Genomic DNA, 230,686 nt, shown 5'->3' on the forward strand with positions numbered 1-230,686 from the left:
AGTTTTCGAAAATTATCACTTCACTCAAAAATAATGATTATTGGAACAGTAGTGCTAAATGTTATAGCAATGATTGTAATTTTTGTATTGGAATATAATAATGTGAAGACGTTAGGGAATTTATCTTTAAATGAAAAACTATGGGCTTCCTTCTTTCAAGGTATTACTCCGCGGACAGCTGGATTTAATACGGTTGACTATGGAGGTATGGAAGAATCATCTATATTATTTACGATGATTTTAATGTTTATTGGTGCAGGAAGTGTATCGACAGGTGGAGGAATTAAATTAACGACGTTTGTTATCTTAATTACATCTGTCCTTTCTTTCTTTAGAAAAAAGGAGGAAATTGTTTTATTTCAGCGTACAATTAAAATGTCGACAGTAACGAGGGCCTTAGCGATTGCTGTTGCCAGTCAAATACTTATTTTAGCAGCGGTATTCATATTAATGCTTACAGAAAACTTCAGCTTTATTCAATTATTATTTGAGACAATATCAGCGTTTGGCACAGTCGGATTAACGATGGGAATTACTGCAAAGCTATCGGCATTCGGAAAATGTATTATTATGTTTGTTATGTTCTGCGGATTAATTGGACCATTAACACTTGTGTTCTCTTTAGCGCGACCAGCAAAACAAAAAATAAAATATCCATCGGAAGATGTGTTTACAGGATAAGGTATCCCGCGTTAAGCGAGATACCTTTTTCTTTTTTAGAACAGGGAGAACAATAGACCAATAAGTGCTACTCGGAATAAAATTGCGATAAGTGCAGCAATTCCACCGACAACTGCAGCGATACCGCCAGTTACAGTAGCTCCGCGATTATAAGCGTAAATACCGAGTAAAACAGAAACAAGACCAAATAGTGTTGGAAATGTAAATAGCGATAAGATAGATAGCGCAAGAGCGATAAAACCAGCAGTTGATCCAGCAGCGGACGATTTTACAACATCTTTATCGTCTTTATCATCGTAATCATAATCAATGCGTTGTGGTGCAACCTCAGCGGCGTACTCTTCTTTATAGTCACTATAATCACTATCTATTCTATCTCTTCTTTTATAATCATCAAATTTCTCAGTCAAAGTCATGACTCCTTTCATAACAAGGTTCAATAGTAGTATGTATCTCTTTTTCTTTTTTATCCCGCTATTTGTGGGAGTCGAGAAACGTGCACATCCCACTGATTAAAGTTTCACTATACCGGAGCATGTACAGGGAGTAGTATCTTTTAAAAGGAGGAAAATGTTTTCTTGAAATAGGAAAAGTTAGTATGACTTCCTCTATTTTGGAAAATATAAAAAGGAATAATGAGGAAAGGGTGCAATACATAATGGAACATCCAATTGAAAATTTAATGAAAACGGCAATGACAAATTTAAAAGAGATGGTAGATGTAAATACAATTGTTGGGAGCCCGGTTTCAACAGCTGACGGAAATGTAGTATTAACAGTATCTCAAGTGGCTTTTGGTTTTGGAGCTGGTGGAAGTGATTTTAAAGGGGATTTCATTACTGAAAAACATAACGGTGGGCAAAATCAGCATAAAGAGAACAAACAAGGGCATCCATTTGGAGGAGGAAGCGGGGCTGGGGTTTCCATTAGTCCAGTAGCTTTTTTAGTAGTTGGTTCTAATGGGGTGCAAGTATTACATCTCAACAGCAGTACACATTTAATTGAAAAGGCTTTAAATACTGTACCAAGCACTGTAGATAAATTTGTGAATGGTCGTCAAAAGTGAACTTGCATTTTTTAGGAATTATGATATATTAGAAAAAGTGCGCTTTAGGATGATCGGAATAATTGAAATGTAAATATATATGATGTGTGGAATAAGGGAGAGGAATTTATGATTAATATCAAAAACTTAGTAGTTGGCTTATTTATGTTAGTAAGCGGCTTTGTTGTATATGTAATAAAAGAAAAAGCTCCATTCTAAAACAGACAAACCGTTAATGTCTGTTTTTAATTTGCGGAAAAAAGTTGACAAGTTATTGTATTGGTGTTAGAATTTTAATTCGTGTCTCGGTTACAGCTAGTGTAAAGTAAATATCTCTTATGAATGCAATACGAAAAGTTTGCGAAAGATCGGATAATTTTATCAACAACTTTTGTGAACAAACCCTATAAATTGTATTTGTAAGCTATATATGTATACTAGTGAATCAAGGAGCGGTCAGTGGAACCGTAATGATGAGAGAGAGGTAGGGCTTTCATCCAGTATATGTTACTTTCCCGTTAGGTGAATATAAAAAAGAGGACTCCTTTTAAAAGGAGTCCTCTTTCATTTTTTAAGTGCGACTTTCAACTTGTTGACAAATTTCATCCGTTGTTAAACCGTGAGCTGTAATGACTGATCCTTTAATTGATGTATCTGCAATGCCCATCACATTAGAATCTTGCCCAGTTACAACGCAACAATCACACCCTTGTGCATCCTGTTCTGAGTTAAGTGTAACAACTTCATGACCTTGTTGCTGAAGAGCTTGTTGAACGTCTGTTAATGAGTTTTCAACGCCAATTCTAGCCATAATTCTCACCTCCCTACCATCTAATTGCTAGTATGCTCAAGTTCACTGCATATATTTATGAAAAGACGGTAGGAAGTAAATCTTTGTTTAGTCGTTATATACGCCAGTAAGCATTTGACTAACGAATTGATCGTTTAATGTATCTTGTGCTGAAGAAGTATTTGAATGGATGTCGATTGAAGCAATAAAATGATTATGTTCTTTCGTATTTGGTTCTACCTCTACGTAATTATCGAATTTACAAAAACCTTTCGTATCCATTAGATCAAATAATTGCAGCATTTCTACTACCTCTTGTCTCGTTCCTTTAATTTGTACACACGCCATATTTATTTCCTCCTTTATTTTGACAAATTGTTTTTTAAAAATAGGATTATGATTACGAAATGAAAAATATGAATGTTATTTTTAGACAGCGCTATTTTTGTTATTTTCCCCCTTTTTCAGCAAAAGTCGTTATATATTTCCGGATTTATAAAATCGGACGTCCGTTTATTGAATACAATAGATTCGTATCAATTGATGAAAATCCTTCTTTTAAACAAATATTTTTTAGTGAAAATTGGCGAAAAAAAATTTTTGACTTTTTGTAAACGTTAACAATGTTGTTAAATCAATATAAGTAAAGAAGTACGTACGATTAAAAATTATAAATTTTCTAAAAATTCACTTGATTTATTTAGAAAGGAGAGTAAACTAGGAAACAATAAAAAATTCATAGAACATAGGAGGCGCTTCTAGTGAATGAGCAATGGATTTTCTTAAATGGAGAATTTGTTCCAAAAGATGAGGCAAAAGTTTCAGTATATGATCATGGCTATTTATATGGCGATGGAGTGTTTGAAGGAATTAGAGTTTATAGCGGTAATGTTTTCCGTTTGAGAGAGCATCTTGTCCGGTTGTATGAATCAGCAAAATCAATCCTTTTAGAAATTCCATATTCATTAGATGAAGTAACAAATATTGTTGTTGAGACGATTCGACAAAATAAATTATCTAATGGATACATTCGCCTTGTTGTATCAAGAGGAGCAGGAAATCTTGGATTGGATCCCGATTCATGTAAGAAGCCGAATGTAGTAGTAATTGCAGAACAATTATCTTTATTCCCACAAGAATATTATGAGAAAGGGATTCCAGTTGTAACAGTTGCAACGCGCCGAAATCGTCCCGATGTTTTATCCCCTCAAGTAAAATCTTTAAATTACTTAAACAATATTTTAGTTCGTATTGAAGCGAAATTAGCTGGAGTACAAGAAGCGCTTATGTTAAATGATCAAGGATATGTAGCTGAAGGATCAGGAGATAACGTGTTTATTGTTAAAGGAAATAAATTAATTACACCACCAAGTTCTGCTGGAGCGTTAGAAGGTATTACACGAAACGCCATTTTAGAAATCGGCGAAAAACTTGGGTATGACGTAAGAGAAGAGTTATTTACAAGACATGATGTATATGTAGCTGATGAAGTGTTTTTAACAGGAACAGCTGCTGAAGTGATTGCTGTTACGACAGTAGATGGTAGAACGATTGGCTTAGGGCAAACAGGTCCACATACGAACCGTTTATTAGAAGAGTTTCGTAAGTTAGTTGTAGAAGATGGAGAGAAAATTTACGAAGAAAATAAAGTTGGATAACAACTTTTTTAACATAAGAAAGCGTTGATAGGGAGGAGTAGTTGATTGTGAAGCCTCACAGAGAGTCGGTGGTTGCTGAAAACCGATGGTTCACGTCGACGAACATCGCCCTTGAGTGCTAAGCTAAAGCATTTGTCTAGGCTTAGACGGTAGCTCCGTTATTAGCTAGATCCATTTATGGATCACTGAGGCAAGAGTATTCTTGCAAAGAAGGGTGGTACCGCGAAATCTTTCGTCCCTTCAGCACATAGCTGGAGTGTGGACGTAGGATTTTTTTATTGTATAAAAGGTTGAAAAAGGGGGCTTATAAGAACAATGTCTTCAAAAACGGAAGAGAAACTGGAAACTGGTGCACAGCTATTGTTAGAAGCGCTAGAAAAGGAAGGCGTAGAAGTGATTTTCGGTTATCCGGGTGGTGCCGTTTTACCTCTCTATGATGCATTGTATGATTGTGAAATTCCGCATATTTTAACAAGGCATGAGCAAGGGGCAATTCACGCTGCTGAAGGGTATGCCAGAATTACAGGGAATCCAGGGGTTGTAATTGCAACGAGTGGACCAGGTGCTACAAATGTAATTACGGGTCTAGCTGATGCGATGATTGATTCATTGCCACTTGTAGTATTTACAGGCCAAGTAGCAACAACGTTAATTGGGAGCGATGCTTTTCAAGAGGCAGATATTATGGGACTTACGATGCCAGTGACAAAACATAACTATCAAGTGCGAAAGGCCTCAGATTTACCTCGAATTATTAAAGAAGCATTTCATATTGCTAAAACAGGAAGACCAGGACCAGTCGTTATTGACCTTCCGAAAGATATGGTAGTCGAGAAAGGTGAGCGATGTAGCAATGTACAAATGGATTTACCAGGATATAACCCTAATTATGAACCGAATCTACTTCAAATAAACAAATTACTCAAAGTAATTGAAACCGCAAAAAAACCGTTAATTTTAGCTGGAGCGGGTATATTGCATGCGAAAGCTTCGAAAGAATTGACAAGTTTTGCTCGTAAATATGAAATCCCTGTTGTGCATACATTACTTGGACTTGGTGGTTTTCCACCAGATGATGAACTATTTCTAGGGATGGGGGGAATGCACGGTTCTTATACAGCCAATATGGCATTATATGAATGCGACTTACTCATTAATATAGGCGCGAGATTTGATGATCGTCTTACTGGAAATTTAGCTTTTTTTGCTAAAGGGGCGACTGTTGCACATATCGATATTGATCCAGCAGAAATCGGGAAAAATGTGCCAACAGAGATTCCTATTGTTGCAAGTGCTAAGCAGGCGTTAGAAGTATTGCTTCAATCAGAAGGAAAGAAAGAAAATCATCATGAATGGCTCTTTTTATTAAAGAATAGAAAAGAAAAATATCCATTCTCTTATAAAAGAAATTCTGAAAGTATTAAACCTCAATATGCGATTGATATGCTATATGAAATTACGAAGGGAGAAGCGATTGTAACAACAGACGTTGGGCAACACCAAATGTGGGCAGCGCAATATTATCCACTGAAAAATCCAGATAAATGGGTAACTTCTGGTGGATTAGGAACGATGGGGTTCGGATTTCCAGCAGCAATCGGTGCGCAAATTGCAAAGCCTGAAGAATTAGTTATTGCAATTGTTGGTGATGCTGGGTTTCAAATGACTCTGCAAGAATTAAGTGTATTAAAAGAACACGCTTTACCCGTTAAAGTATTTATTTTAAATAATGAAGCTTTAGGAATGGTAAGACAATGGCAATATGAATTTTACAATCAAAGATATTCACATTCTTTATTACCATGCCAACCAGATTTCGTCGCTCTTGCAAATGCATATGGCATAAAAGGTGTTCGTATTGACGATCCACTTCTTGCAAAGAAGCAAATCCAGCATGCGATCGAATTACAAGAGCCAGTCGTAATTGATTGTCGTGTACTTCAATCAGAGAAGGTTATGCCGATGGTTGCGCCAGGAAAAGGTGTTCACCAAATGGAGGGAGTGGAAAAAGGGTGAAGAGAATTGTTACAGCGACAGTTCGAAATCAAAGTGGTGTGTTAAACCGAATTACAGGGGTTATGACACGAAGACATTTTAATATTGAAAGTATTTCAGTAGGTCATACAGAATCATCAGATATATCGCGAATGACGATTGTTGTACACGTTGAAAGTGAACAGCAAGTGGAGCAGTTAATTAAACAACTGCATAAGCAAATTGATGTTCTGAAAGTATCAGATATTACAGAAGAAGCGATGATTGCTAGAGAGCTTGCTCTTATTAAAGTAGCAACTTCTGTAGCGAGGGCAGAATTATATAGTTTAATTGAACCGTTTCGAGCCGCTGTAATAGATGTTGGGAAGGATTCCATAGTTGTGCAAGTAACAGGTACGCAAGACAAAGTAGAAGCGTTAATTGAATTACTTCGTCCATACGGTTTGAAAGAAATTGCTAGAACAGGTGTAACAGCATTTACACGTAGTATGAAAAAACAAGATAAGCAAGTTATGTTAATTCAATAATCATTTAAATATAGGGGGAAATGAAAATGGCAAAAGTTTATTATGAGAAAGATGTAACAGTAAATGTATTAAAGGAAAAGAAAGTAGCAATCATCGGATATGGCTCGCAAGGTCATGCGCATGCGCAAAATTTACGTGATAACGGATTTGATGTAGTAGTAGGTTTAAGAAAAGGTAAGTCTTGGGATAAAGCGAATGAAGATGGGTTTTCTGTATATACAGTAGCAGAAGCTGCGGAAAAAGCTGATGTAGTAATGATTCTATTGCCTGATGAATTACAACCAGAAGTATATGAAGCTGAAATTGCACCAAATTTACAGGCTGGAAACTCTCTCGTGTTCGCACATGGATTTAATGTTCACTTTGATCAAGTAAAACCACCAGCTAATGTAGATGTATTTCTAGTAGCGCCAAAAGGACCAGGGCATCTCGTACGCCGTACGTTCGCCGAGGGCGGGGCTGTTCCTGCATTATTTGCAGTATATCAAGATGCAACAGGAGTTGCGACTGAAAAAGCACTTTCTTATGCTGACGGAATTGGAGCAACGAGAGCTGGTGTACTAGAAACGACGTTTAAAGAAGAAACAGAAACAGATTTGTTTGGAGAGCAAGCTGTACTTTGCGGCGGAGTGACTGCACTTGTAAAAGCAGGGTTTGAAACGTTAGTTGATGCGGGATATCAGCCTGAACTTGCATATTTTGAATGTTTACATGAACTGAAGCTAATCGTTGACCTTATGTACGAAGGTGGACTTGAAAATATGAGATATTCAGTTTCAGATACAGCGCAGTGGGGAGACTTCGTATCAGGACCACGCGTTGTGACTGAAGATACGAAGAAAGCGATGGGGGCAGTATTAGCAGAAATTCAAGATGGTACATTTGCAAGAGGGTGGATTGCAGAACATAAAGCAGGAAGACCAAATTTCCATGCGACAAATGAGAAAGAGAATAAACATGAAATCGAAGTAGTTGGACGTAAATTACGTGAAATGATGCCTTTCGTACAGCCGCGAGTAAAGGTAGGGGTTAAATAATATGAAGCAGGTTTTGTTCATGGATACAACGCTTCGTGATGGCGAACAATCACCAGGAGTAAATTTAAATGAACAAGAGAAATTACAAATTGCTAGGCAATTAGAGAGGCTTGGTATTCATGTAATGGAAGCTGGATTCGCGGCAGCTTCCGAAGGCGACTTCCAATCGGTAAAACGTATTGCGAATACAATTCAAAATGCTACGGTTATGAGTTTAGCTAGAGCGAAAGAAAGTGACATTCGAAGAGCATATGAAGCTGTGAAAGGCGCTGTATCTCCTCGTCTACACGTATTTCTAGCTACGAGTGATATTCATATGAAATATAAACTTTGTATGTCAAAAGAAGATGTGTTAAATAGTATTCATCGCTCGGTTACGCTCGGAAAATCATTATTTCCGACAGTACAATTTTCTGCAGAAGATGCGACAAGAACATCGAGAGCATTTTTAGCTGAAGCAGTAGAAATTGCGATTCGAGCAGGAGCGAATGTAATTAATATTCCGGATACAGTTGGATATACAAATCCGGAAGAGTATTATTCTCTTTTTAAATACTTACAAGAATCCGTTCCATCATATGAAAAAGCGATTTTTTCTTGTCATTGTCACGATGATCTTGGTATGGCAGTAGCAAATTCGTTAGCTGCGGTTGAAGGGGGAGCATTGCAAGTAGAAGGAACGATTAATGGCATTGGAGAAAGAGCAGGGAATGCAGCGTTAGAAGAAGTTGCGGTAGCTCTTCATATTAGAAAAGATTTTTATAAAGCAGAGCCTTCGATGACTTTAAAAGAAATTAAGGCGACGAGTATATTAGTAAGCAGGTTAACGGGTATGGTTGTACCGAAAAATAAAGCAATCGTTGGAGCGAATGCATTTGCTCATGAATCGGGCATCCACCAAGACGGGGTTTTAAAAGAAGTAACAACTTATGAAATTATCGAACCAGCGCTTATAGGAGAATCTCAAAATCTCTTTGTACTTGGGAAACACTCTGGCCGTCATGCGTTTACGGAAAAAATGAAAGAGCTTGGTTATGAATTTACAAATGAAGAGCGAGATGCGGCATTCGAAGCATTTAAAAAATTGGCTGATCGTAAAAAGGAAATTACTGAAGAAGATTTACGCGCACTTATGCTTGGTGAAGCAGCATTTGCAGCTCAGCAATATAACATTACGCAATTACAAGTGCATTTCGTATCAAATAGTACACAATGCGCAACTGTTGTGCTGAAGGATGAGGAAGGAAATGTATATGAAGATGCAGCCACTGGTTCTGGTAGTATTGAAGCGATATACAATGCGATTCAAAGAATTTTAGGATTAGAATGTGAATTGGCAGATTATCGCATACAATCTATTACACAAGGTCAAGATGCACTTGCTCACGTTCATGTTGAATTAAAAGAAGGTAGTCACCAAATATCAGGTTTCGGAGTTGCGCAAGACGTATTGGAAGCGTCGGCGAGAGCTTATGTCCATGCAGCAGGGAAATTAAAATCTCTTATAGCGCTTGTGAAATAAATAATTGATAGGTGAGAGAAGCTTTCCTCACCTATCAAATTAAAGTTCTGAAAATTCAGTTAAAAGGAGTGTTAAAAATGGAAAAACGTATCGTTTGTTTAGCTGGTGATGGTGTCGGTCCAGAAGTAATGGAGAGTGCGAAGGAAGTATTGCATATGGTAGAAAGGCTATATGGACATCATTTTCATTTGCAAGATGAGTACTTTGGTGGTGTTGCTATCGATTTAACTGGGCAACCATTACCACAGCGAACACTTGCCGCCTGTTTAGCGAGTGATGCGGTTTTACTTGGAGCAGTAGGTGGACCAAGGTGGGATAGTGCGAAAGAAAGGCCTGAGAAAGGATTATTAGCATTAAGAAAAGGACTCGGTGTATTTGCGAATGTTCGCCCTGTAACGGTAGAAAGTGCAACTGCACATTTATCACCATTAAAAAACGCTGATGAAATTGATTTCGTTGTCGTTCGTGAATTAACAGGCGGAATTTATTTTTCTTATCCGAAAGAGCGAACGGAAGAAGTGGCGACAGATACACTTACGTATCATCGCCATGAAATTGAACGTATCGTTTCGTATGCTTTTCAATTAGCAAATAAGCGGAAGAAAAAAGTAACATCTATTGATAAAGCGAATGTTTTAGAGTCTAGTAAATTATGGAGAACCGTGACAGAAGAAGTAGCACTTCGCTACCCAAATGTGGAAGTAGAACACATTTTAGTAGATGCAGCAGCTATGGAATTAATTCGGAATCCAGGAAGATTTGACGTTATTGTAACGGAAAATTTATTTGGTGATATTTTAAGTGATGAGGCTTCAGTATTAGCTGGATCATTAGGAATGCTTCCATCAGCAAGTCACGCTGAAAAGGGACCTTCATTATACGAGCCTATTCACGGATCAGCACCGGATATTGCGGGGAAAAATAAGGCGAATCCAATTGCGATGATGCGTTCTGTTGCAATGATGCTTGGGCAATCGTTCGGATTAACGAGAGAAGGATATGCAATTGAAGAAGCAGTTTCTGCAGTCCTTAAATCAGGGAAATGTACAGCAGATATCGGGGGAACTGAAACGACAACTTCATTTACAAAGGCAGTTATTCAAGAAATGGAAGAGCAAGCGTTAGTAGGGAGAGGGAGATAATGGGAAAAAGGTTACTAGATAAGCTTTGGGAAAGACATGTAGTTGCGACTAATGAAAATGGATTGGATTTATTATATATCGATCTACATCTTGTTCATGAAGTAACGTCACCGCAAGCCTTTGAAGGCTTGCGGCTTACAAATCGAACAGTCCGCAGACCAGATTTAACATTTGCAACGATGGATCATAATATTCCAACGAAAGATGTTTGGAATATTACCGACCGCATTGCGAAGCAGCAACTAGATACACTTCGGCAAAACTGTAAACAATTTCAGGTGCCATTAGCGGATATCGGAGATGAAGAGCAAGGGATCGTTCATGTAATAGGACCAGAACTTGGACTCACACAGCCAGGAAAAACGATTGTTTGTGGTGATAGTCATACAGCAACACACGGTGCTTTTGGCGCACTAGCGTTTGGTATTGGTACGAGTGAAGTGGAACATGTATTGGCAACGCAAACGTTATGGCAACGAAAGCCGAAAGCGATGGGCATTGAGTTAAAAGGAAAGTTACCGCAAGGTGTCTATGCGAAAGATATTATTTTACACCTTCTTTCAAAGTACGGAGTAGCAGTTGGAACAGGTTACGTAATGGAATTTTACGGAGAGGCCATTCATGCTATGGATATGGAAGAGAGGATGACGCTTTGCAATATGGCAATTGAAGGGGGAGCAAAGGCTGGCATTATTGCACCAGATGAAAAAACGTTTGCTTACGTAAAAGGGCGTAAATATGCACCGAAAGACTATGAATCTATTAAGAAAAAATGGTCAGAACTTTATACAGATTTAGATGCAGTTTATGATTTACATATTCTAGTAGATGTTACGGATTTAGCGCCGTACGTTACGTGGGGAACAAATCCTAGTATGGGTGTTCGGATCGATGAGAAATTGCCAGAAAAGCATGATGCAAATGATGAAAGAGCGTTTTCTTATATGGGATTGAGTCCCGGACAAAGTACGTATGACATTCCAGTTCAACATGTTTTCATTGGATCTTGTACAAATTCCAGGCTTTCTGACTTAGAAATTGCTGCATCTGTCGTGAAAGGTAAAAAAGTAAAAGAAGGTGTGCGAGCACTTGTTGTACCTGGATCTCAAAGGGTAAGAGAAGCAGCGATGCATAAAGGATTACATCGCATATTTGAAGAAGCTGGATTTGAATGGAGAGAGCCCGGATGCTCAATGTGTCTAGGTATGAATCCAGATCAAGTGCCTGAAGGAGAACATTGTGCCTCTACGTCCAATCGCAATTTTGAAGGAAGACAAGGAAAGGGAGCACGAACGCATTTAGTTAGCCCGGCAATGGCGGCAGCGGCTGCGTTATATGGTCATTTTGTTGATATTAGAAAGGAGAGTTATGATGGAGCCATTTCGTATTCATAAAGGTACTGCCGCAGTACTGATGAATGATAACATTGATACAGATCAAATTATTCCAAAGCAATATTTAAAGAGAATTGAAAGAACTGGGTTTGGGAAGTTTTTATTTGATGAGTGGCGATATGATAATAATCGCCAAGAAAACCCTAATTTCCCGCTTAATGCACAAGAAAGAAAAGGAGCCAGCATATTAATCACAGGTGATAATTTTGGATGTGGCTCGTCAAGAGAACATGCTCCATGGGCACTTGCTGATTATGGTTTCCGCGTTATTATCGCTGGAGGATTTGCCGATATCTTTTATATGAATTGTATGAAGAATGGCATGTTACCGATTGTAATGGATAAAGATATGCGTGAACAACTTGCTAAAACAGATGCGAGGGAACAAATTACAGTTGATTTAGAAAATGAAATAATGACAACGAATACGCATAGATTCCATTTTACGATCGAGAAAATGTGGAAAGAGAAGTTATTAAATGGTTTAGATGAAATTAGTATTACAATGCAATATGAACAAGAAATAAAAGAGTATGAAAGAAAAGTGGCTTTACATTAAAAAAAAATGACGGAATATTAAAAATGTATTTACATTCAAAATTAACTGTTATATACTATGTGAAAATCAGAGGAGAAAGGGAGTAAGTATTATGAATATCGTGCAATCTATTACAATGCTTACACAACTACATCATCATACATGAAACCCTTGAACCTAGCGTGAAAACGTGTAGGTACAAGGGTTATTCCCGTTGTACCTACACTCTACTGAAGAGCCTTGTAGGTATTTTGTCTACAAGGCTCTTTTTATTTTCGGCTTAGGGGAATGAAATAGGCATACATTAGAAGGGGAAAGGTGTGAAAATTTAGATGACAAAATGGAAACGAGCAAACCCGAATGGAACGAGAGATTATTTATTCGAAGAATGTACGTTAATTGAAGAAGTAGAACAAAAATTAAGGCTTACTTTTTTAGAGAGAGGTTATGAGGAAATAAGAACACCTACAATTGAATTTTATGATGTTTTTGCATTTCAAAATAGACCGATAGATGAAGAGAAGATGTATAAATTTTTTGATGAAAAGGGAAGGATTATCGTTTTACGTCCAGATATGACAATTCCTTTAGCGAGAGTTATTGGAACACAGAGATGGGATACGCCACTTAAAGTGACGTATAGCGGGAATGTATTTCGAGCGAATGAATCCCATTCTGGAAAATATAATGAAATCGTACAAAGTGGTATTGAAGTTATCGGGATTGATAATGTAAGAGCTGAAATTGAATGTGTAATAAGTGTCATTCAAGCACTTCAAAAGTTGAAGGTGCAATCTTTTACAATTGAGATTGGGCAAGTACAGTTATATAAATGTATTGTAAAAAAACTCTCCATCCAGGATGAAGAAGAAAGGGTACTTAGAACGTATATAGAAAGTAAAAATTATGCAGCCCTCTCAAATTTTATCGGAGAAAAGAAATTAGATCGATGCGATGAGACAGTAAGATTACTTGAGAAATTGCCAAGGCTATTTGGAAATTTAGAAGTTATTGAGGAAGCAGAAAAGCTTGCTTCAAGTAATGAAATGAAAATGGCAATTGCAAGAGTAAAAGAAATGTATGAAACAATTGAAATGTTAGGATATGGTTCTTACATATCAATTGATTTGGGCATGATTCAACACTTAGATTACTATACGGGTGTTATTTTCAAAGGATATATATATGAAATTGGAGAAGAAATCGTTAGTGGCGGAAGGTACGATGAGCTAATTGGGAATTTTGGAGAAATGCTGCCAGCTGTTGGACTCGCGGTACAAGTAAATCAAATTGTGAAGGCGCTGCAAGAGCAGCAAGAACCATATGAACGAAATCAAATTGATATTGTGATTCATTATGAGTTAAATAGATTAGCGGAAGCAGAAAGGCTACGAAATTTACTTCGAAAGGATGGGAAAAATGCTTGGTTATCTCTATTCTCTAATTTAAGCGATACCTTTCAATTTGCAAGAAAAAATAAAATAGGAACGGTCGTTGAGGCAAAGAATGAATACTTAGTGGAATATGTATGGAATGAGAAATGGGTAGTCCAGAAAGAAGGAGAGGCTTCATGCGTAACATTCAAATTGCGTTAACGAAAGGAAGATTAGAAAAACATGTCATTCCACTTTTTGAGCAGATTGGAATTGATTGTTCCGAGCTCAAAAATAAAGGTCGGAAGCTTGTATTTCAAAGTAAAAATACAAATGTTTCATTTATTTTAGTAAAAGCGATTGATGTTGCTACTTATGTAGAACATGGGGTAGCTGATATTGGCATCGTTGGAAAAGATATTTTAATGGAAAACGAGAAAGATATTTATGAAATGCTGGATTTAGGAGTGGGGATTTGTAAGTTTTGTGTTGCTTCTATTCCTACGTATAATCCGAAGAGTTACCGGAAGAAAAGAATCGCTACGAAATACCCCCATATTACTTCTACTTATTATCATGATAAGGGAGAGGATGTAGAAATTATTAAGATAGAAGGTTCTGTAGAAATCGCTCCTCTTCTTGGATTGGCAGATGCGATTGTAGATATTGTTGAAACAGGAAAAACATTACAAGAGAATGGACTCATTGTATTTGAGGAAATGTACTTTATATCGGCTCGGATGATTGTAAATAAGGCAGCCTTAAAAACTAAAAAAGACGAAATATTCAGCATTATAAATATGATGGAGCAAGAAATCTTATCAGGGAAATAGGAGGATTTAAAATGGAAATCATTTATGAAGAATTTAAGGAGGCATTATCTAAAATAAAAGTGCTAAGAGAAAACGCTAATATAATAGAAGAAACTGTTCAAAGAAGTGTAAGAGAAATCATTAGACATGTAAGGGAAGGGAAAGATGAGGCTTTATCTTTCTATACAAAAAAGTTTGATGGTGTAGAGATGAAAGATTTTCGTGTAAGTGAAGAAGAAATACAGCAAGCGAGTATGTTTGTAGAGAATTCATTTTTAGAAGCTTTAAAAGAGGCGAAGAAAAACGTTGTTTCGTATCACGAAAAGCAAAAGAAGCACTCAATATTCGATTGTGAAAGTAAAGGGATAATTAGAGGGCAACTCATTCGGCCGTTAGAAAATGTAGGTGTATATGTACCGGGTGGGACAGCCTCATATCCTTCTTCAGTATTAATGAATGTATTGCCGGCGAAACTCGCAGGTGTGAAAAAGATTGTAATGGTAACACCGCCGAGGAAAGGAGGAATTGATCCGCATATATTAGCTGCTGCAGATCTTGCGGGAGTAGATGAAATTTATACGATAGGTGGCGCACAAGCAATTGCTGCTTTAGCATACGGGACGGAATCGATTCCGAAAGTGGATAAAATAGTTGGACCGGGAAATTTGTACGTCGCTCTAGCGAAACGAGAAGTATACGGAATAGTAAATATCGATATGATTGCTGGTCCATCAGAAATTGTAGTTGTCGCGGATGAAACAGGTAATGCAAAATATATCGCAGCGGATTTATTATCGCAAGCAGAGCATGATGAGAGAGCAACGGCGATTTGTATTACAACGAATATAGAACTAGCTAAAGAAGTAGAAAAAGAGGTAGAAAGACAGTTGGAAACGTTACCAAGAAGTGAAATTGCACGTGAATCAATAAATAGAAATGGAGCCATCTTTATCGTTCCTTCTTTAGAGGAGGCACTAAAGTTATCAAATGAAATTGCTCCAGAACATTTAGAGTTACATATAAAAGAACCAATGAATGCTCTAGATTATGTGAAACATGCAGGCTCTATTTTCCTTGGGCCATATTCACCTGAACCGCTCGGGGATTATTTAGCGGGACCGAATCATGTATTACCAACGAGCGGAACGGCAAGATTTTTTTCTCCGTTATCAGTCGATGATTTCGTGAAAAAATCAAGTTTTATTTCTTATACGGAGGAAGCATTAAAAAATGTACAGCATCATATTGTAGAGCTTGCAAATAAAGAAGGGTTACATGCACATGCGAGAGCAATCCAAATAAGGTTTGAGGAGGAACAATAATGCGTCAGTCCAGTCAAGTACGTGAGACGACAGAAACAAAAATTAAATTAAGTTTGCAGCTTGATGAAAGTACAAATGTATCTATTCAAACGAGGGTTGGTTTTTTCGATCATATGCTTACTTTATTTGCTAGACATGGAAGATTTGGATTGCAAGTTGAAGCAGAAGGTGATGTATTTGTCGATGCACATCACACCGTTGAAGATGTTGGAATTGTACTCGGAAATTGCTTGAAAGAAGCATTGCAAAACAAAGAGGGAATTAATCGTTACGGTTCTGCGTATGTACCGATGGATGAATCTTTAGGATTTGTCGCAATTGATATAAGTGGACGCTCATATTGTGTATTTCAAGGGGAATTAACAAATCCGAAGCTCGGGGATTTTGATACAGAATTGACGGAAGAATTTTTTAGAGCAGTTGCACATGCTGCCAATATTACATTACATGCGCGCGTTCTGTACGGAAGTAATACACATCACAAAATTGAAGCATTATTTAAAGCTTTTGGTAGAGCGCTTAGAGAAGCGGTCGAAAAAAATGCCAACATTACTGGTGTAAATTCAACGAAAGGAATGTTGTAATTGATTGCCATTATAGATTATGGAATGGGGAATATTCGCAGTGTAGAGCAAGCATTAAAATATATTGGCGCAGAGTACATTGTAACGAGTGATAAAAAAGAGATATTGAGAAGCGATGGCGTGATTTTACCGGGAGTAGGTGCATTTCCGAAAGCGATGGACGTATTAGAAGAAAGAGATTTAGTGTGTGTACTAAAAGAAGTTTGTGACATAGGAAAACCACTCCTCGGTATATGTTTGGGTATGCAACTTTTATTTGAACGAAGTGAGGAACTAAAAGATTGTAGAGGGTTAGGTTTACTACCAGGGGAAATTCGTAAGTTAAAAGTTTCGTATAAAATTCCTCATATGGGATGGAATGAATTAAGGAAGGAAAGAGAATTTCCGCTTTGGAATGGATTAGTGGATGGTTCTTTCGTGTATTATGTTCACTCATATTACGCGGATTGTCCAGATGAAATTGTATGCGGAGTAAGTGATTATGGAATGCAAGTACCAGGGTTTGTCGCGAAAGGAAATGTATTTGGTGCACAGTTTCATCCAGAAAAAAGTGGCGAAATTGGCATGCAAATATTAAAAAATTTTCAAGGGGTGGTAGAAGCATGGAAATCTTCCCAGCTATCGATTTAAAAGAAGGACGATGCGTTAGACTTTATCAAGGAGAGTTTAGTAAAGAAACGGTGATGAATGAAGATCCAGTAGCGCAGGCGATCATATTTGAAAAGCTTGGAGCGGAAATACTACACATTGTTGATTTAGACGGTGCAATTGCTGGCGAGTCTTTAAATTTGCCCGTCATTGAAAAAATCTGCAAGGCGGTACGTATTCCTGTGCAAGTGGGAGGAGGAATTCGTTCACTTGTAACGGTGGAGAAGTTATTGTCAGCAGGTGTAGAAAAAGTGATTTTAGGAACAGCAGCTCTTTATGATAAGTCATTTTTAGAGGAAGCAGTTCGTCTATATAAAGAGAAAATCATTGTTGGAATTGATGCAAAAAATGGTTTCGTAGCAACGAGAGGTTGGCTTGATCTATCTGAAATTTCTTACGTTAGTTTAGCGAAACAAATGGAAAGTTTAGGTGTTCAAACGATTGTGTTTACAGACATTTCGAAAGACGGGACGCTTGCAGGTCCAAATTTTGAACAATTAGCGATACTTCAAAAAAGTGTGGGCATTCGTCTCATCGCCTCTGGAGGGGTGGCATCTATTCAAGATGTGAAAAAGTTAAATGATATGAATATATATGGTGTCATAATTGGAAAGGCGCTTTACGAGAAAACGATTGATTTAGAAGAAGTATTACAGGTAACGAAGTTATGTTAGCGAAACGAATTATTCCATGTCTAGATGTGAAAGAAGGGCGAGTCGTAAAGGGTGTAAATTTTATAGGATTACAAGATGTCGGTGATCCGGTTGAAATAGCTGAAGCATATAACGAGGCAGGGGCAGATGAAATCGTATTTTTAGATATTACGGCGACTCATGAAGGAAGAAAAACGATTATAGATGTTGTAGAAAAAACAGCAGCAAAAGTATTTATTCCTCTTACGGTTGGCGGGGGGATATCAAGTGTGAAAGATATGTACAATTTACTAAGAGCTGGGGCAGACAAAGTTTCAATAAACTCAGCGGCAGTGCGAAACCCGAAGTTAATAGAAGAAGGGGCAGAACACTTTGGATCACAATGTATTGTCGTGGCAATTGATGCTAGAAAAGTAGCAGAAGGTAAATGGAACGTATATGTCAACGGCGGAAGAGTTGACACAGGAATGGATGCCATAGAATGGGCGAAGCGTGTTGTTAAACTTGGGGCAGGTGAAATTTTGTTAACGAGTATGGATGCAGATGGAACGAAAAGCGGATATGACCTTCGTTTAACAGAAGAAATTTCAAAAAGTGTTTCTATTCCAGTCATCGCATCAGGGGGCTGTGGTCATACGGATCATATTATAGAAGTTTTTCAAAAGACAACAGTTGATGCAGCGTTAGCGGCATCCATCTTTCATTATGGTGAGGCGACAGTGCATAGTGTAAAGCGAAAATTAAGAGATGCAAATATTGAGGTGCGGTTATGAAACCTAATTTTTCAAAAGGATTAATACCGGCAATTGTCATCGAAGAAGGTACGAAAGACGTTTTAATGCTAGCTTATATGAATGAAGAAGCATATGAAAAAACGTTAGAGACGAAAAGAACATGGTTTTATTCTCGTTCTAGGCAGTCGTTATGGAATAAGGGGGAAACATCAGGGAATGTTCAATATGTACAATCTTTATATTTAGATTGTGATCAAGATTCAATTGTTGTGAATGTGAAACAAGTAGGACCTGCTTGTCATACGGGAGAGAAGACATGTTTTCACTATCAAATTATATAGGGGGATACATATGGAAAATGCCTTTAAGTTGCTGTATAAAACAATTGAAGAACGAAAGGAAAGCCCACTTCCTGAATCGTATACAAATTATTTATTTTCAAAAGGAGAAGATAAAATTTTAAAGAAGATTGGTGAAGAGTGTGCTGAAGTAATTATCGCATGTAAAAATAATGATAAAGAAGAAGTAGTGAAAGAAATGGTTGATGTATTTTATCACTGTTTCGTTTTATTAGCTGAAAAAAATATTGCATTGGAAGATGTCATGCGAGAGGTGAAAGAACGAAATGGAAAGCTTTCGAAAGTTGGGGATAGAAGGGAAATAGATACATTATAAGGGGAAATGTATATGAAAGTAGATTATCATCTTCACTTAGAAGAAGGACCGTATTCAATAGGATGGCTTGCTAAAATAAATGAAGCATTGGAATGTTATGAACCGCTTCAAGAAAGGCATTCTATTGATTGGCTTATGAAAACACAAGAGCGTTTGCAAAAGCGTGTGAAGGAAGGGCCATTTACAACAGAATGGATAGATCTATATTTAGAAGAAGCTGTGCGAAAAGGAATAAAAGAAGTGGGAATTGTTGATCATCTATATCGTTTTCATGAAGCAAAAGGATATTATGAAAAATATGTAGATATTAGTGATTCTAAGCTCGGTCGTATACAGAAGGAATGGTTAGATCAAGTAAGGGTAGTTTCACTGTATGATTTTACAAAGGCAATTGAAGAGGCGAAAGAACGATGGGGGAAAAGAGGTGTCACACTTAAACTTGGAATTGAAGCGGATTATTTTATTGGTTGTGAAGGAGAGTTAAAAGAATTATTAGCGCTAGGAGACTTTGATTATGTAATTGGTTCCGTTCATTTTCTAAATGGCTGGGGATTTGATAATCCAGATACGAAAGAATATTTTGAGGTGCATGACCTACGCGCATTATATGATATGTTTTTTAAAACAGTTGAGAGTGCGATTCGTATCGAGTTATTTGATATTATCGCTCATCTTGATAATATAAAGGTATTTAATTATCGATTGGATGAGAATGAACAGCTTTCTTATTATGAGGAAATTGCCTGTGCATTAGTAGAAACGAATACGGCAACAGAAATAAATGCAGGATTATACTATCGTTATCCTGTTCGTGAAATGTGCCCAAGTCCACTATATTTACAAGTATTAGCTAAGTATGGTGTTCCAATTACGATTTCTTCGGATGCCCATTACCCAAATGATTTAGGGAATTATGTACAAGAAAATGTACAAACATTACGAGCTCACGGTGTTACTCAGGTTGCAACATTTACGAAGCGAGCAAGAGTAATGAGGTCGCTTGAAGAAGAAGTAACAAATTCAAAATGAAACGCAATTTTTTGATGAAAACTGTTCTTTTTGTTCAAAATAAGAAAGAATGAAAAGGAGGGTAAGAAATGGCGAAACAACAAAATAAACAAAATGTACAAGGTGCACAGCAACAAGCTTATACTTCTGAAACGAATGCTGCATCTCAATCGGTTATTGAGGAGCAAATTAGCGATACGGTTGCAGAAGGAACTATTGATGTGAAGCTCGGAAAAGAATCGCAGGAAAAAGCGTAAGAAAAGGGGAGAGTTGCATCTCCTCTTTTTTCATGGAAAAGTGTCGATTTTCAAAACTATAATCAAATTCCTTGGTTTTTATATGTGGATTTCTTACAATGAAATATAAGAGATGTCTTATTTTCTATAGAAGAGGTGTTAGTAGTGGCAAAAATATTAGTAGCGGGAAAAATTCCGGAAATTGGATTAGAACTATTAAAAGATCATAATGTAGAAATGTACAATAAAGAGGAGTTAATTTCTATAGATGAATTAACAGAGCGTGTAAAAGATAAAGATGCATTGTTAAGTTTACTTTCGACAAAGGTGCCAAAAGAAGTTATTGATGCAGCGCCTCATTTAAAGATTGTTGCAAACTATGGTGCTGGTTACGACAATATTGATTACACGTATGCGGGCGAAAAAGGAATTGCAGTTACGAATACACCGAAAGTATCAACGGAAGCGACTGCAGAATTAACATTTGCACTTCTTTTAGCAGCGGCGCGTAGAATTCCTGAAGGGGATACGTTATGTCGTACGACTGGATTTAACGGATGGGCACCGTTATTTTTCTTAGGACGAGAAGTTCATGGTAAGACAATCGGAATTATAGGTCTTGGAGAAATTGGGAAGGCTGTTGCAAAACGTGCGAAAGCATTTGGAATGGATGTTTTATATACAGGGCCAAATCGTAAGCTTGAAGCTGAAAGTGAACTGGGAGCAACGTATGTGACGTTGGAAGAATTATTACAAACAGCAGACTTTATTACAATTAACTGTGCTTATAATCCAAAATTACATCATATGATTGATGAAGAGCAGTTTAAAATGATGAAGAAAACAGCGTATATTGTAAATGCTTCACGTGGACCAATTATGAATGAAGCAGCACTTGCTCATGCATTAAAAACAAATGAAATTGAAGGAGCAGCTCTTGACGTGTTTGAATTTGAACCGAAAATTACAGAAGAGCTAAAAGAATTAAAGAATGTAGTACTTGCTCCACATGTAGGGAATGCAACATTTGAAACTCGTGATGCGATGGCTGAAATGGCTGTCAGAAATATTTTAGCTGTATTAAACGGCGAAGAGCCAGTAACACCTGTAAATCAAAAGGTATTAGTTACAAAATAAAAAGAAACCTTCCGGACTCGGAAGGTTTTCTTATTTTTCTTTATTCGCTTTTTTAGACGGTCTTTGTCTAATGAATTGAGATAACATGTACAAAATATATAGTGGAATGGCAATGAATAAGAAAACAGAAAAATTTCCAAATCCTGTTTGATACATTGTAATAATGATTCCAACTAAAAATAGTGTAATAATGATGCTATATCGTGGAATTGGTACATCTTTTAAACTTGGGATACGAATGCGGCTCACCATTAAAAATGCGAACGTTACAAATACGGTAATAAGAACGATTTTTGGAATGGTATGTGAAAATAATGTTAAGAAAGCAACAAGCCCTCCCGCTGCTGTAATCGGTACTCCAGTGAAATATTTCATTGAAGTAGAAGATGGTGTTACATTAAATCGTGCTAAACGATATGCTCCGAAAAGAGGGAATAATCCCGCTATGTATAATCCGATGATTCCGTAGTTTGAGAAAGATGTGTAATACATTAAAACAGCTGGTGCTGCACCAAATGTTACGACATCTGCAAGCGAGTCGAGCTCTTTTCCCATTTGTGAATCAACACGTAATAAACGAGCAACACGACCATCAAGACTATCTAACATCATCCCGATAAGTACTAAAATAGCAGCTGATTTATAATATCCTAAAGATGCATAGCCGATTGATAAAAATCCGCTATATAAATTTCCGAGCGTAAATAAGTTTGGAATAGCTGCTCTATACAAAATCTGATCCCTTGCTTTCTGTAATAAATTCTTAATTAGTGTATGAAAGTTTACTTATTTTATCATACCATAAATTTATTCCTCATACGAAAGAAATTACCAATTTGTGAAAGATTTCATAGAAGGATGGTTTGAAAATTAAGTGAAAATAAAAAGAGGAAGCAACTTGTATAAAGTTGCTTCCTTTACTATTCAAATTTCGTTGTCATCGTTCCAGTTTTATATCGATTATTAGGATCGAAGCGTAATAAATCTCCATAAATTAATTTGTCGGAGAATTTTAATTCTGTTTTTGCTTTTTCAATATACGGCTGACATAGCGTCATGTCAGCTTCTTCACCCGTACTTCTTTTGTAGCACATATTTTTTGTATAAACATACTCTTCAGAAACAAAGCTACCATCACGCATTACCATAAGCGGGTCTTTCTCTTTAATAAATAAGTCAGTTCCAAATTCAACGGATTTATTTGTTTTAATACCAAGTAAATGAAGGAGCGTTGGCTTAATATCAATTTGACCGGATACTTTAGAAACAACTTTTCCTTCTTGGCCAGGCACATGAATAATAAGAGGGACTCGTTGTAATTGCATAGAATCGAATGGTGTAATAGTATCTTTTCCTAGGAACTGTGCCATAGCTGCGTTATGGTTTTCGGAAATACCGTAATGATCACCATAAATGACAATAACGGAATTATCATATAATCCTTCTTCTTTTAATTGTTGAATAAATAATTTAAGAGCTTCATCTGTGTAACGAACAGTTGGGAAGTAGCGGTTTACAACACCACTTTCCGAGTTGAATTCATCAACATATTGATCTTCCGGATTTAGAAGAAACGGAAAATGATTTGTTAATGTAATAAATTTTGTATAGAACGGTTGCGGTAAAGATTTTAACTTTGGAATAGATTGTTCAAAGAACTCTTTATCTTTTAATCCCCAACCGACAGACATTTGCTCCGTTCCTGCGTAATCATTTAAATTAAAATAACGATCATATCCAAGCGCAGGATACATTACATCCCGATTCCAAAACGTTTTATCGTTTGAATGGAAGACGGCAGAAGAATATCCGTATTTCTTTAATTGTTCTGGTGTCGCTGTGTATTCATTTGTTGCATGAGTAAAGAATACAGAACCACGATCTAGCGGATAAAGTGAGTTTTCAACGATAAATTCAGCATCAGAAGTTTTGCCTTGTCCAGTTTGATGATAGAAGTTATCGAAATAGAAACTATCCTTAATAAATTCATTTAAAAATGGTGTAATTTCTTTTCCATTTATTTTTTTATTAATAACAAAGTTTTGTGTAGATTCCATTGAAATTAAAATTACATTTTTACCTTTTGCAGCTCCAAATAAGTTTTTATCAACTTGTTTGTCTTTTGAGTCTGTATAGTTTTTAATTTCAGAAAACCCATCCCCACTTGCAAATACACGCTCAGCTGAAGACTTGGATTGAAGCGTAATATCAAATAGATGGTATGTGTATAAACCTAAATTCTTCACGACAGTTTGACGGTCAAATGAGCGCGAGAACATTTGTGGTTTATAAATAACTGATACAACAATTTGTAGTGCTAATAAAGCTGTTACACCGCTAAAGAAAGTTCGCTTCTCTGAGCGGGAAAGTGGTGTTTTGTCGCCAAATGATGGGAATTTACGTGAAATAAACATTAAAATAATTGCATCTGCAAATAAAAGTAATGTTTTGTACGTAAAGAGTTCTTTTATACTTGTCCCTAAATCAGCCATATTGTTTGTTTGGAATAAAACCGGGAAAGTAACGAAATCGTTATAGAACCCATAAAACATTGCGTTTCCAAATAAAATAAATGACAGTATAAAACTGATTCCAATTATAATTCGGTTTCGGTGCTTAGATGCAAGTAAAGCTAAGCCGAAAAATAAAAGTAACGCAGCTAGTGGATTGATAAAAAGCATGAATTCTTCAAAGAAATTATCAATTTTAATATCAAATGCTAGCTTGTACACAATATATGTTTTAATCCATAGTAAAACGACTGCAACGAGTGCAAATCGCAGTTTTGGAAACAGATGTTGTAGCATAATATACTCCTCTCCTAAAAAGCATGACAGTTCTTGTGAGTCAGTTTGCTTAACGACTCATTTTATATATACGAACAGTCCTTTGTTATTATGATTATTATACTATGAGTATCATTATACGAAAATAAAAGAAGGTTGTGGGCTTTTTTATAATAATCGAGTAGAAAAAGAGTGGTGGGAGACAATAAAACAGAATTTCTATGTATGATAATTATCGTACGCAGAAAGAATCGCGTGATAATACGGAGGTTATAATGCGAAAATTATTATATTTTATAGCATGCAGTAGTGTTATACTTTTTACTTCACCGAGTGTGTCGGTAGCCCAATATGATGCACCTCTTATGGAAGATGCACTTTATTCTGTTTTATTTCCAAAAATAAATAAAGCAATTGAAAAACAATATGGAAGTTTGAAACCTTATCAATGTCCTAAAATTATTAGTTTAAAAAAAGTGTATAGCGGTACATATTTATTTCAAGCAAGTATTGAAGTGACAAAGTATGAACGTGTTGCTGGGAAAATTGCTCCACCATTTGAGAAGGTAACGATTACATTTAATAACGAAGAAGGCGAATGGGAAGTGACAAAGATTTCAGTAAAGCGCTTACCAAATGATACGAAACTAAACTGTAAAAAAACAATATAAAAAATTGTTTGACAAATAAAATGGTCCTTTGGTATTGTTAATAGCAACAATTAGATGTTTGAAAATTAAATAGACTTACCTCATCTACTCTCAAAGGTAGAGGCCGCGATAGGAAAGAGTAAGCTATGGGAGATTTAATGGAATCTGTGATCATAGGTTGAAAGGGACTATTGCCGAAATATAAGAATAACCATCTTATTCATATATTGGGACTGCATTGAATAAATGTAGTACTGTCATAAGATTTATTTTATGGAGAGCTATTTGGAGATGTTGATGCGGTTTCTTATTTTGAGGAGATAACAACTCGTTTATTTTTTCAATATATATTTTTCCTAATAAGAAACGCGTGTGAACATTGTTCCGCGCGTTTTTTGTCTATCTAAAAGCGTGCTGCAATGAATAGAAGATTGGGGTTATGAGTTTTAGAGGAAATAAGGGAGGAATTTAAATGTATTTACACGGCACAAGCCGAATTAATGGGCAAGGACACTTAGAAATTGGAGGGTGCGATACGACGCAGCTAGCAAAGCAATACGGAACACCACTTTATGTATACGATGAAGAGTCTATTCGAGGAAAATGCCGAGCATTTCATCGTGCTTTTAAAGAAAGTGGTTTCTCTTATCAAGTAGCATATGCAAGCAAGGCGTTCTTGTGCATGGAGATGTGCCGAGTAGCTCGTGAAGAGAGTATGTCATTAGACGTTGTTTCTGGGGGAGAATTATATACTGCGCTCCAAGCAGGATTTCCGGCATCACGTATTCATTTTCATGGAAATAATAAAACAGAAGAAGAAATAGTGATGGCTCTTCAGGCGAATATCGGTTGTTTTGTCGTAGATAATTTCTTTGAATTAGAAGTTTTACACGATTTAGCGATGCAACATGGGAAATTTGTGAACATATTAATTCGTGTAACGCCTGGAGTAGAGGCGCACACACATGAATATATTACAACAGGTCAAGATGATTCGAAATTTGGATTTGGTGTTTCAAACGGTCAAGCGATGCAGGCAATTGGATTTGCTTTACAAAAATCAAATTATAATGTGCTAGGGATCCATTCACATATTGGGTCGCAAATATTTGAAACAGCTGGTTTTGTTCGAGCAATTGAAGTTCTTCGCCAATTTTTAGAAGAAGTGAGAGAGCAAACAAACTATGTAGTAAAAGTGTTAAATGTAGGCGGGGGATTTGGAATACGTTACACAGAGTCAGATACACCATTAACTCTTGAGACATATGTGCGAGCTGTAACAAGTGCAGTGAGAGAACAATTTACTGTATGTGAATATCCATTGCCAGAAATATGGATTGAGCCAGGCCGTAGCATTGTAGGTGATGCTGGGACAACAATTTATACAGTTGGATCTGTGAAAGATATTCCTGGTATTCGGAAATATGTATCAGTCGATGGTGGAATGACAGATAATTTAAGACCTGCTTTATATAGTGCGCGTTATGAAGCGATGTTAGCGAATCGAGGGAATGATGAGAATGAGGAACTCGTTTCGATTGCTGGGAAATGCTGTGAGAGTGGAGACATGTTGATTTGGGATATTCATTTACCGAAAGTCGCTGCTTCTGATTTACTAGCAGTTTCCTGTACAGGAGCATACGGGTACTCGATGGCGAATAATTACAATCGGATTCGAAGACCAGCCGTTGTCTTTGCAAAAGGCGGAACATCGCAAGTAGTTGTGGAACGCGAAACATATGAAAATATTATTGGGAACGATCGCATACGTATTAAAGAGCTTGTCTAAATAGGAAAAGGAGTTGTTCGAATGGACAATTCCTTTTTTATAAAATAAAATAATTAAAATATATCGGAAAACTAGGATTGAAAAAAATCAGAATTGTGATAAAATACAAATACAAAGCTTATCAAGAGAAGCGGAGGGAACTGGCCCGAAGAAGCTCGGCAACCTGCTTATAGAAAGCAAGGTGCTAAATCCAGCAAAATGGGATCCATTTTGAAAGATAAGGTAAAATATATTACCGAACAGTCTTTTCGAAATGGGAAAGATTTTTTTTATGAATAAAAAGGGGGGCTGTTCGCGTGAGTGTACGGGAACATTTTGATGAAGTATCCGAGAAGATTGAAGCGATGCTTGCTGATATGAAATATGGTTCAATTACAATTGTTGTGCAAGATGGAAAAGTAATTCAGTTAGAGAAAAGTGAAAAAGTACGTTTAAAGTGAAAAGCGCTGACTAGAAAAACTAGAGGCGGTTTTAACCTATTTTCATTAGGTTAAAACCGTCTTTTTGCTTTTACAGGGGGAAAAAACATGTTGACGTATGAAACGTGGGAAGAAAATGTTGTTTCGTTTTCGGAAGAAGATGAAACAAAAGGTGCGTTATCAGTATTAAATTGGGCTTATAAAGAATATAAAGATGAGGTTGTCTACGCATGTAGCTTTGGGGTGGAAGGTATGGTATTGCTACACATTATAAACCAAGTAAATCCATCTGCTAAAGTTGTATTTTTGGATACAAATGTTCATTTTCAAGAAACGTATGAATTAATTCAAAAAGTGCGGGAACGATTTCCTTCATTGAATATTATAGAAAAACAGCCAGAACTTACACTTGATGAACAGGCGAAGTTGCATGGTGAAAAACTGTGGGAGAGCAATCCGAATCTTTGTTGTAAGATTAGAAAAATTTTACCTTTAGAAAAATCATTAGTCGTGGAAAAAGCATGGATATCGGGCTTAAGAAGGGAACAATCAGAAACACGTAAGCATACAAAGTTTATAAATCAAGATCATCGTTTTCAATCTATTAAAGTTTGTCCACTCATTCATTGGACGTGGAAAGAAGTTTGGCGATATGTATACAAACATAGCTTGCCGTATAACCCGTTGCATGATGTTGGCTATCCAAGTATTGGGTGTGAGAAATGTACGTTACCTGTAGGGGATGGTGGCGATTCAAGAGATGGTAGATGGGCTGGAAAAGTGAAAACTGAATGTGGTCTTCATTACCAATAAGATGAATCTTGAAATAAAGCTAAGAGAGGATATAGAAAAATGAGCATAGTAAACGAATTAGTAAACCGTATAGATGAGACATATGACGTATCACAAATTGAAAAAGAAATTAAATTAGACAATATTGCGTTAAGTGATTTAGAACTATTGGCGACAGGTGGATATAGCCCCCTTACTGGTTTTTTAGGGAAGGAAGATTATGATTCTGTTGTAGAAACGCTTCGTTTAGCAAATGGTAGTGTGTGGAGTATACCGATTACATTACCGGTAACAGAAAAAGTCGCAGAAAGCCTGAAGGCTGGAGAGGAAGTAAAGCTTGTCAACAATGGAAATATATACGGTGTCATTCAAATAGAAGATATTTTTGTACCAGATAAAGAAAAAGAAGCGTTACTTGTATATAAAACAACGGATGAGGCTCATCCAGGGGTGAAAAAATTATATGAACGACCAAACGTTTACGTTGGAGGAACTATTATTCTAACAAAACGCTTTGAAAATAATCAATTTCCTTCTTATCATTTAGACCCAATTGAAACGAGGGAAGCATTTAAAAAACGTGGGTGGAAAACAGTGGTCGGATTTCAAACGAGAAACCCGGTACATCGTGCCCATGAGTATATTCAAAAATCTGCTCTTGAAATTGTAGATGGTCTCTTTTTAAATCCGCTCGTCGGAGAAACGAAATCGGATGATATTCCTGCTGATGTAAGAATGGAAAGCTATGAAGTACTTCTTCAAAACTATTATCCGAAAAATCGTGTCTTTTTAAGTGTATTTCCTGCTGCCATGCGTTACGCAGGACCAAGGGAAGCGATATTTCATGCGTTAGTAAGAAAGAATTTTGGATGTACCCACTTTATAGTAGGGCGTGATCATGCTGGAGTAGGAGATTATTACGGAACGTATGAAGCGCAAGAAATCTTCACAAATTTTACGATAGAAGAGTTAGGAATTACACCACTATTCTTTGAACATAGTTTTTACTGCACGAAATGTGAAGCGATGGCTTCAACGAAAACATGTCCGCACGGAAAAGAAGATCATGTTATTTTATCGGGTACGAAAGTAAGAGAATTATTAAGAAACGGTGAGATTCCACCAAGTACATTTAGTCGTAAAGAAGTAGTGGAAGTGCTAATTAAAGGCTTGAAAAAAGAAGTAGTAACAGAATAGGGAGAGAACGAGATGGATACGAATATTACTTGGCATACAGCTTCGGTTTCAAAAGATGAGAGAAGAGTGAAGAATGGACATCATAGTTTTGTAATTTGGTTTACTGGTTTATCAGCTTCGGGTAAATCTACAGTAGCGAATGCGGTCGCTCGTAAACTGTTTGAAAAGAATATTGGAAATTATGTGCTGGATGGGGATAACATTCGCCACGGTTTAAATAAAGACTTAGGATTTTCTGAAAGTGATCGCATGGAAAATATAAGACGTATTGGCGAAGTGGCAAAGTTATTTGTAGACCAAGGAGCAGTTGTCCTTACAGCATTTATTTCACCATTTCGAGTAGACCGCAAACAAGTAAGAGATTTATTAGCGGCAGATGAATTTATTGAAATTTTTGTGAAGTGTCCGATTGAAGAGTGTGAGAAACGTGATCCGAAGGGACTTTATAAAAAGGCAAGAAAAGGTGATATTAAGGATTTCACAGGTATTGATTCGCCTTATGAAGAGCCAGAGCAAGCGGAATTAATTGTAGAAACGCACAAATATTCTATTGAAGAATGTGCAGAACAAATCGTGAAGTACTTACAAGAGCGTAGTTTTATATAGGGGGATAAACAATGAGTTATGAAAAAGTATGGGCTAACAATGAAAAATTAAATCAGACCGAGAAAAATAAATTAGAAAAAGATGGCTTAGAAATTTTTAATGATATTCCTTACTATGCGGAAAATGGTTTCGAATCTATTCCGAAAGAAGAGTGGGATGCCTTTAAATGGGCAGGCTTGTATTTACAAAGACCGAAAGAAGCTGGTTATTTTATGATGCGGGTAAATATTCCGTCAGGGATTATTACAAATGCACAGGCAGAAGTACTTGCTTCTATCGCTGAAGATTATGGACGTGATGTAATAGATATTACGACGAGACAGGCGATTCAGTTTCACTGGTTAGAAATTCAGCAAATTCCAGATATTTTTAAAAGATTAGCAAGAGTTGGGTTATCTTCAGCGGGGGCTTGTGGTGATATAACGCGGAATATTACAGGTAATCCGCTTGCTGGCATTGATGCAAATGAACTATTCGATACAACGCATATTGTGAAAGAAGTATATGATTACTTCCAACATAATGAAGAGTTTTCTAACTTGCCACGTAAATTTAAAATGTCTATTAGTTCTAATATTTATAATTCAGCCAACGCAGAAATTAACTGTGTTGCATTTACGCCTGCAACGAAAGAAATAGATGGTGAGAAAAAAGTTGGTTTTCATATAAAAGTAGGTGGAGGATTATCAGCTCGACCGTATTTAGCTGATGAATTAGATGTATTCGTTTTACCAGAAGAAGTGAAGGCGGTGGCGATTGCGATTGCTACTATATTCCGTGATTTTGGATATCGTGAAAAACGTCATTTAGCTCGGTTGAAATTTCTTGTTGCGGACTGGGGAGCAGAGAAATTTAAAGAGAAACTAATAGAGTATACAGGGCCTTTACAAAGTAAAGGGGAAAGTGCACTCAAAGGATGGAATGCAGGCTATTTTTATGGTGTTCAAGACCAAAAACAAAAGGGATTAAAATATGTAGGTTTTAATGTACCGGTAGGTCGTTTACATGCAGAAGAAATGTTTGAGATTGCAAGAATCGCAAAGCAATATGGAAATGGACAAATTCGTACATGTAACTCGCAAAACTTCATTATTCCGAACGTTCCTCCGGAAAATGTAAAAGGATTACTTAGTGAACCGCTGTTTGAAGCGATATCTGCTAGCCCGAAATCATTTATTGGTCATGCGGTTTCATGTACCGGTATTGAATATTGTAATCTTGCACTAGTAGAAACGAAAGAAAGATTACGAAAAATTGCAGAATACTTAGATACACAAATTGCACTCGATGTTCCAGTTCGAATTCATATGGTAGGCTGCCCGAATTCATGTGGTCAACGTCAAATTGCTGACATTGGGTTACAAGGGGTGAAAATGAAAACGAAGGAAAAAGGCATTGTTGAAGCGTTTGAAATATACGTTGGTGGAACATTGTTAGATGGCGGTGCCTACAATCAAAAGTTAAAAGGAAAAATAGATGGTGAGGATCTACCTGATGTACTCGCATCATTTATAAGTTATTTCAAAGAGAATAAATTACCAGCCGAAACATTTTATGATTTTGTAGGTCGTGTTGGTGTAGATACATTACAAATAGCGTTAAATAACGTGCTAGAAGAAGTAATAGCGTCTTAGGAGGGACGATATGGATTTATATCGATTTGAAGCTGTGTTAGTAAATAGTATTGTTCCGATTGTTGTTGTTGCTCAAAGTGAAGAACAGGCATTTAAGCTTGCGGAGATTGAGCTTGAAAAGCATTTTTTACCGTTGCCAGAGGTAAAAGAGATTTCTTTGTTTGAAAAAAAGAAGATTCGAAAAGGTGGGGCATTTGTTATCCATGAGTAGAGATCAGTAATACGAAAAAATAAAAACTTCCATTCTTATATACGAATGGAAGTTTCATTTTAATAGAAGAAATGAGGAGAGATGATGGGAAAGGTTTATATTGTTGGAGCGGGTCCTGGCGATCCAGATTTAATTACTGTTAAAGGGTTGAAATGTATTGAGAAGGCAGATGTTATTTTATACGACCGACTTGTGAATAAAGAGCTGCTTTCATACGCAAAGCCTGACGCGGATTTAATTTATTGCGGAAAACTCCCGAATTATCACACGATGAAGCAAGAGACAATTAACACGTTTCTTATTAAGTATGCGAAAAAAGGAAAAGTTGTAACGAGGCTTAAGGGCGGCGATCCATTTGTGTTTGGTAGAGGGGGAGAAGAAGCTGAAGCATTAGCAAAGCAAGGTGTACCATTTGAAATCATTCCTGGTATTTCAGCTGGAATAGCTGCTCCTGCTTATGCGGGCATTCCAGTGACGCACCGTGATGCAAGTGCAAGTTTTGCTATTGTGACTGGGCATAGGAAAGAAGGTGCTGAAGAAGAAGTGAAATGGGAAAGTTTAGCGAAAGGTGTAGAGACTTTAGCGGTATATATGGGGGTTAGTAATTTGCCCTACATATGTGAGCAACTTATGAAGCATGGAAAAGATAAAAGTACGCCAGCTGCTATTATTGAGCAGGGGACGACGTCTATGCAACGCACAGTTGTTGGAACGTTAGGGACAATTGTAGATGTTGCGAAAAAAGAGCAAATTCAAAATCCGAGTATGATTGTAATTGGAGAGGTTGTCCGTTTTAGAGAAAAAATTCATTGGTTTGAGAAGCAGACAGAAAATGCTTATCAAGTAAGTGGAGTGTTGTAAAATGAAAGCCGTCTTATATATATGTCATGGAAGTCGTTTGAAGACAGCGAAAGAAGAGGCGATTCAATTTATTACATCGTGCATGAGCCGTATAGAAGCGACTATTCAAGAAGTTTGTTTTTTAGAGTTAGCGAATCCTTCTATTGAAGATGGTTTTCGTACATGTGTGAAGCGTGGGGCCACTGAGATTATTGCTATCCCTGTTTTTTTATTAGCGGCAGGTCATGTAAAAAAAGATATCCCTTTTGAATTGGAAAAGTTAACTAATCAATTTTCGGATGTTAAAGTGACCTATGGTAATCCGTTTGGTGTATCAGAAACACTTGTTAAATCGGTGTATAGCGGAAGTGGCATCGAACAGGAAGATAAAAATGAAGTGACGTTACTTCTTGTTGCAAGAGGGAGCAGTGATCCTGAAGTATTAAGAGATATAAACTGGATTGCTTCTTTATTTCAAACAAAAGAGAAGGTTAAAAAAGTAGAAGTTTGTTATTTAGCGGCTGCAGAGCCAAAATTTGAGGAGAAGTTAAAGGAAGTTGTAGAACGAAAAGAAAAGAACATCGTTGTACTGCCTTACTTGTTATTTACAGGTTTACTTATGAAACATATTGAAAAAGAAGTGCGCCAATATGAAGTGGAAGAGATAAAAATCAGTCCATATTTAGGGAAGAGTGAAGCGTTTCAAGATATGTTAATTCAGAAAACGACGGAGTTATTGAAAGGAGATCAGTATGTATCCACTTACAGTGCGAGTTAATGAGAAACGCGTTGTTGTTATTGGCGGGGGAAAAGTTGCAGGATTTAAAATTATTCCTTTACTCAAACAGGGTGCGGATATAGTTGTGATAAGTCCAGAATTAGATGCGAATTTAGTAAAACTTGTGGAAGAAAAGAAAATTCGTTGGTATCAAAGAGAATATGAAAAAAGTGATATTAAAAGTGCTTTTTTAGTTGTTGCAGCGAGTAGTGATTCAATATTAAATGAACAAGTTGCTGAAGATGCCGCTGAGAATCAATTAGTAAATGTTATTACAAATCCGGAAAGTGGTAATGTTCATTTTCCGGCAGCGATTCATCGTGGTTTACTTAATATAGCAGTTTCTACTGGGGGAGCGAGCCCGAAGCTCGCAAAAAAAATTCGAGATGATATTGCAAATAAATATGATGAGACATATGAATCGTATTTAGATTTTTTATATGAAGTAAGGTTGAAGTTAAAAGATTTACAGTTAGAAAAGAGGGAACGAAATATATTGCTCCAAGAAGTGTTGAAATCAGTATATGTGCAAAATGAGGGGAAAAGAGAAAGTTTTTTACGAGAATTAGAGGAAAAGGTTTTAAAATAATAAAAGATAAAGTGCGCTTTACAAATATAAAAATATAATTTATAATCACAAGTAACTTCAATAGATGAAATCGATGAGCAAGAAGAGTACGTATATTTGATGCGTTCAGAGAGCTGGGGTTAGGTGGGAGCCCGGTACGATAAAATATACAGAATGGGCTTGCGAGAGGTATGTTGAACATTGTAGTAGGCAACCCGGGTTCCGCCGTTAAAAGGATAGAGTATCGGAATTATTCCTGTACTTGAACAAGTGGGATTTATCAATCCAATTGAGGTGGTACCACGGTATTTACATTACATATATCGTCCTCTACATGCATATTTGCGTGTAGGGGACTTTTTTATTTTCTAAAGGAGGTGTGCGAGTATGAAATGAAAGTGTATAATTAACAAAAGTTTAAATATTCAGAAAAGGAGAATTTATGATGAAAGAAACACAGCAATGGACGTCGAAAATAGGCTTTGTACTCGCAGCAGCCGGAGCCGCAGTAGGTCTTGGTGCGATATGGAAATTTCCATATGTTGCAGGTAATGGAGGGGGAGGCGCATTCTTCCTTGTATTTTTACTATTAACTTTATTTATAGGTATGCCTCTTCTAATAGCGGAGTTTGTTATTGGACGTAGCACGCAAAAAGAGGCGGTTACAGCTTATAAAGTACTAGTGCCAAATAGCAAATTATATCCTTGGATTGGTCGTATGGGAGTTGTTACTTGTTTTAGTGTACTATCTTTTTATAGTGTTGTAGGTGGATGGATTTTACTTTATTTATATTATAGTGTGACAGGAAGTTTCTGGAATGGTGCAGCTGATTATGGACAATTGTTCGGTGAAACGATTTCAAATCCATTAAGTGCGATTGGAGCACAATTTATCTTTATGCTTTGTACGATTTTTGTTGTAAGTAAAGGTGTAGAGAAAGGGATAGAAAAGGCAAGTAAGTACATGATGCCGCTATTATTTATTTTATTTATTGCGATTATTGTTCGTGCGTTAACACTCGATGGTGCTTTTGCTGGAGTAGAGTTCTTCTTAAAGCCAGATTTTTCAAAGCTTACAGCAGATACGATTTTATATGCAATGGGACAATCTTTCTTCTCGCTAACAGTAGGTGCCTCAGTAATGGTAACGTATAGTTCGTATTTAAAGAAAGAGGAACATTTAACGAAATCAGCAACATCTATTGTAAGTTTAACTGTTTTTGTTACAGTACTTGCAGGATTAGCAATTTTCCCAGCGATTTTCGCATTAGGAGTTAAACCGACTGAAGGACCAGGATTACTGTTTATCGTCCTTCCGGCAGTATTTGCAAAAATACCATTTGGTCAATTTTTCTTTATTATGTTTTTAATTTTATTCTTCTTTGCGACTTTAACATCAGCAATTTCAATGCTTGAAATTGTAGTAGCATCTGTTGCGAAAGGTAATGAGAAGAAGCGTCCTTCAGCATCATTATTAATTGGTATTCTTATTTTTGCAGTCGGTATTCCATCAGCGTTATCATTTGGGATTATGAGTGACGTGAAAATATTTGGGAAAACGTTCTTTGATTTAGTCGACTTTTCAGTAAGTAACGTATTGCTACCGTTAGGAGTACTAGCTATTTCATTATTTGTACCAAATAAAATGAGTAAAGAATTGTTGATGAAAGAATTAGAAGTGACGGAAACGAAAGGGAAAACGTTATTTAACATTTGGTTCTTCTTACTTCGTTATGTTATTCCGGTAACTGTAATAATTGTATTTTTAAATGCGATAAGTGTATTTAAAATGTTTGCATAAAAAAAGGCGGGGATCTCCCGTCTTTTTTTATGTTGATGAATGTAATAGACGATTATACGCTTTATAGGCTGTGGTGACTGCGAGGAATGAACCGATTAAAAATAAAACTGAGCCGCCAAATGTAAATATCCGGCCAATATACGTTTCTCTAGCTTCTTCTATTTTTTGTTGTAATTGCGTATTCATATGGATCACCTCGTAAACTATAGGCATTTAGTTATAGTCTATGTAGAATGCCTATATTGTGTGAAGTGTAAATAAAAAACCTCGGTAGGCACCGAGGTTTTTTTATAATCCGATATAAGGAGATGGGTCAACTGCGTTTGTCTTGCCGACATTCCATTCTCCAAGATGAAGTTCGAAGTGTAAATGTTGTCCGTATGATTGGCCCGTATTCCCCATAAATCCAAGCTGATCGCCTTGTTTTACAGTTTGTCCATTCGATACAGAACGGCTATTCATATGAGCATATACTGTCGTATATGTTTTTCCGTTTATACGGTGAGATAAATACACTACGTTTCCGTAACTAGATGATAATTCTGAGCGAATAACAACGCCATCTGCAGCAGCGATAATTGGAACCGTTCCCGAAGCAGCGATGTCAATTCCTTTATGGTTATCTAAAGAACGTACACCAAATCCGGAAGTTTTTGATCCAGCTGCTGGTTTGATAAAACCACCGATATTTGTATCATGTGGTGTTGGGGCCGCTTGAGCAGATTTAGTAGCTTGTTGTTTGCGAGCCTCTTCTGCCTGGCGGGCTTCTTCCGCTTTACGAGCTTCTTCGGCCCGTTTTTCTTCTTCAATTGCTTTTTGAACAGCTTGACGTTGATTTTCTAAAATGCCTTTGGATTCTTCTAATCCTTCAATCTCTGAATCTACTTTTGCTACTTTCGTATGTAGATCGTTAATAAGAGTTTGTTGCTGCTGTTGGTTATTTTGTAATTCTTGCTGTTTTTGTTCTAGTTTTTGTTCAGAGTCTTTCAGTTGTTGTTCTTTTTTCTCAACAGCCTCTTTTTCTGTCGTTACAGCATTTTGATCAGATGTTTGTTTTTTTACAATATCTGTATCGTTGTTTAATATTAAACTTACGGAGTACATATTATCAACAAGATCAGCAATGTTTGTAGAGTTTGTTAATACTTCTGTAATGATATTTGTACGCGGTTTTTCTTGCATAGATTGTAATCGTTGTTTAATAACTTCCTGACGTGTATCTATGTTTGTTTGTAATTGTTCTATATGTTTCTTTTTGTCAGTAATTACTTGTTGTGTTTTGCTAATTTCTTTTTTTGTATCGTTTAATTCAGTCTCATTTTTATTAATGGAAGTAGTTAATTCATCGATTTTCTTCTGTAATTCTTGAATTTCTTTTTCTATTTGTTCTTTCTCGACTGATTTATTTTGTAAGTCACTTTGTTTGCCTTCTAATTCAGATTGAATGTTAGATAATTTATCTTGATTCGTTTCAGCGTATACGGGTGAAAGTAACGGGGAAGCAAAAATCGTTCCTGCTGCTAAAACGCTAAACGCTGCAAATTTCTTTTTCATTGTTGTCTGACTCCTTTCCCTATGAATGTTATATATCATAAGAAGAAGGGTGTCTATCGTTGTAATCATAATGTAAAGAAAATTTTATAAAATTGCTAAGTTTTGTCGGAATTTATCATTTTTCAACTGTAATTGTCATAGTGCTTACATTTTATTCATATGTGTAACAAAGGTATATTTTGGGATTTATCTGTAAAATGAAGGAGGAAAGTAATCGTTTTTATGAGGTGAAATATTACTTGGAAAGCTAATAAAACACTAGTGAGGAATCGTTCTCATGTTAGGTTTTCTGACATGGGTCTGCTTTTTGTCAAGAAAATTATTTGTATTCGGGCAAAGTTATTTTGTTGTCAGATTTAAATTTTTGATTTATGATTTTTAACAGGGACAAAATGTAGTGAATTGTCGAATAATATGTAATACTCTTAATTTCTTAGTTTTATAGAGATAGAATGAGAGATAGAGTGACACATCGAAGAGGGGGTTACAACAAATATGAAAAGAATAGGACTTGCATGGCAAATATTAATAGGACTTGCGCTTGGTATTGCGGTTGGTGCGATTTTCTTTGATAATCCAGCTGTTGTGAAGTACTTACAACCAATTGGTGATATTTTCATCCGATTAATTAAAATGATCGTTGTACCGATTGTTGTAGCAAGTATTGTTGTTGGGGTTGCTGGTGTTGGCGATGTTAAAAAACTAGGTCGACTAGGCGGAAAAACAATTCTTTACTTTGAAATTATTACAACAATTGCAATTATTGTTGGTCTATTAATAGCGAATATTTTCCAACCAGGAAAAGGCGTAAATATGGAGCAGTTAACAAAGACAGATATTTCGAAATATACACATACGACAGAGCAAGTACAAAGTCATTCATTTGCAGATACATTTGTAAATATTGTTCCAACGAACATTATGAAGTCGTTAGCTGACGGAGATATGCTTGCTATTATCTTCTTCTCTGTACTATTTGGTTTAGGTGTAGCAGCAATTGGTGAAAGAGGAAGACCAGTTCTTCAATTTTTCCAAGGTGTAGCTGATGCAATGTTTTACGTAACAAACCAAGTTATGAAATTTGCACCATTTGGTGTGTTTGCACTAATTGGTGTTACAGTTTCTACATTTGGTCTTGCTTCATTAATTCCATTAGGGAAATTACTAATTGTCGTATATGGAGCAATGATTTTCTTCGTCGTAGTTGTCTTAGGACTTACAGCGAAAATATTTGGAATTAACATTTTCCAATTCTTTAAGATTTTAAAAGACGAGCTGATCTTAGCGTATTCTACAGCAAGCTCAGAAACAGTTTTACCAAAAATCATGGAGAAAATGGAGAAATTTGGTTGCCCGAAAGCAATTACATCTTTCGTTATTCCGACAGGTTACTCATTTAACTTAGATGGATCAACTTTATATCAAGCAATTGCGGCTATTTTCTTAGCGCAAATGTACGGTATTGATTTATCTATTACACAACAAATTACATTGTTGCTTGTATTAATGGTTACATCAAAAGGTATCGCAGGTGTACCGGGCGTATCATTCGTTGTATTATTAGCGACACTTGGTACAGTAGGTATTCCACCTGAAGGCTTAGCGTTCATTGCTGGTATTGACCGTATTTTAGATATGGCTCGTACAGCAGTTAACGTTGTAGGAAACTCTTTAGCAGCTGTAGTTATGTCTAAGTGGGAAGGTCAATATGACGCTGAAAAAGGACAAGCTTATTTAAAAGAGATTTCTGAAAAGGGTCAAGCGGCTTAATTATAATATGAACAAGCTCTCACATAATATGTGGGAGCTTTTCTGTATATAGAAGAGGAGTAGACATAATGAAACGTAAATATGGTGACGGTTCTTCGTGGAAGAGACTAATAGAAAAGAGTTATACGGTTAAGCAAATGGAAGAGGGAATGCTCGGAATACTGGATATAAAAAAGGTGAGAGAGCCTAGTTGTAAAGAATATGATGGTGAAGAACTTTGTATTGCAGCGGATCAGTATACGTGGATTCAATATTTCATAGACGGGAAAAACTTTGCGATTACCGCTATGTTAGATGATCAGAAAAAATTAGTGCAATATTATATCGATGTGGCGAAAGAATATAAAATAGACGATCGTGGTTTACCGTATTTTGATGATTTATATTTAGATGTAGTATTATTATCTAGCGGTAAGGTGTATGTATTAGATGAAGAGGAGCTAGAGGATGCTTATAAAAGTGGTGATGTCACGAAGGAAGAGTATGAGCTAGCTTGGTACACTACGAAATGGATATTAGCAACAATAAAAAATAGTGAATTTTATTGGATTTCAATATTGGAAGAAGAAATCGAAAAGTTAAAATGATTGTTGTATTCAAATTTTTGTATAATTACCAAAAAAATCTATACAAAAAATAATTGACTTTTGTTTTGTAAGCGAGTAAAGTTAGGGAAGAAATTATTATTAAAAAATAAATATGAAACCTTCTTATAAAGAGAGGCGGAGGGACTGGCCCTACGATGCCTCGGCAGCGGACTCGATTTCAGAGTGCTGTGCCAAATCCAGCAAGCATGTGCTTGAAAGATGAGAAGAGCGTTTCTTATAGATGTATAAGACCTCTTCTCATCGGAAGAGGTCTTTTGTTATTCATTAGAAAAAGGTTGAAACTAGGGAGAGATGGTACTTTGAAAGAAACGAGAGGAAATGGTTTAGCTTTATTACCACTTGGGATATTTTTGGCGCTATTTATTGGTTCTGGAATTATTACAGGTGATTTCTATAAATTGCCAATACTTGTAGCGATTTCAATTGCTGTAGGAGTCGCTTTAGTGATGAATCGTAAAGAAAGTTTTAATGTGAAAGTAGAGCGGTTCGCTAAAGGTGCAGGAAATCCGGATATCATGATTATGGTATTAATTTTTGTGCTTGCAGGTGCATTTTCTGAAACTGCTAAAGGAATGGGCGGAGTAGACTCAACTGTTAATTTAGCGTTAACTATTTTACCGCCAGGATTTATCGTAGCTGGAATCTTTGTTATTGGTGCATTTATTTCATTAGCGATGGGAACTTCAATGGGAACAATTGCAGCATTAGCGCCGATTGCTGTAGGTATTAGTGGTCAAACTGATATCTCAATTGCGCTTGCAATGGCTACTGTTGTTGGCGGAGCGATGTTTGGTGATAATTTATCATTTATTTCAGATACAACAATCGCAGCTGTTCGTTCACAAGGAACAGAAATGAAAGATAAGTTTAAAACGAACTTTTTAATTGTGTTACCAGCGGCTATTATTACAATTGTACTATTAGTAATAGTTACTTCAGGAAGTGACACGCAGATTAAAGCACATAGCTTTGATTGGATAAAGATTTTACCGTACGCAGGAGTACTTATTACAGCGTTACTTGGCTGGAATGTACTTATTGTATTAACTGGTGGAACTGTACTATCTGGTGTTATCGGTCTTATAGATGGAAGTTACACGTTAGAAAGTTTCTTTAAAAGTGTAACGACTGGAATGGGCGGTATGATGGAGTTAGTATTACTTGCTATATTAATTGGCGGTATGGTTGAATTAATCCAATATAATGGTGGTATTCAATATTTAATGAATGTATTAACACGTAATATTCGTTCGAAAAAAGGAGCGGAATTTGGTATTGCTGGTTTAGTGAGTATGACGAATATGTGTACAGCGAATAATACGATTTCAATTATCTTTACAGGCCCGCTTGCAAAAAATATTGCAGATCAATATGAAATAGATCCTCGTAAATCAGCGAGTGTATTAGATCTTTTCTCATGTTGTGTGCAAGGATTAATTCCGTACGGTGCCCAAATGTTAACGGCAGCAGGATTTGCAGCGTTATCTCCGGTTGAATTGTTGCCATATGCATTTTATCCAATCTTAGTTGGAGTATGTGGTATTGTTTCTATTTTAATTGGGTTTCCAAGGTTTTCGAAAGTAGCTGAGAAAAAAGAGTATCATAAAACAGCTTAATTTAATATGAATGTTAGTAATTAAAAAACGTGCAGAGAATAGACTCTGCACGTTTTTTTGCGTAAAGGGCTGAATATGACTCGGTCTTAAGTCTGAGTTAAAAACGGTTCTTAAGCTCGTTATGGAAAGATGAAAAAATAGTTAAGATAAGAGTATCAAATCGAAGGGAGGCAAGCACAAGATGAAACAATTTCTAGCGTTTATCGCAGCCGGTATTTTGGCTTTAATTGCTCTTGGTAGTCTTGCTGGTATTGTAGGATTTGCAATCGGAGCAGGAGTTGTATATTGGAGCTATAAATCATTTGTGCGAGCTAAATCATTTTTGGGAAAGTTAGCTTGGGGTATTGTTGGTTTAATCGGTTTATCCATTGCACTTTCTCATTCGCCAGCATTAATCGGTATCGCTGCTTTAGTGGTTTTATACTACGGATACCGTGAGTGGAAAAAAGAAAAAGATGTAGTTGTTGAATCTGCTCCAGAAAGTTCTAAACCATATAGCAACTTTGAAGATGAGTGGAACAAATTAATGAAAAACTAAAACAATAAATCAAATTATAAATAAAGTAGAAGAGAGGAAGATTTATAATGAAACAATCTTTATTCGGACGTGTACGCGATGCAATTTTAGCTGATTTTCATAACGTGTTAGATGAGAAGGAAAGAAAAAATCCAATTGCGATGTTAAACCAATATTTACGTGATAGTGAGCGTGAAATAACAAAAATTGAGAAGTTAATTGAGCGTCATAAAACATTAAAATCTAATTTTGCTCGTGAGCTTGAGCAAGCACGTTATTTCGTTAATAAAAGATCAAAGCAAGCTATCATTGCTCAAGAAGCAGACGAATTACAATTGCACGAACGTGCGTTAGAAGAGGTAGCTTATTATGAAGGGCAAGTAACTCGATTAGAAGAAATGTATGCAGGTGTTGTAGAGCAAATTGATGAGTTAGAGCGTCGTCTTTCTGAAATGAAAAATAAATTAAAAGAAATGCACGCAAAGCGCATGGAACTAATGGCACGTGAAAATATGGCACATGCAAATCGTCGTATGAATACTGCGATGCATAAAATGGATGAAAATAATCCGTTCTTACGATTTGAAGAGATTGAAGATCATATTCGTGACTTAGAAACTCGTATGAATGAAGAGCATGAGCGTGACACGTTTGATATGAAAATTGCAAAACTTGAGCGTGAAATGAAAGAAAAGAATGATGTATCGTTAACGAAAGAGTTAACAAAATAATAGTAGTATATTATAAAACAGGCTTATGATATAGTGATAGGAGAAAAGGTGTTGGAAAGCAATGCCTTTTCTTCTATGTATATGTGACAAGAAGGGGGGAGCTGAAATGAAGAAACATTTTTCAAAGACACAATTAATGGGGATGCTCCTCATCATATTTGGATTCGGTCTTTTTCTTGATATGATACTTGGACATTTTGAACCAGGTGGTCTCATTTTTGCATTTATTATGCTTATGTTTGGAAGGCATTATCGTAAAAAGAATCGTTATGTACGGGGAAATGTATTTTTATTTGTTGGTGGTATCGTATTTTTATTTTTCTTATTTTCATCAGCAGCATTTGTTCTTGTCGTATTTGCTTGTTTAGCTTTAATTGGTTATCAATTGATTCAACAAGGGCATCAGCAAAAAGCAATGAAGGTTGAAATTAAAGAAAAAGGGATTATAGACGAAGAGAAGCAAATATATCGTACAGAAACATATTTGAAAAATATGTTTGTAGGCAATGTGCGAATGATGGATCATATTTATGAACTTGAGGATATTAATGTTCAATATGGTGCTTGTGATGTGGAAATAGATTTAACAAATGCTATGATTCCAGAAGGGGAAACGGTAATTGTTATTCGGGGTGTCGTTGGTAATATTCGTTTATATGTGCCATATGATATTGAACTTTCTTTAAATCATTCTGTTATTGTCGGACGTGTGCTCTTGCCAGGTCATGAAGAGACAGGGTTTAACCGCAATGTTACATTTAGAACAGAGCAGTATAAAGAGGCTCCTCGTCGTATTAAAATTATTTCTTCGCTTGTCGTAGGCGACACGGAAGTGAGGAAAGTATAATGAAGAAACAAAAAAATATTTCGTGGATGTATATTCGTTATTCTATGTTGTCCTCAGTTAGTATCGCACTCATTTGTACAATTGTATATGTATGGAAAAGCGAGCAACAAGTGTATGATTTATTATGGAAGGAATCCATCGCTTCTGTTCCAATTGGCTTGTTTATTATGACTACAAGTTTACTTATCGGGGGAATTGTAGGATATGCAATCGGTTATTATATAGAGCAGCGTATACAAGGATTAAATACTTTTCTATTTGAAGTAGAGCGAGGGAATTTTCCGAGCGATGTTTCGTTTACTGCAGATGATGAATTTCATGAAGTGGAACGAAAAGTAATCGTTCTGGCTCGTCGATTAGAGGAGCAAGCTGGACTCTTTCAAAAAGTAACGAATGAACGAGCTCATTGGAATGAAGAGATGAGACAAGAAGCGATTTCTCAAGAAAGGCATCGTTTAGCAAGGGAGTTGCATGATTCAGTAAGTCAGCAGCTTTTCGCAATGTCGATGATGATGTCAGCGATTAATGAACAAATAACTGAATTTCCAGATGTGACAAAAAAACAATTGCAACTTGTTGAAAATATGGTTGTAAATGCTCAATCAGAAATGAGAGCATTGCTCCTTCATTTACGTCCTGTACAATTGGAAGGTAAGAAACTGACAGAAGGTATAGAGGAATTATTAACGGAATTATCGCGAAAACAACATATGAAAATTGAATGGCTTATTGAGCCAATAGAATTAAAAAAAGGTGTAGAAGATCATTTATTCCGTATTGTGCAAGAAGCGCTATCAAACACGTTGCGACACGCGAAGGCAAAGAAAACAGAAGTGCGCCTTCGAAAAATTGATCAATATGCGATTTTAAAAATCATTGATGACGGCGTTGGGTTTGAAGTAGGGGTTAATAAGGCTGGTTCATATGGCCTAAGATCGATGCAAGAGCGTGTTCATGAAATTGGTGGGACACTTAAGGTACTTAGTTTCCCGGCCAAAGGTACACAAATAGAAGTAAAAGTACCGATTATGATTGAGAGAGGGGGAGAAGTATGATAAAAGTATTGCTTGTCGATGATCATGAAATGGTTCGTATGGGTGTATCGGCATATTTATCGACACAGCCAGATATTGAAGTAGTAGGGGAAGCTGAGAATGGAAGAAAAGGATCAGAATTAGCATTGCAATTAAGGCCGGATATTATTTTAATGGACCTTGTTATGGATGAGATGGATGGTGTCGAAGCAACACGTGCTATTATTCAAGAATGGCCAGAAGCAAAAATTGTAGTTGTAACAAGCTTTTTAGATGACGAAAAATTGTATCCTGTTATTGAGGCTGGGGCGACCAGTTACTTATTAAAAACATCAAGAGCAAGTGATATTGCTGATGCTGTACGAGCTACTTATGATGGAGAAACAGTATTAGAGCCGAAAGTTACCGGGAAAATGATGTCCCGTATGCGTCAAAAGAAAGAGCAACCTTTGCATGATGATTTAACGGAAAGAGAGTTTGAGATTTTGTTATTAATTGCAGAGGGAAAAAGTAATCAAGAGATTGCGGACGAGTTATTTATTGCACTGAAAACGGTAAAGACACATGTGAGTAATATATTAAATAAATTGAATGTAAGTGACCGTACTCAGGCGGTTATTTATGCATTTAGGCATCAATTAACGAAGTGATAAAGTGAAACTTTAATTGGCGGGGAATTCCTCGCTGATTATTGGCTCGATACAATATAGATTTGGCGTTAAAACAATTGAATGTTTTTATTGACGACAAATAATGTAAGCGTTATCATTGAGGTGTTAACAGTACATATAAAGGGGAGAATGTATATGTTAGTTCAAACTATATTCGGAATGGATAAGTCTAAAAAATTAGGGGATTATGTGAACGCATTACAAGCGCTTTGTGAACAATATAATGTTGAAACAGATAAAATTGCGATTATTGAGGCAACAGAGGAATACTATTTATTTTTAGTAAAGCAAGAAGAGCGCTATGATGTTGTCAAGGTAGAAACAGTTGATACGAATATTGAATATTATACGAAGGCTTATAAAATAAGCAGTTTTAATCATGCTGCGTATCAAATGTAAAAAAACTCCCTTTTGGGAGTTTTTTTAGGAGGCTTTTACTTCGTGAGATTCGGTTACTAATGGAACTTTTTTCGTACCGCTTAACTTAGCCGTTGCAAGACCAATAAGACCTCCTACTAATGCTGGTATTAGCCAGCCGATTCCTTCATTATATAAAGGGATAAATTCAAAATATAGTGTGATAAATGAAACTGAAATACCACCTTGTTTTAATCCATCAAATACGCTCACTACAGCTGCTCCAATTAAAGCACCTACATAAACAGAGCGATATCCACCGAAGTATTTATGAAGTAATGATAGTAGTACGAGTACAATCGCAATTGGATACACAACAAGTAGAATTGGAACAGATATTGCGATAATTTTCGTTAAACCTAAGTTGGCAACTAGTAATCCTAATGCGCAAATGATACTCGCGAACGTTTTGTATGAAAATGTAGTCAATAATGTTGAAAAATATTGGCTGCACGCAGATACGAGTCCAACGCATGTCGTTAAACAAGCGAGTGTAACGATAAGAGATAATAGGAGCAAACCGTATGGACCGAATAATTGTTGTACGATAACAGTAAGTAGCTGTCCGCCATTTTTTGCATATCCGAGCGAGACGCTAGTTACCCCAAGCCAGCCGAGTGCACCGTATACAAGTACGAGCCCTGTAGCGGCAATAAGCCCTGCTTTTGCTGTGGCGATGGCAATGGACTTACGATCATTCACACCTTTAGAGCGAATTGCATTTACAACGATAATTCCGAATGCAAGTGCTGAAATAGTGTCCATTGTTAAGTAGCCTTCCATAAAGCCTTTGAAGATTGGAGAAGTTTGATACTCTTGCATCGCTGGTCCTGATTGCCCAAGTGGTGTAAATACACTTTTAACAAATAATAAGAAAATAGAGAGTAATAAAATAGGTGTTAATACATTTCCAATACGATCAACAAGTTTAGATGGATTCAAACTCAGCCAAAATACGATAGTAAAGAAGATGATTGTATATACAAATAGCACTAGGCTGCTAGAGCGGATTGTTTCTGGCAAGAAAGAACTAACCCCCATTTCATAAGCGACATTTGCAACACGTGGGATGCCCATGGATGGACCGATGGCAATGTATACAACTACTGTAAAGAAAATTCCGAATAATGGATGGACATGACTTGCAAGTTGCTGCATTCCATTTCCTGATAGAGAAATTGCGATAACAGTAAGTAGTGGTAAGCCAACTCCTGTTAGTAAAAATCCAATCATTGCTGGCCAAAAGTTTTCACCTGCGTTTTGCCCAAGCATGGGAGGGAAAATTAAATTACCTGCCCCAAAAAATAAAGAAAATAGCATAAGACCCGTGAAAAAAATATGTTTTTTTGATACAGTGTTCATTGTTTTTCCTCCTTTTTCATTCATTTGTAAGAACACAAAAAACTCGTCCCTAAAGAAAGGGACGAGTTATATTTACCCGCGATACCACCCTAATTTACACATGTAGAAATAAATCTATATGTATACGGCTTTGCAACGTACAACATGATACGTGTTCCTTGTAACGGGGGACGGCCGGTAAGAACTTACTGTAACATTCGGTTCTACTTCTCGGAGATGATTTTCGGTTACGCACTGAACGTTGGCTTTCAGCAAATCGCCAACTCTCTGGGGAACAGTTCTATAACGTACTCGTTCTCGTCAATGAATTTTTATTCAAGTATTCTGACAGTATTGTTGCATGTTTTTTTTAGAAAGTCAATATGTTTTTTGAAAGATATATTTATATACGGAAATATCGAAAGTGATATTCGTTGTTGCAAAAGGAATAATGAATTGTAAAATAGGAGTAAAAATTTGCGGAGAATTGTAAAATTCATAGAGAAAGTTGATATTTATAAGAGTAAAGAAGGGATTGTTTGAATTTACAGAGAATAATACAACAATCCACTTGCTGGAAAGAACAAACCAAAAGAGGTGACTGAAATGCTTGCGATGGGAGTATTATTTGGCATTATTGCTATAATTGGTTTTATGTGGTTATATTATTCGCGTTCGTTTAAACAAGCAGAAGTTTTACTCTTTCAAAAAGGTAGTTTATTGACAAATCAGTCTAGATATTTAGTATGTCCGAAGTGTGGAAGTGCACAGGCCAGAAGTGGAGGATATCAAGAGTGTTGCAAAATTAGATTATGAAAGAAAGGAAGCCTCACATTATTTTGTGAGGCTTCCTTCCTTACAACTTCATGGCGCTCCAAATTGTCCATCGATCTCTTTCAATAATAGGAGAGACGTTTTGTAATGCGGTCTGTATATGTTGTAGAAGTTGAGAAAGTTCATCATCTGTTAACTCATATAGAATGGATCGACCTGTTCGAGGAGATAAATCTTGCAATAATGCTTCTACAGAATCATGTATTTTTCGTATTTCCCATTGTGTTTGTGCGGGAAGTACATGAAGAGAATGTTTTTGTAATTCTGTCTGTATAGTGTTGGTTTTTGGACGTCTTTTTGACTCTATTTCAATAAGTTTTGGAAATAGAGAGAAAAAATATCCGCGAATGTGTTCGGGACTTCCTGGAATTGTACAATCTTCAATTGTTCGATCTTGTAAAATAAGTACACCGTTTTTATTTAATATACGAGAAGCTTCACGTAAAAATGTAGGAATGTCTTGTAAATGATGAATAACTGCACGCGAAATAACTATGTCGAATGTTTCATTAGGGTATGGGATATTATGTGCATCACCGTGGATGAATGAAATGTTTGAAAAGTTGTTACAATTTTCTTTTGCAGCTTGTAATATTTCTTTTGAAAAATCAAGTCCCACAACATTTTTGGCTCCCATAAGAGCGAGTTCTTTCGTATAAATCCCACCACCACAGCCGATATCAATTATTTGCTTGTTTTGTATTTCTGTAATGTTTTTTACCATTTCAGCCCAAGAAATATGAGCGTTTCTTGTTGCATATGTGTACTTATTATTTTCATCATGAAAATTAATGGACATGATAAAGACCTCCTTTCAATGATTAGTATAGCGTATTTAATAGGATGTCACGTTTTTGTTTTATGTATGAAGATTATAAGGATTTCTTATCGTAAGAGGAGGATTAATTTGAAAGGGAAATATGTATTGGTGTTGTTGTTTGTTATGTTACTAGCAGCTTGTGGTCAAGTTGAGCCGAAAAAAGAAACAAAAAAAGTAGAAGAGACGGTGAATGAAGTGAAAGAAACAATAGGGGTAACCGTTATACAAAAAAAACATAAAGAGAAAAAGTTGCAGGAATCAGAAGCGAAGTTAGTAATAGACATTTTGAATAAAGCTGAGAAACAAGAAATAACAGGAAGCTTCGGTGAACCTGAATATGAAATACAAATTAGTAGAGATGGGAAAAAAGAAACTTATTATGCATGGTTAAGGGGAGAAGATAGACGAGGATGGGTGCAATATAAGAAAGCTATGTATATGTTGAATGAAAAAGATACGGAAAAGCTTTTGGATATATTTCCAAATGTCTCAGAACAAAAAGAAGATGAGATGCAGGTAAGCCCTTTAACGGAAGTAACAAAAAAAGATTTGCAGATTACCGCGTTTCATATTAAAACAGGCGATCAAAACGTGAATTATACGGTACGGTATACGATTTCACAATCACTATACAATAAGTTAGTGAAGGAGCAAGAATATTATTTGCAACTCAATTTTCCAGAAAAAGTTCAAAAATTAATTGGAGCAAAAGAGAGTGAAATGATTTTAGGTGAAAAAGTAAAGGAAGGGTATAAGCAATATGAATTACATGCTACTGTTCCGATAAAAAGCGCTTCAGAATCACAATTAAAATCATTAGAAACATATTACGAAAATTATGATTTGAAAATATTAAACAGTGAAAAAGAAAAAATAGGTGTGTTTCAAAATATAATTCAGATTGTTAAAGATTATGGTGAAAAAATGAATTTTCAAAGATAAAGTGAGACTTTAATTAGCCCTTACGGATTGGAATGAATGTAAACTCGTCAAATCTATATGACCTTTCCTAGGAAATGATAATAGAGAGGGGAAAGCACCCCTCTCTATTACTTTGCTTTTGTAGATGGCTCATTCATTGATTTTCGTGTAATAAGAAAAGAAATCATAAGAGCGGAAAGGATGACAAGGGCAATAAATACGTGATTGGGCAACAAATCTAATAATAATACGTAACTAACGGTATAAAAAATAAGAGTTGAAGCTAAAAACGATAGAGCACCTATTATAAGAGATTGTAAATTCATTTGTGTACACCTCCTTTTATTTATATTTTTGGCTGAAAATGGATTATATAAACATTATTTCTAACAATAGAAAAAAATATGTCATAATAGAGAAAAGAACAAGCTTTGATGAATGATATGATTCATTAATGAGAGATAAAGGAGAGGAATATGAAAAATAATAAAAAAGGATTATGGGGAATTATTGTTGCGATAGGTCTATTTTTACTGTCTAAGTTAAAGTGGGTATTTGCAATTTTTAAATTAGCAAAGTTTTCAACGGTATTTAGTATGTTTCTATCGCTTGGCGCATACGCAGTTCTATATGGTTGGAAATTTGGAGTGGCGCTCATTTATTTGTTGTTTGTTCATGAAATGGGCCATTTATGGGCTGCGAAAAGAAAGGGGATCCCGACATCGCCAGCAATCTTTATTCCATTTATGGGGGCCCTTATTGGAATGAAAGAGGTGCCGAAAAATGCGAAAGATGAAGCTTACATTGCCTATATGGGGCCGCTTTTCGGACTTCTGTCATTTTTACCGGCGATACCGCTTTATATAATGACGAAAGAGCCATTTTGGGCGCTTGTTATTTTGCTTGGAAGTATGATTAATTTCTTTAATTTAATTCCCGTTTCGCCGCTAGATGGTGGGAGAATTATTTCAGTTGTCAGTACTAAAATTTGGGGAGCAGGCCTTATTTTATTACTTGGCTATTCAATTTACTTTAAAAGTATTTTGGGAGGATTTATTGTTATTATCGGTTGTATGGAGTTATATAGAGTAATAAAGAGAGATGAGCCGATTAAGGAATTAGGGCATAAAATTGATGGGATGAAAGAATATGTTACTAGGCTTGAAGAGGAATTAAAAGAAACGGGTGCTGTACATCGGACTATATACGTGATGCATCATGAGATGAATGCATTAAGACAAAGAGAACGGGAAAAAGAGTTACAAATAGGTGAACTTCAAAAAATGGAAGTGTTAGAGTATCTTTTACCGAAGTTCGAACGGTTAGATTATGTTCCATATGAAGATGAAAAAGATGAGTATACAATTCACATAAGGGAAGCATTTGAAGCGTCAGAAAGAAAATTAAATGAATGGAAAACAGAAAAGGAACAACAAGAAAACTATTATAAAGTGGATGCGAAAACGAAATGGACAGTATTTGCTTGTTATATCGGATTAATGGCTATACTCGGTTACACAGCTTATGAAGGATATATTGTTTTACAAGAACATTTGCCAACGAGAAATGTATAGAAAAATATTGTCGAAATGATAGGAAGAATTTATACAGGAATTATATTTCTACGAGAGAAAGTTACAAGTATAGTCATACATTGTAATATTTTTAGTAGAGAAGGAGTTCTGTATATGAAGAAATTGTTAAGTGTATTCGGGATTATTATCGTGATGATCATTGCGAGTTATAGTCTTATGAAAGTGCTGTTACATTATGCGAATAAGCCTGCTGAGGTAAATACAATAGCTCAAATAGAAGATGTGCAAGAAGAGACAAAAGTGCTAAATTTTATTCGAATGACACATGAAAGCTATAATAATTTCTTAAATTACGGTAAAGCAGAGAATTATACAGACGGGGATTGGAATCAATTTAAGCAATGGTTTCAACAACAAGAATCATCGTTAAAAAATATACATACAGAAATAAAGAATGAAAAAATAAAACGCGATGTAAATAGAAGCTATGAAATTGTAAAAAAAGGTGTGGAACTTCAAAATATTGAGTATGTAGTGTATGCCCACCGTGTATATCATGACTTGGATATTATCGTAAATAAATATAGAGGTGAAACGAATATCTGGGGATATACGGAGTTTGGCGATGGGAAAGATATAAAAGTAATTGAACAAGCTATACAAACAAAATAATAAGCTAGCTAGAATTCTAGTTAGCTTATTTTCTTTTGTAAATATAATGTTCATATATTATTCACAAAAACACCGTGTTAATAGTGATTAAAATCACAATCTGCATTATAAGATTCAGTTAAACTAAAAACAGTTAAGGAAATAGAGGAGTGGGATACAATGTTAAGTGCAAAAACAATTGAAATCGTAAAGTCAACAGTACCATTATTACAAGAAAAAGGCGTTGAAATTACAACGAGATTTTATGAAATTTTATTTTCGGAACATCCGGAGTTATTGAATATTTTCAACCATACAAATCAGAAAAAGGGAAGACAACAACAAGCGTTAGCGAATGCTGTTTATGCAGCTGCAACGTACATTGATAATTTAGAAGCTATTATTCCAGTTGTAAAACAAATTGGTCATAAGCATAGAAGTTTAGGTATTAAAGCAGAGCATTACCCGATTGTAGGTACATGTTTACTACGTGCCATTAAAGAGATCGCAGGTGCACCTGATGAAGTTTTAAATGCATGGGGAGAAGCATATGGTGTCATTGCTGATGCATTCATTAGCATTGAAGCAGAGATGTATGAAGAAGCTGCACATAAAGAAGGTGGATGGAAAGACTTCCGCAACTTTGTGATTGTTAAAAAAGTGAAGGAAAGCGATGTTATTACGTCATTTTATTTGAAACCTGAAGATGGAGGGAAAGTTTCTTCATTCATCCCAGGTCAATATGTAACGATTCAAATCAATATTGAAGGTGAGACATATACACATAATCGTCAATATAGTTTATCCGATGCTCCTGGGAAAGAATATTATCGTATTAGTGTAAAAAAAGAAAAAGGTGTAGATACACCAGACGGTAAAGTGTCTAATTACTTACATGAACATGTAAAAGAAGGAGATGTTTTACCAGTAAGTGCACCAGCGGGAGATTTCGTGTTAAATATGGATTCAACATTACCAGTTGTACTAATTAGTGGTGGAGTAGGGATTACACCGATGATGAGTATGTTAAATACGTTAATTGAACAAGATTCAAAACGTAATGTATATTTTGTTCATGCAGCAATAAATAGTAATACACATGCAATGAAAGAACACGTTAAGACAGTAGAAAATGAATATGAACAAGTTAAAGCATATACTTGTTATTCTGCACCGACTGAAAAAGATTTAGAAATGAAGAACTTTGATAAAGAAGGTTTCATTGAAAGTGAATGGTTAAAAACTATTATTCCGACAACTGAAGCAGAGTTTTATTTCTGTGGTCCAGTAGCATTTATGAAGCATATAAATGCTGCACTAACTGATTTAAGTGTGAAACAAGAGCATATTCATTATGAATTTTTCGGCCCAGCAACAGGCTTACAATAAGCAAAAAAACGAGGTATTTATTTTACCTCGTTTTTTATTTGTTCTCGTAATAAACGGTTTACTGTTTCACGACGTATACCTATCAGTTGACCAATTTCGGTTTGTGTTAATATTTCATATATAGGAATGTCACCTAAATATAGGGTGAACCATTCTTGTAAACGATGAAGACGTTCTTTCGGAGAGACGGTTGTCAATTGATCAATTCGTTGTTGCATCATTCTTAATTTAGATTGCAATTGCATAGCGATGTTAGCATACGATTCGGGATTTGCTTGAAGTCTCTCGTACCATTCACTACTAGTGATCGGTTCCACTTCTGTTTTTATTAAAGCGATAGCTGTACCGTGATATTTTTTCGGTGAAATTAAAGAATGATGAGGTATCGTTTCACCTGGAACGATAATGTTGAATAAAAATGGTGTTCCGTCTTCTTCTAGCCGAACTACTTTTAATAAGCCTGTTTTTATAAAGTATAAAGGACCGTCCTCGCCTTGACGGAATAGTACATCTCCTTTGTGTAGAATCAATGTTAGCCCCCCATTAATATGTTTCTATTTCTTCTATTTTAGCGTATATGTATATAGACAATATGCTATTTCAACAGCAATTTCATTGACGAAATGTATGCTATTACAGTAGTATACTATTTAGTGTGTAATAGTACTAGCAATGAATACGCTGTAGGGGGTTTAGTATATTGTTAGATGCGATGAGAATGACGGATATGAGAATTCCGGCGAATGCTATCATTCATGTAGAAGAAATGAAAGGTGGAGTCGTTTTATCCGTTGAAGTAGACGGCCAAATTATTTATACGATGGCTTATGATGAAGAAACAGATAGCTATGCTGAATTATATGATCGAAACGATAAGAGGGCGTGCCAAGTACATGAAGACTTCATGGGGTGGTCACTTCTTCATTAAAAAAGATGTCAATATGACATCTTTTTTTATTAAATCGATAGAATATACAAAGAAATGAAATATAAGGATAAAATTTGTAATAATTGATTTTGCATTGTTAGCACTCTGTAACTGCAAGTGAACTATTTTTTCGCTATCATAAAGATAACAGTCGCAGTTATAGGAGTGGTCAACTTGAAGAAAGTACATATTTCAAATTATATGTTATTATGTGTTTGTTTAATTTTATTTGTTCTCCTCGGAGGATTTTTATATTCATGTGTATAAGAAAAACGCATTCTAAAAAGAATACGTTATAAAAGGGAAATAATGATTAATCTAGTTCCAAGAATAATCAACGTAATACGTAATAAATTAATTACGGCGTTACCACTTAGTTTTGTATTAATGTAAGCCCCGATTTTTCCGCCAATCCATGCACCCGGAATCAGGATTAATGCATAAATCCAGCTGACATTTCCAAGTGAGATGTGAGTTGCAGAACTTACAATTGCTGATAGAAATACGATGAACATTGAAGTTGCTACTGCAATATGTGCTGGGAATGCAAAAAGAAGCATCATTGCTGGAACAAGTAAGGCACCGCCACCAATTCCAAATAATCCAGATATAAACCCAACTATAAAGGCGATAAAGATAGCAAGAAACGGTGGGAATTGGTAGTGTACAGTATTTCCATCATTATCTGTAAAAGAACGCTTAATTACAGACGTATTTGAGAGGGAAAGAGGTTTTAATTTGTCTCGAAGCATAAGTAGAATTGAGACGAATATAAGGAAAATCCCAAAGTATAAAGAAAATGTGTCTTGGTTTAAAAATTTATTTGCCCATGATCCGATAATACCACCAGGGCCGCTTCCGATAAATAAAATAAGTCCACTTTTATAATCTACTCGCTTATGCTTCATGTAAGTAAGGGTGGAAGATAGTCCTGTGAAAACGACTGTTACCATAGAAGTCCCTACTGCAAGTTGTGGTGATAAACTGTGTAATCCAATTAATAACGGAACAATAATAATTCCGCCTCCAAGCCCAACTAGGCTGCCGACTGTTCCGGCGATTAGTCCGATGAAAAGTAACATGATGTATTCCAAAATTGCCAACTCCTCTAAATAACTTATCCACCAATTATTATACACGCTTTTTAATGAGAAATAGGCTTGTTCACAAAAAAGTCGTCTTCCTAGAAAAATAAGGAAGACGACTTTTGATTAGAAAACAAAATGTAATAGGTAGTAAAACAGAGCAGCTAAAGAAGCTGAAATAGGAAGTGTAATAACCCATGTAATTAACATGCGTTTTGCAGTTCCCCATTTTACCCCTTTCACACGGTGAGAAGCACCAACCCCTAAAATAGAAGAAGAGATAACGTGCGTCGTACTAACCGGTAAGTGAATGAATGTTGCACCGAAAATAACAAGTGATGATGATAAATCGGCAGCTACACCATTTACAGGACGAATTTTCATAATTTGTCCACCGACAGTTTTAATAATTTTCCATCCGCCGACAGAAGTACCAAGCCCCATTGCGATAGCACAAGATAATTGTACCCAGAACGGGATATCGCTAGAAGTATGATAGTTATTAGCCATAAGAGCCATCGTAATGATTCCCATTGCTTTTTGTGCATCATTCGTACCGTGTGTGTAGGCTTGTAATGCTGCAGTGAAAATCTGGAATATACGGAAGTTCTTATTCGTTTTTGTTAAGTTAAAGTTTTTAAATACTACTTTAAAAATACTGTATACGGTATAACCAATAACGAAAGCGATAATCGGTGAAATGATTAAAGCTTCAATAATTTTAATAAATCCTTTAAGATTTAGCGAGCTAATCCCAGCGGCCGCAATTGCTGCACCTGCGATTGAGCCGATAATTGCATGCGAAGAACTACTTGGAATACCGTAGTACCAAGTAATTAAGTTCCAAGCTATCGCCGCAAGCAAAGCAGCTAAAATTACAAGAGAACCATTTTGTAAGGCGAATGGATCAACGATATCTTTTGTAATCGTTTTTGCTACACCTGTAAATGTCATTGCGCCTAAAAAGTTCATAATAGCCGCCATAATAATGGCATGTCTAGGCTTTAGAGCTTTCGTTGAAACAGCCGTTGCAATAGCGTTTGCTGTATCGTGAAATCCATTGATAAAGTCAAAAGCTAAAGCGCAAATGACTACTAAAACGGTCAGTATCAAGAGTGTATCCATGATCAAACTCCTTACGCGTTCTTCATAATAATTGTTTCTAATACGTTTGCAACGCTTTGACAGCTATCAGCTACTTCTTCAAGCTCTTCGTAAATCTCTTTAAATTGAATAATCTTAATCGGATCTTTTTCACGAGAGAATAAGTTCTTAATCGCATGACGGCGAATATCATCACACTGTGATTCATAATCCTTAATTTTAATCGCATTTGTACGAATGTCGACTAATTTTTTGTTAGACATTAATTCAACAGAGTTTGCAATCTCAATCGCACATTGATTAATTGCTTCTACGAATTTAATCATGTATTCATCAGCTTCTGTAATAGAATACATTTCGAACAGACCAGCACTGTGATCTAATCCGTCTAATACATCATCCATACTCATTGCAAGTTGTAGGATGTCCTCACGCTCAATCGGAGTGATAAACGCTTTGTTTAACTCCATAATGATTTCGTGAATAAATGAGTCACCTTTTGACTCATACTCTTTCATGCGCATAGAAAACTCTTTTAAATCGCTAGCATTTTTAATTTTATACTCCACGAAAAACTGCGCGCCTTCTTTTAAATTTTCGGAAACATTCATTAACATTTCAGAAAATTTATCTTTTTTTGATTTAAAGACCATTATTGTTACCCCCACAAAAGTAATATATGTAAAATATATTGGCTAATCAATTCTAACAAAAAACTGTCGTTTTTTAAAACATTTTATCGAAAAGTTTACAAAAACTTAACATAACTCTCGTTGTTCTATTAATAATATTAATATCCAATAGTGAATATCTTACTTGTAGAATGTCCTTTTCTTGCAAAAAGTATGAATGCAAAAGAAAAGCTTTACACTATAGGAATGACTACGTTATTATAATAAATTTAAAAGGCGGTATATTCTTCCTTTTAAAAAGAAGAGTGTAAATAAATGAAGGAAGTGAACGAATGAAATTGAAGAACACTCATTTTAAAAAAATGCTTGAGTGGTTCAATAAGAGGAAGAAACTTCGTAATTCATTAATTGTATTGGGAAGTGTATTCGTTACTCTATTTATTGCTGTAAATATAATAATTTCCATTCAAGACATATCTGAATTAAAACAAGCTGTTCCACAACCGACTTTAATTTATGATGCAAATAATGAGGTCGCAACTAAATTAGCTTCTTCGAAAACAGAAGGCGTTAAAAGAAAAGATATTCCTGATATTATGGTTCAGGCAATTGTTGCAGTAGAAGATAAGGAATTTTTTAACCATCATGGTATTTATTATAGTGGAATTATAAGTGCGGTTTTTAAAAATATTACAGCAGGAGAAGTTGTAGCAGGGGGAAGTACAATAACACAACAACTTGCGAAAAATGTATTTCTGACACAAGACCGCACATACTCCCGAAAAATAAAGGAATATTTTTTAACGAAAAAAATAGAGCGCACGTATACGAAAGATGAAATCATTGAAATGTATATGAACCAAATTTATTTTGGTGAAGGTGCTTGGGGTATAAAAAGGGCAGCTAAATCTTATTTTGATAAAGATGTAAAAGATTTAACAATTTCAGAAGCTGCAACGATTGCGGGCTTGATTAAAGCACCATCTGCGTATTCACCTTATAAAAACTTTAACAAGTCAATTGAAAGACGTAATGTCGTATTAAGTTTAATGAAAGAGCAAGGGTATATTTCTGACGAACAGTATAATAAAGAAAAAGAGAGCGGACTTGTGTTAAAACGTGGCGTTGATGATAAATACAAGGGAAAATACTCTCAATATGTAGACTATATTGTTAGAGAAGCGATGGAAAAGTACGAATTAACACAAAATGAAATTTTAGCGGGTGGTTATCATATTTATACAGAGCTTGACCCGAAAAAACAACAGGCTGTAGAAGACGTTGTGAATAATGATAGTTATTTCAAAGATAGTGGCTCAGACCAACTTATGCAAACGGGTGTAGTTCTTATGAACCCCAAAACAGGTGGTGTACCAGCTCTAGTTGGAGGCAGAGGGCCGTATCAGTTTTTACAGTTTAACCATGCAACCCAATTAAAAAGACAACCTGGCTCAACGTTAAAGCCTTTGGCTGTATATGTACCAGCGTTAGAACAAGGATATGAAGTATACGATATATTAAAAGATGAACCATTTAACATTAAAGAATATAAACCACAAAATAGCGATCATACTTTTCACGGTGATGTGACAATGTATGAAGCTGTGGCAAAGTCGTACAATGTTTCAGCTGTGTGGCTATTAGAACAAATTGGATTAGATAAAGGATTGAAATCTTTAGAGCGATTTGGTATCCCATTAGTGCCAGAAGATCGTACGTATCCGATTGCTTTAGGCGGTATGCATGTGGGGACATCTCCATTTGTAATGGCTCAAGCATACAGTACATTTGCAAATGATGGAGTCCAAGTGGAAGCTCATGCAATTAGGGAGGTACAAAATGCTGAAGGTGAAACGCTTGGAAAGTGGTATAAGAAAGAGACACGAGTGACGAGCGAGAAAGTCTCTCAAAAGATGACATATTTATTAAAAGGTGTTGTCGAAAAGGGAACGGGCGAAAAGGCGAAAGTTAATAATGTTGATACGGCAGGTAAGACAGGAACTACTCAAATTGTAAATGGCCCGAGCACCGGTGCAAAGGATTCATGGTTTGTTGGATACACGCCAGATTTGGTAGGTGCGATTTGGGTAGGATATGATAAAACAGATAGCGATCATTATGTTCCGGGTGGTAGTCAAATTACGACGACAATGTTCCGGGATATTATGAAAAAAGCAAACGCAAATCCAGCTCAAAAAGCATTCCAGTTATCGCTCATATCTGAGGCTGATTATAAAAAACAATTGACTACAATAGAAGAGGAAAAACGAAGAAAAGAAGAAGAGAAGAGAAGGAAAGAAGAGGAACAACAACGAAAACAAGAGCAACAAGAGTGGCTTGATAAAGTGAAAGAATGGATTCCTTCATTTTGGTAAAAGAAAGAGGCGAATAAAAAAATTCGCCTCTTTTTTTGTATGAAAACAAAATAAAATTTTAATCGGTAGAGATTTTTGTCTATCTTAATTAGCTATTAATCCATATCCGTTGAGATACATGATATTACTCATTAAGTACAATATTCGTACTGCCAAAGGATTCGGAATCGTATGTGACGATTATTTTGCCTTTACTAATAGGTTCGTAAGGCAATTCTTCTTCGTAATTACCATTATTTTCATTGTGGATAGAAAGTGTAATTTCATCGATTTTTTTATTTGTATACTGATCTTTAATCGTTTCAGCGATTTGGAGTAACGCCTCGGAACTAGAAGCTTTCGTAATAAGCATTCCTTTTATAACTTTTTTTTCATTATTTGTTGCATTGGAATAAGGGATGTTGCTTTGTTTTGTATACAAAAGTTTGTATGGAACAGTTTTTCTCTCTGCTTTTGATATAGTGGAATATTTTAGAGTTAAAAAAAATCCTACACATAAAATAATGCATACCATAAGAGCAAACCAAATGCGTATCGGTGACATAACTCTCATTTTTCATCCCTCTTTCATATCTTTGACTTCATTATTTATCATACAAAATGAGGATTAAGATAGAGTAAATTTGAGGTAAAGAAACGTAAAGAAGGAGCACTTATCCTCCCAAACAAGTGCTCCTTTTTATTAAAAGAGAGATTTAATAGTCAATCAAAATCACATCTATTACTTATAAATGTGCCTAGTCCTCCCAAAATATTTTCGGAAATTGTGGTTAGTAAATTCGGAAGACAGATAGTGTCGCAGTTGTATCGCCCGCAGGTCCTTGTTGAGGCCCTTGAGCACCAGTAGTCCCCGTAGTTCCTCCGCCTAGGCAACCAGATCCATATTGAACTAGAATAGCTTGACCAAGAGTTTGAAGAAGTCTAACAAATTCTGTAAGTTCTGACTTAGGGATGTTAATGTGACTGCAAGTTCTGACTTCACAACAATCATTACCATAAAATACTTTTCCTTTATTTTTATTGTTCATCTTTTCATTCTTTTCTTTCATAGAATCATTAGTCATTACTATATATTAAAATGAAATTTATACTAAATTCGTGATGGACAAACTACCATTTCTAAAAAAATAAGAAATTGGCCCACCTAGAAAGAAATAAGTAAGATATAGAGAAAGGTTTATATAATGTAAAGAAGAAAAGTGCAACATAAAAAACTACATGCTAATTGTTGGGAGTGTTTAACAATTGGCATGTAGTTCGTGCATTAGTCCTTTATTTACATTGATTTAATTTTTCAAGGGTTGTTTTAGGTAAGATTGGAATAGAAATAGTGAAAGTTGTACCGTTTGAAGCACTAGTCATTTTGAGCGTGCCGTTATGATTTTGGATGATTTTTTTTGTTACTGACAAGCCTAGTCCTGTTCCCGAATCCTTCGTTGAGAAGAATGGATCAAAGATATATTCTTGAATAGCTGGAGGAATACCAATTCCATTATCTGTGAAAGTAATCCGAACGAAGTTATCAAGGCGATAACTAGTAATTTGAATAGAAAGAGGTTCGTCGCCTTGAGCATCGACGGCATTTTGAAATAGATTTAAAAACACTTGAACAAGTTCATGTCGATCAATATTGACTAAAATATCATCTAATTCATTAGAGAAGTTATAATCAATTGAAATATTATGCAAGGAAACTTCACTAACTAGTAACTGTTGAATATACTCACGTAAAAATGTATTAATGGGAAAGGGTTCTCTTTTAAATTCACGTGTTTTTGAAAGAGATAAAAATTTTGTAATGATACTATTTGCTCGATCTAATTCAGGAATAAGTAAATTTTTAAATAGTTCTTTATTAGATGGAGAAACACTTTCTTGTAAAAATTGTAAATATCCTCGTACTGTTGTAAGAGGATTTCGTACTTCGTGTGCAATTCCAGCTGCGATTCGCCCTGCTAACGAAAACTTCTCTGCATCACGTTCTGTATTTAAATAATGAAAGACACTAATAACTCTAAAAATCTCCCCGTTATAATCACGAATAATTCGGTTATTTATAATGCCATAGTTTTTGTCTAAAACTTCTTCATTATATATTTCTGTTCCCGTTTTTAATGTTTCAATCGCTTTAATTTTTTCTTCCGGCAAGTTTAGTAATTGTTGAATCGGTTTTCCGATAATATCATTTCGTATTACACCGAAATCATCTGCAGCAACTTGATTACATAAAGTAATATTCCCTTTACTATCGACAAAGGTTACATGATGTGAAAAGGCATCAAAAATATGTACAAAGTGTTTTTCGAGTTGTTCAAATAAAAATAATGAATCACAAGTAAGTTGAAAATGAGCCTCTTTATTTTCTTTTGGTATTTCTTGAATGGAATGGGTTGTTCTAGTTTTCTTTATTCGTAAACCAATATGTGGATTTTTGTATGTGAAATGATGTGGTAATTGATTCACAAGTTCTTCATAAAAACGTACTTTATTTTCTAGTTCTTCAATTCGTTTTTCATGAGATACAGTAGCATCGTTTGGAAGCATAAATAAATAACCCCTCATTTTAAAAATTCTTCCATATAGTATATCATATTTTTATAAGGATACTCTTAAAGAAAAGGCTACATGATGCAAAGTGTTTGGAAAGTGAATAGAAGATGAAGTTAAAAAGGGAGGGGTATATGTGCTGTTTATTGGAGTGACAGGATGGGGAGATCATGATTCTTTATACATAAATCCCTATGAAAATAGAAATAAATTACGAACATACAGCGAGTATTTTCCTATAGTAGAAGTGGATAGCTCATTTTATGCGATGCAACCTGCACGAAACTATACAAAATGGGCAATGGAAACACCGAAAGATTTTTCTTTTATCGTAAAAGCATATCAAGGAATGACAGGACATATGAAAGGTGAAATTCCTTTTTCTACGTTCGATGAGATGTTTGATGTATATAAACAATCTATTCTTCCTTTAATTGAAGCTGGTAAATTAAAAACGATTTTATTTCAATATCCACCATGGTTTGATTGTAAAAAGAAAAATGTAGATTTTCTCCGATATACAAAAGAAAAAATGGAAGGTTTGCCGTGTGCGATAGAATTTCGAAATCAAACATGGTTTTATCCAAAAATGAGAGATAAGACGTTACAGTTCCTAGAGCAGGAGAAATGGATTCATACAATTTGTGATGAGCCGCAGGCAGGGATGGGTTCAGTACCGCTTGTATTAGAAGTAACGAATGCAGAGATGGTGTTAATACGTTTTCATGGCCGGAATGTTCATGGCTGGCTTGATAAAGGGGAAAATTGGAGAGCGGTGCGTTGCTTATATCGCTACAACAATAAAGAATTAGAAGAATGGGTAGAAAGACTAGAACAATTAAAAAAGAAGACAAAGGACATATACGTACTATTTAACAATAATTCGGGCGGCGATGCAGCTGATAATGCGAAACAGCTTATGAAAATGATGAACATTACATATGGTGAGCCAAAGCCTGAGCAATTAAATTTGTTTGAGTGATAATAAACAAGAAAGGCAATGTACAAACAGGGGGAATGTACATTGCCTTTCTATATGAAAAAGAGGGGTAACAATGTTACTGAGCGTTTGGTTGATTCATCAATTGTTGGCTTCGTAATAAATGATAATGGTTATCATTATCATTGTCAATGGTTTTCCGAAAAATAAATAAAAAACTTTTTATATTTTAAATAGAGATAAAAAAAGAACAGCAATTAATGCTGTTCTTTTCCAGTGATGAATTGTTGTAAATCAAAAGGAGTTATCGCTTGGATAAATTCTTTTGAGATAAGTGTTTGAACAAGAGTACTCTCAGAAATAGAAGCACCTGTTTTCTTTTCGTAAGCTTGTTTTAATAAATCAAGTTTTTCAGCCGTTTCTTTCGGTAATTCAATTGTTAAAGTGTTCATAATTTCTCCCCCTTACTATTAGAGTACCACTACAATATAGGAGAGACAAGAAAAGAGAATGTGAAACATAAAAAAGGTTACCATTTATAAATGGTAACCTTTTTTATGTATAAGAGTTATTAAGCAATACCGATATACTTTAAAGTTTTTGATGGAGTACTATGATCAAAGAAGTGTTGTAAAAATGCGATATCAACACCTGATTTGTATGCACAATATCCCCAAGTCTTTCGAAGTGTATGTGAGCTAATCCCTTCTAATCCAACTTCTTTTGCGGCTTTGTTTAAAATGTACCATGCATGTTGTCTCGTAATAGATTTTGTTCCTTTTTGAGATTTTAACAATGGTTCATTACGTTTCCAAGTTTTACGTTCTTTCATGTAGTCTTCGATTGCGTGCTGTAAGTCTTCATTTACAGCAAACCATTTATGTTTCTTCACTTTTTCATTGTAAAATAAAATGGAATGGCGTACATTTTCATTTTCATCGATTACATCACTAACTTTTAATTGTAAGATTTCACTTACTTTTAAGCCAGAATTTACAGCTAATACGAATAATAAGCCATCACGTTTCGAAGATTGTAAAAGTATATTTTTGATAGTTTCTAATTGTTTTTCATTTTGAATAGGTTGTCCTGCTTGTTTCATTTCACGCACTCTCCTCTTTTATATGTGTAAAGGAAAGGATTAACTTGTTTCTTACTATAAAGGGAGAGTGTGAATTTCATGTGAACTCCTAGTGAAATTAAGACAAATTATTTGACTTCTTTTACTTTTTGTAAATTGAAATAGAATACAACACTGTTAGTCGTATTATACACACCATACTCGGCATGATGGAGGTCTAAAATGTTTTTTACAATAGATAATCCGAGACCGGTACCTCCAGTGTGACGGCTACGCGATGCATCTAGACGATAGAAGCGATCCCAAATTTTTTCAAGACTTTCTTCAGGGATAGGGTTTCCTGTATTCTCGATTTCGACTTTTACGGTATCTTCTGCTTCTATAATGGAGACTTGTATTTTTTCTCCCTCTGGCGTATAACGGATTGCATTACTTAGTAAGTTCACAACTACTTGCTCAATGCGACTGCGATTTGCTTTAACAAGTATAGAAGAGTCTGCATCGATGTTCACTTGTAAATGTTTTTCTTCCATGCTAAATAATAATTTTGTGTAGACTTGTTGCGTTAATTCACCGATTGAGAACGTCGTCATATCTAGTTTGTAAGTACCAGATTCCAACTTTGCTAATTCTAACATTTCAACAATCAGCCTGTTCATATTTTCTGTTTCTTCTAAAATAACATCAGTATAATACGAAGTATCCTTACTAACACCATCTTTAATTCCTTCTGCAAAACTTCTAATTACACTTAGCGGTGTTTTTAATTCGTGTGATACGCCAGAAATGAATTCTTTTCTTGTTTTTTCTAATTGACGTTCACGTTCAATATCTTGTTGTAACTTTGTATTAGCAACATTTAATCGATCGATTCGATCTTTTAAATTTACAGATAATGTATTGATACTGCCAGAAAGCCCGCCAATTTCATCGTCAGCTGTAACAGGTAATTTCTCGCTGAAATCAAAATTAGCCATTTTTTTTGTAACACGATTTATTTTAATTAATGGCTTAACAATGATTTTTGAGTAGTAGAAGGATAACAAAATAATTACGAGAAACACGATGATTAAGGCATAGACATAATAATCTTTTAAAACGAGCATCGCTTCATTAACAGGCTGCAAAGATGCTATCGCAAAAGCGTATTCTGTAATCCTTCCATTTTCTATAATCGGTTTTACAAAGATACTATTTTTTATATTTTCTCCGCCATCTAATATGAAAGTACTTAATTGGTTCGAGTTAGAAGTTCCCTCTCTAATCATATCTGCAAAATATTGAACGGCTTGTAATGTTTCAATATCATTTGCAAGACGAACCTCCGCTTTGGATGGGAGCTGTAACTTAGTTATAACACCTGTAAAGACAATTCGAGTTGTAGATTTGTATCGGCTTGCAAGTCTGTTCTTAGAAGGGTTACCATTAATTGACTGAAAATCCGAATAGAAATGTTCGTTCTGCCATTGATTATAATTCGTTCCTAATTTTTGTGGTGTGATTATATTATTCTCTTGTACGACTCCATCAACATTGATTATTACATCTTTTTTTAAACCTAAATTTTCGAATTTATTATATTCTTCTGGTGTTAAAAGATTATTGAGTGGAATGGAATACTGTTTATTATTGTTGGGATTAAATACATCGATATAGTAATTGTTATCACTTTTAATAATACCGTTAGAATCCAAAAACTGCATATCGGCATTTGTTTTATCATGAAATTCTTGTTTTAGTTTTCTAACCTGCTCATAACTTTTATCACTTTTATCATAATTATCTACGAATTTTTCAAAAGCAGTTTGGACTGTTTTTACTTTCTTATTAATATAAAATTTCTCTAAAAATAGAGATTGTCCTAGGAAAAAAAGTAGGAATATGATTGTAAATAAAGTGGATGTTAATAAAAATAGTTTAAAGACGATACTTCTGTTTTTCACTGCGTCACCTCTTATGAGAAATACTGTAAATGATTTCTTTATCCCGCTTTAACGGGCAATAAGACTCCCACTTCAAAATTCGGCGAATACAAGGGAGTTAGGAGGGAGATCAATTGCCCGTAAAATCCGATTGGTTCAACTAATAATCAGTGGGGGATGGAAAAAACCTCCACTGATTAAAGTTTCACTTCATTATAACAAACGTTACAAGAAAGTAGAGGGGAGAAATCTGTCTCTTTATAAAGTAGTTATTTATAAAAAGTCACATAAAAAGAACTCGCCAGACGTATGACAAGTTCTTTAGTGTATTATTGTTGAATTGCTGCATCTAAAGCGATTTCAATCATTTCGTTAAATGTAGTTTGACGCTCTTCAGATGTTGTTTCTTCGCCAGTGAAGATGTGATCGCTAACTGTTAATACAGATAATGCATTTACACCGTATTTCGCTGCTAATGTGTAAAGAGCAGTTGTTTCCATTTCTACTGCTAATACACCGTAATCTCCAAGTTTTTTAACCATGTCCATGCTTTCACGATAAAACACATCTGCTGTTAAAACGTTACCGACACGAACGTGTAATCCTTTTTCAGTTCCAGCATCATAAGCTTTCTTTAAAAGGTCAAAGTTTGCAGCTGGTGCAAAATCAAATCCTGGGAATGTTAAACGGTTCATATTAGAATCAGTACAAGCCGTCATTGCGATAATAACATCACGAACTTTTACATCTTTTTGAATTGCACCGCAAGTTCCAACGCGAATTAAATTTTTAACTCCGTAGCTTTGGATTAATTCGTTTACATAAATAGAAATAGAAGGAACACCCATACCTGTACCTTGAACAGATACACGTTTTCCTTTATAAGTTCCAGTGAAACCTAACATACCACGCACATTATTATAGCAAGTAACGTCCTCTAGAAATGTTTCAGCGATATATTTTGCACGTAATGGATCACCAGGTAATAGAATAGATTCAGCGATTTCGCCTTGTTTTGCTTCGATATGTACACTCATAAAAAAGTCCTCCTTATAATGTATTGATAGAAATCAATATCATTTGCATTATACACTACGAATCCTTTCAATTAAAATCTTTTTATTATTTGTAATATGTACAAAATAGGAGGATTTCATAAATCATAATCTAGAATATATATCTTAAGAAGTTTTGTATGAATAGAGACAATAAAAATGGTAGGTGATGTTTTGAAAAATCTTGTCATTGGGCTTATTGCGTTAGTACTTATTGTGGCAGGAGGATTTTACATAAAAAAATATCAAGAAAACGAAGAGACTGTAGGAGATGTTCAGGAAGTAAAGTGGGATGTTTCAAATGGAAAGGGAAATGAGAAAGTAGATATTGTATTTCAGTTGTTAAACAACAAGAATAATGAAATTCGTGGTGTAAATGATCAAATGCGGGCAGTGATTGTAGATGGACAGTTAAAAAACATACAACAAATTAAACCCACATTTGCAGGGAACGGGTCATATAAGTTATCTTCCAAAATAGCGAAAGACGAAGAATATACAATATTTTTATACGAAGACAAAAATAAGTCCGTAGAGTCATTCGCTAGGAAGAATTTTGGTAGAACGAAAGAGGAGAACAATAAGAAAAAAGTGAAATTTCCAATCGACAGTGTACTTACAAAAAAAATAGGAGAGTATGAAGTTTCTCTTTTATTTGGCGCATTACATCCGAATGAACCAGTTACGTTAACATTTCAGTTTCAATCGAAAAAGGGTGAAAAATTGAAATTGCATTCAGAGAGAGGAGAAGTAGAGTCACTCTATATAGTGGATGAAACGAAGGAGAATTTTTTATACGCTATGCCTGTAGATACGGATGAGCAATTACAATACCGAATTACATTTCCTGCCGAGGGCACGTATAAAATGTGGGGGAATTTCTATATAAATGGTAAGAAGTATGAAAAAGAATTTATTGTACAAGTTCAAAAAAGAAAAAACAGCTAAGAATTTAGCTGTTTTTTCTTTTTCCTATTAATTTTGTTACAGAGAGCATTGTAATTGGTAAAGAATGATTCTTCCTAAATGCTAAATATTTACCGCTCCATGCTGGTTTATATTTTTCTTTAAAATGTCGTAATCCGCTGAAACTATACGTATAACGAACGTTATTAAAGATTGCAGCAGCCACTCGTTCAGACCAGAAAGACTGTGTGGATAAACCAACATTTGAAAGTGGTGCCATACCGATATTAAAGGAGTGGTATTCATTTTCTTTTGCCCACTGGAATAAGTGGATGAAAATTGCGTCCATAATGCCGCTAGGCGCATCTGGATAATATCGCATTAAATCGACAGATAATAATCCGTTTTGATATACAGGCATGAATGTTGTGAATGCAATAATTTTTCCATCCGCATCAGATAATGTTGCGATAGGAGCGCGACTAATATATTCACGATCGAAGTATCCGAGTGAAAAACCTTTCTCTTTTTTTCCACCAAGCCATGCATCTGAAACTTTTCTTAACTCTTCATATAATTCGTCGGAGAAAGGTGGCTCATGAATAGAGAATGTATAGCCTTCTCTTTCAAAACGGTTGAAAGTAGCTCGCATGCCAGCGCGTTTCTTTCCTGTTATTGTAAAGGTATTTAAATCAACAACAGCTTCTTCACCAAGCTTAAAGAAGTTATAACCAAAATCGTGGTATAAACTCATCCATTTACTTTCAATTTGATAGAATACACAAATGTATCCAAATCGATCAGCCTCAGCTAAAAACTCTTGCAATACAGTACGATAGGAGGAAGGGTCCCCAATTGGATCACCCAGTACAATAAGTCGTTTTCCAGTTATTGAGAAGAGAATGAGTGCTTTTCCATCACTACTGAAAAAGAACTGTTTATCTCCTAAAAAACCTAAATGACTAAGTACATTTCCGCCATGTTCATCTAAGAAGTTTTGTAATCGTTTATCATTAGCTGGTTGCCCGGGAAATTCATTTCGATAACGATTTGCAATGAGTGAACCAATTAGTAAAAAAGTAGGAACAAAAAAGGCAGCTGCTAATGCACTTCGTTTCACTTGTGTAATATTACGAACGACAAAATCAGGTTTGAAAGCTTCTTTTGCACCTGCAAATAAAATACCTAAGTTTTTATATAAATATAACGTTACAAGTAGGAATATAAAAACTTTTACGATATCGGAAAGTGAGACTTCCATTTTCTCACGTACAAACCTTTTACGAAGCATATACAATACAGCGAGTACGATTAATAAAATAAAAGTTTCTTCAACATCAATTCCTTTTAGTGTGTTAAAAATAGCCGCTCCAATTAAAGAAACAATCGTCATATAATAAGAACGTTTTGTTCCGTAATATATCCCCCGCGAAAGAATGAGGAGGAGAATACCGAATGTTAGGGATAAGCTAAAAGAAAATTGAATAAGATGTTTTGGAGCTAGAATATGTAAGGCGTGTGCCCGATTTATACTTGTCGGTAGAATGGTTGATAAAATAACCATTAAGCCAGCAAATACTGTTAAAGCAGCAGATGCCCAAGAACCTAACTTTCCTAGAAAGTCACGCTGCAAAGTCCATATAACACCAGTTGTCTCTAATGCAGGCGCAATAAAAGGTTTATCTTCAAACTTTTTAATGGCTACTCCTGTCATTTCAAAAGCTGCAAAAATGAGACCAAGGCAGAAGGGTAAGATGTAATAGACGAGACGATATAATAACATAGCAGGGAGTAAAACACCTGTATCGATGCCGTATTGCCCAAGCCCAGTTAAGAAGACAAGATCAAATGATCCAAGGCCACCAGGAACAAGGCTAACGACACCAGCTAAAGCAGCAATAACATATACGCCTAAAAACTTTTGGAATTCGATTTCAATGCCAAATAATAGTAATATGACGTACATAACAATACCAGCAGATACCCATTCGACTAATGAAACTAATGAGTATAAAACAGTTGGGTTTTTCTCCTCTTCTTCTTGTTCCTCTGTTTGCGTTGCTTTTCTATTTTTTAATTTAGAAAATCCGATATATATAGGGACGAAAAGAGCGAAGAAGATAAGAACAGGCCATAGCCATGGTTTTTCATGCAAAATAAATCTCGTGTCTAATATTCCGATAAGACCAAGAAATGAAAGAATGGCTAATCCATTAATAAAGGCAGTTGTCATCCAAGCGATACTTTTAATAAGTTTTCCATTTTCTTTTATATATGGACGATAAAGCATTGTGCGTACGCCGGCTCCAACAAGACCACCAAACCCGATAAATCCATTTAAAGTATTAGCAATCCACGAGATACGGAAAATCTTTTGGACAGGAATATCAGCTTTTAAGTAACGAAGCATAACATAGTCATAAAAGAACATTGTTGATACAGCGAATGCACCAAGTGTAATTGCTAAAAAGACTCCTCCAGTTGGAATGTTTTTAATTGTATCAATCGCTTCTAAAAAAGAAATGCCCGCTAATTCTTTTTTTGCTTGAAAGAATACAATTGTTAATACAACAAATGGGAAGATAATTTTCCCGATTTGTAAGAAACGTTTCCATGAAAACGACATAAATACAACTCTCCTTGTATAAGAAAACTGAGACAATAATATTATTATGACAAACTTCAAGAAAAATAAAAAGGTAATTTCCTGTATAGGGGAGCTATTTTTTATATAGGTATATTTAAAAGAATATTTAGTTTATCAGAAAATTAAGTTAGAATAAGGTGAAAGAAGGGTGAGGGGGGAGTATATGATTATAAAAGGTTACGTAGGATATGAGTTAGAAAAAGAGAAACCTAATACATCACAAGATTTTTTTAACAGATCTGAAGTGACATATATATTAAATGGTAAAGAGAAAACTTTTTCGGTTTTATACGTTCGATATTTTGAAGAAGTTTTACAAGAAATTACTCCTTTTGAAGGAAATCCAGTGTATAAAGTAGAAGAACAAAACATATATTTGCGCGATATTGTAGCGATATGTTGTTTAATGAAAGATAAGGAGCTTCGTGGGCAAAAACGTTTGTATTTAAATAATATGGAAGAATTTCAACAATATTTTGATGAGGGAACGGTGTCGAAAGTACAAGAAATATTGGCTGAATTACATAAAAATAAAAGAGTAGAAATAGCGTGAAATGGCAAAGGAGAGAGAAAAAAATGTCTAATTTGATGGTTGAAAATCAAACAGAACAAGTTTCTATATTTTTAGAAGATGCTATTAATTTGATAACCAATTATGTAAATTATCATACGTTACCTTCTTTATTAGAGGAAACACCAGCAGGGAATGAGCGATATTATAAAGGGTTATTAGCATCAATGAGACGACTTCTCGTTTTTTGCGAAGAAGGACAGGATGCATGTTTTGTTTTGTTGAATAGCCAGCCATTTCGAAAAACAGCAGCTGAAAAAATTTTATATAAGATTTACCATCAAGTAATTGCAGAGTTTTTTTCACCGAAGAGTGATCATTGGTATGAAAATAGTCGGTCTGCATATACAGGGAAAAATTCTATCGTTTTTCAACAAACACCACCTGCATCTTTAGAGCAAGTGATGAAGAGTTTAGAAGGTAAATTTCAATTGATGCGTGAAGAACTAGAATATTATGAGACGGATTATCAGACAAAGATGTTACACAAATATTGATTGAGGAAAAGAAGCTAAGGTGACTTAGCTTCTTTTCCTTTTGTACAGTTATATAAGGGATTTTCATTGAATATAGTTAAGTGGATAGCATTAGGGAGGTGCAACATGAATCAGCAAGGTGTATTTACAGATTACTTTCATGAAGTAGAAAATTGGTGTGAAAGTGTTCTTCACGTATTAGATAGTCGCGCAATGGAAGTGTATGATGTCCATATGCTTGCGTATAAAATTCAGACGTTATTAGAGCGTATGAAAGAGCATGAGTATGAAACAGATGCAGAGTTTATGTATGAAATAAGCGATGATGTAGAACATATTCAGCATCACTTGCAGGAAGTATTTATGCAAGAAGAAGAGGAATATGAATTATATGAAAGAGGGGATAGTGAACGAGCTGTCCCAATTGGAGGACATACACTCCCGCCATTACCTTATCCATATAATGCGTTAGAACCGTATATTTCTAAAGAAATTATGATGTTACATCATGATAAACATCATCGGAGTTACGTGGAAGGATTAAATAAAGCAGAGAAGATGATGGAAGAAGCGAGAAAAACAAATAAATTTGATTTAATTAAGCATTGGGAAAGGGAAGCGGCTTTTCATGGGTCAGGTCATTACTTACACACGATATTTTGGAATAACATGAAAAAAGACGGTGGTGGAAGTCCAAGAGGAACTTTTTCACAACAAATTGAACAAGATTTTGGGAGCTTTTTACGTTTCCAAAAACATTTTACAGAAGCAGCCTCTAAAGTAGAAGGTTCAGGCTGGGCAATTCTCGTTTGGGTACCCCGGTCTGGAAGGTTAGAAATTTTGCAAAGTACACTTCATCAATTATTTACACAATGGGATACGATACCGCTCCTTGTACTAGATGTCTGGGAACATGCGTATTATTTACAATACCAAAATCGAAAAGATGAATATATTAAAAACTGGTGGAATGTTGTAAATTGGCCTGATGTAGAAAAAAGGTTTGAAACTGCGAAACAAATTGAATGGACACCATATTAGACGCAAATTCTCTGCGTCTTTTTTAATGGAAGTAGAAGGAAGATTTCGTTCATATTTTAAAAGGCCAAGCATACACTTGTACAAAAAGTGCCAAAAGGACGTGGGGGGAAATATGAGACGAATTTGTGTAATCATTACGCTTCTTATGATGTATGCAAGCGTTATGCCGATTCCTACATATGCAAAGATGAACAGCAATGTTAGTGCTCGAAATGCTGTATTAATGGAGCAACAGTCTGGTCGTGTATTATACGGAAAGGCAGAACATGAGCCTCAAAAAATTGCTAGTATAACAAAAATTATGACCGCCTTATTAGCTGCTGAATCAGGGAAGATGAAAGAAATGGTATCAGTTAGTAATGAAGCGGTGAGGGTGGAAGGATCGGCAATCTATTTAAAGCCTGGACAAAAAGTGAAGTTAGAAGATTTAGTATACGGACTCATGCTTAGATCTGGTAATGACGCAGCGCAAGTAATTGCTGAAAGTGTGGGTGGGAGTATAGATGGATTCGTATATTTAATGAATCAAAAAGCGAAAGAAATTGGAATGAAAGATACGCACTTCTCAAACCCTCATGGCTTAGATGGAGATGGATCACATTATTCGTCGGCTTACGATATGGCATTATTAACGAAATATGCAATGGGAAACGAGACATTTAAGAAAATCTTTGGAACCAAAACATATAAATCAGATTCTTGGGATTACCCGTGGAAAAATAAACATAAGCTGGTAACGTCTTATTATGAATTTGCAACAGGGGGAAAAACAGGCTTTACGAAGAAAGCTGGGCGAACGCTTGTTACAACGGCATCAAAAGGTGGACTAGATTTAATTGTCGTAACTTTGAGTGCCTCTAGTGATTGGGATGATCATATGAATTTGTTTGATAAAGGTTTTGACCGTTTCAAACAAACGAAAGTTTTAGGACAAGGAGCAATTGCTGAAATAAATGAAAAGAAGTATGCCAACCATGTTTATACGAAAAATAGTTTTTCGGTACCGTTAACTGAAGAAGAAAAAAAGAACGTAGTATTAAAAGTTGAACTCGATAAAAGTACAAAACTTACGGATGGAGTAAAGGTTGGGAAGACAGACATTTATGTTGGTAATGAAAAAGTTGGAGAACGGAATTTATTTTATAGTAAACGAAAGTTAGTAGCTACAACGGGACTTTACTGGAATAATGTGAAAGAAATTTTTTCTTACATGATAGGTGTTGGGAACGATGGTTAATCTCGTATGGGTAGCGATGGCTGTCATTGGGATTGTATACGCCATGATAAATGGAACGATGGAAGAAGTGAATAAAGCTGTATTTGACGGAGCAAAAGATGCGGTAACGATTTGTATAGGACTTATTAGTGTTTTAGTATTTTGGCTCGGTTTAATGAAAATTGCAGAGGAAGCCGGATTGTTAAAAAAATTAGTTACACTTTTTATGCCGATAGTAAAAAGGTTGTTTCCAGAAATACCAAAGGATCATCCGTCTATGGGATTTATTCTATCAAATATGATGGCAAACTTTTTTGGTCTAGGTAATGCAGCGACCCCTCTTGGTATTAAAGCGATGGAACAACTGAAAGAGTTAAATGGAGGAAAGGATTCGGCGAGCCGTTCTATGGTGACGTTTCTAGCATTAAATACATCAGCTATTACATTAATTCCTACGACAGTCATTTCCATTCGAATGACGTATGAATCAGCGAATCCTACTGAAATTGTTGGGGTAACATTTATTGCACAAGTACTTTCTATGATTGGGGCAATTTGGATTGACCGCTATTTTTACCGAAGAAGGAGTAGAAAGGGGCGGAAAAAATGAGCATTGTAAATACAATTTCCTTATGGGTAATCCCTTGTGTAATTGGTTTTATCCTTTTATATGGCACAATAAAGAAAGTGCCGACGTATGAATCGTTCGTTGAGGGAGGAAAAGAAGGGATTCAAATTGCAATTTCCATCTTACCGTTTATGGTTGGAATGCTTGTGTCTATTTCTATATTCCGGTCTTCAGGTGCGTTAGATGCAATGATATCGGTAATGAAGCCAATGTTAGATTTGATCCATGTTCCAGCAGAAATTGTACCCTTAGCACTTATACGCCCTATTTCAGGCTCTGCTGGTTTAAGTATTACGACCGATTTAATTGCAACATATGGGCCAGATTCGTTTATTGGGAGATTGGCTTCTACGATGCAAGGGAGCACAGATACGACTTTCTATATTTTAACTGTATATTTTGGAGCGGTTGGGATTAGAAAAATGGGGGATGCACTAAAAGTAGGACTTTTTGCAGATTTAATCGGGATTATATGCTCAATTGTGTTCGTTTCTTTATTGTTTCAGTAATACTATTCATTTTTTACGCTATTTCGCTTATAATACGTATACGACCACTATTAAGGTGTAGCTTAATAGTGGTTTTTTTATGTGGTATTTTTGACAAAATGATGAACTTTTATTGTGAGAAATATGAAAAATATGGACAATAATAAAGGGTAAAAACATGATTTGACCTTTATATGTTTATTATCATCGCTATGTTGTTTAAGTAAGATGAAGCGAATAGCCGTAAAGCGTATGCGGTTGCCAAGTCTTTCTAATGTAAGGTAAGATAAATTCGAGGTGAAAAAAAGAAATGGAACGATTACAAAAAGTGATTGCGCAAGCAGGTATTGCATCGAGAAGAAAGGCTGAGGAATTAATTCAGCAAGGAAAAGTGAAAGTTAATGGAAAAATAGTGAAAGAGTTAGGGACAAAAGTAACTCCTCAAGATAAAGTAGAAGTAAATAATATCCCTCTTGAAAAAGAAGAACCTGTTTATTTTTTACTATATAAACCAACTGGCGTAATTTCAAGTGTATCAGACGATAAAGGAAGAAGTGTTGTAACGGACTTTTTCCCGGAAATTACACAACGTTTATTCCCAATCGGACGCTTAGATTATGATACGTCTGGCGTATTATTAATGACAAACGATGGGGACTTCGCAAACGTATTAATGCATCCTAGATATAAAGTTGAAAAAACATATGTTGCAAAAATAAAAGGGCCATTAACAGGTGAGAAAATTCGCATGTTAGAACGCGGTGTTACGTTAGAAGACGGTAAAACAGCACCAGCACGTGTGAAAATTATTTCTTGGGACAAGCGTAAAGAGATGGCTATTGTACAATTAACAATTCATGAAGGACGTAATCGTCAAGTACGTCGTATGTTTGAAGCGTTAGACTGTAAAGTAGTGAAATTAAAACGTGAACGTTATGCTTTCTTAGAAGTAGGAAGCCTGCGACCTGGTGATGCGAGAGAATTGACACCACATGAGGTGAAACAATTACGCGCGCTTGCTTCTACAAAGCCAAGATAAGCTATAGAGTTAAAAATTCACCAGTGGAGTGCTCTGCTGGTGATTTATTCAATACAACATTTACAGAAGATAATACATAACATTTACCGAGGAGAGGAGAGGTAATATGAAGAAAAATCGCTTATTATTTCGCGTTATTATTCTACTCATTTTATGTGGTGCTGTAGGATTTACCCTTTATCAAGGATTCTTTGCTAATAAAGAGAAAATGCAAATCGGAAAAGAAGCACCTAACTTTATTGTGACGGATTTAGAAGGAAAGAAAATTGAACTAAAAGATTTAAAGGGAAAAGGTGTATTTTTAAACTTTTGGGGCACGTGGTGTAAACCTTGTGAAAAAGAAATGCCTTATATGAATGAATTATATCCAAAGTATAAAGAAAAAGGCGTTGAAATCATAGCGTTAGATGCAGATGAAACGGATATTGCAGTAAAGAACTTTGTGAACCAATATGGTTTGAAATTCCCAGTTGCCATTGATAAAGGACAAAAGATTATAGGAACATATGGAGTAGGTCCTTTACCGACAAGCTTTTTGATTGATAAAGATGGAAAAGTAGTGGAGCAAATTATAGGGGAACAAACGAAAGAACAGTTAGAAGGGTATTTAAAGAAAATTACTCCGTAATAAAGAAAGCCTTTACATAAGGGGTGCGTGTTTATAGTGCCTCTGGTTTAAAAATTCTGAGTATTGCGGTAACTTGAGGTTAGAATATACAATAGTACATATAGATACAGGGGCGGTGAGAGTGTTGAAAGAAATTAAATGTGAATGTGGACATGTTAATCCGATAGGAACCGTTTTTTGTGAAGCTTGCGGGAAACCATTTGAAAGCAATGAAAATGCAAAACTATTGGATATGCGCTATGAGGGGAGTGCACGGAGATCTCTCACGCAGACAAAAACGATAGTCGATAAAATTTGGAGCTTTTTCTCTTCTGTAAAAGTAGGTGTATGGCTAATCGTAATAACTTTAGCTGCATCAGCGATAGGAACTATATTTCCGCAAGAAATGTACATAACTCCAGGTATTGCACCAGCTGAATATTATAAACAAGAATATGGATTTTTAGGACAATTATACTATCAATTAGGGTTTAATAATTTATACGGTTCATGGTGGTATATGATTTTGATTGCTTCTATCGGTATTTCACTTGTGATATGTAGTTTAGACCGCGTTATTCCACTTTATAAAGCTTTAAAAAAGCAAGGCGTAAAAAGACATCCTAGTTTTTTAAAGAGACAGAGATTATATGGGACTGGTACACCGCAAGAAGGTGACCTGGAAAGAGTGCAAGAGAATTTAAAGAAAAGAAACTATAACATGAAAGTGGAAGACGGAAACGTTTTAGCAGAAAAGGGACGCTTCTCGCGTTGGGGTCCATATGTAAATCATATCGGTCTTATTATCTTTTTATTCGGTGCGATGCTTCGTTTTTTACCGAGTATGTACGTAGACGAAGCACTTTGGTTACGTGACGGTGAAACGAAAGAAATACCAGGGACGGATGGACAATACTACTTAAAAAACGAGAAATTTATAAAAGAAGTTTATGATAAAAGTAAGGACAAGGAAGTTTTTGATGAAGCGATTGATCGTGTAGGCGATAAAATGATTGCGAAAAACTTCCAAACGAATGCCGTATTATATAAAGCAGTAGGAGAAAATATAGCAGGACAAAAACCGAAATTAGAAAAAGTAAAAGAAGCGGAAATTCGAGTGAATGAACCACTGAAATTTGATCAATTTGCAGTGTATCAAGTTTCTTATAAAGAAAGTGAATTTAAAAGTATGTCCTTTAACTTGCAAAATAAAGAAAATAATCAAAAGTGGGGACCAATTAAAGTAGATTTAACGAATCCTAAGGAAAAATATGATTTAGGAAATGGTTATTCTCTAGAACTATTAAGCTATTTTCCTGATTTTTATTTTGATGAGAATGGAAAACCAAATACAAAAACGAAATTACCAAACAATCCTGCATTTGTATTTAAAATGTTTACACCTGAAACACCAGATGGTGAAGTGAGTTTTGTTGGTATTCAGCAAAATATAGAACCAGATGGAAACAACAAATATAAAATGTCGTTTGCAGGTGTTGAAATGCAAAATGCCACAGCACTTACTGTAAGAAAAGATTTAACGCTTTGGATTCTCGGCATTGGAGGATTTATATTTATGGTTGGTGTCATTCAAGGTATGTATTGGAATCATCGCCGTATTTGGATACAACGTGTTAATGATGAATGGTGGATTGCAGGGCATACAAATAAAAATTGGTTCGGTTTAAAGAAAGATATTGAAAGAGTACTAGAAGGTACAGCAATTCCACAGCCAAATGATAAAGTAATTGATAAAAAAATTAGTTAAGGTGGGGAAACGATATGGTGCAAATAAGTAGTAACTTTCTCTTTACCGCATTTATTTTATATTTAATTGCCACTCTATTTTTCGGGGGAGCAATTAAAGAAAAGGGTCATAAATGGGCAAATGTAGGAATAACGATTACAATTTTAGGGTTTATTGCACAAACAGTATATTTTGTTACAAGGTGGATTGCATCAGGACATGCGCCAGTTAGTAACTTTTTTGAATTCGGTACATTTTTCGGCATGATGCTTGTAGGAGCATTTATTGTCATGTATTTTATGTACCGTGTAAGCATAATCGGACTATTTGCATTACCAGTTGCGCTTTTATTAATTGCCTATGCAAGTATGTTTCCGAGGGAAATATCTCCGCTTATTCCATCTTTAAAAAGTAATTGGTTACATATTCACGTGACGACGGCAGCAGCAGGACAAGCCATTTTAGCGATTAGTTTTATTACAGGTGTTATGTATTTATTGAAAAATGTAGATCAATCGACGAGAAGTAAACGTACATTTTGGCTAGAGACGGTAGTATTTACACTTGTTTGTACAGTTGGATTTATTGGAGTAACAACGGTATTTTCTAGTATGAAATATGAAGCGAAGTTTCAATGGATTGATAAAAATGAACAACAAGTGGAAATGAAATACAATCTTCCGGCTTTAGTTGGACCGCACGAAGGGAAGTTACTGACAGAAAATAAATTAGAACCGGCAGTTGAAGTTCCAGCGATTGTAAATGCGAAAAAATTAAATACTGTTATTTGGTCAGTGTTAGTTGGAACATTACTGTATATTGTATTAAGACTTGTTTTACGGAAGCGAGTATCGGCGGCACTTCAGCCGTTAGTAAAGAATACGAATAGTGATTTACTAGATGAAATCGGATATCGATCTATTGCAATTGGATTCCCAGTGTTCACATTAGGTGCATTAATTTTTGCGATGATTTGGGCACAAATAGCGTGGACACGTTTTTGGGGCTGGGATCCAAAAGAGGTTTGGGCACTTATCACTTGGCTCTTTTATGCGGCAGTATTACATTTACGCCTATCAAAAGGATGGCATGGAGAGAAGTCAGCTTGGCTTGCAGTAATTGGTTTTGCAATCATTATGTTTAACTTTATTGTAGTAAACTTAATTATTGCCGGTTTACATTCATATGCATAGAGAAATAAAATAGGGGAGTGCATGTCACTTTCCTATTTTATTTTTGTCAACTTTTCTTCTTTTTTGAGAAAAACATGACAAAGTAGCGGTTGATTTTGTAAAATGATGTCGAGGACATTATATGCTGTTCAAAAAAAATACATAGTTTTGGAAAAAAATTGAACAAAATTTATTATTCTTGTGAAGCATAATATGGGAAGTGAAACATTTAGAAGATTGCTTAAATAAACGAGAATAGCGCAACATAATAGTTAAAGAAGGGTAGGTGTGAACCGCTGAGGTGAGAGTGCGCAGCGGGTAGAGATGGAAAATGAATCAAGAATTTTAATTGTAGATGATGAGGATCGTATTCGTCGTTTATTGAAAATGTACTTAGAAAGAGAACAATATACGATTGAAGAAGCAGATAATGGTGATACAGCTTTAGAAATGGCGTTGCAAAATGATTACGATTTAATCTTATTAGATCTTATGATGCCTGGTAAAGATGGCATTGAAGTATGTAAAGGGGTTCGTGAGAAGAAAGCGACACCAATTATTATGCTGACAGCAAAAGGTGAAGAAGTAAATAGAGTACAAGGATTTGAAGTTGGAACAGATGATTATATTGTAAAGCCATTTAGTCCACGTGAGGTCGTACTACGTGTGAAAGCGGTATTACGTCGTGCTGTACCAACAACATTCTTTACACAAGATACAACGACAAAAGATGTTACTGTATTCCCGCACTTAACAATTGATAACGATGCACACCGTGTTACTGCAGATGGTAATGAAGTAAACTTAACGCCGAAAGAATATGAGTTACTATTATTTTTAGCGAAAGCTCCTGATAAAGTATTCGATCGTGAGCAACTGTTAAAAGAAGTATGGCAATATGAATTCTTCGGAGATTTACGTACAGTTGATACACATGTAAAGCGTTTACGTGAGAAGTTAAGCAAAAAATCACCAGATGCAGCGAAAATGATCGTTACTGTTTGGGGTGTAGGTTACAAATTTGAGGTTGTGAACGACTGATGCTTTGGAGAAGTGTAGTAGGGAAGTTATGGATGACCATATTACTTCTCGTTTCGTTTGTTCTTGGATTTGTTGCGATTTTACTTTCACAGTTTTTTAGAACGTATTATGTTGATATGAGTGAAGCTAGGCTTCAAAAAGTTGCAACAAGTGTTTCAGAGTTAATTGAAGAAGGTGCCGATGTAAAAACGATTGAGAATATCGCTTACAAATTCTCTGACCCACTTTCAAGGATTATTATTGTAGAAGATGGTAAAGAAATCTCTTCTTCACCGAAACAAGAAGGGTTAGTCACTCTTACAATGGATGACTTAAAAGAAGATAAAGAATTAGCGGCTTTGTTTACAGACAAAAAAGAAATTAAGAATAATATTAGAAAAGCGTCTAATAGTAGGAAGAATAAAAACACCGAAAATGATATTATGATCGTCGGAAAACCAGTGCAATCAAAAAATCAAAGTGCAGTGTTCGTATATGAATCTTTACAAGTACCGATACAAGGTATGGAAAGAACAACTGATTTTATTTTCTTATCGGCTGGAATTGCGATTATATTAACAACTTTCTTTGCGTTCTTCTTATCTACTCGGATTACAGCACCGCTTCGTAAAATGCGTGAGGTTGCTTTTGAAGTGTCACGTGGGAAGTTTGATGCAAAGGCTCCTATGGTATCTCAGGATGAGATTGGTGAGCTTGCAACGGCCTTAAATCAAATGGGAAAACAGTTGAAGTTTAATATGAACGCCTTGCAACAAGAAAAAGAGCAGTTAGCAAGTATTTTGAGTAGTATGGCAGATGGGGTTATTACGTTAAATCAAGAAGGTGAAGTCGTTGTAATCAATCCGCCGGCCGAACATTTCTTACAAGTTTGGCAAGAAGAAAAAGAGATAGAGCTCAGTAAAAAACTACCTTCTGAACTTGTGGAATTATTCCATCTCGTTGTAGAAAGCGAACAACAACAAGTTGTTGAAATTAATTTACAAAAAGGGAACTATGTAGTTCTTATGACGCCGCTTTACAATCAAACGAAAATTCGTGGAGCTGTAGCAGTGCTGCGAGATATGACGGAAGAACGTCGTCTTGAAAAGATGCGTCAAGATTTTATTGCGAATGTATCACATGAACTTCGTACACCAATGGTCATGCTGCAAGGGTATAGTGAAGCGATTTTAGATGATATTGTGCAAACGAAAGAGGAAATAGATGAGTTTGTTCAAATTATTTATGATGAATCTGTTCGTTTAGGTAAACTTGTAAATGAATTGTTAGATTTAGCTCGTATGGAAAGCGGTCATGTAGAGTTACATATTGGTGAAGTGGATATACATCCGTTTGTTGAAAAAATTGGTCGTAAATTCCAAGGGATTGCAAAGGATAAAGAGGTCGCGTTAACGGTTGATTTCAAAGGTCCAATTGAACAATACCCGTTTGATGCAGATCGTATGGAACAAGTATTGACGAATTTAATTGATAACGCAATACGTCATACGAATGCAGGCGGACATGTAACGCTTGTAATTGATACGAAAAATAACGGTCTTATTTTTGAAGTACAAGATTCGGGTGCAGGCATTCCAGAAGAAGATATTCCATTTTTATTTGATCGTTTCTATAAAGCTGATAAAGCAAGAACACGTGGGAAAAAGGGTGGAACAGGACTCGGGCTTGCGATTGCGAAAAATATTGTTCAAGGCCATGATGGTAAAATTTCTGTATCAAGTGTTGTTGGAGAAGGAACTACATTCTCTGTATATTTACCGAATCGTATAATTTAGATATGCGTTTTTAAAGTTGATAATGAATAAAGTTCTGCTGTTTTTTATTTTTTTGTAAACTCAATTAAATAAAGAATGGTAGAACTTTTTTCTATGTTGCTCGAATAAAGAATAACAAGAGAGGTGCTGTGAAGAAATGAAATTATATACAAAAACAGGAGATAAAGGAACGACAAGTGTAATAGGTGGCAGGGTTGATAAAGATGATATCCGTGTGGAAGCGTATGGAACAATAGACGAGGCAAATTCTCATATTGGATATGCAATGACTAAGCTTCAAGGCGGGGCTTTTATAGATATTTACAATGAGCTCGAAAATATTCAACATGAACTATTTGATTGCGGAGGAGACTTGGCAATAGTGGAACAAAAAATTCCTTATAAAGTGACAATTGTGATGGTTGAAAGTTTAGAAAGAAAGATTGATTTATATATAGAAGAAGCCCCGCCACTAGAACGCTTTATTTTGCCAGGTGGTAGCGAGGCAGCGGCTACTATTCATATTGCACGTACTGTTGTAAGGAGAGCAGAACGCTCTATAGTATCATTGCAAAAAGAAGTGAAAATAAATGAAGTTGTATTAAAGTATGTAAATAGATTATCTGATTATTTGTTTGCGATAGCTCGAGTAATAAATGCCCGATTACAAGTGAAAGATGTGGAGTATAACCGTAGTGCAGTAGTTTTTCGTGATAAGAAAGAGAAGGAAGTGGAGTAATTCACTTTCTTTTTTTGTATACTTTTTTCTGTAATATACCAAAATAGAGAAGGTATGGTGGTAATTAGAAAACGGAGGATGTATATGAAAGTTTTAAAATGCGGTGTCATGTTATTGAGTATACTGTTTGTATCTCAATTACATGTTTATGCAGAAGAAAATCGATGGACATGGCCTGTTGAAGGTCAGATAAGTGATTATTTTGGGACAAGGCATGGAAAACACTATGGTATTGATGTAGCTGCGCCGATTGGAACGCCTGTGGCAGCTATCCAAGATGGTAAGGTAACGAGGTCTTATTATTCAAGTAGTTATGGAAATGTTGTATTTATTAAACACGGAGAATATGAAGCTGTATATGCACATTTAAATAAGAGATATGTGGATCAAGGAGATTATATTTCCAAAGGAGAAAAAATTGGAGAAGTAGGGAACACGGGAGAATCGCGAGGTGCGCACTTACATCTAGAACTTCATCAAGGAAGATGGACGATGGCGAAAAAGAATGCGATGAACCCATTGCTTGTTTTAAGTGAACAAAGAAATGAAGTTGTTTCTTCGTCATTATATGTCGTACAAAAAGGGGATACTTTAGTTAGTATTGCCCGGAAATTTAGTATGACACTTAAGGAAATTAAAGAAAAAAATGGATTGCAGCAAGAGCTAATTTATCCTAATCAACAATTATATGTTAAGTAAAGGAAACGCTTCAAAAATTAAACTTTGAACAAATTTATGTTCTTCTTAAATAAGATTCAATGTAAATGAAATTATATGGGCGCTTTTGCTAGAACTATTGAGTGAATCAGAGCATCTATATCTAAAAGAAAACCGTCCCAAAATTTATTTTGGGACGGCTTCTTTTACCAAAAAATAAAGACACATATAAATCCAGAAATAGCTAAATAGCTATATAAGTAAAAAACTTTTGTTCTTGTTTTCTCTTTTGTTCGAAACAGTACGATAGTCGGTTCAATTAAACCGATTGTCAAACAAAGTAGGCCAAGAAGCATACAACCAATCGAGATAGAATACAGGGCGATTTGTGGTGCTTGAAATGGAATCATCCATTTTAATAAAAATGCAATAAGTGCAGTGTAACAAATACTACCGATGTATTTATTCAGTGGTGTATTAGAACGAAAACCAGGAAGTTTTTTTAAGAAAGAGCGGGAAACAACTTCTGTTTGTAAAGATGTATGCTCTTCAATAATTTTTTGAGCTTCTTTTCCTTTTTGAAAAAGAGATAAGATCCAATTTCGCTCACCCTGAAAAATAAATTGAGAAGTTGTCAAATAGTGATCAATCTTCACTTTATTCCAACTCTTCCACGGATGACGCTCACACAATTTTAATTTACTTTCTGTTTTTTTATCATACTGATAAATACTGATGCCATCTTCATCGAAAGTAGCATAGTATGTCTCGTTTGAGAATGTGCCTAAATCAATTGGGCAGTAGAAAAGTAATTCTTTTTTTAAGTAAAAGTATTCTTTTCTTAAGTTTTTTTTCATTGCTTCTCGAATAGAATGTCTCTTGTCTTTTTTCATGACATTTCCTCCATAACTCAGAAAATGTTCTTATCTTAACAATTCAATATCTTATCACTTTTAATTATATATGACTAGGTAATTCAAAAGAGAAATGCCGAATAATAAAAAATATGGATTGTATTGTAAAATATCTCGCAATTTATTTGTTGTTACGAAAAATAAATAACTAATTTTAAATAAGTTACAATTTTTTAGTTCACAATGTTATGAGGTTGTTGTATAATGAAGGGGAAAATAGAATATCGGTCTATCTTCGGGGCAGGGTGAAAATCCCGACCGGCGGTGATGAACTATTTATGATTTTGTTCTAAGCCCGCGAGCCGTTAAGGCAGGATTTGGTGTGATTCCAAAGCCGACAGTATAGTCTGGATGGGAGAAGATGGAGGTTCAAGCGTTCAAAAAAGATATGGATTTGAACGTCTGTTTGATGTGCCTTAAATTCTCCCTTTGTGTAAAACACAAAGGGTTTTTTCGTTCTATGAAAAAATAGGCATAGCAGAACCTTTCCACTTTCCATGAGATGATCGATGGAAAAGGAGAGAGAAAGATGAAACAAAAAAACAGTGTAGTGCAGATGGTGAGTGTAGCGATGCTAAGTAGTATTGCATATTTACTAATGATGTTGGATTTCCCGTTCCCAGGGCTTCCGCCATTTTTGAAAATTGATTTTAGTGATGTACCAGCTCTAATTGCGGCAATTATCTTTGGACCAGTAGCAGGAGTGATTGTAGAGGCGATAAAGAACATTTTACATTACGGGATTCAAGGAAGTTTAACGGGAGTACCAGTTGGAGAAATTGCAAACTTTATTGCAGGATGTTTATTTATTGGGCCAGCAGCTTTCTTATTTAGAAAGTATCGTACTGTGAAGAGTTTAACTACAGGATTAATGCTAGGGACAATTACAATGGCACTTATTATGAGTGTATTAAACTACATCATCATATTCCCGGCGTACACTTGGTTTTTAAATTCACCAGCTATGTCTAGCGAAGCTATAAAAACAACGGTTGTAACGGCAATCTTACCATTTAATTTAATTAAAGGGATTGTTGTAACAATTGTATTTGTAGCATTATTCTCACGCCTGAAAGTATGGGTGTTTGCAAAAATGAAAAATGCATAATATATACTAAAACCATTAGTAGTGTGAAACTACTAATGGTTTTTTATTAAGGAAAATAAAATTTAGATACAAAAAACGCCCCTCATCAATAGGAGGGGCGTTTTTTGAAGTTAATAAAAGACTATTCGAATTTTAAAGCGTCTCCGTCGAATGATTCGTCAGCAACTTTAATTGAGTCAGTTGGACAGCCTTCGAATGCATCCATCATATCTTCAATTAATACATCTGGAATTTCAACGATACCTTGGTTATCATCTAATGTTACAAATGCAATACCTTCATCATCATAGTCATAAATGTCTGGTGCAGCAGCGCCACAAGCACCACATGCAATACAAGTATCTTTATCAACGATTGTATATTTTGCCATCTTTTTTCCCTCCTGATAATATGTATGTGAAAAGCTCGCCATAAAAATTATAACCTTATTGTAAAACGGTTTGTAAAACTTTTCAACATAAAATTATAATGATAATGCTTATCAATTAGAGTGTCAACTTATTTTTGAATTATGTCATAAGATTTTCAAAATACGTAAATATGATTTCGTTTGATACAATAGAATATATACAAGTATATAGTTCTTATATGATAAGTTTAATGAGCGACAGTAGATAGTGTAATTGTACTGAAAAGAATGAAGTTAAGATTGGAAGGTGGAAGCGGTCATGCAAATACAATATACTTTGTTGCATTGTTTAAAACAATTGAATGGTGAAAGAACCGTTTCTTCTATTTATTATTTACTAAAGGGCAAACGTTCTTCGCAAACTTTACAAGATGGAAATATGTTCCGAGTTTCTTTTTTGTTCGGAATATATAAATCATTAAATAGAAATGACTATGATGGTGAAGTTGCAAAGTTGTTGCAAGCGGATTTTATTCAAGAAATACATGAAAATACATATGTGTTAACACCTACGGGTAAAATGCAGTTACATAAATGGGAGGAAGTTTATGCTTTTCCGGCGCATTTGCATGGTTTACATTATGGTGAATTAGGTGAAACATTTTGGAAAAGATTATCATTAATTATTCAAACCATATCAAATTTACAACAGAATAATACGAGATTTATTCCAATTCAGCAAGATACAGAAATAATGATGTGGGTGAAATGTTTTCTAACAGGAAGGCCATATAAGAGAAGTGAGTTGGCGAGAAAACTATGGACGGAAGTACATAATCTTTTAGAAAAGAGTAATGCGATAGAAGCGACGATTGTAACATATCGATTAACGGGTTATGAACGCATTGGTTGTACATTGCAACAATTAGCAGAAATTACGAAACAAGATATATTCAGGGTGTATTTTTTATTTTGGGGTACAATACATTTCTTTATACAAGAAGTTCGTGATAAAGAAAATGAATTTCCACTATTAGCTGAAATTATATCTTATCCAAATGAGAGAGCTGAATTATTTAGTTTATCCACGAAAAAAACATATAATTTTTGGAGACAAGGACGTTCTTTAGAAGAAATAGCGGCGATTCGGAATTTAAAGGTTGCAACGATAGAAGATCATTTTGTTGAAATTGCTTTGCGAGAAAAAGATTTTTCTATTGAAATGTTTATGGAAAAAGAAAAGATAGACAAAGTAATAAAAGTAATTGAAGCATTGCAAACGCGGAAGTTACGTGTTTTGAAACAAGCGGTTGGAGAAGATATCTCTTATTTTGAAGTTCGTCTTGTATTAGCGCGGATGGAGGGTGTAAATGAAACTTGAAGAATATTTATATAAGTGGTTTGGATATTCTGAATTTCGTCCAGGTCAAAAAGGAGTAATTACAGATTTATTAGAAGGAAAAGATGTGATAGCAATGCTTCCGACTGGAAGAGGGAAATCTATGTGCTATCAGTTTCCGGGGCTTATGCGAGAAGGAACAGTGCTTGTTGTATCACCGTTATTATCTTTAATGGAAGATCAAGTGACACAATTAAAGTATGTTGTGAAAAACCGAGTGATAGCATTTAATAGTTTTCGGACATTAAATGAAAAAAGAGAAGCGATGAAAAAATTATCTTCATATAAATTTATTTTTGTTTCACCAGAGATGTTGCAGTCGGAGTTATTAATTAGGGAATTGAAGAAAATTCATATTTCATTATTTGTTGTTGATGAGGCTCATTGTATTTCTCAATGGGGTTATGATTTTAGACCGGACTATAAAAAACTAAATGTAGTTATTGAAAATATTGGTTCTCCTACAGTATTAGCATTGACAGCCACAGCGACAAAAGGGGTACTGCAGGATATCGCAGATAGTTTAAATTTAAAGGGTGCCGCGGAACATGTATACTCTATTGATCGTCCTAATATTGCAATGGATGTGCAATTTGTAGAGACGATAGAAGAAAAGAAAGAGGCGCTTTTAGAGCAGGTGATGTATTTACAAGGGCCGGGGATTGTATATTGCTCAAGTAGAGCGTGGACAGAAAGGTTAACGGAATACTTGAGAGGGAAAGGTGTTACTGGTGTAGCTTTTTATCATGGTGGTATGGAACATGAAGAGCGTATGTTAATTCAACAGCAGTTTATGAACGATCAATTGCAACTTGTAATATGCACAAGTGCATTTGGTATGGGGGTAAATAAGGCGAATACGCGATATATTATTCATTTTCATTATCCAACTAATATAGCCTCTTACTTACAAGAAATCGGAAGAGCTGGAAGAGATGGCGAACCGAGTATAGCTATTTTATTATGTAGTCCGTTGGATCATGATTTACCAATTTCAATCATTGAGGATGAATTGCCAAGTAAGTCACAAATAAAATTTTTATTTTCTTTACTACAAGAAAGAATATTTCAAACGAAGGAATTACCAATAGAAGATGTAGAAGAAATTTGTTATAATGCAGCAAGATTTAATGAGCAATATTGGCGTTTCGTTCGTTATCATCTCGAACAGGTTGGAATTATACAACAACGAAGATTATTATTAGAAGGTTTGTCAGATGAAATCATGAACCGATTAATAGCTGAAGTAGAAATAAGGTTGCGTAATAAATATAGTGAGCTAGAAAATATGAAGTCATGGATACAAGTTAAAGGGTGTAGACGTGAATATGTGCTGCAACAGTTCGGTTATAGGAAAGAGCAAGAGTTAATTAATTGCTGCGATTATTGCGGTATTACCAAAGAAGATTATAAAAAAAGACGAGCGCAACAATCGGATTTCGACTATAATTGGGAAACAGAGTTACAAAAGCTTTTCGGCCTAGAAAAGATGGAGGAATGATGAACATTCAAAGGCATAATGTTGAAGATATGAGTCCGCAGGAAATAAGGCTGAATCTATATATAACACAGTTAATTATTATCGGTATTGGCTGTTTACTGGCATATATATTATTTCAAGATGTAAAAGAAGTCTTTAATTTATGGAAATGGGAACCAGTATCTATACTTATTATAGGTGGTTTGTTAGCGATTGGTATTGTGTTATTAGATTATGTTGCAATGCGAGTGTTTCCGGAGTCATGGTTTGATGATGGTGGTATTAACGATAAGATGTTTCGAGGAATGTCCGTTCTACACTTACTCGTTATTACGTTCTTGATTGGTTTTGCAGAAGAATTTTTATTTAGAGGTGTAGTACAGACTCATTTTGGAATTGTAATTGCGAGCTTCGTATTTGCAGTGTTACATATTCGTTATATAACAAAGCCATTTTTATTTTGTTTCGTCTGTTTTATTAGTTTTGTCTTTGGTTATGTATTTGAATGGACAGGAAATTTGTTTATAACAATCTTTGCACACTTTCTTGTTGATTTTATAATGGGACTCCAATTAAGAAAATAAATGGAAGGTGGTGGTGAACAACATGAGGAAACGAATTCCTGATTTTGAAGAGGAATTAGAAGTTGAGCGAGTGGAAGAAAAAGAAAGTTTACCGCCGCGTAGTGAAATTCATAGAAATAAAGAGAAAAAACAAAAGTTTAAAATAAATCACATTTTCGTCCGGGTTTTAACATTTCTATTCATTCTTCTGCCGATTAGTATTTTGTGGTACACGGATAAATATATTCAGGTGAAGGGTGATAGTAATAATGCTGGAAAAAGTGCGTTTGAAGTAATCTTCTTTGATTCAGCTAAATCTGAGTCGCAGAAACATTCTGAAAAAGTAATAACGCATACTGTGAAAGAGGGAGAAACTTTAGAAAGTATAGCGAAGCAATATTTTTCAGATGGAAATGGAATTGAAGTAATTAAAAAGTATAATAACTTGCAGGAAGATGAAGTGAGTGCAGGTCAAGAATTAAAAATTCCGATAAAAGATAAGTCCACAAAGCAAGAAAGCTAGCGAGTTAAGCGATCACAGTTTGTTATAAAAGCCTAGGATTATCTTTATGAGGAGGGAGTCAAAAATATGATATGGATTATATTATTCAGTACTCTCATAGGCATGGGGATTTTATTACTTTTTGTGATGTATAAAGAAGCGATGCGTAATACGGTGTTGGAACATACTTTAGTATTTAAAGAATTTCCGAAAAGTTTTCAAAAAGTAAATGTGTTTTTTATTTCTGATATTCATAGAAGGGTCATTTCGAATTTGTTAATTGAACAAGTAAAAGGAAAAGTAGATCTCGTAATTATCGGAGGAGATTTAGCAGAGAAAGGTGTCTCTTTATCAAAAATCTCTGCGAATATTCAAAAGTTAAGAGAGATAGGTCCTGTATATTTTGTGTGGGGAAACAATGATTATGAGATAGAATATCATGAATTAGATGCGTTATTATTAGAAAATAACGTAAAAGTTTTAGATAATACAAGAGTGGTATTTGAGTCTGAATTAGGAGAGAAAATTTGTTTGCTCGGTATAGATGATGTTGGATTGCACCGTGATCGTCTAGATTTGGCATTGGCGGATTGTAAAGAAGATGGTTTTCGTATCCTAGTTAGTCACAACCCTGATATAATAAAAAAAATGTCTGGAAATGAACAGATTTCACTTGTGTTAAGTGGACATACGCATGGAGGACAAATCCGATTATTCCCATCTAAAAAATATTTAAAAGGTGGCGTATATAACCATTTGAATACGATTCTCTTTGTTAGTAATGGGTATGGAACAACATTGATACCACTTCGTTTCCGAGCACCTGCTCAAACACATATCATTACATTGTGCGGAGGGAAATGATGCCAACTCTTAGTGGGAAATATAATATAAAAGCCGTTTCGAATATAATTGGAGTTCAGCCGAGTACGCTTCGTGCATGGGAAAGACGATATCAAATTATTGCCCCAAAGCGGAATCAAGCTGGGCATCGCTTATATACAGAAGAGCATATTCAAATTTTAAAATGGTTAATGGAAAAAGTTTCTTCCGGTATGATGATTGGACAAGCAGTTCAGTTATTAGAAGAGAATCGTTTGCAGAGTACAGTTCAAAAAGAGATACATTTCGATAAAGAAGTTGTTTTAGTGGACGATTTGCTACAAGCTTTGTTAAAATTTGATGAAATTACAATTGCTGCATTATTAAACGAAGCTTTTAGTATATATTCAACAGAAAAGGTTGTTGCCAGTATCGTTCTTCGAGTGACAGACAAATTATTAACGTCAAAAAATAATAATGAGATTTCAATGGTGCAATTTCAATATGCACTATCATTTTTACAAACGCGTCTAGGGATGGTGTATCACAATGCCTCAATGTTTTCCTCTTTACACAAAGTTATTGTGTTAGAAAAGGATGCATTGAAAGGATTTATTTTTTCAACTTATTTACGCTTAAAAGGATATGAGGCGATATATATTAGGACAAGCTTAGCTGAAGATGGTATGTTATCAGCGGTAGAGGAAATACAGCCGAAATATGTATTTATATCTTTTGCTGACGAACAAGAAATGAAAAAGACGATGAACTTTATAAATTTATTACAAGAAAAAAGGGAATCTCTTTCTGTTGGATTTATCGGAAAGCTAGGCGTTCTAAACCAGTTGGACATTGAAACAATCTTAATTGGTGATACGAAAGAAGAATGGGATGGATGGTTAAAAATGTCGGAATAGTTGTTCGAAAAGAACCATCTATTTTCTATTTCATATAATAAAAATTAGATGCATTGGTTACGTAGGGAGGGTATGAGATGAGGCTGGAACGATTAAATTACAATAAGATAAAAATTTTTCTAACATTTGATGATTTATCTGAACGAGGATTAACGAAAGAAGATTTATGGAGAAATGCACCGAAAGTACAGCAATTATTTCGTGATATGATGCAAGAAGCAAATAAGGAATTAGGGTTTGAAGCAGATGGTCCGATTGCAGTTGAAGTGTTTTCTCTACAAGCACAAGGGATGGTTGTAATTGTAACGAAAGAAAATCAAGAAATGGATACAGATGATGAGTTCCGTGACGAGTTTATTGAAATGCAAGTGACTCTAGATGAAAGTGAGCATATATTATATGAGTTTGCTACGCTAGATGACGTAATTAACCTGTCGAATCGCTTATATAACCTTGGTGTAACTGGCGGAAAGCTATATACGTGGGATGAGCGCTTCTATCTTTGGGTGGAAGAAGAGGAACAAATTCAATTGTTAAAGGCGGATTTTATAGCTATTTTAGCGGAATACGGTAATCCGTCTACAGCAACCATTTATCGCATCATGGAGTACGGTAAAGAATTAATGGATGTTAACGCGATAGAACAAATACACAATTACTTTGTGAAAAAACAAAACCTCAGCTAATACAACATAGCTGAGGTTTTGTTTTTATTTGGAGAAGGGAAGGGATGATTGTAAATACTCGAACATACTTTTTGAAAATAAAATATGCAGTTTTATGGGAGGGTGGTTGATGAAAATAAAAAATATTTAAATATTTAAGTATTTTACTTTTCTAAAAGTAATAAAAGGACTATAATAATAGTGAAAACGCTTGCAACAGAAAATAGTTTGTATATATTTGTTAGCGTTTTCTATTGCATTCCAAATTTAAGGGTGTATACTAGGCAATGAAGGTTTACTAAACAAGTGAAATTACAGGGGGTTTACTTACTATGGTAGCCGAAAAGGGAACTCAAACAAAAACACAACAACAAAGGGAACAACATTTTGAACTATTGAATTCAACACAAATTGTTATTAGTGAAGCGTTAGAAAAATTGGGTTATCCAAACGAAGTATATGAATTATTAAAAGAACCAATTCGTATGATGACAGTGAAAATACCAGTTCGTATGGATGACGGGACTGTTAAAATATTTACAGGATATCGTGCGCAACATAATGATGCTGTTGGTCCAACGAAAGGTGGAATTCGCTTCCATCCGAATGTAACAGAAAATGAAGTGAAAGCACTTTCAATCTGGATGAGTTTAAAATGTGGTATTGTTGATTTACCATATGGTGGAGGTAAGGGTGGAATTATCTGTGATCCACGTGAAATGTCATTCCGTGAGTTAGAAAGATTAAGCCGCGGTTATGTACGAGCAATTAGCCAAATCGTAGGTCCGACGAAAGATATTCCAGCTCCAGATGTATTCACAAACTCTCAAATTATGGCGTGGATGATGGATGAGTATAGCCGTATTGATGAATTTAATTCACCAGGATTTATTACAGGTAAACCGCTTGTATTAGGTGGATCACATGGACGTGAAACAGCAACAGCGAAAGGTGTAACAATTTGTATTCGCGAAGCTGCTAAAAAACGTGGCATTGATATTAAGGGTGCACGCGTTGTTGTTCAAGGATTCGGTAATGCTGGTAGCTTCTTAGCTAAATTTATGCATGATGCAGGTGCGAAAGTTATTGCAATCTCAGATGCTTACGGCGCGTTACATGATCCAAACGGATTAGATATTGATTATTTATTAGACCGTCGTGATAGCTTCGGTACAGTAACAAAGCTATTTAACAATACAATTTCAAACAAAGAATTGTTAGAACTTGATTGCGATATTTTAGTACCAGCTGCAATTGAGAACCAAATTACAGAAGAAAATGCTAATGATATTAAAGCGAAAATCGTTGTTGAAGCTGCAAATGGTCCAACAACATTAGAAGCGACTAAAATTTTAACAGATCGCGGAATTTTGCTTGTTCCAGACGTGTTAGCAAGTGCTGGTGGTGTAACAGTATCTTACTTTGAGTGGGTACAAAACAACCAAGGTTACTACTGGACTGAAGAAGAAGTAGAACAACGTTTAGAAAAAGTAATGGTAAGATCATTTGATTCTATTTATGAAACAGCACAAGTTCGTAAAGTGAACATGCGCTTAGCGGCGTACATGGTTGGTGTTCGTAAAATGGCTGAAGCAAGCCGCTTCAGAGGTTGGGTATAAAATATTATATCTTGAGAAAACGTGATTTCCTTTCGAGGGAATCACGTTTTTTTGTTGAAGTATTAAATGAGGTGTTGTATATGGAGAATGAAATGCTGGAACGAGTAGAACAATTAGAAGAGAAGGTTAAGAGGTTAGAGGGAGAACTTGCAAGAACGATGAAAGCTCGAAAAATAAGTACCGTTCGGATGTTCGGGGAAGGGTTACTGTTTTTGGTATTTGGTGTGGTTGTAGTAGGGCCGATTATTGCCGTTGTAATCTCGATTTTTACTTGGCTTGCTGAAAAATAAAATAAAAATAAAAAGAACGCTTGTTCTATACGAACAAACGTGCTATACTCTCCTTAGATAAACAAAACGGAAATGATTTTAAGGAGAGATAAATGATGAAAATGACAGTAGACCAAAGATTTATGATGCCAGCAGATGTTGTAGAGCGAGTGGAAGTATTACGAAACAAACAAAGCAAGCGTGGCACATTATTACAATCGGTAAATAAATTTTTCGGTTTAGATACGAAAGAAGATTGTGTTTGGTTTTACGGTTTTTATGGAGTGGCTGTAAGTATCTTGTTGTTTATGGTGTTCACTTCAAATATTTTCGATTTTCTCTTCGCGTAAGAAATATGCGATAAGGACATTGCTACCGAATACATATATAAGGAAGTAAGGTAATCTTCTAGAGCGGGAGTTGGTAGCAATGGCGATGTTTCCTATAGAGCGCAACTATATTGGATATGGAAGTTCACGACCGGGGATTCCTCTGACTAAAGTGAGATTTATTGTAAGCCATGATACGGGGAATCCTGGAAGCAATGCGATAGGGAATCGAGATTACTTTAATGAATTACAACCGAAAGCTTCGGCGCATACATTTATAGATGATAAAACAATATTGGAGATTATTCCTATAAATGAAGTTGCGTATCATGTTCGATATGGTGTGCCGACGGATAATGACTTATATGGCTATGACGCGAATAAGGCGGCCATTGGAGTGGAACTTTGTTATGGTGGTGATGTTAACTTTTGGGAAGCATATAATCGTTTTACATGGTATCATGCGTATTTATGCCAAAACTTTGGCTTAAATCCGAAAAAAGATATCGTGTCACATAAAACGCTTGATCCAGCTAGAAAGATTGATCCTGAGAATGTATTAGGGAAACAAGGTATTAAATTTCAGCAGTTTTTAGCAGATGTCTATCGGATGTACGTTTCGTTTAGATGACAAATATATGAAAAATGAATACAATAAAGATAGGTGCCTACTGCTGTAAGTAGGTTTTTTCTTGTTTTTATAAATAGTGTATTGGTAGAAGACTAGGAGTGGACGAGTATGCAGAAAGAAACAGTTATTATAATCGGAGGCGGTCCGTGCGGATTAGCGGCTGCAATTTCGTTGCAAAAGGTAGGGATAAATCCGTTAGTAATTGAAAAAGGAAACATTGTAAATGCCATTTATAATTATCCAACTCATCAAACATTTTTCTCTTCTAGTGAAAAATTAGAAATTGGTGATGTAGCTTTTATTACAGAAAATCGTAAGCCAGTTCGAAATCAAGCGCTTGCGTATTATCGTGAAGTAGTAAGACGTAAATCTGTACGTGTAAATGCTTTTGAGCGAGTGGAGAAAGTTCAAAAAGATGGAGAAGCTTTTCAGGTTGAGACGACAAAGCGTGACGGAAGTAAGGAAATATATATAGCGAAATATATTGTTGTAGCAACTGGATATTATGATAATCCAAATTATATGAATGTTCCAGGTGAGGAATTGAAGAAAGTAGCTCACTATTTTAAAGAGGGGCATCCTTATTTTGATCGAGATGTAGTAGTTATAGGTGGGAAAAACTCGAGTGTAGATGCCGCGTTAGAACTTGTTAAATCTGGTGCACGTGTAACGGTACTGTATCGTGGAAGTGAGTATTCACCAAGCATAAAGCCTTGGATTTTGCCGGAATTTGAGGCGTTAGTACGAAATGGTACAATTCAAATGCATTTTGGGGCTCATGTGAAAGAAATTACTGAGCATACATTAACGTTTACAGTTGATGGTGAAGCTCTTACAATCAAAAACGATTTTGTATTTGCGATGACTGGTTATCATCCTGATCATAGCTTCTTAACGAAGATGGGTGTTCAGATTGATGAAGAAACAGGACGTCCAATTTATACAGAGGATAGAATGGAAACGAATGCTGAAAATATTTTCATTGCAGGTGTCATTGCTGCTGGAAATAATGCAAATGAAATATTTATCGAGAACGGAAGATTTCATGGAGATGCGATTGCGCAAACCATTGCATCAAGAGAAAAATAAAAAGGAGCTGTCGGGAAAACCTCGACAGCTCCTTTTTATTCGTGCATAAACATATTTTGAATGGATTCATGAGAATTTGTATTCTCTAATGCAACAAGTAATTTAATGCGTGCTTTTTGTGCATTTAAGCCGTATGTGAATACAATGCCCATATCTTTTAAGTGTTTACCGCCACCTTCATACGAATATACGTCTTGAACGATACCGTTGAAACAGCGAGAAACTAATACGACAGGAATACCTCTATTTAATAATCTTTCTAGACTAGGTAGTGTTCTTGGAGGGAGATTACCTTGTCCAAGAGCTTCGATAACAATGCCGTCTACAGGAAGATTTTCGATTGCTGCTAATAATGTATCATCCATGCCAGCATATGCTTTTAGAACAACTACATTTTTAGACACTTTGTTTATCGTATATGTTTCGTGATGTACTAAAGCGTGATGGAAGACAACGCCGCGTTTTGTTACCATTCCAATTGGTCCGTATTGTGGGCTTTGGAATGTTGCAACATTACTTGTATGTGTTTTCGTTACATTTGTAGCGCAATGAATTTCGTCGTTTAATACGACTAAAACACCTTTTTCTGCAGCTTCATCACAACTAGCAACTTTTACAGCTGATAAGAAGTTATATAGACCATCAGCACCTAACTCATTGCTAGAGCGCATTGCACCTGTCACTACGATCGGAATAGTTGCTTGTACTGTTAAATCTAAGAAATAAGCTGTTTCTTCTAATGTATCCGTGCCATGCGTAATGACTACGCCATGAATGTTGTCTTGTTTTACTCTTTCATCAATGATGACTTGTAATTGTAACATTTCGCTCGGTGTCATATGAGGAGATGGTAGGTGGAACACATCTTCAACGATTAAATCAACATCGCCTTCTAAATCAGGAATGAATTTTAAAAGAGGATTTTTTTCACCTGGTTGTACGACCCCAGTTTCTTTATCTTCCTCCATTGCAATTGTTCCACCTGTGTGTAAAACTAGGATTCTTTTCAATGCTTATACCCCTTTCAAGTAAAAAAATACATTTAGAACATAACATGTTTTGAGTAAATTCGACAATGGAAATGTATAAAAGTATGCCTCGAAAATGACAATAAAATTAACTGCTATATGTACGATGTATAAAATCATGAAACGAAATGTGCAAATATAGTATAGGAGGGAAGAATTCCGGTGAAAAAGATGGAGAGAATTTTTATTCGTATATTAATAATACAATTCATTTGTCTTTCTGTTGTGCAATTGTTATTTATACATAAGTCATCAGTGAAATATTTATCTAAAATTGTTTATTATGAGGGTGTCATGGTAAAAAACAAAGTGGAAATCTTGCAGGTGAATAGGTAGTTTTCATTTTCTTCTATGAAGGATTATGCTACAATAATTGAGGATTTAATGACGTGAAGCAAATGAGAAGAAGCAGGGTGAACACCTGCTTTTCGTTTTGTTTTATAAGTGAAAAAATGAGGTGTTACAATGGATAAACGAATTTCAATTGCTATAGATGGTCCAGCAGCTGCTGGGAAAAGTACAGTGGCAAAAGTTGTTGCGAAGGAACTTTCTTACGTTTATATTGATACAGGCGCAATGTACCGTACGCTTACATATGCAGCCCTTGAACAAAAAGTAGACATTGAAAATGAAGAGCAGTTAATGGAAGTTGTAAAGAATGTAAATATTGAGTTTCAGCAAGGAGAAAATACACAGCTTGTATTTTTAAATGGACAAGATGTTTCTGAAGTAATTCGTACACCTGATGTGACGAATCGAGTATCTATTGTAGCGAAACATCGCCTTGTTCGTGAAGAAATGGTACGTCGTCAGCAAGAGTTAGCGAAAAAAGGCGGCGTTGTAATGGACGGCCGTGATATTGGTACACATGTATTACCGGATGCTGAAGTGAAAATCTTTATGCTTGCTTCTGTTGAAGAAAGAGCGGAAAGAAGACATTTAGAAAATTTAAATAAAGGTTTCGATTCTAATTTAGAGCAGCTAAAAGAAGAAATTGCTCAGCGTGATAAATTAGATTCAGAACGCGAAGTTTCTCCACTAAAAAAGGCTGATGATGCATTGGAATTAGATACGACTTCTTTATCAATTGAAGAAGTTGTCCAAAAAATTATGAGCATTGTTTCTGGAGTGTTTGCGAAATAAAGAAAGGGGATAGTCCTCTTTCTTTTTTTGTTTAAATAGAAATGTAAAGGATACGTGAATTGTGAGTCTCTTTCCTTGACAAATGAGCTGATTTGTAAGAAGTTAGTTAAAGAGGAATAAAACTGTCAGAATATATTCGCTATTATATTTCAAAACATACTTTTTTCAAGCTGGTTTTGCTGTATACTATTTATATAGGTTTAATATATTTTCTTGTGAATGTTATTGAAAAAGAGTATGTGATGAGAAATTCTTAAACATGCAAATGAAAACTTTGTTTTCATTTCGTATATACATAAAAAATGCTTTGTCAATTCTGTAGGGAGGTATTTCCATGGTAGAGAAAATGAATGAAGAAGTTATGGATTCAAAAGAATTACAAGTTGGTGACGTTGTTACAGGTTCTGTAACGAAGGTTGAAGAGAAACAAGTGCTTGTAAATGTTGGATACAAAACAGATGGCGTAATTCCAATTAGTGAATTAGCTAACGTTCATATTGAAAAAGCAAGCGATGTTGTAGAATTAGATCAAACACTAGAGTTGAAAATTATTAAATTAGAAGAAGATGATCTTGTCTTATCTAAACGTGCTGTTGATGCAGAAAAAGCATGGGTAGAACTACAAGAGAAATTTACTTCTGGTCATGTATTTGATGTTACTGTAAAAGATATTGTGAATGGCGGATTAGTTGTGGACCTTGGTGTTCGCGGTTTTATTCCAGCATCACTTGTAGAAGTACATTATGTAGAAGACTTTACTGACTATAAAGGTAAAACATTAGCGGTGAAAATTGTTGAATTAGACCGTGAAAAAAATCGTGTAATCCTTTCGCATAAAGCGGTAGTAGAATTAGAACTAGATTCTAAGAAAAAAGAAGCAATTTCTTCATTAAAAGAAGGGGACGTTGTTGAAGGAACAGTACAACGATTAACTGACTTTGGCGCATTCGTTAACGTTGGTGGAGTGGACGGTTTAGTTCACATTTCACAAATTTCACACGAACGTGTAGAGCAACCTTCTGAAGTGTTAGAGCAAGGTCAAAAGGTTAAGGTAAAGGTGTTATCTGTTGATGCTGATACACAACGTATTTCTTTATCAATTAAAGCAGCTCAACCAGGACCTTGGGAAAACGTTGCTGGCGAAATAAAAGCTGGAGATATTCGTGAGGGAGTAGTAAAACGCCTTGTTACATTTGGTGCATTCGTTGAGATTTTACCGGGCGTTGAAGGGCTTGTACACGTATCTCAAATTGCAAATCGTCACGTGAAAAATCCGAATGAAGTATTGGAAATGGGACAAGAAGTAAAAGTGAAAGTACTTGAAGTTCACGTAGCAGAGAAACGTATTTCTTTAAGTATAAAAGAAGCGCTTGAGGAAAATAATGTAACTGAAGATTATAGTCAGTATGAGCCAAATGCTGATTCTGCTACTTTCCAATTAAGTGATATTATTGGTGAACAACTGAAAAAATTAAAGAAATAATGAGGGGTACAAGTGGTAAGGGCAAAACGTAAATTAGATCATATTGAATACGCTCTTTCTACTGGTCAGTCTCGTACGCATGGCTTTCATGATATTGATTTTGTGCATCAAAGCTTGCCAAATTCAAATTATGACACAATAACATGTGAAACAAAAATCGGCGAACTTTCACTAAGTTCGCCGATTTTTATCAATGCGATGACTGGTGGTGGAGGAGAGAAAACGTTACATATTAATGAGCAATTAGCATATGTAGCGAAACATCATAACCTTGCTATGGCTGTAGGTTCGCAAATGGCGGCGTTAAAAGATGAAAGTGAAGCTGCTTCTTATAAGGTGATTAGAAAGGTAAACCCAAATGGTATTTTCTTTGCTAATTTAGGTAGTGAGGCAACTATCGAGCAGGCAGAGCGCGCCGTTGATATGATTGAAGCGAATGCATTACAAATTCATTTAAATGTCATACAAGAGTTAACGATGCCAGAAGGAGACCGTGATTTTACTGGAGTACTTCAGCGCATTGAGAAAATTGTTTTAAATAGTAAAGTTCCTATCATTGTAAAAGAAGTTGGATTTGGGATGAGTAAGGAAACAATGCAACAGTTAGTGAACGTAGGTGTAACAGCAATTGATATTGGTGGGCAAGGTGGTACGAATTTTGCTGCTGTTGAAAACGAAAGAAGACAGCGAATGCTTTCTTATTTTAATAACTGGGGCATACAAACAGCAACCTCGATTATTGAAGCAACCTCTACAAATAATAACCTCTCTTTTATTGCATCTGGGGGTATACAAACAGCGCTTGACGTAGCGAAAGCAATCGCATTAGGGGCGAATACAACTGCGTTTGCTGGTTATTTTTTACGTATTTTAATGCAAGATGGTATCGAGAAGTTAGTAGATGAAATTGAGCTTCTACATACAGATTTGAAATTTATAATGACAGCTCTTGGTGCGAAGACGATAGAAGAGTTGCAATCTGTACCTCTTGTTGTAAAGGGTGAAACATATCATTGGTTAATGCAGCGTGGTATTGATACTGCGCATTATAGTAGGAGATAAAAAATCAACCATTCGGTTGATTTTTTTTTGTTCTATTCTTTTTCGTAATATAAAGTGGAGAATGGAATTAGTATTATATAAAAATATCATTTCGTAAAAAGTGTAATTGAAAAAGGGTTGGAAAATGTAGATGGTGTGTTGTCGAATTACTGGAGAGAACTTAATTTTTAATGGGAATAGGTGAAGGTAAAAAGAAGTAATGGGAGGATATAGTATGCGAAATATTATTTCGATATAAATAGAAATCATTAAACTGATTATGTAAAAGACGGTTTCGTACAATATAGAAACCGTCTTTTTGTATTAATTAGTGCTGGTTTTGTTTTCGAGCCTGTTCTGGTGTATCAAGTCCAGTTGCACCTGGATATTGTAGTGATTGATCACGATCGGATTCAACGCGGCGTGATTCTCGTAGTTTTCGTTCTTGGCGATCTTTACCCATAATGAATAACACCTCCTTGTTAAAAGTGTTGCTGTTATAAGAAAAAACTATGCGTAAATAAAGTGGATTAACTTTCATAAAAAGTTCCCATAATGGAAAACATAGGAGGTGAAGTTGATGGATGGAAGTACTTTTTATTTTGTAGCTTGGATAGGGTGGATCATTGTAACCTTTTTTATGAAAAAGGACCCTATCCGATGGAAGTTAGGCGCTTGTATACTGATTTTTATAATTTGCTCTCCGTTACATGTAACGATTGCCTCATTCGTGGTATCAGTAAATGCTCTTTTACTTTGTATTATTTCTTTTATAGGGATCACGCTATATTCCGTCTGGAAAAAATTGTATAGCTTACTTTCGGCACTTATTATTGCAATGTTATATACAAGTTTTCATCTGTTAGAAATATATGATCCGATTTGGATTGTGGTGGATAGAGTGTTTCTGCTAAGTAGTGCTCTTGTGTATGCATCGGTGTTATTGCATGGGGATCGCATATTACGATTATGTTCTCTATATGTAGGGATGTTACAAGGAGAGCTGCTAGTGACATTTATTTTTAGGAAATTGAATTTTCCATATGATTACGGTAGTTTAGCATTTTTTGATATCGTCGCCATTTCTACATTATTCATGGCAATATTGTTTTGGATTGCAAAAGCATCAGTATACATGGAACGGTTTAAGAGAAAAACACGTAAAAGAAAGGCGAGGGTAATACATGACTGAATATACACCAGCCATTTTATGCGGCGTAATAGCGGGGACAGTTACAAGGGTGCTAATGCTTCGGACGGATACGCGGCAATATCCGACGAGGCTACATGGGAAAATTATTCATATTGCAATGGGGTTAATTGCAGCTGCTTTAGGAGCGATTGCAATCCCGTCTATTTTGAAAAAAGATTTTTCTGCCATTACATTTCTTACATTAGCAGCGACACAATTTCGTGATGTACGTAATATGGAAAGAAATACGCTTCAACAATTAGATGGGTATGAGCTCGTACCGCGTGGAAATACATACATTGAAGGAATTGCATTGGTTTTTGAAAGTCGCAACTATTTGGCAATGTTAACGTCGTTTGCAACGACGTTTGCGTATATAGGATTCCGTTCATGGATTGCAGGAGTAATTATGGCTATAATCGCATTTTTTATCGCGAAAAAATTAATGTCTGGTAAAAGGCTACATGATCTTGTTGAAATTGAGCACGTTCCGCTTCGTTTTGAAGGAGCAGGGCTTTATATTGACAATATTTACATTATGAATATTGGATTGCCAGCAAGACAAGAAGAAATTATGAAATATGGTATGGGTTTTATTTTAAAGCCGAAATCAATTGATGCGATGGTTACAATCTCAAATTTAGGGCAACGACAAGCTATTTTACACGATGTTTCAGTAGCGTTAGGGATTTATAGAGATTCTGGTACACCAGCGCTTGTACCGTTAGCAAAGCGTGATTTAGAGGATGGCAGGGTTGGGATTTTTGTCCTGCCGCAAGATCAAGATGCAGAGAAAGCGATAGGTGTCATAGGAAATGTACCAACGTTAGAAAGTGCTGTCCATATGTCATCGGAAGCCCCAAAAGGAAGGGGAGATAAGAGATGATGTTAGAAAGTGTTATTCTGGCAGTTATAACAACGACTCCAGAAAAATTTGCAGGTGGTGCTCCTTTATTCGTTTGCGAATCGACGGAGGAACTAGAATTTGTTGCAAATAATTTAGAAGCAATTTTAGATGGTATTGCACATCGCTTACAAGAGAATGTATATATTATTGTGAAACATTAGCAACGTGTGTTATAATGTGAGGTGTTTTGATACGTTGAGAAATATTCTGGAATGCAAATCCCTTCTTGCACAAAGAAGGGTTTTTTACATAATAAACAGAAGCAAGTTGAAAGGATGAAAGTATATGCCGAAACCAGTAATAGCGATAGTAGGTCGCCCGAACGTAGGGAAATCTACTATTTTCAATAGAATTGTTGGAGAAAGAGTTTCAATCGTAGAAGATATTCCAGGTGTAACGCGCGATCGTATTTATAGCGCTGGAGAATGGTTAAATCATGAATTTAATATTATTGATACGGGCGGAATTGATATTGGAGACGAGCCGTTTTTGACACAAATTCGTCAACAAGCTGAAGTAGCAATTGATGAAGCGGATGTTATCATTTTTATGACAAACGGTCGTGACGGTGTAACAGCAGCTGATGAAGAAGTTGCAAAAATTTTATATCGTTCAAATAAACCGGTTGTACTTGCAGTAAATAAAGTGGACAATCCGGAAATGCGCAGTGACATTTATGACTTTTATGCATTAGGATTTGGCGAACCATTCCCAATTTCAGGTACACACGGATTAGGGTTAGGTGACTTACTAGACGAAGCTGCACAACATTTTCCAAAGATTGAAGAAGACGGATATGATGAAGACACAATTCGTTTCTCTTTAATTGGACGTCCAAACGTAGGGAAATCATCACTTGTAAATGCTCTTCTTGGTCAAGAGCGTGTAATTGTTAGTAATGTAGCAGGAACAACTCGTGATGCTGTCGATACACCATATAGTAAAGATGGAAAAGATTATGTAATTATTGATACAGCTGGTATGCGTAAAAAAGGAAAAGTGTATGAAAGTACAGAAAAATATAGTGTACTTCGTGCGCTAAGAGCGATTGAACGTTCTGACGTTGTTTTAGTCGTTTTAGATGGTGAAGAAGGAATTATTGAGCAAGATAAAAAAATCGCTGGATATGCTCATGATTCAGGGCGAGCTGTTGTTATCGTTGTAAATAAATGGGATGCAGTGAAAAAAGACGAAAAAACAATGAAAGCATTTGAAGAAAATATCCGTGCTCATTTCCAATTCTTAGAATACGCACCAATTGTTTTCTTATCTGCAAAAACGAGAAAACGTACACAAACATTAATACCGGTTATCGATGAGGTAAATGAAAGTCATAGTATCCGTATTCAAACGAACGTATTAAACGATGTAATTATGGATGCGGTAGCGATGAATCCGACGCCAACTCATAATGGTAGCCGTCTGAAAATTTTCTATGCAACACAAGTTGCGGTAAAACCACCGACATTTGTTGTGTTTGTAAACGATCCAGAATTATTGCACTTCTCATATGAGCGTTTCTTAAAGAATCGCTTACGTGAATCATTTGGCTTCGTAGGAACGCCGATTCACATTATCGCTAGAGCAAGAGACTAATGGAGAGGATGTGATTTTATGACAAAAATCACAGTAGTAGGAGCAGGTAGCTGGGGAACAGCGTTAGCGATGGTATTAGCTGACAATGGACATGATGTACGTATTTGGGGAAATCGCCCAGAACTTATGGATGAAATTAATACGAAACATGAGAATAGTCGATATCTCCCAGGCATTACATTGCCAAGCACAATCGTAGCCTACTCTTCTTTAGAAGAAGCATTAGTAGATGTAAATACAGTACTGCTAGTAGTACCAACGAAAGCGTACAGAGATGTATTACAAGAGATGAAAGAAATTGTTACTGAACCAATTACTTGGATTCATGCGAGCAAAGGAATTGAACCTGGTACGTCAAAACGTATTTCGGAAGTGATTGAGGAAGAAATTCCAGAGCACTTAATTAAAGATGTTGTTGTACTGTCTGGACCGAGTCATGCTGAAGAAGTCGGTTTACGACAAGCGACAACAGTTACGTCTGCAGCAAAGCGTATGGAAGCGGCTGAGGAAGTACAAGATTTATTTATGAATAGTTATTTTCGTGTATACACAAATCCAGATATCGTTGGAGTTGAACTTGGTGGTGCGTTAAAAAATATTATCGCATTAGCTGCTGGTATAACTGATGGTCTTGGATTAGGTGATAATGCAAAGGCGGCATTGATGACACGGGGTTTAACAGAGATTGCTCGTTTAGGAAGAAAAATGGGCGGGAATCCGTTAACGTTTGCTGGTCTAACTGGTATGGGAGACTTAATTGTAACTTGTACAAGTGTTCATAGCCGAAATTGGCGCGCTGGAAATATGCTTGGAAAAGGACACTCTTTAGAAGAAGTGTTAGAAAGCATGGGTATGGTTGTGGAAGGTGTAAGAACAACGAAAGCTGCTCATGAATTGGCAGAGAAAATGGAAGTTGAAATGCCGATTACAGCTGCTTTATATGACGTGCTGTTCAATGGGAATAACGTAAAAGATGCAGTAGGCTCATTGATGGGACGTGTTCGAAAACATGAAGTGGAAGCTATACCTGATTTACTGTAAAGAAAAGCGACAGAAGTACATTTGTACTTCTGTCGCTTTTTTATTTTTTGGGTCTTTTCACCATTTTTTCATTTTTGCATAGGATGAAGAGTAACTTGAGGAGAGGGTGAAAAGAATGGATAATAATATTTTTAATAATATTGAGAAGGAAGCGAAAGTAAATAAAGAGGATATTTTTAAATTAGCATCATCCGTGCAAAATGCGAATTTACGTGATGAAACTGTACTTCGTCAATTAATTCATCAAGTGGCTCTTATGGCGGGACGTGAAGTGCCGAAAGAGCAAGAGGATCAAATTGTAAAAGCGATTATTAATAATAATATGCCAACAGATTTTGGTTCGTTAAGCAAAATGTTTAAAAAATAAATTATGAGAAACAAAGAGTTTGGAGATTGCATATGATAGCCATGAAAGAATGGGAATAGAGCTGTTTTTGGGCATATTTGGTCAACCGAAGCGAGAGATACAATCGCTTCGGTTTTATTTTTGCCTAGATTGGTGAGAAATGCTGGAAAACCTATTGATTAAAGTTACATACTCGCGATTTGTAGTAAAATGTTCTTTTTGTATTTGTTTAAAGATTTTAATTTGTTAAAATAGTATAAAAATAGATTAATAAAAAGGGGTGTGTATATGTCAGAAGGGCTTATGAAAATGTGGCTGGCTTTAGGGGCAATTGGATTTATGTTTTTTGCAGTAAGTTTTATTTTATTAAGTAGACATAGAATAAAGAATAAATTTTTGAAAGGGATTACAGCGTTAGTAGCGTACACCCTTATGATTGTGTCAGGAATTGTTATTTTTCTTGTTGTATTTAGTGGACCTGTACAGCAGTAAATGGAATGGTCTCGAAAATACTACATACGGAGCAAATTAGATTAGTATGAAAAGGTGATGCTAGTGAAAAAATTCCATATTATTTTAATATTTTGTTGTATGAGCCTTTTAACGGGGTGTCTGTATCCGAAAGAAAATATGAAGCAAAATGCGGTTCCTTATGAAGATCAGCTACAGGTTGTTCAAAAAGCTGTTGTGACATTTAAGGAGCAAAATGATGGGATATTGCCAATTAAGACGAGGGATATGAGTACACCTATTTATCAAAAGTATCCAATCGATTTTCAACAGATTGCCCCGCGTTACATACAAGAAGCGCCAGGGAATGCGTATGAAAGTGGAGGAGTATATCAATACGTATTAATAGACGTTGAAACAAATCCGACAGTAAAGTTAATTGATGTTAGGATGGCTGAACAAATTCAGGAACTATCTTTAAAGCTTAGGATGTATCGTGATGAACATCAATATCCACCTTTTAAAAAAGTAATTTCAGATGGTGTATATGAATTGGATTTCAAAAAACTAGGATATAAAGATGTGCCACAAGTGACAAGTCCATATTCTGGTAAAGGACTTCCTTTTGTAATTAATGAAAAAGGAGAAGTTTTTGTTGATTATAGAATCGACCTATATGACGCTTTGAAAAAAAATGAAGGGCAGTTTACAGAGGGAGAAGATATTCGAAATATACTTTCGAAAGGTTCCCCGTTTGTACCAGCTTATTCTTTACCGTACACAGTAAAGGACGGAGAACCAATTTTTTTAAAATGATAAGTCATGAACCTTTCTTTTAGTGAATAAGTTCTAGAAGAAAGGTTTTTTATGTTATACAACTTACGATGCAAACAAAAGATATTTTTTAATAGTCATATGAAATTGGACAAAATTATATGATATATTGTCCGAACTTCTAGAATACCATTATATTATATCAGATATTATAGGCAACGTTAGAGAAGGTATTAGTTGACTATAAACGCGGAATTATTCCCAAAAATTTTGAGGGAGGGAATCACTTGGAAAAGGTAGATATTTTTAAAGATATTGCAGAACGAACAGGCGGTGATATTTATTTTGGAGTTGTAGGAGCTGTTCGAACAGGGAAATCAACATTCATTAAAAAATTTATGGAACTTGTAGTTATTCCAAATATTGAGAATGAGTCTGACCGTCAAAGAGCGCAGGATGAATTGCCTCAAAGTGCTGCTGGTCGTACAATTATGACGACGGAACCGAAGTTTGTTCCAAACCAAGCGGTTTCTATCGAAGTAGATGAAGGACTTGAAGTGAATATTCGATTAGTAGATTGTGTTGGATATACGGTTCCTGGAGCGAAGGGCTATGAAGATGAGAATGGCCCGCGTATGATTAATACCCCTTGGTATGAAGAACCTATTCCATTCCATGAAGCTGCAGAAATCGGCACGCGTAAAGTAATTCAAGAACATTCAACAATTGGTGTTGTAATTACAACAGATGGAACAATTGGTGAAATTCCAAGAAGAGATTATATAGAGGCAGAAGAACGCGTTGTAAATGAGTTGAAAGAAGTAGGAAAACCTTTCATTATGATAATTAATACGGTACAGCCGTATCATCCAGATACAGAGCAATTACGCCAAAGTTTATCAGAAGAATATGATATCCCGGTTATTGCAATGAGTGTGGAGAGTTTAAGAGAAACAGATGTATATAATGTACTTCGTGAAGCGCTATTTGAATTCCCTGTATTAGAAGTGAATGTGAACCTTCCGAGTTGGGTAATGGTGCTAAATGAAGGGCATTGGTTGCGTCAAAGTTATCAAGAAGCAGTTCAAGAAACTGTGAAGGATATAAAACGTCTTCGTGATGTGGATCGCGTTGTTTGGCAGTTTAGTCAATATGAATTTATTGATCGAGCGAGCCTAGCTGGCATTGATATGGGGCAAGGTGTGGCGGAGATTGATTTATATGCGCCAGATGAATTATATGATCAGATTTTAAAAGAAGTAGTAGGAGTAGAAATTCGAGGGAAAGATCATTTGTTAAAGCTTATGCTCGATTTATCTCATGCGAAAATAGAGTACGATCAAGTGGCGGATGCACTGCGTATGGTTAAGCAAACAGGATATGGTGTAGCAGCACCTGCATTAGCGGATATGAGCTTAGATGAGCCAGAAATTATTCGTCACGGTTCAAGGTTTGGTGTGAAGTTAAAAGCGGTAGCGCCATCTATTCATATGATTAAAGTAGATGTAGAGTCAACGTTTGAGCCGATTATTGGTACTGAAAAGCAAAGTGAAGAATTAGTTCGTTATTTAATGCAAGATTTTGAAGATGACCCGTTATCAATTTGGAATTCTGATATATTTGGACGTTCACTTAGCTCGATTGTTCGAGAAGGAATTCAGGCGAAATTATCTTTAATGCCAGAAAATGCTAGATATAAATTAAAAGAAACGCTAGAAAGAATTATTAATGAAGGATCTGGCGGATTAATTGCGATTATACTATAAGAAAAAATCCCTCTCATTGTAGAGGGATTTTTTGTTTTTTTTGATTATAAAATAGAAAAATAAACAGTCATTATCTAATACATTGTTGTAAATTGTCAAGTTTCATCAGATTTTCACATTTTAAGAGTAACAATTTCCTTAAAAATATTGAATTATAAAGGAGAATCGTATAATATAGGCGTTGATAATGATTTATCTACATCTTTGTAGTATAGAATTTGCAAAAATTGCCTACAAATGAAAGTAAGACTCATTTTATGATCATTATACAGTCTTATCTTTGGGAGGAGGTGAATGGCATGAACAAGACAGATTTAATCAATGCTGTTGCAGAAGCAAGTTCCCTTTCTAAAAAGGACGCAACAAAAGCAGTAGACGCTGTTTTTGATTCTATCTTAGAAGCTTTAAAACAAGGTGATAAAGTACAACTGATCGGATTCGGTAACTTCGAAGTTCGTGAGCGTGCGGCTCGTAAAGGTCGTAACCCACAAACAGGTGAGGAGATTGAAATCGCTGCAAGTAAAGTACCTGCATTCAAACCTGGTAAAGCGTTAAAAGATGCGGTTAAATAATCCTTACATATTAACAGGGAAGAAGAGTTTCCTTTTTGGGAACTCTTCTTTTTGCTTTTAAAAACATAAATATGCTAGAATGTGTTCGTATCACTTTTAGGTTTTCGGGAGGGCTAGCGGATGGCAAAAGTTAATTTAGAACAAATTGAACATGCAGTACGCCTTATTTTAGAGGCGATTGGGGATGACCCAAATCGTGAGGGAGTACTTGATACACCAAAGCGTGTTGCAAAAATGTACGCAGAAGTGTTCTCAGGTATGCATGAAGATCCGAAAGAGCATTTGCATAAAGTATTCGGAGAAGATCACGAAGAGCTTGTACTAGTAAAAGATATACCATTTTATTCGATGTGTGAGCATCATTTAGTACCATTCTATGGAGTTGCTCACGTTGCATATATTCCGCAAGGTGGAAAGGTAACAGGGTTAAGTAAATTAGCTCGTACCGTAGATACAATTGCACGTCGTCCACAACTGCAAGAACGTATTACATCAACAGTAGCGAACTCTATTATGGAAGTACTAGAGCCTCATGGTGTAATGGTAGTAGTAGAAGCAGAACATATGTGTATGACGATGCGTGGTGTGAAAAAACCAGGTGCGAAAACAGTAACGACAGCAGTGCGTGGTGTGCTTGAAAATGATGCTGCAGCGCGCAGTGAAATTTTATCGTTTATTAAAACGAAGTAAAGAAAAGCGGGAAACTGCTTTTCTTTTTTTTTTTAGTAAATAAATGATATAGTTTTAACTAGACAGAGTGAGATTAGAAAGATTGCTTACATGAATGGTAGGTGTAGCCAAGTTTTGGTTATAGAAAATAGAGTGTATGTGTTATAATAAGTTTTATGAATTAGAAAACAAGGGTGATTTTTTGTGTGTGACATCTACGGAGGGTATGCGGGTATAAAAGAAAAATTGATGGAGAAATTACGCCATCCTTATTTTATAAACTATATTGAAGAACCATTTATTGATGAAGAAAAGATAGCATTGTTATATGGTGCTTTAAAGAGTGCAAACTTACATATAGAACAAATTGAGCATTACGTAGTAACAATTATGCTTGTACAAATTGCGCTTGATACGCATGAAAGGGTATCAAATAAAGCAGGCGAGGAAGAGATTGAATTCCATAAATGTCGTCAATTAACAGTACTTGCAGGTGATTACTATAGTGGACTATATTATTATTTATTGTCTATGAATCGTGATATTGTTTTAATTCGTGCACTTGCTGAAGGAATTAAAGAGATAAATGAACACAAAATTATGTTATACCAAAAAGCGCATGAAACGACGGATGACATAATGAAAAGCATAGTAACGATTGAGTCTGCGCTCCTTCAAAAAACATGTGATCATTTTCAGTTATCACATTGGAAGCCATTTATCACATACGTATTAGGTGGAAATCGCCTTCAAAAAGAAATTCAATTGTATGCTGATAAGCAACATTCACCTGTTTTTCAAGCTATGCAAGATGCTTTAGGGGATAAAGCAGAAGTAGTGATTAATGGTTGGATGAAGGAATTGAGAAAGAAAGAAAAACAATTTTTAGAAAATCACACAGACATAAATGAAATAAATTCTGTGTTAAGGAATAAATAGAAGACATAAGCAATTTTACATTGGAAGAAGGTACGAGCATGCAACAATCAAAAGAAGAAAGAGTACATGACGTATTTGAAAAGATTTCTGATAAATACGATGTGATGAATTCTGTAATTAGTTTTCAAAGACATAAAGCGTGGCGGAAAGAAACGATGCGAATTATGGATGTACAACCAGGCAGTCAAGCGCTTGATGTATGCTGTGGAACCGCAGATTGGACAATTGCGCTAGCTGGAGCCGTAGGTGAGCAAGGAAAGGTTGTTGGCTTAGACTTCAGTGAAAATATGTTATCTGTTGGTAAGCAAAAGGTAGAGGCGTTACAATTAAAACAAGTAGAACTTCTACATGGGAATGCAATGGAACTTCCGTTTGAAGATAATACGTTTGATTATGTGACGATTGGGTTTGGTTTACGTAACGTACCGGATTATATGCACGTATTAAAAGAAATGACGCGTGTAGTAAAACCAGGTGGAAAAGTAATCTGTTTAGAAACATCTCAACCAACAATGATTGGTTTTCGACAAGGGTATATTTTATACTTTAAATATATCATGCCGTTATTTGGAAAGATGTTTGCGAAAAGTTATAAAGAATATTCATGGCTTCAAGAATCTGCTAGTACGTTCCCAGGGATGAAAGAATTGGCTCAAATGTTTGAGCAAGCTGGACTTGAACGTGTGCAAGTGAAACCATTTACTTTTGGGGTAGCAGCAATGCATTTAGGAATTAAACCAGAATCAAAATAGAAAAAAGAAGTTTTAGGTTAAGGTGAACAATATGAAGTTACAACTTATGTACTCTTTTTTACGATCGGATATTAATGTGATAGAAAAAGAATTAAAAAAGACAGTCGCTTCTGAACAGCCATTAGTAGAAGAGGCAGCATTACAGCTTATTGAAGCTGGTGGGAAACGAATTCGTCCTGTATTTGTGTTGCTTGCAGGGAAATTTGGAGATTATAAGTTAGATGCGATTAAGCATGTTGCTGTTGCGTTAGAACTTATTCATATGGCTTCTCTTGTTCACGATGATGTTATTGATGCTGCATTTTTACGACGCGGCAGTGCGACTGTGAATGCGAAATGGGGAGATCGTATTGCGATGTATACAGGGGACTATCTGTTCGCTAAGTCTCTTGAATGTATAACCAATATCGAAATTCCAGAGGCACATCAAGCGTTATCACATACTATTTTAGAAGTCTGTAAAGGTGAAATTGAACAAATTAAAGATAAATACAATTATGACCAAAATTTAAGAACGTATTTAAGAAGAATAAAGCGAAAAACAGCATTATTAATTGCCGCGAGTTGTCAATTGGGAGCGATTGCTGCTGGTGCTAATCGTGATACGGTAAATCGTCTATTTTGGTATGGGTATTTTGTAGGAATGTCTTATCAAATTATTGATGACATTTTAGACTTCGTTTCTACAGAAGAGAAACTTGGAAAACCTGCTGGTGGGGATTTACTACAAGGGAATATTACACTTCCTGCTTTATATGCGATGGAAGATCCCGTACTTCGTCAGAAAATCACATCTGTACATGAAAATTCAACAGCAAGTGAAATGCAAGAAATTATTGATGCTGTAAAAAATAGTACAGCAATTGATCAAGCATTTGCGTTTAGTGAACGTTATTTACATAAAGCTTTAGAAATAATAAAACCACTCCCACGTGGAAAAGCAAAGTACGCATTACAAAATGTTGCAAAGTATATTGGAAAACGAAAATTTTAAGGTTTATTCTAAAAAATAAAATAATCTCTCTATTTCAAAACTATTGCACAATTGTGATAAGGGTGATAATATGTGTGTGGGGATATACAATTACATACATAATTCAGAAGTGGAGAGATTTTTTATGGAAAAAACATTTCTAATGGTAAAACCAGACGGTGTACAACGTGCCTTCATTGGGGAAATTGTAGCTCGTTTTGAGAAAAAAGGCTTTCAATTAGTTGGTGCAAAATTAATGCAAGTCACTCCAGAAATTGCTGGACAACACTACACTGAGCATAAGGAAAAACCTTTCTTTGGTGAGTTAGTAGACTTTATTACATCTGGACCTGTATTCGCAATGGTATGGCAAGGTGAAGGTGTAGTAGATACAGCTCGTAACATGATGGGGAAAACAAGACCACATGAAGCAGCTCCTGGAACAATTCGTGGAGATTTCGGTGTAACTGTTGCGAAAAATATTATCCATGGTTCTGATTCTTTAGAAAGCGCAGAGCGCGAGATTGCTATTTTCTTTAAAGAAGAAGAATTAGTTGACTACTCAAAATTAATGAATGAATGGATTTACTAATTATTTTGAAATAATTTGTAAACGCTTTAATCACTGTGATAATAGTAAAAAGTGCAAGGAGAATAGGGGTATTCTTCTTGCACTTTTTTTATTTTCAGTTAGTTACGAAGTTTGAACTGTTATGATATGTTGATATTTAAATTAGGACTATCGGAAATATAGAATAAGAAAATGGTCGATTTATGATATAATTTCTTTAATATTTTTAGAATGATAAAAGTTAATATAGTGAGATAAATACATATACGAAAAGAGGAATAACGTATGCGATATATTACAGCTGGTGAATCTCATGGTCCACAACTTACAACGATTATAGAAGGTGTTCCGGCAGGATTGTCTTTAGTAGCAGATGATATAAACGAAGAGTTAGCTAGAAGGCAAAAGGGATATGGGCGCGGTAGACGCATGCAAATTGAAACGGATCAAGTGCAAATTTTAAGTGGTGTTAGACATGGAGAAACATTAGGTTCCCCTATTGCACTTGTTGTTGAAAATCGTGATTTTGCACACTGGACAAAAATTATGGGGGCGGAGCCTTTAACTGAGCAAGAAGAAAAAGAGATGAAAAGGAAAGTGACAAAACCAAGGCCTGGGCATGCTGATTTAAATGGTGCGATTAAATATGGTCATAGAGATATGAGGAATGTACTGGAACGTTCGTCAGCGCGCGAAACGACGGTGCGTGTTGCTGCTGGTGCGGTTGCTAAAAAGGTGTTAGCAGAACTTGGTATTAAAGTAGCGGGCCATGTAATTGAAATTGGCGGTGTACAAGCTAAGGAGATTACGTATAGTTCAATTGAAGAATTAAAGAGTATTACCGAAGCATCTCCTGTACGTTGCTTAGATGACGAAGCTGGTAACCAAATGATGAAAGCGATTGATGATGCGAAAGCAAATGGTGATTCAATTGGTGGAATCGTTGAAGTAATTGTGGAAGGGATGCCAATTGGAGTAGGTAGCTACGTGCATTATGATCGAAAACTGGATGCGAAATTAGCAGCTGCAATTATGAGTATTAATGCTTTTAAAGGTGTCGAGATTGGAATTGGTTTTGAAGCAGCGCATAGACCAGGAAGTGAAGTTCATGATGAAATTCTGTGGAATGAGGAGCATGGATATACACGAAGAACAAATAATGCAGGTGGATTAGAAGGCGGTATGACGACTGGAATGCCAATTGTTGTGCGCGGTGTGATGAAACCGATACCTACACTTTATAAACCTCTTCAAAGTGTAGATATTGATACGAAAGAGCCTTTTACAGCGAGCATTGAACGTTCAGATAGTTGTGCAGTGCCAGCAGCTAGTGTCGTTGCAGAAGCGGTTGTGGCTTGGGAATTAGCGACAGCTTTAATAGAACAATTCGGATTAGATCGTATGGAACTAATTCGTGAAAATATTGAGAAACATAATGAATATGCGAGGGGATTTTAATGGGAAACATACATATTCAAACGAAATCAAAAGAATATGATGTACATGTTGGTAAAGAAGTGTTGTCAAACTTAACAACGATCGTTCAGAATATGCAGCCAGCGGTATCTAACGTAATGATTATTTCAGATGAAGCTGTTGCATCACTACATTTACAGACAGTTATCGATGCATTACAAGTAGAGCAGCACGTGTTTTCGTTTGTTGTACCAAGTGGCGAAAAAGAGAAGTCTTTCGAAAATTTCTATGCGGCTCATACGTCAGCTCTTGAAAATAAATTAGATAGAAATTCTTTAATTCTTGCACTTGGAGGCGGAATGATTGGAGATTTAGCTGGTTTTGTTGCTGCATCGTTTATGCGTGGTATTCGCTTTGTGCAGGTTCCGACAACTTTATTAGCGCACGATAGCGCAGTGGGTGGGAAAGTAGCGATTAACCATCCGTTAGGTAAAAATATGATTGGTGCATTCCATCAGCCAGAAGCAGTTGTATATCATACACCGTTTTTACAGTCTCTTCCTGAAAAAGAGTGGCGTTCAGGTTATGCAGAGGTGATAAAGCATGCTCTTATCGGTGATGTGGAGCTATACCATTGGTTAAAAGAAGAAGTGCAAACATTAGCGGATCTTCATGATGAGAAGTTAATCCATATATTAACGAAGGCGATTCCTGTAAAGGCAAATGTTGTGTCACAAGATGAAACAGAGAAGGGTGTACGTGCTCATTTGAATTTTGGACATACGTTAGGACATGCTCTTGAAAAAGAGCTAGGGTATGGAAATATTACTCACGGTGACGGTGTAGCGGTTGGAATGTTATTCGCCATATTTTTAAGTGAGCAAGTGTACAAGGTTGATCTTGCTTATGAAGATATGAAGCAGTGGTTCTTGAAATACGGCTATCCAAAAATGCCAGGAGATTTGAATGTAGAGCGCCTCGTTCAATTGATGAAACAAGATAAGAAAGCAAATGCAGGAGCAATTCATATGGTGCTTATGCAGGAATATGGGGTAGTGAATGTCGTATCTATTTCAGATGAGACTGTTCATATTGCGTTAGAGGCATTTCAAAAAGATATGGTTTAAAATGATAGCGAAGTGCTGTGAAGTGCTCATTTAGAGGTATTCTCGTAATAGTGACGGTTATGACAAAAGATTACAGTAAGGGGCTATAACCGTATTGTAATCAAATTGAATGAAATGACTGGGGGAAGAAAAATGAGAGTGAAAGAGCAATTGTTAACTTTGAGAGCGTATGTGCCTGGGAAAAACATTGAAGAAGTAAAACGAGAATATGGTTTATCAAAAATTGTGAAATTAGCATCCAACGAAAATCCATTCGGTTGCTCAGCACGTGTGACAGAAGCATTAACTTCTTTAGCGAGCCAATATGCCCTTTATCCAGATGGATATGCCTTTGAACTTCGGACAAAAATAGCGGAACATTTAGGTGTAAAAGCAGAACAACTACTATTTGGTAGTGGATTAGATGAAGTCATTCAAATGATTAGCCGAGCGTTACTACATGAAGGAACAAACGTTGTAATGGCGAATCCTACGTTTTCACAATATCATCACCATGCTGTTATTGAAGGAGCAGAAGTTCGTGAAGTATCACTTAAAGATGGTATTCACGATTTAGATGCAATGCTAGAGCAAGTAGATGAGAAAACGAAAATTGTATGGATTTGTAATCCGAATAATCCAACAGGTACATATGTTGAGAAACAAAAATTACTTTCATTTTTAGAATCAGTTCCTAAGTCGGCTCTCGTTATTATGGACGAAGCATATTATGAATACGCGGAAGCAGAAGACTATCCGCAAACATTACCACTTCTTGAAAAGTATGAAAATCTTATGGTTTTACGCACGTTTTCAAAAGCATATGGTTTAGCTGCTTTTCGTATCGGATATGCGATTGGGGATGCGAAGTTAATCGGACAGCTAGAAGTAGCTAGGTTACCATTCAATACATCAACTGTAGCCCAATCTGTAGCACTCGCTGCATTAGAAGATCAAGCTTTTTTACAAGATTGTGTGCAAAAGAATGCTGAAGGTTTAAATCAGTATTATGCATTTTGTAAAGAATATAACGTATTCTATTATCCATCTCAAACAAATTTCATTTTCTTAAAACTCGGTATACCAGGTAATGAAGCTTTCGAACGATTAATGAAAAAAGGATATATCGTTCGTTCTGGTGCTGCATTTGGTATCGATGATGGTATTCGTATTACTGTCGGTTTGAAGGAAGAAAATGATGAAATTATAGAGTTACTGAAAGAGCTTGTAAATGAGCAAGTACAGAAAGAAGAAACATATTCTTAAGAGATTGTGAAGGCTCCTATTATAGGAGCCTTTTTTATCGCATTCAAAATAAAGGTTGAAGACTGCTAATTAAGTTATTCTGTAAACCACGGTTTGTATGGCTTGATAATTAGTGAGAGAAGTTATTTGCACGGTCATAAAAGAAAGCGGTACAATAGAAGATGATGATAAGGTATCGGTGTCATATCCGAACCTTTTGAACAATTAACTACTCTGTAGGAAGAAGTATAAGAAGAAGCATGCTCATTCTAAAGGTTGCGTTCTAACAGTGAGTTGCTTATGATAAATGAACAGAAAAGAATATTTTTTAGAATTAAAGGAGACGTTTATGCAAAAGTTTGAACAAGCTGTTTCATATATTGAAAATGGTGAAGCAGAAAAAGGATTACAATTATTAAAAGAACAATTAAAAATTGCGAATGATGAAGAGAAGTATGATATCGCTCGTTACTATCATACACTTGGATTTACAGATGAGGCATTAGCAATTACTGAAGACTTACGTTTACTGTATCCAGAAGAAAGTGAATTCACTGTATTTTTAGCAGAATTATATATTGATCTAGATAAAGAAGATGAAGCGATTGAAGTGCTTCATGATATTCCAGAAAATGACGATTTATATGTTCAATCGTTATTACTTGTTGCAGATTTATTCCAAATGCAAGGTTTTGATGATGTAGCAGAGCAAAAACTATTAAAGGCGAAAGAAATGATGCCTGATGAACCTGTTATTACGTTTGGGTTAGCAGAATTATATAGTAGTAAAGGTGAAGAACAAAAGGCAATTACTTATTATGAATCGCTATTAGCGGAACATAAAGTAATGGGTGGTGTTGTGATCGCACTTCGCCTCGCAGAAACGTTAAGCGCGATCGGAAACTGGGAAGAAGCGATTTCTTATTATGAAGCAGGCCTAGAGGAACAAAAAGATATTCACTCATTATTTGGATATGCCTTCACATTATACCAAGGTGAAGAATATCAGAGAGCAATTGGTGCTTGGCAGGAATTAAAAGAATTAGACCCTGAGTACGCATCACTGTACATGTATTTAGCGAAAAGCTATGAAAAAGAAGGAATGCTTCAAGAAAGCTATGAAACGCTTCATGAAGGAATTAAAGTAGATGAGCTTTCAGTTCCATTTTATGTAGAGTTAGCGAACATTGCGGCGAAATTAGGAAAAATAGTAGAAGCAGAGGAAGTTCTTCAAAAAGCGCTTGAGTTAGATCCAGGGCATTTAGGTGCGACATTAAAATATGCATATATCTTAAAAGAACAAGAAAAGTACGAAGAGTTAATTGCAATTGTAGAGCGTGCTATTGATAGTGGAGAACCAGATACACAACTACTTTGGGATCTTGCGTATGCAAAAAAACAATTAGAAATGTATTCGGATGCATTAAAACACTATGAAAGTGCATATACTTCTTTTAAGAATCATCCAGACTTCTTAGAAGAGTACGGTTATTTCTTATTGGAAGAAGGAAAACGAAAAGAGGCGAAAGAAGTATTTACCCAGTTATTACAACTAGACCCGACACAAATTCATATTGAAGAGTTGTTATATAATTTAGAGGATTTTTCATAAGTTGGAAGGAAACTGAATGCCGCTTCTTGAATCTAAAAAGAAAAGAGAAAGACAGAGGAGGGACTTAATTGCTATGAATACCCCTGTTTCTGTAAACGAGAAGAAGGATTTTGTAAAATGGTTTTTGAATAATTACCAACTGAAACAGCGTGAATGTGTATGGATTCTGAATTATTTAATGAGTCACGACCAATTGATGCATAAAGTCCACTTCGTAGAGCATGCAAAATATTGTCCGCGTGGCTTAGTGATGTCAGCGAATTGTGTGAAAGACACACCGTTTCACTTTTTTAAACAAAATGTTATGACAACAGATGCTGAAAAATCGTTTCATGATATTCGTTTAAATCGAGATGAGGATATTTATATTCAACTCAACTTTAAATCATCGTTTCAAAATGCGAATTATGTAGCTGTATTAGAAGAAAACCCATATCTACCAAAGCATATTGAAGTAAATGAAAAAGATCGTTTACTTGCAGAAAGGTTTTTGGAAGAAAGTGTATTTTCGTTTAGGAGAGAACGCCTTTTGAAACAAATTGATGAAGCGTTAGATAAGCAAGATAAGGAAGCGTTTCATAGATTAACGGCAGAGTTAAAAACTTTATAGAATTTATTTGGATTAATAAATTTTTACAAATTTCAGACTTTCATCAAGAAAAACTACCTATATTGGGTAGTTTTTCTTTTTTTACCTCTTTTAGTATGGTTTAATATATATAAAGTGAAAGTTCTGTCATTTGTAAGTGAAGGAGGGAAGGAATTTGAAGTGGATTGTAAAAGATGTGGAACAGTTTGAGCAAGCAAGAGAGTATGTTGATACAGGAGTAATACCGCTGTTATCAATTTCGGCAGCAAAAGAAATGAAAATGGTTGTAGAACAAGGTGAATTTATCGAATTGTTGAGCACGGAATTGGAAAGAGAGTATAAGGGAAGAGTGCTTTTACTGCCTGCGTTTACGTATTTGGTAGAAAGTCAAAAGAATGAAAAAGGTCGTTTGCAAGAATGGACAAATCATTTACGAAGTGAAGGTTTTAAGCATATTGCTTATGTTACAAGTGATTTTTCATGGAAAGAGGATATGCAAGAGTTACAGGGAGATTTGTTTTGGTTTCCTTCATTAGCATTAGAACAATTTAGTGATCAAGCAAAAAGAGAAGTTATTCATGCACATATAAAAAATATAATGGTGATGTTGGAAGAGAAATGGGGAAACTCATAATAAACAGAAAGTTCTTATTATTATGAGTAGTATGATATTGACCTGTGCATGAGCGTATTATATCATGATAGTGTCCTAGTTTTTATTTTTTATATAATTTATCACGAGGGGACAATTTCTGATAGAGGGGGGAAATTTTCGTGAGCGAGAAAGAACATCGCGTGTCAAGAAGACAATTTTTAAATTACACACTCACAGGGGTAGGAGGCTTTATGGCTGCCGGTATTTTAATGCCGATGACGCGATTTGCGCTTGATCCGGTGTTAAGAAAAGAAGCGGGAACGGATATGGTTGCTGTTGCGCAAGTAAAGGATATTACAACAGAGCCGAAGCGTTTCGATTTTAAAGTGAAGCAGGTTGATGGTTGGTACAAGTCTGAAGAACCAAAATCAGCTTGGGTTCATAAAGATGAAAGCGGAGACATTGTTGCGTTCTCTCCAGTATGTAAACATTTAGGATGTACAGTTAACTGGAATTCGGACAAAGCACATCCGAATCAATTCTTTTGCCCATGTCACGGGGGTCGTTATACAAAAGATGGGATTAACATTAAAGGTACGCCACCCCTTGCTCCGCTTGATGTGTACGAGTCTAAAGTGAAAGATGGAACGCTGTATCTAGGAAAAGCGAAGCCAAGAGGGGGTGCAAAGTAGATGTTAAATAAAATTTATGATTGGGTGGATGAAAGATTAGATATTACACCAATATGGCGTGATATCGCTGATCATGAAGTACCTGAACATGTAAACCCGGCACATCACTTTTCTGCATTCGTCTATTGCTTTGGAGGACTTACCTTTTTCGTTACTGTAATTCAAATTTTATCTGGAATGTTTTTGACGATGTATTATGTGCCTGATATTAAAAATGCTTGGGAATCAGTTTACTATTTACAAAATGAAGTTGCTTATGGGCAAATTGTTCGTGGTATGCACCACTGGGGTGCTAGTCTCGTAATTGTAATGATGTTTTTACATACACTCAGAGTTTTCTTCCAAGGTGCGTATAAAAAGCCCCGTGAGTTAAACTGGATTGTTGGTGTTCTTATTTTCTTTGTTATGTTAGGTCTTGGTTTTACTGGATATTTATTACCGTGGGATATGAAAGCTTTATTTGCTACAAAAGTAGGGATTCAAATTGCAGAGCAAACACCGCTCATTGGTCCTTATATTAAAACATTACTCGCTGGTCATTCCGAAATTGTTGGCGCTCAAACATTAACTCGCTTCTTTGCTATTCACGTCTTCTTCTTACCAGCAGCACTTCTAGGTTTAATGGCCTTCCACTTCATCATGATTCGCAAACAAGGTATTTCCGGTCCACTATAAGAGATTGCTAAATTAAAGGGGAAAGAACTAAAGGAGGGAGATTATGCATCGCGGCAAAGGGATGAAGTTTGTAGGAGATTCTCGGGTACCAGTAGCTCGGAAACCAAATATTCCAAAAGACTATTCTGAATACCCAGGGAAAACAGAAGCATTTTGGCCGAACTTCTTGTTAAAAGAATGGATGGTTGGTGCAGTTTTTTTAATCGGTTATTTATGTTTAACAGTGGCGCATCCGTCGCCGCTTGAGAGAATGGCGGACCCAACAGATGCTGGATATATACCACTTCCAGATTGGTATTTCTTATTCTTGTATCAGTTATTAAAGTATTCGTATGCTTCCGGTTCATTTACTGTAATTGGAGCATTTATTATGCCAGGGATTGCGTTTGGAGCATTACTGTTAGCTCCATTTCTTGATCGAGGTCCAGAAAGACGTCCATTGAAGCGTCCTGTGGCAACTGGATTTATGCTTTTAGCAATTGCATCGATTATCTTTTTAACTTGGGAATCTGTAGCACACCACGACTGGGAAGCTGCAAAAAAACAAGGAGCAATTGTAAAAACAGCGCCAGTTGATAAAAATGATGATGGCTATAAATTAATGCAAAAAAATACTTGTTTAACATGTCATGGTGACAATTTACAAGGCGGGGCAGCAGCACCGGCACTGCAAAACTTAACTTTAAAGCCAGAAGAAATTGCTAAAATTGCGAAAGAGGGAAAAGGTTCAATGCCTAAAGGTGTATTTAAAGGTACGGATGAGGAACTGAAGAAGCTTTCGGAATTCGTTGCAAAGTATAATAAAAAATAATAAAAAAGCTGACTACAAAATTTGTAGTCAGCTTTTCTATTTAGTTGGATGAAGTTTGTTATAATAGAGTAGGATTTAGTGAATGAATTACTTTGCTTGAAAGGTGTTGGACATACGGATTGGTGTACTTGTATGCAATGTTAAGACAACGCTCGGTATTATTATTTTTATTAATTGTTAACTTATTAGGTACAATTTATGGATTTATATGGTACGGAAATCAATTGAAAGAAACGTCACCTATATTTTGGCCGTTTGTACCAGATAGTCCTATGGCGACTCTCTTTTTTGTCTTTGTTTTAATTGCTTTTTTGGCAAAGAGAAACTGGGGATTAATAGAAGCGTTAGCGATTGTAACTTTAATAAAATATGGTATTTGGGCTGTTGTTGTAAACGCGATTATGATTTACGTAAAAGGGCCTATAGGCCTTATGGGCTACATGTTAATGCTTTCGCACTTCGCGATGGCAATACAAGGATTTTTATATGCTCCATTCTATCGTATAAAAAAATGGCATTTTATAGTAGCAGCTGTGTGGACGTTGCATAACGATGCAATTGATTATTTATTTTGGCAAATGCCGCGATATGGAATTATGCATTTGTTTGTAGAGGAAATTGGTTATTTTACGTTTTGGTTAAGTATTGCTGTACTATGTATTACATATTATTGTTGCTTACGTGAGCAAAGAAAACAATTTTCTTTATGATGGTTAGAACATTTAGGGGGAGAACATGGAGAAAAATAAGAGTGGTACAAAAATATTGGATCGATTGATTACTTTAGTTGTTTCATATAGCATAGCATTTTCTATTTTTGCACTCGCAACAACGGCAGTTGTGTATGGAAAATGGTTGTATTATTTTGAAATTGATTTTTTAAATATTCCTGATTTAGCGGATATGACGAAGGATGAAATTAAAAGAAATTACGATGTGCTTATTACATATTTATCCCCGTTTTATGACGGAGCATTACATTTGCCCACATTAGATATGTCCACAAATGGCCGTATTCATTTTGTAGATGTTAAAAATATTTTAGTAAAGATTCAATATGTGATGTATGCGACAATTATGATTGCAGTGATAGGCGGAATTTATTTATTAAAAAAGAAAAATGAAAAGTTTTTACTGCACGGATCGATTTTAACAATCATTTTTCCGATAGCGCTTATGTTACCAATTGCTATTAATTTTGAAAAGAGTTTTGTATTATTCCATAAACTTTTATTTAGTAATGATTATTGGGTTTTTGATCCTGAAAAGGATCCAATTATATTAATGTTACCAGAAGAGTTCTTTATGCATGCTGCGTGTGCTATTTTATTATTCATTTTAGGTGGGAGTATACTTTGTTACAGTTTATATAGATATCTCGTAAAAAAGAAAAGGATGTCACAGAAAAAATTCTCTGCTTAAAGAGAATTTTTTTCTTTGTAAAACGATAATATATTTTTCGGTCTAGTTCTGTTCTATTCTTGTCCAAATTAACATATTTTGTACTAGTAGTTAAGGGGGGACCGGGATGAAGAGAACATTAATTGGATTGATAGCATTTCTAATTATAATGTTTCCGTTACGTATATATGCTGAAGAGTGGAATGAGCTAACAGGGTTGTTAGACGACTCGTTACAGTTAGTGAAGCGTAATGAAGATGAAAAAGCGGTACAAGTATTACAACATTTCTCGGAGCAGTTTTTAATAAAGGGGAATGAAAAGAAGCAGGAAGTAACACCAGATCAAGTTAGAGTTATTTCTTTAGCTTACGATAAGGCGCAACAATCGCTCTCTGAAGAAGGTTTAGGTAAGCAAGCTAAAATTGATAATGTGCTGGCATTACAACTTGCTGTTGATGCACAAGTATCGAAATATCAACCACTTTGGATGGAAAGAGAAAGGAAAGTAATGGATGCCTTTTCTCAAATGGAAAAAGCGATGGAAAAAGAAGATGCTGGGCAGTTTCAACAAACGTTAAATACGTTTTTAAATGAATTCAATATTATTTATCCAAGCTTAATGATTGCTTTGCCAGAAAACGAGGTCCAGCGTGTAAATGTTCATTTATCTTATTTAGATGAATTTCGTAACGTTATGTTAAAAACGAAAGGCGGCCAAATGCAATTAGGGATTATTAAAGGGGATTTGCAAAAGATATTTCACACAGTAAAAAAAGATGAAATTGCACCCTCTCTCATTTGGTTTATGACAATTACTGGGGGACTTATTTTATTCACATTAACTTATGTTGGATGGAGAAAGTATAAAGGAGAGAGAGAAAAAAGAAAAAGTAATGTACATTCTAAAAATAGATAATGCAATAAATAAAGATATGGATTGTAAGGTTTATTCATTGACAATAGTGGCAGAAGAAAATAGAATGAGAAGTACTATAATTAAAACTTCAATGGAGGTTCATGATGTTTTATTTAATTTACTTCGCGATCATAATGATCATACCGTTGTATGCACAGTCAAGAGTACGTAGTGCCTATAGCAAGTATTCACAAGTTTATTCAACATCAGGTATGACAGGAGCGGAAGTGGCTCGAAAAATTTTAGATGAAAATGGATTATACAACGTAGCTGTAGAAGAAACACCAGGTCATTTATCAGACCATTATGATCCAACCGCTAAGACGGTTCGATTATCAACAGATAACTATTATGGACATTCAGTTGCTGGTACAGCAGTTGCAGCACACGAAGTAGGACACGCAATTCAAGATGCACAAGATTATAACTTTATGCGTATTCGTCATTCGTTAGTTCCTGTGGCTAATTTTGGATCGAATATATCATGGGTATTTATTATGATTGGTATATTTGCGACAATGTCAAAACTATTGTTATTAGGTATCATTTTAATGGCAGCAGGTGTTGTGTTCCAGCTCGTTACATTGCCAGTTGAGTTTGATGCGTCAAAGCGCGCAATGCAACAAATTGAAGCGTTAGGTATTGTATCAACAGATGAATATGGGCAAGCTCGTAAAGTATTAAATGCGGCAGCATTAACATATGTAGCAGCTGCAGCTGTAGCTGTATTTGAATTATTACGTCTCGTATTAATGTATACTGGTATGCAGCGTAGCGACGACTAAAGACTATCAATTTTGATAGTCTTTTTTTGTTGTGTGGATTGAATTATATAATGTATTGCAAATAGAAATAATAGAAGTAATGCGGAAAGGTGGTGGGGGAAATGAAATATCCAGACCATTTAGTAAAACAAGTGCAAAAGCGTAGTGCTCCTTATCAACTAGAAGGTTTTTTAAGTGGACAAGGTCCTGAAAATCCCAAATTTATGTTGTTAGGAGAAGCACCTGGTGAAACAGAAATTCATAATGGGATTCCGTTTAGCGGGAGGGCGGGAAAACAATTAATGGTTTTTTTAGAGCGTATTCACGTTACAAGGGAAGAAGTATATATTACGAGCGCTGTTCGGAGTAGACCTTATAAATGGCGAGAGAAAAAAGAACGAAATGGTGAAATCATACAAAAAAAGTATAATAGAGCGCCAAATCAGGGAGAAATAGTTGCCCATGCGCCTTTGTTAGATTATGAATTAGAGAAAATACATCCGAAGCTTATCGTCACGCTTGGAAATATCGGTCTTCAACGTTTAATAGGAAAAAATAAAAAAATCACAGATGTACACGGGCAATTATTAAAACAGCCCATTCAAAAATTAAAGGATATGCAAAGTGCAGAGTTTACATGGTCAGAGAAAGAATATCATGTTTTTCCGACTTTTCATCCAGCTTCCATTTTTTATAATCGGAGTTTATTGGAGCTTATTCATGAGGATTTTGAGAAGCTTAAAAGACTTGTAATAAAAAACTAGAAAAGCTAAGGCGCTTTTCTAGTTATATTTAATTATGTAAAGGGTTTTTATTTTCATCTAACGTAAATCCTTCACCAACTACATCATGTACATCACTTACAGCGACAAAAGCATGAGGATCTACAGAAGTAATGATATTCTTTAATTTCACGATTTCATTTTTAGCAACAACGCAATACAATACATTACGTTCCACTTTTGTATACGATCCAACAGCTTTTAAAAAGGTTGCTCCGCGCTCCATTTCAGATAAAATTTTGGCAGCAATTTCATCGTTTTTCTCTGAGATAATAGTCGCTCCTTTGGCAGCATAAGCTCCTTCTTGCATAAAATCAATGACTTTAGCACCGATAAAAACAGCAACTAGCGTATACATGCCCTCGCGGTATGATAAATAGGTAAGAATAGAGACGACGATAACGACAGCATCAAACATAAACATTGTTTTCCCCATACTCCAGCCAACATATTTGTGAGCTAGTCGTGCGATAATATCTACACCACCAGTAGTCCCTCCATATTTAAATATTATTCCAAGGCCGATACCGATAAATGCCCCGGCGAATAAAGCTGCGAGTGTCATATCATTTTGCAAGTTTAAATGTAAGTTGAGTACTTCGTAACGCTGGAAAATCCATAGAAATAAAGATACGCTAAAGGTGCCAATTAATGTATATAAAAATGTCGTTCTGCCAAGTAACCTCCAGCCAATAAAAAATATAGGGATATTTAAAATTAAGTTTGAGTAGGAAGGATCAAACTTAAATAAAAAATACAATAATAGTGTAATACCAGTAAACCCACCCTCTGCAAGGTGGTTTTCAATATTGATATTGACAATACCGAAAGAAAATATAGCGGAACCAATTAAAATAAAAATAATATTTCGCATCTTCAATTTTGATGTCATATAGAAATCCCCCTAATTATGTAATGATTGCATTGCTCCGCTGAAACGGTAAAACATAATAATAAGTAATTTCTAGTTGCTAGTGAAAATAGTAAGAACCTGATTGATGTGGGCTGATTTTTTGTGAAAAGTGCAAAAGAAAGTTTCACTTTATCCCGCTCTAAAGGCTGATAGGAGATGAAGCAAAGAAGAGGGGCAAACCAGCCTTAGGAACCCGATTGGTGTGGGCTGATCTTTTGCAAAAATCGCAAAAGAAGTTTCACTTTACCCCGTACCAACGGCTGTTAGGAGATAAAGCTCTGAAGAAAGGCGAACCAGCCTTAGGAACCCGATTAGTTCAACTAATCTTTTGCAAAAAAATCACAAAAGAAGTTTCACTTTATTATAGTCTATCCAAAAATGGGTCGCAAATAGGTGTTTGGCGGGGAATAATATTTGTCAAATCGCGATGAATTGGCTAACATGAAAGAGGAAGGATTAGAGGTGAATAGTATGAAAGCAAAAACGATGAAAGATATGCAGAAAGAAGTAGATGCATATATTGGTCAGTTTAAAGAAGGTTATTTCAGTCCGCTTGCAATGATGGCTCGTTTAACGGAAGAAATGGGAGAGCTTGCAAGAGAGGTAAATCATTATTATGGTGAGAAACCGAAGAAAACAACTGAAAAAGAAAGAAGTATTGAAGAAGAGCTTGGAGATGTATTATTTGTTATGATTTGTATGGCAAATAGTTTAAATATTGATTTAGAGACAGCACATAACATTGTAATGAATAAATTTAATACACGTGATAAAGATCGCTGGACACGTATTGATGAGGGAGAGAAAGAATAATGAAAGAAATTAAAGTAATTATCGCCGGACCAAGAGGACGTATGGGACATGAAGCAGTCCTTCTTATGGAAAGAACGGAACATTTTAATTTAGTAGCAGCAGTGGATTATAAGCATGGTGGTGAGAAGATTTCTGATTTACCTGGCATGCCAGCATTACATGCGCCGATTTACGCTGATTTACATACTTGTTTAGATGAAGTAGAAGCAGATGTGTTGTTAGATTTAACAACACCAGAAGTGGGGAAACAACACGTTACACTTGCAGTTGAGCGTGGACTTCGTTCGGTTATTGGTACAACTGGATTTACAGAAGAAGAATTGACACGTTTAACAGAGAATGCAAAAGAAAAAGCAGTAGGAACAATTATTGCTCCAAACTTTGCAATTGGTGCAGTTCTTATGATGAAATTCTCACAAATGGCAGCGAAATATTTCCAAGATGTTGAGGTAATTGAATTACATCATGATCAAAAATTAGACGCACCATCTGGTACAGCTGTAAAAACGGTAGAGTTAATTCGCCAAAATCGTGAATCAAAGCAGCAAGGTCATCCAAATGAAGTAGAGCAACTAGCAGGTGCACGAGGTGCAAATGTAGACGGTATTCACATTCATAGTGTACGTTTGCCAGGGCTTATTGCACACCAAGAAGTAATGTTTGGTGGAGATGGACAAATGTTAACAGTTCGTCATGATTCATTCAATCGTGCATCATTTATGTCAGGTGTAAAACTATCAATTGAGACAGTAATGAACCTTGATCATCTTGTGTACGGTTTAGAAAATATTATCGACTAAAGGGGAGACAACGGATGAAAATTGCCTTAATCGCACATGACAAAAAGAAAAATGATATGGTTTCGTTTGCATACGCATATAAACCAATTTTTGAACAACATGAATTATTTGCAACAGGAACGACAGGGCTTCGTATTATGGAAGCGACTGGATTAGTTGTAACAAGATATCAATCTGGCCCTCTTGGTGGAGATCAAGAAATTGGTGCAATGATTGCAAAGAACGATTTAGATATGGTGATTTTCTTCCGCGATCCATTAACAGCACAGCCGCATGAACCGGATGTGAATGCATTACTTCGTTTATGTGATGTATATGCGATTCCACTTGCAACGAATATGGCAAGTGCTGAAATGTTAATGCACGCATTAGAGCGAGGAGATTTAGATTATCGTAAGTTAAGAAAATGAGGGGAACAATTATGAGTGGATTACATATATTAGTGTTTGGTGCTCATGCCGATGATGTTGAAATCGGCATGGCTGGTACCATCGCTAAATATACAAAGCAAGGGTATGAAGTAGGTATTTGTGATTTAACAGAAGCTGATCTTTCTTCAAATGGAACGATAGAGTTGAGAAAAGAAGAAGCGAAGGTCGCAGCTCGTATAATGGGAGTAAAAACGAGGCTGAATTTAGCGATGCCAGACCGTGGTTTGTATATGAAAGAAGAGTATATACGTGAAATTGTCAAGGTGATCCGTACATATAAACCAAAACTAGTTTTTGCGCCGTACTATGAAGATCGCCATCCAGATCATGCAAATTGTGCAAAGCTTGTGGAAGAGGCTATTTTTTCAGCAGGAATCCGTAAATATATGCCGGAACTTTCACCACATCGTGTGGAGTCTTTTTATAATTATATGATTAATGGTTTTCATAAACCGAATTTTTGTATAGATATAAGTGAGGACCTCTCTATAAAGGTGGAAGCATTAGAAGCGTATGAAAGTCAGTTTTCAACAGGGAGTGATGGTGTTAAGACACCGTTAACAGAAGGTTACGTTGAAACTGTGATTGCTCGTGAGAAGATGTTTGGAAAAGAAGTTGGAGTCTTGTATGCCGAGGGATTTATGAGTAAGAAACCGGTTTTATTACATGCTGATTTATTAGGGGGATGTAAATGAAATTAAAAATAGGTATTACATGTTATCCTTCTGTAGGTGGTTCTGGAGTTGTTGGAACAGAATTAGGAAAGCAATTGGCGGAACGTGGGCATGAAATTCACTTTATTACATCGGGTTTACCATTCCGGTTAAATAAAGTATATCCAAACATTTATTTTCATGAAGTGACGGTAAATCAATACTCTGTATTTCAATATCCACCATACGATTTAGCGTTAGCAAGTAAAATGGCCGAGGTTGCACAAAGAGAAAACTTAGACATTTTACATGTGCATTACGCAATACCACATGCAATTTGTGCATATTTAGCAAAACAAATGATCGGAGAGCGTATTAAAATTGTTACAACCTTACATGGAACAGATATTACTGTGTTAGGTTCCGACCCTTCGTTAAATAATTTAATTCGTTTTGGTATTGAGCAATCGGATGTTGTTACTGCTGTCTCGCATTCATTAATTAACGAAACACATGAGCTTGTAAAACCAAGTAAAGAAATTCAAACGGTATATAATTTTATAGACGAACGTGTATATTTCAAGCGTAATATGTCTCAATTAAAGAAAGAATATGGTATAAGTGAGAGTGAAAAAGTACTTATTCATATTTCGAATTTCCGTAAAGTGAAACGTGTGCAGGATGTTGTTCAGGCATTTGCTAAAATTGTTAAAGAAGTAGATGCGAAGTTGCTTCTTGTTGGAGACGGACCAGAATTCTGTACGATTTTACAGATAGTGAAGAATTTACATATTGAAGATCGCGTTTTATTCCTAGGGAAGCAAGATAATGTTGCAGAACTACTTGCGATGAGTGATTTAATGTTGCTTCTATCAGAGAAGGAAAGTTTTGGTCTTGTTTTATTAGAAGCAATGGCGTGTGGTGTACCTTGTATCGGAACGCGGGTTGGAGGTATTCCAGAGGTTATTCAACACGGGGAAACAGGATATTTATGTGAAGTTGGCGATACAACAGGAGTGGCAAATCAAGCTATTCAGCTATTAAAGGACGAGGAACTTCACCGTAATATGGGAGAACGAGCAAGAGAAAGTGTTTATGAGCAATTTCGCTCAGAAAAAATTGTTTCACAATATGAAACGATTTACTATGACGTACTAAGGGATGACAAAAATGGAAAGATTTAAAAAAGCTAGTTCTATTATTGAGACATTAAAGCAACAAGGACATGAGGCTTACTTTGTTGGTGGGAGCGTACGAGATCTTATTATCGATAGGCCGATTGGAGATATTGATATTGCGACATCTGCTCTACCAGAAGAAGTGATGGCTATATTCCCAAGAAATGTTCCTGTTGGTCTTGAGCATGGAACTGTAATTGTTGTAGAAAATGATGAGCCCTATGAGGTAACTACTTTTCGAACAGAAAGCGAATATGAAGATTTTCGAAGACCTAGTAGTGTTCAATTTGTTCGTTCATTAGAAGAGGATTTAAAACGTCGTGATTTCACGATGAATGCAATTGCTATGACAGAAGAAGGCAAAATGGTCGATTTATTTGCTGGACAGGAAGCCATTCAACAGAGAGAAATTGTGACAGTTGGAAATGCTGCGGATCGTTTTCAAGAAGATGCCCTGCGAATGATGCGTGGTATTCGGTTTGTAAGCACGTTAGGTTTTTCATTAGAAATGAAAACGAAGCAAGCGATTGAAACGTATGGGCATTTGCTAGAACATATAGCAATTGAGCGTATTACAGTAGAGTTTGAGAAACTGTTAACTGGTACATATTGTGTGAAAGGTCTCAAAGAATTAGTAGAGACGAAGCTATTTTCTCATTTGCCATATTTACAAATGTCAGAAGAGAGACTGTTAAAAGCTACGCAGTATAAATGGGATTCTTTCGAAACGGATATTGAGGCGTGGGCATTTTTCTTATATTGTATCGGAGAAGAACATCCATCTGTCTTTTTACGTCAATGGAAGTTTTCGAATAAAAAAATAAAAGATATTGTTGCAGTTTTATTGACAATCCGTACTAGAAAGGAGAAGGATTGGGATACAGTCCTTCTTTATAAAACGGGAATTCATATCGCTGAAATGGCAGAGAGAGTATATGAAGCGATGATTGAACGCTATGACCCTACATCTGTTGAACGAGTACAATCAATGTTTCATGCATTGCCAATCCAGGAGCGTCAAGAAATGAATGTGACTGGTAATGATTTATTAAACTGGGCAAACAAAAAGCCTGGTCCGTGGGTTGCTGAGATGCTTCAGAAAATCGAAGAAGCAATCGTACAAGGAAACGTAGTTAATGAGAAAGAGCGTATAAGGGAGTGGCTACAAGGATGCAATCTACTATAAGAAAGCAGTTATTGCAAGTTTTTTCTGAAGCGGATGGCGAGTTTGTATCCGGCCAAACAATTAGTGATAAACTTGGTTGTTCAAGAACTGCTGTGTGGAAACATATGGAGGATCTGCGGAGTGAGGGATATGAACTTGAAGCTGTGCGTCGATTAGGTTACCGAATTGCAAGTAAGCCAGACAAAGTGACCGCTAATGAAATTCAGTTAGGGCTACAAACGAAGCGGATTGGTAGAACAGTGTATTTTGAAGAAACTGTTGAATCAACGCAGCACATTGCAGCAAAACTTGCTTATGAAGGTGCAGAAGAAGGAACTGTCGTTGTAGCAGAAGAACAAACAGCGGGAAGAGGTCGTTTAAGCAGAAAATGGCATTCACCAAAAGGAACAGGGATTTGGATGAGTATTATTTTACGCCCATCAATCCCAGTTCATCATGCACCGCAACTTACTTTGTTAGCGGCGGTTAGTGTTGCACAGGCAATTGAAAAATGCACGGGTGTAAACGTAGGAATAAAATGGCCAAATGATATTTTAATTCAAGGTAAAAAGGCTGTAGGTATATTAACAGAAATGCAAGCGGATCCTGATAAAATTAATGCTGTCATTATGGGCATCGGTATTAATGCGAATCAAAAGCAAGAACATTTTGATGAAGAAATTCAGCACATTGCTACTTCATTAGCGATTGAATCAGGTAAGCCGATTGTTCGTGCAGAACTTATGCAACAAATCTATTTACAACTAGAAAAATTATATGAAGAGTATTTACAAAATGGTTTCTCTGTCATTAAAATTCTTTGGGAAAGTTACGCTGTGAGCATCGGGAAAGAAATTACCGCTCGAACGATGAGAGAGACAATTACGGGGTTAGCAAAAGGAATCACAGAGGATGGTGTATTACTTCTGGAGGATCATGAGGGGAAAGTACATCATATTCATTCTGCAGATATTGAAATTAAGTAAAAGAAGTTCCTCTTTTGGAACTTCTTTTTATTTCAATAGTTTTGAGTTGAATTTGTAACATGATAATAAATTTTTTTCATATTTAAAGTTCATTTCAAAATATCTTCCGCCTAATTGGTAGGGCATGTTATTTGACGATTACTTTGCCTGCCATTCCTTTAAGAAGATGGTATCGACATATTAATTCATATGTACCAGTATTTTTAGGTTTCACGGTAATATTCTTTTCTTTTCCTGACTCGATTACGACGTCAATGCCGAGTTTTTTCACTGTAAAGGTGTGCTCGTTTTTACCTTTATTTTTCAATAGTAATGTTGTTGATCCTTCAAGCGGAATCGTGATAACATTTGGATTAAAGTAATCCTCATTTAGTTCAACCTCAATCACTTTCGTTAAATCGGTGGGGGGTGTTACGACAGTAACTGAGGCAAATACATGGGAGGATCCTAAAGACATCCACCATACAATCATTACAAGCAAACTGCTGGATCGAAATAACCACCTGTTCATAGACATCTGCAATTCTCCTTTGTTAAGTACTTTCCTCAATTAACCTGCATCATTAGTTTAAGAGTTATACTATACAGTTAAATGGATTACAGAAAAAATTAACTTGGACTTTTTTAGCATGCGTTGAAAAAACATGTATCTTTTCAGAAGTGAATTCTCCATAAAAACTGTATAGCATATATACTCTCGTGTTAAATTTCATATACCGTAATAAGAATAAAAAATTATTTTTTCAAAAAAATGTAGTAATTCCTTTTTGTAGTTTGCTATAATTAGTTCGAATGTGGGCAGTATCAGAGCGAACTGCACCATGATTCGAAGTCATACGAAAAATAATAACTTGGATTCTGCCTTGATCCAATAACGGACTGGGACAGAGGGATGAATAATGCCGACTAACACACAACCCTTCTGCCCTTTTATGGTCAGAGGGGTTTTTTATATGATTTCGGCCATCTCCTCTCTCCTGCATAAAGGAGGAGTAGTTTTTGAAAACAAAAACAGATTTTTTGAAGATGAAAGAGCAAGGTGAGCCGATTACAATGCTAACGGCGTATGATTATCCATCTGCTAAATTAGCAGAAGAAGCTGAAGTTGATATGATTCTAGTTGGAGATTCTCTTGGAATGGTTGTACTCGGATACGATTCAACAGTACCTGTAACAGTAGAGGATATGATTCATCATACGAAAGCTGTACGCCGTGGAGCGAAAGAGACGTTTATTGTAACTGATATGCCATTTATGTCGTATCACGTATCATTACAAGAAACGATGGTGAATGCACGTCGCATCGTTCAAGAGAGCGGGGCACACGCACTGAAGGTAGAAGGTGCTGGAGAAGTTATATCGACGATTCAATATTTGACGAACGCAGGAATTCCTGTTGTGGCGCATTTAGGTTTAACCCCTCAATCTGTAGGAGTGTTAGGTGGATATAAAGTGCAAGGAAAAGATGCGGAGAGTGCAAAAAAATTAATAGAAGATGCAAAGAAATGTGAAGAAGCTGGTGCAATAGCGCTTGTGTTAGAATGTGTACCAATGCAGTTAGCAGAACTTATTTCAGAGCAACTAACAATACCAACAATTGGGATTGGTGCAGGACAAAAAGTAGATGGACAAGTGCTTGTTTATCATGATCTTATCTCATACGGTGTAAATCGTGTTCCGAAATTTGTGAAGCAATATACGTCTGTTCAAAAGGAGATTGTGCGTGGGATTTCACAATATGTTACTGAAGTAAAGACAAGGCAATTTCCTGAAGAAAAACATTCGTTCACAATGAAAGAGGAAGAATGCTTAGCGTTATACGGAGGAAAACAATAATGAAAATCGTAACTACAGTGCAAGAGATGCAGCAAATTACAAGCGAACTTCGTGCAAGTGGAAAGAGTATTGGTTTTGTTCCAACAATGGGTTATTTACATGAAGGCCATGCTACTTTATTACGTAAGGCAAGAGAAGAAAATGAAATTGTAGTTTTAAGTGTATTTGTAAACCCGCTACAATTCGGCCCAAATGAAGATTTAGATCGATATCCTCGTGATATTGATAGAGATGAAAATGTAGCAAAAGAAAACGGTGTAGATTATTTATTTTATCCGAGTGTAGAAGAAATGTATCCAGCAGAACAAACAACAACAGTAGAAGTTGTGAAGCGCACGGACGTATTATGCGGTCAACAAAGACCTGGTCATTTCGCTGGTGTTGCAACTGTACTGATGAAACTATTTAATATTACGGTGCCAACGCGTGCTTATTTCGGTATGAAAGATGCTCAACAAGTTGCAGTAATTGAAGGATTTGTAACTGATTTCAATATTCCAGTTACAATCGTACCAGTTGATATTGTAAGGGAAGAAGATGGTTTAGCGAAAAGTTCTCGTAACGTGTACCTATCACAAGATGAACGTGAAGAAGCTCTTCATTTATACCGCAGCCTATGTATAGCGAAAGAAAGAATTGAGGCAGGTGAACGTAATCCGGAAATCATTACAAATCTTGTGAAAGATTATATTGAGACGCATACGAAAGGCACTGTAGATTATGCGGATTTATATGCATATCCGTCATTAACAATGGTAGAGAAAGTCGAAGGAAGAATCATTTTAGCTATTGCAGTTAAGTTTGAAAATGTAAGATTAATTGACAATATAACATTAACGGTTAAATAAGGGGGAGCATCTATGTTTCGCACAATGATGAGAGCAAAGTTACATCGTGCAACTGTAACGGAGGCAAATTTAAATTATGTAGGTAGTATTACAATTGATGAAGACTTAATGGATGCAGTAAATATTGTAGAAAACGAAAAAGTCCAAATTGTAAATAATAATAATGGTGCTCGCTTAGAGACATACGTTATTAAAGGGGAACGCGGTAGTGGTGTTGTTTGTTTAAACGGTGCTGCGGCAAGACTTGTACAACCAGGGGACAAAGTAATTATTATTTGTTATGGGCTAGTTACGGAAGAAGAGATTCATACACAAGAACCAAAAATTGCAGTACTAGACGATAATAATCAAATTATTGAAATGTTAGGTGCTGAAAAAGCGGGTACGATATTATAAGTAGAAAGGCTATCTCCATTGCGGAGATAGCTTTTTTGTGCATCTTTTCATTAAGATGAGATAAAACGTGGTATAGTAACATTATATAAATTATTGTTGTTTGAAAGGTAAGAAATTGAGGTGTTACATATATGAGTAAGCGTTATGTCGTTGTTGATTTAGAGACGACAGGGAACTCCTGGAAAGATGGGAAGGATAAAATTACCCAAATTGCAGCTGTTGTAGTAGAAGATGGAGAGATATTGGAGATTTTTTCGTCTTTTGTTAATCCAAAGAGAGAGATCCCACCATTTATTACAGAATTAACAGGGATTGATGAAAGTCTTGTAAAACAAGCCCCGTTATTTCAAGATGTAGCCCCGATGATTGTTGAGCTATTACAAGGTGCGGCTTTCGTTGCGCATAATGTTCACTTTGATTGGAATTTTTTAAATGAAGAATTAAGGCAAGCTGGATATACAGAAATACATTGTCCGAAAATCGACACGGTTGAATTGGCTCAAATTCTTTTGCCGACAGCCGATAGTTATAAATTACGTGATTTAGCTAAGAAGCATGAACTAGAGCACGATCAACCACATCGTGCGGATAGTGATGCTCTTGCAACAGCGGAATTATTTTTACAATTTTTAAATGAAATTGTAAAGTTACCACTTGTCACGTTGCAATCGCTTTATGAATTAAGTGATGTGTTCCAAAGCGATATAGCTGATGTGCTTTCTGAAAATATTTTAAAGAAAGTAATGCACGGTAAAGAAGATATAGCGGAGTATGAAATACATCGAAATATTGCGCTGAAAAAGCGGAACTATTCCTTAAACCTTGGAGAAACGTGTTCATCAAAGTTTGATGCTTTCTTGAATAAAACGATGGATAAATTGGAATCACATATGCCAAAGTTTGAAAGAAGAGAAAGTCAACAACTGATGATGAAAGAGATATATACGGCGTTAAGAGATTCTCGTTTTTCACTAATTGAAGCCGGTACAGGAACAGGAAAGACTCTCGCTTATTTGCTTCCTAGTCTTTATTTTGCAAAGAGAAAAGAAGAACCTGTCATTATAAGTACACAAACGGTACAACTCCAACAACAAATATTAGAAAAAGAAATTCCGTTATTACAAAAAATAATGCCATTTTCATTTGAGGCAGCTCTTCTAAAAGGAAGAAAGCATTATTTATGCTTACATAAATTTGAGTATGCTTTGCAAGAGGAAGAAAAAAATTATGATATGGCACTTACAAAGGCGAAGATTTTAGTTTGGCTATTGCAAACTGAAACAGGTGATCGAGACGAATTAAATATTCCTGAGGGCGGAAAGTTACTTTGGAATCGTATTTGTAGCGATGCGTATAGTCCAGGCGGTATGCAAAGTAATTGGTTTAGTCGTTGTTTTTACCAGCGAGCGAAGAATAAAGCTTTATTTGCAGATATCGTTATTACAAATCATGCGTTATTATTTCAAGATTTTTCAAGTGAAGAACCGTTGTTTGCTTCATGCGAACATATTATTTTTGATGAAGCTCACCATATTGAAGAAGCCGCGAGTAGAACATTGGGTGAACAGTTCTCTTGTATGTATTTTCAATTGGTTATATCTCGTCTTGGGACACTAGAAACAGAAGATGTACTCTCCAAAGTATATAAAATGATGAAAAAATCAGAGCAAGCATCTCGTTCAACTTTCCGTATGATAAGTTATAGTTTGAAGGAACTTAAGTTTGATGCGGATGAACTCTTCCAAATGTTACGTACTTTTATATTTAAACAAACAAAGCAAGAGCAAGGAACGAATAATATGCCGCTCATCTATAGGTATAACGCAGAACTAGAAAAAGGTAAGTTGTGGGATAGTATCGTCGAATTAACAAATCGTTTTATATATGAATTAAGAAGGGTAGTAACTGCTCTTGAGAAGCAAGTGGATATATTGCAAAGTAAGTTAGAATGGGAAATGCATGTTGTAACAGGTGAATTTATGCATTTAATTGAGTTGCTGAGAAAGATGGCAGAATCATTACAGTTACTCGTATTAGAAAAGAATTCGTATGTAACTTGGATGGAGACTGAAACGAAAGGTACGATTCATTCAACAGTTCTATATGCACAGCCTGTTCATATTGGTGAAAGATTTGCTGATGAATTTTTAACAGAAAAAAAGAGTGTTATTTTTACATCCGCAACACTAACAGTTAACGATACGTTTGATTATATAAAAGAGGAACTTGGTTTACATGATTTCGCTCCAAATACTTTAAAGGTTCCGTCGCCATTTCGTTATGATGAACAGATGAAATTAATGGTGTCAACGGATGTACCTTTTATTAAGCAAGTAAGTAATGAGCGATATATTGAATCTGTATCGGAACATATTGCAAAGATAGCGAAAGCCACAAAAGGCAGAATGCTCGTTTTATTCACTTCGTATGAAATGTTAAAAGAAGCGTATGCGAATTTAAAAAATAATGATGAATTAGAGGGGTATTTATTACTGACCCAAAGTGTGAATAATAGAAGTCGAAGCCGCTTAATTCGAAAGTTTCAAGAATTCGACAAATCAATTTTATTAGGGACGAGCAGTTTCTGGGAAGGAATAGATATTCCAGGAGATGCCTTAAGTTGTCTTGTTATAGTCCGTCTACCATTTACACCTCCTCATCAGCCGATGATGGAAGCGAAAGGTGAGTGGCTAAAAAATCAAGGTGAAGATGTATTTGCTAAATTAGCGCTTCCACAAGCAATATTACGTTTCAAACAAGGATTCGGCCGCTTAATTCGAACGAATACAGATACAGGAACGGTAGTAGTGTTAGATCGTCGTTTGACGAGTTCTTCCTATGGAAAACGATTTCTACAATCGATTCCTAACGTACCTCTTTATGAAGGGCCATTAGAAGAATTGTTAGTACAATTAGAAGAACCACCAAATGAATAAAAATGGAAGAAAAATACGCCTGAAGTACTTATAAACTTCAGGCGTAAAAAATGTGGGTAGGAGGAATTTTATTTTTCTTACTTCTTGTATACAAAATGTGTTGGTTTTCGACTTGAAACCTTTTTTTGCTGTACATGTCCTGCTATAATAGATGGGTGATGAAGCAGGGGTTGTAAAGAATGTACTCTTATTGTAACCGCATTGCGTTCTTCTATAATTAGAAATTTTTGTGTAACGGAGGAGTTTTTTCATGGAGAAGAAAATCGAAGTACTATCAACGACGCGTATTAAATATTCGTCGGATTTGTATAAAATTGTTGATAGTTTAAATCGTACGTTAAAAGAGCAGGACCTCATGTTCGGACTAGCATTAGACGAAAAAGATAAAGAAACAGCTGTATTTACGATTTACAGAACGTAGTGATACGATGAAAAAGTGGATCTTTGCAATCATTATTGTTATCGTTGCTAGCGGAATATATGGGGCGTATGTTTATAATAAAGCGATGGGAAAGAAAATTCCAAAAGAGTCGAAATTTGTAGAAATTGCTAAAGAAAAAGCAAAGCTTACAAAGGTGAAATCTGTTGATTATTACAACGGAAAATCTGCATATATAGTCGTGCAAGGTACAGATGAAAAGGGAGAACAACTTATCGTTTGGGTGCCTGAGAAAAAAGGGGATACTGTAGTAAGGAAAAAGAGCGAAGGTATTTCTGAAAAAGAGGCTATACAAAGAACAATAGAGCAAGTCGGCAATGAAAGTAAGGAATCAAAAAGTAAGCCGAAAGAGATTATGAAAGTGAAATTAGGCTTTGAAAATGATGTACCACTATGGGAAGTTACATATATTGATGATGACAATCGTTATAGTTATTACTATCTTGAATTTAAAGATGGAAAATTTTTAAGACGATATAGCATTGAAAAATAGATGTAGGGGGAACTACAAATGAAATTAGCAAAGCGAGTAGCTGCTTTAACACCGTCTTCAACTTTAGAAATTACAGCAAAGGCACAAGCATTAAAAGCAGAGGGTCATGATGTAATTGCATTAGGGGCAGGGGAACCTGACTTTAATACACCAGAGCATATTATGGATGCTGCACATAAAGCGATGTTAGAAGGGCATACGAAGTATACACCAACAGGTGGATTACAATCGTTAAAACAAGAAATTGTGAAGAAATTTACTCGCGATCAAGGTATTGCGTATGATCCATCTGAAATTATTGTATGTAATGGTGCAAAGCATGCATTGTATACATTATTCCAAGTATTACTTGATGAGGGAGATGAAGTTATCATCCCAACTCCTTACTGGGTAAGCTATCCAGAGCAAGTAAAGCTTGCTGGCGGTAAGCCGGTTTATGTAGAAGGTTTAGAAGACAATGAGTACAAAATTACAGCAAAGCAGCTGCGTGAGGCAATTACAGAGAAAACGAAAGCAGTTATTATTAATTCACCGAGCAATCCAACAGGAATGATTTATAGCAAAGAAGAATTACAACAGCTTGGAGAAGTATGTTTAGAACATGATATTTTAATCGTTTCTGATGAAATTTATGAGAAATTAATTTATGGTGGCGTAGAATATACTTCAATTGCCCAGCTTTCTAATGCATTAAAAGAACAAACACTTATTATTAATGGTGTATCTAAATCTCATTCTATGACAGGATGGCGTATTGGATATGCTGCAGGAAATAAGCAGCTTATTAAAGCGATGACGAACTTAGCGAGTCATAGTACGTCAAACCCTACTTCAATCGCTCAATACGGCGCAATTGCGGCATATGCAGGCTCACAAGAACCTGTGGAAACAATGCGTCAAGCCTTTGAAGAGAGATTAAACATCATTTATGATAAATTAATTCAAATCCCTGGCTTTACTTGCATTAAACCGCAAGGTGCATTTTACTTATTCCCTAACGTAAAAGAAGCTGTAGCTTTATCAGGATATGCAACAGTTGATGATTGGGCAAAAGCTCTATTAGAAGAGGAAAAAGTGGCTCTTGTACCAGGTACAGGATTTGGTGCTCCAAATAATGTTCGCTTATCATATGCGACATCTCTTGAACAAGTAGAGAAAGCATTAGAGCGTATCCATACATTTATGAAAAGTAAAGTGCAAGCTTAATTTTATATTTCATTCATGTAATATAAAAAACCTCCCCATTAATAGGGAGGTTTTTTTGACGAATTGTGGCAAAAAGAAATAGCTAAAGGTGTGTTATACTAGAGAGCGAGGTGTTTGGTGATGAAAAAGAAAATGATGTTACAGTGGTTTGAGCAGGGAAGCATTGCAATTCCAAAATTACTTATGATGCATTATAAAAAATTAGGTTTAAATGAGACGGAATTTATGGTCGTACTTCATGTACACACATTTTTAGAATCAGGTAATTCGTTTCCGACTCCATCAGAGATTTCTGAACGGATGACGATAACGGAAATGAAATGTATGGAAGTAATTCAAGCATTGATTCAAAAAGGGTTTTTATCACTAGAAGGTGGACAAAGATCAGAAGCGATGATGTGCGAAAGTTATTCTTTACAACCGTTATGGGAAAAAATATTACATTTCTTAATGGATGAATCAATAGAGGAAGAGCAAAAAGAAAAAAAACAGCTGCAAGTAAATTTATATACAGTATTTGAAAAAGAATTTGGAAGACCACTTTCGCCGTTCGAATGTGAAACGTTAGGAATGTGGGAGGACCAAGATCAACATCATCCAAATTTAATTCAAGCGGCTCTTAGAGAAGCTGTAATGAGTGGAAAACTAAATTTCCGATATATTGATCGTATTTTATTTGAGTGGAAAAAGAATGGAATTAAAACGGTAGATCAGGCTCAAAATCAAGGTCAAAAATTTAGAGCGAATCAACAAAGAGCACAACAAATGACAAAACAAGAGACGAAATTTACTGGAAAAGTGCCTTTTTATAATTGGTTGGAGCAGTAATATAGGAGGAAGTATATGTTAAATAAAACGCAAATTCGCTATTGTTTAGACACAATGGCGGATATGTATCCAGAAGCACATTGTGAATTAATTCATGAGAATCCTTTTGAATTAGTAATCGCGGTGGCACTATCTGCACAATGTACAGATGCACTTGTAAATAAAGTGACGAAAAATTTATTTCAAAAATATAAAACACCAGAAGATTATTTAAGTGTATCTTTGGAAGAGTTACAACAAGATATACGTTCTATTGGGTTGTATAGAAATAAAGCAAAAAACATTCAAAAATTGTGTCAGATGTTGCTGGATGATTACAATGGAAAAGTTCCAGAAGACCGTGACGAGTTGACGAAATTACCAGGAGTAGGGAGAAAAACAGCAAATGTAGTTGTTTCGGTAGCGTATGGCATCCCGGCAATTGCTGTTGATACGCATGTAGAAAGAGTGAGTAAACGGTTAGCGATTTGTAGATGGAAAGATTCGGTGTTAGAAGTAGAAAAAACATTAATGAAGAAAGTACCGATGGATGAGTGGGGAGTTACACATCATCGTATGATTTTCTTTGGACGTTATCACTGTAAAGCACAACGACCGCAATGTGAGGAGTGCAGACTGTTAGAAGTATGTCGTGAAGGAAAGAAGCGAATGAAGGTGAAATAAAGGATGGAGCGAGTTATAGAAATACCGAAAGAATTTCACTGTTTACCATTTTTTAAAGAAAGTGTAAATTTAATTAAGTATCATACAGACAATTCTTTTGAAGAGATAATACAAAATACTTACTTTATATTTGATATTGAAAGACAGTATGAGCCGTGGAAGGAAATTGAAAACAGCATTCCAGCGATGTTGAATGTATGGAAAAATAAGCATGAAGACATTGCTATACTGTTTCGAAATAGAAATAAGCAAGAGGCTGAGGGACCAATGATTCTTTTTGCAGCTCACTTGTTATCGGTTGTCTATTGGCTAAATGAACAACCTGTTCATAGTTTGAATGAAATGCAAATAAATACGAATAAATTAAAAGTGCAACCTGTTAATTTTATGGAAAGATATTCATTCATTATAAAGAAACCGAGTAATTATCATTCTTATATTCAATTAGCGCAGTTGTATATCGAAATAGAAAAGCTATATGTAAAGAAAATGATAACAAAAAAGAAGTCCGCTTCTCGTTAAGAGAAACGGACTTCTTTTTTGTATATTAGGACTCTGTTGTAACAACAGCACCGTCTGCGTGAGGTGTATCTCCTCCGGTATTTTGGTGTTGCTGTTCTTGTTGTTTCTTAGCCTCTTCTTCAGCTTTTTTCTTGGCCTCTTCTTCAGCTTTCTTCTTAGCTTCTTCTTCAGCTTTCTTCTTAGCTTCTTCTTCAGCTTTTCTTCTAGCTTCCTCATCAGCTTTCTTTTGAGCTTCTTCTTGCTGTTTACGTTGTTGTTCTTGCTGTTGTTCTTGTTGTTTCTTAGCCTCTTCTTCAGCCTTTTTCTTAGCTTCGTCTTGTTTTACTTTATCTTCATTAGCCTTTTTCTGGGCTTCTTCATCAGCTTTTTTCTTAGCTTCTTCATCGGCCTTTTTCTTAGCCTCTTCTTCAGCTTTTTTCGCATCTGGAGTTCCGCCAGGCGCAGTGAAGGATGCACCAACTGCTGGGCTTGTTCCAGTGCCTTTTTTCGCTACTACAGAGAAGCTGTAAGTAACACCTGGTTTAATACCACCAAGAGTAGCTGTCGTACCACTTATTGATAGGCTACCACTTGAACCATCAGTTGCTTTATAGCTGGCTGCATATGCATCGACTTCTGCTGGTCCAGACCAGTTTAGTGTAACTGTGCTAGCGCCATCAAAAGTGACATTCAGACCACTAGGGGCATCTACTTTAATTTGTTTAATTGCATCTTTTTTCGCACCTTTTACGTATAATTCTCCGTTTATTTCTTGTACAGAAGAAGGACGTTCAAAGCGTGATTTATCTGTAGCGAATTTGCTCATCATTACTTGGAACATTTGCTGTGCAATTTTAGTATAACGATCACTAATGTAGTTTTCTGGACCATTCTTTACGTAACCCGTCCATACAGCCATCGTATATTGTGGTGTATATCCAGCGAACCAGCTATCCCTGTTTGCATCAGCTGGAATGCCGTATTTCTTTAAATCTTTTGCATCAAAGTTTTGCGTTCCAGTTTTACCCGCTACGTCAACACCTGAAACATATGCTGTTGGTCCTGTACCACCAGAACCAGGTTTTACTACGTCACGAAGAACGTCAGTTACCATGTAAGCTGTATAGTCTTGCATAGCGCGTTGTTCTTTCGGTTTAAAGCTTTTCTTTTTCCCGTCCGGGAAGGTTACTTCTTTTACGAAGTGTGGTTTATTATAGTTACCACTATTACCGAAGGTTGCATATGCACCTGCTACTGCTAATGGAGAACTATCGTTACTACCAATTGCAGTAGATTCATGTACTCCATTTTCAAATGTCATGCCTAAACCTTCAGCAAACTCTTTTGATTTATTAAGTCCAACTGTTTGAGCTGTCTTTAAAGCCGGGATGTTTAATGACTTCTTCAATGCTTCACGAAGTGAAACGTCACCTTTAAAACTCCCTGTAGCATTTTTAATCTTTGTGCCATCCGAATAAGTATATTCAGAGTCATTTAATTGATGGTAAGTAGACCATTGAAGATTCTCAATCGCTGGACCGTAGTCGAAAATTGGTTTCATTGTTGAACCAACTTGGCGTTTTAAATCAGTTGCCATATTATGACCTTTGAAAGTGGACTTATTTTCTTTACGTCCAGCACCAATTGCTCGAACTTCTCCAGATTGTGTATCCATAAATACGAATGATCCTTGGAATTGATCGTTTGGATACTTAATAAGATTACCATCCATAATTTTTTCAGCGTAATCTTGAGCATCTTGATCAAGTGTTGTATGAATCGTTAAACCATCTGAACCGATATTTACATCAGGATATTCTTTTTCAACTTCTTTTACAACCGCATCTAAAAATGCTTGATACTTCATCTCAGTTACTTCTGAAGACGGTTGAAGGCCCTCAGTTACTGGGATCTTAACGGCGTTATTCATTTCTTCTTTTGTTATATAACCATGTCGATTCATTAATGATAATACGACATTACGACGATTTGTTGCTCGTTCAACATTTTCCTTTTTTGTTGGATCATAAATGTTTGGACCTTGGGGTAAACCAGCGAGCATAGCAGCTTCATGTAATTGCAAGTCTTTTAAATCTTTACCATAATATTTTTGCGCTGCTGTCGCAATACCGTATGAACGGTTACCTAAATTAATCTTATTTAAGTACATTTCTAAAATCTCATGTTTAGAGTATTGTTGCTCTAATTTGTAAGATAAGTACCATTCTTGTACTTTTCTTTTAGCAGTTTTGTCCATCGTTAGAAAGTAGTTTTTAACGACTTGCTGTGTAATCGTACTACCACCTTGGGAACCGAAACCACCAGTGACATTTTCCATAACTGCTTTTGTAGTTCGTTTAAAATCAATTCCATTATGATCATAGAAACGCGAATCCTCAGTTGCAAGGAATGCATTTTCAACTACTTTTGGAATTTGATCATAAGTAACGTGTGTTCGTTTTTCAGCACCGTATTCATAGAAGAAATTCCCGTTTTTATCAAGAAACTTTGTTGATAAAGGATTAACAAGTTTGGCTTTGTCTAATTTTGGAGCATCCTTTACCATAACAAAGAAAGCGGAAACGCCGGCTACAAGACCAACGATACCAAGAAGTAGACAACCTATAAGAAATTTCTTGAAAAAGGAGCCTTTTTTCTTTGGTTTTTCTTCTTTATGTGTTTTTTTCTCTTGATTTTTCACATGATTTCGTTCTGTACGAGAACGATAATTATCTGACATTATACTTTCTCCTACCTTTCATTCTCTCCCCCAAAAGTCGAAAAAAGAGCCTTAGTGATGACTCTATCACGAAAAATAAACCATGTCTAGTACACGGATATAGTCAATCCGAGGGTGATAACCGCATGATAATAAGGATCCATGCTCTTCTATTTCTTCTTTCGTAATCGACTTGCGTCCACCAGTATTTTGACGATTCCAAAATGCAATAATATGTTTTGCATCTAGTAAATAAAATTCATCAAAAAGTGTAAATTTAATAATAACAAATGCAATTCCATTATGAGCAACCACTTGCTTCATATGTTCAATTTGATGAAGGTGGAAGTTTTGAAGTGGGAAACTAGTTTTATTTTTTGTTTCCTTTGCTTCAAAATCGATGTATTTCCCTTTGTATACACCGTTGTAATCTGTTGTAGAAGGTTGTTTAAAATACGCTTCTTTTACCACTGCAGCACTTCGAGCGGGGTAATCTACTTTTACAATTTGAAGAGGTGTAGGCTTTTTATGTACACATGCAATATTATGGGTTAAGTAATATTGATTTGTTTCATTTAATTCCTCTTCAAGGGACATACCTCTATTACTATAAGTATGTGTTTTTATAGGTGTTTTTTGAGGTTGTGAAGCTTGATTATACCTTTTTCCATTTGGGTAACGAATGGTCATAGTGTGTCCACCCCCAACTTGCTAAGAATTACTTACAAAGGTGATTATATCAAAAAATGAAAAAAGATGTGACCTTTTTGATGAAAGGTATGATGACTTATTTATGTTTACATGGAATGATTATATGAAAATGAAACAAAATCGAGAAAAAAATTTTTGTACAGAGGAAGAAAAAGCAATCATTCACAATATTAAAAAGAAAACAGAAATAGCTAATGTGGACAATATTTCTCGGACACAATCTTATCAAGAATATTATTTAAGAAATAGTGAAATCAGGTGGGCCTTTTTAGCGAGTATGGTTTCGAGAAATGCGGGCTGGAATATGACTGATTTAGAAGGGAGATATTATGCTACTGTTTTACCTAGAACAGTAAAAAAACATTTATTTATTCTGTACGAACAGGCTAATTGGATTATTTTTTTAGATGCATTTCCTCAGCTATTATTGTATGAGGAAAGTAAGAAGAGACGTGCACCTCTCTTTCATTTGTTGCAATATTTCAACGTATCAATTTTTATGGAAAAAGAATGGTTACTTTTCTGGGAAAGAAGAGATATGAATAGGCTTATGACAGCGCTTATTATAAATGAACAAAATAAAATTCAAAAACCAGTCATTGAGAACACATATTTTAAAAAACATGTATTCCATACTGCACTTTTTAAAGTGCAAGAAAGACTTCATATTAGTGCAGTTATCTTCCCAACAATTGAAGGAAGAATGTATGGATTTTCGGTTTATCAATTTGAAACGTTACAACAGCGCATAGAACTAGGAAAAAAATTAGCATGGTTATTGTTTCATCCAATTTATAATGGTTCGTTTTATAAGTTTGCATTGCAAACTACACATACTGGGTCTAGAGAAGATTATGAAGTTTACGCAAAGGAAACTCGAAAGTCTTATACGCCAACACTTAGAGATATTTATCCTGTTATTTTGCATGAAGAAATAAAAATGAGAGATTGGTTTTGTGCAAATATGAAAATGAATGTGCTATTTGTACCTGAAGAACCTAAAGGGGAAGTTAATATAACAGAATGGTATAGAAGAAAGAGAGAACAAATCTATAGGCTATCTATCGCAAATCGTTTTGCTAAAAGGATGGATGAGTTCATGATATAATAAAAAAGAAGTCCCGTCTTCCATTTTGAAGACGGGACTTCTTAATTTGAAACAATCCTGCTATGTGTGCTACAACTTTAATCTCAAAACGTAATGCTAGTAGGAGATTAAGGGTGACTTGAAATTTAACTGTTCGTAATAAAGTCTCGCTTTATGTAGCAGGGAAGTTTGGACCATCTAGCTTTGGATTGCCAGTCTCGGGTTTATTTTGTTGTTTGTTTTGGTTTTTCTTTTTTTCATTTTTGTTCTTTGCCATTGTAATACACCTCCTTTTTGTATTGTTACCATTTCTATAAATGACATACGAAATGATTTCTTTGACGAATAACAACTAGTTTTGTCATGTGGGCAGGAGTGGTGAATCATTCGGCGAAATTACATGACAAAGGAAAAGCAAAGAAGGAGGCGTTTTGTATATGGCGATGGTTCAGAAGGAAGATGTAATGAAAAAAATGGATCAAATGTTAAGTTCTCTCGATTTGCTGGAAATGAATATAGGGATTAGAATGAATCATGCATTAAAGGATGCGAGTGAAAAAATATGCAATAAGATAGAAATAACAGAAATGCATATTGAACATATGGAAAATAAATTAGTGCATCACGAAGAGAAAGGGAATTGGGTAAAGACATTTCAAAACGTCGTAGTGAGTGCATAATAAGGTGGGAAAGAAATGAAGAATGAAGCATTAATACAGTCTTCAGAAAAACTCATGCAGTATAATAATGAAGCGAATGTAAAAAAGAGAGAACTAACCGAATACGACTTTTATAAGGATATGAAACCGTTTGTAGATATGGTAGATGAGGAATTAAAGAAGTGGAAAGAATTAGCTTATAAGTGGATTAAAGAAGAAAAGCCAAAATATATACATGTACAGCAAATTGATCAAGTATATGATAATTTACAAACGAATGTGTTGCAATGCTTTGTAAATAAAGGTAAAGGTAAACGATTCTTTGAAACACACCAAGCCATTTCGTATACTTTGCAAAATATAGTTGAGCAATGTAAATAACAAGAGGGAGAGCCCTCTTGTTATTTTTATGCTTCTGTCATTGTTGTAGGTTTTGTTGCGCCGTTTATTTCTAATTCTTTTATTAATGTTCGATAATCTGATATGCATATTTTTCCTTCGAGATACCAATGTCTCGCAAAGTCTAATAATTCATTTGCATTCTCTGTGTAATACCCCTTTTTTTGAGAAAACGCTTGTTTTAAATCCCCTAATACCATGTTGATTCCTCCCCCATGAGAATCTTCTTCTTCATTATCATAGCATGGAAGGGTTTTCTTTTTTAATTTTTTAAAAATTTAAACTTCCGACAAAAATAGACAGATACTCCATCACACATATTATTTTATAGGTACATATTATATATGTAGAAACTTATGTGAAGGAGGAGAGAATGCATGTTTCAACAACCTAACTTATATCAGCAAACGAATCCATATGCACAGCAAAATATGTACCAATATAATAAGGATACATATTTACGGTATAATATGTATCCTTTCGAGCCTTATTATGGAAATCAAAATTATTATCAACCGTTTGAAGTGTCCTTTATGAATCAAGCTCAACAACCACAACAGCAGCAACCTTATGTGAATCAAGCTCAACAACCACAACAGCAGCAACCTTATGTGAATCAAGCTCAACAATCACAAGCTCAGCAACCATACATGAATCAACCACAGCAGCAGCCTTATATGAATTCGCAATATTATATGCCACCACCATCTCCGTATGCTAATCAACAAGCGATGTTTTATCCACCAAAACAACCGTACCCGACGCAGGGTAAGCAAAAGCAACAACAGCCAAGTCAGTTTTCTAGTTTTGTTTCTCAATTTAAAACATCAGATGGTAACTATGATGTAAATAAAATGATGAATACAGCTGGACAAATGATGAATGCGATGAATCAAGTGACAGGTATTGTAAAGCAAGTTGGAGGCTTTTTTGGTAAGTGATGTTGAAGGATTGTCTATAAAAACAATGTAAATGAAATAAAGGACTAGACAAATTTCCTTGTAATAAATGGGTATATATAACAAACGGCTTTCTCTCTTTTCTCATACTGTAAAGTGTAATCAGATTTTTTTAACGAGAGAGGAGAGAAAAAACTATGCATCATTGTCATCCTTGCTTTGGAGGGCATAAGCCTACAGGACCTATTTGTACGACTGCTCCTGTCATTCATCCGACGAAACAATGCGTAACACACTCTTTTTCAACAACGGTGGTGCCACACATTTTCCCAACACATACAACACATGTACATCATCAACAAATTAAAAACCAAAACTTCTTCCCACAAACAAATTCAAATGTAAATGTTGTGGACCCAATCGACCCAGGATTCGGTGGCGGATGTGGACCGTGTGGCCATGGTCATCATCATCATCATCACCACGGTCATCAAATATCTCCATTTGGGCCAGGACCGAATGTATCACCGTTTGGACCAGGACCAAATGTATCACCGTTTTTACCAAACAATGTATCACCAGTAGGTCCAAATATCGGACCAAACGTTGGTGGAATATTTAAAAAGTAAATGATATGTTAGAACTAGCGAAATGCTAGTTCTTTTTTTGTAATTGGAGTGTTGATATGAAAGTTATTGCAGTAACAGGATATAAGCCATTTGAACTTGGAATATTTAAAAATGATCATCCAGGAGTGGAGTGTATAAAGAAAGCATTACACCGTAAATTAATCACTTTTGTAGAAGATGGTTTAGAATGGGTTATAATAAGCGGCCAATTAGGTGTAGAATTATGGGCTGCTGAAGTTGTTTTTGAAATGCAAGTAGAATATCCTGATTTAAAATTAGCGGTATTCACTCCGTTTTTAGAACAAGAAGAAAATTGGAAAGAAGATAATCGTGAATATTACGAATTTATTCTTTCTCAAGCAGACCATGTTGATAGTATCACGAAACGGAAGTATGAAAGCCCAGAGCAATTTAAATTAAAAAATCAATTTTTTATTGAAAAAAGTGATGCGCTTTTAGCGGTATACGATGAAGAAAAACCAGGAAGTCCCAAATATATTGTAGAATCAGCAAAGAAAAAAGGGGAAATAGAAAATTATCACAGTTATTTCATTCTTTTTTCTGATTTACAAGATATAATAGAAGAGGAACAGTGGAATAATGCAGAGTAATATGTAATATAGTACTCGTATATATGATTGACAAAAAGCATTGTTTCTGAAAAAATTTAGTTAATGAAAGTTTTGGTAAAAATTTGAGGTGAAGAAAATGATTTCGGATAAAATTAAATTAACAGCGAAAGATATTTTAGAAAAAGAATTTAAAACAGGTATGAGAGGTTATCAGCAAGAAGAAGTAGACAAGTTTCTTGATATGATCATTAAAGACTATGAAGCTTTCCACAAAGAGTTTGAGCAATTAAAGCAACAAAATGCTCGTTTAAAGCGTGAATTAGAGGAACAAAAACTAGCAGTAACGCAAGTTCCACAACAACCTGTACAAACACCAGTTGCACAACCGGTTTATAACAACACGAATACGGATATTTTAAAACGCTTATCTAACTTAGAAAAAGCTGTATTTGGAAGTAAGTTATACGAATGATGTAAGGTGGGAAAAGGTTTAAGCATTTTACATAGAAAAAAACGTTGCAAAATCTTTTTGTTTCCACTATACTAATGGATGTCATAACGTTTGGGTAATCGCTGCAACGCCAACGTTGTAGAGGAAAGTCCATGCTCGCACGGCCTGAGATGGCTGTAGTGTTCGTGCCTAGCCAATTCATAAGCTAGGGTATTCTGGCTGTAAGGCTGGTTTAACGGCAGGGAAAAAACCTAAGTCCTTTCGGATATGGTTTGACTACCTTTAAAGTGCCACAGTGACGAAGTCCTTGAAGAAATGATAGGAGTGGAACGAGGTAAACCCCACGAGCGAGAAACCCAAATAATGGTAGGGGAATCTTTTCCAAGGAAATGAACGACGGGAAAGGACAGGTTTTATAACCTGTAGATAGATGATTGCCACCGGAGTACGAGGCGTGGGCCGTTTGTAGTACAAAGGAACAGAACATGGCTTACAGAACGTTATGAACCAACTATGAAATAACTCAGCTCTCCTTTGTTAGAGGAGGGCTTTTTATTTGTATGAAGTTATAAAGTATGAGTTAAAATGGTTAATGAGAAAATTTTTCGTAAAATGTAATAATTAATAGGACCAATTGCTATTAATTATTGTTTGAATATACATAAGAGGTGAATGCAAATGGGAAAAGTTACTTTAATTGCAACAGCGGCAATGGGTATTGAAGCGTTAGTTGCCCGAGAAGTTCGCGATCTTGGTTATGAATGTCAAGTAGAAAACAGCAAAGTAACATTTGAAGCAGATGAAAAGGCGATTTGTCGTACGAACTTATGGTTACGTACTGCGGACCGTGTAAAAATTAAAGTTGGCGAATTTAAAGCAACGACATTTGATGAGCTATTTGAAAAAACGAAAGCATTAAACTGGGGAGATTATATTCCAGAGAATGGCGAATTCCCTGTTATCGGTAAATCTTTAAAATCTGAATTATTCAGTGTTTCGGATTGCCAACGTATCGTTAAAAAAGCTGTCGTTGAAAAATTAAAAACAACATATAAACGTACAACTTGGTTTGAAGAAGATGGTCCGTTATTCCGTATCGAGATTGCAATGCTCAAGGATATTGCAACATTAACAATTGATGCGAGCGGTGTTGGGCTTCATAAACGTGGATACCGTATGGATCAAGGGGAAGCTCCGTTAAAAGAAACATTAGCTGCGTCTCTAATTAAATTAACAAACTGGAAGCCAGATCGTCCATTTGTTGATCCATTCTGTGGATCAGGTACAATTCCGATTGAAGCAGCATTAATTGGACAAAACATTGCACCAGGATTTAACCGTGGTTTCGCATCTGACGAGTGGGGCTGGGTAGGTAAACAAAACTGGCGTGAAGCTCGTCAAGAAGCTGAAGATTTAGCGAACTATGATCAACGATTACAAATCATTGGATCAGATATTGATCATCGTATGATTCGAGTTGCTCAAGATAACGCAGAAGAAGTAGGCTTAGGCGATTTAATTACATTTAAACAAATGCAAGTAAAAGATTTCACAACAAAAGAGGATTATGGCTACGTTGTAACGAATCCTCCATACGGAGAACGTTTAAGTGAAAAAGCACTCGTTGAACAACTGTATAAAGAAATGGGACAAGTATTCCGCCCATTAGATACATGGTCAGCGTATGTATTAACAAGCTACGAAGCATTTGAGAAGTGTTACGGAAAAGATGCGTCGAAGAAGCGTAAGCTGTTTAACGGATTTATCCGTACAGATTACTACCAATACTTCGGAAAACGTCCACCGCGTAATTCATAGTATAAAACTCCTCTAGCGCGCATATACTGGCTATTATGTAATGCGTAAAGGAGGAAGTCATATGGATAATTTTCAATTATCAATGATTCAAAAAGCTATTCACCGTACGTATGATGAGCTCGGAAAAGAAGTGGATAGTCAAGGTGCGATTGTAGATGAAATACAAAAAGCACAAGAAGAATATTTGTCAGCTCTTTCACATGAAACAGCGATTGATAAACGGTATTTAAAGTCATTAATATAGAAGAAAATTTTCCTTTTTCGAAAGGAAAATTTTTTTTCGTGAATTTCTATGTATTGCAACAGGGGAAAGTGGCTGCACACATATGCGTAGCAGTTGCTATTATCTTTTTATAGAAAAACTTTTTGGTTGGAGGCTAAGGATGTTTACTGAGAAGAGATTACCATTTGAAGTAGGAAAACAAGATAATTTTTATGATAAGTTGAATGAGTGGATTGGAGATGTGTTTTATGACATCCTTCCGGAAAAAGGCTTTGAAGAGCGTGATGAACAAATTTTTATGGCGTTTCAGTTAGAACGCGCTTTCCAAGAAAAGAAAGTTATGTTCGCAGAAGCTGGTGTAGGAACAGGGAAAACAATTGTATATCTTCTATATGCAATTTGTTACGCGCGTTATACTGGGAAACCAGCTATTATTGCTTGTGCAGATGAAACGTTAATTGAGCAGCTTGTGAAAGAAGAAGGGGACATCGCTAAGTTATCTGAAGCATTAGGGCTATCTGTTGATGTAAGGCTTGCAAAATCAATGGATAATTATTTATGCTTACGTAAACTTGAAGATGTTATGAGTGGACGAGCTCCAGAAGTAATTGAAGACGTATATTACGAGTTACCACAGTTTGTATTCGATCATGGTACGATGCAAAACTTTACTCACTATGGTGACAGAAAAGAATTTCCACTTTTAAATGACGAAGAATGGTCAAAAGTAAATTGGGATTACTTCCAAGATTGCTTTACTTGTGATTCTCGTCATCGTTGTGGACAAACTCTTTCTCGTGAACATTATCGTAAAGCAGCAGATTTAATTATTTGTTCTCAAGATTTCTATATGGATCATATTTGGACGTACGATGCTCGTAAGCGTGAAGGGCAAATTCCATTATTACCAGAAAGTAGCTGCGTTGTATTCGATGAAGGACATCTTGTAGAATATGCAGCTCAAAAAGCTTTAACATACCGTTTAAAGCAAACGATGATGGAGCAACTATTAACGAGATTGCTACAAAACGATATTCGTGAGGAGTTTGCACATTTAGTAGAAGAAACAATTTGGCAAACTGAACGATTCTTTGATGTGTTACAAGAGAATAAAAAGGAAATTGCCGGTTCTGATCGTCTAGAAATTACTGTGACAGAAAAAGTAACAGCTGAAGCGAAACGACTTTATGCAAAAATCGGTGAAGTTGGAGATGCATTAGTATTCGAAAGTGAAATGCATACAGTAAACACGTATGATTTAAATATTGTTGATGAGCATTTAGATGTATTAGAACATTCACTTCGTCTGTTCATGCACGAGAAAAATGTAATTACTTGGGGTGAAGAAGGTGATGGTGCCTTCACGTTAGTTATTATGCCGCGTGCAGTTGAAGAAGTGTTACAAGAGAAAGTATTCTCGAAGAAAATACCGTATATTTTCTCTTCTGCGACATTATCGAACAACGATTCATTCGCTTTCACAGCTAATAGCCTAGGGGTAAAAGATTACTTGTCATTCTCAGTTGCTTCACCGTTTGATTACGAAGAGCAAATGACAGTAAACTTACTATCACATACGAAAGAAAATGAATGGGAAAGAAAGTGTCAATATACACTTGAAAATATACAAAAAACAAATGGACGTACGCTTGTATTATTCCGTACAACGCAAGAGCTTGCAGCGTTCAAAGAGTATGTAAGTAAAGAGCAAATGTCGGTTCCGTTCTTATATGAAGGAGATCAGGAAATTAGCCAGCTCGTTTCTCGTTTCCAAAATGAAGAAGAGACTGTACTTTGTGCGGTTCATTTATGGGAAGGTTTAGATATTCCTGGTTCATCATTATCGCACGTTATTATTTGGTCTTTACCATTCCCTCCAAACGATCCTGTGTTTGAAGCGAAACGTAAGCACGTAAATGATCCATTCTGGGATGTAGATGTACCATATATGATTTTACGACTTCGTCAAGGAATTGGGCGTTTAATTCGTACAAGTGAAGATAAAGGTGCTATATCAATTTTCTTATCTGATTCAGAAGATGAGAAAGTAGTTGCAGCTGTGAAAAATGTACTGCCAGTAGAAGGTAAAGAATTATAAGGAGAAAGCTTGGCGCTTGCCAAGCTTTTTTTCTATTATAAAAGGAATTTATGTTTCTGTGTCGAATTAAATTTGAGGTAGAAAAAGGAGGCTTTTATACGATGACAGTTGCTACATATGAAGTAGAAAAACAATTTTTAACATACGTGAAGAAGATACAAAATTACGGAGAAGCATTAAGTTTAATGTTTTGGGATTTAAGAACAGGTGCACCCAAAAAAGGTGTAGATCAGCGTTCAGAAGTAATTGGTATGCTTTCGTCAGAAGTGTTTGCTATGTCGACTTCAGATGAGATGGGAAACTATTTAACAGAGCTTGAAGCTTTAATACGTGAAGATAAACTTTCTGAAACAACGAAGAAAATGGTTGAAGAGTGTCGGAAAGAATATGATAGAAATAAAAAAATTCCACAAGCTGAATATGAGGCTTATGTGAAATTAGAAGCGAAAGCAGAGAGTGTGTGGGAAGAAGCTCGTGAAAAATCTGATTTCGAAATGTTCCGCCCATACTTAGAAAAAATTGTTGAATTTAAAAAGAAATTTATTACATATTGGGGTTATGAAACATATAAATATAATACATTATTAGACATGTATGAGCCAGGTATTACAGTAGAAGTTTTAGATCACGTATTTGGTCAACTTCGTGAGCGCATCGTGCCGCTTGTAAAAGAAATCTCTGAGTCTAAAAAAGGATTAAAAACAAGTGCTTTATCGGAACAATTTTCAAAAGAAAAACAAAAGAACTTTACATTAGAACTATTAAAGCAATTGAATTATGACTTTGAAGCAGGTCGTCTTGATGAAACAGTGCATCCTTTCGAAATTACATTAAATAGAGGGGATGTTCGTATTACGACACGCTATGATGAAAAAGATTTTCGTATGGCTGTTTTTGGAACGATTCATGAATGTGGTCATGCAGTATATGAACAAAATATTGCAGAACAATTTGAAGGTACACCACTTTGCAGTGGTACATCTATGGGTATTCACGAATCACAATCATTATTCTTTGAGAACTTTATCGGCCGTAATAAATCATTCTGGAAGAAAAATTATGATTTATTAAAAGAGTATAGCAATGGTCAATTTGATGATATGTCAGTCGATGAATTTTATGATGCAATTAACGAATCGAAGCCGTCATTCATTCGTATAGAAGCAGATGAGCTTACATACCCGCTTCATGTTATGGTGCGTTATGAATTAGAGAAAGAATTATTTGATGGTACATTACAAGTGAAGGACTTACCAGCAGCTTGGAATGATAAGATGGAAGCATATTTAGGAATTCGGCCGGAAAATGATGCGCAAGGTGTATTGCAAGATGTTCACTGGGCTGGTGGCTCATTTGGATACTTCCCATCTTATGCACTTGGTTACATGTATGCAGCGCAATTTAAGCAAAGAATGTTAAAAGACATTCCGAACTTTGATGCATTATTAGAAGCAGGAAACGTAACACCAATTCGTAAATGGTTAACAGAAAACATTCACCAATACGGTAAAACGAAAAAGCCACTTGAAATTTTAGAAGATGTAACAGGTGAAGGCTTAAATGCAAACTACTTAGCCGATTATTTAGAAGCGAAATATAAAGAGATTTATGAGTTGTAAAAAAAGAGCTGCTTAATTGCAGCTCTTTTTTAAAGGGGGATGGGAGAATGGACTATACATATACAGTAATGACGCAAGAAGAAGCAGAAGAAATTGCATACAACTGGCATTATGAAGGGAAATACTCCTTTTACGATATAGAGGCAGATGAAGAAGATTTAGCTGAATTTTTACATGATGAAAGTAGAGGGAATCATACATTTTCTGTGAAGGAAAATGGCACTCTCATTGGTTATTTTACTGTTTGTAAAATAAATGACGGAACGGTTGATATTGGTCTTGGAATGAGACCTAATATAACTGGGAACGGATTTGGTTTACAGTTCTTAAACGCTATACTAGCTTTTAGTAAAGAAAAATATGGATGCAAGTATATAACACTATCAGTAGCTATATTTAATGAGAGAGCGATTAAAGTGTATAAAAGGGCAGGGTTTGAAGTAGTTGGAACGTTTATACAGAAAACAAATGGTAGTTGTTTTGAGTTTTTGAAAATGAATTATATATGTAAAAATGATTAAAAAACAGAAGAATCTCCTTCTGTTTTTTTATGCAGAAATAAATCATACTTTTTGTAATTGGAAGTTTTGAAATTTTGGAAGAGGATGTGTATGATTGAAGTTTAATAGTAAATAGCAAGTTTAGTAAGGAGAGACAGCATGAGTATAATTAAAACGAAAAATGAAATAGAGTTAATGCATGAATCTGGAAAATTACTTGCTTCATGTCATAGAGAAATTGCGAAGATGATGAAACCAGGTATTACTACAAAAGAAATTAATACGTTTGTTGAAGCATATTTAGAACAGCATGGTGCAACGTCTGAGCAGAAAGGGTACAACGGATATCCATATGCGATATGTGCATCTGTAAACGATGAAATGTGTCATGCGTTTCCGGCCGATGTTCCTTTAACTGAGGGTGATATTGTAACAATTGACACGGTAGTAAACTTAAATGGGGGTCTTTCAGATTCTGCTTGGACGTATAGAGTTGGAAAAGTTTCTGATGAAGCAGAAAAGTTGTTGTTAGTAGCTGAGAATGCTTTGTATAAAGGAATTGACCAGGCGATAATCGATAACCATGTAGGAGATATTGGCTATGCAATTGAAAGTTATGTAACAAATGAAGGTTTTTCTGTTGCAAGAGACTTTACGGGACATGGAATCGGTAAAGAGATTCATGAAGAACCAGCAATTTTTCATTTTGGGAAACAAGGACAAGGACCTCAGTTACAAGAAGGAATGGTAATTACAATTGAACCGATTGTAAATATAGGTATGCGATATTCTAAAGTAGATTTAAATGGGTGGACTGCACGAACGATGGACGGGAAATTATCAGCTCAATATGAGCATACAATTGCGATTACAAAAGATGGGCCAATCATTTTAACGAAGTTGTAATTGGGAATGAAAGAGTTTGCAAAACTCGAACGAAAATAGTAGTTTTTAAAAATTTGTACGTGTTTTTTCGATAAATGCTTTTCAAAGCATAAAAAGTACGTTATAATCCTTCTATAAAATAAATAGTTAGCTACACTCATATAATCGCGGGGATATGGCCTGCAAGTTTCTACCGAAGTACCGTAAATACTTTGACTATGAGTGAGGACGAATATAATTGCTTGTTTAGCATTCTTTTTTTGCGAAACTCCAAAAGCGCGTCTCTCACTTGTAACGAGTGGTGGCGGCTTTTGGAGTTTTTTTATTGCATAAGAGGGGGAACAAACATGAAAGTATTACAAGAAAAGATTTTGAACGAAGGAAAGGTTTTATCTGGTGACGTATTAAAGGTAGATGCTTTTTTAAATCATCAAATTGATCCAGTACTTATGCAAGAAATCGGAAAAGAATTTGCTAAACGTTTTAAAGAAGAGAACATTACAAAAATCGTGACGATTGAATCTTCAGGCATTGCACCAGCAGTTATGGCTGCATTAGAGCTTGGTGTAAAAGTAATTTTTGCACGAAAACGTAAATCGTTAACGTTACAAGATAATATGTACGTTGCAAACGTATATTCATTTACAAAACAAGAAACAAATGAAATTTCATTATCTCGAAATCATATCGATGAAAATGATCGTGTATTAATCATCGATGACTTTTTAGCAAACGGTCAGGCTGCTTTAGGTTTAATGAGTTTAGTAGAGCAAGCTGGAGCGAGTATTGCAGGGATTGGAATTGTTATTGAAAAAGCATTTCAAGATGGAGGAAAGAAGCTTCGTGAACAAGGCGTTCGTGTTGAATCACTAGCAGAAATTGCATCACTTGATAACGGCACAGTTACATTTGTACAGCAAAAAACTGCGGAGGTGAAATAAACGATGAAGCAGCATCCATTTAAAATTGCATCGCTTGGTATGCAGCATATGCTTGCAATGTATGCTGGAGCAATTATCGTTCCGCTTATTGTGGGCGGTGGACTTGGTTTAAATCAAAAAGAGTTAACATATTTAGTCTCAATTGATTTATTAATGTGCGGCGTTGCGACAATTTTACAAGCATTATCAAATCGCTTTTTCGGTATAGGACTTCCCGTTGTACTTGGTTGTACATTTACAGCCGTTGGACCGATGATTGCGATTGGAAAACAATACGGTGTGTCTTCAATTTATGGAGCAATTATTGCTGCTGGGTTATTCGTTGTTATTTTTGCGAAATTATTTGGAAAACTTGTAAAACTGTTTCCACCTGTTGTAACAGGATCTGTTGTTACTGTAATTGGAGTTACACTTGTTCCAGCAGCAATTAATGACATGGCTGGAGGAGTAGGAAGTAAGGATTTCGGTAGTCTTGAAAATTTAGCATTAGCATTTGGTGTGTTATTATTTATCATCATTATGTATCGTTTCTTTGATGGATTTATTCGTTCAATCTCTATTTTACTAGGTCTATTGTTCGGTACTATCGTTGCAGCGTTTATGGGGAAAGTAAGTTTGCAAGCGGTTGGAGAGGCGGATTGGTTCCACGGTATTCAACCATTTTACTTTGGTACACCAACATTTGAATTAACACCAATTATTACGATGATTCTCGTTGCTTGTGTAGGGATTGTAGAAGCAACGGGTGTATACTTTGCATTATCTGATATTTGCAATAAAAAAATCGGTGAAAAAGAATTAACAAAAGGCTATCGCGCAGAAGGATTAGCGATGGTGTTAGGTGGCATTTTCAACGCGTTCCCATATACAACATACTCTCAAAACGTAGGACTTGTTCAATTAACTGGAGTAAGAAATCGCGTTATTATTTATACTTGCGGTGGTATGTTAATCGCACTTGGTTTCATTCCAAAAATCGCAGCTATTACAACAATTATTCCGAAATCAGTACTGGGCGGTGCGATGTTAGCGATGTTCGGTATGGTTATGGCATATGGTATTAAAATGTTAAGTAGCGTTGACTTCGGAAGACAGGAAAACTTATTAATCGTTGCATGTTCTGTCGGAATTGGGCTTGGCGTAACAGTCGTTCCTACATTATTTTCACAACTCCCAGAAAGCATTCGTATTTTAACAGATAACGGAATTGTACTTGGAAGTGCGTCAGCAGTACTTTTAAATATCGTATTTAATATGGTGCCGCAGCGCAAAGTGAAAGTAGAAGAAGAGCCAGTATCTATGCAAAGTGCAGTAAGAGAAGCGTAAAAAAGCAAGGTCTCGTTATGAGACCTTGCTTTTCTTTTTAAGTGGCATCATTTTCCCGTAAGTACCAAGACGCCAAATGTACTCAAGTGGTCCGTATTGGTAATGTGAAAGCCACCAGCGGCTAATAAAGATTTGTAACGTGTAGAAACTAATGCAGAATAGTGGTCCAACCCATAGTGGAGCCAGATAATCATTTTTAAACAATAGCCCGAATACAAGTAATGTAACAATTGTATGCGAGATGTAATTTGTTAATGCCATTCGTCCAACGTATTGGAATGGACGTAATAACGTTTGCCATTTTTCTTTTTGTAATAAACGCATTAGTGTGAAAATGTAGAATATGAATAACGTTTTTCCGCTAAACATTGTAAAGACCTGCATATAAATTGGTTCATAAAATGGTTTTGATAAGAAGTAACGAACCATGAAGAACCACATTGGTAATGTAAAAAGGAACATAATAATTTGCCATTTTTTAAGCTTTGGATCTAACTCTTTCGCGCGGCGGAAAATATCCTTTTTGCCGGCGTATAAACCAAGTAAAAACAGCCCAACTGTTTCTGGGAGCATAAGTAAATTTAATCCAATTCCATCAGCGTAAAATGCATGGAAACGATTTTGTATTTGTGACAGCCAGTCTTCTAATGGCATGATAGGTAAGGAAAAACCTAGCTCTTCCTTTGGTACCAATGCAACCGTAATACCAGCCATTAGCATAATGAATTGAAAAATACTCAATAAAACGATAGCCCATATTAAAATAGTACGAGGTTCTCTCTTATAAAATAAAAATAAGAAAAATCCAGCAATCGCATAAGTATGTAAAATGTCTCCGTCCCATAAAAGAACGTAATGTAAGAAACCGAATAATAATAAAATAAGTAAGCGGCGAACAAATAAAATTTTTGGATGATCTGTTTTCGCTTCAGCACGACTCATAAAAATATAAAAACCTAATCCGAATAAAAACGAAAAAATTGTATAAAATTTCGTTTGAATAAACATATCGTAAAATAGGCGAATGTAGCTGTCTATCCCTTCGTAAATTCCTGAAAGATCACGTGAGTCAACCCCGGCGATAACAGGCCAATTCACAAGAAAAATACCTAGTACAGCTATTCCTCTAATAATATCAATGGAGTGTATCCTCTCGCCTTGTGTGAGATTTTGTGTCATTTTTTTCCTCCTTGTTAAGTAATTCCCTTTTATTATACGAAATGTAAGGTGGAGGGGATAGGGGATATTTCCATTATTTTAAACTGTTAAGTTATGTAGGATGAGATATAATAAGAGTGCACAACAAGTTTTAACCTTTTTCAAAACAGGCAGTAAAGCTCCTTCTTATAAGGAGCTTTCTTTATGAAAAGTGTTGATAATGATTCTCTTTAATGATAAACTGTATTCAAAAGTGATAATCATTATCAAAAAAAGGTTGGTGCGTAAGTATGGTATATGCATTAGTAGCAGGTACAGTCGCTGTATATGCAGTTATTGCGAAGTATGTTTTAAATGGAGTAGGAACAGCAAAATGAGTGATATGACATAAAATCCCTTTCATTTGTAAAAAGAATGAAAGGGATTTTTTATTTTTAATGAGAATATGCTGAAAATTTAGTATGATAGTAAAGTGAAACTGTAATCAATGGGTAGGTGTAACTCTCACTGGTTATGAGCTCGCAAATAGCGGGGAAAAGTATATACATCTTGGATAAAGGGGAACAAGGGGATGACAAACATAGTACAGACAAACGGTATGAAAAAACTTGTTTGTTTTTATGAAGAGTGGCAAAAACACGGCGATGCAGAGAATAGTTTAAAGTTGTTTGAGGTAATTCAAAAATATAAACAAGAACAGCTTATGATAGCGTTCTGCGGTCACTTCTCTGCAGGGAAATCAACGATGATGAATCATCTATATAAAGCGCAGTTGTTACCGACAAGTCCAATTCCGACAAGCGCTAACGTTGTCAAAATTGAAAAAGGAATGGATCGTGTTGTTGTAACGGTTAAATCTGGAGAGCAGTACGAATATGACGGTGCATATTCAGCAGAAGAATTAAAACAAATTTGTAAAGACGGCGATGAAGTAATTGGTGTTCATATTTATCGAAACGACGCGCCGATTCCTGAAGGGGTTATGTTAGTTGATACACCAGGGATCGATTCAACAGATGATGCCCATCAATTAGCGACAGAGTCGACACTTCATCTGGCAGATGTCATTTTTTATATGATGGATTATAATCACGTCCAATCGGAAGTGAATTTACAATTTGTTAAAGAATTGAAACAACGTAATAAAACGGTTTATCTCGTTGTAAATCAAATAGATAAACATAAAGAAAATGAATTATCGTTTGAGAATTATAAAGATAGTGTAAAACAATCATTCTCTAACTGGGATATTGAAGTAGATGGTGTTTATTATACGTCATTACGAATGATGAACCATCCACATAATGAAATTAGAAGCTTAGAAGCGTTAATTACTTCTATTATGAAAGAAAAAGAGCAGTATGTAAGGACTGGAATGGAGCGAGAAACAGAATATTTAATGGGGGAACATTTCTCGTTTATTGTTTCTGAAAATGAAAAAGCTCTCTTGAAATATGAGGAAGAGTTAGCATCACCACTTTCTATTTCAGAGGTAGTTGAAAAGAAGGAAGAGTTAACGGAAGCGAAAAATCGTGAGGCAAGTAAAGAATCTTATGTGAGAAATGAATTTATAAAAGGTTTACAAGCTATATTAGATAACGCATATTTAATGCCGTTTGAAATGAGAGAATTGGCAAATGCATATTTAGAAACGAAATTAACAAAATTTAAGGTCGGTTTGCTATTTGCGAAAGGAAAGACGGAGCAAGAAAAACAAAGACGTGTAGAGGCGTTTTATTCTGCCCTTCAAAAGACTGTTGAAACGCAGCTTGATTTTCATGTGAAGGAATTTATTGTAGCCTTCTTAAAAGAAGAAGGATTGTTCACGGAGGAAATTGGGAAAGACATATATGGGTTAGAAATTGCTTTCGGACCAGAAATGTTGGCTGAAGTAATTAAACAAGGCGCAGGTTTCACAGGTGATTACTTACTTCTTTATACAGCGGATGTAGCGAATGAACTGAAGAAACGTTATTTTATAAAAGCGCAGCAAATTTTTGATAAAAGTGCGGTCGTTTTAAAGCAAAAGGTGAGAGAAGCAGTTGCTCGTATTGAAGAAGAGATTGAAACATATACGATGCTGCAAACGGCGAAAGAAACACAATTACAATACAGTAACAATTTGGAGGCATATGAAGACTATTTACGAAATGTTTGGCACGATCATGTTGCTACGCCTGAAGGGCTGCAAATAGATGAGATATTGCAAAGGGAAAAGCAAATTGTTAGTGAGAAATTTACACTACAAGAGCAGGAAATCGTAAGCGATAACGTAGCGGTTCATGAAGAAGAGCTGAAAGGAACGGCGGCTTTAAATATTCAGCGGATATTAGAGAAAGTGAAAAAAGCTGAAACGATATTAGAGCCATTGCCAGCGCTGAAACATGTACAGCAAGAGGTAATAGAGAAAAGAAGACGTGTGGAAACAAAACAATTTACAGTAGCGTTATTCGGGGCATTTAGTGCTGGAAAATCATCATTTGCCAATGCCTTACTCGGTGAGAAAGTACTTCCTGTATCACCAAACCCGACGACGGCAACGATTAATCAAATTTTGCCGGTTACAGAGGAAAAACCACACGGAACAGTAATTGTTCAGTTTAAATCAAAGCAAGCGTTATTAGAAGATATGAAAGCTGTTTATAAGCTGTTTCATTATGAGATTGCTACGTTAGATGAAGCGTTAGCACAAATTGATAAAGTTATGAAATATCCTTCACCAACTGGGAAGCAAAAAACAACATTTAGCTTTTTACGAGCGGTACAAAAAGGATATGATGCAGTTTCTACTTATTTAGGAGAACAAGTACAAGTTACATTAGAAGAGTTCTCTGATTATGTAGCGAATGAAGAGAAATCATGCTTCGTTGAGTATATGGAACTTTATTATGATTGTGCTTTAACAAGGCAGGGAGTAGCGCTTGTAGACACACCTGGAGCGGATTCTATTAATGCTCGCCATACGGATGTTGCATTCCAGTATATTAAAAACGCAGATGCTATTTTATTTGTAACATATTATAATCATGTATTCTCTCGTGCTGACCGTGAATTTTTAATTCAGCTTGGTCGTGTAAAGGATACTTTTGCCCTTGATAAAATGTTCTTCTTAATTAATGCGGCGGATTTAGCAGAGTCTGAAGAAGAACTTGAAATGGTAAAAGGTTATATCGCAGATCAGCTGCTGCAATACGGTATTAGAAATCCGCGTTTATTTGCAATTTCAAGTTTATGTGCGCTTGAAGAGAAACAAGGAAAGAATGTTGAAAAAGAGAAGTATGGTATTTTACAAAACTCTGGGATTACGAAGTTTGAGGAATCATTTACGTCCTTTATGATGAGAGATTTAATGCTTGTTTCTGTGCATGCTCTATATGGTGCTTTGCAAGGGGCAGATCAGCTTTTAGTAAACATGATAAAGGGTGCAAAACAGGGGAATGAAGAGAAAGAGAAGCAAACGAAAAAATATGAAGCAGAGCGTGATCAACTACTTCATATCATTTCATCATATAGTGTACTTGCTGAAGAACAGGCGATGCAAAATGAAGTGAAAGAGTTGCTTTATTACGTGCAACAGCGTCTATTCCTACGCTATAACGATGTGTTTACTGAATTTATTAATCCGGCGTCACTTCGAACGGATGGAAATGTGAAAACACAATTGCAACAGTGTGTTATGGAATTAGTAGCATTTATTCAGCATGATTTATTGCAAGAAATGCGTGCGACATCATTACGCCTTGAAAAATGGATAGACGAAGCGATGAAGCGTGCAAAGGACGAAATTGTAGTGAACTGTAAAGTAGAAAATGAATCAATTTCTATGAATGGAATAGTGGAGTATGAATATAAAGATATTACACATAAAGAACCGTTCCCTTCAGTTGAAATAAAAGATTTCAAAAAAGCACTGGCACATTTTAAAAATGAGAAAAGCTTTTTTGAAAAGAATGACAAAGCTTTTATGCAAGAAGACGCTAAATCTGTATTAGAACCGTTCGTATCAAACTATGTAGCTGATGAAAAAGATTTATTTGTTCATCATTATAAGCAAGAGTGGGATATGAAGTGGAACTTATTCCAAAAAGTGATGCAGCAAGATGTGATGAACTATTATGAAAGTATATTGTTTGCATTGGCTGAAACGATCGATGTATCTCTATATGAACAAAGTAAAGAACAATTGCAAAAGCAGTTAGTAGAGATTGAAAAAGAAATTTATGTTATATAGTCGTTATGAGAAAAAGATTCGTTCAATTTTCTTTTGCAGTACAGTATCTAAAGATTTTACAAATCCAGCAAATTCATCGGTAGAAATCATATGAGTAAGAACGAGTCGTCTGCCATCTGGTGTTTCACCGCATAAGACGAATGAAGAAAATTCATATGTTTTGTTTTCAACTACTAATTTTGGATAGGAATACGTGTCGCTTTTCTTCTTCTTTCCATCAATAGAGATGACGTTGCATTTTTTCTCATTGTTGTCCATGGTGAATCCCTCCTTTCTATTACTTATGGTAGACAAGGAGGGTTTAGAACAATAGAGAAGGGGGAATTTTTTATGTCTGTTGTAATAGAACGTATTCCAAAAGAGGCTATACCGAAGTCTTTATTGCTACTTGCTGATCCAAGTGAACGGCAAATAGCTACATATGTACAAAGAGGATTAACATACGTAGCTAAGCAGGGGGGGAGTGTTATCGGTGTATATGTTCTTTTGGAAACAAGGCCAAAGACGATGGAAATCATGAATATTGCGGTTGCAGAGCATTTACAAGGAAAAGGGATTGGGAAGAAGCTATTAAGGCATGCTGTAGAAACTGCTAAAGGATATGGTATGTCAAAACTTGAAGTTGGTACAGGCAATTCTAGTGTTTCACAATTTGCTTTATATCAAAAATGTGGATTTCGTATTTTTTCTATTGATTTTGATTACTTTTCGAAGCATTATGAAGAAGAGATTATTGAAAATGGGATTGTATGTCGTGATATGATCCGGCTTGCAATGGAATTGAATAAAAACGTATAACTATTTAGGGGGAAGAGAAGATGGAAGTACATAAAGCAATTACAGCACATTCTCGTAAACAAAATGAAAGTGTAAAAGCATGTTTACAATTAGATGCACAGCGTGAAGCAGCTATTGAAGCTGCCGTATCTCTTGCGTCAAATGGGAAAGAATTTTCGGTTGATGTCATTAATGTTGTAACGAAGCAAATTAATGATCTTGCAAAAAATGGTGTTACCTTGCAGCGTAAATATGTTACAGAAGAAATGGTTATGGAGTATGTAAGTCGTTTGAAAGAGAAAGAAGGTCGTTAAAGATGATAGTTACAGTCGAATGGTTACGTGAGCATATAGAAGATGAGAATGTCCGTATAATCGATTGTCGTTTTGATTTAGCGAATCCTAATTGGGGTAGAGAAAAGTATGAAGAAGGACATATTCCTCATGCGTTATATTTTGATTTGAATTTAGATTTATCAAGTCCTATAGCAGAACATGGTGGCCGCCATCCTTTACCAAATATTGAGGAGTTTGCAGACAAGCTTTCGGAGGCTGGTATTGATGAGCATACGACAGTAATTGCGTATGACAGTCAAGCCGGTGCAAATGCTGCTCGTTTATGGTGGTTATGTAACTATGTAGGACATGAGAAAGTATATATATTAGATGGTGGTTTCCCGGCTTGGAAAGAGAATGGACTACCGACAACAGCGGAAATTCCTGTTGCTATACGAAAAACATTCAAAGCTAATATACAAGATCATATGCTTATAACGATGGAAACGGTCAGAGAGAATATCCGTGCAGGTGCGGATGTTACATTAATTGATTCAAGAGAGCCGAAACGTTATGCTGGTGTAGAGGAACTTGTCGATCATAAAGCAGGACATATTCCAACAGCGGTAAACCATTTCTGGAAGGATGGAATGTTGCAATCAGGACAATTTAAGAATGAAGCTGGGCAACAAGAACGATTCCAAAATCTGTCGAAAGATAAGGAAACAATTGTATATTGTGGTTCTGGTGTTACGGCATGTCCAAATATCGTTGCATTAAAATTGGCTGGATTCCAAAATGTAAAATTGTATGCAGGTAGCTGGAGTGATTGGATTTCTTATCCAGAAAATCAAATTGCAAAAGAAGAAGATTAATCACTTGCATGCAAAAATAATTTGTATTAAAATAAGGTCACAAGCAAGAGATTGCTCGAAAAACTTTGTATTTTACACATTAGAAACAATGTGATAATATAACGACAAGTAAATAATACATCCTGCGGTGTGCGTAACTTATTTATGTCTAAAACCGATGTTAGTTATACGGAAGCTCAATATTTAGCGACCATCATCAAGCCTTCCTTGTGGAGGAAGATGTACGGTAACTGTGAGGGCATCCACCTGCGAGTAGCGGGTTTTTGGACATTTACGAGGAGCGGCACGTGCGGGGGTCTTATTTCAACTAACCTTATATAAAATTCCTACGGTGTACGTAGCTTATGCATGTCTTAAACCAATAAGTTTAATATGGAAGTTCAATATTTAAATGTAGCTAACATGCCATCTTTTTAAGAAGGAAGTTACAAACATTTGTGAGAGCATCCACCTGTGAGAGCAGGTTTATGGACATCTAGAGAGAACGGCATATGTGGGGCTATATAAAAACCTTACGTTTTATACGTAAGGTTTTTTTGTTGCATAGATATATCAATATTATCTTGATTCACCTGTGAAGTTTCCGTAATAAATGTAGCACTTTCTGTCTTCATCAATCTCTCTTGAATCTAAGGAGAACTCCATAGACATGCCGTCTCGCTGAATATATATAATATCTGAATGAAGAGATGGTAAAATTTCTTCATAGTTCCATACATCTTGACTATCTACTATGTTTGAACTCGTTTCACTTAGTTCTCTAATTTCAAAACCGATGTAGGAGTATGTAGGGTCTGAAGGGTCATTTGCGAAAACTTCTTTTTGAATATAAATAACTGCTGTTCCGTCTGGATCAACCGAAGTTGCAGTAACAACATAAGTATTTTTCTCTTTAATAAAATATTCACAAGTCATGCGTGCGATAATTTCAGAATTAGAAATATTGGCGTAGTTCCATAAAGCAGGATACCCTTTCGTTTCATCATTAAGTCGATATTCTAAGCGCATTTAATCCCTCTTCTTCCTTTTTCTTCTACTTTATCATGCCATCCTATATAATAGGAATAGAATTTAAAAAGGGGAGTGCGAAGGTGACAAAAACGAAATGGCTAGTAGGTGGTGTCGTAACGTCTTTAATGACTGGCACTTTATTTGGTTGCGCACAAGATCTTCCCCCAAAACCAAATGATAATAGTTGTTCTGATTGGGATTGGGATGATGAACTTGGGGTATGGCAGTGTGATGATAGTAGTTCAGGTTATCGTGGGCATTATTTCTATGGTGGGCGATACTATCAAAATAAATCCACTTTTAAAAATTCATCGGCGTTTAAATCGTATCAATCGTCTGCTGAATTTAAAGGTGGAATTGGAAGCGGTTCAAAGGGAGGATTTGGGGGCTAAAATATGTCGCAATACATAAGGGATCGAAAAGAATTTTATTTAAAATATCCGGATTTTTGGTCGGATTTATATGAATGTGAGTATAGTTTGTTTCATGTTTTTTCTATAACAAATCAGACTTTGGACCAATTACACTTAGCGACTGAACGAATGGGGAAAATATTTTTTAAGACTGCTAGACTGCTGCGTAATTTAAGTGACGAACAGCTTCTAGATCTTGGCTTTCCATTCGCGAGTTTATCTTTCATTAGAATGAAAGGGCTCTATCCTGAATCTGTAATTTCGCGATTTGATTTTGCTGTAACAGAGGATAACAAAATCAAAATGCTTGAGTTTAATAGTGATACACCAACTTTTATTGTGGAATGTTTTCAAATGAATGGGAAAGTATGTGGAAATCTAGGCTATGATGATCCAAACTCGGATCAAGAACGATTGCTATCTTCTGGTGTAACGAAAGCAGTAATGGAAGCGACAAAGGGATTAGATAATCCAAATGTTGTTTTTGCAGCACATCATGAACATATCGAGGATTGGAATACCACTATGTATTTAAGTCAGCTATGCCATGTTGAAAATAAAGTAGTGCCAATGTCAGAACTTAGAATTACAAAGGATGCTCTAGTCGATAAAGATGGGGCGAAGATTGATGTTTTATATCGCCAAACATATCCGATAGAAGATTTAATTGAGGATCAAGATCCTGAAACAGGAGATTTGGTAGGTGTGGAACTGTTACAACTTGTAAAAGCCGGAAAGCTTTTTATAATAAATCCTTTGTCAGCATTTTTACTTCAACCAAAATCAATTCAGTGTCTTATTTGGGGGTTAGCAGAAGAAGAGGCCTTTTATACAAATGAGGAACAACAGTGGATTAAAGAATATATGTTACCTACATATTTAGAACCAGATTTATTTTTAGGAAAAGGTTCTTTCGTTCAAAAACCTTCATTTGGGAGAGAAGGAGATACAATTACGATTCGCGATAAAGACGAAAATATTATGCTTCAAAATGCACACCAAACATATAAAGCGTCACTGCCGATATTTCAAAAGTATATCGAACTGCCAGTCGTATCCTTGGAAACAGAAAAAGGGATCGAGAAACTGTCATATGTGTTTGGTTCGTTTTTAATTGCTGGAAAAGCGAGTAGTATCGGTATTCGTGCGGGAGAAAAGATTACAGGAAATGAATCGTACTATTTACCGGTAGGTATAAAAAGGAGGGGAAAAAATGATTAATTTTTTATTATATTTAGTAGTAACACTCGGCCTTTTATGTATAGGTCTGTTCTTGATGGAAGTGACAACGAAAGTAAAGGAATTTAAGTTAATGGCTCAAGGAAATAAGGCGGTAAGCTATGTGCTTGGAGGACGATTACTTGGGTTAGCTGTTGTTTTATATTCGACAGCAGCTAATTCAATTTCACTTCTTGATATGATTTCGTGGGGAGCAGTTGGGATTTTGGCTCAAATTATCGTCTTTTATTTAGCTGAGTGGCTTACACCACGCTTTAATATAAACAAAAGTCTCGAAGAAGATAATCAAGCAGTCGGTCTTTTTCTTATGTTTTTATCAATTTCAATTGGGATTGTAATTGCTGGTTGTATAACTTATTAAAAACTTTACGTTTAAACGTAAAGTTTTTTATTTTATCCCGTAAAAGCCCGATTGGTGAGGGCTAATAATCAGTGGGGGATGAACAAAACCTCCACTGATTAAAGTTACACTTTATATATGTTAGTTTGCCATACCTTTTGAAAAAATTGTAGGCTACGGTTGACATCTATTTTAAATAAGAGTAACATTTTCAATGTAATGAAAATAAGTCTCTGTTAGGTGAGGCTCCTGTATAGAGAAATGCTACTGCCCAAAAATGTCGAGAGACGCCAATGGGTCAACAGGAATGATCGAATTAAGGTTTTTCTTAACGTAGCTGGTAATGTACCTATGCTATACAGTGCTAAAACTCGGTGAGGGAGAGGTCCGTAGATTTCTAATTATATTAGAAATCGTTTATTTGTGTATGTAATGGCCGCTACTCTCTTAAGGGTAGGGGCCTTTTTTGTTACCAAGCTATGAGTAATTTCATAGTATAAACTATAAAATTAAACGAGGAGGTGAGGAGCATGTCAAATTCTGACTCGGTTCCGTTACCCATATACTTCAAATCAAAAATATATGATGTAGGCAGGAAACGATTTGTTCCTCCCTCTATATTTATCATAATGTAGCGTTTATAAAACGCGAGACACTTTCACAGTAAAGTGGATAAATTGAGAAACAAAGCGTTTCTTCCTATGTTGTAAAGGAGGAGACGATAATATGTTATATGCAAACAAAACTGTGGGTAACACGTCATATAAACTAAGTAAAAAATCAATAAAAGAACAAACAATGCTCCAAAAAAATAAAGATTTATTAATTGAAATTGCAACAAGAGATGTAAAATCTGTATTTGCATATTTTAAAACAACAAGAGACGGACTATCAATGAAAGAGGCGCAAAAACGTATTCAAGTATATGGCCGAAATGAACTAACTTCAAAAAGAGCACTTCTCGCAGAAGTAATGATGAAGCTTGGTGGCATGATTCCAGGTTTTTCAAAACAACGTGTGTGTGATGAATTACAACGTGAAACGATTACTGTATCTAGAGTAGAATGTTCTAGTAGTACAGGGCTAAATAGTGAACTGAAAATGATGGAGATACCAGTGCAAGAACTTGTACCTGGAGATATGATTTTTCTTTCGGCTGGAGATGCTGTGCCAGCTGATGTACGTATTATTTATGCAGATGATTTATTAGTGAATGAGTCTGTGTTAACGGGAAACGAAGCGAATATAGAGAAGTTTGAGAGCTGCTATCACCTTGAACGTAAACGATTTATTCCATTAAAACGGATGAAAGATTATAATCCACTTGAGCTTGAAAATGTATGTTTTAAAGGTTCGCATATCGTTAGTGGAAATGCAAAAGCTATCGTTGTTTCTACTGGAAAAAATACGTATTCAGGCATATTGCATACTTGTTGTAGTAGAACGTCTTAATGTGTTAATGGTGCTAAATATACAAAAACAATGTATAATAGACAAAGTTGAGCAAAAACGTAGAATGGTAATCTATTTATATAACCTTACGTGATAACGTGAGGTTATTATTTTTTTAATAGGAGAGGAATTATGAAAAAAGTATTATTAGTTGATGGTATGGCACTATTATTTCGTGCTTTTTACGCAACAAGTGTCTACGGACAATTTATGAAACGACAAGATGGAACCCCTACGAACGGGATTCATGGTTATATGAAACACTTGTTAACAGCTACGCAAGCGATCGAACCAACACATATCGTTACATGCTGGGATATGGGAAGTACGACATTTAGAACAGAATCGTTCTCGAATTATAAAGCAAATCGTGTAGCGCCACCAGAAGAATTAATTCCTCAATTTGATTTAGTGCAAGAAATGACTGCAAAATTATCCATTCCAGTTATCGGTATGAAAGGCTACGAAGCCGATGATTGTATCGGTACGCTTGCAAAACAATATTGCAATGAAGCTGAAGTTTATATTTTAACAGGTGATACGGATTTACTTCAACTTGTTGATAAGAGCGTTACAGTCATGCTTCTGCGTAAAGGAATTGGAAATTACGAATATTACACACCGGAGAAAATCATGGAAGAAAAAGGCGTAGAGCCGTGGCAAATCGTCCATGCAAAAGCTTTCATGGGAGATACAAGTGATAATTATCCAGGGGTAAAAGGTATCGGTGAAAAAACAGCGTATAAGCTTATTCAAGAGCACGGAACAGTATCCGCTGTACTAGAAAATGTAGAATCATTAACAAAAGCGCAGCGTACGAAGATTGAAAGTGATTTAGAGAACTTAAATATTTCGTTACAATTAGCACAAATTCACTGTGAAGTTCCAATTTCATGTTCACTAGAAGAAGGATTACACACAATGGATGAAGAAAAACTTAGATTTGTTTGTGAAGAAATGAATTGGGGAAGACCTGAAATATTAATAAATATGCTATAAATAGTTTGGGAAGAGGGATGTTGCATAAGTCGAACTTTGACTTGGTGACACCTTCTTTTTGTTTTTGTAAACAGTATGATAATAAATAAAATTATGTCGAACTCAATTTTAAATATATAAATATTTCGACAAGATATAATGATAAAAGTTGATGAAAATAATAACTTTTATCATGAAGTGAATTAATTTCAACATAGTTTTAGATAATCATTTTTTCGTGTTCACAAAGTTGTCAGAAAATAAACGAGATTTTCATATGAAGTTCAAATAGAATTCACAACAATCAATTATTATAAGAACACACAGATAATTCTTTATCTTTTATATAAACCATCCCCCAAGGAGGACAATGAAAATGAGAAAAAAAGTGAGAAAATCTTTTAAACAATTATTAATTGAAAATAAACAATCACTATTAAATAATAAAGAAAATATGAAAGAAATTGAAGAGAGAATTGAGAAACGACATGTAGCATATAGTGGTGCCAGTAATTAAATAAAATAAAAAAGATAGCCTATGTAGGCTATCTTTTTTATTTTATATTGAAAAAACGCTATTCAGCTCTTTAATTTTGTAAATATGCAAGATATTTTTATAGCGTTTTTCTATCAATATTACTCATTTTTCGAGGTTGAAATTGGTATATACCAATTTTTGAGATTTTCTATTCAAAATATTACAAAAAATGTTACAATACACTCAAATTTATACTATAAAATCATTTTAATATGAAAAATTGGAATGAAAAGAAAGGAGAGGAATATGAATAAAGATGTCGCTTTGAAATGATTATTATCATTTCATTAGGAGTTGATGTAAAAAGATGAAAAGATACGAAGAATTGGACTCTATAAGAGGGATTTCTTCATTAGTAGTAATGATTGGTCATCATTTAATGATTTTTTCAGCATTTCAAAATTACAGTTATGAAGATAATAAACCATTTGTTGTGTATCTATTAAAAGAAACGCCTGCTCGTCTAATTTTTAGTAGTGGTAACGAATCAGTTATTATCTTTTTTGTTTTGAGCGGATTTGTTTTGTATGAATCTATTCAAAAAAACTATAGTAGCTATGGGTCATACCTTTTAAAACGTATATGCAGAATATATATTCCTTATATTGTGGCAATAATTATAGCTATTGTATGCCAGATTACAATTAGTGAATATGGTATTTCTTATTTAAGTGAATGGTTTAATCGCTCGTGGACGATTGAAAGTTCTTCAAGCTTAATCGCACAACATATTTTATTGGTTGGGAAATATAATACAGATGCATATAACGGTGTGATTTGGTCACTTGTCCATGAAATGCGAATATCAATAATTTTCCCGTTAATTTTGATGATTTGCTTACGAAAAACGTTAAGGTGTTCATTACTATTATTGTTTAGTTTTAGTATATGTTCTGTCGTAATATTATTTTTGTTTCGCTCGGGCTTAACATTAACAAGCTATGCATTAACATTGCATTACACAGTACTGTTTTTACTAGGAGCACTAGTTGCGAAGTATAAAAATAATTTAATAGTTTTTTATAGTATTTGTACTAAAAACACAAAAATTGCATGGTTTTTATTTGCGATTTTACTTTTTATGTATGAAGGGCTTATAGGAGAAATTAAAGTGCTCAATAATTTTATATTTCGAGACTACGTAGTGGCGATAAGTGCATGTTTATTTGTCATATTAAGTTTGTCAATATCAACTTTGTCGTCCTTGCTACATAATAAATATTTGTTATATTTGGGGAAGATTTCTTACAGTCTTTATTTATACCATATTATATCGTTGTTTTCCCTTATATACATGCTCCATGAAATATTACCGTTGCCTATTATTTTAATTTTTTCACTTGTTTTTTCGTTTATACTTGCAATGCTTTCGTATGTATATGTAGAAAAATTTGCATTCGGAGTCGGAAAGTATGTAACAAAACAAGTGGATAGAAGAGAGAAAGGGTTATCTGTAAAGAGTGAATTGCAGGATGTTATTCAGAAAAGGGCGGTGAAATAATTGAAGCAAGAAATGAGTATAAAAGATTTTCAACAATTACTGAAAAGAAGATTCGTAACGATTATTTTAACGATGTGTTGTTTAACCGCTTCTTTAGTTCTTATCTCTATGTATGTTTTAAAGCCGTCATATCAATATTCAACGCAAATTCTTGTTGGGAATTTAGATGAGTTTAATAAGGAAAATTCAACAAATAAAACACAAGAAAATAAGCAACTAGTAACATCGTATGTTGATATTTTAAAAAGCCCATTAATTATTTCAACAGTCAAAAAAACTTTGGGATTAGAGCAATCAAGTTATGAATTAGCACAAAAAATCTCGGTTGTGAATACGGACAACTCACAAATTGTAACTGTTACAGTAAAAGATTCCAATCCGAAAATCGTGAAAGACATTGTAAAGACATTGGCAGAGCAATCACAAAAAAGCTTTCAACAGTACACAAATGTACAAGGGGTGAAAGTATTAACTGATCCTGAGTTACAGGAACAGGCTGAAAAATTGTTTCCGAAATTTCAACTGATCATTCCTATTTCTTTAATTGTTAGTTTTTTTGTTGGGATAGGTTTAGCTGTATTTCAAGATTATTTTGATGAACGTATATACACGGAACAAGATTTAGAGAAAATAACAACAGTCTCTGTTATTGGTCACATAAATATGGAACCAAATAGAAAAAAGAAACCTACAGAGGTTGATAAAAAATCATCTATATATCGAGGTGAACATGTCGATGTTTAGGACAAAGAAGCAGCTTCCATTCAATTTGCATGATGATCTGATGAAAGAGCAGTTTTATACGGTGTATCACGAGCTGAAAAAATCCGGAAAACAACTGTTCACAGTTAGTTCAACGAAGGACAGAGGTGTTGTTGCCTCGCTTATAGTAAATATGGGTCTAGTGTTTGCGGAAATGAAAAAAAAGGTGTTACTTATTGATGTGAATTTTTCTGACCCTAAACTACATGTATTATTACAAAGTGATCACATGATAACAGTAAACGATATAATAAGCTCTTCCTCCTGCAATTATGAATCTTTTTCTAGTAATTTGTCTAATTACTTATATTGTATTCCTGCAAAAAAAACAGTACATACAGGGACGCCTTTAGTTGCTATGGATGAATTTGATAATGCGATTGCTAAGTGGAAAGAAGATTTTGATTACATTTTCGTTTATTCTTCTGAAGTATTTGAACTTCCTGCTACGCACATTATTGCAGGGAAATGCGATGGAGTGGTTTTAGCAGTTAAAAAGCAAAAAGATTCATTACGTACAGTGCAAAAAGTAATAGCGGATATAAATAGGAAAGAATGTGAATTAATAGGTATAATTTTATATTCTTGAATGTGGGGGTAACGATCCATGATTCGTGAAACAAATCAAGCCAAGTTGTATACGATTCCGGCTCAAGAAAAGCCTAGCATATTGAATCGAAGTGTAAAACGCTTGTTTGATATTATATTTTCAATCATATTGTTACTATTAACAATACCAATTATGTTGTTCTTTTGTATTATGATTACCTTAGAAACATCAGGGGCTCCAATATACTTTCAAGAACGTTTAGGTATAAACGGGAAGAAGTTTAATGTATTTAAATTAAGGTCGATGGTAAAGGATGCTGAAATGAACGGACCACAATGGGCAAAAGAACATGATCAAAGAATTACAAAAGTTGGATTGTTTATAAGAAAAACGAGAATTGATGAATTACCACAGCTCTTAAACATTTTAAGAGGAGATATGTCTTTTGTAGGCCCTAGACCAGAGAGAGAGTTTTTTTATAATGAGTTTGATGCGTATATTCCAGAATTTAAGGAACGTTTAATAGTAAAACCAGGATTAACAGGATGGGCACAAATAAATGGAGGGTATAATCTTGATCCAAAGGAAAAGTTGAGGCTGGACATGGAGTATATTGAAATGAAAACATTTCGGATGGACATCCGTATTTTATGTAAAACCGTTTTAATTGTATTGAACGGTAATGGTGCAAGATAAATATATATGTAAACAAACAACATATGTAAGTAGGTTACTTGCAAAGGAGAACTTGTATGGGTAGATCTATTCTAAGCAATATTATCCATCTATTTTATAGTACGATTTTAGCTAACCTTCTTCAGGCCGTCAGTTTAATTGTTTTAGCAAACTTTTTTAACGCACAACATTATGGGATGTTTAGTGTTGCCATAGCAGTGACGTTTGTTATGTTATTTTTTACAGACTTAGGACTTAGTAATACGTTTCTTCGAGAAGGGGCAAAGGATGGAGCAGATTTAGAGAAGATTTTATCATCGTATATAAAAATAAGGATGATTCTACTTATTTTTATTTCTATCATCGGTTATATTGCTATTCATTATATGTATGCGGATAAAAATTTAATTTATATGATGATAAACGTAATGTTTTTCATGTTAATAGGATTAACTTGGCAAAACATAGGGATTGCCTATTTTCAACTGACGGAACGTATGAAGTATATAGCGCTCATAAAAGTTGTATCAGCATCAGTTGTCATTATAATTACATGTTTTTGTATTTTCGGAGAGTTACCGGTGTATGTAACAGCTCGCTTATATGCTTTTGGGTATATGATTGGTGGTTTATTCAGTATATATATCATGAGAAGAAAGACGAAAATGAATATGAAAGTCGTAATTCATAAAGCGTTATTTTGGCAATTAACTCCCTTTATTATTAGCGGTTTTTTAATAATGAGTACGCCACAATTAGCGCCTATCTTGCTTAACTATACATTGCCATTAAGTATGGTAGGTGTTTTTGCAGTGGCGTACCGGATGCCGGCAGCTTTATATCAAGTACCAGGGGTAATTGCAGGTGCATTTTTTCCGGTGCTCTTTAAGCATTATAACCAGAATAATATAGAAGAGCATACGAAATTAAATTTACTTCAAATTAAATCAATGGCGATTGTAGGAATATGTATGACGATCGGTTTATATCATTTAGCACCATACTTTATTTCTATATTTTTTCATGAAGAATGGAGGAATGCAGTAGAACCACTCCAAATATTATCATTTCTTATTGTGCTACAAAGTTTAAATATTGCCATTGCTGACGGTTTAACGACGAGTGGTTGTCAAAATAAGAGGACTGTTGTGCAGTGTGTAGCATTGGTGATAGGTGGGGTTATGCTTTATAGCTTTAGTAGTCTTGGTGGAGTGATAGGAGCGGCATACGCTATGGTTTTATTTGAAATAGTCGCTTTAGTGGGATATATAGCGGTAAGTGTAGTGAAGAAAAAAATTGTATTCCAAATTGTAATACCGTATACAATTTATTTTGGTGTAACCTTTATTGGAGTGCAATATATATTGCATACATATCATTTAATTGCGCTTGTTCTTAATATACTAATTGTAGTAGCTGCCATATTCCTATATGATTATGAGCTAAAAAAACTTCTTCTTTCTTTTATAAGAAAAATACGCAAAAAGGATTATATTACGAAACAGGGGATATAGCCTATGGAAAATAATATGAAAGTATCAATGGGATGGATTATTCTTCTAATATTATTTGTCATGTTAAGTAAATACAATTTATATATTGGATTTTCATTGAAGATATATATGATTTTTTTAGTCATATATTTTTGTTTAACAATTAAAGACTTTCATATTCAAAAGTTATATTTTCATGAAGTTATATTTTTACTGTTTTATTTCATTTATTGTTTAAGCGGAATTCTTTCTATGTATTTAAATGCTAGTATTCGTATGATTTTTGGCGTGCTACTCGTTTTAGGATGCTATTTTATAATGAGAAATTTATTGGGGAATACTGAAATAGTGGTACTTGAATCATCTATTGCTTATGTAGGAATAGTATTTAATGTTGTAAGTCTACTACTCTATATAATCGGTTTACAATACTTTAGTTTATACGGTGGAGAAGAGAGAGAAATTTTTGCTGGATTATTAGTTGATAGAGGATATCCACGGTTAATTGGATTGCTAGATGATCCTAACATTTTTATTTTCTATAATACAATATTTTTTATGTACTATATGACGAATTTGCAAAATATCACTAACATCTTAGGGTTAATTTTATGTGTTACGACGAGTCTATTAACCTTTTCAAGAGGGGGAATATTAGCGCTTGTGCTTGTCATTTTTGTATATATATGTATGTCTAGTTTCGCTAAAAAAATAAAAATAATTATAAGTTTAGTATTGTTTAGTGTAGTTATTTTTAGTTTATCGAATAGTGTAATGGGGGGCCAATTAGATGACATATTAAATAAACGAATTTCTGATTTTTCCCATGATAATGGAAGTGGTAGATTTACATTATGGGAAGCTGCTTTTAAATATTATTTATCCAATCCATATATCGGAATTGGTGCGTTTAACTTCTCGAATTATTATGAGTATCAATTTAATGAAAAATTATATGTACACAATACATTTTTAGAAATTTTGTCTGAGTCGGGTACAATTGGTTTTCTTCTATATAGTGCGTTTTTATTCATATTAATGTTTAAGTTAGCGCAGCATACTTTGTTTCGTGAAAAACCATATCTTCTATTGACTATGATTGCATTTATATTTCAGATGATGTCATTGTCACTCATTATTAACGAAGCATTCTTTTTATTTTTAGCAGTTGTTGTGAAGTATATTTCAATATATGAAGGAAGGGGAAAGATAGATGGTAAAATGTCTATCAGCACATAACGAGCCGCCTTATGTTTCTGTAATAACACCTTCTTATAATAGTATACGATTTATAGGTGAGACAATTTTATCTGTACAGAATCAATCGTATGAAAACTGGGAAATGCTTATCGTTGATGACGGTTCAACCGACCAATCTGCCACAAAAATTAAAGATATAATAGAAGGAGACTCACGTATTAGGTTATTATCATTAAAACAAAATGTTGGTGCTGCTAAAGCTCGGAATTTAGCGATCCAAGAGGCGAGAGGAAGGTACATTGCCTTTTTAGATAGCGATGATATATGGTTGCCGCATAAATTGAAGACACAATTGTTATTTATGGAAGAAATGAATATTGCTTTTTCATATGCGTCGTATAGTTTAATTGATGAAAACGGTAATGAATTAAATCGTGAAGTGAGTGCACCAAAATCTGTTGACTATCATTATTTAGTAGGAAATACAATTATCGGTTGTTTAACAGTGATGATTGATCGTGAAAAAATTCCATATGTCGAAATGCCTAGTATACAGCCGGAAGATACAGCGTTATGGCTGAACTTATTACATGAAGGGTATGAAGCAAAAGGGATACAGCAAGTGTTAGCAAAATATAGAATTGTTACAAATTCTGTTTCTAGAAATAAAATTAGAGCAGCTTTCCGGTATTGGAAATTGTTAAGGGAACAAGAACGACTGAATTCGGTGCAAATTTTTTACTATTTTAGTAAGTATGCTTATCATGCTTATAAAAAAAATAAAATCAATGTAGTTGGGAAGACGCAATTATGAATATACTGTTGATGACAGATAAATTGATAACTGGCGGAGCCGAGAGCTATTTTTGTAAATTGGAAAGTAATTTGCGTTATGATGATTTTAAGATTTATACAGCTGCAGGTGATGGAGAACTATATGAATCTCTTACTAGAAAAGAAAATTTTATATTACTTAGTCGATGGAATCATTTGAGAAATATTTATTATTTACGAAACGAAATTTGTAAACGAAAGATAGAACTTATTCATGCAAATAGTTTGCGAATGGTATTATATGCTTTTCTAATTCAAAAGTTTATTAAAAAAAAGATGAAAATTGTTTATACGAAACATAATGTAACGATATTAGAAAAGAAAATGCCAACGCTTTTTCGTTATTTCATGAATAAATATGTGAACAATATTATTACAGTAAGTGAGTTTGAGAAGAATAATTTAATTTCAATTCATGTAGCAGAAGAAAAAATAAATACAATTTATAACGGTGTCGATATTGAAAAGTTTTTATTCCAGCAGAAAAAGAAAGAATCTACATATAAAATAGGGATATTAGCTAGATTATCCAAAGAGAAAAACCATCAACTATTTGTCAAAATTGCAAATGTGTTGAAAAAGAGAAATGATTTTATGTTTTATATTGCTGGTGATGGACCAGAGAAAGAATCGATTATGAAAGAAATAGAAAAATATGGATTACAGCAAAGGGTGAAGATGCTAGGGAATATTTCAGAGCCGCATGAGTTTATAGGGAATATGGACGCCTTACTTTTATTATCTTTTCGTGAAGTGTTTCCAATGGTAGTAATTGAAGCGATGGCTACAGGGACACCAATTGTTTCAATAGATGTTGGTGGAATACATGAAGCGGTAATAGATGGAGAGTCAGGTGTTTTGATATCTGAATATTGCGAATCGGAATTCGCAAGTGCGCTTGAGGAACTACAAGGGAATGAAGAAAAGGTAACTGCTATTAGATTGAAAGCACGAGAGAAAGCAATGAGATATTTCTCGTTAACTAAAATGATAGAGGAAACGAAAAATATATATGAATTAAACAAATGACCGAGTAGGTCGTTTGTTTTTTTTATTATAGAAACTTTTAAGAGACAACTCACATATTATATGAAAAAGGTAATATGAGGAGTGAATTTATTTTGTCAGAATATATTTCATCCCAAGAAGATTGTGCGCCAGAAAGTAGCGTTCACATTGATTGTTTTGGCGCAGTTCCAAACTCGGGAAATGATAGCTCATTAGCAATTCAGCAAGCTATTGATTATTGTGTAGCGAATCGAATTTCGACGGTTAGAATTACAGGGATAAATACGTACAAAATTGTAAAGCCGATTGTTATTAAATCAAACGTAAGATTAGAGTTGGATCCTACCGTAACACTGCAAATAGATGGGGATTTTAATGCATTTGAGCTACAAAGTAACGCTTCGATAGTTGGTGGTACTCTTCAAGTTATAAATCCATTGTTTCAATCTGCTGTTATTTATGTTTCTGGTTCACAACAAATCGAAGTACCTAATCAATCTGTTATATCAAATATAAATATAATAAATACAACTCCATCGTATAAAGGAAAAGCTATACATTTTTATTGTCAAAAGGCATGGGATTTTATTAGTTTCTTTCAAGTTAAATTTATTCAAATTAAAAACTTTCAAACTGCAATACATTTGAAGACAGAATATATAAATGATATCAATACACCTTGCTGGATTAACGCCAATGTATTTCAATCTATATTTATTGATGGATGTGTGTATGGGATTGAAGTAGATGGAAATAGTGATTTGCCAAATGAAAGTTCAGGAAATACGTTTCATGATATTCAAGTGCAATGTAGACAACAAACGGAAAAAGTAATTCGTTGTTCAGGTGCGTATAATACATTTGATTGTATGATCTGGGATACGTACCGGATGAGTAGTGAACAAATTGTTATTGAATTTTCTTCCAATTCTCATCGTAACTACCTTTTTTCAAATCTGCTTTCGACAACTATTGTAGATAAAGGACAATACAATGTTTGTAAGTCTACTTATGAAGAATCCCTACGAATTCAGTTACCTTTGACGTTAAATAGACCTCATTTAATAGGAAATCAAGATGATATTTTAGTAAATGCTCAGCAGAAATATAACGTTAAGCAAGTAAGTGGAAAAGTGCCGTACGGGGGAAATCTCACAAATTGCTTTAATTTAATAGATGAACAAAGTGTAAACTATATTGACGTTCCAGATAGTAATCCAGTTGTAATTGAAATGGATTTTACGAAAAAACCAATACAAATGTTAAATTGTTTTGGAATGTATTTTGGATGGGGAGAGAGCCCAAAGAAAATTAAAATTGAATATGCATTAAGTGCAACTGGAAGTTGGGTTATCGCGTTGGATATTCCATTAAATGTTGGCGATACAATTATATCGAATATGAAGGCCAGTCAGTTATATAAAGTTAGAATTACATTAAGTGGTTATTCTCAAGATCATAAACGTTTTCGAATTAATCGTATCTTTGCAAGATCTTCTATGGAAAATGGGAGTGCTTGGTTAGCGACGACTGGCGGAAGAATGTTTGGAGATATTGAAATAGAGGCAAGTAAAGGTATAATCATGAAGACTGCTAGTGGAGTGAAATGGAAAGTTACTATTAATGAAGCTGGCCAACTTATTACGACTAAGATAACTTGAGATGTTGTTTAATTGTATATCCTTGGACGAGTTACAACGTAGTGGGATATAGGTAATGAAAAAGAGATTGTAATTTGGTTTCAACCAAACTACAATCTCTTTTTTGTTTCAATTACTTCCACCAAATCCAAGTCCAAAGGTAATTTCGTACATTTCGAGGAGTAATGCGAATGAAGCGTTCACCGTCAAAGAAGCAATTTAAATTTGGAAGTGCTTCATCTGGATTTTCTGGAACAAAGGTGACGATGTTTTCGTTACTTGTAACGGTTACTGTAATTGGTGGGTCGGTAGGCGAGACTTGAAGTTGTAACGAAATATTGGCCGTATTTTTAAAGGGATTATTAACAGGGGGGCTTATCACTTGTACTGTGAATAACACGATAATTGTTTCGTTTGGTTCCAAATTAGTAGCGACTAGGAAACCGATATTCGGATTCGCTAGTGGAGAGCGTTCACCGTTAATAAAGACAGTGCCATTTATAAATTGTAAACCTGCTGGAATAGTATCTTGTAACGAAATATTTGAGAGTGAAATTTCAGAAGTATTTGTAATGCGTACCGTGTAATCAAAATATTGATTTAAATAAGCTGAGCTGACGGAAGCATTTTTCGTGACTGTTGCAGTTATAAATTGAACTGGTATACGAACGATATTTGAATTAACAATGAAAGTAATAATTGGATCCTGTGGTGTCAACTGAAAAGCAGCGGTAACTGTTGCAGAATTTATAATTGTACTGTTTGAAGGAATAGAAGTTGCGAGAACTTGAAATGTTATAGTTGCTACTGTACCTGCAGATAAAGAACCAATATTAATACCAGTGTCTGGACGAACATTTGGAACGGGAGTGCCGTTAATGGTTACGCTGTTTTCTATAAATGTTGTACCAGCTGGAATTGTGTCTATAACAGAAGTACTGATTGTAGGAATTGGGGAATGATTGAATACCGCTAATGTGAATGTAATGATATCTCCTATAACGACAATAGATTTGTCAGCTGTTTTTTCAATGTCAACCATCGGATCAACGACTGTCGTTGTAACGGTATTTGTTTGCTTTGTAATCGTAATAGGTGGTTGGATTGGACCGACAATAGGCGTATAGGAAATAGTAGCATCGTTATTGATTGTAGATTGAAGAGTAGAAGAGGGAATTGTCACTTGGAATGTAATAATAACAGATTCATTTGGAACAAGATTTCCTAACGTAATACCATTTTCCGGATTCGCATTAGGTTGATTGATTCCGTTAATCGTAACACTACCAATAACAAATGTCGTATCTGCTGGTGCTGTGTCTACTAAAAGAAGGTCTTCGATAATGATATTACCATTATTAGTAATCGTGATGGTATACGTTAAAGTTTGACCGGGTAAGGCACTTGTGAAATCAACAGCTTTTATCGCAATGACATTATCATTTTGGACAGTAGTTGTGACGGTGTTTGTTGTAGTCGTATTTGTAACAGGTACGTTATTTGGGTTGACTATATAGTTAAAAGTAGTAATTGCGTTGTTGTTTAGTTCATTTGGTGTTGGAATAGAAGTCACAGTTACTTGGAATGAAACGATAGCATCTCGACCAATAGTTATAGTACCAATTGGTATGCCGCTTACTGGATTCACTCCTGGAAGAGTTTCTCCGTTTACAATGACGCTATTTTCTATAAACGTAGTACCTTGAGGAATAATATCTTGAATGATTACATCATTTACTGTAACATTACCGGTTTGATTTAGTGTAATCGTATACGTTAACGTATCACCAACCGTTGCAAATGCAAGGTCAACAGCTTTATCACTATTCAAATTCGCATGATTAATTTCTGTTAAAGCAGCTGATGAAATAATAGTTTCGGTAATAGGTGGTCGATTTGGTACCGTGTATTCATATTCAATTGTACTCGTGTTAGAGATTGGATTTGTTTGTGGAATCGAAGTAACCCGTACTTGGAATAGAACAGTTGCTGTCGTATTAGGCGGAATGTTATCAATTTGTATACCGTTAAGTGGATTGTCATTTGGCCGAGCGTTGCCGTTCACGATAACACTATTCTCTATAAAGCTCGTATTTGCTGGGATGATATCTGTAACAATAATGTTTTCTACTTGTATATTCCCATTGTTTGTAATGGAAATAGTGTAAGGGATGATAGTTTGTAAGTCAGCATATTGGATAGGTGTTGTTTTTGTCGCAATTACATTAGCGGAAATAACTTCAGTGAAGGTAATATTGCTAGTCGATATTTGTTCTTCCACGTTTATTGTATAACGAGAAGTTGATTGATTTTGAACATGACCGCTAGCAGGAAGAGCTACGACGGTAACAGAAAACGTGACTGGGATAGAAATGTTAGGAGCAATCGTTCCCACAAGTATACCTACACTTGGGTTGGCGTTAAGCTGAGGAATGTTATTTACTAAAACGCTACCGTCAATAAAGGTTGTTCCATCAGGTATATTGTCTGTAAATACAACAGCAGTGGCATCCGTATTCCCTGTATTCGTTAAAGTTGTTGTATAAGTTAAAATGTCACCAATCGTTACAGAGGTTAAATCAACAGTTTTAAGTGAAACGATATCAGCATCATTAATTTGAACGAAAGTAGTATTGGAAGTAGTAGATTTTTGAATTGGTGCAAAGTCAGGATTGAAAATAAAGTCGTAGGCGATGTTTGCAGTATTAGGTGTTGGATTTACAGTAGGTAAATTCGTAACGGAAACTTGGAATGTTATTGTAGCCATTTGACCTGCTGCGACATTAGGAATGGAAAAGCCGATATTCGGATCTGCTGCAGGAAGTACAGTATTATTAACTATTACACTTCCTGGAATAAATACTGTTCCATCTGCTATAGTATCTGTAAAAAAGATGGAGTTAGTTGTAGCCGATCCATTATTTTGAATGAATACTGTATATTCAATGGTTTCATCAATAGTAGCTAATACAGTATTAGCAGATTTTGTAGCAATAAGAATAGCATCAATAAATTGTATGTTTGTAGCATTGGAAGAGGTCGTTTCTGAAATTGGTGGTGTGCTTGGGTCTGGTCGATACTCATAGTGAATGACGGCGATATTATTAATGTTATTTTGTGGCGGTATAGAAACTACGCTTACTTGGAACGTAACAATAATCGTATTATTTGGAAGAATTATATCAAGATTGATACCGGTAATTGGATTTTCGTTAGGTCTTGGTACGCCATCTACAAGAATGCTATCTGGAACGAATGTGGTGCCAGAAGCAATTGCGTCAAGTAGGAGAGTATTTGTAATAGGTATTGTACCGGCGTTTGTAACTGCGACTGTATATGTGATGATTTGACCGATACGTGTAATGGATCTGTTAGCGGATTTAATTGCACTAACATTTGCCGTTCGCACTTCAGTATTTACTGCATTTGATAACGATCTACGCTGAATAATTGGAGAACTAGGGTCAATTTGGTATTCGTACGAAGTGTCTGAAATATTAATGACTGTATTGCCCTCTGGTATATTTGTAAGTTGTACTTGGAATGAAATAGTGACTGTTTCATTTGGTTGTATCGTGCCGAGAGTTACTCCGTTTTCAGGATTCACGCCAGGCTGAATTACATTATTTATTGCTAAGCTATCTTCAATGAATATAGTACTTTCTGGAATGTTATCAATGAACACGATATTGTTAGCCGGAACGGTTCCTATATTTTGAAGTGTATTTGTGTAGGTAATCATTTGCCCGATTGATACGAAATTTACATCCGCACTTTTAACAGAAATAATATTTGCATTTTGAAGTGATGTTGTAACAATGTTAGAATTTGCAGAGCGATTTACTGGTGGGGCTGTAGGAATACTTACATATTGGTAAGTTGCTGAAGATTGATTTACAATTTCAGTTTCATTCGGTGGATTATTTGTTTGCACTTGAAATAGTATCGTTTTGGAACTGTTTGCTGGAATTGTTCCAATCGGTATTCCGTTTTCAGGATTTACACCTGGCTGAAGGACACCATTAATTGTGACACTATCGGGAACGAATGTAGTCCCAGCAGGGATAGAATCTGTGAAATTAATATTTATTGCGTCAACATTACCGATATTTTTCACTTCAGAAATATAAAGTATAGTTCCACCGATATCTACAGTTGTTGGATTGGATGTTTTTGTAATTGCCAATTGTGCTTGCACGAAATTTGTAATAACGATATTACTAGTAGATGTTTCAGTAATAGGCGGTTGCCCTGGGTATGGTTGGATTGTATATGTTGTATTGGATTGATTTGTAATCGATTCTTGGGAGAATGAATCGTTAATAAGAATTTGGAACGAAATAAGGTGAGTAGCGTTTGCTGCTAAAGTAGGTAAAGTAACACCTACATTTGGATTGGCATCAAGTATAGTTGTTCCGTTAAGTGTAAAACTATTTTCTACGAATGTAGTATCTTGGGGGATCGTATCTGAAAATATGAGATTAGTAGCTGGAATATTTCCGGTATTTTCTAGTGTTATTGTGTAAGTCAAAATATCACCTGTTGTTGCTTGCTGTGCATTGACTGCTTTTAAAGAAAGGATAGTCGCATCCGAAATTTGTGTGAAAGCAGGATTAGACGTAATTGTTCGAGAGATGATAGGAGCAGTTGGATCGGCGATAAAAGTATAGTCAATACGGGCTGTATTAGAAATTGGGTTTACGCTTGGAATAGATTGAACGATAACCTGGAATGTTACAGTGACGATTTCTGACGGTGTGATGGAGTTTAATGGTATTCCTACGTTAGGATCAGCATCTGGAACGGAAACGCTATTAATAGTTACGCTATTCGGAATAAAGGCAGTTCCTTCGGGGACCAAATCTGTTAAAGTAACTGTATTTGCAGTAGTATTTCCGTTATTTTGAACGACTACTGTGTAAGTGATTGTACCGTCAGTAGATTGTACGAGAGAATCTGTACTTTTAATTACGGATAATGATGCATCAACAACAGCTGTATTAACCGTATTAGACGAGGATGTTGCTGTAACAGGAGGTTGACTTGGATCGACAATATACGTGTAACTTGTAAGTGCTTGATTTATAATTGCTCCTTGTGGTGGAATAGAACTTGCAAGAAATTGGAACGTAATAGTAGCGGAATCACCTGGTGCGATAATACCAACGGGAATACCGAGAGTTGGACTTGCATCTGGAAGTGAAATCCCGTTGAGCGTAACACTATTTGGAACAAATAATGCTCCTTCAGGAACTCCGTTAATGAGTAATACAGAGTTTGCAGGGAAGTTTCCAGTATTCGTTAATGTTGCTGTATACGTAATTACATCCCCGATAGACACAATTGAACGATTTGCTTGTAAAACAGTTGTAACAGTCGCGTTATTAATTTGTGTTGAAGCGCTATTAGAATTTATCGTGCCTGTAACAGGAGGAGAGGCCGGATCAACGATGAATGTGTATTGAATAGATGCTACGTTTGTAATCGGATTTGAAGGTGGAGTTGATGTAACTATGACTTGGAAAGTAACGGTTAAGGAACTATCCGAGCTAATTGTTCCGATATTCACTCCGTTATTTGGATTTGCACCTGGAATGGTACTTCCATTTACAGCAAAACTATTTTCAACAAAGGTTGTTCCTGCTGGAACTGGGTCTGAGAAATTTACATTCGTAGCGTTTGTATTGCCGCTATTTTGAATCAAAACTGTATAAGTGATCGTATCTCCAATATTTGCAAAGGCTGTATTAGCAGTTTTTACAGCTGAAAGTATTGCTGTATTAATAGAAGTAACGAAGACATTCGTTTCCACATTGCCAGGTTGAGCCAGTAATGCATTGCCTACGTTATATTGGAAGTTAACAAATCCTAAGTTTTGGAGTTCAGGTGTGAACGTTGTTGGATTACTTACGATTTGTACTTGGAATATGATTGTAACAGTTTGATTTGGATTGATTGTATTTATGCCAACACCGTTAATAATCGAAGCGGATGGTAATGGAGTGCCATCAACAATAACTGATCCTGCAACAAATTGTGTCCACGATGGTAAAGGGTCTGAGAATATAGCGTTGTTAGCAGGAATATTGCCTGTGTTCGTAATAGTCGTTGTATACGTAATCGTATCACCAATCGTTGCAAAAGTTTTATCTCCTATTTTAATAGTATTTAAAATAGCACTTTCAATTTTTGTTGTAACGTTGTTAGAAATAATATTTTTTGAAACTGGGGGATTAGCTGGATTAACGATATGTTGAAAGCTAACGCTAGCTTGATTAGTAATTGGATTTATAGGCGGAATTTCATTGGCGATAATGTTAAATGCTACGATGACAGATTCGTTTGGCGCGATATCACCGATTGGAACGCCTGTAATGATATCTGCATTTGGGATGCTAGTTCCGTTCAGTGTAAAGCTATTTGGTTCAAAGGAAGTTCCGTCTGGAATAAGGTCGGTAAAAATAACATTCGTTGCACTTACATTTCCGCTATTTGTAATTGTAACGGTGTAGGTAATATCCTGCCCGATATCTACCGTAGATACATTTGAATTTTTTTGTGCAGTAAGGATAGCGCTATTAATTTGTGTTGTCGTTGTATTAGATTGATTGGAAGTTGTAATAAGTGGCTGGCTAGGATCAACGACATAATGATATGTGGTAGAAGCAGAGTTAGAAATGGGATTAAGTGTTGGAAGTGTAATAACAGTTGCTTGGAATGTAACGATTGCCGTATTACCAGCATTAATGGAACCAATATTTACACCAGTTGATAAATCGGCGTTTGGAATGATTTGCCCATTAGCTGTGAAACTATTTGGAACGAAACTTAAATTGCTATCAAGAATATCGATAATAGTTACATCAGTTGCGGTCACATTTCCGGTATTAGGAAGGTTAAGTGTAAATGTTATTGTATTACCAACATCCGCAAAAGTAAGATCTGCTGTTTTGGTGCTAATAATAGTTGCGTTGTTTATTTGAAGGAGTGTAGTGTTGGAAGTAGCTGCACTTGAAACGGGAGGATTAACAGGATCAACAGTAAATTCATACGTCGTTGATGCTGTATTTGGTGCTGGGTTACTAGGGGGAATATTGTTTACTGTAACTTGAAAGACGATACTATATATTTCATTTGGTGGAAGTGTTGCAAGTAATACACCTGTATTTGGATCCGCGTTAGGTTGTAAAACGCCATCGATAGTTAATGTGTTAGGAACAAATGTGAGTCCACTTGGTAATGCATCTGTGAATACAATATTAGTTGCATCGGTATTGCCTACATTGGTAATAGAAGTAGTATAAAAAGCAGTTTGCCCGATATCTGCAAAGGATACACTTTCATTTTTCGTCATAGACAATATTGCTTCGTTAATTTGGGTTGAAACAGGATTACTAATTGAAGTTTCTGCATCAGGCGGTGAGACTAATTGATACGATGTTGATGAGAAATTTACAATTGGGTTTTGGGTTGGTAATGATGTTACAGTAACTTGGAACGAAACTGTTACTGTAGTCCCGGCTGTTATTGTCCCAATATTCACACCGTTCGATGGATCCGCCCCACTTTGAGGAACTCCATTAATAGAAAATGTGTTTGCAATAAATGTAGTGACGCTTGGCACTGTATCTGTAAATATAACATTTTGTGCAGATGAGTTTCCATTGTTTGTTAAAACGACAGTATAAGTGAGTGTGTCTCCAATACGACTAAAGGATTTATCGACTTGTTTTAATGAAAGAATGTTAGCTGTATTAATCGTAGTAAACACTGTGTTTGAAGTAACGTTTCTTGAAACGATCGGTGCATTTGGATCAGCGATAAATGTGTAAGAAGCAGTAGCGGAATTGGCTACAGGATTTTGGTTTGGTGTAGAAGTAGCAGTAACTTGAAATGCGATAGATATTGAGTTGTTAGGAGCAATTGATCCGATTGTTATACCTGTATTAGGATCGAGTTCGATGTGTGTACTGCCATTGATTGTGACACTATTCGGAATGAACGTTGTGCCGTCTGGAATAAGATCAGTGAAAGTAATATTCGTTGCATTTGTATTGCCATTATTCGTTAGAATGGTTGTATAGGTAATGGTATCACCTAGTGTTACAATTGTTTGATCGACCGATTTTACCATCGTTATCATAGCATCTAGTACCGGGTTTGTAACGATATTCGTTGAAGTAGAAGTTGTAATAGGAGTTCCGTTTGGATCGACAGTATAAGAATATAAAATTGTGTCATTACCCATAATCGAACTTGAAGGGGGAACAGAAAGAACATTTGCTTGGAAAGTAACGGTTACTGTTTCACCAGGAGCGATATTTGGTATAGTTACTCCAAGTGCTGGTTGCGCACCAGATTGCTGAATCCCATTTATTTTGACTGAGTTTGGTATAAAGGTAGTGTTGGCTGGAATTGCGCTCGTGAACGTTATATTCGTTGCAGTCGTATTTCCTGTATTTGTAATAGTTGTTGTATACGTAATCGTATCTCCAACAGAAATGATAGATTTATCAACGCTTTTTTGGGTCGTTAATATTGCACTATTAATTGTTGTCGAAACAGCATTAGATACGTTCGTTTGTGTTACGGCAGGTTGGCTAGGATCAACTACATGTGCAAATTGTACAGAACTAAAATTAGAAATTGGATTTATACTTGGAATGTTTGTAACAAGTACGTTGAGAGTAATCACGGCCGTTCCATTTGGGTTTATATTTCCAATCTGAATCCCTTTAGATGGATTTCCGATTTGCTGTGTACCAGAATCGTTTGTAAGAGTGCCAGATATGAATGTCGTCCCATCAGGTAAAGTATCCGTGAAAATTATATTTTGTGAAGTGACATTTCCAGGGTTACTTAATGTAATTGTATAAGAAATTGTATCACCAATCGTTGCGAAAGTTTTATCTACAGATTTGATTGCCACAATTTCCCCAGAATTTATTTGTGTCGAAACAGAATTAGATGTCGTATTTCGTGAAACAAGTGGTAAATTAGGTCCTGTCATAAATTTATAATCAATAGAAGCGCCGTTTACAACCGGTGAGTTTGGTCCGCCTGGTCCAATTGTGAAAATTGGATTTGGAATGCTAACTACTTGCACACGGAAGGTAACATTTATAAAATCTCCTGCAATAATATCTCCAATTGGTATCCCGTTAGCTGGATTTACTCCAGGTAATAAAACTCCGCCTACTCGAACGCTATCTTCTATAAATACTGTGTTATTTGGAATCGGATCTGTAAAAATGATATTCGTAGCAGTTGTGTTTCCTACATTTTCTAATAAAACTGTATACGTTAAAAATGAATTTCCAGGTGCTATGTCAGAAAATAGCCGATCCACACTTTTCGTTGCTTGAATAATCGCTTCGTTAATTTGAACTAAAGTTGGATTACTTGTAGCTGTTTCTGTCACCGGCGGCTGGGTAGGATCAACAATGATCGAGTATGTCGTGCTAGACTGGTTCAAAGTTGGATTTGTAACTGGTATTGAGCCAACGATAGCTTGAAAGCTAATTGTTGTCGTTCCTCCAACTGGAATTGAGTCTAAAGAAATCCCGCTATCTGGTCTAAATCCAAGTTGTGGGATGGTATTAATTTGTACGCTATCAGGAACGAATGAAAGTTCAGGTGGTAATATATCGATAAAAACAGGTGTGTTTGCGGCAGTATTTCCGCTATTGGTGAGGGTAGTTGTATACGTAATTGTATCTCCAACAGCAGCAAAAGCACTGCTTGCAGTTTTTGTTGCGATAACAGAAGCAGTATTTACTTGTGTAAAGGTTTTATTAGATTGAACTGTTCGTGAAACTGGCGGTTCATTTATATCTACAATAAAGCTATATTGAAGCGATGATTTATTCAGGATTGGATTAGGGTTTGGAAGTGTTGTAATGTTTACTTGAAAACTGAGTGTAGCAGATGCATTTGAATTCAAGTTACCAATATTGATACCGTTTTGTGGATTTGCATTCGGAACGGCTACACCATTTATCTTAAAACTATTTGGGATAAAGATAGTACCGTTTGGAATTGTATCAGTAAAAATAATGTTGTTCGCAGTAGTATTTCCGTTGTTTGTAACAGCTGAAGTGAATGTAATTGTATCACCGATTGTAGCAAAAGTTGTACTGGCGCTTTTATTTATTACTAAAGTAGCGTCAATAATTGGTGTAACTGTTGTATTTGTTACAGTGCTACCAACAGCAGGAGATTGGTTTGGATTTACGGTATATTCATAATTTACAAGAGCATTATTTGTTAATGTGCCACTAGGTGGTATCGCTAAAATTTGTGCTTGAAAAGTAATGAATACAGTATCTCCTGGCGAAATATCTGCCAAGTGAACACCAAGTGATGGATCTAATCCTGGTTGTGAAACATTATTGATCGTTACGGAGTTTTGGATAAATGAAGCTCCTGCGCCAAGCCCATCTGTTAAAACAGTTGCACTAGCAGGGATATTACCTGTATTTGTTACTGCAATCGTATAAGTAACAATATCACCAATTGCAGCTGTCGGTGTATTCACAGACTTAGTAGCGACAATAGTAGCGTTATTAATTTGAGTTGTTATTACGTTACTTAACGTATTGGCGGATGCTGGAGGTAAGTTAGGATCTACGACATACTGGTACGTTGTATTATTTTGGTTCGGGATTGGATTTGGATTCGGGATAGAATTTACTTGTACTTGGAATGAGATGATTGTATTTGCATTCGGATTTATTGGGTCGATTGCAATTCCGCTTGCTGGATTGACATTAGGCAGTGTATTCCCATTTACAGTAACACTATTAGGAATAAACGATGTTCCGTTTGGAATTACATCTGTAAATATTACATTTGATGCAAGTGTGTTCCCGTTATTCGTTAAAGTAGTCGTGTACGTAATAATATCATTTACGTTAGCAAACTGTTTATCTGCAGATTTAGTAGCGGCAATTGAGGCGTTATTAATAGTTGTCTGTACAGTGTTAGAAGCAACCATCTGCATCACAGCAGGTTTGGATGGATCATACGTATATTGGAATGTTGTGCTTGATTGATTTGTAATTGGGTTTACAGCAGGGATAGTTGGTACAAAAACTTGAAATGCAACGGTGCGTGATGAATTCGCTCCTATCGTACCAATTGAAATGCCAGTGGCAGGATTTGCGTTAGCTACAGGGACATTATTAATCGTTACAGTATTAGGAATGAAGAGGGTACCCGCTGGAATGATATCTGTAAACGTTACATTAGCAGCAGAGATATTCCCGTTATTTGTTAAAATAGTTGCATATAGTATGACATCACCAACATCAGCGAAGTTTGTGCTTGTGAGTTTTGTAGCAACGATATTAGCAGTATTAATTTGTGTAGTTACTATATTGCTAGCAGTGTTTCTAACGAGAGCAGGTAAGTTTGGATCAGCGATAAAGCTATATTGAAGTGAAGCGCTGTTTTGAATTGGGTTTGGTGAAGGTAGCCCATTTGCACTTATTTGAAAAACAATCGTTGTAAAACCACCTGAAGGAATGGAGCCGACTTGAAGACCGGTACTAGGGTCTGCACTTTGTTGTAAAGTACCACCTATAAAAATACTATTTGGTACGATAGTGGAGCCATTAGGGATTATATCGGTAACAATAACATTATTTGCTGTAGTATTTCCAAGATTAGCTAAAGAAATTGTATATGTGATTGGTTGCCCGACATCGGCGATAGTTAAATCTACTTCTTTGACAATCACTACATTTGCTAAATTAATTTGTGTACTTACAGTATTACTTACAGATGTTTCTATAGTTGGTGGATCGCCCGGATTTAGAATAAAGCTATACTGTGTACTAGATGAATTTAATGTTGGGTTTTGTGTTGGTAAAGAGGTGACGGTTACTTGATAAGAGACAGTAAGTGAGCCATTAGCAGCAATGGAAGGTAGTGGAACACCTATATTTGGATCTGCGTTATTTTGGAGTACACCATTAATAAGAAAAGTGTTTGGGATAAAGGTAGTACCGTCTGGATTCGTATCTACGAAAGTAGGACTATCAGCAGAAACACTTCCTGCATTCGTCAAAGTAACAGTATAAGTTAATATATCCCCTACGGTAGCGAACGCTCGGTCCACTGTTTTGGCTGAAATGACATTTGCATCGTTTACTTGAGTAAATGTAGTAGTTGAAGTAGTGCTCTTACTTACAGGTGAAGCGTTTGGATCAACGATAAAGTTATAGGAGATGGAAGCGCTATTTGAAATAGGGTTTGGATTTGGAATGCTAGTTATTACTACTTGGAATGAAGCTGTAATTGTAGTATTAGCATTGATGCTACCAATATTGATGCTAGCTGGTGTAACGCCTGGCTGAGTAACACTGTTAACTATAACGCTGTTTGGGACAAAGGCGGTTCCATTCGCAATTGAATCAGATAGTAATATATTGTTCGCTGCAACATTTCCATCGTTCGTAAGAGCGAAGGTGTAAGTTAATACATCGCCAACTTCCGCAAACGTTTTATCTACAGATTTATTAACATGGAGATTTGCTAGTCTAATTGTTGATGTAACAGAATTAGAATTTGCTGTTTTTGAAGTCGGTGGCAAACTTGGATTTACAGTATATAGATAAGAAGCGAAGGCGTTATTAATGATAGGATTTTGGGTCGTAATATTGATGACTGTTACTTGGAAAGAAAGGGTAACAGTAGCCCCACCAGGAATTGTGCCGATAGGTAAAGCAACGAGAGAATCTACATTTTGTAAAACTCCGTTTAGTGTTACAGTACCAGGAGTCAATATCGTTCCGTTTGGAAGTGGATCTGTTAGTTGCACGTTATTAGCGGCTGTATTTCCACTGTTTGTAATAAGGATTGTATAACTTATTGTTTCGCCAATTGTAGCAAATTGTTTATTTGTTGATTTTGTTAATGTTACATTCGCATTGTTAATTTGAGTGGAAACGAGATTCGAAGAAATATTTTTTGTAACAGGTGATTGGCTAGGATTGACAGTGTATTGATAAGAAGCGCTTGATCCGTTAGATACGACATTTGACGTGGGTATTGTGTTTACTACTACTTGAAATGCAACATTTTTTGTTGTGCCGCTTGTTATGGATCCAATGTTCACGCCGGTAGCGGGATTTGCACCCACTTGTGTCGTGCCATCTATTGTTAAACTGTTTAGAACGAAAGTTGTTCCAGTAGGGATGACATCTGTAAAAATAACATTGTTCGCATTTGTATTACCTGTACCTGTAAAGGAAACGGTGTACGTTAGTGTATCACCAATATCTGCAAAATTTTTATCTACTGCTTTCGTCATTGTTACAGTAGCATTATTCACTTGAGTGGAGACAATATTTGTCGTATCAGTCCCACTTACTGCTGGTTGATTAGGTACAGGAATGTATTGATATGTTGTTGTTCCACTATTTAATATTGGGTTTGTTTGAGGGATAGAAGGAACGAGCACTTGGAATGAAATAGTAGTAGTGGAATTTGCGGCAATTGAACCAATTGTTATACCATTAGCGGGATTTGCGCCAGCTTGAGTAACTCCGTTCACAGTTACACTCCCTGGAATGAAAGTAGTCCCGCTAGGAATCGGATCCGTATATATAACATTTGTTGCAGCGATATTTCCTATATTAGCTAAGGCAATACTGTAAGTTAATGTTTCACCAATATCGGTAAAAAGTTTGTTAACTGATTTTGTTCCATTAATATCTGCAAGGTTAATTTGTGTTCCAGCAGAGTTACTTGTTGCAAGACCATTAAAAGTTGTTCCTCCGGCGATTGGTGTATATTGAAATGTAATATTAGCAGTGTTAGAGATAGGATTTTGACTTGGAAGAGAAACGACAGTAGCTTGGAAAGTTACTATACGAGAAGCACCATTATTAATTGTTCCAAGAGATATACCAGCCGCAGGATTTGCATTTGTTTGTGGTACGTTATCTACTGTTACAGTGCCGGGTATAAAAGAAGTACCATTAGGGAGACTATCTATAAAAATAGCGTTATTGGCAGGAAGAAGCCCGGTGTTAGGGATAGTAACTGTATAAGTGAGAATATCTCCAATTGCAGCAACACTTTTATTTACGCTTTTCGTTGCTTGTATATTTGGGGAGTTTATATTAATTTGTAAGCCGACTGTATTTAACATATATGCATCTCCGTTAGTAGTTAAACGGATTGCAGCGGATACTTGTGAGTTTGTTAAATAAGGAGAAATATCAATAGAAGTAATATCCCAGCCCTGTCTTCCTGCTGAGATGTTTGTACCTGTAGAAGCACTTTGATTTCGCGTTCCAAATGTCCCAGTTGTATCTAAGTTTCCTGCAGCATTATTAACTTGAGAACCGAAGAAATTATTTATGGCATTATTTGGTCCAGATAAAGCATTTAATGAACTGAAATTTGGTCCAAATAAAGCTTGATCCCCGGTTAAATCTGCATCTCCTTCGGTAGAACTTAAAAATAATCTCCCGCTTACTGGTCCTCCTGAAGGTGTTAAAAATCCAGAAACAGATACATCGGCACTACCAGTTTCTGCAGAAACACGGTTACCAGCTACATAAATGGTTAAGTTTCTTGCTGGCAATGTCCCGTTTTGATAAGCGACGATAAGCGTCCATCCAGCCGAATTAATTGTTCCATTAGAAGCATCTATAGGATCTACAAGTCCAGGAACCGCTCCTGTAGTATAGGAACCAGCACCTCCCGCTTGAATAAGAGTTGTTACGTCTGCTGAACGAGTGTAAAAGCCAAATGTAATAGAGTTTGAAACGAAAGTTTGATTTGAAGCCGTAACAGCTGAAGGAGTAATCGAGTATGTTGAAATAGGTGTTGTAAAAGAAACTGGGTTTCCTAATACACTCGTAATGTTTTGATCACGAGATAAATAGTTTCCACCCCAAACGAGTTCTGCGTAAAGAATAGTACTACCAGCAGGGATATTTAAAATAGCGGTAGAACTATTTTGTGTATAGTTTAATGTTGTACCAGCAGGAAAAGTAGTTACTTGTAAAGCAGTATTCGTAGTTGCGAATGCACCAATTGCCCCGATTGTACCAGCCCGGTTTTGATTGCTGATTTTACTTAAGCCTAAAGTATTACCTGTAATAGCGAGTGCGCCGTTAGTGGTGGTAGAAAATCGATTCGTAATGGGCATGTTGTCACCTCATTTACAATATAGTCTTGGTCAAAATAACATATGTGTGTGACAAATAAAGGGAAACATGTACAAGTTGATTTCGTAATAATGATTTAAATGTCTAGATAAGGGGATGGAGTATGAGTGAATTAGAAATTAGGTTGGAGCGTCTTAGGGAAGAACAAATAGGCGATATTGTATCATTATCTTCTTATATTGGTTGGGATTATAACAGAGAAGAAATTGAGACTATTTTTAACGCAGGGATTGTATACGGTGTTTGGAATGAGAAAGAGGAACTAATTGCTAGCGTGGCAATAATATTATATGGGGAGAAATTAGCATCTATCGGAATGGTGATTGTACATCCAGATTATAAGGGGAGAGGGATTGGAAAGATAATAACGGAAGCGTGCGTTAAAAGCGTATCAGCTCATACTCCAATTATGCTTATTGCTACGGATGAAGGGAAACCTTTATATGAAAAGTTAGGATTTAGGGCAGTAAGTTATGTTTCTAAATACATATGTAACTCATACAATGCGAAACATTATTGTGTAAGAAATGAAGATTATGTGATGAATTATGAAGAGGGTGATTTAGAAAAAATAATAAAAATAGATGAATATGCGTTTGGAACAAATAGAAAAGAGTTTTTAAAGAAAAGAATTATGCAAAGTGAACAGTGTATCGTTGTAAAGGACAAGGAACAAAATGTATTAGGTTACGGTTTAAGCATACAAACACCAGAAAATAAGATAATAGGGCCGGTTGTTGCTAAAAATGATGAGATGGCAATGAGAATTGTAGATGATTTAGCAAAAGGGCATAATGGTAAATTAAGAATTGATGTACTAGAAGGAAAGAAAGATTTCATGAAAGTATTAGAGATTGCTGGTTTTAAAAAGGTGAATACACCACCAATTATGATGAAAAATAGCGGTCAATTATTAAAAAGGAATAATGAGTTATATAGCATTGCAGCACAAATTTTTGGGTGAAAAAGAATCCTTCTGAATGAAGGATTCTTTTTCGCTAATCACGATATTGATCATGAGTCGGCTGAAAGAGGTCTTCCTCGATATCTCTCACCATAGAAAAATGATCAATGTTATAATGACCGTGTAAAGTTTTATTGTGATGACCAATAATTTGTTCTGCAGACAATACGTTAGAATCAGTTGTTGAATGACCGTTTTTAATTAATGTAACGTCAAATCCTTGTACAGTTGCTGCTCTAACTGCAGTGTCAATGCAATGTTCTGTTTTACATCCGCCTATAACAATATGATTAATGTTTTCTTCTTTTAAAAGTTCAAGTAAAGAAGTGCCGTAGAATGAATTGGTTGCTGCTTTATTAATAAAGATTGCAGACTGGGGTACTTGAATTTGATTATGTACTTCAAATCCTTCGCCACTACCAGAAGCAACATCGATATCTCTTACGAAAACAATAAGAGCATTTGAATCTATTGCTTTCTGCAGGGCTATATTTAGTGTAGATAATAGCTCGGTTTTACGAAAAACTTCATTTTCTTGCTCATTTCCATCAATTAATTCTTGCTGAGCGTCAATAATTAATAGTGCTTGTTTCATCGTGTCTCCCCTTTAATATGAAATAAGTTCCACTGTACATATTCCTTCAGATTGTTAGAAAATCCTCCATTGTAAGAGAAGTAGAAGATTGATTTACAAAGTTGTCAAAGAAATTTCATTCTCATAGCGTGTAAAAACATGTATGATAGGAGATGGAGAATTTTTGAGTAGGTGGGAATAACATGCAAACAGTAGAAGATTATCTTTCATTCTTACATACGAAAGGATTTAAATTATCAGAGGAAGCACAAGGGTTTATTATGTTTGGACAAGGATATACTGGTGCGTCTGATGGGATTGTGAACGCAGCAATAGAAGCCACAATTAAACATCAATTGCAGTTTGATGGTAGTTATTTCGTTGCGTTATTAGAACGATTGAAAGAGGAAGAAATTACAGATAAAAAAAGCGCTAAGGCTTTTATGCGGAAGTTACAAGCGTAACTTCACGCAGCCTGCGCTTCTTTTTTTGTTTTGGAAGGTAATTCAACAAAAATCATGCCTAGAAAAATACATAGACATCCGATAATAGCAGAAATAGAAAGTTGTTCATTTGCAACGAGAACGCCTGTTAATGCAGCAAAAACGGGCTCCATTGCGAAAATAATTGCTACTCTCGTTGGAGAAGTGTGTTTTTGTGCCGATGTTTGAATGAAAAAAGCAATAGATGTTGCAAACAGGGCAGTTAGAAAGAGTGCGAATAAAAAGGATTGATTCGTCCATAGTGATACTGAAAATAACTTTTCCCAATCTTCAAACAAGAAAGCGCAAATAGAAGAAAATATACCAACAGCTAATACTTGAGATGTGCTTAATAATAAAGGTGATATTTTTTTAGAAAAGAAGCCGTTAATAAGAATATGGGCAGCGAAAGCGACTGCACAACCAAGAACAAGTATATCTCCTATATTTAATTGGAAAGAATCAGCAGCTGTTAATAAGTACAAACCTGTTGTAGCTACAGCAATACCAAGTATGATGAAAATGGTGGCTTTTTGTTTTAAAAAGATAAATGATAAGATTGGGACCATAACAATGCTTAGCCCAGTTAAGAAACCTGCTTTTGAAGAAGTTGTATAGAGTAAGCCAAATGTTTGTAATAAATAGCCGACAAATAAGAAGAACCCAACCATTAATCCAGCTAAACTACTATGTTTTAATTCTTGTTTTGAAGTTTTCTGTGAGAAAATAATTTGAACGAATAATAAAATAATTCCAGCGAATAAAAAGCGAATACCATTAAACGTAAATGGACCAACGAAAGACATAGCGTTTTGAACGACAACAAACGTAGCTCCCCAAATAAAAGAGACAATTAATAAAGCAAGAGGAGCAATCCACTCTTTTTTCACACTCATACCCCCGTTAATTTTGTAAGATAGCTTTTCTAGCTAATTCATCAGCTACTTTATTTTGACTACTTGGAATCCACTTAATAAAAAAGAGATCGAAGTTTTTTATGTACTGCAGTGCTTCATCTAAAAGAGGTGCAAATATTTTATTTTTTGCGTATTCCTTTTCAACAGCCCGCTCAACAAGCTGCGAATCTGTACGAAAAGAGACAGTGCTATAATTATGCTCGATGCAATATTTTAATGCTAGAAGTAAAGCGCGGTATTCTGCTTCATGATTGGACATTGTTCCAAGTGGTACTGATAGTTGTACAGGTGGCTGAACGCCTTTAATAAACACTCCTGCACCAGAAGGACCAGGATTTCCTTTTGATGCACCATCAATATATACTTCAATCAAAATGAGAAACCTCCAAATTATAAGATGATCCCCTACTTAAATATTTTTTTGAAGTAGGGGATAGAGTAGTTATCCGATTGTGATGCTGTAACGACATGTAAATGTTTCATTCGCTTGTAAAGATTGAATTCCCTTTTTGTCCTTGAAATCTTTTGCTGGATTTACTTCATCAGCGATTCCATACCAAGGTTCAATACATAAGAAAGGTGCGTTATCCCCTGGTGTCCATACGCCAACAAATGGGAATCCATCAAATTCCACTTTTACAAATTTATTATGTTTATGAGAACGAATCGAAATTTCATTCGTATTCATATGTTCAAAAATAAGTGCATCATTTTTGAATAAATCATATGTAAGTGGCAATTCAGTCGTATTTTCAGCGATTAATTGCTTTTTGTTTGAAAGATAAGGTCCTTCTAATACGCTTGTTTCTAAGCGTTCCGAACCATTAAACGATAAGTGATAATCTGTAAATGATTCACCGTCCAATAAAGGGAAGTTGAATCCAGGGTGTGCTCCAATTGAGAAGAACATCTCTTTTGAAGTAGGATTGTTTACTTCATATGTTACATGAACACTTTGTCCATCTAGCTCATAAGAAACGAGTAATTCGAATTCGTATGGGTATTTTTTTAATGTTTCTTCATTACTAGTAACGGTATAAGTGATCTTTGTTTCGCTTTGTTCTTTCACAGAGAAAGTAAGATCACGGGCGAAACCGTGTTGTGTTAATGAATATGGTTTACCGTCTACGTAGTATGTATTATCTACTAATCGACCGACAATTGGGAACAAAATTGGTGCACGGCGTCCCCAATAAGTAGAATCACCTTGCCATAAATATTCTATGTTGTCTTCTTTTAAGCGAACGCTCTGTAATTCTGCACCTTTGTCAGAAATGGAAACGATCACTTTTTCATTTTGAATTGTTGCTCTCATGAAGTGAAACCTCCTAAATCTTTCATATGTTTTATTATACGTTGTCTAAAAGAAAAAAGGTAGTTCACGATAGGAATCTATTGACGAAAGAGGGGCTACCACGTAAAATATAATCTTGTTGCTTAAAAAACGAATAACGTGGTTCGAAACCATCCCACGTAAAAAAACTAAGGAGATTTTGTCATGAATATTAGAACATTAGTCGGTAATGGTATTTTAGCGGCATTATATATTGCTGTTTCTATGCTTATTCAGCCATTTGGCTTTACGAATGTACAATTTCGTATTTCAGAGATGTTTAATCATCTCGTTGTATTTAACAAGAAAGCAATTTACGGAATTGTATTAGGTGTATTTTTAACGAATCTCTTTTTCTCACCTATGATCGCTTACGATTTAGTATTTGGAGTAGGGCAATCTATTCTTGCGTTAGTTGCAACGATTATTTCTATGCGATTTATTAAAGGTGTTTGGGCTCGTATGATTTTTAATACAGTTATCTTTACAATTACAATGTTTATGATTGCAATTGAACTTCATCTTGCATTGGGTTTACCATTTATGTTGTCTTGGTTAACTTGTGCAATTGGTGAATTTGTTGTCATGGCGATCGGTATGCCTGTAATGTACTGGATTAATAAGCGAGTACAATTTGAAAGATTTATGTAATAGATGAAAGAGCTATTCCTATAGGGATAGCTCTTTTTGTATGTAATCATATTGAATATAATGCTGTGACTCTAGATAAAATATAATAAAATAAAGTGAGGCTTCAATTAGCCGGATATATATAAGAAGTCTTACATAAGGGGAATGTAGTATGAAATATAAAATTCATTGGTTGTATAAAACGAAGCGTGGATTGCAGACGGAATTAACAACAGAGTATATGAACATAGAAGAAGTACTTCAATTTGCAGAGGATTTTGAGAAAACAGGAAGAGCTAAGGAACTTTTATTTTACGATGAAATGGACGCAGAATGGTCATTAAAAGAGATGAAAAAGTTAAGTAAGCAAGTAGAGGAAGAGCCCCAAGAAATACTCGTTTATTTTGATGGGGGGTATGATGTGCAAACGAAAGAAGCTGGCGTTGGTATATGTGTGTATTATAAAAAAGGAAATACAAACTACCGCATTCGCCGTAATGCATATATAGAAGGTATATATGATAATAATGAAGCGGAATATGCATCATTATTATACGGTATGAATATACTCGAGGAACTAGGGATTAAGTATGAAGCAGTTACACTTCGCGGAGACTCACAAGTGGTACTGCAGCAATTAGCCGGAGAATGGCCTTGTTATGATGAACATTTAAATCATTATTTAGATCAAATTGAACAAAAGGCGAAGCAAATGAAATTAAAACTTATATGTGAGCCGATATCTAGAAAACAAAATAAAGAAGCACATCAATTAGCTACGCAAGCATTGGAAGGAACAGTTATTGATAGTCATAAAGAAATAACTGAATAGAGAGGTGCAAAGGTGGATAAAAAGCAACTCATTACAGAGGTAAATGACTTATTAGAAACGTATTGTGAAGGCTGTTTTTTGCGAGAACATAATCGAAAGACAAATAGTAAATATTATGCTCATTCATTTTGTATAAGGCAATGTACAGTTGGAGAAACATTGAAAAAGTATGGGGACCAGTTGTCATGAAAAACATCCAGAGAAAATTCTCTGGATGTTTTTTAGTGTCTTGCTTCGTTTAGTTGATGCTCACATTTATTTAATTTCTTTTCCTCATTCATTAAAAATGGTTCATCTAAATCAGTTGCAACAGATTTCATAATTTCAAGCTGAGAGCGAGCTGCTTCTACAGCAGTAGTAGCATGCTCTAATGTATCTGGATCCATTGAAATTGTTGCTGATCCTACCATTTTTTGTGCTGTTTCTACACGGAATTTCACTTCTTCAAAATCATTTACTTCTGATCCCATTAATAATTCCTCCTTTGTATAGTGCGCATTTCACATAGTTTTTGCTCTGTAAAACGGAAATATACAAAGGAATAACAAAGGAGGTTACCAAGTAAGGTAACCTCCTGTTATATGTTGGATTAAAGTTTTACTACGTTAGCAGCTTGAGGTCCGCGGTTACCTTCAGTAATGTCGAAAGATACTTCTTGACCTTCTTCTAAAGCTTTGTAGCCGTCGCCTTGAATAGCAGAGAAATGTACGAATACATCGTCAGCGCCTTCCATTTCGATAAATCCAAAACCTTTTTCGTTGTTAAACCATTTTACTTTTCCTTGCATGTTACAATTCCTCCTAAAAGCGTTTACTATTTTCATTTAGTGAAATTCATTTTAAAAAAATAATATAAACTAAAAATGCTATATTCTTGAATATTCTGCTAAATGATTAATTTAAATATACACGAATTGGGAGAATTTAGTCAAGTAAGCGATTTTATTTTTTTGTATTTTTAAATAATTTTTCAGTCAAATTTTTAAATAGGTATAGGACAGGCTGAGTATATAATATTCTTAATTGAATGCTATACATAATGAGGTGAAAGAATGAATAAGTCTTACTTATTAGATAATGAAGGAATGAGAACGAGAACCGACATACCGGATTGGGTTGCAAAAGAATTTGAGATTTTTTCAAATGTTGTGTTAGAACCAACTTTTCCATGTTATTTCGGTTTAACAGCTTTGAAAAAGAATGAACTTCGTTATTCATTTCTTTCTCATAATGATTGGAGTCATTTACCACATACAATGTTATCTTTTTTAGAGTTAATGAAAGAGAGGCCGATTGTAAGAAGGGGCTTTTTCCTTTTTGTAGAACCGGAATGTGAAGAACAGCCACTCGAATATTACCGTGATTCCTTTTGGAAAGTGTTACAGTATTTACATGAAAACGATAATCAAGCATGGCCAAAGCAAATTCCTGAAGATCCAGACCATTATTTATGGGAATTTTCATTTGGTGGTGAGCCAATATTCGCATTTGGAAATGCGCCAGCTTATAAACAACGAAAAACTAGACATTTAGGGAATTCTCTCGTTATTGGGTTTCAGCCACGCACTATTTTTGATGGATTAGAGGGAGATCGTCCTAAAGGAGCATATTCAAGACAAATGGTTCGTGAGCGAGTTGAAAAGTGGGATCAATTGCCGAAACATCCTAACATTAGTCATTATGGTGACCCAGAGCATCGTGAATGGAAACAATATTTCATAGGAGACGATGTAGAGCCAATAAAAGGGAAATGTCCTTTTCTTCATAGGATAGAAAAGTAAGAGCCATCACCTAGATGGCTCTTTTGTATATTTTGGATAAAAAAGGGTATTTTATTATGAAAGCTAGTCTATTTTTTCAAATTACATCATTAACTAGTAGTAAAGAGAGTAGAAAGGATAGAGCGATGTTTGGAGTAATTATACAGCAAATCGTATTAGGTATATCATTAGCTGCGCCAGTAGGGCCGATTAATATTGAAATGTTAAAACGAGGAATTGAACGTGGGTTTTGGCACGCTTGGGTTGTTGGAATTGGTGGAATGACTGCAGATGTTTTATTTATGCTTCTCATTTATTTCGGTTTATCTTCTGTGTTTATGTATACATATGTACAAGCCTTCATGTATTGCACGGGTTTTTTCTTGTTATTTTATTTAGGATTTCAAAGTGTAAAACAAGGAATTTTCGACTCGAATATGGAATATAAAAAAGAAGAGGTAGGTGGCCTTAAGCAATCGTTTATGGCAGGATTTTTAATTGCGATATCCAATCCATTAAATCTTGTTTTTTGGTTTGGTATATACGGAAGTACACTTAGCTCATTACTTACGAAGGTAACGAAACAAGAAGCTTTTTTGTACAGTCTTTGCATTATTGTTGGTATTATTTTATGGAATTTAAATATTGCTTTTTCTGTACATTTTGGAAGAACTTTATTAAAACCAAAAGCGCTTGGCTACATAACAGCCGGAGCAGGTATTATTTTAGTAGGTTACTCTATACATTTTGCATACAAAGCTTTACAGTTGTTCACATAAGATTGAAGGGGAGATTTTTATGTATCGAACCACTATTGACGGAAAAGAAATTATAATTACGTTGGCGCCAAAAATCCGAAAAGAAATTACTGATAGAAATCCACTATATGAAGCGGTATTTCATAATGCTGCAAGATTGTTACAAACAAAGCAACCGACGTTTGCAGTAAATCATGAAATATTTGGGCTCATTATTGGAGAAGTGCAAAGAGGAGAAGTAACAGTGTTTGCAGTGGAACATATTATTCCGAAGCAAAATATATTTGGACCAAACAATTTTTTCTCGACAATAGAACAGCAGGCAAATTTGTAAAGTGAATAGAATAAGAATAGAAAAGAAATAGTCGTAACGATATGTTGCGGCTGTTTTTTTGGAAAAGGGGGAAACAAGATGAAGAAAGTGGGGAAAGGGTTCTTTTTACAACATGATATCGTTATTATGTATAGCATTCTATTTGTTTTCATTATTATTTTAAAAATGCAATTTTTTACGTGGTTTGGCATGTTAGCATGTATGTTTGGGATTGTTTTCTATACACTTAATGAATATATGACACATCGTTTTTTATTCCATATAAAGCCACCTAAAAACACATTTCTATTAAAAATGTTAAGAAGATTGCATTATGATCACCACGTATATCCAGATGATTTAAAACTTTTGTTTTTACCTGTATGGTTTAGTATACCTAGTTTTACTATATATTTACTTATAGCATATGGTATTACAAAAAGTGTTACTATTACACTTTCATTTGGAATCGGAATGATTATTATGCTGCTCGTTTACGAATGGAAACATTATATTGCTCATAGACCGATTCGTCCCGTCACTAAGTTTGGAAGATGGCTAAAAAAACAACATATATTACACCATTATAAAAATGAAAAGTTTTGGTTTGGTGTTTCAAATCCAGTATTCGATTTTATATTTGGAACACTGAAAGACGGAAAAGATGTTGAGCTAAGCGAAACGGCTCGTAATTTAGAAAAGGAAAAAAAGACAAAAGTAGTGCGTTAAGCACTGCTTTTGTCTTAATGAGGATAAATAAGTAAAGTGTCACTTTATTTTGAAAAAGTATATTAAAAATTTAGGGGAAATTGCCGAAAAATGTCTATCAAAAAATCTTTGCATGAATGCATGGATTGTCTAAAATGAATATAAGTTTCTGAATATTTATAAAATTTAGTCTTTAGGTATGCAAGGGGGAAGTGTATTTCAAGTAAGAGAGGGGATCGGTTAATGAAACGAGACGATACGTCAGCACGTAAGTTGCAAAATGAGGTGAATTATACAGAGGTCGTTCAGTCGGAAGAATTTCAATTGTTATTAAATACGAAAAAGAAGTTTATCATTCCAATGAGTATTTTCTTTTTTAGTTTTTTTATCGCATTACCTATTCTAACATCGTATTCAAAGGTGCTTAATACACCTGCATTTGGAGACGTTACATGGGCGTGGGTATTTGCTTTTTCCCAATTTATAATGACATGGGCACTATGTATGATTTATAGCAAAAAAGCAGAATCATTTGATGAAATCTCCCGAAAAATTCTGCAAGATATGCAAAAAGGGAGGGGCTGAACTTGAATACTACTGCATTTGCACTATTTTTAATTATTGTTCTTGGTACGCTCGTCATAACCTATTTTGCATCGAAAAAAACGAAAAATGCGAGTGAATTTTATACGGCTGGAGGGGGATTAACTGGTTGGCAAAATGGTCTGGCCATTGCTGGAGATTACATGTCTGCTGCTTCATTTCTCGGTATAGCTGGAGCAATCGCATTAACTGGGTTTGATGGATTCTTTTATAGTATCGGTTTTTTAGTTGCTTATCTAGTTGTACTATATCTTGTTGCAGAACCGCTTAGAAATTTAGGAAAGTACACTTTGGCGGATATGATTGCAGCACGCTTTGATGCGAAAAAAGTTCGCGGAGTTGCAGCTCTTAATACGATGACGATTTCTATCTTTTATATGATTGCACAATTGGTTGGCGCGGGTGCACTTATTAAATTATTATTAGGGATTGAATATACGACATCTGTATTAATCGTTGGAACACTTATGACGGTGTATGTTATTTTTGGAGGTATGACAGCAACGAGCTGGGTACAAATCGTAAAGGCTGTATTACTTATGGCTGGTACGTTTATTATTTCTGTTATCGTTTTCGCAAAATTCAACTTCAGCGTGACTGAAATGTTCGCTCAAATGAAAACAGCTACACCTTTAAAAGATTCATTTTTAAATCCAGGTGTAAAGTATAAGGATGGTCTTGATACACTTTCTTTAAATTTAGGACTAGTACTTGGTACAGCTGGATTACCACATATACTTGTCCGCTTTTTTACAGTACGTGATGCAAAAACTGCACGTCAATCTGTCGTATATGCGACGTGGTTAATTGGTGCATTTTATATTATGACGATTTTCTTAGGATTTGGTGCGGCAGCGTTTGTAGGAAATGAAGCGATTATTAAAGCAAACCCAGCTGGTAATATGGCGGCACCTTTATTAGCCAAAGCGTTAGGTGGAGACTTCTTATTTGCTTTCGTATCAGCAATTGCTTTTGCAACGATTTTGGCTGTAGTGGCAGGTCTTGTATTAACAGCAGCATCAGCATTCGCTCATGATTTTTATAATGAAATCATTCGTAAAGGAAAATCAACGGAAAAAGAGCAAGTATCCATGGCTCGTTATGCATCTATTGGAGTAGCGATACTATCTATCATACTTGCATTATTTGCCCAAACATTAAACGTTGCATTTTTAGTATCATTAGCATTTGCAGTTGCAGCGAGTGCAAATCTACCAGTAATTTTATTTACAATATATTGGAAGCGTTTTAATACAACGGGTGCTATTTCGGGTATGATTGTAGGTCTCGTATCAGCAATTGTTCTCGTAGCGTTGAGTCCGAATGTTTGGAACCCTGTAGCTGGAAAAGCTATTTTTGTTGGGGAAGCGTTATTCCCATATACGACACCAGGAATTATTTCAATTCCACTCGGATTTCTTGCAGCATATTTAGGAACGGTTTTATCTAGTAAGAAAGAAGATGAAGCGAAATTTGATGAAATTCTAGTGAAATCTAATACTGGTCATGGCATTAGCGATGCGTCTTCACATTAAATAAAAGAGGAGCTTTTCGATAGATAAGAAAAGCTCTTTTTTCTTTTGTCATTTTCTTGTAAATATTACTGATTTGTAAGTAGGATTTGTCTTAATTTTGTGGAATGAAAATAGCAGGGAGAAATTTAAGTCATCATGGCACCAGCGCAGCTTTTGTGAAAAATAAGTTGTTATGGAAGGTGGAAGTAATGATGAAAACGAAGCAAACTGATGAATTATTAGCAAAAGATGAGCAATATGTTTGGCACGGAATGCGTCCCTTTAGTCCAAATAGTACAATGGTAGGGGCAAAAGCTGAAGGGTGCTGGGTTGAAGATATACAAGGAAAAAGATATTTAGATGGTATGAGTGGCCTTTGGTGTGTCAATAGTGGATATGGAAGAAAAGAGCTCGCAGAAGCGGCTTATAAGCAATTACAAACATTATCATACTTTCCAATGTCACAATCCCATGAGCCAGCTATAAAGCTTGCTGAAAAGTTAAATGAGTGGCTTGGGGGAGAGTATGTTATTTTCTTCTCAAATAGTGGTTCAGAAGCGAACGAAACAGCTTTTAAAATAGCAAGGCAATACTATGCTCAAAAAGGTGAACCACATCGTTATAAATTTATGTCACGTTACCGTGGGTATCACGGGAATACAATGGCGACAATGGCAGCGACGGGACAAGCGCAGCGTAGATATCAGTATGAGCCGTTTGCTTCAGGTTTTTTACACGTAACACCACCGGATTGTTACCGTATGCCTGAAATTGAAGGGCAGCATATTTATGATGTAGAATGTGTGAAAGAAGTCGATCGTGTTATGACGTGGGAATTAAGTGAAACAATTGCTGCATTTATTATGGAACCTATTATTACAGGCGGGGGCATATTAATGCCACCACAAGACTATATGAAAGCTGTTCATGAGACGTGTCAAAAACACGGTGCCTTGCTTATTAGTGATGAAGTGATTTGCGGTTTTGGACGTACAGGAAAAGCATTCGGATTTATGAATTATGATGTGAAGCCAGATATTATTACAATGGCAAAAGGTATTACGAGCGCATATTTACCATTATCTGCAACAGCTGTGAAAAAAGAAATATATGAGGCTTTTAAAGGTAAAGGAGAATATGAATTCTTCCGCCATATTAATACATTTGGTGGAAATCCAGCAGCTTGTGCATTAGCACTTAAAAACTTAGAGATTATGGAAAATGAAAATTTAATCGAGCGATCTGCGCAAATGGGTTCCCTTTTATTAGAGCAACTAAAAGATGAAATTGGGGAACATCCGCTTGTTGGGAATATTAGAGGAAAAGGTCTATTAGTTGGAATTGAATTAGTAAATGATAAAGAGACGAAAGAGCCAATTGATAACGACAAAATTGCAAGTGTTGTAAATGCTTGTAAAGAAAAGGGCTTAATTATAGGACGAAACGGTATGACAACAGCAGGATATAATAACGTTTTAACATTAGCGCCGCCTCTTGTTATTTCAAGTGAAGAGATTGCTTTCATTGTTGGAACGTTGAAGACGGCGATGGAACGTATTTAATAAATAGAGAGAGGAGCGAGCTTTAATATAAGGCTCGCTTTTGTTTAGTAGGAGGGGACTTTTAATGGATAAATATGATCCGAACAAACATTATCACATCGGATATTATGAAGACGGATATGATTTAGAAGTGATGGCGTACAAAAGAATAAATGAACCAGTTTGGGATGCTTATATTCCGCACTATGAGGCAGACGATTTTTATAAGAAAGTGGAGGGAATGAAGCTAGGTAAATATATAGATGATTATGGCATTATGGTGTATTCATTTGGGAATGATATTGATGATGATGAAGCACGAATTATTTTTGAAAAATGGTTAAAAAAGAACGGGATTGTTTAAAGATAAAACAAAAAGGAGATTGCTATCTTATAAAATAGCAATCTCCTTTTATTATAGTAAATTTATTTACTTGCTTTCATTGCTTTATCTTTTGCACCAAAAGTGTATTTTAACATTGGTGGTGTAATCATTGTAGTTAAAATAACGACAATAACGATTGCTGTAAAGTAATCTTGTGCCAATAGACCTGAAGAAAGTCCTGTTCCTGCAATGATAAGTGCAACTTCACCACGAGAAACCATTCCAGCACCGATAATTGCAGAAGACTTAGCGTCAAATCCAGTCATTCGTGCACCGAATCCACAGCCGATTAATTTCGTTAATACAGCGATAACAGTTAATGCTAAGATGAACCAAATTTGATTGCCGATACCGTCAAATGTAATATTCATACCGATACTAACGAAGAATACGGGAACGAACATAGCGTAAGCAATTGGTTCTACTTTCTTTTCTACTTCATGTTTGTAGTTTGTTTGAGAAATTGCAATACCAGCAGCGAAAGCACCGATAATACCAGCAATTCCTAATAATTCGCCAAAATATGCGAATGAGAAACAGATGATAAGAGCCGCGCTTACGATAGACTCAGATACGCGCAGTGGTGATAACCAGCGCATAATCGCAGGAACACCTTTCCATCCGATTAAAATAATAGAAGCGAAGAATACTACTTTCTTCAAGATAACCATTGTTAAGTTAACATCATCAGTACCTAAGAAGCTCATTGCAAATGCTAATAAAATAACAACAAGAATGTCATCAAATACAGCGGCTCCAAGCATCGTCGTACTTTCACGTGTTTTCATTTTACCTAAATCACGAAGTGTTTGTACGGAAATACTAACACTTGTCGCACATAGAAGTAATCCTAAGAATACAGCGTTTCCTTGTTCCATTCCCATCACAAGACCGGAAACGTAACCACCTACGAATGGAAGAATGATACCTCCGAGTGCAACTGCTAAAGAAGAATTACGATTTGCGTTTAATTCTTCTAAGTCTGTTTCAAGTCCAGCCATAAACATTAAAAGAATAACCCCGACATTACTTAATTGAGTTAGAAGCTCTGAATTTTCAATCCAACCTAATACAGCTGGACCGATAACGATACCGACAATTAATTTACCTAGTACAGAAGGTTGACCTAATCTAACACTAAGATCACCAGCAAGCTTTGTACTTAATAAAATAAGTGCAATTTGAAAGAAAAATTCGAATTCCATCTGATCCTCTCCTCGTCATTTTTAATTTTATCATACGATTTCTCGGAATTTGCCTAATGAAAATATGTAAAACCCATTAAACAAAAGGGTCTGATTACAAGTTCTTTTGAACTCGTAATTTGAACCTGTAATTAATATATAATAGATTTTATAAAAAATCAATGAAAAAATGGGAGCTTTTTGAGGAAGAAGCTGCCTTATTGGGATATAGGTGTAAGAGTAGTGTGTGAATTTTATATGTATAAAATAGTATGAAGTCCTTTTCCATTACAAATAATAAATTCTACATACTATTTCACGAACTATAACTGTGAAAGGGAGGATTTATAATTTGAAGGCATTAAAAAATAACTTGTCTATTGTTGCTTTAGGTGGAGTAAATGAAATAGGAAAAAATATGTATGCTATCCAATATGAAAATGATATTGTCGTCATTGATTGTGGATCTAAATTTCCAGATGAAAGTTTATTAGGGATTGATTTAATAATTCCAGACGTCACATATTTGCAAGAAAATAAAGAAAAAATTCGCGGTTTAATAGTAACGCACGGGCATGAGGACCATATTGGCGGAATACCATATTTTTTAAAACAACTAAATGTACCAATCTATGCAACAAAGTTAACGTTAGGTTTAATTGAAATTAAATTAAAGGAACACAATCTTCAAAATGATACGGAATTAATCGTTATTCATTCAGAATCAGAAATTGATTGTGGTTCTATTAAGGCAACTTTTTTTAAAACGAACCACAGTATTCCGGATTGTCTCGGTATTGTTTTTCATACACCAGAAGGTACTGTAGTACATACAGGTGATTTTAAATTTGATTTAACACCAGTAAATAATCAACATCCTGATATTCATAAAATGGCTAAAATAGGAAGTGAAGGTGTACTAGCTTTATTATCTGAAAGCACAAATGCAGAACGTCCAGGTTTTACTCCATCAGAAAGGTCAGTAGGAGAACGGATAGAGGAAATATTTATGAAAGCAAATAGAAAAGTAATTATTTCTACGTTTGCTTCTAATGTGAATCGTGTTCAGCAAATAGTTGAAGCATGTATAAAAACAAATCGAAAACTAGCTTTGCTAGGGAGAAGTATGGTAAATGTAGTAGAGGTTGCTCTAGAGAAAGGTTATTTACATATTCCAGAAGGTATGTTGATTGAAGCAAATGAGGTAAATCGTTTAGATCCAAAGCAGGTTGCAATACTTTGTACAGGAAGTCAAGGAGAACCAATGGCAGCTTTAGCGCGTTTAGCTAGTGGAAACTATAGACAAGTGGATATTTTACCAGAAGATACGGTTATTATAGCCGCGACCCCTATCCCAGGAAATGAACGTAACGTTTCTCGAATTATCGATAATTTATTTGCATTAGGAGCAAAGGTGATTTACGGATCAGGTAGTTCTACTGGAGTGCATGTATCCGGTCATGCATATCAAGAAGAGTTGAAGTTAATGCTTACATTAATGAAGCCAAAATATTTTATTCCAATTCATGGAGAGTTTAGAATGCTACATCACCATAGTTTGTTAGCAGAATCAATTGGTATTGAAAAGGAAAATATCTTTATCGTACGTAATGGAGATGTTGTAGATATAAGTAATGAAGTGGCAATTCAATCTAGAAGAATACAGGCAGGAAATATATATGTAGATGGATTAGGAATTGGAGATGTTGGAAATGCATTATTACGTGATCGTAAACAACTTTCAGAAGATGGAATGCTCGTTATAGTTATTACTTTTAATAAAGTGGATGGAGAAATAATTTCAGGTCCAGATATTATTTCTCGTGGATTTGTCTATGTCCGTGATTCAGAAGAATTTCTAAGAGAATTAAATAAATTAGCTGTTATTACGATTAATAATTTAAAGAAAGAGAATGTGAATAGCTGGGGTATTTTGAAAAGGGAGGTAAGAGAAGCATTAGGGAAGTATATTTATACAAATACAAAACGAAAGCCGATGATTCTTCCTATAATAATAGAGGTCTAATAGTAAAAAAGAATTCTCGTATGGGAATTCTTTTTTGTTTTGAAGAGAAAATGAACATATAATGAAATAAATAGAAATGGAAGGAAATAAAAGATGTTATTAAATAAACGTTTTACAATTGGAGAAATGGCGAAAATGCATAATATCGCAGAATCTACATTAAGGTATTATGATGAAAAAGGAATTTTTCATCCGTCCATTGTGGATCCTCAAACGAATTATCGTTATTATACAATCGATCAATTTTCACTGTTAGATACGATTAAATTTTTACGCCAGTTAAATATTCCGTTAAAGGAAATTAAGAAATATATTGATGAAAGAAATCCAGCATACGCACTCAATTTACTGGAAAAACAACAAGAGATGATGCTGAAGAAACAAAGAGAAATTGAGTATGCTTTGGCGAAAATGGAGCATAGAATTCATTTAATTAAGAAAGCAACAAAAGCAAAAGCTGAACAAATGGTAATTAAAGAGATTCCGCAGCGAAAAATAACAGCTATTGCGGTTGCCCCGAATACGACGGATGATATGTTTGAGTACTACATTCATTCGTTGCAAAAAAATATGAGGCAAATGGATGATAGTCTATTTTCAGGAGATATAGGTGTGACAATTTCCAAAAAAGCATTAATGCAAAAGGAGTTTCAAGCATATAGCAGCGTATTTATTCTTTTGGATTATATGGCGTATGAAGTGCATACTTCAGATGAAATTAAAGAAGGTTTATATGCTTGTTCTTATCATCATGGACCGTATGAAGAAACAGATGCAACGTACAAGGAGTTACTTACATACATTGATAAAGAAGGTTACGAAGTACATGGAGATTCGATTGAGATTGGATTGATTGATTGGTCTGTAACAGAAAATCCAGAGGAGCAAGTAACAGAAATTCAAATTCCTGTAGTAAAAAAATAAGATGAAAACCTTTGAATTGATTACAAATTTACATTCATTAATATAATTCAGTTACCTATTTTTTAATTCTCTCTTGACCTTCAAGTTACTTGAAGGTTTAAACTGTGAACAGAGAGTTGAAAAAGGAGCATAATAGTATGGAAGCAACAGAAAAATTAAGAGAAAAACCAATTAAAAGTTTATTTATTTCATATTTAATACCAGCCGTTCTTGGAATGGTATTAATGTCAGTGAATATTGTAATTGACGCGGTCATGATTAGTAGAGGAGTTGGGGCGAACGGTTTAGCAGGAGTAAACGTGGCTATTCCAGCGTTTTCGATTTTCTTCTCTATTTCATTATGGATTGGAATGGGCGGGGCAACGTTATATTCCATTGCATTAGGTGAAAATAAACGAGAAAGAGCAAGGTCTATTTTTACTCAATCCATGACGGTAGCAGTTGTTATCGTAGGGATTTTAGCAGCGATTTGCTTATGGAGAATAGAAGATTTAGCATATTTATTTGGTGCAAATGAAGTGATTCTACCATATGCGTTAGACTATTTACACGTATTATTAACATTTGGAATGATATACGTTTTAGAAAATATTTTAAGTACATTCATACGAAATGATGGAAATCCTAATTTAGCAATGGCTGGTCTTGTTGTAACAGCTGTATTAAATATAGTGTTTGACTATATCTTTATTTTTATCTTTGGATGGGGTGTAACAGGTGCTGCTTCAGCGACTATTCTTTCGGCAGCGATTGGTTTCCTTGTATTATTAACTCATTTCTTTAGAAAAAATAGTATTTTAAAGTGGACGAAATTCCATTTTGAATGGGATACTGTCAAACAAATTATGGTGATTGGTTTCCCAAGTTTTACAGCAGAAAGTACGGTTGCAATCGTAACGATTGGTTTTAATATCGCATTCGTCCAATATGCAGGAGAAGTAGGAGTAGCTTCCTATGCGATGGTGAATAGTATTCATGCAATGACATTACTATTATTCTTTGGTGTTGGAGCAGCATTACAGCCAATTGCTAGTTTCCATTATGGGGCAAATTTATCAGAGAGACTTCGTGAAGGATTGAAGTTTGCTGTGAAAATTGCAGTTGTCCTCGGAGGCATTGCGATAATTGTCGGATTATTCTTCGGGAAATATATCATTGGTTTATTTGATGTTCAATCTCCAGAATTATTGGAGTTAACCTTAACAGGTATTAGCTTATTCTTTATCCAATATGTATTTTTAGGTTATAACATTGTGTATGGAGAGTATTTCCAATCAGTACGACAAACGAAGAAATCAGTACTTATTATAATGAGCCGAGGATTACTATTTATTATTCCATTGTTATGGATTATGCCGAAATTATTTGGTATAAATGGAGTTTGGCTCGTTATGCCAGTTGCTGAAGTAATGACAGCAATTATCGTATTTACGATGAATCGCATGAAACATCCTGTGCCATTAAATATGGCAGGAGAGAAAGAAGCGATATGATGAAGAAAATCCCCTTAAGCAATTAAGGGGATTTTTTATTCCTTTAAACTAATCGCAAAAGATCCATCTGTTTCTTGAACAGAAGCAAAGGCAACGTTTTTAATATTTGTAATTCCTTTTTCTTTTAATTCTTTATATAACCATTTTTCATCTTTATGTATTAACTTTAAGTTATCGTATTGAATTTGTGAATCGACGATAAGTGCAATTGGTAATCCAGCATACTTAACTTCTATGTTTAAATCTTTTGGAGTTAATGGTACAAGTTCTCTTTTTGGTAAAATACTAATAGCGCCGTTCGCTTCTAAAATAGCGTATTCAATTTCATGAACACTTGGATATCCTGCAACGCGAAGATTAGAAAGTAGTTCTGCAATGGGGTATCTACTTTTTTGTAAGTTCTCAAAAATAATATCACCATGTTTAATTAAAATGATAGGGTGTCCAAGAATAAAACGATTTAGTTTGTTGAATAGGCTTAATTTTGTAAGAAGTAAATGTAAACATGTGATAACAACCATACCGAGAAATGCTTGTAAAGCACCAGAGACGGGTATGGCCTGGAAAGCTAAATAAGATAAAAAGATTATAGCCCCAAAATCATGAGGAGTTAGTTGTGCTAACGCGGATTTACCGAGTAACTTAAGCGATAGTAAAAATAAGATAAAAAAGAACGACACGTTACATAAAAAGAGAAGCAATAGAGACACTCCTTCGTGTAAAGTTGTACTTACTATTCCCGAAAGTAATATAAATATTACCTTTCAGAGGATAAATTAGGGTTTATTGGAATCTGTCTGTATACAAACAAATAAATGGATATTATCATGAAGGAAGTAAAAGAAAATAGGAGTATATGAATATGAGAAAGAAGAAAATAATGAAGGGCATTTTAGTTGTTATAATGATTTGCGCCGTGTATGCGGGTTTTTTACAATATCACATTTATAAGCATGGGCATATGAATGCAACCTACGATGCTGATTACATAATTGTACTAGGATCGAAAGTAAATGGGACGAAACCATCTTATTCATTGCAATATCGTATTGATAAAGCAGCTGAATATTTAAAATCACATGAGAAAACAATCGCTATCGTATCTGGAGGACAAGGAAAAGGCGAAGACATTTCAGAAGCATTAGCAATGAAACAAGGACTAATAAAACAAAATATCGCAGAAGACCGCATTATAATGGAGGACAAATCTACGAGTACAGATGAGAATATTACATTCTCAAAACCGTTAATTCCAGCCGATATGAAAAAAGGTATGATCGTAACAAACGATTTTCACATGTTTAGAGCGAAAAAAATAGCGGCAAAACAAGGTTTACAATTAGAAGGTCTTCCGGCAAAAACACCGAAACCAATCATCATTCCATCGAATGTACGAGAATATTTAGCAATCACACAGTATTGGTTTATGAATCGAATATAGTGAAAGTGATCCCGTCTGAAACTTCAGGCGGGATTTAGTTTGAGGAAAATCTTACAAATATGTCACGTTCGTGAAAGGTAAAGTGATAGTTTCTAGAATGATTTCCTGACATAATGAAGGTAACAAAAACTATTTAGAGGTGAATCGGATGAAAGGAAATAATATTTTATCTTCGTTATGTTACTTTAGTATCTTTTTTGCACCATTTTTACTACCAATTATCGTGTACTTTGTTGCAGAAGATGAAGTGAAGTATCACGCGAAAAAAGCATTTTGGTCACATGTTTTCCCATACGCAATCTTATTTGGAGGACTAGCAGTATCAGGCATGTACGGTTTAGGTTTCAATCAATCTGACGGTGCTGGAATTGGAATGGCTATCACATATGCAGTGTTCATTCTTGTAGGGATTTACTACTTCATTTGGAATATCGTAAAAGGTATTAAAGTTTTGAAAACGGCGTAATAAGATAAGTATAATTTCATTTACCGTATCGATAAACGTTTTAAAAAAGAGTAATTCAAAAAGAATTGCTCTTTTTGTGCTTATAAGTTGTGAAAATTGAAAAAGATATGTTAATTTTTCATTATGAAGAGAAAAAAGGAGTGATTTTCATGAATGAGATCATACATAAGATGGAGCAACATGTTTCAGTTCGTAAATATAAAGAAGAATCAATTCCGAAAGATGTAGTAGAAAAGATGGTGCACGCTGCGCAACATGCAGCTTCATCACATTTTGTACAGGCGTATTCTGTTATATATGTAACAGATCAGGAATTAAAGGCTAAACTAGCAGAGCTATCCGGAAATCGTCATGTGAAGGACTGTGCAGCATTTTTTGTTTGTTGTGCAGATTTAAAACGACTTGAAATTGCATGTGAAAAACATAGTACAGAGATAAAGCATGAGGGAGTAGAAGACTTTATCGTTGCGACGGTAGATGCTTCACTTTTTGCGCAAAACTTAGCACTAGCAGCAGAATCGTTAGGATACGGTATTTGTTATATTGGTGGTATTCGTAATAATCCGAGAGAAGTGAGTGAACTGCTTCATTTACCGGATAAAGTATATCCTGTATTCGGAATGACAGTCGGTGTACCAGATGAAGAACATGGAGTTAAACCACGTTTACCAGTAGCAGCAGTTCTTCATGAAAATGGATATGATGAACAAAAATATGATGAATTACTAAACGAATATGATGAAACGATGAACGCGTATTATAAAGAAAGATCATCAAACAAGAAAAACGTAACATGGACGGAATCAATGAGTTCGTTTATGTCTAAAGAAAAAAGAATGCATATGAAAGAGTTTTTAAGTGAAAAAGGATTAAATAAGAAGTGAGTAAAGAGGCAAACCTGTGATGCAGGTTTGCCTTTTTGAGAAGGAGAAATACCTAAGGCCAGAAAGTTGTTTATTCTTTCTGAACTTAGGTATTTTGTTTGTTATCATGTACATAGAAATAAAAATTAATAATTTTTTACAAAAGTGATAGAAAATGAGAATGAAATACCAATAGTAAGTAAAAGCGGCATAATAGCCGCTTTTTATCGTTTTATTTAGTATTTGATTTGAAATATTTTCCTTATGAAAGAAAGATTATTGCTAATTGTAAACTGTCAATAAAGTTATTTAAGTTTTGATATGGAATACCCCGCCGGAAAATACAGCAATAATTTCGTTTGAACATATCTGTTATTGCACGATCTAAAGCATCTTCTATAACAAGTTCAAACTTTCAATAAGAAGATAACCCCCTGTACAACTTAAAAGAATGTACGTAAATATTTTAAAAATCCGTTGATTAAGCCATTTAAAAATAATTTGACCTATAAACAAACCTAAAAATACAATTGGAATGGCATAAAAACTTGATTCCCAAATGGTTTTGTTTGTGCCAGTAAAGAGTATTTGAGTTACTAGACTAATGAAATATATAAACAGATAAAAAGCTAATGTAGTTGCTCTTAACTTCTCTTTTTCAGTATTAGTTCCTGTAAAATAAAGTAACAGGGGTGGACCTGGCATACCGATACTTGTCGTTAAAAGACCAGATAATCCGCCAACTATGAAATCTCTAGATTGTGTTGATCTAACCTTAACGTTGCATATTAGCAACAATGTTAATAGTAAGAGTAGGATGCTAACTGCTAATTTAAAAGTGTTTATGTTAACGGAAATGAAAATTAAAATGCCAAAAGGAACACCAACTATACTTCCAAAAATAAACCTTTTCAGTAGAACAAAATCAACGTCCATTCTTATTTTCCAAATGAGTGAAATGGAGATAATTAAAGATAAAATAATGTTTATTTGTATAGCTTCTTGTGGTAGAAATAACATAAGTAAGAAAGGGGTTGCCATTATGGAAAAGCCAAAACCTGTACTTGCTTGCAGAATAGAAGCCACTAATATAATACATATGAAAAAGAATGTGATACCCAAAACAGCCCTCCTATTTAATCAAGTTTAACTAGTTAAAGTCTATTATTTAAGTGCAATGTTTCACAAACTTATTTGTATTTTAACATAAATATCTAGTTTTTTCTCAAATAGTGTTGCCATATAAGGCTCTTTAACTAAAAAATCTGACTTGTATTTTTAAACAATTTTATTATGGGGAAACAAATAATGAATGGGATCAAAATGTATTGATTATCATTAAATTATTCACTGAGATCCCCGCGATAAAACAAGAACAGCCATATAAAACTTACAAAAATACAGCATGTAGCTAATAAACAGCCAATCATTTGAGGAGAAAGAATTTCTAACAGCCCTCCTGTAAAAAACATCGATAACTGAATAAGAGATCCGTAAATGGAATAATGGAATGAAAAAACTTTATCTATCATATTTTCGTGTATGTAAGTTTGAAGTAATGTCGTATCAAGTGGAACGATGATTCCTCCTGCTATGCGCATACAGAATAAAGTAATGATACCGATAATAAGTTGATCGGATAGAATGAGTCCGAGAAAGAAAATTCCTTGTAATAAGTAGGCCCAACCGAATACTTTTTTCATTTTTTCTTTATTATGGGATATATAAAGATTAACGAGAAGGCTTCCTATCATAAGCCCAGCCCCTTGAACCGTATATAAAATCCCAATGTTCGTATGGGAAATTTTTTCGGCATAGATCGTTAGAAGTAGTTGATAAGCACCTCCAATAATCCCCCATGAAATGCCGACAAGAATTAATGTTAAAATGATTTTTGTTTGTAATATGTATGTATAACCACCTTTTATATCAGTGAAAAATGCTTTGTTCTTGTTACAAGTATCATGAGCAGGAATACTCGTGTTATAAATAAAATAGGCTGAAATAAAGTATGATAGGCTATTTACTAAAAAAGCGAACTCAATATGTAAAGATTGTGCAATTACTCCGCCCAAAGAAGCCCCCATAATAGACATAAAACCATTAATTGTACTAGAAAGAGAGTTAGCAGTTACGAAATGATTTTGGTGTACGATATTTTTTAGGGTTGCTTGTTTAGCCGGTTCAAATAAACAAGAAAGTACAGATAAACATATATTAGCAATGAAAATAATCTCAATTTTATAGCCTGCGAGTAAGTATGTAAGGACTAGAATTCCCCGTGTAATATCGGTAAAAATCATAATATTCTTTAGAGAAACGATCTACAATTCCGCCTATGAATGGACTAAGAAGAAGCTGTGGTAAACTTTTACTTATAAAAGTAAGTACGATCATAAACGGCGATTCCGTTATGCTGTAGACAAATGTTAATAAAGCTACCGTATGGAACCAATCCCCAAGTACACTTAATGTTTGCCCATAAAATAGTTTATTGAAGTTTTTATTTGTTTTAAGAAGTGTGGAATAAGAAACTGACATAAATAGATTAATCCTTATGTATTGATGATGCTTGAACTTGTTTTTTCCATTCGCTTACATGCACTTTCTCCTCTGTAGGAAGTCCAACAGGTAATTGTGCTTCGTAAAGACCTTTAATCATTGTAATCCTCCTTAGTAAAATGTTTCTTCCTCCATATTAAACGATATTTTATTAGTTGAAATCGCAAATAAGAGGGATATAAATTCATACGAAAGTATGAAAAAAAACAGCTCATATTTGAGCTGTTTTTCTATAGTTTTTCGTTCATTTTTCAAGGATAGGATATATTAATATCCGTATCCGCCGCCACCCCAACAGCTACATCCGATGATGATTAGAAGGATGAATAGTACGATAAGCAAAGCAAATCCACCGCCGAAACCAGCGCAACTTCCACCATAACTCATATGTTTTCCTCCTTTTTAGTAAGTTAATCTATATGGTTCATGGACTACTATATACAGTATGTTTTTTGTATAGAAAACGAGCCAGTCTCATTTATAATTAGACAAATGCCTGTAGATTCATTAGGATTGCATGTTAGTGATTTGTAAATAAACCTTTACGTAATTCATAATTTAGGCATAAAAAATAAAAAATTGTAAAAAAAACCATTTTCTTATTTTTTTATGAGAGAATATGTACTATAATTTTACAAGTAATATTATGGGAAAAGGGAGTTTTAGTATAGAGATGGAGATGGGACAATTAAAAAATAAAATAGAAAACAAAAAGAAAGAGTTAATTCAACTTGTTGCGAGACACGGATTGGATCATGATAAAGTTTTGTTATTTAGTCGTGATTTAGATATACTTATTAATAAGTTTATGAACATAAAAGACAAAGTGCATAAATGAAATTTATAGTTTTTTATATTAAGATGTTTCACAGGAAGGAGAGGAAAGTAATTGGAACATTTACAGGAAGAATTGTATAAACAAATAAAAGAAGAAAAAGGTACAGTTACAATTTTCTTAAAGAGTGGCGTTAGAATAGTAGGAGAAATTGTTGGAGTGGATAAATTTACAGTTTTAATCTTAGTGGATGGAAAACAACAGCTTATTTATAAGCAGGCTATATCAACAATAATGAAATAAGACACTCTTGTTGAGTGTCTTATTTCATTATTGCTTGCATGCCTCAACATCAATGCCGGCAGCAATTAACTTCTTTTCTCCATCTTGTTCAATAATTTTTTGTAATTTAGATAGGAAAGAATCAAAGTTTGTATGCTTTGCTACTTGGAACGTCATTTTATGTTCAATTGGTAGCCACGTATCAATATCAGCTTCGTTATGCTGGATTTTCACCTCAAGTTTATCGAGTGCATTAGCAACTTGTGCTTCGTACGTTTCTTTCGCTTCAAACTCCATCCATAAGTCATATAATTCCTCGCCGAGAGAACCTGTTAACGTTTGTTTAATATTTAAAATAGCCTCCAGTTCATTTTTTTGTTTTTGTAGCTGTAATTCATGACTATTCATTGTATCAAATGCAGGGATATCACCAGCTTCGGCTTCGACTAGGTCGTGAATAATAACCATTTTAAGTAATTTCTCAATATTTACTTTTTGATCCAAATAAGGTTCAACTAAAATGGCCATTAGAGACATACGCCATGTATGTTCGGCAACACTTTCTTGACGTCCGTTGGAAAGCCAGCTATGTCGCATTTCATATTTTAGTTTTTCTGCTAATGCAATGACTTGTAAAATGTTGTGTTCCATCGTGATCCTCCTCATTTATTCATAATATAATTCTAATATAGAAATGAAATGTGTCAATTTCATGAGTATATTGCGATAAACAGATGATAAGCGTATAATACATGTTATATGTGAAAACGTATTATTAAAATAAAAAAATGTTATATAAAAATGGAAAGGAAAGGGCAGAAATATGGGAGAGAAAAATCAAGTATTAGCTAGACCACAAAGAAGAAAAAGGAAGTTTGATATTTCTAGCCCAGTGGGCATTATAGTAGGTTTCATTATAGTGATAGCGGCAATTATGCTTGGCGGCGGTGGAATAAAAGCTTTCAAAAACTTTTTAGATGTTTCATCTATTTTAATTGTCATAGGGGGAACAACAGCGACAATTGTTGTGGCATATCGATTTGGAGAAATAAAAAAATATACGAAAAGCATTTTTACTGTTTTACATAGAAGAGAAGAAGATTTAGAACAGTTAACGGATTTGTTTGTCGATTTTTCGAAAAAGTCTAAAAAGCACGGCTTGCTTTCTTTAGAGGTAGATGGAGAGCAAGTGGATAATCCTTTTATTCAAAAAGGAATTCGATTAATGTTAAGCGGTTACGATGAAGATGAATTAAAAGAAGTGTTATTGAAAGATATTGAAACGGAAGTGTATGAGTTAAGAAAAGGAGCAGCATTATTAGATAAAATTGGTGATTTTGCTCCAGCTTGGGGCATGATAGGGACTTTAATTGGTCTTATCATTATGCTCCAAAACTTACAAGATACATCGCAAATTGGTACAGGGATGGCAGTTGCGATGTTAACGACATTATATGGGTCTGTACTTGCGAATATGATTGCAATCCCTCTTGCGGAAAAAGTATATCGTGGTATTGAAGATTTATATACAGAGAAGAAGTTTGTAATAGAAGCAATTTCAGAATTGTATCGTGGACAAATCCCTTCTAAATTAAAGTTGAAACTGGATACATACGTATACGAAACAAAGGTAAAAAAGGTAAAAGGAGCAGCCTAATATTTCAAGGAGTGGTATGATGAGTAAAGGACCGCAAAAGGGATCGCCTCGTTGGATGACGACTTTTACAGATTTAACGATGTTATTATTAACTTTCTTTGTATTACTAGTTGCTACATCAAAGCAAGATGCAGTAAAATTGTCAAAGATGCTTGAAAAGTTTAGTGATACGGGGCAAGTAGATGCAAAAGTAATGGAAAATACAATACCAGATATTTCACATGAAAAAAATGATGAAAAAATGATCTCAAAAAAGAGAATGGATGAATTATATAAGAAGTTAAAAGCGTATGTAGATAATAACGGTATTAGTCAAGTGAATGTATATCGGGAGGATACAGGGGTAAGCGTCGTTATAGTAGATAATTTAATATTTGATACAGGCGATGCAAACGTTAAGCCCGAAGCGAAAGGGATAATAAGTCAATTAGTTGGATTTTTTCAATCCGTACCTAACCCAATTGTTGTAGAGGGACATACAGATAGTAGACCTATTCATAACGAGAAATTTCCTTCTAATTGGGAGTTATCTTCAGCACGAGCGGCAAATATGATTCACCATTTAATTGAAGTGTATAATGTGGATGATAAAAGGCTAGCTGCGGTAGGATATGCAGACACAAAGCCAATTGTACCAAATGATTCACCGCAAAACTGGGAAAAAAACCGTCGCGTTGTTATTTATATAAAAGAGTAGTATATTATTATTTTAATAATAAAATAATAAAAATACGAAAATTCTTTTAAAAAAATATTAAATTTTATCATTTTATTTTGTATAATGAGTGAGAATGATAAGGTGAAATATTAAGATATATTTATACATAGAAGGAGAGAATTAAAAAGAATGGCACATAAAATTTTAGTAGTAGACGATGCGATGTTTATGCGAACGATGATTAAAAACTTATTAAAAAGTAATGCTGACTTTGAAGTTATCGGCGAAGCAGAGAATGGGGTAGAAGCGATTCAAAAGTATAAAGAACTTCAACCTGATATTGTAACATTAGATATTACTATGCCAGAAATGGACGGGCTTGAAGCATTAAAAGAAATTATTAAAATTGATTCAAGTGCAAAGGTTGTTATTTGTTCTGCAATGGGACAACAAGGTATGGTATTAGATGCAATTAAGGGCGGGGCAAAAGACTTTATTGTAAAGCCATTCCAAGCCGATCGTGTAATTGAAGCTTTAACAAAAGTAGCAAATAGTTAATATAGAAGGGGTGCCACAAGGAATCAAAACAGTGATAGCGGATCGACGTGTGGCCCCCTTTTTTCTCATTATAAAACACTAAATTGTTATACATAAATGAAATGTTTGTTAGACAGGTAGGGGATAAAAATGCAAACAGATCTATTAAATATATTTTTCGAAGAGTCAGAAGAACATTTACAGTCGCTAAATGAAAATGTGCTAGTGTTAGAGCAAAATCCTGCTGATATGGATGTTGTGGGAGAAATATTCCGCTCCGCTCATACATTCAAAGGTATGTCTGCGAGTATGGAATTTACGGAGATGGCTGATTTAACGCATAAGATGGAAAATGTGTTAGATGAAATTCGTCATGGAAATATAGTTGTAAATGCGGATATTATTGATGTGATTTTTGAGTGCATTGATAATTTGGAGAAGATGGTTGCAGATGTGCAACAAGGTGGAATGGGCAATATTGATGTAGCCTCAACTAAACAGAAATTAGAAGTGTTATTGAACGGCAATGTAGAAACTCCTACGGAACATATAGAGCAAAATCATATAGACAACGATGATGCAGTTTCGCATGAAGTGCATATAACAGTTGAACAGCAAGCGATTTTAAAAGCAGTACGTGCCATTATGTGTATTGAAGCATTGCAAAATGTAGGGAATATACAAAAAACAGCTCCGAGTATTGAAGAAATTGAAGCAGATGCTTTTGGATTTGAATTTACAGTATTTATGGATACGGATTGTAGTATAGAAGAATTGAAACAAGTAGTACTTCATGTTTCTGAAATTGAGAAAGTGGAAGTAAAGCAAGGAGAACCTATATCGAAGGAAGTAGCTTCTAAAAAAGTCGTTACACAAGAAGTTGTGCAAGTAGAAGAAAAGCTACAACCAGCTGTGGCTACGCAGGTAGAATCACCAATAGAGGTAATGAATCAACCTTCAAGTGCTATGCCAGCTAAAAGTACTACAAAAACGAAAAATGCTAAAGTGGAGAATCGTTCAATTCGTGTTCAATTAGAGAAAATCGAAAGATTAATGAATATGTTTGAAGAAAGTGTAATTGAACGTGGGCGCATTGATGAATTGGCTCAAACGATTCAAAACAAGGAGCTAATTGAACATTTAAATCGATTAGGCGATATTTCAAAAGATATTCAAAATGTACTATTAAATATGCGTATGGTGCCGATTGAAACTGTGTTCAATCGTTTCCCGCGTATGGTACGTATGTTAGCGAAAGATTTAGGGAAAAAAATCGATTTACAAATTACAGGTGAAGATACTGAAGTAGATAAAATTGTTATTGATGAAATCGGTGATCCGCTCGTTCATTTAATTCGAAATGCAATCGATCACGGTGTTGAAACTGTTGAAAAACGACGTGATGCAGGTAAAAATGAGACAGGTACGATTAAATTAGAAGCCTTTCATAGTGGAAATCATGTCGTTATTCAAATTACGGATGATGGAAACGGTATTAATAAAGGGAAAGTATTAGAAAAAGCGATTAAAAATGGCGTTGTAACTGAAGCAGATGCGAATAGATTAACAGATCGTGAAGTGTTTGATCTTATTTTCCAACCAGGATTTAGTACAGCTGAAGTTGTATCAGATCTTTCTGGACGCGGTGTCGGATTAGATGTTGTAAAACATACGATTCATAGTTTAGGTGGACATTTAATTATTGATTCTGAGGAAGGAAAGGGAAGTACATTTAGAATTGAACTTCCATTAACGTTATCTATTATTCAATCTATGCTTGTTCAAACTAATGATAAGCGTTATGCTTTACCTCTTGGAAATATCGTTGAAGCAATTCGAATTAAGAGAGAAGACATCCAATCCTTACAAGGAAAAGATGTGTTAAATTATCGTAATCAAATTATTGAAGTGAAACATTTAAGTACTGTATTTGGTGAAAAAACAGTAGATGAGGCGTTTGCGTCATATGATGGTCAAATGGTTCCTGTGTTAATTGTTCGTAATACACATCGCAGCTATGGACTTATTGTAAACACAATTATCGGTCAAAGAGAAATAGTCTTAAAGTCATTAGGTGACTTCTTTGCAGAGAGTTCTAACTATTTCTCTGGTGCGACGATTCTCGGTGATGGACGAGTGGTCCTCATTTTAAACCCAGAAGGTTTATAATAGGAATGAAGGAAAGCTCCCCACTTGTATACAATTGGGGAGCTTTTTGGCTAATCGCTACGAATCTAATAATGGGAATACATACATATTAACGTTTTATATAATAAGTTTGTTAAAATTAAATGAGAGTTTATATTATTTGATAGAAAAACAGAAATGAGGAGGCAGGGAAAATGCCTGAGCAACACACAAAAGGGGATACGAGCACGATTGTGCTAGAAAAAGAAAATGAGCATTTAACGCCTCAAGAATGTGATATTCTTGGCGAAATTGCAAATATATCATTTGGTTCAGCTTCGACTGTATTATCAACAATTTTAAATAGGCAAGTAAGCATTACTGCTCCTCGCATAGAGTTGGTAGATTTATATGATTCAAGAGATGTCGAAGTTCCACATGTTGTATTAAACATTCATTTTACAAAAGGATTAGATATGGAAAACCTTCTTGTCCTTAAGCAAGATGTTGCATTATCCATTGCTGATTTAATGATGATGGGAACAGGTGAAGTGGAGGACGGAAAAGAACTTGGTGAATTAGAGCTAAGTGCTGTACAAGAAGCGATGAATCAAATGATGGGATTCGCAGCTACATCTATGTCGGAATTCTTCCAAGATACAGTAGATATGTCTCCGCCGACGATTAAAGTTGTAAAGTTATCAGAAGAAATGGAGAAAATTTCTGAAATCGATGGGAATCATACGATTGTTAAAGTGTCGTTTGATTTAAAGATAGATAATCTTGTAAACTCTAAACTTGTACAAATTGTTTCAGTTGATCATGCGAAACAAATGGTAAATAAATTAATGCAATTATCTGGTGAAGTAGAAGAAACAGTCGAACCAGCAGAAGTAGTGGAAACTGAGATTGTAGAAGAACAAGTTGAAAAAGAGCATTTAACACAAGAAGAGAAAGATGTACTTGGTGAAATTGCAAATATTTCAATTGGTTCCGCTTCAACAGTATTGTCAACGCTTTTAAATCAGCCAGTTACAATTAGTACACCAAATGTGGAAGCAATCAATGTTCGTCATTATGATGGAGTACCAGTGCCATTTGTTATTTTAAATGTTGACTTTGTTGAAGGGCTAAAGAATGAGAATGTATTCGTATTTACGAAAGATGTCGCCTTAACAATGGTAGATTTAATGATGATGGGAACAGGGGAAGTTGATCCGGAAAAAGAGCTTACTGAATTAGAACTGAGCGGTATTAAAGAAATTATGAACCAAATGATGGGTCACGCTGCTACGGCGATGTCAGAAATGTTCCAAGAAAAAATGGACATGACGCCGCCAAATGTTAAATTTGTAACGTTAAAAGAAGAAATGGAGTATTTGGGAGAGTCAATGGAAGTGGACGAACTCGTTCAAATTACGTTCAATCTTGAAATTGGTGATCTGCTTCAATCGAAAATGTATCAAATTTTACCAATTTCTGAAGCGAAAGAAATGGTAAGGCGACTTCTGTATCCAATGGTGGAAGAAGAAGAGATTGCCACAGAAGAAATTGAAGAAGAAAAAATTGTAGAACCAGTTGTGCAACCTATTGAATTTAAAGAAGTAAAACAAATGGAACCAGTATATATGGACACGTCCATTCTACAAAATGTAGAAATGAACGTGAAATTTGTATTTGGAAGTACAGTGAAAACGATTCAAGATATATTAAGTTTACAAGAAAATGAAGCAGTTGTACTAGATGAGGATATTGATGAACCAATTCGTATTTATGTAAATGATGTATTAGTGGCGTATGGTGAACTTGTAAATGTAGATGGATTTTTCGGAGTAAAAGTGACGAAATCACTATAAGGCATTGAAATAGGAGTTTGAACTAGT

238 protein-coding genes, 3 other RNA genes, 1 pseudogene, 7 riboswitches and 3 other annotated features (1 of these 252 cut by a window edge) are annotated in these 230,686 nt (G+C 35.3%); of the genes and pseudogenes, 194 read left to right on the top strand and 48 right to left on the bottom strand.

Annotated elements, in window-relative coordinates; all coding sequences use genetic code 11:
* On the top strand, positions 1 to 681 hold the 3' portion of the coding sequence (locus V7S45_RS06830; protein WP_000383526.1) for a TrkH family potassium uptake protein. 663 nt of this gene lie to the left of the window's left edge; only the last 681 of its 1,344 coding nucleotides appear in the window; the start codon falls outside the window, past its left edge; it ends in the stop codon at positions 679 to 681.
* A 35-nt stretch (positions 682 to 716) separates the two neighbouring features.
* Here the strand turns inward: V7S45_RS06830 and V7S45_RS06835 are convergent, their stop codons facing one another.
* Positions 717 to 1,091: a hypothetical protein gene (locus V7S45_RS06835; protein ID WP_000136546.1), complete on the bottom strand. Its 375-nt coding sequence runs from the start codon at positions 1,089 to 1,091 to the stop codon at positions 717 to 719.
* A 188-nt stretch (positions 1,092 to 1,279) separates the two neighbouring features.
* Between V7S45_RS06835 and ytfJ the strand changes: the two genes are divergently transcribed.
* Positions 1,280 to 1,747: a GerW family sporulation protein gene (gene ytfJ, locus V7S45_RS06840; RefSeq protein WP_000204234.1), complete on the top strand. Its 468-nt coding sequence runs from the start codon at positions 1,280 to 1,282 to the stop codon at positions 1,745 to 1,747.
* A 108-nt stretch (positions 1,748 to 1,855) separates the two neighbouring features.
* Positions 1,856 to 1,945, top strand: a complete 90-nt coding sequence (locus V7S45_RS06845) for a hypothetical protein (RefSeq protein ID WP_000608227.1) — start codon at positions 1,856 to 1,858, stop codon at positions 1,943 to 1,945.
* 352 nt (positions 1,946 to 2,297) lie between these two features.
* Here V7S45_RS06845 and V7S45_RS06850 read toward each other — a convergent pair whose 3' ends face one another.
* Both V7S45_RS06850 and V7S45_RS06855 read right to left on the bottom strand, forming a co-directional pair.
* On the bottom strand, positions 2,298 to 2,537 hold the full coding sequence (locus V7S45_RS06850; protein WP_000101022.1) for a YkuS family protein: 240 nt from the start codon (positions 2,535 to 2,537) through the stop codon (positions 2,298 to 2,300).
* 87 nt (positions 2,538 to 2,624) lie between these two features.
* The gene (locus V7S45_RS06855; protein WP_000752512.1) at positions 2,625 to 2,864 is read right to left on the bottom strand and encodes a DUF3911 family protein; all 240 of its coding nucleotides are present in this window, start codon (positions 2,862 to 2,864) and stop codon (positions 2,625 to 2,627) included.
* Positions 2,865 to 2,923: 59 nt separating this feature from the next.
* Between V7S45_RS06855 and V7S45_RS06860 the strand changes: the two genes are divergently transcribed.
* The 21 genes from V7S45_RS06860 to V7S45_RS06960 all read left to right on the top strand — a co-directional run bounded on the left by V7S45_RS06860 (position 2,924) and on the right by V7S45_RS06960 (position 21,511).
* Positions 2,924 to 3,130 carry a hypothetical protein gene (locus V7S45_RS06860; protein WP_342761699.1) on the top strand — a complete coding sequence of 69 codons (207 nt, stop codon included), beginning with the start codon at positions 2,924 to 2,926 and terminating at the stop codon, positions 3,128 to 3,130.
* 147 nt (positions 3,131 to 3,277) lie between these two features.
* On the top strand, positions 3,278 to 4,174 hold the full coding sequence (gene ilvE, locus V7S45_RS06865; RefSeq protein WP_001005486.1) for a branched-chain-amino-acid transaminase: 897 nt from the start codon (positions 3,278 to 3,280) through the stop codon (positions 4,172 to 4,174).
* Positions 4,175 to 4,189: 15 nt separating this feature from the next.
* Positions 4,190 to 4,417: a binding site (T-box leader), on the top strand.
* 72 nt (positions 4,418 to 4,489) lie between these two features.
* On the top strand, positions 4,490 to 6,190 hold the full coding sequence (ilvB, locus tag V7S45_RS06870; protein WP_342761700.1) for an acetolactate synthase large subunit: 1,701 nt from the start codon (positions 4,490 to 4,492) through the stop codon (positions 6,188 to 6,190).
* Positions 6,187 to 6,696, top strand: a complete 510-nt coding sequence (gene ilvN, locus V7S45_RS06875; protein ID WP_000822952.1) for an acetolactate synthase small subunit — start codon at positions 6,187 to 6,189, stop codon at positions 6,694 to 6,696. Before ilvB ends, ilvN begins: the two co-directional genes overlap by 4 nt.
* A gap of 26 nt (positions 6,697 to 6,722) precedes the next feature.
* A complete protein-coding gene (ilvC, locus tag V7S45_RS06880) occupies positions 6,723 to 7,733 on the top strand; it encodes a ketol-acid reductoisomerase (RefSeq protein WP_001151741.1) in 1,011 nt (336 codons plus the stop codon).
* Position 7,734: 1 nt separating this feature from the next.
* A complete protein-coding gene (gene leuA, locus V7S45_RS06885; protein ID WP_000815753.1) occupies positions 7,735 to 9,255 on the top strand; it encodes a 2-isopropylmalate synthase in 1,521 nt (506 codons plus the stop codon).
* 77 nt (positions 9,256 to 9,332) lie between these two features.
* Positions 9,333 to 10,397, top strand: coding sequence for a 3-isopropylmalate dehydrogenase (gene leuB / locus V7S45_RS06890; RefSeq protein ID WP_000415384.1), 1,065 nt, complete (start codon positions 9,333 to 9,335; stop codon positions 10,395 to 10,397).
* Positions 10,397 to 11,791 carry a 3-isopropylmalate dehydratase large subunit gene (gene leuC, locus V7S45_RS06895; RefSeq protein WP_000518111.1) on the top strand — a complete coding sequence of 465 codons (1,395 nt, stop codon included), beginning with the start codon at positions 10,397 to 10,399 and terminating at the stop codon, positions 11,789 to 11,791. The genes leuB and leuC overlap by 1 nt, the downstream gene beginning before the upstream one ends.
* A complete protein-coding gene (leuD, locus tag V7S45_RS06900; protein WP_000433189.1) occupies positions 11,769 to 12,350 on the top strand; it encodes a 3-isopropylmalate dehydratase small subunit in 582 nt (193 codons plus the stop codon). Before leuC ends, leuD begins: the two co-directional genes overlap by 23 nt.
* Positions 12,351 to 12,661: 311 nt before the next feature.
* On the top strand, positions 12,662 to 13,924 hold the full coding sequence (locus V7S45_RS06905; protein ID WP_000170296.1) for an ATP phosphoribosyltransferase regulatory subunit: 1,263 nt from the start codon (positions 12,662 to 12,664) through the stop codon (positions 13,922 to 13,924).
* Positions 13,900 to 14,535 (top strand): ATP phosphoribosyltransferase, encoded by a 636-nt coding sequence (hisG, locus tag V7S45_RS06910; RefSeq protein ID WP_025688963.1) that lies wholly within the window; start codon positions 13,900 to 13,902, stop codon positions 14,533 to 14,535. The genes V7S45_RS06905 and hisG overlap by 25 nt, the downstream gene beginning before the upstream one ends.
* An 11-nt stretch (positions 14,536 to 14,546) precedes the next feature.
* Entirely contained in the window at positions 14,547 to 15,836 is a 1,290-nt protein-coding gene (gene hisD / locus V7S45_RS06915; RefSeq protein ID WP_025688964.1) for a histidinol dehydrogenase, read from the top strand.
* On the top strand, positions 15,836 to 16,420 hold the full coding sequence (hisB, locus tag V7S45_RS06920) for an imidazoleglycerol-phosphate dehydratase HisB (protein ID WP_001249960.1): 585 nt from the start codon (positions 15,836 to 15,838) through the stop codon (positions 16,418 to 16,420). The genes hisD and hisB overlap by 1 nt, the downstream gene beginning before the upstream one ends.
* Positions 16,421 to 17,050 (top strand): imidazole glycerol phosphate synthase subunit HisH, encoded by a 630-nt coding sequence (gene hisH / locus V7S45_RS06925; RefSeq protein WP_000560359.1) that lies wholly within the window; start codon positions 16,421 to 16,423, stop codon positions 17,048 to 17,050.
* On the top strand, positions 17,023 to 17,742 hold the full coding sequence (gene hisA / locus V7S45_RS06930; protein WP_000402298.1) for a 1-(5-phosphoribosyl)-5-[(5-phosphoribosylamino)methylideneamino]imidazole-4-carboxamide isomerase: 720 nt from the start codon (positions 17,023 to 17,025) through the stop codon (positions 17,740 to 17,742). The genes hisH and hisA overlap by 28 nt, the downstream gene beginning before the upstream one ends.
* Positions 17,736 to 18,494 (top strand): imidazoleglycerol phosphate synthase cyclase subunit, encoded by a 759-nt coding sequence (gene hisF / locus V7S45_RS06935; protein ID WP_025688968.1) that lies wholly within the window; start codon positions 17,736 to 17,738, stop codon positions 18,492 to 18,494. The genes hisA and hisF overlap by 7 nt, the downstream gene beginning before the upstream one ends.
* Positions 18,491 to 18,796, top strand: a complete 306-nt coding sequence (gene hisI / locus V7S45_RS06940) for a phosphoribosyl-AMP cyclohydrolase (protein ID WP_000803955.1) — start codon at positions 18,491 to 18,493, stop codon at positions 18,794 to 18,796. Before hisF ends, hisI begins: the two co-directional genes overlap by 4 nt.
* Before the next feature lie 10 nt (positions 18,797 to 18,806).
* A complete protein-coding gene (hisE, locus tag V7S45_RS06945; protein WP_025688971.1) occupies positions 18,807 to 19,130 on the top strand; it encodes a phosphoribosyl-ATP diphosphatase in 324 nt (107 codons plus the stop codon).
* Between the two features lie 12 nt (positions 19,131 to 19,142).
* Positions 19,143 to 20,159: a histidinol phosphate phosphatase domain-containing protein gene (locus V7S45_RS06950; protein ID WP_088344763.1), complete on the top strand. Its 1,017-nt coding sequence runs from the start codon at positions 19,143 to 19,145 to the stop codon at positions 20,157 to 20,159.
* A gap of 68 nt (positions 20,160 to 20,227) precedes the next feature.
* Positions 20,228 to 20,395 carry a YozQ family protein gene (locus V7S45_RS06955; RefSeq protein WP_001118878.1) on the top strand — a complete coding sequence of 56 codons (168 nt, stop codon included), beginning with the start codon at positions 20,228 to 20,230 and terminating at the stop codon, positions 20,393 to 20,395.
* A 144-nt stretch (positions 20,396 to 20,539) separates the two neighbouring features.
* On the top strand, positions 20,540 to 21,511 hold the full coding sequence (locus tag V7S45_RS06960; RefSeq protein ID WP_001062858.1) for an NAD(P)-dependent oxidoreductase: 972 nt from the start codon (positions 20,540 to 20,542) through the stop codon (positions 21,509 to 21,511).
* Positions 21,512 to 21,541: 30 nt separating this feature from the next.
* On the opposite strand, the gene pssA is transcribed toward V7S45_RS06960, so the two are convergent.
* Both pssA and V7S45_RS06970 read right to left on the bottom strand, forming a co-directional pair.
* The gene (gene pssA, locus V7S45_RS06965; protein ID WP_000285417.1) at positions 21,542 to 22,243 is read right to left on the bottom strand and encodes a CDP-diacylglycerol--serine O-phosphatidyltransferase; all 702 of its coding nucleotides are present in this window, start codon (positions 22,241 to 22,243) and stop codon (positions 21,542 to 21,544) included.
* 188 nt (positions 22,244 to 22,431) lie between these two features.
* Positions 22,432 to 24,318 carry an LTA synthase family protein gene (locus tag V7S45_RS06970; protein WP_025688976.1) on the bottom strand — a complete coding sequence of 629 codons (1,887 nt, stop codon included), beginning with the start codon at positions 24,316 to 24,318 and terminating at the stop codon, positions 22,432 to 22,434.
* A gap of 254 nt (positions 24,319 to 24,572) precedes the next feature.
* On the opposite strand from V7S45_RS06970, the gene V7S45_RS06975 reads away from it, so the two are divergent.
* The 12 genes from V7S45_RS06975 (at position 24,573) to V7S45_RS07030 (ending at position 35,582) form a co-directional block, all read left to right on the top strand.
* Positions 24,573 to 24,968, top strand: coding sequence for a DUF3888 domain-containing protein (locus V7S45_RS06975; protein ID WP_001228823.1), 396 nt, complete (start codon positions 24,573 to 24,575; stop codon positions 24,966 to 24,968).
* Positions 24,969 to 25,057: 89 nt separating this feature from the next.
* Positions 25,058 to 25,239: riboswitch (Lysine riboswitch) on the top strand.
* Positions 25,240 to 25,419: 180 nt separating this feature from the next.
* Positions 25,420 to 26,736 carry a diaminopimelate decarboxylase gene (lysA, locus tag V7S45_RS06980; protein WP_000280676.1) on the top strand — a complete coding sequence of 439 codons (1,317 nt, stop codon included), beginning with the start codon at positions 25,420 to 25,422 and terminating at the stop codon, positions 26,734 to 26,736.
* Between the two features lie 115 nt (positions 26,737 to 26,851).
* A riboswitch (SAM riboswitch) is annotated at positions 26,852 to 26,960 on the top strand.
* A 72-nt stretch (positions 26,961 to 27,032) separates the two neighbouring features.
* A complete protein-coding gene (locus tag V7S45_RS06985) occupies positions 27,033 to 27,176 on the top strand; it encodes a YezD family protein (RefSeq protein ID WP_000116158.1) in 144 nt (47 codons plus the stop codon).
* A gap of 87 nt (positions 27,177 to 27,263) precedes the next feature.
* Positions 27,264 to 27,968, top strand: coding sequence for a phosphoadenylyl-sulfate reductase (locus tag V7S45_RS06990; protein WP_000959020.1), 705 nt, complete (start codon positions 27,264 to 27,266; stop codon positions 27,966 to 27,968).
* A gap of 39 nt (positions 27,969 to 28,007) precedes the next feature.
* Positions 28,008 to 29,144, top strand: a complete 1,137-nt coding sequence (gene sat / locus V7S45_RS06995) for a sulfate adenylyltransferase (RefSeq protein WP_000029491.1) — start codon at positions 28,008 to 28,010, stop codon at positions 29,142 to 29,144.
* Between the two features lie 12 nt (positions 29,145 to 29,156).
* Positions 29,157 to 29,750: an adenylyl-sulfate kinase gene (cysC, locus tag V7S45_RS07000; RefSeq protein ID WP_000380499.1), complete on the top strand. Its 594-nt coding sequence runs from the start codon at positions 29,157 to 29,159 to the stop codon at positions 29,748 to 29,750.
* A gap of 11 nt (positions 29,751 to 29,761) precedes the next feature.
* Entirely contained in the window at positions 29,762 to 31,384 is a 1,623-nt protein-coding gene (locus tag V7S45_RS07005) for a ferredoxin--nitrite reductase (RefSeq protein ID WP_025688979.1), read from the top strand.
* Between the two features lie 10 nt (positions 31,385 to 31,394).
* Positions 31,395 to 31,595, top strand: a complete 201-nt coding sequence (locus tag V7S45_RS07010; protein WP_000366914.1) for a DUF3906 family protein — start codon at positions 31,395 to 31,397, stop codon at positions 31,593 to 31,595.
* Positions 31,596 to 31,679: 84 nt separating this feature from the next.
* A complete protein-coding gene (gene cobA, locus V7S45_RS07015; protein WP_000521262.1) occupies positions 31,680 to 32,456 on the top strand; it encodes a uroporphyrinogen-III C-methyltransferase in 777 nt (258 codons plus the stop codon).
* 1 nt (position 32,457) lies between these two features.
* Entirely contained in the window at positions 32,458 to 33,213 is a 756-nt protein-coding gene (locus V7S45_RS07020) for a sirohydrochlorin chelatase (RefSeq protein WP_016122165.1), read from the top strand.
* Positions 33,188 to 33,802 (top strand): NAD(P)-binding protein, encoded by a 615-nt coding sequence (locus V7S45_RS07025; RefSeq protein ID WP_000283356.1) that lies wholly within the window; start codon positions 33,188 to 33,190, stop codon positions 33,800 to 33,802. The genes V7S45_RS07020 and V7S45_RS07025 overlap by 26 nt, the downstream gene beginning before the upstream one ends.
* A gap of 64 nt (positions 33,803 to 33,866) precedes the next feature.
* Positions 33,867 to 34,115 (top strand) — a binding site (T-box leader).
* 111 nt (positions 34,116 to 34,226) lie between these two features.
* Positions 34,227 to 35,582, top strand: a complete 1,356-nt coding sequence (locus V7S45_RS07030; RefSeq protein WP_025688984.1) for a sodium-dependent transporter — start codon at positions 34,227 to 34,229, stop codon at positions 35,580 to 35,582.
* 27 nt (positions 35,583 to 35,609) lie between these two features.
* Here V7S45_RS07030 and V7S45_RS07035 read toward each other — a convergent pair whose 3' ends face one another.
* Together V7S45_RS07035 and V7S45_RS07040 are read right to left on the bottom strand one after the other, a co-directional pair.
* Entirely contained in the window at positions 35,610 to 35,768 is a 159-nt protein-coding gene (locus V7S45_RS07035) for a hypothetical protein (protein WP_001096001.1), read from the bottom strand.
* A gap of 102 nt (positions 35,769 to 35,870) precedes the next feature.
* Entirely contained in the window at positions 35,871 to 37,136 is a 1,266-nt protein-coding gene (locus V7S45_RS07040; RefSeq protein ID WP_000726086.1) for a M23 family metallopeptidase, read from the bottom strand.
* A gap of 495 nt (positions 37,137 to 37,631) precedes the next feature.
* On the opposite strand from V7S45_RS07040, the gene gltP reads away from it, so the two are divergent.
* The 9 genes from gltP to V7S45_RS07085 all read left to right on the top strand — a co-directional run bounded on the left by gltP (position 37,632) and on the right by V7S45_RS07085 (position 45,329).
* Positions 37,632 to 38,906, top strand: coding sequence for a glutamate/aspartate:proton symporter GltP (gene gltP / locus V7S45_RS07045; protein ID WP_000821130.1), 1,275 nt, complete (start codon positions 37,632 to 37,634; stop codon positions 38,904 to 38,906).
* 68 nt (positions 38,907 to 38,974) lie between these two features.
* Positions 38,975 to 39,493: a DUF402 domain-containing protein gene (locus V7S45_RS07050; protein WP_025688989.1), complete on the top strand. Its 519-nt coding sequence runs from the start codon at positions 38,975 to 38,977 to the stop codon at positions 39,491 to 39,493.
* A gap of 120 nt (positions 39,494 to 39,613) precedes the next feature.
* Positions 39,614 to 39,719, top strand: a riboswitch (SAM riboswitch).
* Between the two features lie 94 nt (positions 39,720 to 39,813).
* Positions 39,814 to 41,130: a Na+/H+ antiporter NhaC family protein gene (locus V7S45_RS07055; RefSeq protein ID WP_000665496.1), complete on the top strand. Its 1,317-nt coding sequence runs from the start codon at positions 39,814 to 39,816 to the stop codon at positions 41,128 to 41,130.
* Positions 41,131 to 41,311: 181 nt separating this feature from the next.
* Entirely contained in the window at positions 41,312 to 41,668 is a 357-nt protein-coding gene (locus V7S45_RS07060) for a flagellar basal body rod protein (RefSeq protein WP_098369102.1), read from the top strand.
* A 47-nt stretch (positions 41,669 to 41,715) separates the two neighbouring features.
* The gene (locus V7S45_RS07065) at positions 41,716 to 42,378 is read left to right on the top strand and encodes a PspA/IM30 family protein (protein WP_000814124.1); all 663 of its coding nucleotides are present in this window, start codon (positions 41,716 to 41,718) and stop codon (positions 42,376 to 42,378) included.
* 106 nt (positions 42,379 to 42,484) lie between these two features.
* Positions 42,485 to 43,225, top strand: coding sequence for a cell wall-active antibiotics response protein LiaF (gene liaF, locus V7S45_RS07070; protein WP_025688992.1), 741 nt, complete (start codon positions 42,485 to 42,487; stop codon positions 43,223 to 43,225).
* A complete protein-coding gene (locus tag V7S45_RS07075; RefSeq protein ID WP_000744326.1) occupies positions 43,225 to 44,280 on the top strand; it encodes a sensor histidine kinase in 1,056 nt (351 codons plus the stop codon). The genes liaF and V7S45_RS07075 overlap by 1 nt, the downstream gene beginning before the upstream one ends.
* Positions 44,277 to 44,909: a response regulator transcription factor gene (locus V7S45_RS07080; RefSeq protein ID WP_000598707.1), complete on the top strand. Its 633-nt coding sequence runs from the start codon at positions 44,277 to 44,279 to the stop codon at positions 44,907 to 44,909. Before V7S45_RS07075 ends, V7S45_RS07080 begins: the two co-directional genes overlap by 4 nt.
* Positions 44,910 to 44,990: 81 nt before the next feature.
* Complete coding sequence (locus tag V7S45_RS07085; protein WP_002025529.1) at positions 44,991 to 45,329, top strand: DUF3922 domain-containing protein; 339 nt, start codon at positions 44,991 to 44,993, stop codon at positions 45,327 to 45,329.
* A gap of 24 nt (positions 45,330 to 45,353) precedes the next feature.
* Here the strand turns inward: V7S45_RS07085 and brnQ are convergent, their stop codons facing one another.
* Positions 45,354 to 46,709, bottom strand: coding sequence for a branched-chain amino acid transport system II carrier protein (brnQ, locus tag V7S45_RS07090; protein WP_025688993.1), 1,356 nt, complete (start codon positions 46,707 to 46,709; stop codon positions 45,354 to 45,356).
* Positions 46,710 to 46,763: 54 nt separating this feature from the next.
* Positions 46,764 to 47,022 (bottom strand) — a binding site (T-box leader).
* A 272-nt stretch (positions 47,023 to 47,294) separates the two neighbouring features.
* Between brnQ and V7S45_RS07095 the strand changes: the two genes are divergently transcribed.
* Complete coding sequence (locus tag V7S45_RS07095) at positions 47,295 to 47,504, top strand: hypothetical protein (RefSeq protein ID WP_000880630.1); 210 nt, start codon at positions 47,295 to 47,297, stop codon at positions 47,502 to 47,504.
* 40 nt (positions 47,505 to 47,544) lie between these two features.
* On the opposite strand, the gene V7S45_RS07100 is transcribed toward V7S45_RS07095, so the two are convergent.
* Positions 47,545 to 48,321 carry a class I SAM-dependent methyltransferase gene (locus V7S45_RS07100; protein WP_000026281.1) on the bottom strand — a complete coding sequence of 259 codons (777 nt, stop codon included), beginning with the start codon at positions 48,319 to 48,321 and terminating at the stop codon, positions 47,545 to 47,547.
* A gap of 108 nt (positions 48,322 to 48,429) precedes the next feature.
* Here V7S45_RS07100 and V7S45_RS07105 point away from each other — a divergent pair, with 108 nt between their 5' ends.
* Positions 48,430 to 49,284 carry a hypothetical protein gene (locus V7S45_RS07105; protein WP_000677063.1) on the top strand — a complete coding sequence of 285 codons (855 nt, stop codon included), beginning with the start codon at positions 48,430 to 48,432 and terminating at the stop codon, positions 49,282 to 49,284.
* Between the two features lie 107 nt (positions 49,285 to 49,391).
* Here the strand turns inward: V7S45_RS07105 and V7S45_RS07110 are convergent, their stop codons facing one another.
* On the bottom strand, positions 49,392 to 49,589 hold the full coding sequence (locus V7S45_RS07110; protein ID WP_001053357.1) for a hypothetical protein: 198 nt from the start codon (positions 49,587 to 49,589) through the stop codon (positions 49,392 to 49,394).
* 150 nt (positions 49,590 to 49,739) lie between these two features.
* Here V7S45_RS07110 and V7S45_RS07115 point away from each other — a divergent pair, with 150 nt between their 5' ends.
* The 3 genes from V7S45_RS07115 to hmpA all read left to right on the top strand — a co-directional run bounded on the left by V7S45_RS07115 (position 49,740) and on the right by hmpA (position 52,838).
* Positions 49,740 to 50,837 (top strand): site-2 protease family protein, encoded by a 1,098-nt coding sequence (locus V7S45_RS07115; RefSeq protein WP_025688999.1) that lies wholly within the window; start codon positions 49,740 to 49,742, stop codon positions 50,835 to 50,837.
* A gap of 114 nt (positions 50,838 to 50,951) precedes the next feature.
* On the top strand, positions 50,952 to 51,470 hold the full coding sequence (locus tag V7S45_RS07120) for a hypothetical protein (RefSeq protein ID WP_000735526.1): 519 nt from the start codon (positions 50,952 to 50,954) through the stop codon (positions 51,468 to 51,470).
* A gap of 159 nt (positions 51,471 to 51,629) precedes the next feature.
* A complete protein-coding gene (gene hmpA / locus V7S45_RS07125; RefSeq protein ID WP_025689001.1) occupies positions 51,630 to 52,838 on the top strand; it encodes an NO-inducible flavohemoprotein in 1,209 nt (402 codons plus the stop codon).
* 17 nt (positions 52,839 to 52,855) lie between these two features.
* Here the strand turns inward: hmpA and V7S45_RS07130 are convergent, their stop codons facing one another.
* Positions 52,856 to 53,368 (bottom strand): Crp/Fnr family transcriptional regulator, encoded by a 513-nt coding sequence (locus tag V7S45_RS07130; RefSeq protein WP_342761701.1) that lies wholly within the window; start codon positions 53,366 to 53,368, stop codon positions 52,856 to 52,858.
* A gap of 170 nt (positions 53,369 to 53,538) precedes the next feature.
* Between V7S45_RS07130 and V7S45_RS07135 the strand changes: the two genes are divergently transcribed.
* Positions 53,539 to 53,766, top strand: a complete 228-nt coding sequence (locus tag V7S45_RS07135) for a hypothetical protein (RefSeq protein WP_000883009.1) — start codon at positions 53,539 to 53,541, stop codon at positions 53,764 to 53,766.
* A 293-nt stretch (positions 53,767 to 54,059) separates the two neighbouring features.
* Here the strand turns inward: V7S45_RS07135 and V7S45_RS07140 are convergent, their stop codons facing one another.
* The 3 genes from V7S45_RS07140 to V7S45_RS07150 all read right to left on the bottom strand — a co-directional run bounded on the left by V7S45_RS07140 (position 54,060) and on the right by V7S45_RS07150 (position 56,608).
* The gene (locus V7S45_RS07140; RefSeq protein ID WP_000455762.1) at positions 54,060 to 54,860 is read right to left on the bottom strand and encodes a sulfite exporter TauE/SafE family protein; all 801 of its coding nucleotides are present in this window, start codon (positions 54,858 to 54,860) and stop codon (positions 54,060 to 54,062) included.
* A gap of 117 nt (positions 54,861 to 54,977) precedes the next feature.
* Complete coding sequence (locus V7S45_RS07145) at positions 54,978 to 55,976, bottom strand: inorganic phosphate transporter (RefSeq protein WP_000380273.1); 999 nt, start codon at positions 55,974 to 55,976, stop codon at positions 54,978 to 54,980.
* Positions 55,977 to 55,987: 11 nt separating this feature from the next.
* Positions 55,988 to 56,608 (bottom strand): DUF47 domain-containing protein, encoded by a 621-nt coding sequence (locus V7S45_RS07150; protein WP_000231449.1) that lies wholly within the window; start codon positions 56,606 to 56,608, stop codon positions 55,988 to 55,990.
* 311 nt (positions 56,609 to 56,919) lie between these two features.
* On the opposite strand from V7S45_RS07150, the gene V7S45_RS07155 reads away from it, so the two are divergent.
* Positions 56,920 to 58,962, top strand: a complete 2,043-nt coding sequence (locus tag V7S45_RS07155; RefSeq protein WP_088344771.1) for a PBP1A family penicillin-binding protein — start codon at positions 56,920 to 56,922, stop codon at positions 58,960 to 58,962.
* A 124-nt stretch (positions 58,963 to 59,086) separates the two neighbouring features.
* On the opposite strand, the gene V7S45_RS07160 is transcribed toward V7S45_RS07155, so the two are convergent.
* The 3 genes from V7S45_RS07160 to V7S45_RS07170 form a co-directional block, all read right to left on the bottom strand.
* The gene (locus V7S45_RS07160) at positions 59,087 to 59,515 is read right to left on the bottom strand and encodes a hypothetical protein (protein ID WP_025689008.1); all 429 of its coding nucleotides are present in this window, start codon (positions 59,513 to 59,515) and stop codon (positions 59,087 to 59,089) included.
* Between the two features lie 217 nt (positions 59,516 to 59,732).
* Positions 59,733 to 60,011 carry a hypothetical protein gene (locus V7S45_RS07165; RefSeq protein WP_025689010.1) on the bottom strand — a complete coding sequence of 93 codons (279 nt, stop codon included), beginning with the start codon at positions 60,009 to 60,011 and terminating at the stop codon, positions 59,733 to 59,735.
* A 223-nt stretch (positions 60,012 to 60,234) separates the two neighbouring features.
* Positions 60,235 to 61,506 carry an ATP-binding protein gene (locus V7S45_RS07170; protein ID WP_025689012.1) on the bottom strand — a complete coding sequence of 424 codons (1,272 nt, stop codon included), beginning with the start codon at positions 61,504 to 61,506 and terminating at the stop codon, positions 60,235 to 60,237.
* A gap of 139 nt (positions 61,507 to 61,645) precedes the next feature.
* Between V7S45_RS07170 and V7S45_RS07175 the strand changes: the two genes are divergently transcribed.
* Complete coding sequence (locus tag V7S45_RS07175; RefSeq protein WP_025689014.1) at positions 61,646 to 62,491, top strand: DUF72 domain-containing protein; 846 nt, start codon at positions 61,646 to 61,648, stop codon at positions 62,489 to 62,491.
* A 215-nt stretch (positions 62,492 to 62,706) separates the two neighbouring features.
* Here the strand turns inward: V7S45_RS07175 and V7S45_RS07180 are convergent, their stop codons facing one another.
* The 4 genes from V7S45_RS07180 to deoD form a co-directional block, all read right to left on the bottom strand.
* Positions 62,707 to 62,901, bottom strand: coding sequence for a DUF3924 domain-containing protein (locus V7S45_RS07180; protein ID WP_001094858.1), 195 nt, complete (start codon positions 62,899 to 62,901; stop codon positions 62,707 to 62,709).
* 119 nt (positions 62,902 to 63,020) lie between these two features.
* Positions 63,021 to 63,551: a tyrosine-type recombinase/integrase gene (locus tag V7S45_RS07185; protein WP_000806236.1), complete on the bottom strand. Its 531-nt coding sequence runs from the start codon at positions 63,549 to 63,551 to the stop codon at positions 63,021 to 63,023.
* 107 nt (positions 63,552 to 63,658) lie between these two features.
* Positions 63,659 to 65,473, bottom strand: a complete 1,815-nt coding sequence (locus V7S45_RS07190) for a HAMP domain-containing sensor histidine kinase (RefSeq protein WP_000797518.1) — start codon at positions 65,471 to 65,473, stop codon at positions 63,659 to 63,661.
* Positions 65,474 to 65,781: 308 nt separating this feature from the next.
* Entirely contained in the window at positions 65,782 to 66,489 is a 708-nt protein-coding gene (deoD, locus tag V7S45_RS07195; RefSeq protein ID WP_000110707.1) for a purine-nucleoside phosphorylase, read from the bottom strand.
* Between the two features lie 177 nt (positions 66,490 to 66,666).
* On the opposite strand from deoD, the gene V7S45_RS07200 reads away from it, so the two are divergent.
* Positions 66,667 to 67,455 carry a hypothetical protein gene (locus tag V7S45_RS07200; RefSeq protein ID WP_342761702.1) on the top strand — a complete coding sequence of 263 codons (789 nt, stop codon included), beginning with the start codon at positions 66,667 to 66,669 and terminating at the stop codon, positions 67,453 to 67,455.
* Between the two features lie 4 nt (positions 67,456 to 67,459).
* Here the strand turns inward: V7S45_RS07200 and mprF are convergent, their stop codons facing one another.
* Complete coding sequence (gene mprF, locus V7S45_RS07205; protein WP_025687633.1) at positions 67,460 to 70,039, bottom strand: bifunctional lysylphosphatidylglycerol flippase/synthetase MprF; 2,580 nt, start codon at positions 70,037 to 70,039, stop codon at positions 67,460 to 67,462.
* Between the two features lie 184 nt (positions 70,040 to 70,223).
* On the opposite strand from mprF, the gene V7S45_RS07210 reads away from it, so the two are divergent.
* The 14 genes from V7S45_RS07210 (at position 70,224) to V7S45_RS07275 (ending at position 83,278) form a co-directional block, all read left to right on the top strand.
* Positions 70,224 to 70,613 carry a hypothetical protein gene (locus tag V7S45_RS07210; protein ID WP_342761703.1) on the top strand — a complete coding sequence of 130 codons (390 nt, stop codon included), beginning with the start codon at positions 70,224 to 70,226 and terminating at the stop codon, positions 70,611 to 70,613.
* Positions 70,614 to 70,636: 23 nt separating this feature from the next.
* The gene (locus tag V7S45_RS07215; protein WP_000067557.1) at positions 70,637 to 71,128 is read left to right on the top strand and encodes a YpuI family protein; all 492 of its coding nucleotides are present in this window, start codon (positions 70,637 to 70,639) and stop codon (positions 71,126 to 71,128) included.
* A gap of 105 nt (positions 71,129 to 71,233) precedes the next feature.
* Positions 71,234 to 72,148: a superoxide dismutase gene (locus tag V7S45_RS07220; RefSeq protein ID WP_001075741.1), complete on the top strand. Its 915-nt coding sequence runs from the start codon at positions 71,234 to 71,236 to the stop codon at positions 72,146 to 72,148.
* Positions 72,149 to 72,260: 112 nt separating this feature from the next.
* Positions 72,261 to 73,385, top strand: coding sequence for a D-alanyl-D-alanine carboxypeptidase DacB (gene dacB, locus V7S45_RS07225; RefSeq protein WP_001252638.1), 1,125 nt, complete (start codon positions 72,261 to 72,263; stop codon positions 73,383 to 73,385).
* Positions 73,378 to 73,974, top strand: coding sequence for a spore maturation protein SpmA (gene spmA / locus V7S45_RS07230; protein ID WP_000247811.1), 597 nt, complete (start codon positions 73,378 to 73,380; stop codon positions 73,972 to 73,974). Before dacB ends, spmA begins: the two co-directional genes overlap by 8 nt.
* Positions 73,971 to 74,501 carry a spore maturation protein SpmB gene (spmB, locus tag V7S45_RS07235; RefSeq protein WP_000029514.1) on the top strand — a complete coding sequence of 177 codons (531 nt, stop codon included), beginning with the start codon at positions 73,971 to 73,973 and terminating at the stop codon, positions 74,499 to 74,501. The genes spmA and spmB overlap by 4 nt, the downstream gene beginning before the upstream one ends.
* A gap of 289 nt (positions 74,502 to 74,790) precedes the next feature.
* Complete coding sequence (gene rluB / locus V7S45_RS07240; protein ID WP_000440556.1) at positions 74,791 to 75,519, top strand: 23S rRNA pseudouridine(2605) synthase RluB; 729 nt, start codon at positions 74,791 to 74,793, stop codon at positions 75,517 to 75,519.
* 106 nt (positions 75,520 to 75,625) lie between these two features.
* Positions 75,626 to 76,147, top strand: a complete 522-nt coding sequence (gene resA, locus V7S45_RS07245; RefSeq protein ID WP_000742192.1) for a thiol-disulfide oxidoreductase ResA — start codon at positions 75,626 to 75,628, stop codon at positions 76,145 to 76,147.
* Between the two features lie 121 nt (positions 76,148 to 76,268).
* Positions 76,269 to 77,894, top strand: a complete 1,626-nt coding sequence (gene resB, locus V7S45_RS07250; protein ID WP_342761704.1) for a cytochrome c biogenesis protein ResB — start codon at positions 76,269 to 76,271, stop codon at positions 77,892 to 77,894.
* A 14-nt stretch (positions 77,895 to 77,908) separates the two neighbouring features.
* Positions 77,909 to 79,066 (top strand): cytochrome c biogenesis protein ResC, encoded by a 1,158-nt coding sequence (gene resC, locus V7S45_RS07255; RefSeq protein ID WP_000250083.1) that lies wholly within the window; start codon positions 77,909 to 77,911, stop codon positions 79,064 to 79,066.
* 303 nt (positions 79,067 to 79,369) lie between these two features.
* Positions 79,370 to 80,086: a DNA-binding response regulator ResD gene (gene resD, locus V7S45_RS07260; protein ID WP_000426861.1), complete on the top strand. Its 717-nt coding sequence runs from the start codon at positions 79,370 to 79,372 to the stop codon at positions 80,084 to 80,086.
* The gene (gene resE / locus V7S45_RS07265; RefSeq protein WP_342761705.1) at positions 80,086 to 81,861 is read left to right on the top strand and encodes a sensor histidine kinase ResE; all 1,776 of its coding nucleotides are present in this window, start codon (positions 80,086 to 80,088) and stop codon (positions 81,859 to 81,861) included. The genes resD and resE overlap by 1 nt, the downstream gene beginning before the upstream one ends.
* Positions 81,862 to 81,997: 136 nt before the next feature.
* Positions 81,998 to 82,579, top strand: coding sequence for a cob(I)yrinic acid a,c-diamide adenosyltransferase (locus V7S45_RS07270; RefSeq protein ID WP_000781269.1), 582 nt, complete (start codon positions 81,998 to 82,000; stop codon positions 82,577 to 82,579).
* Between the two features lie 84 nt (positions 82,580 to 82,663).
* Complete coding sequence (locus V7S45_RS07275) at positions 82,664 to 83,278, top strand: peptidoglycan DD-metalloendopeptidase family protein (RefSeq protein WP_000866117.1); 615 nt, start codon at positions 82,664 to 82,666, stop codon at positions 83,276 to 83,278.
* Positions 83,279 to 83,442: 164 nt separating this feature from the next.
* Here V7S45_RS07275 and V7S45_RS07280 read toward each other — a convergent pair whose 3' ends face one another.
* On the bottom strand, positions 83,443 to 84,129 hold the full coding sequence (locus tag V7S45_RS07280) for a hypothetical protein (RefSeq protein WP_000710837.1): 687 nt from the start codon (positions 84,127 to 84,129) through the stop codon (positions 83,443 to 83,445).
* 248 nt (positions 84,130 to 84,377) lie between these two features.
* A riboswitch (FMN riboswitch) is annotated at positions 84,378 to 84,517 on the top strand.
* Between the two features lie 162 nt (positions 84,518 to 84,679).
* Between V7S45_RS07280 and V7S45_RS07285 the strand changes: the two genes are divergently transcribed.
* On the top strand, positions 84,680 to 85,258 hold the full coding sequence (locus V7S45_RS07285; protein ID WP_000810855.1) for an ECF transporter S component: 579 nt from the start codon (positions 84,680 to 84,682) through the stop codon (positions 85,256 to 85,258).
* Between the two features lie 121 nt (positions 85,259 to 85,379).
* On the opposite strand, the gene V7S45_RS07290 is transcribed toward V7S45_RS07285, so the two are convergent.
* Positions 85,380 to 85,628: a ferredoxin gene (locus V7S45_RS07290; RefSeq protein WP_001151993.1), complete on the bottom strand. Its 249-nt coding sequence runs from the start codon at positions 85,626 to 85,628 to the stop codon at positions 85,380 to 85,382.
* Between the two features lie 298 nt (positions 85,629 to 85,926).
* On the opposite strand from V7S45_RS07290, the gene V7S45_RS07295 reads away from it, so the two are divergent.
* The 12 genes from V7S45_RS07295 (at position 85,927) to V7S45_RS07350 (ending at position 95,892) form a co-directional block, all read left to right on the top strand.
* Positions 85,927 to 86,988, top strand: a complete 1,062-nt coding sequence (locus V7S45_RS07295; RefSeq protein WP_342761706.1) for a helix-turn-helix domain-containing protein — start codon at positions 85,927 to 85,929, stop codon at positions 86,986 to 86,988.
* The gene (recQ, locus tag V7S45_RS07300; RefSeq protein WP_000762973.1) at positions 86,978 to 88,507 is read left to right on the top strand and encodes an ATP-dependent DNA helicase RecQ; all 1,530 of its coding nucleotides are present in this window, start codon (positions 86,978 to 86,980) and stop codon (positions 88,505 to 88,507) included. Before V7S45_RS07295 ends, recQ begins: the two co-directional genes overlap by 11 nt.
* On the top strand, positions 88,507 to 89,070 hold the full coding sequence (locus V7S45_RS07305) for a CPBP family intramembrane glutamic endopeptidase (RefSeq protein ID WP_001025780.1): 564 nt from the start codon (positions 88,507 to 88,509) through the stop codon (positions 89,068 to 89,070). The genes recQ and V7S45_RS07305 overlap by 1 nt, the downstream gene beginning before the upstream one ends.
* 22 nt (positions 89,071 to 89,092) lie before the next feature.
* Entirely contained in the window at positions 89,093 to 89,572 is a 480-nt protein-coding gene (locus V7S45_RS07310) for a LysM peptidoglycan-binding domain-containing protein (protein ID WP_001231553.1), read from the top strand.
* 66 nt (positions 89,573 to 89,638) lie between these two features.
* Entirely contained in the window at positions 89,639 to 90,415 is a 777-nt protein-coding gene (locus tag V7S45_RS07315; protein ID WP_000637791.1) for a metallophosphoesterase, read from the top strand.
* Positions 90,415 to 91,290, top strand: coding sequence for a MerR family transcriptional regulator (locus V7S45_RS07320; RefSeq protein WP_001142718.1), 876 nt, complete (start codon positions 90,415 to 90,417; stop codon positions 91,288 to 91,290). Before V7S45_RS07315 ends, V7S45_RS07320 begins: the two co-directional genes overlap by 1 nt.
* Positions 91,291 to 91,367: 77 nt before the next feature.
* Positions 91,368 to 91,976: a genetic competence negative regulator gene (locus V7S45_RS07325; protein WP_001235402.1), complete on the top strand. Its 609-nt coding sequence runs from the start codon at positions 91,368 to 91,370 to the stop codon at positions 91,974 to 91,976.
* A 311-nt stretch (positions 91,977 to 92,287) separates the two neighbouring features.
* Positions 92,288 to 93,574 (top strand): NAD-specific glutamate dehydrogenase, encoded by a 1,287-nt coding sequence (gene gudB / locus V7S45_RS07330; protein ID WP_000225173.1) that lies wholly within the window; start codon positions 92,288 to 92,290, stop codon positions 93,572 to 93,574.
* 80 nt (positions 93,575 to 93,654) lie between these two features.
* A complete protein-coding gene (locus tag V7S45_RS07335; RefSeq protein ID WP_000426763.1) occupies positions 93,655 to 93,864 on the top strand; it encodes a hypothetical protein in 210 nt (69 codons plus the stop codon).
* 92 nt (positions 93,865 to 93,956) lie between these two features.
* On the top strand, positions 93,957 to 94,193 hold the full coding sequence (locus V7S45_RS07340; protein WP_001983018.1) for a DUF3961 domain-containing protein: 237 nt from the start codon (positions 93,957 to 93,959) through the stop codon (positions 94,191 to 94,193).
* A gap of 79 nt (positions 94,194 to 94,272) precedes the next feature.
* Positions 94,273 to 94,803: an N-acetylmuramoyl-L-alanine amidase gene (locus V7S45_RS07345; protein WP_001240655.1), complete on the top strand. Its 531-nt coding sequence runs from the start codon at positions 94,273 to 94,275 to the stop codon at positions 94,801 to 94,803.
* A 108-nt stretch (positions 94,804 to 94,911) separates the two neighbouring features.
* Positions 94,912 to 95,892: a YpdA family putative bacillithiol disulfide reductase gene (locus V7S45_RS07350; RefSeq protein WP_001168522.1), complete on the top strand. Its 981-nt coding sequence runs from the start codon at positions 94,912 to 94,914 to the stop codon at positions 95,890 to 95,892.
* 35 nt (positions 95,893 to 95,927) lie between these two features.
* Here V7S45_RS07350 and ansA read toward each other — a convergent pair whose 3' ends face one another.
* Entirely contained in the window at positions 95,928 to 96,902 is a 975-nt protein-coding gene (ansA, locus tag V7S45_RS07355) for an asparaginase (RefSeq protein ID WP_000822010.1), read from the bottom strand.
* A gap of 180 nt (positions 96,903 to 97,082) precedes the next feature.
* Here ansA and V7S45_RS07360 point away from each other — a divergent pair, with 180 nt between their 5' ends.
* The 4 genes from V7S45_RS07360 (at position 97,083) to V7S45_RS07375 (ending at position 100,608) form a co-directional block, all read left to right on the top strand.
* On the top strand, positions 97,083 to 97,256 hold the full coding sequence (locus tag V7S45_RS07360; protein ID WP_000738057.1) for a YpfB family protein: 174 nt from the start codon (positions 97,083 to 97,085) through the stop codon (positions 97,254 to 97,256).
* A gap of 129 nt (positions 97,257 to 97,385) precedes the next feature.
* The gene (gene cmk / locus V7S45_RS07365; protein ID WP_000361252.1) at positions 97,386 to 98,063 is read left to right on the top strand and encodes a (d)CMP kinase; all 678 of its coding nucleotides are present in this window, start codon (positions 97,386 to 97,388) and stop codon (positions 98,061 to 98,063) included.
* A gap of 334 nt (positions 98,064 to 98,397) precedes the next feature.
* On the top strand, positions 98,398 to 99,546 hold the full coding sequence (gene rpsA, locus V7S45_RS07370) for a 30S ribosomal protein S1 (RefSeq protein WP_000229559.1): 1,149 nt from the start codon (positions 98,398 to 98,400) through the stop codon (positions 99,544 to 99,546).
* A 12-nt stretch (positions 99,547 to 99,558) separates the two neighbouring features.
* Positions 99,559 to 100,608, top strand: a complete 1,050-nt coding sequence (locus V7S45_RS07375; protein WP_000251036.1) for a type 2 isopentenyl-diphosphate Delta-isomerase — start codon at positions 99,559 to 99,561, stop codon at positions 100,606 to 100,608.
* Between the two features lie 307 nt (positions 100,609 to 100,915).
* Here the strand turns inward: V7S45_RS07375 and V7S45_RS07380 are convergent, their stop codons facing one another.
* Positions 100,916 to 101,050: a YpzI family protein gene (locus V7S45_RS07380; protein ID WP_000513900.1), complete on the bottom strand. Its 135-nt coding sequence runs from the start codon at positions 101,048 to 101,050 to the stop codon at positions 100,916 to 100,918.
* Positions 101,051 to 101,167: 117 nt separating this feature from the next.
* On the opposite strand from V7S45_RS07380, the gene V7S45_RS07385 reads away from it, so the two are divergent.
* The 29 genes from V7S45_RS07385 (at position 101,168) to V7S45_RS07525 (ending at position 125,721) form a co-directional block, all read left to right on the top strand.
* Positions 101,168 to 101,779: a hypothetical protein gene (locus V7S45_RS07385; protein WP_000349103.1), complete on the top strand. Its 612-nt coding sequence runs from the start codon at positions 101,168 to 101,170 to the stop codon at positions 101,777 to 101,779.
* Positions 101,772 to 102,665, top strand: coding sequence for a YIEGIA family protein (locus V7S45_RS07390; protein ID WP_000141596.1), 894 nt, complete (start codon positions 101,772 to 101,774; stop codon positions 102,663 to 102,665). Before V7S45_RS07385 ends, V7S45_RS07390 begins: the two co-directional genes overlap by 8 nt.
* Entirely contained in the window at positions 102,662 to 102,847 is a 186-nt protein-coding gene (locus V7S45_RS07395; protein ID WP_000979059.1) for a hypothetical protein, read from the top strand. The genes V7S45_RS07390 and V7S45_RS07395 overlap by 4 nt, the downstream gene beginning before the upstream one ends.
* A gap of 124 nt (positions 102,848 to 102,971) precedes the next feature.
* Entirely contained in the window at positions 102,972 to 104,282 is a 1,311-nt protein-coding gene (gene engA, locus V7S45_RS07400; RefSeq protein ID WP_001125893.1) for a ribosome-associated GTPase EngA, read from the top strand.
* A gap of 18 nt (positions 104,283 to 104,300) precedes the next feature.
* Positions 104,301 to 105,323: an NAD(P)H-dependent glycerol-3-phosphate dehydrogenase gene (locus V7S45_RS07405; protein ID WP_000161763.1), complete on the top strand. Its 1,023-nt coding sequence runs from the start codon at positions 104,301 to 104,303 to the stop codon at positions 105,321 to 105,323.
* 115 nt (positions 105,324 to 105,438) lie between these two features.
* A complete protein-coding gene (locus tag V7S45_RS07410) occupies positions 105,439 to 105,690 on the top strand; it encodes a stage VI sporulation protein F (RefSeq protein ID WP_000369754.1) in 252 nt (83 codons plus the stop codon).
* 267 nt (positions 105,691 to 105,957) lie between these two features.
* Positions 105,958 to 106,161, top strand: coding sequence for a DUF2768 domain-containing protein (locus tag V7S45_RS07415; protein WP_001289008.1), 204 nt, complete (start codon positions 105,958 to 105,960; stop codon positions 106,159 to 106,161).
* Positions 106,162 to 106,224: 63 nt separating this feature from the next.
* Positions 106,225 to 106,935: a hypothetical protein gene (locus tag V7S45_RS07420; protein WP_000713407.1), complete on the top strand. Its 711-nt coding sequence runs from the start codon at positions 106,225 to 106,227 to the stop codon at positions 106,933 to 106,935.
* 245 nt (positions 106,936 to 107,180) lie between these two features.
* A complete protein-coding gene (gene spoIVA, locus V7S45_RS07425) occupies positions 107,181 to 108,659 on the top strand; it encodes a stage IV sporulation protein A (RefSeq protein ID WP_000416519.1) in 1,479 nt (492 codons plus the stop codon).
* A gap of 299 nt (positions 108,660 to 108,958) precedes the next feature.
* Positions 108,959 to 109,231 carry an HU family DNA-binding protein gene (locus V7S45_RS07430; protein ID WP_001043860.1) on the top strand — a complete coding sequence of 91 codons (273 nt, stop codon included), beginning with the start codon at positions 108,959 to 108,961 and terminating at the stop codon, positions 109,229 to 109,231.
* Between the two features lie 120 nt (positions 109,232 to 109,351).
* Positions 109,352 to 109,921: a GTP cyclohydrolase I FolE gene (folE, locus tag V7S45_RS07435; RefSeq protein ID WP_001151482.1), complete on the top strand. Its 570-nt coding sequence runs from the start codon at positions 109,352 to 109,354 to the stop codon at positions 109,919 to 109,921.
* Positions 109,922 to 110,104: 183 nt separating this feature from the next.
* Positions 110,105 to 110,839, top strand: a complete 735-nt coding sequence (locus V7S45_RS07440) for a heptaprenyl diphosphate synthase component 1 (RefSeq protein ID WP_000332847.1) — start codon at positions 110,105 to 110,107, stop codon at positions 110,837 to 110,839.
* A 38-nt stretch (positions 110,840 to 110,877) separates the two neighbouring features.
* Positions 110,878 to 111,591: a 2-heptaprenyl-1,4-naphthoquinone methyltransferase gene (gene menG / locus V7S45_RS07445; RefSeq protein WP_001187674.1), complete on the top strand. Its 714-nt coding sequence runs from the start codon at positions 110,878 to 110,880 to the stop codon at positions 111,589 to 111,591.
* A 31-nt stretch (positions 111,592 to 111,622) separates the two neighbouring features.
* Complete coding sequence (hepT, locus tag V7S45_RS07450) at positions 111,623 to 112,585, top strand: heptaprenyl diphosphate synthase component II (RefSeq protein ID WP_000776077.1); 963 nt, start codon at positions 111,623 to 111,625, stop codon at positions 112,583 to 112,585.
* A 124-nt stretch (positions 112,586 to 112,709) separates the two neighbouring features.
* A complete protein-coding gene (gene ndk, locus V7S45_RS07455; RefSeq protein ID WP_342761707.1) occupies positions 112,710 to 113,156 on the top strand; it encodes a nucleoside-diphosphate kinase in 447 nt (148 codons plus the stop codon).
* A 264-nt stretch (positions 113,157 to 113,420) separates the two neighbouring features.
* Positions 113,421 to 114,593: a chorismate synthase gene (gene aroC, locus V7S45_RS07460; protein WP_001269384.1), complete on the top strand. Its 1,173-nt coding sequence runs from the start codon at positions 113,421 to 113,423 to the stop codon at positions 114,591 to 114,593.
* The gene (gene aroB, locus V7S45_RS07465) at positions 114,593 to 115,678 is read left to right on the top strand and encodes a 3-dehydroquinate synthase (protein WP_000526819.1); all 1,086 of its coding nucleotides are present in this window, start codon (positions 114,593 to 114,595) and stop codon (positions 115,676 to 115,678) included. The genes aroC and aroB overlap by 1 nt, the downstream gene beginning before the upstream one ends.
* A 132-nt stretch (positions 115,679 to 115,810) precedes the next feature.
* A complete protein-coding gene (gene hisC / locus V7S45_RS07470; RefSeq protein WP_001264019.1) occupies positions 115,811 to 116,923 on the top strand; it encodes a histidinol-phosphate transaminase in 1,113 nt (370 codons plus the stop codon).
* 328 nt (positions 116,924 to 117,251) lie between these two features.
* On the top strand, positions 117,252 to 118,514 hold the full coding sequence (locus tag V7S45_RS07475) for a tetratricopeptide repeat protein (protein ID WP_001168671.1): 1,263 nt from the start codon (positions 117,252 to 117,254) through the stop codon (positions 118,512 to 118,514).
* Positions 118,515 to 118,587: 73 nt separating this feature from the next.
* The gene (locus V7S45_RS07480; protein ID WP_001095925.1) at positions 118,588 to 119,124 is read left to right on the top strand and encodes a ReoY family proteolytic degradation factor; all 537 of its coding nucleotides are present in this window, start codon (positions 118,588 to 118,590) and stop codon (positions 119,122 to 119,124) included.
* A gap of 154 nt (positions 119,125 to 119,278) precedes the next feature.
* The gene (locus V7S45_RS07485) at positions 119,279 to 119,737 is read left to right on the top strand and encodes a YpiF family protein (RefSeq protein ID WP_000871313.1); all 459 of its coding nucleotides are present in this window, start codon (positions 119,279 to 119,281) and stop codon (positions 119,735 to 119,737) included.
* Between the two features lie 140 nt (positions 119,738 to 119,877).
* On the top strand, positions 119,878 to 120,390 hold the full coding sequence (qcrA, locus tag V7S45_RS07490; RefSeq protein ID WP_001290418.1) for a menaquinol-cytochrome c reductase iron-sulfur subunit: 513 nt from the start codon (positions 119,878 to 119,880) through the stop codon (positions 120,388 to 120,390).
* On the top strand, positions 120,391 to 121,065 hold the full coding sequence (gene qcrB, locus V7S45_RS07495; protein ID WP_000932700.1) for a menaquinol-cytochrome c reductase cytochrome b subunit: 675 nt from the start codon (positions 120,391 to 120,393) through the stop codon (positions 121,063 to 121,065).
* A 43-nt stretch (positions 121,066 to 121,108) separates the two neighbouring features.
* Positions 121,109 to 121,876: a menaquinol-cytochrome c reductase cytochrome b/c subunit gene (gene qcrC, locus V7S45_RS07500; RefSeq protein ID WP_000554603.1), complete on the top strand. Its 768-nt coding sequence runs from the start codon at positions 121,109 to 121,111 to the stop codon at positions 121,874 to 121,876.
* Between the two features lie 119 nt (positions 121,877 to 121,995).
* Positions 121,996 to 122,586, top strand: a complete 591-nt coding sequence (locus V7S45_RS07505; RefSeq protein WP_025709269.1) for a DUF1405 domain-containing protein — start codon at positions 121,996 to 121,998, stop codon at positions 122,584 to 122,586.
* Between the two features lie 25 nt (positions 122,587 to 122,611).
* Positions 122,612 to 123,298, top strand: coding sequence for a TIGR01906 family membrane protein (locus V7S45_RS07510; RefSeq protein WP_000414378.1), 687 nt, complete (start codon positions 122,612 to 122,614; stop codon positions 123,296 to 123,298).
* Between the two features lie 106 nt (positions 123,299 to 123,404).
* A complete protein-coding gene (ypjB, locus tag V7S45_RS07515) occupies positions 123,405 to 124,193 on the top strand; it encodes a sporulation protein YpjB (RefSeq protein WP_000831584.1) in 789 nt (262 codons plus the stop codon).
* A 101-nt stretch (positions 124,194 to 124,294) separates the two neighbouring features.
* Positions 124,295 to 124,978, top strand: a complete 684-nt coding sequence (locus tag V7S45_RS07520) for a zinc metallopeptidase (protein ID WP_011109966.1) — start codon at positions 124,295 to 124,297, stop codon at positions 124,976 to 124,978.
* Positions 124,979 to 125,079: 101 nt separating this feature from the next.
* Positions 125,080 to 125,721 (top strand): uracil-DNA glycosylase, encoded by a 642-nt coding sequence (locus tag V7S45_RS07525; protein WP_342761708.1) that lies wholly within the window; start codon positions 125,080 to 125,082, stop codon positions 125,719 to 125,721.
* Positions 125,722 to 125,749: 28 nt separating this feature from the next.
* Here V7S45_RS07525 and V7S45_RS07530 read toward each other — a convergent pair whose 3' ends face one another.
* Complete coding sequence (locus V7S45_RS07530; RefSeq protein ID WP_000202121.1) at positions 125,750 to 126,631, bottom strand: YitT family protein; 882 nt, start codon at positions 126,629 to 126,631, stop codon at positions 125,750 to 125,752.
* A 492-nt stretch (positions 126,632 to 127,123) separates the two neighbouring features.
* Between V7S45_RS07530 and V7S45_RS07535 the strand changes: the two genes are divergently transcribed.
* Genes V7S45_RS07535 through V7S45_RS07565 form a run of 7 tightly spaced genes read left to right on the top strand, consistent with a single transcriptional unit; the run spans position 127,124 to position 132,678 of the window.
* Positions 127,124 to 127,465: a nucleotide pyrophosphohydrolase gene (locus V7S45_RS07535; protein ID WP_086395983.1), complete on the top strand. Its 342-nt coding sequence runs from the start codon at positions 127,124 to 127,126 to the stop codon at positions 127,463 to 127,465.
* Complete coding sequence (gene dapB, locus V7S45_RS07540) at positions 127,465 to 128,265, top strand: dihydrodipicolinate reductase (RefSeq protein WP_000658813.1); 801 nt, start codon at positions 127,465 to 127,467, stop codon at positions 128,263 to 128,265. Before V7S45_RS07535 ends, dapB begins: the two co-directional genes overlap by 1 nt.
* 14 nt (positions 128,266 to 128,279) lie before the next feature.
* Complete coding sequence (gene mgsA, locus V7S45_RS07545; RefSeq protein ID WP_000684765.1) at positions 128,280 to 128,675, top strand: methylglyoxal synthase; 396 nt, start codon at positions 128,280 to 128,282, stop codon at positions 128,673 to 128,675.
* 11 nt (positions 128,676 to 128,686) lie between these two features.
* The gene (gene bshB1, locus V7S45_RS07550; protein WP_342761709.1) at positions 128,687 to 129,391 is read left to right on the top strand and encodes a bacillithiol biosynthesis deacetylase BshB1; all 705 of its coding nucleotides are present in this window, start codon (positions 128,687 to 128,689) and stop codon (positions 129,389 to 129,391) included.
* Positions 129,388 to 130,533 carry an N-acetyl-alpha-D-glucosaminyl L-malate synthase BshA gene (bshA, locus tag V7S45_RS07555; RefSeq protein WP_000768305.1) on the top strand — a complete coding sequence of 382 codons (1,146 nt, stop codon included), beginning with the start codon at positions 129,388 to 129,390 and terminating at the stop codon, positions 130,531 to 130,533. The genes bshB1 and bshA overlap by 4 nt, the downstream gene beginning before the upstream one ends.
* Complete coding sequence (locus V7S45_RS07560; protein ID WP_342761710.1) at positions 130,520 to 131,713, top strand: CCA tRNA nucleotidyltransferase; 1,194 nt, start codon at positions 130,520 to 130,522, stop codon at positions 131,711 to 131,713. Before bshA ends, V7S45_RS07560 begins: the two co-directional genes overlap by 14 nt.
* Positions 131,698 to 132,678 (top strand): biotin--[acetyl-CoA-carboxylase] ligase, encoded by a 981-nt coding sequence (locus tag V7S45_RS07565; protein ID WP_001192063.1) that lies wholly within the window; start codon positions 131,698 to 131,700, stop codon positions 132,676 to 132,678. The genes V7S45_RS07560 and V7S45_RS07565 overlap by 16 nt, the downstream gene beginning before the upstream one ends.
* A 127-nt stretch (positions 132,679 to 132,805) precedes the next feature.
* Here the strand turns inward: V7S45_RS07565 and V7S45_RS07570 are convergent, their stop codons facing one another.
* The gene (locus V7S45_RS07570; protein WP_342761711.1) at positions 132,806 to 133,195 is read right to left on the bottom strand and encodes a cupredoxin domain-containing protein; all 390 of its coding nucleotides are present in this window, start codon (positions 133,193 to 133,195) and stop codon (positions 132,806 to 132,808) included.
* 482 nt (positions 133,196 to 133,677) lie between these two features.
* On the opposite strand from V7S45_RS07570, the gene panB reads away from it, so the two are divergent.
* The 10 genes from panB (at position 133,678) to V7S45_RS07620 (ending at position 142,845) form a co-directional block, all read left to right on the top strand.
* The gene (panB, locus tag V7S45_RS07575; RefSeq protein WP_342761712.1) at positions 133,678 to 134,514 is read left to right on the top strand and encodes a 3-methyl-2-oxobutanoate hydroxymethyltransferase; all 837 of its coding nucleotides are present in this window, start codon (positions 133,678 to 133,680) and stop codon (positions 134,512 to 134,514) included.
* A complete protein-coding gene (gene panC / locus V7S45_RS07580) occupies positions 134,514 to 135,362 on the top strand; it encodes a pantoate--beta-alanine ligase (RefSeq protein ID WP_000707025.1) in 849 nt (282 codons plus the stop codon). Before panB ends, panC begins: the two co-directional genes overlap by 1 nt.
* 12 nt (positions 135,363 to 135,374) lie before the next feature.
* On the top strand, positions 135,375 to 135,758 hold the full coding sequence (panD, locus tag V7S45_RS07585) for an aspartate 1-decarboxylase (protein ID WP_000490184.1): 384 nt from the start codon (positions 135,375 to 135,377) through the stop codon (positions 135,756 to 135,758).
* A 131-nt stretch (positions 135,759 to 135,889) separates the two neighbouring features.
* Entirely contained in the window at positions 135,890 to 138,694 is a 2,805-nt protein-coding gene (gene dinG / locus V7S45_RS07590) for an ATP-dependent DNA helicase DinG (RefSeq protein ID WP_342761713.1), read from the top strand.
* 250 nt (positions 138,695 to 138,944) lie between these two features.
* Positions 138,945 to 139,115, top strand: a complete 171-nt coding sequence (locus V7S45_RS07595; RefSeq protein WP_000412179.1) for a YpmA family protein — start codon at positions 138,945 to 138,947, stop codon at positions 139,113 to 139,115.
* A gap of 7 nt (positions 139,116 to 139,122) precedes the next feature.
* Positions 139,123 to 139,626 (top strand): DUF5590 domain-containing protein, encoded by a 504-nt coding sequence (locus V7S45_RS07600; RefSeq protein WP_000758739.1) that lies wholly within the window; start codon positions 139,123 to 139,125, stop codon positions 139,624 to 139,626.
* An 18-nt stretch (positions 139,627 to 139,644) separates the two neighbouring features.
* Positions 139,645 to 140,832 (top strand): aspartate transaminase AspB, encoded by a 1,188-nt coding sequence (gene aspB, locus V7S45_RS07605; protein ID WP_000761560.1) that lies wholly within the window; start codon positions 139,645 to 139,647, stop codon positions 140,830 to 140,832.
* Between the two features lie 120 nt (positions 140,833 to 140,952).
* Complete coding sequence (dnaD, locus tag V7S45_RS07610; RefSeq protein WP_000728542.1) at positions 140,953 to 141,660, top strand: DNA replication protein DnaD; 708 nt, start codon at positions 140,953 to 140,955, stop codon at positions 141,658 to 141,660.
* A 15-nt stretch (positions 141,661 to 141,675) separates the two neighbouring features.
* The gene (nth, locus tag V7S45_RS07615) at positions 141,676 to 142,323 is read left to right on the top strand and encodes an endonuclease III (RefSeq protein ID WP_000933030.1); all 648 of its coding nucleotides are present in this window, start codon (positions 141,676 to 141,678) and stop codon (positions 142,321 to 142,323) included.
* A gap of 3 nt (positions 142,324 to 142,326) precedes the next feature.
* Positions 142,327 to 142,845 (top strand): YpoC family protein, encoded by a 519-nt coding sequence (locus V7S45_RS07620; protein WP_000442650.1) that lies wholly within the window; start codon positions 142,327 to 142,329, stop codon positions 142,843 to 142,845.
* 25 nt (positions 142,846 to 142,870) lie between these two features.
* On the opposite strand, the gene V7S45_RS07625 is transcribed toward V7S45_RS07620, so the two are convergent.
* Complete coding sequence (locus V7S45_RS07625) at positions 142,871 to 145,564, bottom strand: PBP1A family penicillin-binding protein (RefSeq protein ID WP_001283092.1); 2,694 nt, start codon at positions 145,562 to 145,564, stop codon at positions 142,871 to 142,873.
* A 66-nt stretch (positions 145,565 to 145,630) separates the two neighbouring features.
* Positions 145,631 to 146,233, bottom strand: coding sequence for a Holliday junction resolvase RecU (gene recU, locus V7S45_RS07630; RefSeq protein WP_000155598.1), 603 nt, complete (start codon positions 146,231 to 146,233; stop codon positions 145,631 to 145,633).
* Between the two features lie 103 nt (positions 146,234 to 146,336).
* Here recU and V7S45_RS07635 point away from each other — a divergent pair, with 103 nt between their 5' ends.
* Positions 146,337 to 147,362 carry a DUF2515 domain-containing protein gene (locus V7S45_RS07635; RefSeq protein ID WP_000495658.1) on the top strand — a complete coding sequence of 342 codons (1,026 nt, stop codon included), beginning with the start codon at positions 146,337 to 146,339 and terminating at the stop codon, positions 147,360 to 147,362.
* 151 nt (positions 147,363 to 147,513) lie between these two features.
* Here V7S45_RS07635 and V7S45_RS07640 read toward each other — a convergent pair whose 3' ends face one another.
* Entirely contained in the window at positions 147,514 to 147,693 is a 180-nt protein-coding gene (locus V7S45_RS07640; protein WP_001987054.1) for a hypothetical protein, read from the bottom strand.
* A gap of 85 nt (positions 147,694 to 147,778) precedes the next feature.
* On the opposite strand from V7S45_RS07640, the gene V7S45_RS07645 reads away from it, so the two are divergent.
* Together V7S45_RS07645 and V7S45_RS07650 are read left to right on the top strand one after the other, a co-directional pair.
* On the top strand, positions 147,779 to 148,021 hold the full coding sequence (locus V7S45_RS07645) for a hypothetical protein (protein ID WP_001252036.1): 243 nt from the start codon (positions 147,779 to 147,781) through the stop codon (positions 148,019 to 148,021).
* 15 nt (positions 148,022 to 148,036) lie between these two features.
* On the top strand, positions 148,037 to 148,381 hold the full coding sequence (locus V7S45_RS07650) for a YppE family protein (RefSeq protein ID WP_000786939.1): 345 nt from the start codon (positions 148,037 to 148,039) through the stop codon (positions 148,379 to 148,381).
* A gap of 26 nt (positions 148,382 to 148,407) precedes the next feature.
* Here V7S45_RS07650 and V7S45_RS07655 read toward each other — a convergent pair whose 3' ends face one another.
* Positions 148,408 to 148,599, bottom strand: a complete 192-nt coding sequence (locus V7S45_RS07655; RefSeq protein ID WP_242272615.1) for a YppF family protein — start codon at positions 148,597 to 148,599, stop codon at positions 148,408 to 148,410.
* Positions 148,600 to 148,776: 177 nt separating this feature from the next.
* On the opposite strand from V7S45_RS07655, the gene V7S45_RS07660 reads away from it, so the two are divergent.
* The 13 genes from V7S45_RS07660 (at position 148,777) to pbuX (ending at position 160,360) form a co-directional block, all read left to right on the top strand.
* Complete coding sequence (locus tag V7S45_RS07660; protein WP_342761714.1) at positions 148,777 to 149,340, top strand: YppG family protein; 564 nt, start codon at positions 148,777 to 148,779, stop codon at positions 149,338 to 149,340.
* Positions 149,341 to 149,495: 155 nt separating this feature from the next.
* Positions 149,496 to 149,927: a CotD family spore coat protein gene (locus V7S45_RS07665; protein ID WP_000546272.1), complete on the top strand. Its 432-nt coding sequence runs from the start codon at positions 149,496 to 149,498 to the stop codon at positions 149,925 to 149,927.
* A 56-nt stretch (positions 149,928 to 149,983) separates the two neighbouring features.
* Entirely contained in the window at positions 149,984 to 150,538 is a 555-nt protein-coding gene (locus V7S45_RS07670) for a DUF1273 domain-containing protein (protein ID WP_000862908.1), read from the top strand.
* Positions 150,539 to 150,635: 97 nt separating this feature from the next.
* Positions 150,636 to 150,971 carry a cell division regulator GpsB gene (gpsB, locus tag V7S45_RS07675; protein WP_000622431.1) on the top strand — a complete coding sequence of 112 codons (336 nt, stop codon included), beginning with the start codon at positions 150,636 to 150,638 and terminating at the stop codon, positions 150,969 to 150,971.
* 86 nt (positions 150,972 to 151,057) lie between these two features.
* Positions 151,058 to 151,448: RNase P RNA component class B (rnpB, locus tag V7S45_RS07680), an RNA gene on the top strand.
* Positions 151,449 to 151,628: 180 nt separating this feature from the next.
* Entirely contained in the window at positions 151,629 to 152,768 is a 1,140-nt protein-coding gene (locus tag V7S45_RS07685) for a class I SAM-dependent RNA methyltransferase (protein WP_000521224.1), read from the top strand.
* A 61-nt stretch (positions 152,769 to 152,829) separates the two neighbouring features.
* Positions 152,830 to 153,012 (top strand): DUF3921 domain-containing protein, encoded by a 183-nt coding sequence (locus V7S45_RS07690; RefSeq protein ID WP_000368570.1) that lies wholly within the window; start codon positions 152,830 to 152,832, stop codon positions 153,010 to 153,012.
* A gap of 139 nt (positions 153,013 to 153,151) precedes the next feature.
* Positions 153,152 to 155,089 carry an ATP-dependent DNA helicase gene (locus tag V7S45_RS07695; RefSeq protein WP_000493709.1) on the top strand — a complete coding sequence of 646 codons (1,938 nt, stop codon included), beginning with the start codon at positions 153,152 to 153,154 and terminating at the stop codon, positions 155,087 to 155,089.
* Between the two features lie 101 nt (positions 155,090 to 155,190).
* Complete coding sequence (ypwA, locus tag V7S45_RS07700) at positions 155,191 to 156,708, top strand: carboxypeptidase (protein WP_342761715.1); 1,518 nt, start codon at positions 155,191 to 155,193, stop codon at positions 156,706 to 156,708.
* A gap of 47 nt (positions 156,709 to 156,755) precedes the next feature.
* Positions 156,756 to 157,229 carry a GNAT family protein gene (locus tag V7S45_RS07705; protein WP_000386779.1) on the top strand — a complete coding sequence of 158 codons (474 nt, stop codon included), beginning with the start codon at positions 156,756 to 156,758 and terminating at the stop codon, positions 157,227 to 157,229.
* Between the two features lie 138 nt (positions 157,230 to 157,367).
* Positions 157,368 to 158,114, top strand: a complete 747-nt coding sequence (locus V7S45_RS07710; RefSeq protein WP_000022484.1) for a type I methionyl aminopeptidase — start codon at positions 157,368 to 157,370, stop codon at positions 158,112 to 158,114.
* Between the two features lie 116 nt (positions 158,115 to 158,230).
* A riboswitch (purine riboswitch) is annotated at positions 158,231 to 158,332 on the top strand.
* Between the two features lie 108 nt (positions 158,333 to 158,440).
* On the top strand, positions 158,441 to 159,034 hold the full coding sequence (locus V7S45_RS07715) for a xanthine phosphoribosyltransferase (RefSeq protein WP_017657090.1): 594 nt from the start codon (positions 158,441 to 158,443) through the stop codon (positions 159,032 to 159,034).
* Positions 159,035 to 159,037: 3 nt separating this feature from the next.
* Positions 159,038 to 160,360: a xanthine permease PbuX gene (gene pbuX, locus V7S45_RS07720; RefSeq protein ID WP_000809213.1), complete on the top strand. Its 1,323-nt coding sequence runs from the start codon at positions 159,038 to 159,040 to the stop codon at positions 160,358 to 160,360.
* Between the two features lie 15 nt (positions 160,361 to 160,375).
* On the opposite strand, the gene V7S45_RS07725 is transcribed toward pbuX, so the two are convergent.
* Positions 160,376 to 161,539, bottom strand: a complete 1,164-nt coding sequence (locus V7S45_RS07725) for a DUF418 domain-containing protein (protein WP_000193191.1) — start codon at positions 161,537 to 161,539, stop codon at positions 160,376 to 160,378.
* 550 nt (positions 161,540 to 162,089) lie between these two features.
* Between V7S45_RS07725 and V7S45_RS07730 the strand changes: the two genes are divergently transcribed.
* On the top strand, positions 162,090 to 165,749 hold the full coding sequence (locus V7S45_RS07730) for a dynamin family protein (protein WP_048538185.1): 3,660 nt from the start codon (positions 162,090 to 162,092) through the stop codon (positions 165,747 to 165,749).
* 3 nt (positions 165,750 to 165,752) lie between these two features.
* Here the strand turns inward: V7S45_RS07730 and V7S45_RS07735 are convergent, their stop codons facing one another.
* Positions 165,753 to 166,007, bottom strand: a complete 255-nt coding sequence (locus V7S45_RS07735; RefSeq protein ID WP_000369740.1) for a DUF3931 domain-containing protein — start codon at positions 166,005 to 166,007, stop codon at positions 165,753 to 165,755.
* 72 nt (positions 166,008 to 166,079) lie between these two features.
* On the opposite strand from V7S45_RS07735, the gene V7S45_RS07740 reads away from it, so the two are divergent.
* The 5 genes from V7S45_RS07740 (at position 166,080) to ssrS (V7S45_RS07760) (ending at position 168,180) form a co-directional block, all read left to right on the top strand.
* Entirely contained in the window at positions 166,080 to 166,547 is a 468-nt protein-coding gene (locus tag V7S45_RS07740) for a GNAT family N-acetyltransferase (protein WP_006924352.1), read from the top strand.
* Between the two features lie 20 nt (positions 166,548 to 166,567).
* Positions 166,568 to 166,840, top strand: coding sequence for a YpbS family protein (locus tag V7S45_RS07745; protein WP_000451818.1), 273 nt, complete (start codon positions 166,568 to 166,570; stop codon positions 166,838 to 166,840).
* A gap of 2 nt (positions 166,841 to 166,842) precedes the next feature.
* On the top strand, positions 166,843 to 167,676 hold the full coding sequence (locus V7S45_RS07750; RefSeq protein ID WP_342761716.1) for a sulfurtransferase: 834 nt from the start codon (positions 166,843 to 166,845) through the stop codon (positions 167,674 to 167,676).
* Positions 167,677 to 167,792: 116 nt separating this feature from the next.
* Positions 167,793 to 167,975, top strand: a non-coding RNA gene (gene ssrS, locus V7S45_RS07755) — 6S RNA.
* A gap of 21 nt (positions 167,976 to 167,996) precedes the next feature.
* A non-coding RNA gene (ssrS, locus tag V7S45_RS07760) (6S RNA) lies at positions 167,997 to 168,180 on the top strand.
* Between the two features lie 54 nt (positions 168,181 to 168,234).
* On the opposite strand, the gene V7S45_RS07765 is transcribed toward ssrS (V7S45_RS07760), so the two are convergent.
* On the bottom strand, positions 168,235 to 168,684 hold the full coding sequence (locus V7S45_RS07765) for a hypothetical protein (RefSeq protein WP_001235523.1): 450 nt from the start codon (positions 168,682 to 168,684) through the stop codon (positions 168,235 to 168,237).
* A gap of 83 nt (positions 168,685 to 168,767) precedes the next feature.
* Here V7S45_RS07765 and V7S45_RS07770 point away from each other — a divergent pair, with 83 nt between their 5' ends.
* The 15 genes from V7S45_RS07770 to V7S45_RS07840 all read left to right on the top strand — a co-directional run bounded on the left by V7S45_RS07770 (position 168,768) and on the right by V7S45_RS07840 (position 183,331).
* Positions 168,768 to 169,079 (top strand): hypothetical protein, encoded by a 312-nt coding sequence (locus V7S45_RS07770; RefSeq protein WP_000169030.1) that lies wholly within the window; start codon positions 168,768 to 168,770, stop codon positions 169,077 to 169,079.
* 3 nt (positions 169,080 to 169,082) lie between these two features.
* The gene (locus V7S45_RS07775; RefSeq protein WP_342761717.1) at positions 169,083 to 170,321 is read left to right on the top strand and encodes a glutathionylspermidine synthase family protein; all 1,239 of its coding nucleotides are present in this window, start codon (positions 169,083 to 169,085) and stop codon (positions 170,319 to 170,321) included.
* Positions 170,314 to 170,700 (top strand): DUF350 domain-containing protein, encoded by a 387-nt coding sequence (locus tag V7S45_RS07780; protein ID WP_000606868.1) that lies wholly within the window; start codon positions 170,314 to 170,316, stop codon positions 170,698 to 170,700. Before V7S45_RS07775 ends, V7S45_RS07780 begins: the two co-directional genes overlap by 8 nt.
* A gap of 204 nt (positions 170,701 to 170,904) precedes the next feature.
* Positions 170,905 to 171,068, top strand: a riboswitch (M-box (ykoK) riboswitch).
* A 337-nt stretch (positions 171,069 to 171,405) separates the two neighbouring features.
* Positions 171,406 to 172,131 (top strand): cation-transporting P-type ATPase, encoded by a 726-nt coding sequence (locus V7S45_RS07785; RefSeq protein ID WP_000964949.1) that lies wholly within the window; start codon positions 171,406 to 171,408, stop codon positions 172,129 to 172,131.
* 132 nt (positions 172,132 to 172,263) lie between these two features.
* Positions 172,264 to 173,130: a 5'-3' exonuclease gene (locus tag V7S45_RS07790; RefSeq protein ID WP_342761718.1), complete on the top strand. Its 867-nt coding sequence runs from the start codon at positions 172,264 to 172,266 to the stop codon at positions 173,128 to 173,130.
* Positions 173,131 to 173,485: 355 nt separating this feature from the next.
* Positions 173,486 to 173,626 carry an FbpB family small basic protein gene (locus V7S45_RS07795; protein WP_001228048.1) on the top strand — a complete coding sequence of 47 codons (141 nt, stop codon included), beginning with the start codon at positions 173,486 to 173,488 and terminating at the stop codon, positions 173,624 to 173,626.
* A 328-nt stretch (positions 173,627 to 173,954) separates the two neighbouring features.
* Positions 173,955 to 175,148, top strand: a complete 1,194-nt coding sequence (locus V7S45_RS07800) for an acyltransferase (protein WP_342761719.1) — start codon at positions 173,955 to 173,957, stop codon at positions 175,146 to 175,148.
* Positions 175,149 to 175,892, top strand: coding sequence for a Wzz/FepE/Etk N-terminal domain-containing protein (locus V7S45_RS07805; protein WP_342761720.1), 744 nt, complete (start codon positions 175,149 to 175,151; stop codon positions 175,890 to 175,892). It abuts the gene before it with no gap.
* Positions 175,879 to 176,499, top strand: coding sequence for a CpsD/CapB family tyrosine-protein kinase (locus tag V7S45_RS07810; RefSeq protein WP_002100874.1), 621 nt, complete (start codon positions 175,879 to 175,881; stop codon positions 176,497 to 176,499). The genes V7S45_RS07805 and V7S45_RS07810 overlap by 14 nt, the downstream gene beginning before the upstream one ends.
* Before the next feature lie 18 nt (positions 176,500 to 176,517).
* On the top strand, positions 176,518 to 177,156 hold the full coding sequence (locus V7S45_RS07815; protein WP_000617648.1) for a sugar transferase: 639 nt from the start codon (positions 176,518 to 176,520) through the stop codon (positions 177,154 to 177,156).
* A gap of 56 nt (positions 177,157 to 177,212) precedes the next feature.
* Positions 177,213 to 178,649 carry an oligosaccharide flippase family protein gene (locus V7S45_RS07820; protein ID WP_000533741.1) on the top strand — a complete coding sequence of 479 codons (1,437 nt, stop codon included), beginning with the start codon at positions 177,213 to 177,215 and terminating at the stop codon, positions 178,647 to 178,649.
* Positions 178,650 to 178,652: 3 nt separating this feature from the next.
* Positions 178,653 to 179,867, top strand: a complete 1,215-nt coding sequence (locus V7S45_RS07825; RefSeq protein WP_000429868.1) for an O-antigen ligase family protein — start codon at positions 178,653 to 178,655, stop codon at positions 179,865 to 179,867.
* Positions 179,842 to 180,642: a glycosyltransferase family 2 protein gene (locus tag V7S45_RS07830; protein ID WP_000237682.1), complete on the top strand. Its 801-nt coding sequence runs from the start codon at positions 179,842 to 179,844 to the stop codon at positions 180,640 to 180,642. The genes V7S45_RS07825 and V7S45_RS07830 overlap by 26 nt, the downstream gene beginning before the upstream one ends.
* On the top strand, positions 180,639 to 181,691 hold the full coding sequence (locus V7S45_RS07835) for a glycosyltransferase family 4 protein (RefSeq protein WP_025688378.1): 1,053 nt from the start codon (positions 180,639 to 180,641) through the stop codon (positions 181,689 to 181,691). Before V7S45_RS07830 ends, V7S45_RS07835 begins: the two co-directional genes overlap by 4 nt.
* Positions 181,692 to 181,783: 92 nt before the next feature.
* Positions 181,784 to 183,331, top strand: a complete 1,548-nt coding sequence (locus V7S45_RS07840; RefSeq protein WP_342761721.1) for a hypothetical protein — start codon at positions 181,784 to 181,786, stop codon at positions 183,329 to 183,331.
* A gap of 112 nt (positions 183,332 to 183,443) precedes the next feature.
* On the opposite strand, the gene V7S45_RS07845 is transcribed toward V7S45_RS07840, so the two are convergent.
* Positions 183,444 to 198,476, bottom strand: a complete 15,033-nt coding sequence (locus V7S45_RS07845) for a cell surface protein (protein WP_342761722.1) — start codon at positions 198,474 to 198,476, stop codon at positions 183,444 to 183,446.
* A 122-nt stretch (positions 198,477 to 198,598) separates the two neighbouring features.
* Between V7S45_RS07845 and V7S45_RS07850 the strand changes: the two genes are divergently transcribed.
* Positions 198,599 to 199,459, top strand: coding sequence for a GNAT family N-acetyltransferase (locus V7S45_RS07850; protein ID WP_088344862.1), 861 nt, complete (start codon positions 198,599 to 198,601; stop codon positions 199,457 to 199,459).
* Between the two features lie 34 nt (positions 199,460 to 199,493).
* Here the strand turns inward: V7S45_RS07850 and V7S45_RS07855 are convergent, their stop codons facing one another.
* The gene (locus V7S45_RS07855) at positions 199,494 to 200,054 is read right to left on the bottom strand and encodes a cysteine hydrolase family protein (RefSeq protein WP_342761723.1); all 561 of its coding nucleotides are present in this window, start codon (positions 200,052 to 200,054) and stop codon (positions 199,494 to 199,496) included.
* Between the two features lie 182 nt (positions 200,055 to 200,236).
* On the opposite strand from V7S45_RS07855, the gene V7S45_RS07860 reads away from it, so the two are divergent.
* Entirely contained in the window at positions 200,237 to 200,497 is a 261-nt protein-coding gene (locus V7S45_RS07860) for a DUF6123 family protein (RefSeq protein WP_001195212.1), read from the top strand.
* Between the two features lie 2 nt (positions 200,498 to 200,499).
* Here the strand turns inward: V7S45_RS07860 and V7S45_RS07865 are convergent, their stop codons facing one another.
* The 3 genes from V7S45_RS07865 to V7S45_RS07875 form a co-directional block, all read right to left on the bottom strand.
* A complete protein-coding gene (locus V7S45_RS07865; RefSeq protein ID WP_342761724.1) occupies positions 200,500 to 201,405 on the bottom strand; it encodes a DMT family transporter in 906 nt (301 codons plus the stop codon).
* 13 nt (positions 201,406 to 201,418) lie between these two features.
* Positions 201,419 to 201,805, bottom strand: coding sequence for a reverse transcriptase-like protein (locus V7S45_RS07870; RefSeq protein ID WP_000573880.1), 387 nt, complete (start codon positions 201,803 to 201,805; stop codon positions 201,419 to 201,421).
* A 69-nt stretch (positions 201,806 to 201,874) separates the two neighbouring features.
* Positions 201,875 to 202,747: an aldose 1-epimerase family protein gene (locus tag V7S45_RS07875; RefSeq protein ID WP_088344860.1), complete on the bottom strand. Its 873-nt coding sequence runs from the start codon at positions 202,745 to 202,747 to the stop codon at positions 201,875 to 201,877.
* Positions 202,748 to 202,879: 132 nt separating this feature from the next.
* Positions 202,880 to 202,924: riboswitch (PreQ1 riboswitch) on the top strand.
* 6 nt (positions 202,925 to 202,930) lie between these two features.
* Between V7S45_RS07875 and V7S45_RS07880 the strand changes: the two genes are divergently transcribed.
* The 3 genes from V7S45_RS07880 to V7S45_RS07890 all read left to right on the top strand — a co-directional run bounded on the left by V7S45_RS07880 (position 202,931) and on the right by V7S45_RS07890 (position 204,416).
* Positions 202,931 to 203,416, top strand: a complete 486-nt coding sequence (locus V7S45_RS07880; RefSeq protein WP_001026474.1) for a QueT transporter family protein — start codon at positions 202,931 to 202,933, stop codon at positions 203,414 to 203,416.
* 151 nt (positions 203,417 to 203,567) lie between these two features.
* Positions 203,568 to 204,227, top strand: coding sequence for a ribonuclease H family protein (locus V7S45_RS07885; protein ID WP_048538189.1), 660 nt, complete (start codon positions 203,568 to 203,570; stop codon positions 204,225 to 204,227).
* A 12-nt stretch (positions 204,228 to 204,239) separates the two neighbouring features.
* Positions 204,240 to 204,416: a zinc-finger domain-containing protein gene (locus tag V7S45_RS07890; RefSeq protein ID WP_002023738.1), complete on the top strand. Its 177-nt coding sequence runs from the start codon at positions 204,240 to 204,242 to the stop codon at positions 204,414 to 204,416.
* A 32-nt stretch (positions 204,417 to 204,448) separates the two neighbouring features.
* Here the strand turns inward: V7S45_RS07890 and V7S45_RS07895 are convergent, their stop codons facing one another.
* On the bottom strand, positions 204,449 to 204,697 hold the full coding sequence (locus V7S45_RS07895; protein ID WP_000534392.1) for a DUF2564 family protein: 249 nt from the start codon (positions 204,695 to 204,697) through the stop codon (positions 204,449 to 204,451).
* A 119-nt stretch (positions 204,698 to 204,816) separates the two neighbouring features.
* Positions 204,817 to 205,014, bottom strand: a complete 198-nt coding sequence (gene cspB / locus V7S45_RS07900) for a cold shock-like protein CspB (RefSeq protein ID WP_001161731.1) — start codon at positions 205,012 to 205,014, stop codon at positions 204,817 to 204,819.
* A gap of 264 nt (positions 205,015 to 205,278) precedes the next feature.
* Between cspB and V7S45_RS07905 the strand changes: the two genes are divergently transcribed.
* The 8 genes from V7S45_RS07905 (at position 205,279) to V7S45_RS07940 (ending at position 211,787) form a co-directional block, all read left to right on the top strand.
* Positions 205,279 to 206,007, top strand: coding sequence for a YqcI/YcgG family protein (locus V7S45_RS07905; protein WP_001043767.1), 729 nt, complete (start codon positions 205,279 to 205,281; stop codon positions 206,005 to 206,007).
* A 14-nt stretch (positions 206,008 to 206,021) separates the two neighbouring features.
* The gene (locus tag V7S45_RS07910) at positions 206,022 to 206,765 is read left to right on the top strand and encodes a LysE family transporter (protein ID WP_142292913.1); all 744 of its coding nucleotides are present in this window, start codon (positions 206,022 to 206,024) and stop codon (positions 206,763 to 206,765) included.
* Between the two features lie 19 nt (positions 206,766 to 206,784).
* Positions 206,785 to 207,078, top strand: coding sequence for a hypothetical protein (locus tag V7S45_RS07915; protein ID WP_000286361.1), 294 nt, complete (start codon positions 206,785 to 206,787; stop codon positions 207,076 to 207,078).
* A gap of 78 nt (positions 207,079 to 207,156) precedes the next feature.
* A complete protein-coding gene (locus tag V7S45_RS07920) occupies positions 207,157 to 207,786 on the top strand; it encodes a sterol desaturase family protein (RefSeq protein ID WP_342761725.1) in 630 nt (209 codons plus the stop codon).
* Positions 207,787 to 208,008: 222 nt separating this feature from the next.
* Complete coding sequence (locus tag V7S45_RS07925; protein WP_000817366.1) at positions 208,009 to 208,350, top strand: DUF485 domain-containing protein; 342 nt, start codon at positions 208,009 to 208,011, stop codon at positions 208,348 to 208,350.
* A gap of 2 nt (positions 208,351 to 208,352) precedes the next feature.
* Complete coding sequence (locus V7S45_RS07930) at positions 208,353 to 209,903, top strand: sodium/solute symporter (protein WP_001098240.1); 1,551 nt, start codon at positions 208,353 to 208,355, stop codon at positions 209,901 to 209,903.
* A 191-nt stretch (positions 209,904 to 210,094) separates the two neighbouring features.
* Complete coding sequence (locus V7S45_RS07935) at positions 210,095 to 211,444, top strand: aspartate aminotransferase family protein (RefSeq protein ID WP_342761726.1); 1,350 nt, start codon at positions 210,095 to 210,097, stop codon at positions 211,442 to 211,444.
* A gap of 64 nt (positions 211,445 to 211,508) precedes the next feature.
* Positions 211,509 to 211,787 carry a DUF3986 family protein gene (locus tag V7S45_RS07940; RefSeq protein WP_025688352.1) on the top strand — a complete coding sequence of 93 codons (279 nt, stop codon included), beginning with the start codon at positions 211,509 to 211,511 and terminating at the stop codon, positions 211,785 to 211,787.
* A 62-nt stretch (positions 211,788 to 211,849) separates the two neighbouring features.
* Here V7S45_RS07940 and V7S45_RS07945 read toward each other — a convergent pair whose 3' ends face one another.
* Positions 211,850 to 213,013 (bottom strand): cation:proton antiporter, encoded by a 1,164-nt coding sequence (locus tag V7S45_RS07945; protein WP_000393901.1) that lies wholly within the window; start codon positions 213,011 to 213,013, stop codon positions 211,850 to 211,852.
* 331 nt (positions 213,014 to 213,344) lie between these two features.
* On the opposite strand from V7S45_RS07945, the gene V7S45_RS07950 reads away from it, so the two are divergent.
* The 3 genes from V7S45_RS07950 to V7S45_RS07960 all read left to right on the top strand — a co-directional run bounded on the left by V7S45_RS07950 (position 213,345) and on the right by V7S45_RS07960 (position 217,435).
* Entirely contained in the window at positions 213,345 to 215,018 is a 1,674-nt protein-coding gene (locus V7S45_RS07950; protein WP_000645618.1) for a ribonuclease J, read from the top strand.
* 93 nt (positions 215,019 to 215,111) lie between these two features.
* Positions 215,112 to 215,942, top strand: coding sequence for a MerR family transcriptional regulator (locus tag V7S45_RS07955; RefSeq protein WP_342761727.1), 831 nt, complete (start codon positions 215,112 to 215,114; stop codon positions 215,940 to 215,942).
* Positions 215,943 to 216,079: 137 nt separating this feature from the next.
* Positions 216,080 to 217,435: an MATE family efflux transporter gene (locus V7S45_RS07960; RefSeq protein ID WP_342761728.1), complete on the top strand. Its 1,356-nt coding sequence runs from the start codon at positions 216,080 to 216,082 to the stop codon at positions 217,433 to 217,435.
* Positions 217,436 to 217,470: 35 nt separating this feature from the next.
* Here V7S45_RS07960 and V7S45_RS07965 read toward each other — a convergent pair whose 3' ends face one another.
* Positions 217,471 to 218,136 (bottom strand): DUF421 domain-containing protein, encoded by a 666-nt coding sequence (locus V7S45_RS07965; RefSeq protein WP_000923924.1) that lies wholly within the window; start codon positions 218,134 to 218,136, stop codon positions 217,471 to 217,473.
* Positions 218,137 to 218,297: 161 nt separating this feature from the next.
* Here V7S45_RS07965 and V7S45_RS07970 point away from each other — a divergent pair, with 161 nt between their 5' ends.
* From V7S45_RS07970 to nfsA, 3 genes are all read left to right on the top strand, one after another.
* Entirely contained in the window at positions 218,298 to 218,876 is a 579-nt protein-coding gene (locus V7S45_RS07970) for a YdcF family protein (protein ID WP_001227676.1), read from the top strand.
* A gap of 148 nt (positions 218,877 to 219,024) precedes the next feature.
* Entirely contained in the window at positions 219,025 to 219,342 is a 318-nt protein-coding gene (locus tag V7S45_RS07975; RefSeq protein ID WP_000678055.1) for a DUF4870 domain-containing protein, read from the top strand.
* A 149-nt stretch (positions 219,343 to 219,491) separates the two neighbouring features.
* Complete coding sequence (nfsA, locus tag V7S45_RS07980) at positions 219,492 to 220,226, top strand: oxygen-insensitive NADPH nitroreductase (protein ID WP_001002392.1); 735 nt, start codon at positions 219,492 to 219,494, stop codon at positions 220,224 to 220,226.
* Positions 220,227 to 220,601: 375 nt separating this feature from the next.
* On the opposite strand, the gene V7S45_RS07985 is transcribed toward nfsA, so the two are convergent.
* The 3 genes and pseudogenes from V7S45_RS07985 to V7S45_RS07995 form a co-directional block, all read right to left on the bottom strand.
* Positions 220,602 to 221,327, bottom strand: a complete 726-nt coding sequence (locus tag V7S45_RS07985) for a sulfite exporter TauE/SafE family protein (RefSeq protein ID WP_000513081.1) — start codon at positions 221,325 to 221,327, stop codon at positions 220,602 to 220,604.
* Positions 221,328 to 221,548: 221 nt separating this feature from the next.
* Positions 221,549 to 222,746: pseudogene (locus V7S45_RS07990) on the bottom strand (MFS transporter).
* 288 nt (positions 222,747 to 223,034) lie between these two features.
* Complete coding sequence (locus tag V7S45_RS07995) at positions 223,035 to 223,154, bottom strand: YjcZ family sporulation protein (RefSeq protein WP_000120179.1); 120 nt, start codon at positions 223,152 to 223,154, stop codon at positions 223,035 to 223,037.
* Positions 223,155 to 223,386: 232 nt separating this feature from the next.
* Here V7S45_RS07995 and V7S45_RS08000 point away from each other — a divergent pair, with 232 nt between their 5' ends.
* Both V7S45_RS08000 and hfq read left to right on the top strand, forming a co-directional pair.
* A complete protein-coding gene (locus V7S45_RS08000; RefSeq protein ID WP_000291688.1) occupies positions 223,387 to 223,605 on the top strand; it encodes an aspartyl-phosphate phosphatase Spo0E family protein in 219 nt (72 codons plus the stop codon).
* Positions 223,606 to 223,656: 51 nt separating this feature from the next.
* Complete coding sequence (gene hfq / locus V7S45_RS08005) at positions 223,657 to 223,845, top strand: RNA chaperone Hfq (RefSeq protein ID WP_025688342.1); 189 nt, start codon at positions 223,657 to 223,659, stop codon at positions 223,843 to 223,845.
* Positions 223,846 to 223,872: 27 nt separating this feature from the next.
* On the opposite strand, the gene V7S45_RS08010 is transcribed toward hfq, so the two are convergent.
* The gene (locus V7S45_RS08010; protein ID WP_025688340.1) at positions 223,873 to 224,475 is read right to left on the bottom strand and encodes an HD domain-containing protein; all 603 of its coding nucleotides are present in this window, start codon (positions 224,473 to 224,475) and stop codon (positions 223,873 to 223,875) included.
* 172 nt (positions 224,476 to 224,647) lie between these two features.
* Between V7S45_RS08010 and V7S45_RS08015 the strand changes: the two genes are divergently transcribed.
* The 5 genes from V7S45_RS08015 to V7S45_RS08035 all read left to right on the top strand — a co-directional run bounded on the left by V7S45_RS08015 (position 224,648) and on the right by V7S45_RS08035 (position 230,659).
* Positions 224,648 to 225,481, top strand: a complete 834-nt coding sequence (locus tag V7S45_RS08015) for a flagellar motor protein MotP (RefSeq protein WP_000504191.1) — start codon at positions 224,648 to 224,650, stop codon at positions 225,479 to 225,481.
* Positions 225,482 to 225,500: 19 nt separating this feature from the next.
* Positions 225,501 to 226,178 carry an OmpA family protein gene (locus V7S45_RS08020; protein ID WP_000033627.1) on the top strand — a complete coding sequence of 226 codons (678 nt, stop codon included), beginning with the start codon at positions 225,501 to 225,503 and terminating at the stop codon, positions 226,176 to 226,178.
* A gap of 150 nt (positions 226,179 to 226,328) precedes the next feature.
* Entirely contained in the window at positions 226,329 to 226,697 is a 369-nt protein-coding gene (locus V7S45_RS08025; RefSeq protein ID WP_000940565.1) for a response regulator, read from the top strand.
* Between the two features lie 129 nt (positions 226,698 to 226,826).
* Positions 226,827 to 228,845 (top strand): chemotaxis protein CheA, encoded by a 2,019-nt coding sequence (locus V7S45_RS08030; protein ID WP_342761729.1) that lies wholly within the window; start codon positions 226,827 to 226,829, stop codon positions 228,843 to 228,845.
* Positions 228,846 to 229,018: 173 nt separating this feature from the next.
* Positions 229,019 to 230,659, top strand: a complete 1,641-nt coding sequence (locus V7S45_RS08035; protein ID WP_001115002.1) for a flagellar motor switch protein — start codon at positions 229,019 to 229,021, stop codon at positions 230,657 to 230,659.
* The last annotated feature ends 27 nt before the right edge of the window (positions 230,660 to 230,686 follow it).

Source organism: Bacillus sp. BR3(2024), assembly GCF_039134555.1.
In the GTDB taxonomy this organism is placed as follows: Bacteria; Bacillota; Bacilli; order Bacillales; family Bacillaceae_G; genus Bacillus_A; species Bacillus_A cereus.

Bases quoted from the DNA above. Each gene is read 5' to 3' on its own strand.
- V7S45_RS08035 (WP_001115002.1), top strand. From the start codon at position 229,019: ATGCCTGAGCAACACACAAAAGGGGATACGAGCACGATTGTGCTAGAA.
- V7S45_RS08000 (WP_000291688.1), top strand. From the start codon at position 223,387: ATGTACTATAATTTTACAAGTAATATTATGGGAAAAGGGAGTTTTAGT.
- dacB (WP_001252638.1), top strand. From the start codon at position 72,261: ATGAGACGAATTTGTGTAATCATTACGCTTCTTATGATGTATGCAAGC.
- ypwA (WP_342761715.1), top strand. From the start codon at position 155,191: ATGACAGTTGCTACATATGAAGTAGAAAAACAATTTTTAACATACGTG.
- V7S45_RS07915 (WP_000286361.1), top strand. From the start codon at position 206,785: ATGTATCGAACCACTATTGACGGAAAAGAAATTATAATTACGTTGGCG.
- V7S45_RS07120 (WP_000735526.1), top strand. From the start codon at position 50,952: ATGAAGAAATTGTTAAGTGTATTCGGGATTATTATCGTGATGATCATT.
- bshA (WP_000768305.1), top strand. From the start codon at position 129,388: ATGAAATTAAAAATAGGTATTACATGTTATCCTTCTGTAGGTGGTTCT.
- hisI (WP_000803955.1), top strand. From the start codon at position 18,491: ATGAAACCTAATTTTTCAAAAGGATTAATACCGGCAATTGTCATCGAA.
- V7S45_RS07625 (WP_001283092.1), bottom strand. From the start codon at position 145,564: ATGTCAGATAATTATCGTTCTCGTACAGAACGAAATCATGTGAAAAAT.
- resD (WP_000426861.1), top strand. From the start codon at position 79,370: ATGGAAAATGAATCAAGAATTTTAATTGTAGATGATGAGGATCGTATT.
- mprF (WP_025687633.1), bottom strand. From the start codon at position 70,039: ATGTCGTTTTCATGGAAACGTTTCTTACAAATCGGGAAAATTATCTTC.
- menG (WP_001187674.1), top strand. From the start codon at position 110,878: ATGCAACAATCAAAAGAAGAAAGAGTACATGACGTATTTGAAAAGATT.
- V7S45_RS08015 (WP_000504191.1), top strand. From the start codon at position 224,648: ATGGGAGAGAAAAATCAAGTATTAGCTAGACCACAAAGAAGAAAAAGG.
- V7S45_RS07270 (WP_000781269.1), top strand. From the start codon at position 81,998: ATGAAATTATATACAAAAACAGGAGATAAAGGAACGACAAGTGTAATA.
- V7S45_RS07430 (WP_001043860.1), top strand. From the start codon at position 108,959: ATGAACAAGACAGATTTAATCAATGCTGTTGCAGAAGCAAGTTCCCTT.
- V7S45_RS07775 (WP_342761717.1), top strand. From the start codon at position 169,083: ATGTCGCAATACATAAGGGATCGAAAAGAATTTTATTTAAAATATCCG.
- V7S45_RS07815 (WP_000617648.1), top strand. From the start codon at position 176,518: ATGATTCGTGAAACAAATCAAGCCAAGTTGTATACGATTCCGGCTCAA.
- V7S45_RS07475 (WP_001168671.1), top strand. From the start codon at position 117,252: ATGCAAAAGTTTGAACAAGCTGTTTCATATATTGAAAATGGTGAAGCA.
- V7S45_RS07415 (WP_001289008.1), top strand. From the start codon at position 105,958: ATGTCAGAAGGGCTTATGAAAATGTGGCTGGCTTTAGGGGCAATTGGA.
- V7S45_RS07285 (WP_000810855.1), top strand. From the start codon at position 84,680: ATGAAACAAAAAAACAGTGTAGTGCAGATGGTGAGTGTAGCGATGCTA.
- V7S45_RS07030 (WP_025688984.1), top strand. From the start codon at position 34,227: ATGAAAGAAACACAGCAATGGACGTCGAAAATAGGCTTTGTACTCGCA.
- V7S45_RS07705 (WP_000386779.1), top strand. From the start codon at position 156,756: ATGGACTATACATATACAGTAATGACGCAAGAAGAAGCAGAAGAAATT.
- V7S45_RS07275 (WP_000866117.1), top strand. From the start codon at position 82,664: ATGAAAGTTTTAAAATGCGGTGTCATGTTATTGAGTATACTGTTTGTA.
- V7S45_RS06950 (WP_088344763.1), top strand. From the start codon at position 19,143: ATGAAAGTAGATTATCATCTTCACTTAGAAGAAGGACCGTATTCAATA.
- V7S45_RS07975 (WP_000678055.1), top strand. From the start codon at position 219,025: ATGAAAGGAAATAATATTTTATCTTCGTTATGTTACTTTAGTATCTTT.
- V7S45_RS07820 (WP_000533741.1), top strand. From the start codon at position 177,213: ATGGGTAGATCTATTCTAAGCAATATTATCCATCTATTTTATAGTACG.
- aroB (WP_000526819.1), top strand. From the start codon at position 114,593: ATGGGAAACATACATATTCAAACGAAATCAAAAGAATATGATGTACAT.
- ytfJ (WP_000204234.1), top strand. From the start codon at position 1,280: ATGACTTCCTCTATTTTGGAAAATATAAAAAGGAATAATGAGGAAAGG.
- V7S45_RS07845 (WP_342761722.1), bottom strand. From the start codon at position 198,476: ATGCCCATTACGAATCGATTTTCTACCACCACTAACGGCGCACTCGCT.
- V7S45_RS07280 (WP_000710837.1), bottom strand. From the start codon at position 84,129: ATGAAAAAAGACAAGAGACATTCTATTCGAGAAGCAATGAAAAAAAAC.
- cysC (WP_000380499.1), top strand. From the start codon at position 29,157: ATGGATACGAATATTACTTGGCATACAGCTTCGGTTTCAAAAGATGAG.
- spmB (WP_000029514.1), top strand. From the start codon at position 73,971: ATGAGCATTGTAAATACAATTTCCTTATGGGTAATCCCTTGTGTAATT.
- V7S45_RS06845 (WP_000608227.1), top strand. From the start codon at position 1,856: ATGATTAATATCAAAAACTTAGTAGTTGGCTTATTTATGTTAGTAAGC.
- V7S45_RS07180 (WP_001094858.1), bottom strand. From the start codon at position 62,901: ATGAACACTTTAACAATTGAATTACCGAAAGAAACGGCTGAAAAACTT.
- V7S45_RS07290 (WP_001151993.1), bottom strand. From the start codon at position 85,628: ATGGCAAAATATACAATCGTTGATAAAGATACTTGTATTGCATGTGGT.
- resC (WP_000250083.1), top strand. From the start codon at position 77,909: ATGGTGCAAATAAGTAGTAACTTTCTCTTTACCGCATTTATTTTATAT.
- V7S45_RS07835 (WP_025688378.1), top strand. From the start codon at position 180,639: ATGAATATACTGTTGATGACAGATAAATTGATAACTGGCGGAGCCGAG.
- V7S45_RS07535 (WP_086395983.1), top strand. From the start codon at position 127,124: ATGAAAGCAAAAACGATGAAAGATATGCAGAAAGAAGTAGATGCATAT.
- gpsB (WP_000622431.1), top strand. From the start codon at position 150,636: ATGATTTCGGATAAAATTAAATTAACAGCGAAAGATATTTTAGAAAAA.
- V7S45_RS06905 (WP_000170296.1), top strand. From the start codon at position 12,662: ATGACAAAATGGAAACGAGCAAACCCGAATGGAACGAGAGATTATTTA.
- V7S45_RS07085 (WP_002025529.1), top strand. From the start codon at position 44,991: ATGTTTTTATTGACGACAAATAATGTAAGCGTTATCATTGAGGTGTTA.
- resE (WP_342761705.1), top strand. From the start codon at position 80,086: ATGCTTTGGAGAAGTGTAGTAGGGAAGTTATGGATGACCATATTACTT.
- V7S45_RS07385 (WP_000349103.1), top strand. From the start codon at position 101,168: ATGGATGGAAGTACTTTTTATTTTGTAGCTTGGATAGGGTGGATCATT.
- V7S45_RS07670 (WP_000862908.1), top strand. From the start codon at position 149,984: ATGAAAGTTATTGCAGTAACAGGATATAAGCCATTTGAACTTGGAATA.
- V7S45_RS07785 (WP_000964949.1), top strand. From the start codon at position 171,406: ATGTTATATGCAAACAAAACTGTGGGTAACACGTCATATAAACTAAGT.
- V7S45_RS07740 (WP_006924352.1), top strand. From the start codon at position 166,080: ATGTCTGTTGTAATAGAACGTATTCCAAAAGAGGCTATACCGAAGTCT.
- V7S45_RS07895 (WP_000534392.1), bottom strand. From the start codon at position 204,697: ATGGGATCAGAAGTAAATGATTTTGAAGAAGTGAAATTCCGTGTAGAA.
- V7S45_RS07040 (WP_000726086.1), bottom strand. From the start codon at position 37,136: ATGAAAAAGAAATTTGCAGCGTTTAGCGTTTTAGCAGCAGGAACGATT.
- V7S45_RS07780 (WP_000606868.1), top strand. From the start codon at position 170,314: ATGATTAATTTTTTATTATATTTAGTAGTAACACTCGGCCTTTTATGT.
- V7S45_RS07695 (WP_000493709.1), top strand. From the start codon at position 153,152: ATGTTTACTGAGAAGAGATTACCATTTGAAGTAGGAAAACAAGATAAT.
- V7S45_RS07380 (WP_000513900.1), bottom strand. From the start codon at position 101,050: ATGGGTAAAGATCGCCAAGAACGAAAACTACGAGAATCACGCCGCGTT.
- V7S45_RS07715 (WP_017657090.1), top strand. From the start codon at position 158,441: ATGAAAGTATTACAAGAAAAGATTTTGAACGAAGGAAAGGTTTTATCT.
- V7S45_RS07795 (WP_001228048.1), top strand. From the start codon at position 173,486: ATGAGAAAAAAAGTGAGAAAATCTTTTAAACAATTATTAATTGAAAAT.
- V7S45_RS07325 (WP_001235402.1), top strand. From the start codon at position 91,368: ATGAGGCTGGAACGATTAAATTACAATAAGATAAAAATTTTTCTAACA.
- V7S45_RS07655 (WP_242272615.1), bottom strand. From the start codon at position 148,599: ATGGTATTAGGGGATTTAAAACAAGCGTTTTCTCAAAAAAAGGGGTAT.
- V7S45_RS07115 (WP_025688999.1), top strand. From the start codon at position 49,740: ATGAAAAATAATAAAAAAGGATTATGGGGAATTATTGTTGCGATAGGT.
- V7S45_RS07875 (WP_088344860.1), bottom strand. From the start codon at position 202,747: ATGAGAGCAACAATTCAAAATGAAAAAGTGATCGTTTCCATTTCTGAC.
- V7S45_RS07200 (WP_342761702.1), top strand. From the start codon at position 66,667: ATGGTAGGTGATGTTTTGAAAAATCTTGTCATTGGGCTTATTGCGTTA.
- V7S45_RS07685 (WP_000521224.1), top strand. From the start codon at position 151,629: ATGGGAAAAGTTACTTTAATTGCAACAGCGGCAATGGGTATTGAAGCG.
- V7S45_RS07560 (WP_342761710.1), top strand. From the start codon at position 130,520: ATGGAAAGATTTAAAAAAGCTAGTTCTATTATTGAGACATTAAAGCAA.
- dapB (WP_000658813.1), top strand. From the start codon at position 127,465: ATGAAAGAAATTAAAGTAATTATCGCCGGACCAAGAGGACGTATGGGA.
- V7S45_RS07830 (WP_000237682.1), top strand. From the start codon at position 179,842: ATGGTAAAATGTCTATCAGCACATAACGAGCCGCCTTATGTTTCTGTA.
- V7S45_RS07155 (WP_088344771.1), top strand. From the start codon at position 56,920: ATGAAATTGAAGAACACTCATTTTAAAAAAATGCTTGAGTGGTTCAAT.
- V7S45_RS07725 (WP_000193191.1), bottom strand. From the start codon at position 161,539: ATGACACAAAATCTCACACAAGGCGAGAGGATACACTCCATTGATATT.
- V7S45_RS07940 (WP_025688352.1), top strand. From the start codon at position 211,509: ATGGATAAATATGATCCGAACAAACATTATCACATCGGATATTATGAA.
- bshB1 (WP_342761709.1), top strand. From the start codon at position 128,687: ATGAGTGGATTACATATATTAGTGTTTGGTGCTCATGCCGATGATGTT.
- V7S45_RS07750 (WP_342761716.1), top strand. From the start codon at position 166,843: ATGATAGTTACAGTCGAATGGTTACGTGAGCATATAGAAGATGAGAAT.
- V7S45_RS07790 (WP_342761718.1), top strand. From the start codon at position 172,264: ATGAAAAAAGTATTATTAGTTGATGGTATGGCACTATTATTTCGTGCT.
- V7S45_RS07150 (WP_000231449.1), bottom strand. From the start codon at position 56,608: ATGGTCTTTAAATCAAAAAAAGATAAATTTTCTGAAATGTTAATGAAT.
- V7S45_RS07305 (WP_001025780.1), top strand. From the start codon at position 88,507: ATGAACATTCAAAGGCATAATGTTGAAGATATGAGTCCGCAGGAAATA.
- V7S45_RS07650 (WP_000786939.1), top strand. From the start codon at position 148,037: ATGAAGAATGAAGCATTAATACAGTCTTCAGAAAAACTCATGCAGTAT.
- V7S45_RS07620 (WP_000442650.1), top strand. From the start codon at position 142,327: ATGGAGCGAGTTATAGAAATACCGAAAGAATTTCACTGTTTACCATTT.
- pbuX (WP_000809213.1), top strand. From the start codon at position 159,038: ATGAAGCAGCATCCATTTAAAATTGCATCGCTTGGTATGCAGCATATG.
- hepT (WP_000776077.1), top strand. From the start codon at position 111,623: ATGAAGTTACAACTTATGTACTCTTTTTTACGATCGGATATTAATGTG.
- ndk (WP_342761707.1), top strand. From the start codon at position 112,710: ATGGAAAAAACATTTCTAATGGTAAAACCAGACGGTGTACAACGTGCC.
- hisF (WP_025688968.1), top strand. From the start codon at position 17,736: ATGTTAGCGAAACGAATTATTCCATGTCTAGATGTGAAAGAAGGGCGA.
- V7S45_RS07530 (WP_000202121.1), bottom strand. From the start codon at position 126,631: ATGACATCAAAATTGAAGATGCGAAATATTATTTTTATTTTAATTGGT.
- V7S45_RS07510 (WP_000414378.1), top strand. From the start codon at position 122,612: ATGGAGAAAAATAAGAGTGGTACAAAAATATTGGATCGATTGATTACT.
- liaF (WP_025688992.1), top strand. From the start codon at position 42,485: ATGAAGAAACATTTTTCAAAGACACAATTAATGGGGATGCTCCTCATC.
- V7S45_RS07730 (WP_048538185.1), top strand. From the start codon at position 162,090: ATGACAAACATAGTACAGACAAACGGTATGAAAAAACTTGTTTGTTTT.
- V7S45_RS07995 (WP_000120179.1), bottom strand. From the start codon at position 223,154: ATGAGTTATGGTGGAAGTTGCGCTGGTTTCGGCGGTGGATTTGCTTTG.
- spmA (WP_000247811.1), top strand. From the start codon at position 73,378: ATGGTTAATCTCGTATGGGTAGCGATGGCTGTCATTGGGATTGTATAC.
- V7S45_RS08030 (WP_342761729.1), top strand. From the start codon at position 226,827: ATGCAAACAGATCTATTAAATATATTTTTCGAAGAGTCAGAAGAACAT.
- V7S45_RS06955 (WP_001118878.1), top strand. From the start codon at position 20,228: ATGGCGAAACAACAAAATAAACAAAATGTACAAGGTGCACAGCAACAA.
- folE (WP_001151482.1), top strand. From the start codon at position 109,352: ATGGCAAAAGTTAATTTAGAACAAATTGAACATGCAGTACGCCTTATT.
- V7S45_RS07960 (WP_342761728.1), top strand. From the start codon at position 216,080: ATGGAAGCAACAGAAAAATTAAGAGAAAAACCAATTAAAAGTTTATTT.
- V7S45_RS07410 (WP_000369754.1), top strand. From the start codon at position 105,439: ATGGATAATAATATTTTTAATAATATTGAGAAGGAAGCGAAAGTAAAT.
- V7S45_RS07595 (WP_000412179.1), top strand. From the start codon at position 138,945: ATGGAGAAGAAAATCGAAGTACTATCAACGACGCGTATTAAATATTCG.
- V7S45_RS07690 (WP_000368570.1), top strand. From the start codon at position 152,830: ATGGATAATTTTCAATTATCAATGATTCAAAAAGCTATTCACCGTACG.
- hisB (WP_001249960.1), top strand. From the start codon at position 15,836: ATGCGTCAGTCCAGTCAAGTACGTGAGACGACAGAAACAAAAATTAAA.
- V7S45_RS08010 (WP_025688340.1), bottom strand. From the start codon at position 224,475: ATGGAACACAACATTTTACAAGTCATTGCATTAGCAGAAAAACTAAAA.
- V7S45_RS06855 (WP_000752512.1), bottom strand. From the start codon at position 2,864: ATGGCGTGTGTACAAATTAAAGGAACGAGACAAGAGGTAGTAGAAATG.
- V7S45_RS07855 (WP_342761723.1), bottom strand. From the start codon at position 200,054: ATGAAACAAGCACTATTAATTATTGACGCTCAGCAAGAATTAATTGAT.
- V7S45_RS07735 (WP_000369740.1), bottom strand. From the start codon at position 166,007: ATGGACAACAATGAGAAAAAATGCAACGTCATCTCTATTGATGGAAAG.
- V7S45_RS07565 (WP_001192063.1), top strand. From the start codon at position 131,698: ATGCAATCTACTATAAGAAAGCAGTTATTGCAAGTTTTTTCTGAAGCG.
- leuA (WP_000815753.1), top strand. From the start codon at position 7,735: ATGAAGCAGGTTTTGTTCATGGATACAACGCTTCGTGATGGCGAACAA.
- V7S45_RS07025 (WP_000283356.1), top strand. From the start codon at position 33,188: ATGTATCCACTTACAGTGCGAGTTAATGAGAAACGCGTTGTTGTTATT.
- panD (WP_000490184.1), top strand. From the start codon at position 135,375: ATGTTTCGCACAATGATGAGAGCAAAGTTACATCGTGCAACTGTAACG.
- V7S45_RS07110 (WP_001053357.1), bottom strand. From the start codon at position 49,589: ATGAATTTACAATCTCTTATAATAGGTGCTCTATCGTTTTTAGCTTCA.
- V7S45_RS07395 (WP_000979059.1), top strand. From the start codon at position 102,662: ATGATGTTAGAAAGTGTTATTCTGGCAGTTATAACAACGACTCCAGAA.
- V7S45_RS07165 (WP_025689010.1), bottom strand. From the start codon at position 60,011: ATGAAAGAAAAGAATGAAAAGATGAACAATAAAAATAAAGGAAAAGTA.
- V7S45_RS07525 (WP_342761708.1), top strand. From the start codon at position 125,080: ATGAAATATCCAGACCATTTAGTAAAACAAGTGCAAAAGCGTAGTGCT.
- lysA (WP_000280676.1), top strand. From the start codon at position 25,420: ATGTATTTACACGGCACAAGCCGAATTAATGGGCAAGGACACTTAGAA.
- dinG (WP_342761713.1), top strand. From the start codon at position 135,890: ATGAGTAAGCGTTATGTCGTTGTTGATTTAGAGACGACAGGGAACTCC.
- qcrC (WP_000554603.1), top strand. From the start codon at position 121,109: ATGCATCGCGGCAAAGGGATGAAGTTTGTAGGAGATTCTCGGGTACCA.
- V7S45_RS07315 (WP_000637791.1), top strand. From the start codon at position 89,639: ATGATATGGATTATATTATTCAGTACTCTCATAGGCATGGGGATTTTA.
- V7S45_RS06850 (WP_000101022.1), bottom strand. From the start codon at position 2,537: ATGGCTAGAATTGGCGTTGAAAACTCATTAACAGACGTTCAACAAGCT.
- cmk (WP_000361252.1), top strand. From the start codon at position 97,386: ATGGATAAACGAATTTCAATTGCTATAGATGGTCCAGCAGCTGCTGGG.
- V7S45_RS08020 (WP_000033627.1), top strand. From the start codon at position 225,501: ATGAGTAAAGGACCGCAAAAGGGATCGCCTCGTTGGATGACGACTTTT.
- V7S45_RS07920 (WP_342761725.1), top strand. From the start codon at position 207,157: ATGAAGAAAGTGGGGAAAGGGTTCTTTTTACAACATGATATCGTTATT.
- hisG (WP_025688963.1), top strand. From the start codon at position 13,900: ATGCGTAACATTCAAATTGCGTTAACGAAAGGAAGATTAGAAAAACAT.
- V7S45_RS07480 (WP_001095925.1), top strand. From the start codon at position 118,588: ATGAATACCCCTGTTTCTGTAAACGAGAAGAAGGATTTTGTAAAATGG.
- V7S45_RS07095 (WP_000880630.1), top strand. From the start codon at position 47,295: ATGCTTGCGATGGGAGTATTATTTGGCATTATTGCTATAATTGGTTTT.
- dnaD (WP_000728542.1), top strand. From the start codon at position 140,953: ATGAAAAAGAAAATGATGTTACAGTGGTTTGAGCAGGGAAGCATTGCA.
- V7S45_RS07745 (WP_000451818.1), top strand. From the start codon at position 166,568: ATGGAAGTACATAAAGCAATTACAGCACATTCTCGTAAACAAAATGAA.
- V7S45_RS07935 (WP_342761726.1), top strand. From the start codon at position 210,095: ATGAAAACGAAGCAAACTGATGAATTATTAGCAAAAGATGAGCAATAT.
- ilvB (WP_342761700.1), top strand. From the start codon at position 4,490: ATGTCTTCAAAAACGGAAGAGAAACTGGAAACTGGTGCACAGCTATTG.
- V7S45_RS07170 (WP_025689012.1), bottom strand. From the start codon at position 61,506: ATGCTTCCAAACGATGCTACTGTATCTCATGAAAAACGAATTGAAGAA.
- hisA (WP_000402298.1), top strand. From the start codon at position 17,023: ATGGAAATCTTCCCAGCTATCGATTTAAAAGAAGGACGATGCGTTAGA.
- V7S45_RS07660 (WP_342761714.1), top strand. From the start codon at position 148,777: ATGTTTCAACAACCTAACTTATATCAGCAAACGAATCCATATGCACAG.
- V7S45_RS07215 (WP_000067557.1), top strand. From the start codon at position 70,637: ATGTCTAATTTGATGGTTGAAAATCAAACAGAACAAGTTTCTATATTT.
- nfsA (WP_001002392.1), top strand. From the start codon at position 219,492: ATGAATGAGATCATACATAAGATGGAGCAACATGTTTCAGTTCGTAAA.
- ypjB (WP_000831584.1), top strand. From the start codon at position 123,405: ATGAAGAGAACATTAATTGGATTGATAGCATTTCTAATTATAATGTTT.
- V7S45_RS07075 (WP_000744326.1), top strand. From the start codon at position 43,225: ATGAAGAAACAAAAAAATATTTCGTGGATGTATATTCGTTATTCTATG.
- leuD (WP_000433189.1), top strand. From the start codon at position 11,769: ATGGAGCCATTTCGTATTCATAAAGGTACTGCCGCAGTACTGATGAAT.
- V7S45_RS07880 (WP_001026474.1), top strand. From the start codon at position 202,931: ATGAATATTAGAACATTAGTCGGTAATGGTATTTTAGCGGCATTATAT.
- V7S45_RS07345 (WP_001240655.1), top strand. From the start codon at position 94,273: ATGGCGATGTTTCCTATAGAGCGCAACTATATTGGATATGGAAGTTCA.
- leuB (WP_000415384.1), top strand. From the start codon at position 9,333: ATGGAAAAACGTATCGTTTGTTTAGCTGGTGATGGTGTCGGTCCAGAA.
- V7S45_RS07050 (WP_025688989.1), top strand. From the start codon at position 38,975: ATGAAACGTAAATATGGTGACGGTTCTTCGTGGAAGAGACTAATAGAA.
- V7S45_RS07310 (WP_001231553.1), top strand. From the start codon at position 89,093: ATGAGGAAACGAATTCCTGATTTTGAAGAGGAATTAGAAGTTGAGCGA.
- V7S45_RS07860 (WP_001195212.1), top strand. From the start codon at position 200,237: ATGCAAACAGTAGAAGATTATCTTTCATTCTTACATACGAAAGGATTT.
- gltP (WP_000821130.1), top strand. From the start codon at position 37,632: ATGAAAAGAATAGGACTTGCATGGCAAATATTAATAGGACTTGCGCTT.
- brnQ (WP_025688993.1), bottom strand. From the start codon at position 46,709: ATGAACACTGTATCAAAAAAACATATTTTTTTCACGGGTCTTATGCTA.
- panC (WP_000707025.1), top strand. From the start codon at position 134,514: ATGAAAATCGTAACTACAGTGCAAGAGATGCAGCAAATTACAAGCGAA.
- V7S45_RS07825 (WP_000429868.1), top strand. From the start codon at position 178,653: ATGGAAAATAATATGAAAGTATCAATGGGATGGATTATTCTTCTAATA.
- V7S45_RS06975 (WP_001228823.1), top strand. From the start codon at position 24,573: ATGCGAAAATTATTATATTTTATAGCATGCAGTAGTGTTATACTTTTT.
- V7S45_RS07850 (WP_088344862.1), top strand. From the start codon at position 198,599: ATGAGTGAATTAGAAATTAGGTTGGAGCGTCTTAGGGAAGAACAAATA.
- V7S45_RS07320 (WP_001142718.1), top strand. From the start codon at position 90,415: ATGCCAACTCTTAGTGGGAAATATAATATAAAAGCCGTTTCGAATATA.
- V7S45_RS07970 (WP_001227676.1), top strand. From the start codon at position 218,298: ATGAGAAAGAAGAAAATAATGAAGGGCATTTTAGTTGTTATAATGATT.
- hmpA (WP_025689001.1), top strand. From the start codon at position 51,630: ATGTTAAGTGCAAAAACAATTGAAATCGTAAAGTCAACAGTACCATTA.
- V7S45_RS07005 (WP_025688979.1), top strand. From the start codon at position 29,762: ATGAGTTATGAAAAAGTATGGGCTAACAATGAAAAATTAAATCAGACC.
- deoD (WP_000110707.1), bottom strand. From the start codon at position 66,489: ATGAGTGTACATATCGAAGCAAAACAAGGCGAAATCGCTGAATCTATT.
- gudB (WP_000225173.1), top strand. From the start codon at position 92,288: ATGGTAGCCGAAAAGGGAACTCAAACAAAAACACAACAACAAAGGGAA.
- V7S45_RS07010 (WP_000366914.1), top strand. From the start codon at position 31,395: ATGGATTTATATCGATTTGAAGCTGTGTTAGTAAATAGTATTGTTCCG.
- rluB (WP_000440556.1), top strand. From the start codon at position 74,791: ATGGAACGATTACAAAAAGTGATTGCGCAAGCAGGTATTGCATCGAGA.
- aroC (WP_001269384.1), top strand. From the start codon at position 113,421: ATGCGATATATTACAGCTGGTGAATCTCATGGTCCACAACTTACAACG.
- V7S45_RS06860 (WP_342761699.1), top strand. From the start codon at position 2,924: ATGAAAAATATGAATGTTATTTTTAGACAGCGCTATTTTTGTTATTTT.
- V7S45_RS07955 (WP_342761727.1), top strand. From the start codon at position 215,112: ATGTTATTAAATAAACGTTTTACAATTGGAGAAATGGCGAAAATGCAT.
- V7S45_RS07765 (WP_001235523.1), bottom strand. From the start codon at position 168,684: ATGCGCTTAGAATATCGACTTAATGATGAAACGAAAGGGTATCCTGCT.
- V7S45_RS07065 (WP_000814124.1), top strand. From the start codon at position 41,716: ATGAAACAATCTTTATTCGGACGTGTACGCGATGCAATTTTAGCTGAT.
- hisC (WP_001264019.1), top strand. From the start codon at position 115,811: ATGAGAGTGAAAGAGCAATTGTTAACTTTGAGAGCGTATGTGCCTGGG.
- V7S45_RS08025 (WP_000940565.1), top strand. From the start codon at position 226,329: ATGGCACATAAAATTTTAGTAGTAGACGATGCGATGTTTATGCGAACG.
- leuC (WP_000518111.1), top strand. From the start codon at position 10,397: ATGGGAAAAAGGTTACTAGATAAGCTTTGGGAAAGACATGTAGTTGCG.
- ilvC (WP_001151741.1), top strand. From the start codon at position 6,723: ATGGCAAAAGTTTATTATGAGAAAGATGTAACAGTAAATGTATTAAAG.
- V7S45_RS07645 (WP_001252036.1), top strand. From the start codon at position 147,779: ATGGCGATGGTTCAGAAGGAAGATGTAATGAAAAAAATGGATCAAATG.
- V7S45_RS07710 (WP_000022484.1), top strand. From the start codon at position 157,368: ATGAGTATAATTAAAACGAAAAATGAAATAGAGTTAATGCATGAATCT.
- V7S45_RS07080 (WP_000598707.1), top strand. From the start codon at position 44,277: ATGATAAAAGTATTGCTTGTCGATGATCATGAAATGGTTCGTATGGGT.
- rpsA (WP_000229559.1), top strand. From the start codon at position 98,398: ATGGTAGAGAAAATGAATGAAGAAGTTATGGATTCAAAAGAATTACAA.
- V7S45_RS07340 (WP_001983018.1), top strand. From the start codon at position 93,957: ATGATGAAAATGACAGTAGACCAAAGATTTATGATGCCAGCAGATGTT.
- V7S45_RS07060 (WP_098369102.1), top strand. From the start codon at position 41,312: ATGAAACAATTTCTAGCGTTTATCGCAGCCGGTATTTTGGCTTTAATT.
- V7S45_RS07885 (WP_048538189.1), top strand. From the start codon at position 203,568: ATGAAATATAAAATTCATTGGTTGTATAAAACGAAGCGTGGATTGCAG.
- V7S45_RS07905 (WP_001043767.1), top strand. From the start codon at position 205,279: ATGAATAAGTCTTACTTATTAGATAATGAAGGAATGAGAACGAGAACC.
- V7S45_RS07570 (WP_342761711.1), bottom strand. From the start codon at position 133,195: ATGTCTATGAACAGGTGGTTATTTCGATCCAGCAGTTTGCTTGTAATG.
- V7S45_RS07635 (WP_000495658.1), top strand. From the start codon at position 146,337: ATGTTTACATGGAATGATTATATGAAAATGAAACAAAATCGAGAAAAA.
- V7S45_RS07945 (WP_000393901.1), bottom strand. From the start codon at position 213,013: ATGGAATTCGAATTTTTCTTTCAAATTGCACTTATTTTATTAAGTACA.
- V7S45_RS07335 (WP_000426763.1), top strand. From the start codon at position 93,655: ATGGAGAATGAAATGCTGGAACGAGTAGAACAATTAGAAGAGAAGGTT.
- V7S45_RS07665 (WP_000546272.1), top strand. From the start codon at position 149,496: ATGCATCATTGTCATCCTTGCTTTGGAGGGCATAAGCCTACAGGACCT.
- V7S45_RS07910 (WP_142292913.1), top strand. From the start codon at position 206,022: ATGGCTCTTTTGTATATTTTGGATAAAAAAGGGTATTTTATTATGAAA.
- V7S45_RS06990 (WP_000959020.1), top strand. From the start codon at position 27,264: ATGTTGACGTATGAAACGTGGGAAGAAAATGTTGTTTCGTTTTCGGAA.
- V7S45_RS07295 (WP_342761706.1), top strand. From the start codon at position 85,927: ATGCAAATACAATATACTTTGTTGCATTGTTTAAAACAATTGAATGGT.
- recU (WP_000155598.1), bottom strand. From the start codon at position 146,233: ATGACCATTCGTTACCCAAATGGAAAAAGGTATAATCAAGCTTCACAA.
- engA (WP_001125893.1), top strand. From the start codon at position 102,972: ATGCCGAAACCAGTAATAGCGATAGTAGGTCGCCCGAACGTAGGGAAA.
- V7S45_RS07035 (WP_001096001.1), bottom strand. From the start codon at position 35,768: ATGAATACGCAATTACAACAAAAAATAGAAGAAGCTAGAGAAACGTAT.
- V7S45_RS06970 (WP_025688976.1), bottom strand. From the start codon at position 24,318: ATGCTACAACATCTGTTTCCAAAACTGCGATTTGCACTCGTTGCAGTC.
- hisE (WP_025688971.1), top strand. From the start codon at position 18,807: ATGGAAAATGCCTTTAAGTTGCTGTATAAAACAATTGAAGAACGAAAG.
- qcrB (WP_000932700.1), top strand. From the start codon at position 120,391: ATGTTAAATAAAATTTATGATTGGGTGGATGAAAGATTAGATATTACA.
- V7S45_RS07800 (WP_342761719.1), top strand. From the start codon at position 173,955: ATGAAAAGATACGAAGAATTGGACTCTATAAGAGGGATTTCTTCATTA.
- hisD (WP_025688964.1), top strand. From the start codon at position 14,547: ATGGAAATCATTTATGAAGAATTTAAGGAGGCATTATCTAAAATAAAA.
- cobA (WP_000521262.1), top strand. From the start codon at position 31,680: ATGGGAAAGGTTTATATTGTTGGAGCGGGTCCTGGCGATCCAGATTTA.
- V7S45_RS07350 (WP_001168522.1), top strand. From the start codon at position 94,912: ATGCAGAAAGAAACAGTTATTATAATCGGAGGCGGTCCGTGCGGATTA.
- mgsA (WP_000684765.1), top strand. From the start codon at position 128,280: ATGAAAATTGCCTTAATCGCACATGACAAAAAGAAAAATGATATGGTT.
- V7S45_RS07145 (WP_000380273.1), bottom strand. From the start codon at position 55,976: ATGGATACACTCTTGATACTGACCGTTTTAGTAGTCATTTGCGCTTTA.
- sat (WP_000029491.1), top strand. From the start codon at position 28,008: ATGAGCATAGTAAACGAATTAGTAAACCGTATAGATGAGACATATGAC.
- recQ (WP_000762973.1), top strand. From the start codon at position 86,978: ATGAAACTTGAAGAATATTTATATAAGTGGTTTGGATATTCTGAATTT.
- V7S45_RS07600 (WP_000758739.1), top strand. From the start codon at position 139,123: ATGAAAAAGTGGATCTTTGCAATCATTATTGTTATCGTTGCTAGCGGA.
- V7S45_RS07810 (WP_002100874.1), top strand. From the start codon at position 175,879: ATGTCGATGTTTAGGACAAAGAAGCAGCTTCCATTCAATTTGCATGAT.
- V7S45_RS07520 (WP_011109966.1), top strand. From the start codon at position 124,295: ATGATGTTTTATTTAATTTACTTCGCGATCATAATGATCATACCGTTG.
- V7S45_RS07210 (WP_342761703.1), top strand. From the start codon at position 70,224: ATGATTATAAAAGGTTACGTAGGATATGAGTTAGAAAAAGAGAAACCT.
- V7S45_RS07220 (WP_001075741.1), top strand. From the start codon at position 71,234: ATGAATCAGCAAGGTGTATTTACAGATTACTTTCATGAAGTAGAAAAT.
- V7S45_RS07405 (WP_000161763.1), top strand. From the start codon at position 104,301: ATGACAAAAATCACAGTAGTAGGAGCAGGTAGCTGGGGAACAGCGTTA.
- V7S45_RS07160 (WP_025689008.1), bottom strand. From the start codon at position 59,515: ATGAGAGTTATGTCACCGATACGCATTTGGTTTGCTCTTATGGTATGC.
- resA (WP_000742192.1), top strand. From the start codon at position 75,626: ATGAAGAAAAATCGCTTATTATTTCGCGTTATTATTCTACTCATTTTA.
- nth (WP_000933030.1), top strand. From the start codon at position 141,676: ATGTTAAATAAAACGCAAATTCGCTATTGTTTAGACACAATGGCGGAT.
- V7S45_RS07020 (WP_016122165.1), top strand. From the start codon at position 32,458: ATGAAAGCCGTCTTATATATATGTCATGGAAGTCGTTTGAAGACAGCG.
- aspB (WP_000761560.1), top strand. From the start codon at position 139,645: ATGAAATTAGCAAAGCGAGTAGCTGCTTTAACACCGTCTTCAACTTTA.
- V7S45_RS07925 (WP_000817366.1), top strand. From the start codon at position 208,009: ATGAAACGAGACGATACGTCAGCACGTAAGTTGCAAAATGAGGTGAAT.
- V7S45_RS07100 (WP_000026281.1), bottom strand. From the start codon at position 48,321: ATGTCCATTAATTTTCATGATGAAAATAATAAGTACACATATGCAACA.
- V7S45_RS07390 (WP_000141596.1), top strand. From the start codon at position 101,772: ATGACTGAATATACACCAGCCATTTTATGCGGCGTAATAGCGGGGACA.
- V7S45_RS07185 (WP_000806236.1), bottom strand. From the start codon at position 63,551: ATGAAACAAGCAGGACAACCTATTCAAAATGAAAAACAATTAGAAACT.
- cspB (WP_001161731.1), bottom strand. From the start codon at position 205,014: ATGCAAGGAAAAGTAAAATGGTTTAACAACGAAAAAGGTTTTGGATTT.